Source organism: Janthinobacterium sp. GW822-FHT07H11 (assembly GCF_058798615.1).
On sequence record NZ_CM179507.1, the window covers coordinates 6,031,312 to 6,257,560 of the forward strand.

At 62.9% G+C, this 226,249-nt stretch carries 213 protein-coding genes, 1 tRNA gene and 3 pseudogenes (2 of these 217 running past the window's edge); 87 read left to right on the forward strand and 130 right to left on the reverse strand.

Annotation, left to right across the window (positions count from 1 at the left end):
- The 6 genes from AC3RCJ_RS26630 to AC3RCJ_RS26655 form a co-directional block, all read left to right on the forward strand.
- Positions 1-448, forward strand: partial view of a tyrosine-type recombinase/integrase gene (locus AC3RCJ_RS26630; RefSeq protein WP_492957258.1) — the final stretch only. The gene continues 770 nt to the left of window position 1, outside the view; only the last 448 of its 1,218 coding nucleotides appear in the window; its start codon lies beyond the left edge, outside the window; its stop codon occupies positions 446-448.
- 14 nt (positions 449-462) lie between these two features.
- Positions 463-924, forward strand: a complete 462-nt coding sequence (locus AC3RCJ_RS26635; RefSeq protein WP_492957259.1) for a hypothetical protein — start codon at positions 463-465, stop codon at positions 922-924.
- Positions 925-1,031: 107 nt separating this feature from the next.
- The gene (locus AC3RCJ_RS26640) at positions 1,032-1,256 is read left to right on the forward strand and encodes a helix-turn-helix transcriptional regulator (protein WP_492957260.1); all 225 of its coding nucleotides are present in this window, start codon (positions 1,032-1,034) and stop codon (positions 1,254-1,256) included.
- A gap of 152 nt (positions 1,257-1,408) precedes the next feature.
- The gene (locus tag AC3RCJ_RS26645) at positions 1,409-4,093 is read left to right on the forward strand and encodes a hypothetical protein (RefSeq protein WP_492957261.1); all 2,685 of its coding nucleotides are present in this window, start codon (positions 1,409-1,411) and stop codon (positions 4,091-4,093) included.
- A gap of 216 nt (positions 4,094-4,309) precedes the next feature.
- Positions 4,310-4,690 carry a hypothetical protein gene (locus AC3RCJ_RS26650; protein WP_492957262.1) on the forward strand — a complete coding sequence of 127 codons (381 nt, stop codon included), beginning with the start codon at positions 4,310-4,312 and terminating at the stop codon, positions 4,688-4,690.
- A 77-nt stretch (positions 4,691-4,767) separates the two neighbouring features.
- Complete coding sequence (locus tag AC3RCJ_RS26655; RefSeq protein ID WP_492957263.1) at positions 4,768-5,307, forward strand: hypothetical protein; 540 nt, start codon at positions 4,768-4,770, stop codon at positions 5,305-5,307.
- Positions 5,308-5,355: 48 nt separating this feature from the next.
- Here AC3RCJ_RS26655 and AC3RCJ_RS26660 read toward each other — a convergent pair whose 3' ends face one another.
- A complete protein-coding gene (locus tag AC3RCJ_RS26660) occupies positions 5,356-6,453 on the reverse strand; it encodes a protein kinase domain-containing protein (protein WP_492957264.1) in 1,098 nt (365 codons plus the stop codon).
- Positions 6,453-6,872: a DUF3010 family protein gene (locus AC3RCJ_RS26665; RefSeq protein ID WP_492957265.1), complete on the reverse strand. Its 420-nt coding sequence runs from the start codon at positions 6,870-6,872 to the stop codon at positions 6,453-6,455. The genes AC3RCJ_RS26660 and AC3RCJ_RS26665 overlap by 1 nt, the downstream gene beginning before the upstream one ends.
- 223 nt (positions 6,873-7,095) lie before the next feature.
- On the opposite strand from AC3RCJ_RS26665, the gene AC3RCJ_RS26670 reads away from it, so the two are divergent.
- The 4 genes from AC3RCJ_RS26670 to AC3RCJ_RS26685 all read left to right on the forward strand — a co-directional run bounded on the left by AC3RCJ_RS26670 (position 7,096) and on the right by AC3RCJ_RS26685 (position 11,053).
- Complete coding sequence (locus tag AC3RCJ_RS26670; protein WP_492957266.1) at positions 7,096-7,731, forward strand: recombinase family protein; 636 nt, start codon at positions 7,096-7,098, stop codon at positions 7,729-7,731.
- Between the two features lie 115 nt (positions 7,732-7,846).
- Positions 7,847-8,716, forward strand: coding sequence for a hypothetical protein (locus tag AC3RCJ_RS26675; protein ID WP_492957267.1), 870 nt, complete (start codon positions 7,847-7,849; stop codon positions 8,714-8,716).
- A gap of 142 nt (positions 8,717-8,858) precedes the next feature.
- Entirely contained in the window at positions 8,859-10,067 is a 1,209-nt protein-coding gene (locus AC3RCJ_RS26680; protein WP_492957268.1) for an FRG domain-containing protein, read from the forward strand.
- A 761-nt stretch (positions 10,068-10,828) separates the two neighbouring features.
- On the forward strand, positions 10,829-11,053 hold the full coding sequence (locus AC3RCJ_RS26685; protein ID WP_492957269.1) for a hypothetical protein: 225 nt from the start codon (positions 10,829-10,831) through the stop codon (positions 11,051-11,053).
- Between the two features lie 505 nt (positions 11,054-11,558).
- Here the strand turns inward: AC3RCJ_RS26685 and AC3RCJ_RS26690 are convergent.
- Both AC3RCJ_RS26690 and AC3RCJ_RS26695 read right to left on the reverse strand, forming a co-directional pair.
- Positions 11,559-12,248 (reverse strand): hypothetical protein, encoded by a 690-nt coding sequence (locus tag AC3RCJ_RS26690; protein WP_492957270.1) that lies wholly within the window; start codon positions 12,246-12,248, stop codon positions 11,559-11,561.
- Between the two features lie 20 nt (positions 12,249-12,268).
- The gene (locus tag AC3RCJ_RS26695; protein ID WP_492957271.1) at positions 12,269-12,643 is read right to left on the reverse strand and encodes a hypothetical protein; all 375 of its coding nucleotides are present in this window, start codon (positions 12,641-12,643) and stop codon (positions 12,269-12,271) included.
- On the opposite strand from AC3RCJ_RS26695, the gene AC3RCJ_RS26700 reads away from it, so the two are divergent.
- Complete coding sequence (locus AC3RCJ_RS26700) at positions 12,637-12,879, forward strand: helix-turn-helix domain-containing protein (RefSeq protein ID WP_492957272.1); 243 nt, start codon at positions 12,637-12,639, stop codon at positions 12,877-12,879. The two genes, AC3RCJ_RS26695 and AC3RCJ_RS26700, sit on opposite strands and share 7 nt — an antisense overlap.
- A gap of 680 nt (positions 12,880-13,559) precedes the next feature.
- Here AC3RCJ_RS26700 and AC3RCJ_RS26705 read toward each other — a convergent pair.
- Positions 13,560-13,805, reverse strand: coding sequence for a hypothetical protein (locus tag AC3RCJ_RS26705; protein WP_492957274.1), 246 nt, complete (start codon positions 13,803-13,805; stop codon positions 13,560-13,562).
- Between the two features lie 270 nt (positions 13,806-14,075).
- On the opposite strand from AC3RCJ_RS26705, the gene AC3RCJ_RS26710 reads away from it, so the two are divergent.
- The gene (locus AC3RCJ_RS26710; protein WP_492957275.1) at positions 14,076-15,476 is read left to right on the forward strand and encodes an aminotransferase-like domain-containing protein; all 1,401 of its coding nucleotides are present in this window, start codon (positions 14,076-14,078) and stop codon (positions 15,474-15,476) included.
- Positions 15,477-15,748: 272 nt separating this feature from the next.
- Here the strand turns inward: AC3RCJ_RS26710 and AC3RCJ_RS26715 are convergent, their stop codons facing one another.
- Positions 15,749-16,330 (reverse strand): NnrU family protein, encoded by a 582-nt coding sequence (locus AC3RCJ_RS26715; protein ID WP_492957276.1) that lies wholly within the window; start codon positions 16,328-16,330, stop codon positions 15,749-15,751.
- 69 nt (positions 16,331-16,399) lie between these two features.
- A complete protein-coding gene (locus AC3RCJ_RS26720; protein ID WP_492957277.1) occupies positions 16,400-16,792 on the reverse strand; it encodes an Imm10 family immunity protein in 393 nt (130 codons plus the stop codon).
- 148 nt (positions 16,793-16,940) lie between these two features.
- Between AC3RCJ_RS26720 and AC3RCJ_RS26725 the strand changes: the two genes are divergently transcribed.
- From AC3RCJ_RS26725 to AC3RCJ_RS26735, 3 genes are all read left to right on the forward strand, one after another.
- A complete protein-coding gene (locus tag AC3RCJ_RS26725; protein WP_492957278.1) occupies positions 16,941-17,357 on the forward strand; it encodes a GNAT family N-acetyltransferase in 417 nt (138 codons plus the stop codon).
- 7 nt (positions 17,358-17,364) lie between these two features.
- On the forward strand, positions 17,365-18,120 hold the full coding sequence (locus AC3RCJ_RS26730) for a M56 family metallopeptidase (RefSeq protein ID WP_492957279.1): 756 nt from the start codon (positions 17,365-17,367) through the stop codon (positions 18,118-18,120).
- Positions 18,121-18,186: 66 nt separating this feature from the next.
- Positions 18,187-18,687: a hypothetical protein gene (locus tag AC3RCJ_RS26735; protein WP_492957280.1), complete on the forward strand. Its 501-nt coding sequence runs from the start codon at positions 18,187-18,189 to the stop codon at positions 18,685-18,687.
- 6 nt (positions 18,688-18,693) lie between these two features.
- Here the strand turns inward: AC3RCJ_RS26735 and AC3RCJ_RS26740 are convergent, their stop codons facing one another.
- Positions 18,694-19,509 carry a class I SAM-dependent methyltransferase gene (locus AC3RCJ_RS26740; RefSeq protein WP_492957281.1) on the reverse strand — a complete coding sequence of 272 codons (816 nt, stop codon included), beginning with the start codon at positions 19,507-19,509 and terminating at the stop codon, positions 18,694-18,696.
- A gap of 363 nt (positions 19,510-19,872) precedes the next feature.
- On the opposite strand from AC3RCJ_RS26740, the gene AC3RCJ_RS26745 reads away from it, so the two are divergent.
- Both AC3RCJ_RS26745 and AC3RCJ_RS26750 read left to right on the forward strand, forming a co-directional pair.
- Positions 19,873-20,709 carry a universal stress protein gene (locus tag AC3RCJ_RS26745; protein ID WP_492957282.1) on the forward strand — a complete coding sequence of 279 codons (837 nt, stop codon included), beginning with the start codon at positions 19,873-19,875 and terminating at the stop codon, positions 20,707-20,709.
- Between the two features lie 69 nt (positions 20,710-20,778).
- A complete protein-coding gene (locus tag AC3RCJ_RS26750) occupies positions 20,779-21,648 on the forward strand; it encodes a hypothetical protein (protein ID WP_492957283.1) in 870 nt (289 codons plus the stop codon).
- Positions 21,649-21,702: 54 nt separating this feature from the next.
- Here AC3RCJ_RS26750 and AC3RCJ_RS26755 read toward each other — a convergent pair.
- The 4 genes and pseudogenes from AC3RCJ_RS26755 to AC3RCJ_RS26770 form a co-directional block, all read right to left on the reverse strand.
- A pseudogene (locus AC3RCJ_RS26755) lies at positions 21,703-23,059 on the reverse strand (IS3 family transposase).
- 81 nt (positions 23,060-23,140) lie between these two features.
- Positions 23,141-25,459 carry an NADP-dependent malic enzyme gene (locus tag AC3RCJ_RS26760; protein WP_492964028.1) on the reverse strand — a complete coding sequence of 773 codons (2,319 nt, stop codon included), beginning with the start codon at positions 25,457-25,459 and terminating at the stop codon, positions 23,141-23,143.
- Positions 25,460-25,658: 199 nt separating this feature from the next.
- Entirely contained in the window at positions 25,659-26,015 is a 357-nt protein-coding gene (locus tag AC3RCJ_RS26765) for a hypothetical protein (protein ID WP_492964029.1), read from the reverse strand.
- A gap of 34 nt (positions 26,016-26,049) precedes the next feature.
- On the reverse strand, positions 26,050-27,249 hold the full coding sequence (locus tag AC3RCJ_RS26770) for an MFS transporter (RefSeq protein WP_492964030.1): 1,200 nt from the start codon (positions 27,247-27,249) through the stop codon (positions 26,050-26,052).
- A 122-nt stretch (positions 27,250-27,371) separates the two neighbouring features.
- Here AC3RCJ_RS26770 and AC3RCJ_RS26775 point away from each other — a divergent pair, with 122 nt between their 5' ends.
- A complete protein-coding gene (locus AC3RCJ_RS26775) occupies positions 27,372-27,893 on the forward strand; it encodes a MarR family winged helix-turn-helix transcriptional regulator (protein ID WP_492964031.1) in 522 nt (173 codons plus the stop codon).
- On the opposite strand, the gene AC3RCJ_RS26780 is transcribed toward AC3RCJ_RS26775, so the two are convergent.
- Positions 27,890-28,495 (reverse strand): hypothetical protein, encoded by a 606-nt coding sequence (locus tag AC3RCJ_RS26780; protein WP_492964032.1) that lies wholly within the window; start codon positions 28,493-28,495, stop codon positions 27,890-27,892. The genes AC3RCJ_RS26775 and AC3RCJ_RS26780 overlap by 4 nt on opposite strands.
- An 89-nt stretch (positions 28,496-28,584) precedes the next feature.
- Here AC3RCJ_RS26780 and thiL point away from each other — a divergent pair, with 89 nt between their 5' ends.
- Positions 28,585-29,565 carry a thiamine-phosphate kinase gene (gene thiL, locus AC3RCJ_RS26785; RefSeq protein ID WP_492964033.1) on the forward strand — a complete coding sequence of 327 codons (981 nt, stop codon included), beginning with the start codon at positions 28,585-28,587 and terminating at the stop codon, positions 29,563-29,565.
- A 5-nt stretch (positions 29,566-29,570) separates the two neighbouring features.
- Here thiL and AC3RCJ_RS26790 read toward each other — a convergent pair whose 3' ends face one another.
- From AC3RCJ_RS26790 to AC3RCJ_RS26800, 3 genes are read right to left on the reverse strand one after another with little or no spacing between them, the layout of a single operon-like run.
- Entirely contained in the window at positions 29,571-32,159 is a 2,589-nt protein-coding gene (locus AC3RCJ_RS26790; RefSeq protein WP_492964034.1) for an EAL domain-containing protein, read from the reverse strand.
- On the reverse strand, positions 32,156-34,186 hold the full coding sequence (locus AC3RCJ_RS26795; RefSeq protein WP_492964035.1) for a sensor histidine kinase, YfiR-like protein-associated: 2,031 nt from the start codon (positions 34,184-34,186) through the stop codon (positions 32,156-32,158). The genes AC3RCJ_RS26790 and AC3RCJ_RS26795 overlap by 4 nt, the downstream gene beginning before the upstream one ends.
- A complete protein-coding gene (locus AC3RCJ_RS26800; protein WP_492964036.1) occupies positions 34,186-34,779 on the reverse strand; it encodes a TOL_0243 family YfiR-like periplasmic protein in 594 nt (197 codons plus the stop codon). The genes AC3RCJ_RS26795 and AC3RCJ_RS26800 overlap by 1 nt, the downstream gene beginning before the upstream one ends.
- Positions 34,780-35,074: 295 nt before the next feature.
- Between AC3RCJ_RS26800 and AC3RCJ_RS26805 the strand changes: the two genes are divergently transcribed.
- Positions 35,075-35,557: a CinA family protein gene (locus AC3RCJ_RS26805; RefSeq protein WP_492964037.1), complete on the forward strand. Its 483-nt coding sequence runs from the start codon at positions 35,075-35,077 to the stop codon at positions 35,555-35,557.
- 18 nt (positions 35,558-35,575) lie between these two features.
- On the opposite strand, the gene AC3RCJ_RS26810 is transcribed toward AC3RCJ_RS26805, so the two are convergent.
- Positions 35,576-37,345, reverse strand: a complete 1,770-nt coding sequence (locus tag AC3RCJ_RS26810) for a diguanylate cyclase (RefSeq protein WP_492964038.1) — start codon at positions 37,343-37,345, stop codon at positions 35,576-35,578.
- A 227-nt stretch (positions 37,346-37,572) separates the two neighbouring features.
- On the opposite strand from AC3RCJ_RS26810, the gene AC3RCJ_RS26815 reads away from it, so the two are divergent.
- The 4 genes from AC3RCJ_RS26815 (at position 37,573) to AC3RCJ_RS26830 (ending at position 42,510) form a co-directional block, all read left to right on the forward strand.
- Positions 37,573-38,490, forward strand: a complete 918-nt coding sequence (locus AC3RCJ_RS26815; protein ID WP_492964039.1) for a metallophosphoesterase family protein — start codon at positions 37,573-37,575, stop codon at positions 38,488-38,490.
- A 36-nt stretch (positions 38,491-38,526) separates the two neighbouring features.
- The gene (locus tag AC3RCJ_RS26820; protein WP_492964040.1) at positions 38,527-39,255 is read left to right on the forward strand and encodes a P-loop NTPase family protein; all 729 of its coding nucleotides are present in this window, start codon (positions 38,527-38,529) and stop codon (positions 39,253-39,255) included.
- Positions 39,256-39,618, forward strand: coding sequence for a hypothetical protein (locus AC3RCJ_RS26825; RefSeq protein WP_492964041.1), 363 nt, complete (start codon positions 39,256-39,258; stop codon positions 39,616-39,618).
- A gap of 78 nt (positions 39,619-39,696) precedes the next feature.
- On the forward strand, positions 39,697-42,510 hold the full coding sequence (locus AC3RCJ_RS26830) for a M16 family metallopeptidase (protein ID WP_492964042.1): 2,814 nt from the start codon (positions 39,697-39,699) through the stop codon (positions 42,508-42,510).
- Positions 42,511-42,586: 76 nt separating this feature from the next.
- Here AC3RCJ_RS26830 and AC3RCJ_RS26835 read toward each other — a convergent pair whose 3' ends face one another.
- Both AC3RCJ_RS26835 and AC3RCJ_RS26840 read right to left on the reverse strand, forming a co-directional pair.
- Entirely contained in the window at positions 42,587-42,988 is a 402-nt protein-coding gene (locus AC3RCJ_RS26835; RefSeq protein ID WP_492964043.1) for a ribosomal maturation YjgA family protein, read from the reverse strand.
- A gap of 100 nt (positions 42,989-43,088) precedes the next feature.
- A complete protein-coding gene (locus AC3RCJ_RS26840) occupies positions 43,089-43,994 on the reverse strand; it encodes a LysR family transcriptional regulator (protein WP_492964044.1) in 906 nt (301 codons plus the stop codon).
- Positions 43,995-44,093: 99 nt separating this feature from the next.
- Between AC3RCJ_RS26840 and AC3RCJ_RS26845 the strand changes: the two genes are divergently transcribed.
- Entirely contained in the window at positions 44,094-45,407 is a 1,314-nt protein-coding gene (locus AC3RCJ_RS26845; protein ID WP_492964045.1) for an SGNH/GDSL hydrolase family protein, read from the forward strand.
- Here AC3RCJ_RS26845 and cysK read toward each other — a convergent pair.
- Both cysK and AC3RCJ_RS26855 read right to left on the reverse strand, forming a co-directional pair.
- The gene (gene cysK / locus AC3RCJ_RS26850; protein WP_492964046.1) at positions 45,368-46,300 is read right to left on the reverse strand and encodes a cysteine synthase A; all 933 of its coding nucleotides are present in this window, start codon (positions 46,298-46,300) and stop codon (positions 45,368-45,370) included. The two genes, AC3RCJ_RS26845 and cysK, sit on opposite strands and share 40 nt — an antisense overlap.
- Before the next feature lie 96 nt (positions 46,301-46,396).
- Positions 46,397-46,861, reverse strand: a complete 465-nt coding sequence (locus tag AC3RCJ_RS26855; RefSeq protein WP_492964047.1) for an FKBP-type peptidyl-prolyl cis-trans isomerase — start codon at positions 46,859-46,861, stop codon at positions 46,397-46,399.
- A gap of 67 nt (positions 46,862-46,928) precedes the next feature.
- On the opposite strand from AC3RCJ_RS26855, the pseudogene AC3RCJ_RS26860 reads away from it, so the two are divergent.
- Both AC3RCJ_RS26860 and AC3RCJ_RS26865 read left to right on the forward strand, forming a co-directional pair.
- A pseudogene (locus tag AC3RCJ_RS26860) lies at positions 46,929-47,150 on the forward strand (2'-5' RNA ligase family protein); the annotation flags it as partial.
- Between the two features lie 22 nt (positions 47,151-47,172).
- On the forward strand, positions 47,173-47,481 hold the full coding sequence (locus tag AC3RCJ_RS26865) for a 2'-5' RNA ligase family protein (RefSeq protein WP_492964048.1): 309 nt from the start codon (positions 47,173-47,175) through the stop codon (positions 47,479-47,481).
- Here AC3RCJ_RS26865 and tcdA read toward each other — a convergent pair.
- The gene (tcdA, locus tag AC3RCJ_RS26870; protein ID WP_492964049.1) at positions 47,478-48,341 is read right to left on the reverse strand and encodes a tRNA cyclic N6-threonylcarbamoyladenosine(37) synthase TcdA; all 864 of its coding nucleotides are present in this window, start codon (positions 48,339-48,341) and stop codon (positions 47,478-47,480) included. The genes AC3RCJ_RS26865 and tcdA overlap by 4 nt on opposite strands.
- Positions 48,342-48,453: 112 nt before the next feature.
- On the opposite strand from tcdA, the gene pdxH reads away from it, so the two are divergent.
- Together pdxH and AC3RCJ_RS26880 are read left to right on the forward strand one after the other, a co-directional pair.
- Positions 48,454-49,662: a pyridoxamine 5'-phosphate oxidase gene (gene pdxH / locus AC3RCJ_RS26875; RefSeq protein ID WP_492964050.1), complete on the forward strand. Its 1,209-nt coding sequence runs from the start codon at positions 48,454-48,456 to the stop codon at positions 49,660-49,662.
- A gap of 127 nt (positions 49,663-49,789) precedes the next feature.
- Positions 49,790-51,025 (forward strand): class I SAM-dependent methyltransferase, encoded by a 1,236-nt coding sequence (locus AC3RCJ_RS26880; protein ID WP_492964051.1) that lies wholly within the window; start codon positions 49,790-49,792, stop codon positions 51,023-51,025.
- 27 nt (positions 51,026-51,052) lie between these two features.
- Here the strand turns inward: AC3RCJ_RS26880 and msrA are convergent, their stop codons facing one another.
- Positions 51,053-51,586 (reverse strand): peptide-methionine (S)-S-oxide reductase MsrA, encoded by a 534-nt coding sequence (gene msrA / locus AC3RCJ_RS26885; protein ID WP_492964052.1) that lies wholly within the window; start codon positions 51,584-51,586, stop codon positions 51,053-51,055.
- A 216-nt stretch (positions 51,587-51,802) separates the two neighbouring features.
- Here msrA and AC3RCJ_RS26890 point away from each other — a divergent pair, with 216 nt between their 5' ends.
- A complete protein-coding gene (locus AC3RCJ_RS26890; RefSeq protein ID WP_492964053.1) occupies positions 51,803-52,309 on the forward strand; it encodes a flavin reductase family protein in 507 nt (168 codons plus the stop codon).
- Positions 52,310-52,349: 40 nt separating this feature from the next.
- Here the strand turns inward: AC3RCJ_RS26890 and AC3RCJ_RS26895 are convergent, their stop codons facing one another.
- The 11 genes from AC3RCJ_RS26895 to AC3RCJ_RS26945 all read right to left on the reverse strand — a co-directional run bounded on the left by AC3RCJ_RS26895 (position 52,350) and on the right by AC3RCJ_RS26945 (position 63,793).
- The gene (locus AC3RCJ_RS26895) at positions 52,350-53,036 is read right to left on the reverse strand and encodes an OmpW/AlkL family protein (RefSeq protein ID WP_492964054.1); all 687 of its coding nucleotides are present in this window, start codon (positions 53,034-53,036) and stop codon (positions 52,350-52,352) included.
- A gap of 98 nt (positions 53,037-53,134) precedes the next feature.
- Positions 53,135-54,520, reverse strand: a complete 1,386-nt coding sequence (locus AC3RCJ_RS26900) for an SGNH/GDSL hydrolase family protein (protein ID WP_492964055.1) — start codon at positions 54,518-54,520, stop codon at positions 53,135-53,137.
- A 242-nt stretch (positions 54,521-54,762) separates the two neighbouring features.
- The gene (locus AC3RCJ_RS26905; RefSeq protein WP_492964056.1) at positions 54,763-55,782 is read right to left on the reverse strand and encodes an L-threonylcarbamoyladenylate synthase; all 1,020 of its coding nucleotides are present in this window, start codon (positions 55,780-55,782) and stop codon (positions 54,763-54,765) included.
- Positions 55,779-56,975 carry a 5-(carboxyamino)imidazole ribonucleotide synthase gene (locus AC3RCJ_RS26910; protein WP_492964057.1) on the reverse strand — a complete coding sequence of 399 codons (1,197 nt, stop codon included), beginning with the start codon at positions 56,973-56,975 and terminating at the stop codon, positions 55,779-55,781. Before AC3RCJ_RS26910 ends, AC3RCJ_RS26905 begins: the two co-directional genes overlap by 4 nt.
- A 15-nt stretch (positions 56,976-56,990) precedes the next feature.
- Positions 56,991-57,488 carry a 5-(carboxyamino)imidazole ribonucleotide mutase gene (purE, locus tag AC3RCJ_RS26915; protein ID WP_492964058.1) on the reverse strand — a complete coding sequence of 166 codons (498 nt, stop codon included), beginning with the start codon at positions 57,486-57,488 and terminating at the stop codon, positions 56,991-56,993.
- 1 nt (position 57,489) lies between these two features.
- Positions 57,490-58,383: a phosphoribosylaminoimidazolesuccinocarboxamide synthase gene (locus AC3RCJ_RS26920; RefSeq protein WP_492964059.1), complete on the reverse strand. Its 894-nt coding sequence runs from the start codon at positions 58,381-58,383 to the stop codon at positions 57,490-57,492.
- A 108-nt stretch (positions 58,384-58,491) separates the two neighbouring features.
- Positions 58,492-59,556 (reverse strand): class II fructose-bisphosphate aldolase, encoded by a 1,065-nt coding sequence (fba, locus tag AC3RCJ_RS26925; RefSeq protein ID WP_492964060.1) that lies wholly within the window; start codon positions 59,554-59,556, stop codon positions 58,492-58,494.
- A gap of 187 nt (positions 59,557-59,743) precedes the next feature.
- Positions 59,744-61,192 (reverse strand): pyruvate kinase, encoded by a 1,449-nt coding sequence (gene pyk / locus AC3RCJ_RS26930; protein WP_492964061.1) that lies wholly within the window; start codon positions 61,190-61,192, stop codon positions 59,744-59,746.
- 234 nt (positions 61,193-61,426) lie between these two features.
- Positions 61,427-62,638 (reverse strand): phosphoglycerate kinase, encoded by a 1,212-nt coding sequence (locus AC3RCJ_RS26935; protein ID WP_492964062.1) that lies wholly within the window; start codon positions 62,636-62,638, stop codon positions 61,427-61,429.
- Positions 62,639-62,715: 77 nt separating this feature from the next.
- Positions 62,716-63,066, reverse strand: a complete 351-nt coding sequence (locus AC3RCJ_RS26940) for an AzlD domain-containing protein (protein ID WP_492964063.1) — start codon at positions 63,064-63,066, stop codon at positions 62,716-62,718.
- Positions 63,059-63,793, reverse strand: a complete 735-nt coding sequence (locus tag AC3RCJ_RS26945; protein WP_492964064.1) for an AzlC family ABC transporter permease — start codon at positions 63,791-63,793, stop codon at positions 63,059-63,061. Before AC3RCJ_RS26945 ends, AC3RCJ_RS26940 begins: the two co-directional genes overlap by 8 nt.
- Before the next feature lie 39 nt (positions 63,794-63,832).
- On the opposite strand from AC3RCJ_RS26945, the gene AC3RCJ_RS26950 reads away from it, so the two are divergent.
- From AC3RCJ_RS26950 to AC3RCJ_RS26970, 5 genes are all read left to right on the forward strand, one after another.
- Entirely contained in the window at positions 63,833-63,961 is a 129-nt protein-coding gene (locus AC3RCJ_RS26950) for a hypothetical protein (RefSeq protein WP_492965258.1), read from the forward strand.
- 91 nt (positions 63,962-64,052) lie between these two features.
- On the forward strand, positions 64,053-64,247 hold the full coding sequence (locus AC3RCJ_RS26955; protein WP_070220739.1) for a zinc-finger domain-containing protein: 195 nt from the start codon (positions 64,053-64,055) through the stop codon (positions 64,245-64,247).
- Between the two features lie 58 nt (positions 64,248-64,305).
- On the forward strand, positions 64,306-64,731 hold the full coding sequence (locus AC3RCJ_RS26960) for a YybH family protein (protein ID WP_332862116.1): 426 nt from the start codon (positions 64,306-64,308) through the stop codon (positions 64,729-64,731).
- Positions 64,731-65,702 carry a YheT family hydrolase gene (locus AC3RCJ_RS26965; protein WP_492964065.1) on the forward strand — a complete coding sequence of 324 codons (972 nt, stop codon included), beginning with the start codon at positions 64,731-64,733 and terminating at the stop codon, positions 65,700-65,702. Before AC3RCJ_RS26960 ends, AC3RCJ_RS26965 begins: the two co-directional genes overlap by 1 nt.
- 46 nt (positions 65,703-65,748) lie before the next feature.
- A complete protein-coding gene (locus tag AC3RCJ_RS26970; RefSeq protein WP_492964066.1) occupies positions 65,749-66,339 on the forward strand; it encodes a DUF2946 family protein in 591 nt (196 codons plus the stop codon).
- A 3-nt stretch (positions 66,340-66,342) separates the two neighbouring features.
- On the opposite strand, the gene AC3RCJ_RS26975 is transcribed toward AC3RCJ_RS26970, so the two are convergent.
- Entirely contained in the window at positions 66,343-67,929 is a 1,587-nt protein-coding gene (locus tag AC3RCJ_RS26975; protein ID WP_492964077.1) for a M48 family metallopeptidase, read from the reverse strand.
- 199 nt (positions 67,930-68,128) lie between these two features.
- On the opposite strand from AC3RCJ_RS26975, the gene moaC reads away from it, so the two are divergent.
- Positions 68,129-68,635 (forward strand): cyclic pyranopterin monophosphate synthase MoaC, encoded by a 507-nt coding sequence (gene moaC, locus AC3RCJ_RS26980; protein WP_492964067.1) that lies wholly within the window; start codon positions 68,129-68,131, stop codon positions 68,633-68,635.
- Here the strand turns inward: moaC and AC3RCJ_RS26985 are convergent, their stop codons facing one another.
- A complete protein-coding gene (locus AC3RCJ_RS26985) occupies positions 68,636-69,004 on the reverse strand; it encodes a DUF6713 family protein (protein ID WP_492964068.1) in 369 nt (122 codons plus the stop codon).
- Between the two features lie 162 nt (positions 69,005-69,166).
- Between AC3RCJ_RS26985 and AC3RCJ_RS26990 the strand changes: the two genes are divergently transcribed.
- The gene (locus AC3RCJ_RS26990) at positions 69,167-69,889 is read left to right on the forward strand and encodes a flagellar brake protein (protein ID WP_492964069.1); all 723 of its coding nucleotides are present in this window, start codon (positions 69,167-69,169) and stop codon (positions 69,887-69,889) included.
- A 21-nt stretch (positions 69,890-69,910) separates the two neighbouring features.
- Here the strand turns inward: AC3RCJ_RS26990 and AC3RCJ_RS26995 are convergent, their stop codons facing one another.
- From AC3RCJ_RS26995 to recA, 7 genes are all read right to left on the reverse strand, one after another.
- Positions 69,911-70,372, reverse strand: a complete 462-nt coding sequence (locus tag AC3RCJ_RS26995; protein WP_492964070.1) for a pilin — start codon at positions 70,370-70,372, stop codon at positions 69,911-69,913.
- Between the two features lie 214 nt (positions 70,373-70,586).
- Complete coding sequence (gene sucD, locus AC3RCJ_RS27000; protein ID WP_034746085.1) at positions 70,587-71,468, reverse strand: succinate--CoA ligase subunit alpha; 882 nt, start codon at positions 71,466-71,468, stop codon at positions 70,587-70,589.
- A gap of 13 nt (positions 71,469-71,481) precedes the next feature.
- Positions 71,482-72,651 (reverse strand): ADP-forming succinate--CoA ligase subunit beta, encoded by a 1,170-nt coding sequence (sucC, locus tag AC3RCJ_RS27005; RefSeq protein WP_492964071.1) that lies wholly within the window; start codon positions 72,649-72,651, stop codon positions 71,482-71,484.
- 75 nt (positions 72,652-72,726) lie between these two features.
- Positions 72,727-73,287: a DUF2889 domain-containing protein gene (locus tag AC3RCJ_RS27010; RefSeq protein WP_492964078.1), complete on the reverse strand. Its 561-nt coding sequence runs from the start codon at positions 73,285-73,287 to the stop codon at positions 72,727-72,729.
- Between the two features lie 323 nt (positions 73,288-73,610).
- Positions 73,611-75,233, reverse strand: coding sequence for a methyltransferase regulatory domain-containing protein (locus AC3RCJ_RS27015; RefSeq protein ID WP_492964072.1), 1,623 nt, complete (start codon positions 75,231-75,233; stop codon positions 73,611-73,613).
- Between the two features lie 25 nt (positions 75,234-75,258).
- Positions 75,259-75,717, reverse strand: coding sequence for a recombination regulator RecX (gene recX, locus AC3RCJ_RS27020; protein WP_492964073.1), 459 nt, complete (start codon positions 75,715-75,717; stop codon positions 75,259-75,261).
- A gap of 227 nt (positions 75,718-75,944) precedes the next feature.
- Entirely contained in the window at positions 75,945-77,045 is a 1,101-nt protein-coding gene (recA, locus tag AC3RCJ_RS27025) for a recombinase RecA (protein WP_492964074.1), read from the reverse strand.
- Positions 77,046-77,287: 242 nt separating this feature from the next.
- On the opposite strand from recA, the gene AC3RCJ_RS27030 reads away from it, so the two are divergent.
- The 8 genes from AC3RCJ_RS27030 (at position 77,288) to AC3RCJ_RS27065 (ending at position 87,595) form a co-directional block, all read left to right on the forward strand.
- On the forward strand, positions 77,288-78,022 hold the full coding sequence (locus AC3RCJ_RS27030; protein WP_492964075.1) for a response regulator: 735 nt from the start codon (positions 77,288-77,290) through the stop codon (positions 78,020-78,022).
- A complete protein-coding gene (locus AC3RCJ_RS27035) occupies positions 78,019-79,554 on the forward strand; it encodes a sensor histidine kinase (RefSeq protein WP_492964076.1) in 1,536 nt (511 codons plus the stop codon). Before AC3RCJ_RS27030 ends, AC3RCJ_RS27035 begins: the two co-directional genes overlap by 4 nt.
- Positions 79,547-79,882 (forward strand): DUF4212 domain-containing protein, encoded by a 336-nt coding sequence (locus AC3RCJ_RS27040; protein ID WP_492965259.1) that lies wholly within the window; start codon positions 79,547-79,549, stop codon positions 79,880-79,882. The genes AC3RCJ_RS27035 and AC3RCJ_RS27040 overlap by 8 nt, the downstream gene beginning before the upstream one ends.
- Positions 79,879-81,927 carry a sodium:solute symporter family protein gene (locus AC3RCJ_RS27045; RefSeq protein WP_492957293.1) on the forward strand — a complete coding sequence of 683 codons (2,049 nt, stop codon included), beginning with the start codon at positions 79,879-79,881 and terminating at the stop codon, positions 81,925-81,927. Before AC3RCJ_RS27040 ends, AC3RCJ_RS27045 begins: the two co-directional genes overlap by 4 nt.
- Positions 81,928-82,036: 109 nt before the next feature.
- On the forward strand, positions 82,037-84,079 hold the full coding sequence (locus tag AC3RCJ_RS27050; RefSeq protein ID WP_492957294.1) for a S9 family peptidase: 2,043 nt from the start codon (positions 82,037-82,039) through the stop codon (positions 84,077-84,079).
- Positions 84,080-84,146: 67 nt separating this feature from the next.
- Entirely contained in the window at positions 84,147-86,156 is a 2,010-nt protein-coding gene (locus AC3RCJ_RS27055; RefSeq protein WP_492957295.1) for an alpha/beta hydrolase family protein, read from the forward strand.
- A 33-nt stretch (positions 86,157-86,189) separates the two neighbouring features.
- Positions 86,190-87,416, forward strand: coding sequence for a 6-phosphofructokinase (locus AC3RCJ_RS27060; RefSeq protein WP_492957296.1), 1,227 nt, complete (start codon positions 86,190-86,192; stop codon positions 87,414-87,416).
- Positions 87,413-87,595 (forward strand): hypothetical protein, encoded by a 183-nt coding sequence (locus AC3RCJ_RS27065; protein WP_492957297.1) that lies wholly within the window; start codon positions 87,413-87,415, stop codon positions 87,593-87,595. Before AC3RCJ_RS27060 ends, AC3RCJ_RS27065 begins: the two co-directional genes overlap by 4 nt.
- A gap of 17 nt (positions 87,596-87,612) precedes the next feature.
- Here AC3RCJ_RS27065 and purM read toward each other — a convergent pair whose 3' ends face one another.
- Complete coding sequence (gene purM, locus AC3RCJ_RS27070) at positions 87,613-88,656, reverse strand: phosphoribosylformylglycinamidine cyclo-ligase (RefSeq protein WP_096238012.1); 1,044 nt, start codon at positions 88,654-88,656, stop codon at positions 87,613-87,615.
- A gap of 187 nt (positions 88,657-88,843) precedes the next feature.
- Here purM and AC3RCJ_RS27075 point away from each other — a divergent pair, with 187 nt between their 5' ends.
- From AC3RCJ_RS27075 to panB, 6 genes are all read left to right on the forward strand, one after another.
- Complete coding sequence (locus AC3RCJ_RS27075) at positions 88,844-89,926, forward strand: AI-2E family transporter (RefSeq protein ID WP_492957298.1); 1,083 nt, start codon at positions 88,844-88,846, stop codon at positions 89,924-89,926.
- 76 nt (positions 89,927-90,002) lie between these two features.
- The gene (gene hda, locus AC3RCJ_RS27080) at positions 90,003-90,671 is read left to right on the forward strand and encodes a DnaA regulatory inactivator Hda (RefSeq protein WP_230539092.1); all 669 of its coding nucleotides are present in this window, start codon (positions 90,003-90,005) and stop codon (positions 90,669-90,671) included.
- Positions 90,671-91,342 (forward strand): histidinol-phosphatase, encoded by a 672-nt coding sequence (locus AC3RCJ_RS27085; RefSeq protein ID WP_492957534.1) that lies wholly within the window; start codon positions 90,671-90,673, stop codon positions 91,340-91,342. Before hda ends, AC3RCJ_RS27085 begins: the two co-directional genes overlap by 1 nt.
- On the forward strand, positions 91,335-92,711 hold the full coding sequence (pcnB, locus tag AC3RCJ_RS27090) for a polynucleotide adenylyltransferase PcnB (protein ID WP_492957299.1): 1,377 nt from the start codon (positions 91,335-91,337) through the stop codon (positions 92,709-92,711). Before AC3RCJ_RS27085 ends, pcnB begins: the two co-directional genes overlap by 8 nt.
- Positions 92,711-93,187, forward strand: coding sequence for a 2-amino-4-hydroxy-6-hydroxymethyldihydropteridine diphosphokinase (folK, locus tag AC3RCJ_RS27095; protein WP_492957300.1), 477 nt, complete (start codon positions 92,711-92,713; stop codon positions 93,185-93,187). Before pcnB ends, folK begins: the two co-directional genes overlap by 1 nt.
- 109 nt (positions 93,188-93,296) lie before the next feature.
- The gene (panB, locus tag AC3RCJ_RS27100; protein ID WP_175445216.1) at positions 93,297-94,172 is read left to right on the forward strand and encodes a 3-methyl-2-oxobutanoate hydroxymethyltransferase; all 876 of its coding nucleotides are present in this window, start codon (positions 93,297-93,299) and stop codon (positions 94,170-94,172) included.
- A 6-nt stretch (positions 94,173-94,178) separates the two neighbouring features.
- On the opposite strand, the gene AC3RCJ_RS27105 is transcribed toward panB, so the two are convergent.
- From AC3RCJ_RS27105 to AC3RCJ_RS27145, 9 genes are all read right to left on the reverse strand, one after another.
- Positions 94,179-94,511 (reverse strand): helix-turn-helix transcriptional regulator, encoded by a 333-nt coding sequence (locus AC3RCJ_RS27105; protein ID WP_492957301.1) that lies wholly within the window; start codon positions 94,509-94,511, stop codon positions 94,179-94,181.
- 1 nt (position 94,512) lies between these two features.
- Positions 94,513-95,805, reverse strand: coding sequence for a type II toxin-antitoxin system HipA family toxin (locus AC3RCJ_RS27110; RefSeq protein ID WP_492957302.1), 1,293 nt, complete (start codon positions 95,803-95,805; stop codon positions 94,513-94,515).
- Positions 95,806-95,980: 175 nt separating this feature from the next.
- Complete coding sequence (locus tag AC3RCJ_RS27115) at positions 95,981-97,468, reverse strand: aldehyde dehydrogenase (RefSeq protein WP_492957303.1); 1,488 nt, start codon at positions 97,466-97,468, stop codon at positions 95,981-95,983.
- 30 nt (positions 97,469-97,498) lie between these two features.
- Positions 97,499-98,350 (reverse strand): ABC transporter permease, encoded by an 852-nt coding sequence (locus tag AC3RCJ_RS27120; RefSeq protein ID WP_230539097.1) that lies wholly within the window; start codon positions 98,348-98,350, stop codon positions 97,499-97,501.
- Positions 98,347-99,276 (reverse strand): ABC transporter permease subunit, encoded by a 930-nt coding sequence (locus AC3RCJ_RS27125; protein WP_492957304.1) that lies wholly within the window; start codon positions 99,274-99,276, stop codon positions 98,347-98,349. The genes AC3RCJ_RS27120 and AC3RCJ_RS27125 overlap by 4 nt, the downstream gene beginning before the upstream one ends.
- Before the next feature lie 7 nt (positions 99,277-99,283).
- Positions 99,284-100,432, reverse strand: a complete 1,149-nt coding sequence (locus AC3RCJ_RS27130) for an ABC transporter ATP-binding protein (protein WP_076565898.1) — start codon at positions 100,430-100,432, stop codon at positions 99,284-99,286.
- Between the two features lie 137 nt (positions 100,433-100,569).
- Positions 100,570-102,030, reverse strand: a complete 1,461-nt coding sequence (locus AC3RCJ_RS27135; RefSeq protein WP_492957305.1) for an aspartate aminotransferase family protein — start codon at positions 102,028-102,030, stop codon at positions 100,570-100,572.
- An 11-nt stretch (positions 102,031-102,041) separates the two neighbouring features.
- Complete coding sequence (locus tag AC3RCJ_RS27140; RefSeq protein ID WP_076565894.1) at positions 102,042-103,412, reverse strand: glutamine synthetase family protein; 1,371 nt, start codon at positions 103,410-103,412, stop codon at positions 102,042-102,044.
- Positions 103,413-103,477: 65 nt separating this feature from the next.
- Positions 103,478-104,242 carry a gamma-glutamyl-gamma-aminobutyrate hydrolase family protein gene (locus AC3RCJ_RS27145; protein WP_492957306.1) on the reverse strand — a complete coding sequence of 255 codons (765 nt, stop codon included), beginning with the start codon at positions 104,240-104,242 and terminating at the stop codon, positions 103,478-103,480.
- A 282-nt stretch (positions 104,243-104,524) separates the two neighbouring features.
- On the opposite strand from AC3RCJ_RS27145, the gene AC3RCJ_RS27150 reads away from it, so the two are divergent.
- Positions 104,525-105,670, forward strand: a complete 1,146-nt coding sequence (locus tag AC3RCJ_RS27150) for an MFS transporter (protein ID WP_492957307.1) — start codon at positions 104,525-104,527, stop codon at positions 105,668-105,670.
- A gap of 4 nt (positions 105,671-105,674) precedes the next feature.
- On the opposite strand, the gene AC3RCJ_RS27155 is transcribed toward AC3RCJ_RS27150, so the two are convergent.
- The 3 genes from AC3RCJ_RS27155 to AC3RCJ_RS27165 are packed head-to-tail and all read right to left on the reverse strand — an operon-like array spanning position 105,675 to position 108,953.
- A complete protein-coding gene (locus AC3RCJ_RS27155; protein ID WP_492957308.1) occupies positions 105,675-106,496 on the reverse strand; it encodes a hypothetical protein in 822 nt (273 codons plus the stop codon).
- Positions 106,493-107,059: a sigma-70 family RNA polymerase sigma factor gene (locus tag AC3RCJ_RS27160; protein ID WP_492957309.1), complete on the reverse strand. Its 567-nt coding sequence runs from the start codon at positions 107,057-107,059 to the stop codon at positions 106,493-106,495. Before AC3RCJ_RS27160 ends, AC3RCJ_RS27155 begins: the two co-directional genes overlap by 4 nt.
- Before the next feature lie 49 nt (positions 107,060-107,108).
- The gene (locus tag AC3RCJ_RS27165) at positions 107,109-108,953 is read right to left on the reverse strand and encodes a beta-propeller domain-containing protein (protein WP_492957310.1); all 1,845 of its coding nucleotides are present in this window, start codon (positions 108,951-108,953) and stop codon (positions 107,109-107,111) included.
- Between the two features lie 172 nt (positions 108,954-109,125).
- Between AC3RCJ_RS27165 and gabD the strand changes: the two genes are divergently transcribed.
- Positions 109,126-110,580, forward strand: coding sequence for an NADP-dependent succinate-semialdehyde dehydrogenase (gene gabD / locus AC3RCJ_RS27170; RefSeq protein ID WP_492957311.1), 1,455 nt, complete (start codon positions 109,126-109,128; stop codon positions 110,578-110,580).
- A gap of 48 nt (positions 110,581-110,628) precedes the next feature.
- Here the strand turns inward: gabD and AC3RCJ_RS27175 are convergent, their stop codons facing one another.
- Both AC3RCJ_RS27175 and AC3RCJ_RS27180 read right to left on the reverse strand, forming a co-directional pair.
- Positions 110,629-111,252, reverse strand: a complete 624-nt coding sequence (locus AC3RCJ_RS27175) for a trimeric intracellular cation channel family protein (protein ID WP_035822575.1) — start codon at positions 111,250-111,252, stop codon at positions 110,629-110,631.
- Positions 111,253-111,256: 4 nt separating this feature from the next.
- A complete protein-coding gene (locus tag AC3RCJ_RS27180) occupies positions 111,257-113,686 on the reverse strand; it encodes a penicillin-binding protein 1A (protein ID WP_492957312.1) in 2,430 nt (809 codons plus the stop codon).
- 136 nt (positions 113,687-113,822) lie between these two features.
- Here AC3RCJ_RS27180 and AC3RCJ_RS27185 point away from each other — a divergent pair, with 136 nt between their 5' ends.
- Complete coding sequence (locus AC3RCJ_RS27185) at positions 113,823-114,710, forward strand: HTH-type transcriptional regulator ArgP (RefSeq protein ID WP_492957313.1); 888 nt, start codon at positions 113,823-113,825, stop codon at positions 114,708-114,710.
- Between the two features lie 14 nt (positions 114,711-114,724).
- On the opposite strand, the gene AC3RCJ_RS27190 is transcribed toward AC3RCJ_RS27185, so the two are convergent.
- Genes AC3RCJ_RS27190 through AC3RCJ_RS27205 form a run of 4 tightly spaced genes read right to left on the reverse strand, consistent with a single transcriptional unit; the run spans position 114,725 to position 118,384 of the window.
- Positions 114,725-115,597 (reverse strand): ABC transporter permease, encoded by an 873-nt coding sequence (locus AC3RCJ_RS27190; protein ID WP_492957314.1) that lies wholly within the window; start codon positions 115,595-115,597, stop codon positions 114,725-114,727.
- Positions 115,594-116,439, reverse strand: a complete 846-nt coding sequence (locus AC3RCJ_RS27195; protein WP_492957315.1) for an ABC transporter ATP-binding protein — start codon at positions 116,437-116,439, stop codon at positions 115,594-115,596. The genes AC3RCJ_RS27190 and AC3RCJ_RS27195 overlap by 4 nt, the downstream gene beginning before the upstream one ends.
- Before the next feature lies 1 nt (position 116,440).
- Entirely contained in the window at positions 116,441-117,466 is a 1,026-nt protein-coding gene (locus tag AC3RCJ_RS27200; protein WP_492957316.1) for an ABC transporter substrate-binding protein, read from the reverse strand.
- A gap of 33 nt (positions 117,467-117,499) precedes the next feature.
- Positions 117,500-118,384, reverse strand: a complete 885-nt coding sequence (locus AC3RCJ_RS27205) for a TauD/TfdA dioxygenase family protein (protein WP_492957536.1) — start codon at positions 118,382-118,384, stop codon at positions 117,500-117,502.
- Between the two features lie 212 nt (positions 118,385-118,596).
- Between AC3RCJ_RS27205 and AC3RCJ_RS27210 the strand changes: the two genes are divergently transcribed.
- Entirely contained in the window at positions 118,597-119,082 is a 486-nt protein-coding gene (locus tag AC3RCJ_RS27210) for a tetratricopeptide repeat protein (RefSeq protein ID WP_492957317.1), read from the forward strand.
- An 18-nt stretch (positions 119,083-119,100) separates the two neighbouring features.
- On the opposite strand, the gene can is transcribed toward AC3RCJ_RS27210, so the two are convergent.
- From can to AC3RCJ_RS27245, 7 genes are all read right to left on the reverse strand, one after another.
- A complete protein-coding gene (can, locus tag AC3RCJ_RS27215) occupies positions 119,101-119,772 on the reverse strand; it encodes a carbonate dehydratase (protein WP_492957318.1) in 672 nt (223 codons plus the stop codon).
- Positions 119,773-119,907: 135 nt separating this feature from the next.
- A complete protein-coding gene (gene dnaJ, locus AC3RCJ_RS27220; protein WP_071075292.1) occupies positions 119,908-121,041 on the reverse strand; it encodes a molecular chaperone DnaJ in 1,134 nt (377 codons plus the stop codon).
- A 164-nt stretch (positions 121,042-121,205) separates the two neighbouring features.
- Complete coding sequence (gene dnaK / locus AC3RCJ_RS27225; RefSeq protein ID WP_070290878.1) at positions 121,206-123,149, reverse strand: molecular chaperone DnaK; 1,944 nt, start codon at positions 123,147-123,149, stop codon at positions 121,206-121,208.
- A 91-nt stretch (positions 123,150-123,240) separates the two neighbouring features.
- Positions 123,241-123,777, reverse strand: a complete 537-nt coding sequence (grpE, locus tag AC3RCJ_RS27230; RefSeq protein ID WP_492957319.1) for a nucleotide exchange factor GrpE — start codon at positions 123,775-123,777, stop codon at positions 123,241-123,243.
- A 345-nt stretch (positions 123,778-124,122) separates the two neighbouring features.
- Positions 124,123-125,232 (reverse strand): ferrochelatase, encoded by a 1,110-nt coding sequence (gene hemH / locus AC3RCJ_RS27235; protein ID WP_492957320.1) that lies wholly within the window; start codon positions 125,230-125,232, stop codon positions 124,123-124,125.
- Between the two features lie 142 nt (positions 125,233-125,374).
- On the reverse strand, positions 125,375-127,042 hold the full coding sequence (gene recN / locus AC3RCJ_RS27240; protein WP_492957321.1) for a DNA repair protein RecN: 1,668 nt from the start codon (positions 127,040-127,042) through the stop codon (positions 125,375-125,377).
- A 47-nt stretch (positions 127,043-127,089) separates the two neighbouring features.
- The gene (locus AC3RCJ_RS27245) at positions 127,090-128,067 is read right to left on the reverse strand and encodes an NAD kinase (RefSeq protein ID WP_492957322.1); all 978 of its coding nucleotides are present in this window, start codon (positions 128,065-128,067) and stop codon (positions 127,090-127,092) included.
- A gap of 266 nt (positions 128,068-128,333) precedes the next feature.
- On the opposite strand from AC3RCJ_RS27245, the gene AC3RCJ_RS27250 reads away from it, so the two are divergent.
- From AC3RCJ_RS27250 to gloA, 4 genes are all read left to right on the forward strand, one after another.
- Positions 128,334-128,600, forward strand: coding sequence for a hypothetical protein (locus tag AC3RCJ_RS27250; protein ID WP_492957323.1), 267 nt, complete (start codon positions 128,334-128,336; stop codon positions 128,598-128,600).
- Between the two features lie 40 nt (positions 128,601-128,640).
- Positions 128,641-129,951: a PQQ-dependent sugar dehydrogenase gene (locus tag AC3RCJ_RS27255; RefSeq protein ID WP_492957324.1), complete on the forward strand. Its 1,311-nt coding sequence runs from the start codon at positions 128,641-128,643 to the stop codon at positions 129,949-129,951.
- A gap of 101 nt (positions 129,952-130,052) precedes the next feature.
- On the forward strand, positions 130,053-130,475 hold the full coding sequence (locus AC3RCJ_RS27260; RefSeq protein ID WP_492957325.1) for an OsmC family protein: 423 nt from the start codon (positions 130,053-130,055) through the stop codon (positions 130,473-130,475).
- A gap of 123 nt (positions 130,476-130,598) precedes the next feature.
- Entirely contained in the window at positions 130,599-131,006 is a 408-nt protein-coding gene (gene gloA / locus AC3RCJ_RS27265) for a lactoylglutathione lyase (protein WP_492957326.1), read from the forward strand.
- A 6-nt stretch (positions 131,007-131,012) separates the two neighbouring features.
- Here the strand turns inward: gloA and AC3RCJ_RS27270 are convergent, their stop codons facing one another.
- A complete protein-coding gene (locus tag AC3RCJ_RS27270) occupies positions 131,013-131,924 on the reverse strand; it encodes a LysR substrate-binding domain-containing protein (RefSeq protein ID WP_492957327.1) in 912 nt (303 codons plus the stop codon).
- A 93-nt stretch (positions 131,925-132,017) separates the two neighbouring features.
- Here AC3RCJ_RS27270 and AC3RCJ_RS27275 point away from each other — a divergent pair, with 93 nt between their 5' ends.
- Positions 132,018-132,485 carry a DMT family transporter gene (locus tag AC3RCJ_RS27275; RefSeq protein ID WP_492957328.1) on the forward strand — a complete coding sequence of 156 codons (468 nt, stop codon included), beginning with the start codon at positions 132,018-132,020 and terminating at the stop codon, positions 132,483-132,485.
- Between the two features lie 69 nt (positions 132,486-132,554).
- Here the strand turns inward: AC3RCJ_RS27275 and AC3RCJ_RS27280 are convergent, their stop codons facing one another.
- From AC3RCJ_RS27280 to AC3RCJ_RS27305, 6 genes are all read right to left on the reverse strand, one after another.
- Positions 132,555-133,877, reverse strand: coding sequence for a TolC family outer membrane protein (locus AC3RCJ_RS27280; RefSeq protein ID WP_492957329.1), 1,323 nt, complete (start codon positions 133,875-133,877; stop codon positions 132,555-132,557).
- A gap of 143 nt (positions 133,878-134,020) precedes the next feature.
- Positions 134,021-134,344, reverse strand: coding sequence for a rhodanese-like domain-containing protein (locus AC3RCJ_RS27285; RefSeq protein WP_492957330.1), 324 nt, complete (start codon positions 134,342-134,344; stop codon positions 134,021-134,023).
- 14 nt (positions 134,345-134,358) lie between these two features.
- Complete coding sequence (locus AC3RCJ_RS27290; protein WP_492957331.1) at positions 134,359-135,009, reverse strand: protein-L-isoaspartate O-methyltransferase family protein; 651 nt, start codon at positions 135,007-135,009, stop codon at positions 134,359-134,361.
- 170 nt (positions 135,010-135,179) lie between these two features.
- A complete protein-coding gene (locus tag AC3RCJ_RS27295) occupies positions 135,180-135,830 on the reverse strand; it encodes a TetR/AcrR family transcriptional regulator (RefSeq protein ID WP_492957332.1) in 651 nt (216 codons plus the stop codon).
- A 165-nt stretch (positions 135,831-135,995) separates the two neighbouring features.
- Complete coding sequence (locus AC3RCJ_RS27300; protein WP_492957333.1) at positions 135,996-138,386, reverse strand: FtsX-like permease family protein; 2,391 nt, start codon at positions 138,384-138,386, stop codon at positions 135,996-135,998.
- A 144-nt stretch (positions 138,387-138,530) separates the two neighbouring features.
- Positions 138,531-139,826, reverse strand: a complete 1,296-nt coding sequence (locus AC3RCJ_RS27305; RefSeq protein WP_492957334.1) for an efflux RND transporter periplasmic adaptor subunit — start codon at positions 139,824-139,826, stop codon at positions 138,531-138,533.
- A 345-nt stretch (positions 139,827-140,171) separates the two neighbouring features.
- Here AC3RCJ_RS27305 and AC3RCJ_RS27310 point away from each other — a divergent pair, with 345 nt between their 5' ends.
- Entirely contained in the window at positions 140,172-141,044 is an 873-nt protein-coding gene (locus AC3RCJ_RS27310; RefSeq protein WP_492957335.1) for a head GIN domain-containing protein, read from the forward strand.
- Positions 141,045-141,186: 142 nt separating this feature from the next.
- Positions 141,187-141,447, forward strand: a complete 261-nt coding sequence (locus AC3RCJ_RS27315) for a YkgJ family cysteine cluster protein (RefSeq protein ID WP_070220477.1) — start codon at positions 141,187-141,189, stop codon at positions 141,445-141,447.
- Between the two features lie 9 nt (positions 141,448-141,456).
- On the opposite strand, the gene AC3RCJ_RS27320 is transcribed toward AC3RCJ_RS27315, so the two are convergent.
- The 6 genes from AC3RCJ_RS27320 to AC3RCJ_RS27345 all read right to left on the reverse strand — a co-directional run bounded on the left by AC3RCJ_RS27320 (position 141,457) and on the right by AC3RCJ_RS27345 (position 145,892).
- Positions 141,457-142,485: an alcohol dehydrogenase catalytic domain-containing protein gene (locus AC3RCJ_RS27320; protein ID WP_492957336.1), complete on the reverse strand. Its 1,029-nt coding sequence runs from the start codon at positions 142,483-142,485 to the stop codon at positions 141,457-141,459.
- A gap of 26 nt (positions 142,486-142,511) precedes the next feature.
- Positions 142,512-143,624, reverse strand: coding sequence for a flavin monoamine oxidase family protein (locus tag AC3RCJ_RS27325; RefSeq protein WP_492957337.1), 1,113 nt, complete (start codon positions 143,622-143,624; stop codon positions 142,512-142,514).
- Positions 143,585-144,295 carry a cupin domain-containing protein gene (locus AC3RCJ_RS27330; RefSeq protein WP_492957338.1) on the reverse strand — a complete coding sequence of 237 codons (711 nt, stop codon included), beginning with the start codon at positions 144,293-144,295 and terminating at the stop codon, positions 143,585-143,587. Before AC3RCJ_RS27330 ends, AC3RCJ_RS27325 begins: the two co-directional genes overlap by 40 nt.
- A gap of 79 nt (positions 144,296-144,374) precedes the next feature.
- Entirely contained in the window at positions 144,375-144,719 is a 345-nt protein-coding gene (locus AC3RCJ_RS27335) for a carboxymuconolactone decarboxylase family protein (protein ID WP_070220483.1), read from the reverse strand.
- 51 nt (positions 144,720-144,770) lie between these two features.
- Entirely contained in the window at positions 144,771-145,058 is a 288-nt protein-coding gene (locus tag AC3RCJ_RS27340) for a hypothetical protein (RefSeq protein ID WP_492957339.1), read from the reverse strand.
- A 60-nt stretch (positions 145,059-145,118) separates the two neighbouring features.
- Entirely contained in the window at positions 145,119-145,892 is a 774-nt protein-coding gene (locus tag AC3RCJ_RS27345) for an SDR family NAD(P)-dependent oxidoreductase (RefSeq protein WP_492957340.1), read from the reverse strand.
- 224 nt (positions 145,893-146,116) lie between these two features.
- Between AC3RCJ_RS27345 and gcvA the strand changes: the two genes are divergently transcribed.
- From gcvA to AC3RCJ_RS27385, 8 genes are all read left to right on the forward strand, one after another.
- Positions 146,117-147,049 carry a transcriptional regulator GcvA gene (gene gcvA / locus AC3RCJ_RS27350; protein ID WP_492957341.1) on the forward strand — a complete coding sequence of 311 codons (933 nt, stop codon included), beginning with the start codon at positions 146,117-146,119 and terminating at the stop codon, positions 147,047-147,049.
- Positions 147,050-147,124: 75 nt separating this feature from the next.
- On the forward strand, positions 147,125-147,919 hold the full coding sequence (locus tag AC3RCJ_RS27355; RefSeq protein WP_492957342.1) for a DeoR/GlpR family DNA-binding transcription regulator: 795 nt from the start codon (positions 147,125-147,127) through the stop codon (positions 147,917-147,919).
- A 36-nt stretch (positions 147,920-147,955) separates the two neighbouring features.
- Positions 147,956-149,104, forward strand: coding sequence for an MFS transporter (locus AC3RCJ_RS27360; protein ID WP_492957343.1), 1,149 nt, complete (start codon positions 147,956-147,958; stop codon positions 149,102-149,104).
- 163 nt (positions 149,105-149,267) lie between these two features.
- Positions 149,268-150,113 (forward strand): undecaprenyl-diphosphate phosphatase, encoded by an 846-nt coding sequence (locus AC3RCJ_RS27365; RefSeq protein ID WP_492957344.1) that lies wholly within the window; start codon positions 149,268-149,270, stop codon positions 150,111-150,113.
- A gap of 6 nt (positions 150,114-150,119) precedes the next feature.
- Positions 150,120-151,943, forward strand: coding sequence for a DNA helicase RecQ (gene recQ, locus AC3RCJ_RS27370; RefSeq protein ID WP_492957345.1), 1,824 nt, complete (start codon positions 150,120-150,122; stop codon positions 151,941-151,943).
- Complete coding sequence (locus tag AC3RCJ_RS27375; protein ID WP_492965260.1) at positions 151,940-152,425, forward strand: hypothetical protein; 486 nt, start codon at positions 151,940-151,942, stop codon at positions 152,423-152,425. Before recQ ends, AC3RCJ_RS27375 begins: the two co-directional genes overlap by 4 nt.
- Positions 152,426-152,469: 44 nt before the next feature.
- Positions 152,470-153,447, forward strand: a complete 978-nt coding sequence (locus AC3RCJ_RS27380; protein WP_492957347.1) for a LysR family transcriptional regulator — start codon at positions 152,470-152,472, stop codon at positions 153,445-153,447.
- Between the two features lie 290 nt (positions 153,448-153,737).
- The gene (locus AC3RCJ_RS27385; RefSeq protein WP_492957348.1) at positions 153,738-155,024 is read left to right on the forward strand and encodes a Glu/Leu/Phe/Val family dehydrogenase; all 1,287 of its coding nucleotides are present in this window, start codon (positions 153,738-153,740) and stop codon (positions 155,022-155,024) included.
- Between the two features lie 194 nt (positions 155,025-155,218).
- Here the strand turns inward: AC3RCJ_RS27385 and galE are convergent, their stop codons facing one another.
- The 4 genes and pseudogenes from galE to AC3RCJ_RS27405 form a co-directional block, all read right to left on the reverse strand.
- Positions 155,219-156,238: a UDP-glucose 4-epimerase GalE gene (gene galE / locus AC3RCJ_RS27390; protein WP_492957349.1), complete on the reverse strand. Its 1,020-nt coding sequence runs from the start codon at positions 156,236-156,238 to the stop codon at positions 155,219-155,221.
- A 162-nt stretch (positions 156,239-156,400) separates the two neighbouring features.
- On the reverse strand, positions 156,401-157,081 hold the full coding sequence (trmB, locus tag AC3RCJ_RS27395; RefSeq protein WP_492957350.1) for a tRNA (guanosine(46)-N7)-methyltransferase TrmB: 681 nt from the start codon (positions 157,079-157,081) through the stop codon (positions 156,401-156,403).
- A 92-nt stretch (positions 157,082-157,173) separates the two neighbouring features.
- Positions 157,174-157,247: transfer RNA gene (locus AC3RCJ_RS27400), tRNA-Gly, on the reverse strand.
- A 154-nt stretch (positions 157,248-157,401) separates the two neighbouring features.
- Positions 157,402-157,699: pseudogene (locus tag AC3RCJ_RS27405) on the reverse strand (integrase core domain-containing protein); the annotation flags it as partial.
- A gap of 163 nt (positions 157,700-157,862) precedes the next feature.
- Here AC3RCJ_RS27405 and AC3RCJ_RS27410 point away from each other — a divergent pair.
- From AC3RCJ_RS27410 to AC3RCJ_RS27420, 3 genes are all read left to right on the forward strand, one after another.
- A complete protein-coding gene (locus AC3RCJ_RS27410; RefSeq protein ID WP_492957351.1) occupies positions 157,863-159,299 on the forward strand; it encodes a GIY-YIG nuclease family protein in 1,437 nt (478 codons plus the stop codon).
- Entirely contained in the window at positions 159,296-160,426 is a 1,131-nt protein-coding gene (locus tag AC3RCJ_RS27415; protein WP_492957352.1) for a hypothetical protein, read from the forward strand. Before AC3RCJ_RS27410 ends, AC3RCJ_RS27415 begins: the two co-directional genes overlap by 4 nt.
- A gap of 609 nt (positions 160,427-161,035) precedes the next feature.
- Positions 161,036-161,275 carry a hypothetical protein gene (locus tag AC3RCJ_RS27420; protein ID WP_492957353.1) on the forward strand — a complete coding sequence of 80 codons (240 nt, stop codon included), beginning with the start codon at positions 161,036-161,038 and terminating at the stop codon, positions 161,273-161,275.
- A gap of 102 nt (positions 161,276-161,377) precedes the next feature.
- Here the strand turns inward: AC3RCJ_RS27420 and AC3RCJ_RS27425 are convergent, their stop codons facing one another.
- The 17 genes from AC3RCJ_RS27425 to leuS all read right to left on the reverse strand — a co-directional run bounded on the left by AC3RCJ_RS27425 (position 161,378) and on the right by leuS (position 185,301).
- Positions 161,378-161,920, reverse strand: coding sequence for a hypothetical protein (locus AC3RCJ_RS27425; RefSeq protein ID WP_492957354.1), 543 nt, complete (start codon positions 161,918-161,920; stop codon positions 161,378-161,380).
- Entirely contained in the window at positions 161,901-162,446 is a 546-nt protein-coding gene (rfbC, locus tag AC3RCJ_RS27430; protein ID WP_492957355.1) for a dTDP-4-dehydrorhamnose 3,5-epimerase, read from the reverse strand. Before rfbC ends, AC3RCJ_RS27425 begins: the two co-directional genes overlap by 20 nt.
- A 361-nt stretch (positions 162,447-162,807) precedes the next feature.
- Positions 162,808-163,701 carry a glucose-1-phosphate thymidylyltransferase RfbA gene (gene rfbA / locus AC3RCJ_RS27435; protein ID WP_492957356.1) on the reverse strand — a complete coding sequence of 298 codons (894 nt, stop codon included), beginning with the start codon at positions 163,699-163,701 and terminating at the stop codon, positions 162,808-162,810.
- Complete coding sequence (gene rfbB, locus AC3RCJ_RS27440; protein WP_492957357.1) at positions 163,701-164,780, reverse strand: dTDP-glucose 4,6-dehydratase; 1,080 nt, start codon at positions 164,778-164,780, stop codon at positions 163,701-163,703. The genes rfbA and rfbB overlap by 1 nt, the downstream gene beginning before the upstream one ends.
- A gap of 514 nt (positions 164,781-165,294) precedes the next feature.
- The gene (locus AC3RCJ_RS27445) at positions 165,295-168,303 is read right to left on the reverse strand and encodes a YjbH domain-containing protein (RefSeq protein WP_492957358.1); all 3,009 of its coding nucleotides are present in this window, start codon (positions 168,301-168,303) and stop codon (positions 165,295-165,297) included.
- Between the two features lie 318 nt (positions 168,304-168,621).
- Complete coding sequence (locus tag AC3RCJ_RS27450) at positions 168,622-169,326, reverse strand: DUF4197 domain-containing protein (RefSeq protein WP_492957359.1); 705 nt, start codon at positions 169,324-169,326, stop codon at positions 168,622-168,624.
- Positions 169,327-169,549: 223 nt separating this feature from the next.
- Positions 169,550-171,109, reverse strand: coding sequence for a tetratricopeptide repeat protein (locus tag AC3RCJ_RS27455; RefSeq protein ID WP_492957360.1), 1,560 nt, complete (start codon positions 171,107-171,109; stop codon positions 169,550-169,552).
- A 3-nt stretch (positions 171,110-171,112) separates the two neighbouring features.
- Positions 171,113-173,323, reverse strand: coding sequence for an EAL domain-containing response regulator (locus AC3RCJ_RS27460; protein ID WP_492957361.1), 2,211 nt, complete (start codon positions 173,321-173,323; stop codon positions 171,113-171,115).
- A gap of 5 nt (positions 173,324-173,328) precedes the next feature.
- Positions 173,329-175,509: an HDOD domain-containing protein gene (locus AC3RCJ_RS27465; protein ID WP_492957362.1), complete on the reverse strand. Its 2,181-nt coding sequence runs from the start codon at positions 175,507-175,509 to the stop codon at positions 173,329-173,331.
- 203 nt (positions 175,510-175,712) lie between these two features.
- Positions 175,713-176,993, reverse strand: coding sequence for a multidrug effflux MFS transporter (locus AC3RCJ_RS27470; RefSeq protein WP_492957363.1), 1,281 nt, complete (start codon positions 176,991-176,993; stop codon positions 175,713-175,715).
- A gap of 189 nt (positions 176,994-177,182) precedes the next feature.
- Positions 177,183-178,385, reverse strand: coding sequence for a THUMP domain-containing class I SAM-dependent RNA methyltransferase (locus AC3RCJ_RS27475; RefSeq protein ID WP_492957364.1), 1,203 nt, complete (start codon positions 178,383-178,385; stop codon positions 177,183-177,185).
- Positions 178,386-178,601: 216 nt separating this feature from the next.
- Positions 178,602-179,222 carry a 2-hydroxychromene-2-carboxylate isomerase gene (locus tag AC3RCJ_RS27480; protein WP_492957365.1) on the reverse strand — a complete coding sequence of 207 codons (621 nt, stop codon included), beginning with the start codon at positions 179,220-179,222 and terminating at the stop codon, positions 178,602-178,604.
- A gap of 10 nt (positions 179,223-179,232) precedes the next feature.
- Positions 179,233-179,670 carry a CopD family protein gene (locus AC3RCJ_RS27485; protein ID WP_492957366.1) on the reverse strand — a complete coding sequence of 146 codons (438 nt, stop codon included), beginning with the start codon at positions 179,668-179,670 and terminating at the stop codon, positions 179,233-179,235.
- Between the two features lie 70 nt (positions 179,671-179,740).
- Entirely contained in the window at positions 179,741-181,012 is a 1,272-nt protein-coding gene (locus tag AC3RCJ_RS27490) for a glutamate-5-semialdehyde dehydrogenase (protein ID WP_492957367.1), read from the reverse strand.
- A gap of 23 nt (positions 181,013-181,035) precedes the next feature.
- Entirely contained in the window at positions 181,036-182,052 is a 1,017-nt protein-coding gene (gene holA, locus AC3RCJ_RS27495; RefSeq protein WP_058048018.1) for a DNA polymerase III subunit delta, read from the reverse strand.
- A 10-nt stretch (positions 182,053-182,062) separates the two neighbouring features.
- A complete protein-coding gene (locus AC3RCJ_RS27500) occupies positions 182,063-182,659 on the reverse strand; it encodes an LPS-assembly lipoprotein LptE (protein WP_492957368.1) in 597 nt (198 codons plus the stop codon).
- A gap of 2 nt (positions 182,660-182,661) precedes the next feature.
- Positions 182,662-185,301, reverse strand: coding sequence for a leucine--tRNA ligase (leuS, locus tag AC3RCJ_RS27505; RefSeq protein ID WP_492957369.1), 2,640 nt, complete (start codon positions 185,299-185,301; stop codon positions 182,662-182,664).
- Between the two features lie 132 nt (positions 185,302-185,433).
- On the opposite strand from leuS, the gene AC3RCJ_RS27510 reads away from it, so the two are divergent.
- The gene (locus AC3RCJ_RS27510) at positions 185,434-186,222 is read left to right on the forward strand and encodes a DUF6597 domain-containing transcriptional factor (protein WP_492957370.1); all 789 of its coding nucleotides are present in this window, start codon (positions 185,434-185,436) and stop codon (positions 186,220-186,222) included.
- A 41-nt stretch (positions 186,223-186,263) separates the two neighbouring features.
- On the forward strand, positions 186,264-186,665 hold the full coding sequence (locus tag AC3RCJ_RS27515) for a VOC family protein (protein WP_492957371.1): 402 nt from the start codon (positions 186,264-186,266) through the stop codon (positions 186,663-186,665).
- Here the strand turns inward: AC3RCJ_RS27515 and AC3RCJ_RS27520 are convergent.
- Positions 186,662-187,558, reverse strand: coding sequence for a LysR substrate-binding domain-containing protein (locus tag AC3RCJ_RS27520; protein WP_492957372.1), 897 nt, complete (start codon positions 187,556-187,558; stop codon positions 186,662-186,664). The genes AC3RCJ_RS27515 and AC3RCJ_RS27520 overlap by 4 nt on opposite strands.
- Before the next feature lie 159 nt (positions 187,559-187,717).
- Between AC3RCJ_RS27520 and AC3RCJ_RS27525 the strand changes: the two genes are divergently transcribed.
- Both AC3RCJ_RS27525 and AC3RCJ_RS27530 read left to right on the forward strand, forming a co-directional pair.
- Entirely contained in the window at positions 187,718-188,896 is a 1,179-nt protein-coding gene (locus tag AC3RCJ_RS27525; RefSeq protein WP_492957373.1) for an acyl-CoA dehydrogenase, read from the forward strand.
- The gene (locus tag AC3RCJ_RS27530) at positions 188,896-190,143 is read left to right on the forward strand and encodes a CaiB/BaiF CoA transferase family protein (RefSeq protein WP_492957374.1); all 1,248 of its coding nucleotides are present in this window, start codon (positions 188,896-188,898) and stop codon (positions 190,141-190,143) included. The genes AC3RCJ_RS27525 and AC3RCJ_RS27530 overlap by 1 nt, the downstream gene beginning before the upstream one ends.
- Positions 190,144-190,182: 39 nt before the next feature.
- On the opposite strand, the gene AC3RCJ_RS27535 is transcribed toward AC3RCJ_RS27530, so the two are convergent.
- Genes AC3RCJ_RS27535 through AC3RCJ_RS27555 form a run of 5 tightly spaced genes read right to left on the reverse strand, consistent with a single transcriptional unit; the run spans position 190,183 to position 193,092 of the window.
- A complete protein-coding gene (locus AC3RCJ_RS27535) occupies positions 190,183-190,509 on the reverse strand; it encodes a barstar family protein (RefSeq protein ID WP_492957375.1) in 327 nt (108 codons plus the stop codon).
- Position 190,510: 1 nt separating this feature from the next.
- A complete protein-coding gene (locus AC3RCJ_RS27540; RefSeq protein WP_492965261.1) occupies positions 190,511-190,906 on the reverse strand; it encodes an ExbD/TolR family protein in 396 nt (131 codons plus the stop codon).
- A gap of 47 nt (positions 190,907-190,953) precedes the next feature.
- Complete coding sequence (locus AC3RCJ_RS27545; RefSeq protein WP_492957377.1) at positions 190,954-191,628, reverse strand: MotA/TolQ/ExbB proton channel family protein; 675 nt, start codon at positions 191,626-191,628, stop codon at positions 190,954-190,956.
- Positions 191,629-191,640: 12 nt separating this feature from the next.
- A complete protein-coding gene (gene dapB / locus AC3RCJ_RS27550; protein WP_492957378.1) occupies positions 191,641-192,450 on the reverse strand; it encodes a 4-hydroxy-tetrahydrodipicolinate reductase in 810 nt (269 codons plus the stop codon).
- A 12-nt stretch (positions 192,451-192,462) separates the two neighbouring features.
- Positions 192,463-193,092, reverse strand: coding sequence for an outer membrane protein assembly factor BamE (locus AC3RCJ_RS27555; protein WP_492957379.1), 630 nt, complete (start codon positions 193,090-193,092; stop codon positions 192,463-192,465).
- 195 nt (positions 193,093-193,287) lie between these two features.
- Between AC3RCJ_RS27555 and fur the strand changes: the two genes are divergently transcribed.
- Entirely contained in the window at positions 193,288-193,719 is a 432-nt protein-coding gene (gene fur / locus AC3RCJ_RS27560; RefSeq protein WP_034778781.1) for a ferric iron uptake transcriptional regulator, read from the forward strand.
- Between the two features lie 58 nt (positions 193,720-193,777).
- Here the strand turns inward: fur and hrcA are convergent, their stop codons facing one another.
- Both hrcA and AC3RCJ_RS27570 read right to left on the reverse strand, forming a co-directional pair.
- Positions 193,778-194,794, reverse strand: a complete 1,017-nt coding sequence (gene hrcA, locus AC3RCJ_RS27565; protein ID WP_492957380.1) for a heat-inducible transcriptional repressor HrcA — start codon at positions 194,792-194,794, stop codon at positions 193,778-193,780.
- An 87-nt stretch (positions 194,795-194,881) separates the two neighbouring features.
- Positions 194,882-195,607 (reverse strand): HAD family hydrolase, encoded by a 726-nt coding sequence (locus AC3RCJ_RS27570; protein WP_492957381.1) that lies wholly within the window; start codon positions 195,605-195,607, stop codon positions 194,882-194,884.
- Positions 195,608-195,854: 247 nt separating this feature from the next.
- Between AC3RCJ_RS27570 and AC3RCJ_RS27575 the strand changes: the two genes are divergently transcribed.
- Positions 195,855-196,433: a hypothetical protein gene (locus AC3RCJ_RS27575; protein WP_492957382.1), complete on the forward strand. Its 579-nt coding sequence runs from the start codon at positions 195,855-195,857 to the stop codon at positions 196,431-196,433.
- 36 nt (positions 196,434-196,469) lie between these two features.
- Entirely contained in the window at positions 196,470-197,075 is a 606-nt protein-coding gene (locus AC3RCJ_RS27580; protein WP_492957383.1) for a hypothetical protein, read from the forward strand.
- A 165-nt stretch (positions 197,076-197,240) separates the two neighbouring features.
- Here the strand turns inward: AC3RCJ_RS27580 and mmsB are convergent, their stop codons facing one another.
- Genes mmsB through AC3RCJ_RS27605 form a run of 5 tightly spaced genes read right to left on the reverse strand, consistent with a single transcriptional unit; the run spans position 197,241 to position 202,753 of the window.
- Positions 197,241-198,146, reverse strand: coding sequence for a 3-hydroxyisobutyrate dehydrogenase (gene mmsB, locus AC3RCJ_RS27585; RefSeq protein ID WP_492957384.1), 906 nt, complete (start codon positions 198,144-198,146; stop codon positions 197,241-197,243).
- A gap of 23 nt (positions 198,147-198,169) precedes the next feature.
- On the reverse strand, positions 198,170-199,300 hold the full coding sequence (locus tag AC3RCJ_RS27590) for an enoyl-CoA hydratase/isomerase family protein (protein WP_492957385.1): 1,131 nt from the start codon (positions 199,298-199,300) through the stop codon (positions 198,170-198,172).
- Positions 199,293-200,078 (reverse strand): enoyl-CoA hydratase, encoded by a 786-nt coding sequence (locus AC3RCJ_RS27595; RefSeq protein ID WP_492957386.1) that lies wholly within the window; start codon positions 200,076-200,078, stop codon positions 199,293-199,295. The genes AC3RCJ_RS27590 and AC3RCJ_RS27595 overlap by 8 nt, the downstream gene beginning before the upstream one ends.
- Positions 200,075-201,235: an acyl-CoA dehydrogenase family protein gene (locus tag AC3RCJ_RS27600; protein WP_492957387.1), complete on the reverse strand. Its 1,161-nt coding sequence runs from the start codon at positions 201,233-201,235 to the stop codon at positions 200,075-200,077. The genes AC3RCJ_RS27595 and AC3RCJ_RS27600 overlap by 4 nt, the downstream gene beginning before the upstream one ends.
- A gap of 9 nt (positions 201,236-201,244) precedes the next feature.
- Positions 201,245-202,753: a CoA-acylating methylmalonate-semialdehyde dehydrogenase gene (locus AC3RCJ_RS27605; RefSeq protein ID WP_492957388.1), complete on the reverse strand. Its 1,509-nt coding sequence runs from the start codon at positions 202,751-202,753 to the stop codon at positions 201,245-201,247.
- 157 nt (positions 202,754-202,910) lie between these two features.
- On the opposite strand from AC3RCJ_RS27605, the gene AC3RCJ_RS27610 reads away from it, so the two are divergent.
- A complete protein-coding gene (locus AC3RCJ_RS27610; RefSeq protein WP_492957389.1) occupies positions 202,911-204,296 on the forward strand; it encodes a short-chain fatty acyl-CoA regulator family protein in 1,386 nt (461 codons plus the stop codon).
- On the opposite strand, the gene AC3RCJ_RS27615 is transcribed toward AC3RCJ_RS27610, so the two are convergent.
- The 7 genes from AC3RCJ_RS27615 to AC3RCJ_RS27645 are packed head-to-tail and all read right to left on the reverse strand — an operon-like array spanning position 204,293 to position 211,226.
- On the reverse strand, positions 204,293-205,369 hold the full coding sequence (locus AC3RCJ_RS27615; protein ID WP_492957390.1) for an adenosine deaminase family protein: 1,077 nt from the start codon (positions 205,367-205,369) through the stop codon (positions 204,293-204,295). The two genes, AC3RCJ_RS27610 and AC3RCJ_RS27615, sit on opposite strands and share 4 nt — an antisense overlap.
- 28 nt (positions 205,370-205,397) lie before the next feature.
- Positions 205,398-206,342, reverse strand: coding sequence for a nucleoside hydrolase (locus AC3RCJ_RS27620; protein ID WP_492957391.1), 945 nt, complete (start codon positions 206,340-206,342; stop codon positions 205,398-205,400).
- 18 nt (positions 206,343-206,360) lie between these two features.
- The gene (locus AC3RCJ_RS27625) at positions 206,361-207,392 is read right to left on the reverse strand and encodes an ABC transporter ATP-binding protein (RefSeq protein WP_492957392.1); all 1,032 of its coding nucleotides are present in this window, start codon (positions 207,390-207,392) and stop codon (positions 206,361-206,363) included.
- 13 nt (positions 207,393-207,405) lie between these two features.
- Entirely contained in the window at positions 207,406-208,185 is a 780-nt protein-coding gene (locus AC3RCJ_RS27630; protein ID WP_071075235.1) for an ABC transporter permease, read from the reverse strand.
- A complete protein-coding gene (locus AC3RCJ_RS27635) occupies positions 208,182-209,021 on the reverse strand; it encodes an ABC transporter permease (RefSeq protein WP_152282142.1) in 840 nt (279 codons plus the stop codon). Before AC3RCJ_RS27635 ends, AC3RCJ_RS27630 begins: the two co-directional genes overlap by 4 nt.
- Positions 209,022-209,042: 21 nt before the next feature.
- Complete coding sequence (locus AC3RCJ_RS27640) at positions 209,043-210,065, reverse strand: ABC transporter substrate-binding protein (protein WP_492957393.1); 1,023 nt, start codon at positions 210,063-210,065, stop codon at positions 209,043-209,045.
- Positions 210,066-210,122: 57 nt separating this feature from the next.
- Positions 210,123-211,226: a porin gene (locus tag AC3RCJ_RS27645; protein WP_492957394.1), complete on the reverse strand. Its 1,104-nt coding sequence runs from the start codon at positions 211,224-211,226 to the stop codon at positions 210,123-210,125.
- A gap of 239 nt (positions 211,227-211,465) precedes the next feature.
- Between AC3RCJ_RS27645 and AC3RCJ_RS27650 the strand changes: the two genes are divergently transcribed.
- Entirely contained in the window at positions 211,466-212,383 is a 918-nt protein-coding gene (locus tag AC3RCJ_RS27650) for a LysR family transcriptional regulator (RefSeq protein ID WP_492957395.1), read from the forward strand.
- Between the two features lie 14 nt (positions 212,384-212,397).
- Here the strand turns inward: AC3RCJ_RS27650 and rsmA are convergent, their stop codons facing one another.
- From rsmA to AC3RCJ_RS27670, 4 genes are all read right to left on the reverse strand, one after another.
- On the reverse strand, positions 212,398-213,177 hold the full coding sequence (gene rsmA / locus AC3RCJ_RS27655; RefSeq protein WP_492957396.1) for a 16S rRNA (adenine(1518)-N(6)/adenine(1519)-N(6))-dimethyltransferase RsmA: 780 nt from the start codon (positions 213,175-213,177) through the stop codon (positions 212,398-212,400).
- Between the two features lie 100 nt (positions 213,178-213,277).
- Complete coding sequence (gene pdxA / locus AC3RCJ_RS27660) at positions 213,278-214,357, reverse strand: 4-hydroxythreonine-4-phosphate dehydrogenase PdxA (RefSeq protein WP_492957397.1); 1,080 nt, start codon at positions 214,355-214,357, stop codon at positions 213,278-213,280.
- Positions 214,358-214,386: 29 nt separating this feature from the next.
- The gene (locus AC3RCJ_RS27665) at positions 214,387-215,772 is read right to left on the reverse strand and encodes a peptidylprolyl isomerase (RefSeq protein WP_492965262.1); all 1,386 of its coding nucleotides are present in this window, start codon (positions 215,770-215,772) and stop codon (positions 214,387-214,389) included.
- Positions 215,773-215,875: 103 nt separating this feature from the next.
- Positions 215,876-218,113: an LPS-assembly protein LptD gene (locus tag AC3RCJ_RS27670; protein ID WP_492957399.1), complete on the reverse strand. Its 2,238-nt coding sequence runs from the start codon at positions 218,111-218,113 to the stop codon at positions 215,876-215,878.
- 99 nt (positions 218,114-218,212) lie between these two features.
- On the opposite strand from AC3RCJ_RS27670, the gene AC3RCJ_RS27675 reads away from it, so the two are divergent.
- From AC3RCJ_RS27675 to AC3RCJ_RS27695, 5 genes are all read left to right on the forward strand, one after another.
- Positions 218,213-219,280, forward strand: coding sequence for an aminoglycoside phosphotransferase family protein (locus AC3RCJ_RS27675; protein WP_492957400.1), 1,068 nt, complete (start codon positions 218,213-218,215; stop codon positions 219,278-219,280).
- Positions 219,281-219,342: 62 nt separating this feature from the next.
- Entirely contained in the window at positions 219,343-220,071 is a 729-nt protein-coding gene (gene murU / locus AC3RCJ_RS27680; RefSeq protein WP_492957401.1) for an N-acetylmuramate alpha-1-phosphate uridylyltransferase MurU, read from the forward strand.
- Positions 220,071-221,393 (forward strand): aminopeptidase P N-terminal domain-containing protein, encoded by a 1,323-nt coding sequence (locus AC3RCJ_RS27685; protein ID WP_492957538.1) that lies wholly within the window; start codon positions 220,071-220,073, stop codon positions 221,391-221,393. Before murU ends, AC3RCJ_RS27685 begins: the two co-directional genes overlap by 1 nt.
- Positions 221,394-221,402: 9 nt before the next feature.
- A complete protein-coding gene (locus AC3RCJ_RS27690; RefSeq protein ID WP_492957402.1) occupies positions 221,403-222,545 on the forward strand; it encodes a UbiH/UbiF/VisC/COQ6 family ubiquinone biosynthesis hydroxylase in 1,143 nt (380 codons plus the stop codon).
- A gap of 122 nt (positions 222,546-222,667) precedes the next feature.
- Positions 222,668-223,621, forward strand: coding sequence for a GGDEF domain-containing protein (locus tag AC3RCJ_RS27695; RefSeq protein WP_492957403.1), 954 nt, complete (start codon positions 222,668-222,670; stop codon positions 223,619-223,621).
- A 169-nt stretch (positions 223,622-223,790) separates the two neighbouring features.
- Here the strand turns inward: AC3RCJ_RS27695 and AC3RCJ_RS27700 are convergent, their stop codons facing one another.
- The 3 genes in view from AC3RCJ_RS27700 to AC3RCJ_RS27710 are tightly spaced (at most 24 nt apart) and all read right to left on the reverse strand, a layout consistent with a single transcriptional unit that may run on beyond the window.
- The gene (locus AC3RCJ_RS27700; protein ID WP_492957540.1) at positions 223,791-225,245 is read right to left on the reverse strand and encodes an NAD(P)(+) transhydrogenase (Re/Si-specific) subunit beta; all 1,455 of its coding nucleotides are present in this window, start codon (positions 225,243-225,245) and stop codon (positions 223,791-223,793) included.
- Positions 225,246-225,253: 8 nt separating this feature from the next.
- The gene (locus AC3RCJ_RS27705) at positions 225,254-225,568 is read right to left on the reverse strand and encodes an NAD(P) transhydrogenase subunit alpha part 2 (RefSeq protein WP_071321726.1); all 315 of its coding nucleotides are present in this window, start codon (positions 225,566-225,568) and stop codon (positions 225,254-225,256) included.
- 24 nt (positions 225,569-225,592) lie between these two features.
- Positions 225,593-226,249 carry the 3' portion of a Re/Si-specific NAD(P)(+) transhydrogenase subunit alpha gene (locus AC3RCJ_RS27710; RefSeq protein WP_492957404.1) on the reverse strand. The gene runs 456 nt beyond the window's last position, so 657 of the gene's 1,113 nt are visible here — the last part of the coding sequence; its start codon lies off the right edge, out of view; the stop codon is at positions 225,593-225,595.

Sequence of the window (226,249 nt, forward strand, 5' to 3'; positions counted from 1 at the left end):
CGCCGCTGAATGGCGTATTCCCGGCCAAAAGATGAAGATGAAAAATGATCACATCGTACCCTTGGCTACGCAGGTGGTTGAGATTTTACGCGGGATGCAGCCACTGACCGGCCATGGAAAATATGTCTTCCCCAGCATCCGCACCGGAGAGCGCTGCATGAGCGAGAACACCATCAACGCGGCGTTGCGCAGCATGGGCTACGCCAAGGAGGTGATGACTGCGCATGGCTTCCGGGCGATGGCTCGGACTATCCTTGATGAGGTTCTTGGGGAGCGCCCCGAGCTGATCGAACATCAGTTGGCACATGCAGTAAAAGACCCGAACGGCCGTGCCTATAACCGCACCGCCCACTTGCCGGCACGTCGCTTGATGATGCAGCGCTGGGCAGACTACCTCGACAAGCTAAGAGTCGACATGCATGTGACTCAAATGAAAAATGCAGCTTAAACTGAGGAAAGCAAATGGCAACTGGTGTTAAAAATGGTCGACTTGGTCATGAACTGCTACGAGATCAGGCCCGACGCTTAGCAGAGCTATATCGTAAGGTAAGCGATAGCAAAGATGGGAAATATTGTTTCAACCTCGAAGATGATGTCGAGGATCAGATCTGGGTAGATTGCCCCCAAGCGCTTAGGCATGTTCTCGCCGCAATGGAGTGCTTCGCTGAAACCGGAAGTTTTGATATGCAAATTAACATCAAGAAATTTAGTGTCCGCGAGGAGTACGCCTCAAAAAATTTGCAAGATATGAACCGTACAGAACGCTTGGATTTCCTCGGCAACAAGTACGGCATGAGCAAAAGCGCAGTGGAGCGCACGGTAAGGGTCAACCCCGAAAAAGTAGCGGCTAATGCCTGGCGCGCTGAGAATGCAGCCGAAATTGGCGCGCAAGCGGCCAAAGACTTTGCCGCCAAGAAAAAGTAACACTAAATCAACGTCAGCTTGTGCCACAAGTTGACGTTTTTTTTCAAATTAGAAATGCCTATGATGACCTCCATACCGCTGCACGGCGGGTCACTAAAGGGCATCAAATGGAACCTCGCATCATCCGCGTTGCAGACCTTGCGACGACACCAACCAAGGCCGGCATCCTGCCAGTAAGCCCCGCCACAATCTGGCGCTGGGTACGCGACGGAAAATTCCCAAAACCGTTCAAGATCGGCCCCTGCGTCACAGCATGGAATATGGCAGACGTAGAGCGCTTCATCGCCGAATGTTCGGGCACCAATAGACCAGCAAGTCGCCCCATGAGCTAATCAAACAAGCACCGCACACGTGGCTGGCGCGCAGTCCATATAGCCTCGCCGCCCAAGAAAAGCTCCGCATCGAAAAAATGACCCGGCCGATGGCCTAACCCTCAATGCGATGCGGGCAGCGATGTCCGCATTGATTCCAAGGATCTTACATTTTGAACGAACACGTTCCTATTATTCAGGCCGCTGCTGGCGATCCGCAGCTCGCCAGCGCGCCCGTCACCATCCTCACCAACGACAACGGCAACCTGACGAAGACCTTCTCAATGGACGAGCAGGGAAAGGTCAAAAAGCAAGCAGCAGCGAAACTGGTTCGCGGTACTTTCAAGGTCCACCACGTCCACAACCTGACGCAACTGGATATGCTACTCGATTCGCTGCAACCAACTCAGGCGGTCACCTACGGCCGCCCGGAACAGGGTGCTGGCATTGTCGTAGCACAAAGCATCACTACCCCTCCAGCCGGTGCAATCACGCGGACCCGCGACAACTTCACCTTCGGCATCAATCCGGGCATTCTGATGTTGGATTACGATCCACCCAACGACTCCATGGCGCTGTCAGCACTAAAACTGATCGCCATGCTGCGCAAGTCTTGCCCTGAACTGGACGGCGTCGCCATGCTGTGGCGCCCCAGTGCGTCGTCCGGAGTGGCTGGTGCTGAGGTTCGTGGGCAGCGCGTGTATATCATGGTCAATGACGCGAGCCAAATCAAGCGTGTTGGCGACTTGCTGTTCGCCCGCCTGTGGCTCGCTGGCTTCGGCTACTTTGCTATCAGCAAGTCGGGCCAGGTACTGGAGCGCGGGCCCATAGACACGTCGGTATGGAAGCCAGAAGGACTGGATTTCGCGGCAGCACCTGTGTTGGGGTCTGATGTGACGCGCACCCCCTATAAAAGCATGGTTATTGATGGCTGCATCTTCGATGTCTCAGAATTTAAGGAACTGACGTCTACCGAAGTCGTCGCACTGAAAGAGATCAAGGATGCGGCGCGCGAAGCGATCAAACCTGCAGTCATGGAAATGAAAGAGAAATTCATTGCCGGGACAGCGGAGGCAATGCCGGCGCGCCTGAAGGCACTCGGTGTTGATGCGGACGCAGAAGCTATCGGCGTGATGGTCGAGCGCGCAACCATGCGGCAACTGCTGATGGGCAACTGGCCGCTCACAACCGCAGACGGTAAAAGCGTCACTGTCGGCATGGTCATGGACAACCCGGACAAATATCACAACACCCGTTTTGCCGACCCGTTGGAACCAAGCTACGACCAGCGCGTTGCCATTGTCAATCTGCGTAGCGGTGGTCGTCACTACCTCTACTCTCACGCTCACCATGGCGTGCGCTACTTGCTAGATCGCGCGCCGGCAGTGATCAACGTGAATGTTGCGGAACTGCCGCGCATGGTGGACGCGATGGCCGACATCATGAAGAAATCGGGGGAACTGTACGAACGCGCTGGCGCAATGGTCTATGTCAGCGAATACGCAAAGATCATGCAAGCAAAACCGCAGTGGCTGAGCGTGATGGTTCAGCGGTTGTGCCGCTTTGAGGCCATGGACAAAAAGGGAAATATCGTAGCACTCGCCTGCCCACCGGCTGTGGTAAACGGCTTGCTGGCAGACGCAGCCAACCTGCGCATGGACAAACTCACCGCAGTGCGCAACGCGCCGACCATGGATCACGATGGCCGCCAAATTATCGTGCCCGGCTATGATAAGAAAACGGGCCTGCTTCTGGTCAATGATCAGTTCGGCTCGTGGCCGTCAGTCCCAATGGCGCCCAGCCGCGCAGAACTGCAGAAGGCATTGCATGAGCTGTGGATCCCGTTCAGCCAGTTCCCGTACGCGACGACTGCCGACAAGTCCGTGGCGCTCGCTGCGGTGCTGACGTCGGCGGTGCGCAGTTGCCTGCGTACGTCACCCGGCTTCGGCTTCAGCGCCACGGCGCCCGGTACTGGTAAGACTCTGCTCGGCCAGTGCATTGGCGCTCTCTACGATGGCGTCGCACCGGCAGTAAGCCCGCCATGCTCGCATGAAGACGAGTGGGCAAAGAGTCTGTTCAGCGCAGCGTTGGGTGGAGCGGGCACTATGCTGTTCGACAACGCAGAGCACGCAATTGAATCTGCAAGCCTGTGCGCCGTGACCACCGCGCCGGCAATCAAAAGCCGCGTTCTCGGTGAATCGCGCGACGCTGAGGCAGAACACCGGATGCTGATCCTAGCGACCGGCAACGGTTTGCAATTCGTAGGCGATCTGAACCGCCGCTTTTTCGTTTGCCGCCTGGACGCGAACGTGGAGGCATCCAAAGTCGCAGCCCGCGAGTTCAACTTGGAGCCGTTGGGCTACTGTCTGAAAAATCGCCTCAAGATGATCACTGCCGCGTTGACGCTGATCCAAGGCTATGTCCGCGCCGGTTTCCCACGTGTTTGCGATGGGCTGGCTTCGATGGACGACTGGAACAAGCTGGTCCGCTCTACCATCGTGTGGCTGGTGCAGCAAGGTGTCTTGGTGGACTTCGTTGATCCGAAGACGGCTCTCACCCGCGACAGCGACAACGACCCGGATGCTGCGATGCTGGTCGGCCTGCTCGACACCGCCAAGAGCATCTTCGGCACCGGCCGTCGCTTCACTGTCGCCGAATTTGTCAGCCGCGCGAAGGTGTCGCTGGGCTGCGCCGTCGACCTCCTGCTGGACATCGCGGGAGACCGTGGCGAGGTTGACTCGAAGAAGCTCGGACGCTGGATGCTGAAACGTGAGGGCCGCATCATGAATGGTATACGCATCAAGCGCGGCCCGCTCGACCGCACGAAGAAGGCCACGTGGGAGGTCTGCACAGCTTAGCGAACCAAACCCGCCGGGTTGCAGGGATGTGCAGGGATGTTTTTACTCCGAAAAGATCTAAATTTCGATGCGAATAGTAATTCGGTGTCTCCAGTCGGCAGGAAACAACCCTGCATATCCCTGCACAACCCCGCACAACCAACTTCTGCCGGTCGAATTAATGACGATCAAGCAGAATGGAAAACATACCTACCAAATTTTATAAAGGATTTTTAGATGCACGCCACACCGCCGAATACAGCAAAAGCCGCTACCCGAAAGGCCCGCTGGCCAGTCAAATCCGACTATGTCAGCCTGCACGCTGCGGTAGTGAAATCCCTCATAGACGAATTCGCAGCAATCCACGGGCTGGAATGCATGCGAAGCATCGGTAACTTCCGTCACGTCACGGTCATGCGCACGAGCGCAATGGACCCTGTAGACAAGCGCGAGGCGCTGCGCTTCATCATCGATACGGTCAACGCATCGACGGGAGATCGCCGTACTCAAGAGCTTGGCGCACGACTGCAAGTCTATTTTGGCCCCCTGGACCGCTCCATCGCCGTCCTCCTGGACCGCTGGCCATTTGTCATCCAGCCGGCGGTAGCGATGAACTAGCCCTGCCCGACTAAACATTTTTTTTCCCGCGAACCGCCCGTGAAAACGCCGGTTCGCTTTTTATTTAGGTACACAAAATGAAGAAAGCAAAATACGACAGGGTGCCGGTCGTCGAGGACACCCTGGGGCTGAGTCTGGCGACACTCCTGGCGACATCAAAGAAGAGCAAGAGTAGTCTACTGGCGATCACTTGGGATGGGGCAAAGGGTTTGGTGATGATCGAGCCAGAACGCATGACGGTGATGTTCTGCGGCGTGACGGCAAGCGCTGAAATTCAGGCGATACCGTGCCTAAATGACCGGTTACGCCCCCTCATGAAGTGCCCTCGCGCGCATGAGGGGAATTTTCAAACGCTTTACCTGCGCGATGGTGAACTGGCTTGCCGGCACTGCCATGGACTTCGGTATCGATCCAATCTGGCAGCGACTCCGATCGAACGTAGCCGGTTAGCACGATTTAGAATAATTAAAAAGCTCGGTGGCAAGCTAGGGGATGCGCTACCGGCCCGAAAACCATACTCTTGGAAGGCCCGACATAAACGTTTGATCAATCAATTACAATCAACAAGTGAAAAATATTTTTTATCTATACACGCATGGATTGAAAATATTAAATAGGATGTACTATTGTGCTTTTATCCGGATTTCCTCTTGAAAAATTTCCTCCTACACCGCACCTGAAACTAAAGAAACCAATTCATTGACAGACCCCTCCTGAAAGGAATTATCATTCCTCCACGGGCGCCCGTCTCGAGATTTTTGAACACGCGAATACTCCCCTTCGTCGAAGACACGATAACTTAATGCGCCGGATAACACAGGATGACCATCAAGTACCTTCCAATCTAATACTGATGGGCGAATTGCATGTAGTTTTGCCATAAATGACGACGCCGTCTGAAATCTTTTTTTAGGATCAAAATGGCAAGATTTTTTTATGATTTTTTTTAGACTTTCTGGAACCCAAGGTGGCATAGTCGCATAATTCAACAACTTCCCAGAACAGATAAGTCCCTTGATACATTGATCAACAAAGTCACTCTCATCGGCTGGTGAAGCAAGTAACTTTAGTCTTTGCATATCGGAACGCGAAAGATATGCATTCGCATCATAAGGCAAATATCCTCCAAGAAGTTGATATAAAACAATCCCGGCCTGGTAAATATCTCCAGTTATTCCATAGGAATTTGTTGTAATAGTTTCAGGTGGCCTATATAAAATTGAATGACTTGAAGCAGGAATCGTTAAGTGACCGTCAGGCAATTTTTTTACAGATCCAAAATCCCCTATAACTGCTTTATGATTCTCATCAACATAAATGTTTGCCGGCTTCAAATCGCGATGCAAAAATCTTTTTTCATGTAAGTAACTTAATCCACTTAATATTTGATAAACATAATCAACTGCAGCATAATTTCCTATACTTGAAGTTTCGAGTTGATCATCCAAATCACCGTTCACGCATGTTGGAGTAATAAAATACGCCCACATATTATCTATAAGTCCAGCATCCTGAATTCTAAGAACATGATCTGATTTTATTGATGCAAGTTGATTTGGCTCAGCATGATAAACAGTTTTACCCCCCCAGTAATAAAATTTAACCGCAACCCCTTTATCCGTCACTCTATTAACACCAAAAAAAACATGCCCGTTAGCTGCTTTCGTGTCTTCCTTGATAAAATGAATGCTTTTTGATAAATTAAAAAGAGATGCTTTAATTTCAGGTGGCGCATTCACACCTTTTAGATACAATCCACTCATTATTTAGCTCTAACAATAGCGGCACAAGCAGTGAAAAATGCTTCGTGCTGATATTTATTAAGTGTTTCAGGTATATTGAAATCGTGGCGCTTTCTCTCCGCTGCTACTGAAGGTGCCGACAATAGCATAACATTGCAGCCCTTGACCAGTTGGATTACGCCCTCAATTTTAAATGTTGTTGGACCACCAGAAAATTCCCCTTTTTTATTTCTTTTTTTTATAATAATACAATCAAGCTGATTATCACGTACAAATCCATTAACCAATTCACTGAAGGATTTTACATGATCACTGCTATCATCATCATGAAGAGCAATTTTCTTTGTCTCGACCACAAGATGATTAATTCCATCATCTGTAGATTCAGCCACCGCAAGTATAGCCTCACTACCTTTTATCTCGATACCGCATACTTTCATAGTTCTCTCCAAAAGAAAGCACGGATTTCTCACTCACCAATATTTAAGCAGGCACATATTTCCGCAACAATTGATTGTAATCCCAGAACCTGCCACATGGAAAATGTTGTTGCCTGTATTTATATACAGTGAGGGAAAACGATCGTTTTCCAACAGGCATCAACACCTCATTTTCTTTATGTTAGAAAATAAGCCTTTACATATTTCAACATGTTGATTTATATTGATTCCGTTTTCCAACACTTCATCGGAGCGGATCATGGCGGTTTTCGGGTACGGACGGGTCTCCACGGCGGAGCAGACAGCCCACAATCAACGGCTTGAGATTGAGCACGCTGGCTACGCTGTTGAGTACTGGTATGCGGACACCGTTAGCGGCAAGGCACATGCAGCGCAGCGGAAGCAGTTCGGCGACATGTTGGCAAAGTTGAGAAGGAAGGACTCGGTGGTGGTGTCCAAGCTGGACCGCCTCGGCCGTGATGCGCCGGATGTGTTGGCGACCATTAAAGCCCTGGCCGCGCTCGGCGTCGAGGTGGTTGTACTTCAGCTCGGCAAGCTCGATCTCACCTCGCCGGCGGGCAAGCTGATGTTGGCAATGTTGGCGGCCGTGGCCGAGATGGAGCGTGACCTTATTGTCGAGCGGACGCAGGCCGGATTGGCCCGCGCCAAGGCGGAAGGCAAGACCCTCGGGAGACCAGCCAAAACAACGCCAGAGCAGCGCAAGGAGATGACGCAAGGCTACGCGAGTAAGCAGAGCGTGAGCGCCCTGGCGAAGCTCTACGGCATCTCACGCGCGACTGTGCTTACCATTGTGAAGCCGAGTCGAGAAGTTGATACGGATACTCCCCCGCCTCTATAGGCTATCCTTCTGGGGCGCATGGCGGTAACATGCGCTGACCGTCAGCAAACGGCCATGAGCTGCCGGTTGTGAGAGACGGGTTTGGTTGATCCACAATTGATAGGAATATTGGAAAATGCCTGTCGAGTTTTTTCAAGCGCCATCCGGAACCCGAGTTAGGCAATCCTTCGATTCCCCGACGGTATATCTTGATCATTGGGCTATTCGGCTGTTCAGTGATGATATAGCCCTGCAAGATCGTCTAGTGGCTGCTTTGCTGGGTAAAGGAGGCACGTTACTTCTTTCCATGATTTCACTCGGTGAATTTGCTGGACCGAGTGATCCTCAACATGTCGATGATGCGGAGGCATTCATCGAACGCCTACTTCCCAACATATATTTGACGGATTTTGCGTTTGACAAGGTTCTTGATCGGGAGCATTTAGAGGCAGACAACTCGACTCGTTTCTGGCCATCTGCAGATCTGCCGCAGTTGAAGCTGCTTTCCGAACGGCCGCAAAATCCTCCGCTTGGTGTCACGATGCAAGGTTTCATAAGAATGTCTTATAAAAACCGCGAGGTTATCGGGCAAATGATGAAAGGACTGGTTCAGCAAATCGCAGGTGGGATCAAGGATGCCAGGGCCGACCCTTCCTACATTTCCAAAGCCAAAATGGTCAAACCTGATGACACTCGCCCCCGAACGCATGTGATCATCGGCGAGCTAATGCGCGAGTATTACCTGAATCCGGGCCTCCCAATTAAAGAGAACGATATCGTCGATATGCTGCACGCCGCTATGCCGATTAACTGTTGCGACTACGTTCTTCTTGACGGTGCCTGGGAAGAGCGTGTGGTAAAGATGAAGAAACGAGTTGAAAAAAATGGCTCGCATATGCCGTTGGCCAAGTGCTTTTCAAGGCGAAATGACGGTGTGCGTTCGTTCCTCAGCGATCTAGAAGCATTTGATCACCAGAGCCTGCTGAAGCCTGCCCTCCCATATTGAGCGCTAACGCTCTGCCCTTGCGGTCCAAGCTCATCTTTAGGAAAAACAAGAGTTGGGCGAAGGTCTGAAATGGGGCGTAAGCCGCCCCACATTCGGGTTCTTATGCTAAGTTGGGGTGGGTGACTCGAATTTATTGAATGTAGTGATAGAGGCCTTAAAAACAATGATTGATGCTAGCTTTCCTTTACAGATGCTTGGTTCGGTGGAGACGTCCAGCGGTATGGCCGAGGCGATGTTTTGCCGTGATCGAGATCGTCCCAACGAAGGAATGATCCAGTGGTATGGGCAAGGAATAGAGGCAGGTGGAGTTTTAGTTAAGATAAGCGCTAATACAGTCGCGTCTTTCGAGCTGCGGCCGGATATTTTTTATTTCCCCGATCCTGGTGGCGGACTGATTGCGCCCGCGCACTTAGAAAATTTTGTTGAACTCCAAAAATGTAGGGCATATTTGCGTCGCACCAAGAAGGGGTTGACGGGCCATTGGACAGATATGACTGGAATCATGCGGTCAATTGAGTTCGTGAACCCTTCGAAACCACGCAAGCTACGAAGCGTAAAGTTAAAAGATTGGGCCGCGTTCAAAGCTTGGGCCAGCGATCAACGGCGAATCGGCGAGTTCGTAGATTTCCGCGGACATGGCAGCAACCAATTTTCGCTGACTTCGACTTTGCACCGGTCTGGGAGGGCAAGAATGGAGCGGTTCTGCTACGAGACCGTGCCCCGATTCCGTGGGCAGGTTGAGGCGATCTTAGATATCCGTCTACGTGCCTCCGATTCTGACGATTTTTCGGTAGTATTAGGACTTGCACAGCATCACGGGCTACCGACGCCTTTATTAGACTGGACAGCCTCACCGTATGTGGCCGCTTTTTTTGCATTCGCTGATGCGCTCGAAAATCTGAGTAATCGAAAAGACCACACGCACGTAAGAATTTATGGCCTCAGCCGTGAAGTGTCTATGTTTCGGTCGTCGGTTTCGTTAACGTATCCATCTCCGCATGCTTCGTACTTGGATATTTCACCGAGAAAAAATCCTCGTCTGCTCGCACAACAGGGCAGGTTTTTGGTCACTAATATCGTTGATCTGGAAGGGTATTTTGGTTCTTTTGAAAAGGCAACTGGCAGGAAAGTTATCACAGCAGTTGATGTACCAATTCGGTTTGCCGCAGAAGCACTCGAAGACTTGTTTTATATGGGGCTGACTGCAGCGACGATGTTCCCAGGTCTTGACGGAGTATGCAGGATGTTCAAACATGAGATGTTATTTCGGCAGGAGATGTCTGCTGGCCTGAACTCCTCGGGTCAAGTCGCACCCATCGTCCTTGTACCCGAGAAAATCGAAATTGTTTAGATTTGGCTATGTGCTTTGCACTGTCAGTCGAGCATAATTTTAATGAAAGTACGGTTGAATAATCCGCTGTCGATTTGCTCGATAGAGCATCGCACTCAAATTCCCTTTTCTGGCCTTTCCGAGTGACGGAAATGGGGCGGAAGCGGTCCTTCGCGTAGGCCGAAAAGGGGCTGGCTATACGGGCCGTCGTGTGCCGTTAGCTTCAGGCGGCGGCCATGGAGTGCGAGCCGGGGCCTTCGATTTCAAGCTCATTTGCAGATAGCGTGAGCACGTGCCTTCCGTCATTTGCAGTAAATTCGAGCTAAAACCGGCGTCGAATGCGAGCACGGCCGGTTTCAAACGCGAGCCGCTACACTTAGGCCAATGAGTGGGAGCGCCCCCCCCGGGGGGGGGCGGCGAAGGTGGCCCCGCCATTCCTGTGTGATCAATCGGTTCGCGCCTCAAAATTTTTCGCCGGTAGAAAATCAAAAAAATTTTCGGCGCGCTTCATTGGCAGGAATCGGTTGGCCCAACGATATTAGCGGCGGGCCTGTCGGTTGGCCAGAGCCTGCTGAGCGCGTTCAAAATGGAGCATCAACCCGAACCCTCCTTGGTCTCCAGCAAAGCATCGCGGTGCATTAACCAGCGTAATGGCAGTGGCCGCATCTGCGCAATCGTGGTCAGCCTTATCGCATGCAAAGCATTGAGTGCATATTTGAGCGGTCGAATTGATTGGGGTGCGCCATGATTATGGCTTCACCAGTCAAGAAAAAGGAAGTGCGATGGTACCCATCGACGCGATGACAATCGTTCTGCTGTGCACATTCTTCGTCTATTCGATGGCGTTGATTTACGTCCTCGATATGTTTCTCCGGCCATTGCTGAACACTATTATTACCGGTTGCATCGATCTTGTGCGTACTGCATCCCAGGGCGGCGCTCAGCAAGTCATCGGCTGCGGCTGCGTCGAAGAATCTCGCGCAGGGGAAGCTGCGGACCGTCATTAACGACATCACTTTCGGCTGGCATCCGGCAAGTAAGACAGCGGTAGTCGCTCTGGCCACGCCCGAACAGCTTCCAGCGCAGATCAGAGAGTATGCCGCTCAGACGGGCACGCCACTTAACACGATTGAGGCCTTCCGTTATAAGGGCAACTCCAGCGAACCGTCGCGGTCGATGTCCGCTGCCCACATCTCGCGGGTCGAGATGTCTGAATACCCTCGTTCGGCAGCTTGTCGCGCGTAGTGGTCATTCGCACCCCGAGCGGTCATGCTCAGGCGCAGGCCCAAGCCGCCGTTGGCACCGCCCAGATAAACGCAGTGCCCGGATGACGACGGTCTAGGCTTTGTAAGGTCCGGGTCGTCACGGTCATTCAACGCACCGCAGCAATATTCGCGTGGACACAGGTAGCATCCGGCGGCATGGTGCGCACACGCTTGGCGGGGCTGCTGGCGCACGGGTTGCTTGAATAGGTGCAAAGCGGCCCAGTACTTCGTCCGTGTCCACAGTGAGTCAGTCACTCGGTACAATCCTTTCGATCAGGTTGTTCCATCCCGAGTGAGAATAGCCGAAGACTGTCGTCTCTTCCACAAACATTCCTCGCCGCCGAGTATTTTCCAGCATCGTAATAACCTGTAAATTGTTATGGACATGCAGTCCGCATACTCTGGGGTGGTGCAGCGGGATGATGTGATCAACAACCCATGTGACATTATCTTGTGCTCGACGACGATTCCTTTCTTCATAAAACGCCTGGATCAATTTCTTGTTGGCCCACTTCGGCGTTGCCCGATGCACAAGGTGATGATTTGATAATCTTCTCTCAAGGAAATTGTTGCAGTAAATTATCCGACCGTACGATTGCCCCCAAGTCACAGGCTCGCCATCGATAAAGTTAGGTAACTTTAAGCGCGAAGTAAAAGGCAGAAAAGGGAAGAAGCCCCGGTCAACCAGAAGTTTTGCACCTAAGATGCGGACGTATTCACCTGCCCGCTCATGATTTCCGCATAGCAATAGGCTGAGCACAGATGCCGGATCATCGGTTTGAGAGGCGACAAAACGAGCCAGCGTGCAAGCTTGGCAAGTGCGGCTGGAGACGCAGCGATAGTCAATATGCTTGAACCGGCACGGCTTACCAGTGAAGTACCAACTCTGCCCCTGCTCTTGGGCTTCTTTGCGCGAGATATGTGGTGGTAAAAACATGGTCTAGTCGGTCGGGCCGCCTAAAGCTTTGCGCAGGTGAACTGCAATGTCGTCTGCGGGAACTGGCCGAATGAGCGTGGTGTGTCGCTTTCCTTCGTCACCTGCATTGTCTTGTCCTGACCCGAGCAAAACGCGCCGGCTTCCTTGAACGTGGAGGCTTTGATGGCGCCAAGCGACGCGGCTGGGCCGTTGTCTTCGCGGGCGATCATGTAGGCGTCCTTGCCGATGGGTATAACGCCGGCGGTAGATGCGCAGCCGACCAGAAGAAGTACGGCGCAGGCAAAAGGATATTTTTCAAGTATGTCCTTGGTGAAGTGATCGTGTGGCCAAGCCCAATTGAGGAAGATAACCCGTGGCGCGTTGCGGATCATATCGCGAACATCGGCGGATGCCAATTATCTCTCCGAACGCTAAAGAAAACGTGCTGGTTGCCTTTGGCTACGCGGTGCGCGCCTCCCGGACAGAGCGCAGCATCTCGCAGGAGGAACTGGCCCATCAGAGCGGCAATGACCGCTCCTACCTAGGCGCGATTGAGCGTGGGGAGCAAAATGCCGGACTACTGCATCTGGCGCGCATAGCTGACGCCCTGTCCATGTCCTTGGCGGACTTGATGGCGAAGGCCGAGCTGTAGTGATATATTGGCGCGGTGTTTCAGGATTCTGGGCCACAAGATGGGTAGGATGTTGGCGTGACGGTATATTTGACGGTATAGAAAAAAGCAATTCCTACAAAACCGTTAGCTCATGCGGGCTGCGAGGTGGATTTCGATTCCGGCTCCCGCACCACAGAACACATCAAAGAAGTACCGATCAAGCCATTAAATCCAATAAAATCAAGGATTTAGTGGCTTTTTTCTTGCCTGATCAATCCGATCACTCCCGATTAAACCCGATAAAAACTGATAGGCGTTACGCCATGATTACGCCAAATGGGAAAATCACGGCATCCTTCAGAGAATTCATGGAGCTGGCGCAGAAATTGTCGTGCTCGGCACGCGGGAACCACCGACATTCCGCACCACGGCGCAAGCCGTTGCATGGGCGGCCGAACGGAAGGGACAACTGCGCCGCAGCGACGCCACCGTCATCATTGCAGGGAAAACCTGCCAGCAGGCATTCGAACACTACCGTGACAAAGTCTCCGCGCACAAAGAAACACCCGCGCAATTCAAATCCAGTGGCATTTTTCCAAGGCCGTGAGCAAGGGCCATGAAGCACATCCAGATAATGCCTGATGGCTTGCCGCTGCTGCCCTAGCCGCAGCGGGGCATTGCCGCCGCATCACTGGATAGCGGCCGACGATTGCTTGCCATCAAAGGAAGGTCATTTCCAGACCGGCCATCCTGACAACGAAGAAGGTGACGATCCCCAAGGCCAGGAGCAACAGCATGAAGATGGCGACCACCTTGCCGCTCGCGCGCAGCACCGCGCGGTTCTGCTTCGCCTTGTTCTCATCCTTCTTGCCTTGATCGTAATGCCACTTGATGGCGAAGAACATACCCGTGATGAGCACGAAAGCCTTGAACGTCACGAAGACTATAGGGGTCCAATCGATCATTTTGCGTATTTCCAGTCTATTACTTGACACTATCTATCGTGAGGAGCACTACCTCAAAGCGCTGCTTCGGCAGCTTCTGTTCAAACCATCCCCTCCGGGCATCCTGTTTGAGTCTTTCATTATATCTAGCTATCCAGCCATGAAAGCACAATGGCATCTTGCGCAGTGATTGGCCGAATGCGGATACGTCAGCGACTGCGAGGCAAGGATGGTGTTGCTGCACGTTCTGATGCATACTACTTGAAAACAATCTCCATACATTGAGACAAAATGTCCCAGTTGAAAACCATGCAAGATGAACATTTGACTATCTGGATGCCGCGCCTGGCCGGGAACAAAGGACCACGTTTCTTGCAGATTGCCGATGCCTTGCAGGCGGCGCTGGCAGACGGATCGGTGAAACCGGGCGACCGCCTGCCTACGCAGCGCCAGCTGGCAGCCGAGCTGGACGTCGACCTGACGACGATCACGCGCGCCTACGACGAAGCCAGGCGCCGCAAGCTGCTCGAGGGCCGCGGCGCGCGAGGCACTTATGTCGCGGCGCCGAAAGTCGAATTGACCGCTATCCTCGACCTGAGCATGAATACCCCGCCACCGCCGGATGGCGTGGACTTCGACGACATGTTGAAACAAGGTTTGGCGCAAGTATTGATGAGGGCAGACAATGAATTGCTGATGACTTACCACCTGGGCGGGGGAAGCGACTCCGACCGCAAGGCCGGCGCCAAATGGCTGGCACCGATGTTCGGGCCTCTGGATGCCAGGCAAGTTGTTGTCTGTCCAGGTGCGCAAGCGGCGATCGCCGCATTGATCCTTGCGCTGACGGAGCCTGGCGAGCTTATCCTGACAGAGCCGACGAGCTATCCCGGCTTGCGTGCCGCGGCGAGCCAATTCGGCCGGCACATCATTGCCGTGGAAGCGGACAAGCACGGAATGCTGCCCGAGATGCTGGAGCAGGCGTGCCGCCAGCACAAGCCTGGCCTGATCTATCTCAATCCGACCTTGCAGAACCCGACCGCCATCACCATGCCGGAACGCCGGCGCAAGGAGCTCGCCGGCATTGCGCAGCGCTGCAATGTACGCATCGTCGAGGACGATCCCTACTGGCTGCTTGCCGATGCCCCGCCGCCGCCGATTGCCACGTTTGCCCCGGAACAGGTGATCTACATCTCGACCCTGTCGAAATGCCTGACGCCCGGCTTGCGGGTCGCCTTCGTGCTGCTACGCGACCCGATTGAGCGCGAACGCTTCCTGGTCGCACTACGATCCTTTGCGCTGATGGTCGCGCCGCTGACGGCCGCACTGGCCACGCAGTGGATACTCGACGGTTCGGCTGACGGACTGATGGAAGGCGTGCGCAAGGAGGCGCGCCTGCGCCACCGGATGGCGCGCGATATCCTGGCGGGACGGTACAGCGGCGCGGGAGACGGCCTGCATGTCTGGCTCGAGTTGCCGGCGTATTGGAACTCCGCGCAGCTTGCGCATGCAGCCGCCAGCTCCGGCATCGCCGTCACGCCGGCCGAGGCATTCGCCACCGGCAGCGCCTCCGTGAACGCCATCCGGATCTCTTTGGGCAGCATCAAGGACCGCGGACACTTGCAGGCCGGGCTGCAACGGCTGTCCCAGCTGCTTGCGCGGCGGCCCGAGTCGTTCAGCGCTGCCGTGGTGTAACTATCCGGGAAACACGGTGCGGCATCCGCGGCGCCTCTGCATGCGCTTGCATATGGGTTTGCCGCCGGAGCGTTTATTGGGCATGAGAGCAGGCGCAAAAGCGAACGGACGGGAAGAAAGCTGCGTCAGCCGCGTCACACCACGTCCGCTTCGGCGGCATAAGCGGACACTACGGTATGGCAGCTGCCGCCGCAAGGCAACTCGAAGCAATTTCCGGCCTTGCTTTTCAGGAAGGTGTTAGTCACTGACGACGCCACGTCGTTTGATCCATCTCAATACCCGAACGGCCGCACGCCAAACAGCACGCCATGCAGCCAGAACGCCAGCAGCAGCCACAGCGCACAGCCCGCGGCTATGGCGCGCAGCGTGCCTTGCGCGGTGCCGCCCGCGTACGTGACGCCGGCGGCACGGTCGCGCCGCACGGCGCAATACAGGTCCGCCAGCGACCAGGCGAGGAAGCCGCCGAACAGCAGCACGTCGGCCAGGTTGCCGTTGGCCAGCAGATGCGCGACGGCCCAGAATTGCGTGCCCAGCAGCATGGGATGGTGGACCCAGGTCTTGATGCGGTTGCGCGGCACGTTGGCCGCCGCCAGCAGGACCAGCGAGAACAGCATCAGCAGGCCGCTGGCGTGGCGCAAGCCCAGGGGCGGCGTCCACACCGGCTGCGGCTGCTGGCGCGCCAGGGCGTAGCCCCAGATGAGCAGGGCCAGGCCAAGCAGGGAAATGAGCGAATAGGCGCCCTTCCAGCGCTTTTCGCCGAGGCGCGCCAGCTGGGCGCCGCGCCAGCCGTCGGCGACGATGCGCACCGAGTGCACACCAAGAAACAGCAGCAAACCGAGTATCAGCAGCGTCATCGTTTTCTCCCGCAGTCACTACCCGCTATCGATCATAGACGAGGCCCTGGCGGGCGCCGTGCGCGCAGATCAACGTTCCTCGCGATAGTAATCGCAGCCGTCGAACGTCGTGCGCAGCGCCTGCTGCAGCTGGGCGTAGCGCTCGGGCGTCAAAGTAAAACGCACGTCGATCTGGCCATCGTCGTCCATCTGCATGGCCGCCTCGGCATCCATCTGCACGGATAAACGATTCGGATGCAGGATCACGGCGTGCATGTGGCCATACCAGGCAAATTCCTGGCCGCCATATTCAATATACGGTTCGTCCATGCCCAGCGCCACGTCCTGCTCGTCGTAGTCGTCGGCGCGCTGCAGCATCAGGTAGACGGGCTCGCCCTTGCCCGCTGGCGCGGCCAGGGTGGTGATCAGGGCGTCGTCTTCATGGATGACGGACAACTCGGTGGCGGTAAATCCTGCGGACATGGCATGCTTTCAACAAATAAATGAATGACGCCACCATAGCGCAAAAGCGCCGCGCACGACATAGGGCGCGGCGAATAAAGCGTGGCGCCCCCCGGCCGCGCTCGCCGCCTATAATGGCCATTCCATCCATATTGCACAGGAGACCGTCTTGACTGCCGCATCGCCCTACACCACCCGCCTGGCCATTCCCTCCATCGCCACCTACCAGCAGCTGCGCGTCGCCGCCGGGTTGAGCGCGAAAACCACGGCGGCGGCGGCCAAGGGCTTGCCGAATTCCCTGTTTGCCGTGCAAGTGCTGCACGGCGACGACGTGGTGGGCATGGGCCGTGTCATCGGCGATGGCGGCTGCTTTTTCCAGGTGGTCGATATCGCCGTGCTGCCGGCCCACCAGGGCAAGGGCCTGGGCAAGCTGATCATGCGTGAAATCAGCCGCTTCATCGACAGCGACGTGCCCGACAGCGCCTATGTCAGCCTGATCGCCGACGGCCAGGCGCAAGACCTGTACGCGCAGTTCGGCTTCCGGCACACGGCGCCCGCCTCCGTCGGCATGGCGCGCAAGCGCTAGGCGCACGATGCCTGCCTGGCTGCTCTGCACCATCGCGCTGGCGCTGCTGCTGGCGGCCGGCGCCTGGCGGATCGAGCCCGCGCTGCAGCGGCGCGGCCAGGCGCGCAACCGTACGCGCTGGCTGTGGCTGGCGGTCATGGCCGCCTCCGTCATCGTGCCCCTGCCATGGCTGCCCGGCGTGCTGGCCAGCCTGCCGGCCGAGCTGTCGCAGCTGAAACTGGGCTGGCTCATGTTATCAAGCGGCATGCTGATGCTGCTGGCGCTGCGCAGCGTCTGGCTGCTGTCGCACCAGCGCCGCTGGCAAAAAACCACCTTGCTGGGCACGCCTGTATTCTTGAGCGGCGGCATCGGCCCCTGCGTGGCGGGGCTGCTGCGCCCCCGCATCGTGATGCCCGTGTGGCTGCGACTGATTCCTGCCCCGCAACAGGCGCTGCTGCTGGCGCACGAGCAATGCCGGATCCAGGCGCGCGACCCGCAGCTGCTGGCCCTGGCCTACGCCTTGATCGTGATCATGCCGTGGAATGTGCCCCTGTGGTGGCAGTTGCGCCGGCTGCGCTTTGCCATCGAGGTCGATTGCGATGCGCGCATGCTGGCGCAGGGCCACGCGCCACGCGAATATGCCACCGTGCTGCGCCGCCACGGCCAGTATGATTCGGGACTGACGGGCGCCTCGCCGCTGGTGCTGAACGACCCGCTGGCATTGCGCCGGCGGCGCCGCATCATGGCCAGGTTTCCCCGGGACGGCGCGGCGAACTTGCTATAGTAGCGGCCATGGCGCGCAGCGCGCCGCCGCCCCCGGCTCATCCCCACAAGAAATCAGAGAGATACCATGCTTTACCTGCTTGCCATCGCCGTCGTCATCGCCCTGCTCTACTACGTCTTCAGCGGCCGCACGCCCGCCCAGCCACTGCACAAGCCGCTGATGTCGGTGCGCCAGTACGTGCCGGCGATTCCGCCGGGCGCACCGGCGCATCACTGGAGCGACGAGGGGCGCTTTGCGTCGGAAGTGGAAAACGAAGCGATGTACCAACCCGCCATCGCCAAGCTGGCCGGCGAGCACGGTCCCGGCAACGCGGAAGAAAAATGCCTGGCCCTGCTCGTCTGCGACGATGCCAACCCGTTCCAGGACAAGGCCATCGCCGTCTTCATCGACGGGCAACTGGTGGGCTACCTGTCGCACAACGACGCCCTGCGCCTGCGCCGCAACCTGGGCCGCCAGGACCTGGTGGGCCAGCTGACCTCGTGCGACGCCGTCATCCGCGGCGGCGGCCTGTGGAACGGCAAGCGCCTGGCGTATGCCGTGTGGCTGGACTTGCAACCGTACAACTAATGATCGCTATCCCGCGCGCGCCAGCCTGACGGCCCGCGTGGCGATAAAGCTGGGCAGGTATTTTTCAATTTCAAAGCGCGGGTGGGGATGCATTTCCTCGTGGTAATCCGCCAGCATGAAACCGGCCGCCAGCTGGCCGCCGATCTGGCTGTCCAGGCCATGGCCGAAGACCAGCGCCTCGCCCTTTTCCATGCGCGCCGCCAGCGCATCGGCATCCATATCCTCCACATCCGAATACGGCAGCACGAAACGGGGCCGTATCAAGCCCTGCTGTGCCCATTGCGGATCGCGGTCGCCGATGAAGACGGCCGGATTGAAGAAACTGCTCAGCAGCACGCCGCCATCGGCCAGCACGCGCGCGCATTCGCGCCATACGGGGGCGATATCGGGCACGTACTGGTTCGACACGGGGTGGATGATGACATCGAAGCTGGCGTCGGCAAAGCGGGCCAGGTCGCGCATGTCGCCCTGGACGGTGGCCAGTTGCAAGCCGTCGCGTTCAGCCACCATGCGGTCTTGCGCGAGTTGCTGTTCAGACAGGTCGAAGACGGTGACATGCGCGCCGGCGGCAGCCAGCACGGGCGCCTGCTGCCCGCCGGCACCGGCCAGGCACAGGATGCGCTTGCCGCGCACCTCGCCCAGCCAGCCCGCCGGCAAGGGACCGGGCGTCAGATGGATTTGCCACTGCCCGGCACGGGCCGCGGCGATGGTGGCGCTGTCGACGGGCTGCGACCAGGGACTGTTGCGTACAGCCTGCGCATCCCAGGCTTGCTGATTGTGCCGCAAGAAGTTATTACCGTGATTAGCTAAAGGCATAGTCATCCTTTCAGAAAAACAGGATGCGAATGTAGCAGACTTCAGGCAAGGCGCCGAGCAGTGAACTCCCGCCACGGCCAGCGTTGTTGCGTCACACAAGGAAGTGCCGGATAGATGGCGCCGGCACCGTTGCAGACCACTGGAAGGGCAAGGAGTTCAAGGCCATTATGGCTGGTGACGGGCCCGGCATTTTGATGCACATCAAACACCTCGTAATTTCCTGGCGGTGGCCTTGCAGATGGCCACGGCCCGTGTTTTTTTGATCCACGTCAAGTCCCGCGTAAGAAAACCGCCGTCCGGCACGGCAATGCTGGACTTGCCCGTGTTGCCGTTCTAGCCTTGTTGCCATCCTGACTAGCGAATGACACCATGGCTTACAAATCCATCCTCGTCCACGCCGACCTGTCGCGCCATGCGCCGCAGCGCATCGCCATCGCGGCGCGCCTGGCGCTGGACCACCGGGCGCACCTGATCGGCGCCGCCATGACGGGCGTGTCGCGCTTTACCCTGGAAAACAACCGCGGCATGCGCGGCGGCGCCGTGGCGGCGCAGATTTCTGCCCTGCATGGCCAGGCTGAGCAGGCGCTGGACCAGTTTGAAACGCTGGCGCGCCAGGCCGGCGCCGTCTCGCTCGAGCGGCGCCTGATCGAAGACGACGAAGATGGCGGCATGGCCGTCAGCGCCCGCTACAGCGACTTGACGGTGCTGAGCCAACACGACGACAGCGAAGCGCTGCCCGGCGCCATGGGCGACCTGGTGCCGTATGTGATGCTGAACGCGGCCCGTCCCGTGCTGATCGTGCCGCGCAGCGGCCAATTCGCGCAAGTGGACAACACCGTGGTGGTGGCCTGGGATGGCAGCATGGAAGCGACGCGCGCCATCGGCCACGCGCTGCCCCTGCTGCGCGCGGCGCGCCTGGTGGTGCTGGCCCTGCTGCACCCGCCCGCCGGCCACGCGCAACCGGCCCGCCATCCGGGCGCCGACATCGCCGCCTACCTGAGCCGCCATGGCGTGCCCGTCGAAGTGCGCCAGACCGTCGCCATCGGCGACATCGGCGCGGCGCTGCTGGCCATGGCCGCCGAGGTGCATGCGGACTTGCTGGTGATGGGCGGCTACGGCCACGCGCGCTTCCGCGAAATTTTGCTGGGCGGCGTGACGGAAACCGTGCTGCGCCAGATGACCTTGCCCGTGCTGATGGCGCACTGAGGTTCCGCGCGCCACGTTCTGTTGCACAATGGCTATACTTGCCTGATTTTCCATATCAAGGCAATGTAGATGAAGCAACAACTGATCCATTGGGGCAGCGCCCTGGCGCCGTTCGGCAGCGACCTGCTGTGGACCGTCCTGCCGTGGATGCTGCTGTATGGCGTGCTCGGCTTTGTGCTGGCGCTCGGCATCTGTCATCAGCTGGCCAAAAAATGCCTGCTGGTGCGCCGTCCGCCCGCCTGGCATGTGGCCGCCAAGCTCAGCTATGTGTTGATCCTGCTCGCGCTGCCGCTCCTCGGCGGCGGCTTTGGCGCCGTGCACAGCGTGCACCGCGTGGTCAACCAGGCCCTCGAGCGCGACCTGCAGCCGGTGGTCGAAGCGCAGATGCCGGCGCTGCGCGTCTACCTGGAACAGCAGGTCAAGCTGATCGCCCCGGGCCAGCCCATCAGCGTGCGCAGCCTGCTCGAGCCATACGTGCAAGGCATGTATTACCGGCCCACCTCAGACAGTTACTGGGAGCGCAGCAAGGCGCGCTGGATCAATGCATTCATCCTGCGCCGCGGCAGCGTGCTGCTGACGCAGGTGCTGCAGGAACAGCTGATCGCCAGGGTCGGCCTGCTCGGCGAAGCGCTCAAGGGCGCCAACTTCCGTGGCCAGGCGACGGGCGAGCTGGCCGCGCTGGGCACCGACCTGGCCGTGCGCCTGACCACCGATGTGGCGCGCCAGGCCGACTTCAGCAAACTCGACAAATCCGTGCCGATGATCTTCATCGACGCCATCAAGCGCCAGGCCGGCGCCTATTTCAATTCGCTCAAGATCACGCTGGGCCTGTTCGCGCTGGCCGCGCTGCTGCTGGTGTGGGGCGAGATCATGCTGTACCGCCACTATTACCTGCGCCGCCATCCTCCCGCCACGGCCCTGCCCGTGCCACCGATGTAAAAAAGCCGCCCCTCCTGCTGAACTGACCCCAAATAGTTGGACGGTTTAGTTTGCTTACCAGGTGGCCAAGGGCTGGGTTCTGTATTGCACAGGACTCAGCCCTTTTAACTTGAGTTTGATACGCTCGTGATTATAGTAGTGGATGTACTGTTTGATGCCGCGCTGTAGTTCGTCGACGCTGCTGAACTTGTTCAGGTCTTGAGCACGGCAAAGAAGCTTTCCATGGCCGCGTTGTCGAGGCAGTTTCCCCGGCGGGACATGCTTTGCGCGACGCCCTTATCCCGCAGCATTTTCTGGTAAGCCGGCATCCGATATTGCCACCCCTGGTCAGAGTGCAGCATGGGCTTGTCTTTCGCCGTCAGTTTGGCCAGCGCCTTCTCGAGCATCGAGCTCACCAGTTTGAACACGGGCCGCCTGGCCGTTTCAAACGCCACGATTTCGCCGTTGTACAGGTCCATCACCGGCGACAGATACAGCTTCTCGCCGGCGACGTTGAACTCCGTCACGTCCGTCACCCACTTCTGATGGGCTGCCTGCGCCTGAAACTGGCGCTGTAAGACATTCGCCGCCGCCTGCTCCACCTCGCCTTGATACGAGCGATACTTCTTGGGACGCACCAGCGACCTTAATCCGAGCTGCACCATCTGCCGTTGGACAGTCTTATGATTGACTTGCCGGCCCAGTTGCCGAATCGCAAGCGTCACGCGTCGATATCCATAACGCCCTTGATGAAGGGCAAAAATGGATCGAATTTGTTGCTTGAGTGCCTGATGCTTGTCGGCTACCTGCGCAACCTTCTGCTGATAGTAAAAGGTGCTGCGCGGCAGCCCCGCGAGCTTGAGCAGGTCCGCCAGCGGAAATTGTTGCCTTAGCTCACCAACTACTTGCGCTTTTTGCGCGCTGTCGTTCGCTGTTCTTGCTGCTGAACCAAGGCTTTTAACTTTTTTAGATAGGCATTCTCCATGCGCAAGAAATTCACCTCGGCGAGCAGTTCTTCGCGGCTACGGGTTGCATCGTCGATATGCGGTTGAGGCTGGGGCGGTTGAGAAGTCGGCATTTTTTTGGGTTTGCCGCGCTGTCGCGGCATCAGGGCGTCGATACCACCATTATGATAGCAGCGCTCCCAGACAGGCAGGCAAGAGGGACTGCGGATATTGAATACCGCCGCGGTCTGACGATAGGAGAGCCGGTTGGCCCACATGTGCTCCAACACCTGTAATCTGCGCTCAACCGGATAGTGGGTGAACTTCTTCTCCAGGCCAGCCTGTCCATGAGCAGCATACAAATTGCGCCAATGTTTGATCATCGAAGGGTGAAGGCCATGCTCGGTGGCGATGGCCTTGATGCCGGCCTCACCCTGCAGGCAGTGCTGGAGCACATCCAGTTTGAACTGCGTACTGTACTTCGCCATAGAAAAACCCCGAAAGTTGGTGTCCAACTTTCGGGGTTCAGTTCATGCAGACGGGGCGGCTTTCAGGCGGCAGCTAAAAGCTTAGGCTTTGCGCTGCGCCACTGCGTCGACCACGCACAGTGCCGTCATGTTGACGATGCGGCGCACGGTGGCCGATGGCGTCAGGATGTGCACGGGCTTGGCGCAACCGAGCAGGATAGGCCCCACGGCGATGCCGTTGCCGGCCGCCGTCTTCACCAGGTTGTAGGCGATGTTGGCCGATTCGATGTTCGGCATGACGAGCAGGTTGGCGTCGTTCTTCAGTGCCGAATGGGGCATGATTTTCTGGCGCAGCTTGCTGTCGAGGGCCGTATCGCCGTGCATTTCGCCGTCGATTTCCAGGTCCGGCGCGCATTCCTTGATGATGGCCAGCGCGGCGCGCATCTTTTGCGCCGAGGCGCTGTCGCTGGAACCGAAGTTCGAGTGCGACAGCAGGGCCGCGCGCGGCGACAGGCCGAAACGTGTCATTTCTTCGGCGGCCATGATGGTGATCTCGGCCAATTGGTCGGCGTCCGGGTTTTCATTGACGTGCGTGTCGACCATCACCAATTGACGTTCCGGCATGATCAAGACGTTCATGGCGGCATACACATTGCTGCCGGCGCGCTTGCCCAGCACCTGGTCGATGTATTTCAGGTGCAGCTGGGTGGTGCCGAAGGTGCCGCAGATCATGCCGTCGGCGTCGCCCTTGTGGATCATCATCGAACCGATCAGGGTGTGGCGGCGGCGCATTTCCAGTTTCGCGTATTCCTCGGTGACGCCCTTGCGGCTGGTCATGTCGTAATACGTATTCCAGTAATCGCGATAACGCTCGTCGAAGTCCGGGTTGATGACGTCGAAATCGACGCCTTGCTTGAGGCGCAGGCCGAACTTCTGGATGCGCGCTTCGAGCACGGGCGGACGGCCCACCAGGATGGGGCGCGCCAGTTTTTCATCGACCACCACCTGCACGGCGCGCAGCACGCGCTCTTCTTCGCCTTCGGCGTAGACGATGCGCTTGAGTTCGGCCGGCGTGGATTTGGCCATCAGGAACAGCGGCTTCATGAAGGTGCCGCTGCGGTAGACGAATTGCTGCAGGCTGTCCGCGTACGCCTGCAAGTCCTTGATCGGACGCGTGGCGACGCCGGAATCCTCGGCCGCCTTGGCCACCGCTGGCGCGATCTTGATCAGCAAACGCGGGTCGAACGGCATCGGAATCAGGTATTCAGGACCGAACGACAGGTTGCTGATGCCGTAGGTGCTGGCGACGATGTCCGACTGCTCGGCATGCGCCAGGTCGGCGATCGCGTGCACGACGGCGATTTCCATCTCGCGCGTGATCGTCGTCGCGCCGCAATCGAGGGCGCCGCGGAAGATGTACGGGAAGCACAGCACGTTGTTGACCTGGTTCGGATAGTCCGAACGGCCCGTGGCGATGATGGCGTCGCTGCGCACGGCCTTGACTTCTTCCGGCAGGATTTCCGGATTCGGGTTGGCCAGCGCCAAGATCAGCGGGTTCGGCGCCATCTTGCGCACCATGTCCTGTTTCAGCACGCCGCCGGCGGAGACGCCGAGGAAGATGTCGGCGTCCGGGATGATCTCGGCCAGGGTGCGCAGCGGCGTGTCTTGCGCGAAGCGTTCCTTGTCCGGGTCCATCAATTCCGTGCGGCCCTTGTAGACCACGCCGGCCAGGTCCGTGACGTAGATGTTTTTCAGGGGGAAGCCCAGGTCGACGATCAGGTCCAGGCAGGCCAGCGCGGCCGCGCCCGCGCCCGACACGACCAGCTTGCAGTCCGCGATTTTCTTGCCGACGGCTTTCAGGCCGTTCAGGATGGCCGCGCCGACGATGATGGCGGTGCCGTGCTGGTCGTCATGGAAGACGGGGATCTTCATGCGGTCGCGCAGCTGGCGCTCGATGTAGAAGCACTCGGGCGCCTTGATGTCTTCCAGGTTCACGCCGCCGAAGGTCGGTTCCAGCGAAGCGATGATGTCGACCAGTTTATCGGGGTCCATCTCGTTGATCTCGATGTCGAAGACGTCGATGCCGGCGAATTTCTTGAACAGCACGCCCTTGCCTTCCATCACCGGCTTGGCGGCCAGCGGGCCGATATTGCCCAGTCCCAGCACGGCCGTGCCGTTGGTGATGACGGCCACCAGGTTGCCGCGCGCCGTGTATTTATAGGCGTTCGCCGGATCGATGACGATTTCTTCGCACGGTGCCGCCACGCCTGGCGAATAGGCCAGGGCCAGGTCGCGCTGGTTGGTCAGTTGTTTGGTGGGCGTCACGCTGATTTTGCCGGGGCGCGGGCACTCGTGGTACTCGAGTGCGGCCAAGCGCAATTGTTGACGCAATTCTTCTTTTTTATCAGATGACGAATCCATGCTGTGCTGCCTTCCTGTTTGGTCGATCGGGGTGCTTCCGATTTTATCAGACCAATTCTTTCAATTAGCTAGGTATTTTCCGCTAGCCACAGTCTGATATCACGAAAACGCATAACCTAGCATTGTAAGGCCGTGCGGCGGCACAAACGTCCTCAACAGGAAAAACTATCGAATTTTACATTTCAATTGGTTTTTGTGATCAGTCGCCGGGAGCGTGCCACAGCGGCAGCGCGGCGACGGCGCGCTCGAGATCGTCCATCCCGTCGTCGCCCAGGGCGGTGTCGAATGGGGCGGACAGGAGGCGGCGCATCAGCGCCAAACGGGTCGTCGCTTGCTCCTCGTCGATGAAGCGCGTCGTTTCGGCGCAATACTGCGCGCGGCGCTGGGCATCGGCGCCGTCATCGTCGCCGTCGGGATAATAATGGCGGCCGATGTGCTGCAGCGACTGCAGCAGGAATTCGATCTCGCGCAGGATGCGCAGCGCATCCTCGCCGGACAGCACGATGCGGCGGTTGGCGGGCAGCAGGGACGGCGGCGTGGGGGGATGGTCAGCCATGGCGGCATCTTTCTCTCAAGAGCAAACCGCCAGCCTACGCGATTTTCGCCGCAGGCGACGCCAGCCGCACCCCCGGCGCGAAGCGCACGGCGATCAGCAGCAACAGCACCACGCCAGCGGCCATCACCATCCACGCCTGGGCCAGGCTGGACGAATGCTGGCGGATCAGGCCGGCGATGAAGGGCATGCTGCTGGCGATGATGTAGCCGCCGCCCTGCACGAAACCGAGCAGCGCACCGGCGCCGGCCGGGTCACGCACATGGTCCATGCTGACGATCAGCGACAGGGGGAACAGGGAACCGATGCCGCAGCCCAGCAGGATCACGGCGGGAATGGCCATTTGCGCGGGCGCCACGATCAGGCAGGCCAGGCCGGCCAGCACGGCCAGCAGAACCGACAATAACAGGATGCGGCGGTCGGGAAAGCGGTGGATGATGCTGGAAATCACCAGTCCCGCCAGCACTTCCACCAGGGTCAGGGCACCGAGCAGCAAGCCGCTGCTGGCCGCGCTCCAGCCCAGTTCCGTATAAAACGGCGGCAGCCAGGCCAGCACCAGCGTGTAGGCGCCCGTGCCGATGCCAAAGAACACCATCAGCAGCCAGGCGCGTGGGCTGCCCACGGGCAGGCTGGCGCCCGCGCCGCTGGCCACGTCCACGCGCGAAGCCGAGGCGCGGCGCCACAGCAGCGCGGCGGCCACGGCGGGCAGCGCCCACAGGGCCAGCAGCGCCTGCCAGCCCAGCGACTGCGCCAAGGGCGAGGCGGACGCGGCCGCAATGGCCGCGCCGCCCATGATGCCCGTCGTATACAAGCCCATCAACTGGCCCGCCCGCTCGGGGAAATGGCGCTTGATAAAAGCCGGCAACAACGCCTGCACCAGCGCGATGCCCAGGCCGCCCAGGGCCGCCGTGGCGATCAGGCCGCCGCTGCCATGCAGCGGCCAGCGCAGGGCGCAGGCGACGGCGATGATGGCGATGCCGAGCGAGATGCCGCGCACCACGCCCAGGCGGCGCTGCAACTGTGCACCCGCCAGCGCGCACAGGCCCATGGCGAACACGGGCACGGTGGTCAGCAAGCCCGCGTCGGCATTGCTGATGCCCGTGCTGGCCTGGATGCTGTCGAGCAAGGGGCCGATGGCCGCCAGGATGGGGCGCAAATTCAGGCCCAGCAGGATGATGGCCGCCAGCAGCAGGGCGGAAGATGATGAAGAAGAGGCAACAGGGCGTTCGGAAGGCATGGCAGAGTAGTCCTTGCCTCGCAGGGAGGCACATGGTTTAATGCGTTACATAATAACTTGATGAAAAGTATCTTAACATAAAGATAGAAATCTATCTTGATGTCGAGATAAATACCTAGGCCATGACGGATACCCCGCAAGAACATACGCGCGCGCAATTTGCGGCAGCGCAATGGCAGCGCGAGCTGCCGCAAATGGATACCGCCGCCATGCAGCTGGTGGGCCAGCTGGGCACGGTGGCGCAGCTGATGGCGCGCGACTGGCTCAATCCCCTGTTCGCCGAACACGGCTTGCAGCCGGGCGAATTCGACGTGCTGGCGACCTTGCGCCGCTCGGGCGCGCCGTATGCGCTGACGCCGACGGCCCTGTACGAGGCGGCCATGCTGTCCTCGGGCGGCATGACCAACCGCATCGACCGGCTGGAAGCGGCCGGCCTGATTGAACGCCAGAAGCACCCGACGGACCGGCGCGGCGTGCTGGTGGCCCTGACACACAGGGGCCTGGAATTGATCGAGAAACTGGTGCTGCTGCACCTGGAGAACGAGCGCGCCATGCTGTCGGCGCTCGACGCGGACGAGCAGCGCCAGCTCGACCGCTTGCTGGCCAAGCTGCTGCACGGCATGGCGCAGGCGAAGAAGGCTTAGGAAAGCAGCAGCGCCAGCTCGCGCAGCGCCGCATTGCCGCGCCGGGCCAGGCGCTGCAGGTCGGCAAGGTCACGGCTGTCGTACAGGGCCTGGACATGGCCCACGCTGGCGGCGCGCAAGTCGATATCGCTGTCGCGGTCGGGCAGCTGGGCATCGGCCACGTGACCCTCGACCAGGGTCAGGTAGTAATGGCGGGGCTTGCCGCGCAAATTGGCGGCAAACTGCAGCACCAGGCCGCTGTCGAACAGCAGGGCGCCGCTGCGTCCGCCCTGTTCCAGCAGCACGCGCAACGCCGGCAACGGTTGCCGCGCCGCGCGCAGGAAACCGGCCAGGCGCACCTGGTAACCGAGCTCCAGGCCATTCGCCCCCAGCTGGCCGCGCTGCAGATACGCCTTGAACGAGGCCTGCACGGGCCGCTTGCCCCTGCGGAACAGGCGCTCGTCCTCGTACAGGCACAGCTGGCCGCCGTCGCTGATGGCGTCGAAGCCGCGCGCCGCCAGTTCCTGCGCCTCGAAGGTGGCCAGGCCGACGGCTTGCGGGTCGCGCAGCCAGCCGTGGTCGAGCCAGGATTGCAGCAGGTCGTGAATATCGGAGATGGGCATGGCAAGTTGCTCGGCAGTGGGGAAGACCCGTATTGTAGGCCAGCCTATAATAGCCGGGCCACACCCTCATTCAACGACCAGACTACGCCATGGCCCCACACGACGCGCTTTCCGAATTCGACCTGATCAAACACTATTTCGTGCGCCAGCGCCCCGGCCGCGCCACCCTGGGCATCGGCGACGATTGCGCCCTGCTCACGCCCGGCGCGGGCAGGCAGATCGCCATCTCCTCGGACATGCTGGTCGAGGACCGGCACTTCTTTGCCGGCGCCGACGCCCGCAAGCTCGGGCATAAAAGCCTGGCCGTGAACCTGTCCGATCTGGCCGCCATGGGCGCGCGTCCCGTGGCGTTCACCCTGGCGCTGGCCCTGCCCCGCGCCGACCGCGCCTGGCTGGCCGGCTTTGCCGAAGGCCTGTTTGCGCTGGCCGACGCGTTTGATTGCGAACTGATCGGCGGCGACACCACCAGGGGACCGCTGAATATCTGCATTACCGTGTTCGGCGAACTGGCGCCGGGCCAGGCCCTGCGCCGCAGCGCGGCCGTGGCGGGCGACGATATCTGGGTCAGCGGGACTGTCGGCGACGCGCGCCTGGCGCTGGCCGGCTACCGCATGGAGCAGGAACTGGCACCCGATGACCTGGCAACGGCCGCCGCGCGCATGCACACGCCCACGCCGCGCGTGGCGCTCGGCTGCGCGCTGGCCGAAGCGGGCCTGGCGCATGCGGCCATCGACATCTCGGACGGCCTGGCGGGAGACCTGGGCCATATATTGAAAGCCTCGCGCGTGGGCGCCACCCTGGACGTCGACGCCCTGCCGGCCGGCCCCGTGCTGGCGCGGCAAGCCACGGCCCTGCGCCGCCGCTACGCGGCCGCCGGCGGCGACGACTATGAACTGTGCTTCACGGCGCCGGCGGCGTCGCGCGCGGCCATCGCCGCGCTGGCGCTCAGTTGCGGCACGCCCGCCACCAGGGTCGGACGCATCGAGGCGGCAAGCGGCTTGCGCCTGGTCGATGCGCAGGGACAGCCGCTGGATTTGCAGCTCAGCTCCTTCGACCACTTCAGCGAGTAAATCAGCTAGCGCCCCGCCACGCGCCCCAATCCCGGCTGGTTCACCATCCAGTAATGCTGGAAGGCCAGGCGGATGTTGTCGCGCAGCTGGGTGTCGTCCCACGGCTTCGTATAGAAACGATAGATGGCGCCGCGGTTGATCGAGTCGAGCACGGCTTCGAGGCCCGTGTAGCCGGACAGGATGATGCGGATGGTTTCCGGGTACAGCTCCTTGACCTTGCTCAAGAACTCGGTGCCGCTCATGCTGGGCATGCGCTGGTCGCAGACGATGACGTGGACCCTGTGCAGGGCCAGCATCTCGAAGCCTTCGGCCGGCGTGCTGGCCGTGAGGATCTGGTAGCCCTCGGGGCGGAACAGCCGGTGCAGCGAGGACAGCACGTTGACGTCGTCGTCGACGATGAGCAGGGTCTGGGCCGGCTGGGCGGCCGGATCGTGGCCGGGCGGCAGGCCGGCGCCGGCGGCGATCATCTGGCCCAGCTCCAGCGCCGGCAGGGCGCGGCTGAAATAAAAGCCCTGGATTTCGTCGCAGCGGTTGCGCCGCAGGTATTCGAGCTGCGGGCGCGATTCCACGCCCTCGGCCACCACGCTCAGTTTCAGGCTGTGCGCCATGCTGATGATGGCCAGCGCGATGGCCGCGTCGTTCGGGTTGCTGGTGATGTTGCGCACGAAGGCGATGTCGATCTTGAGTTTGTCGATGGGGAAGCGCTGCAGGTAGGCGAGGCTGGAATAGCCGGTGCCGAAATCGTCGATGGCCACCTTCACGCCGATTTTCTTCAGCTTGCCCAGCACCACGATGGTGCGCTCGGCATTCGACATCAGCGCCGTTTCCGTCAGTTCCAGTTCCAGCCATTGCGCCGCCAGCTGGTGCCGCGCCAGCGCGCGCGTCACCTCGCCTTCCAGGTCGCCTTCGGCGAACTGGCGGCTCGACACGTTCACCGCCACGTGCACGGGTCCCACTTCGCTGTCGCGCCACTCGGCGATCTGGCGGCAGGCGGCCTGGATCACCCAGGCGCCCACGCGCACGATCAGGCCCGTGTCTTCCAGCACGGGCACGAATTCGGCCGGCGTCAACAGGCCGTAGCCGGGCCGGCGCCAGCGCAGCAGCGCCTCGACGCCGCTGATGCGGCCCGTGCGCAAATCCACCTTCGGCTGGTAATACAGGATGAACTGCTCGTGTTCGAGCGCATGGCGCAGCGCCAGTTCCAGGTCCAGCCGCGCCAGCACCTGCACGTTCATGCCGGCCGTGAAGAAGCGGTAGCCGTCGCGGCCCGCCTGCTTGGCGCCGCCCATGGCCGTATTCGCATACTTGATCAGCGTTTCCGGATCGGTGGCGTCATCGGGATACATGGCGATGCCGATGCTGGCCGTCAGGGTAGCCGCATGCCCCTGCAGGTCGAACGGCGCGCGCAGGGCTTCGCGCACCTGGTTGGCCACCATCACCGCTTCCTGCTGGTTGCGGCTCATGGTGAGTATCAGCGCGAATTCGTCATTGCCCAGGCGCCCCACCGTGTCGCGCAGGCGCACGCATTCGACCAGCCGGTTGCTGAACTGGCGCAGCAGCTCGTCGCCCAGCGCCGCGCCCAGGGTGTCGTTGATGCTCTTGAAGCGGTCCAGCGCGATGAACAGCACCACGATGCGCCAGGCTTTTTCCTGCGCCAGCTCGACGGCCTGGGCCAGCGTCTGGTAGAACAGGCTGCGGTTCGGCAGTCCCGTCAGGCCGTCGTAATGGGCCAGGTGCTTCAGGCGTTCCTGCGCCTGGCGGCGCTCGCTGATGTCGCGCGCCACGGCGATCAGCAGCAGGCCGCCCGCGCCGGGGCCGCCGGGGTAGCCGCCCGCCACGGGCGACTGCGCATACCAGTGCCAGCCCAGTTCCACGGGCACCAGGCTCAGGTCGCGCCGCACCAGTTCGCACTCGGTCACCTCGGTGGCCAGGTGGGACGACCCGCCCTGCAGCGCGCCCGGTGGCGCCGGCGGCGGCGAAGGCAGCAGCGCGCCCGGCGACAGCGACAGCAGCTCGGCGCGCGCATAGCCGAGCAGGCGGCAGGCGCCGTCGTTCGCGTCGACTAGGGTCATGCCCAGCACGTCGACGAGGAAGATGGCATCGCTGGTGGCATCCATGGCGCCGCGGAAACGCTGCAATTCCGCCGTGCGCTGGCCCACCGTGCGCTCGAGCAGCGCATTGTAGTGGCGCGCGGCGCGGTGCAGCAGGCGCACTTCGAGCATGTTGCGGATGCGCGTGAGCACTTCGAGCGCGTCGAAGGGCTTGCTGATGAAGTCGCGCGCGCCCGCTTCCAGCGCCGCCAGCTTGGCGTCCGGGTCGGCGGCGATCACCAGCACCGGCAAATAGCCTTCCAGCTCCAGCGGGCGCAGCGCATCCATCACCGCATAGCCGCTCATGCCGGGCATCACCAGGTCGAGGATGATCAGGTCGAACTGGTGGCGCTGGTGCAGGCCGGCCACGGCGCGCGCGTCGAGGGTGCTGGTGATGGCCGTGTAGCCGCCGCTTTCCAGCAAATGCTCGAGCAGGCGCAAATTGACCTCCTGGTCGTCGACGATGAGGATCTTCGCCCCATAGATGTCGGCCTGGCCGATCATGGCGCGCCCGTCCCTTTCTGCCGCCGCTGCTGCGCCACGTAGGCCAGGGTGCTGTTGATCGCCTCGGTGAATTCCTCGAGGTTGATCGGCTTGGTCAGATAGCGGTAGAAGCCCAGCGCCATGCTGCGCTCCACGTCGCCCGGCATGGCATTGGCCGTCAGCGCGATGACGGGAATGTGCGCCGTGCGCGGATCGCCGCGCAGCAGCTTCAGGGCTTCGACGCCATTCACGTTGGGCAGGTTGATATCCATCAAGATCAGCTGCGGCAGGCGGCTGCGCGCCATCTCCACGCCCAGGCGGCCGTCCTGCGCCGTCAGCAGCTGCAGCTGCGGGCAGTAGCGGACGATTTCCTCGACCAGCTGCAGGTTGGCCGGATTGTCTTCCACGTACAGCAGGGTGACGGGGGCGCTGTTGTCGAGCAGCGCGCCGGCCAGGTCCGGGCGCGGCAGGCCGGACGGCAGCGGCACGGGCAAGGCATCGACGGCGCGCAGTTCGATCCAGAAGGTGCTGCCTTCGCCGGCCGTGCTGACCACGCCGATGCTGCCATCCATCAGCTCCACCAGGCGCTTGGTGACCACCAGCCCGATGCCGCTGCCCTCTTCCGTGCCGCCTTCCTGGCCCAGGCGGTTGAACGGCTGGAACAGCAGCGCCAGTTGTTCGGCGTCGAGGCCGGCGCCCGTGTCGCGCACGCTGATGCGTATCTGGCCGCCCGGCTGCGGCGCGCAGTCGATGGCCACCCGGCCCTGTTCGCGGTTGTACTTGAGCGCATTCGACAGCAGGTTCAGCAAAATCTGTTTCAGGCGCGTGCGGTCGGCCAGCACATTCAGCGCGCCATCGTCGGGAAAGTCCATGCCGATGCCGCGCTGGCTGGCCAGCGGCGCGATCATGTCGCGGCATTCCTGCAGGATGGCATGCAGCGCCACCGGTTCCAGCGACAGGCTGACGGTGCCCGATTCGACCTTGGCCAGGTCGAGGATTTCATTGATCAATGTCAGCAGGTGGCGGCCCGACTTGAGGATATGGCCGGCGAATTCCTTCTTTTGCGCCAGGGTCGACGGCAGGCGGTCGGAACTGAGGATTTGCGCGAAGCCCAGGATGGCGTTGAGCGGCGTGCGCAATTCATGGCTCATCGACGATAAAAACGCCGACTTCGCATAATTGGCGCTGCGCGCCTCTTCCATCGCCATGGCCAGTTCGCCGTTCGTCATTTCCAGCTGCACCGTGCGTTCGTGCACGCGCACTTCCAGTTCCTGGTTCAGGCGCATGACTTCCTGCTGCGCCTGGGCACGCTGCTCGCCCTCGCGCGCCAGCTCGCTGTTGGAGCTTTCCAGCGCATGCGTGCGGTGCTCGATCTCGGCCAGCATCTTGTTGAAGGAATCGACCAGTTGCGCCACCTCGTCCGCACTGAGCTTGCGCGCGCGGCGCGAATAGTCGCCCGTCTCGATCACTTCGCGCGCCACGTCGGCGATGTCGAGGATGGGCTGGGTGATCACGTAGTCGAGGCGCCGCAGCAGCAGCAAGGCCACCAGCAGCGCCAGCACCGTCACGCCCAGCGCGATGGCCAGGTAGTCGGCCGTGCGGCCGGCCAGTTCATAGTCGGCGCGCAGGTAGACGGTGCCCAGCAGCTCGCCATTGTCGACGATGGGCTTGAACAGTTCGATCGCATTGGCGCCGATGGTTTCCCCTTCGCTGCCGACCCGCGCCGGCAGCGCCTCCGTGCGCTGGCTGGACTGGTAGCTGGCGAACAGGCTGCCATCGGCCTTGTACAGGGCGCCGGCCGTCACGCGCGGGCGGATGCGCAGCAGGTTCAGGTTTTCCAGTGCCAGGCGCTCGTCGTCGAAGGCCAGCGCGGCCGAACTCATGTGCCCCAGCAGCTCGGCCTGGGTACTGATGTCGGCCACCAGGTTGCGGTGATAGGCGCGCAAGTCGTACGCGACGATGGTGCCCAGCGAAATGACGAGCGCCACCAGGGTGGTCAGCAAGACCACCGACATCAGTTTATGGCGTATCGAGCGCAGTCGTATCATCAGGCGCCCCCCGTCTGCACGCGGTAGGCGGCCAGCAGCATGCGCGCGCTGATGCGGATATGCGCCTGCGCCACGGGCTTCAGGGCCACGTCGAAGCGCACCTTGTCGTCGGCCATCACAAAGTTGATCATGCTGCCCATGGCATAGACCTCATCCGAATCGGAGACCGTCAGCAGCGCCAGGCTGCGGCTGGCCGCCAGCATCTCCTGCAGCACCGGCTTGTCCAGCACGCCCAGGTACAGCACGTGCAGGCCGGCCAGCGGCTCGCCGCGACGCACTTTTTTCACCTGCACGGCGCGCCCGTTGATGCTATGCCCCGCCACGCTCTGCTCCAGTTGCTCGGCCAGCGCATCGGCGCCGGCCACGCCGATCACCAGCGGCGCATCGGGCCGCGCGAAGCTGCCGTCCGGCCACTCGACAAAACCGGCGAACTTGTACAGGTAGGCCGCCTTGACCTGGCGTTCGAGCAAACCAGGCACCTGTGCCTGCACGCCCGCGCAGAGCAGTGTCAGCAACAATAACAGCCAGCCCCAGCGCATGGGGCCGCGCATGGGGCCGATAAGCTGCCGCCAGGTCCAGTTCAGAAGTGCCATGACCACCGAGTAAAGATAATGCGTTTCGAAGGCGCGGGGTCATCCCGCGTCCGTATGGGGCGATGCGAATCAATTGTGACGGCACGGCAGGCTGCGTATCTTATATTAGTAGCAAATGTATAAAAGAGTGTACGCATTTTCGCTGTCACCGGGGAAACTTTCTTCTGCAGGGTGACGGCCCTGCCGGCAGGCCCCGCCGGCGCCGGCAGCAGTCATGATACAGTCATGGCGCAGTGGCCGCAGGCCTATCGTGCGGCCACCACGGCCTCCGCCTCCACCCACGCAGGAATTTCACATGAGCAACGATCTCCTTACTTTGTCCACCCAGGTGGGCCTGGCACTGCAGGCCAAAAAACTGCTGCTGGCCACGGCCGAATCGTGCACCGGCGGCGGCGTGGCGCAAGCCGTCACCGATGTCGGCGGCTCGAGCGCCTGGTTCGACCGCGGCTTCGTCACGTATTCGAATGCCGCCAAGACGGCCATGCTGGCGGTGCCGGCCGAGCTGATCGTCCGGCTTGGCGCCGTCAGCGAAGAAGTGGCCGCCGCCATGGCGCAGGGCGCGCTGGCGCACAGCGACGCCCAGGTGGCCGTCTCGACCACGGGAATCGCCGGCCCCACGGGCGGCGTGCCGGGCAAGCCCGTCGGCACGGTCTGCTTTGGCTGGGCCATGGCCGGCAAGGTGCATACGCAATGCCTGGTATTGGCTGGCGACCGCCAGGCCGTGCGCGTACAGGCGGTGGAACACGCCCTGCAGGGGCTGCTGCGCTTGCTGGCGTAGGACCGGCCGGCCAGGCGCCTAGTCGGCCTCGGCAATGCAGGCGCGGTCGCGGCCCGCCTGCTTGGCCGCATACAGGGCGCAGTCGGCGCGCATCAGCAATTCGTGCCGGCCCGCGCCGTGGCGCGGATACTCGGCGATGCCGGCCGAAAACGTACAACCTGACAGGCTGTGCGGTGCCTGGCGGATCAGCAACTGGCGGTAGCGTGCGGCGATATCGTCGATCTTGTGCGCGGCCACCATACTGTCGGCTTCGCGCAACAGCAGGCAGAATTCCTCGCCGCCATAACGGCACAGCATGTCGCTGCCGCGCAGCTGGCTCTCCACCAGGCGCGCAAACTGGATCAGCACTTCGTCGCCGAAGTTGTGCCCGTACGTATCGTTGACGCGCTTGAAGAAGTCCAGGTCGATGATGGCGATGGCCACGGGCGCCTCGGCGTCGGCCGCGTGCAGGATGGCGTTGAGGCAGGTTTCGAAGTGGCGGCGGTTGTACAGGCCCGTCAGGTGGTCGCGCAGGGCCTGTTCCTTCAGGCTGTCCTGCAGGGAATTGACGTGCAGGATCTGGTGCGCCAGCTCCCGGTTCAGGTGTTCGAGCTTGACGTTTTCCGACTCGCGCGCGGCCTGCAATTCCAGCGCCTTGTCGCGCTCGGCCTTCAGGCTGCGCATTTCCTTTTCCAGGTTGCGCATCAGGATGCGCGAAGCGCGCGCCGACTTGCTGCTGGCCTCGTAGGCCGCCTGGTACTGCTGCAGGAAAGCATAGGCCGCCTGCCATTCGCCCAGCTGGGCATTGATATCGGACAAGCCGCGCAGGATCTGCTGCTGGTGAAACGGATTGCGCGTCCAGCTCAGCAGGCTGTGCGCCTGCGTCAGCGACGCCAGCGCCTGCGCCGTCTGGCCCCCATGCAGATCGAGCTTGCCGCGCACCAGCCAGGCGTGCATCTGCTCTTCCAAGTCCTGTCCCCGGCGCGCATAATCTTCCGCGCGCAGCAGCAATTGCAGCGCGCTGTCGGGCCGCTGCAGCAGGATGGCCGCGTGGGCGGCGATGCAAAACAAAAAAGCGCGGATGGCCAGGTCCTCTTCCGGCCATTCGTAGAACGGTTCGACCAGGACCAGCGCCTCGGCCGGCTTGCCCGTGGCCAGCAGGCACATGGCCAGGTTGGCCGAGACGATGGTTTGCTGGTATTTGAGCTTTTGCGTGCCGATGATGTCGAGCGCCTCGACCAGCAGGGGGATGGCGTCTTCGTCATTGCCCAGGTCGTGCTGCGATGACGCCAGGTTCGACAGGCTGTTGACGCGGTGCGCGGGACTGCCGAAACGCTCGGCGATATCGAGCGCCAACAGGAAATTGCGCGGCCCATCCTGCGTATCGCCGCGGTTCAGGGCATCGACGCCGAGCCGCGCATACAGCATGAATTTATGCAGGGAATCGGGAATCTGCGCCGCCAGGCTGCGCGCCTGCAGGAAATGCTGTTCGGCCTGGGCAAATTCGCCGCGCCGGCTCGCATACGCGCCCAGCAGGGCGGCCACCGCCATGCCGCCCTCGAGGTCGCCGGCCCGCTGAAAATGCAGGCGCAGCGCATCGCAGGGGGGCTCCGGCTCGCCCCCGTAATAGGCCAGCCAGCAATGATTCAGCCGCGCATACGCGCTGCCGCGCGCATACTGGCGGCGCTGCGACGCCGCCAGCGCCATGCGCGCCAGCGTGCGCGCCTGGCGGCGGTTGCCGACCAGGCAAGACAGGCCCTGCTGATTGAGGCGGTCAATGTCGGCTTTGTCGAGACTGGATATCGGCACTGCATCCTCATACACGCTCTGGGGGGGAGATTGCTCACGCAAAAAAATTGCCCTACATCAATGGTATCCTGCGTAACATCATAACCAGATTCACCGGGCCGCATGGCAACTTTGCAAATGTTTGTGGTAAAAATGCCAGTCGCCGCGCGGCAGTGCCGTGGTTGCCTAATAAGTAAAAAAGAACTATTCTCAACAATCCCCAGACGCTGCCCTGCCACGCCTCATTCATGACCCTGTTTACGCGCTCGTCCCTTTGCCTGCCACCGTTATGCCTGCTGCTGGCCGGCTGTACCGGCGCGCCGGCGGCGCCCGAGCCGCCATTGCGCGGTCCCGCCTATACCGTGTATGCGGCCGGCGACATCGCCGACTGCCGCCAGCGGGGCTGGGCCTACACGGGAGCGGCGCAAACGGCTGCGCTGATCGCGGGCGAGCTGGCCGACAAGCCCGATGCGGCCGTGCTGAGCCTGGGCGACCACACGTATCCGTCCGGCCTGGCGGCGGAATTCCGCGATTGCTATGCTCCCACCTGGGGCCGCTTCAAGGAGCGCACCTTCCCCACCCCGGGCAACCATGAGTACGGTGGCTCGCAGGCCGCCGCCGGCTACTTCGCCTATTTCGGCCGTCCCGACTACTACAGCGTCGACCTCGGCGCCTGGCATGTGATTTCCCTCAACAGCCACCTGCCGGCCGCGCGCCTGGCAGAGCAGCTGGCCTGGCTGAAGGACGACCTGGCCCGTCATCGGCGGCGCTGCACGCTCGCCTACTGGCACGCGCCGCTGTACAGTTCCGGCGGGCATATCGCCCCGGCAACCATGCGGCCGGCCTGGCAGGCGCTGCATGAGGCGGGCGCGGAACTGGTGCTGTCGGGCCATGACCACGATTACGAACGCTTCGCCCCGCAAGACGCGCAAGGCAGGGTCGACGAACAGCGTGGCTTGCGCCAGTTCGTCGTCGGCACGGGCGGCGCCTTCCTGACGCCCTTCTTTTACCTGATGCCGCACAGCGAAATGCGCGACAACAGCAGCCATGGCGTGCTCAAGCTGCGCCTGCACGACGATGGCTACAGCTGGCAATACCTGGGCGTGCCGGACGACGGGCAAGTGCGGCGCCCGGCCCCCGACAGCGGCTGGTCCCGCTGTCACTGATCCCGATTTCTGACGCAACAACTTGGAGTAGTCGCAATGCACAACACGGTACATTTCATCCTGCAGGGCAAGGGCGGCATCGGCAAGACCCTTGTCTCGACCTTGCTGGCGCAATGGATAGGCGGCAAGGACGACGCGCCGCTGCGCTGCTATGACACGGACCAGGAAAACGCCACCTTTTCGCGCTACAAGGCGATGAACGTCAAGCACGTGCCCGTGATGACGGATGCGCGCAACATCGACCCGAAGCGCTTCGATGCGCTGATGATCGATATCCTGGAAAGCGACGGCAACTGCGTGGTCGACAATGGCGCCAACACCTTTTCGCCGCTGATGGGCTATCTGCTGGAAAACGATTGCTTTTCGCTGCTGGAAGAATCGGGCCGCAAGGTCTACATCCACACCATCGTCGGCGGCGGCGATACCCTGCACGACACGGCCACGGGTTTTGTCGCCACGGCCCAAGCGACGAAAGTGCCGCTGGTGCTGTGGCAAAACGAGCACTTCGGCCTGCTGCAGTCGGCGTCGGGCAAGCAGTTCGTCGAATCGCAATCGTATGCCGACAACCGCGCGCGCGTAAAAGGCAGCATCATCTTGAGCCAGCGCAATCCCGACACCTTCGGCGCGGACGTCAAGAAAATGAACACGGCGCGCCTGACGATGCAGGAAGTGCTGCAGAACGACAAGTTCAACATCATGGAAAAACAGCGCATCAAGGTCGTCTACCGCGACATCTTCGAACAGCTCGACAAGGTGCAGTGGTAGATGGACCGGCACACACTGCGCAGCCACGTGTTCGACAAGACGGGCATCAAGATCGACGTCGATGACCCGATATTCGCCCTGGTGGCGCTGAACGAGGCCGTGCTGGCGGACACCGTCGGGCGCCAGCTGGCCCTGCTGGACGCCGCCACCCTGGCGCTGGCGGCGCAGGCGCGCGCCACCGGCGGCTTGCCGCCCGAACCGGCCGCTGCCATACCCGGGCCGGTGCCGCAAGCGCCCGTGCCCGTGCCGTCGCCGGCCGGCTTCACGCCGCGCGAATGGCGTTTGCTGGGCGCGGCCGCCCTCGTCTCCCTCGCCAGCGCGCTGCTGGTGCTGGGCGGCGCGGCCCTGCTGTATAAACTGTAGCACCGACCGTAGCACCGTCGCGCTGCGCCGGCCACGAGCGGGCCGCAGCGCCTTCCCCACCCTAGCCTGGAAGCATGCATGAAACCGATCAAACTGCTGGCCATACCCGCCCTGATGCTGTCGCTGTACGGCGCCCCGCTCACGCTCGCCCACGCCGCCGGCGCCGCCGCCGCGACGGCCGCCACGGCCGTGCCCAATGTGGCCTACGAAAAATACACCTTGCCGAACGGCCTAGACGTGATTCTCGTGGAAGACCATAAATTGCCCGTCACGGCCGTCAATATCTGGTACCACGTGGGACCCGCGAATGAAGCGCCGGGCCTGACGGGCTTTGCCCATTTGTTCGAGCACATGATGTTCGCCGCCACCAAGCACGTGCCGCGCGGCATGGCCGACCAGCTGCTCGAAGGCGCGGGCGCCACCGATTCGAACGGCAGCACGGATTTCGACCGCACCAATTATTTCGACACGGTGCCGTCGAACCAGCTGGAGCTGGCCCTGTGGGCCCATTCCGACCGCATGGGCTACCTGCTGGACGTGCTCGACCAGACGGCGCTGACGAACCAGCAGGACGTGGTGCGCAACGAGCGCCGCCAGAGCGTGGAAAACGCCCCCTACGGCATCGTGCAGGAAGCGCTGTACCACCAGCTGTTTCCGAAGAACCACCCGTACTACGCCAGCGTCATCGGTTCGCACGCGGATATCCAGAACGCCAAACTGGCCGACATCAAGGAATTCTTCACCAAGTACTATGGTCCCAACAATGCCAGCCTGGTGATCGCGGGCGATATCGACAAGGCGAAGACCAAGGAACTGGTCAACAAGTATTTTGGCAGCTTCAAGAGCGGCCCCGCCGTGGCCAAGCCCGATGTGGTGACGCCGCCCATCACGCAGGAACGCCGCCTGGTGGTGCAGGACCGGGTCGAGCTGCCGCGCGTCTTCATGGCCTGGCTGACGCCGTCCGCCTATGCCAACGATGATGCGGAACTGTCGATGGCCGCGCAGATCCTGGCCGGCGGCAAGTCCAGCCGTTTATATAAATCGCTGGTGTACGACAAGCAGATTGCGCAGGACGTGGGCGCCAACCAGGGTTCGAACGCCCTCACCTCGGTGTTTACCATCGACGTGACGGCCCGCCCCGGCCACCAGCCCGAGGAAATCGAACAGGCCTTGAATGCGGAACTGGAACAGCTGCGCGCAAGCGGCCCCAGCGAGAAGGAGCTGGAACGCGCGCGCAACAGCATCGAAACAGCCATGCTGAGCCAGGTGGAAAAAGTGGGCGGCAACGCCAACCTGATGAACCAGTACAACCAATACCTGGGCGACCCCGGCTACCTGGGCAAGGATATCGAACGCTACCGCCAGGTGACGGCGGCCGGCGTGCAGCGCGCCGTCGACCGGTATTTGAAGACGCAGTCGCGCGTGGTCGTGTATGGCGTGCCGGGCACGCCGGACCTGGGACCGGAAGTGGCGACGCCGGCGCCGGGCAAGGTCAAGGCGGCGCCAGGCACGGCCATCAATGCGGACGAGCCATGGCGCAACGCGGTGCCGAAGGCCGGTCCCGCGCCGAAGATCGTGCTGCCGCAAGCGACATCTTTTACGTTGAGCAATGGCTTGACCGTGATCCACAATTACAATCCGGCCGTGCCGCTGATTTCCAGCCAGCTGGTCATCAAGAGCGGCTCGGGCGCCAATCCGCTGGCGCAGCCGGGCTTGTCGAGCTTTACGGCACAACTGCTGCAGGAAGGCACCAGTACGCGCAGCGCGCCGCAGATCGCCGATGACGTGGCGCAACTCGGCGCCTTTCTCGGCACCGGCTCCAGCGCGGACGCTTCGTTCGCCCAGCTGACGTCGCTGAAAACCACCTTCCCGCAAGCGCTCGACGTGCTGGCCGACGTGGTGCAGCACCCGCAATTTCCGCAAGAAGAGGTGGAACGCCAGCGCGCCAGCCGTATCGGCGAACTGGCGCAGCAGCGCGAAAACGCGGCGGCCGTGGCGGCCCGCGTGGAAGCGGCCGCCCTGTACGGCCCGCAGCATCCGTACGGCACCATCCAGCTGGGCACGGAAGCGGCCCTGAAAGCCACCAGCCGCGCCGACCTGCAGGCGTTCTGGCAGCAGCACTATGTGCCCAACAATGCGGCCCTGATCGTCTCGGGCGACATTGACGCGGCGCAATTGAAGGCGCTGGCCGAAGCCAAGTTCGGCAGCTGGAAAGCGGGCGCGGTGGCGCCCTCCGTGACGGCGGCGCCGGCCACGACGAAAGCCAGGCTGATCCTGGTCGACAAGCCGGGCGCGCCGCAGACGGCCGTGCGCCTGTCGACCATCGGCGTGGCCCGCACGACACCCGACTATGCACCGCTGCAAGTGATGAACGCGGCGCTGGGCGGCTTGTTTACCAGCCGGCTGAGCAACAACCTGCGCGAAGAGAAGGGCTACACCTATGGCGTGCGCTCGCAATTCCAGTACCGCAGCCAGCCGGGACCGTTTTCGATCGCGGCCGGCGTGCGCACCGATGTGACGGGCCCGGCCGTATCGGAAACCTTCAAGGAAATCCGCGCCATGATCGCCAAGCCATTGACGGCCAAGGAATTGTCGAATGCGCGCAATTCGCAGGTGCTGTCCCTGCCCGGCCAGTTCGAGACGAATGCCAGCATCAGCACCAGCATGGCCAACACGTATATCTATGGCCTGGGCCTCGACTATTACGCATCCCTGCCGCAGCGCTTTGCGGGCGTGACGGACAAGCAGGTGCAGCAGGTGGCAAAAAAATACCTGCAGCCGGAAAAGCTGATCGTCATCGGCGTGGGCGACCAGGCAAAGATCGCGCCGCAGTTGAGCAAGCTCAAACTGGCGCCCGTGGAACTGCGCGATGCGGAGGGTAACGTGAAGTGATACTTATGGGACTAGTCCTGTCAGGGGCATGCGTCCGAATGGGACGCATGCCGATTCCGCAGGAACTGCCCCATGGCTAGCGGCGCTTGAACAGCGCCGCTTTATCCACCAGCGCCGCGATCGCCACGCCCGCCGTGTAGGCGATCAAATCGCCCCAGCCGAAGGTGGAACCGAGCGCCAGGTGCCCCAGCGGATGCGCGCGCAGCGCGACGAGCCAGGGCGCCTGGATCAGCTGGCCGAATTCGACGGCAAAGCAGACCAGCAGCGCCGTCAGCGCCAGCTGCCAGGTGCGCATGCGCGTGGCGAAGATACCCAGCGCAAAGACGATCATCATGGCCCACAGGGCGTCGCCCGGATACTTGCCCAGCGCGGCGGGGAGGAATTGGGGATAGGCGCGCGAGGCCAGGCCCAGCGCGATGACAGCCACGGTCGCGCCCACCTGCGTCAGGCGGCGGCGTTCAGGTTTTACCAGGAACATATTTCCATTCAAAGGCACAATACGGGCCGAACCATTGCGGCCCGTCCGATATTGTACTGCGCGGCCGTGTCCGCCTGTAGCCTGATGCGCCTGGACACGCTCAGTTCAAGTCCACATGCTGCGCCAGGAAGTCGAGAAAGATGCGCACGCGCAGCGGCACATGCCCGCCCTGCCCCACGAAGACGGCATGCACTTCCTCGCTGTCACCGGGATTGAATTCTTCCAGCACGGCCTGCAAGCGGCCGGCCGCGATATCGGCCCGCACCTGGAAGGCGGCCAGGCGCGCCAGCCCCAGTCCCGCCAGCGCCAGCTGCCGCAAGGCTTCGCCATCGCTGGCCTGCGCATTGCCAATAACAGCCACGACGAGGTCGCCCTCGGGCAGGCGCAGCGGCCAGCCCGAGCGGGCGCGCGCGTAATTGGCGTCGAGCAAGTTGTGCGACGCCAAGTCGGCAGGCCACAGCGGCGTGCCGCGCCGCGCCAGGTAACGCGGTGCCGCCACGATCGCCATGCGCGTCTGGCCCAGCTTACGCGCCAGCAAGTTGGAACTTTTCAGGGGACCGGCGCGCACGGCCACGTCCGTGCGCTGCTCGAGGATATCGACGACGGCATCGGTGAGCACGATGTCGAGCGTCACCTCGGGATAGCGCTCGAGGAACAGGGGCGCCAGCGGCAGCAGGAAATGCTGGCCGAAGGGCACGTTGGCATTCACCCGTATCTTGCCGCGCGGTATATCCTGCACGCCCGCGCAGCGCTCGGCCTCGTCCAGCGCCGCCAGCACCTGCGTGCCCCGTTCATACAGGCCGCAGCCTTCGGCCGTCAGCTGCAGCTGGCGCGTGGAGCGGTTCAGCAGGCGCGCGCCCAGGCGCTCTTCCAGCCGCGCAACGAGCTTGCTGACGGCCGACGGCGTCATGCCGCAGGCGCGCGCGGCGGCGGAAAAGCCGCCCAGTTCGACGACGCGCACGAATACTTCCAGCTCGCCGGAACGGTTCACATCGAGTCTGGCCATTGTGAATTCAACTCATAAATGTTCTTCGATGAGATAGTCTAGTGCATAAATGGCTTTGCTTGCATCATGCGTCCATTCCCCTTGATGAAGCGAGCCGCCATGCCACGATATTCCCTCCTCCCCGCCGCCCTGCTGAGCCTGGCATTCGGCACCAGTCCACTCCAGGCCGCCAACGACGAACTTGCACCAGCCCCCGCCTCGAGCTGGCTGGCCAGCTGGACGGCCAGCCCGCAAGCCGTGTGGGGCAGCGACTTTGTGCTTCCCAGCAACGTGCCGGCCGTGCTGCACGGACAGACCGTGCGCCAGGTGGCGCGCCTCAGCGTGGGCGGCCCGCGCGTGCGCATCGTGCTGTCGAATGCGTACGGCAAGGCGCCGCTGCGCATCGGCGCGGCCAGCGTGGCCCTGGCGGCCTCCGCTTCGGCCATCGACGCCGGCAGCCTGCGCACGCTGACGTTTGCCGGCCAGCCCTCGGCCACCATGACCCCGGGCGCGCCGCTCGTCAGCGACCCCGTCGACCTGTCCGTGCCGGACCTGGCCCGCCTGACGGTGAGCGTGCACCTGCCGCAAGCCAGTCCCGTCGCCACGTTTCACTGGGATGGCCGCGAGACGGCATGGATCGCGCCGCAGGACCAGACGCGCGCCGCGCGCATTGACGAAGCGCAAACGGGCGTGCAGACCACCACGGCGCGCCTTTTACTGAGTGCCATCGAGGTCGAGGCGGCGCCGGGGGCGCAAGCCGTGGCCATCCTTGGCGATTCCATCACCGATGGCGCCAGCGCCAGCCTGGGGATGGACGCGCGCTGGCCCGATTTCCTGGCACGGCGCCTGGCGCCGCAGGGCGTGGCCGTGCTCAATGCGGGCATTTCCGGCGCGAGGTTGTTGTCCGACGGCATGGGAGACAATGCCCTGGCCCGTTTCGCGCGCGACGTGCTGGCGCAGCCCGGCGTGCGCACGGTGGTCGTCTTGTTGGGGATCAATGACATCAGCTGGCCCGGCACGGCGTTTGCGCCACGGGCACAAAGACCCACCCTGGAGGATTTAACGGCAGGCTATGCCCAGCTGGTGGCGCAGGCGCGCAGCCGCGGCGTGCGCGTGGTCGGCGCCACCCTGACGCCGTTCGCGGGCGCCCTGCCCGGCACGCCCCTGAGCGACTATTATCAGCTGGATAAAGATGCGCTGCGCCAGCAACTCAATGCGTGGATACGCGCCAGCGGCCTGTTTGACGCCGTGCTCGACTTCGACGCATTGGCGCGCGACCCGGCATCTCCGCTGCGCCTGCTGCCCGCCTACGACTCGGGCGACCATTTGCACCCGGGCGACGCGGGCAACCGGGCGCTGGCGGAAAGCATAGACCTGCCGCTGCTGTTGAACGGTCAGTCGCCCAGGCCCGCGTACAGGGCCGTGCTCAGGTAGCGTTCGCCGAACGACGGGATGATGGTGACGATGGTCTTGCCCGCGTTTTCCGGACGGTGCGCCACTTGCAGGGCGGCCCACAGGGCGGCGCCCGACGAGATGCCGACCAGCAAGCCTTCGTCGCTGGCGGCCAGGCGCGCCGTGGCGAAGGCGTCGTCGTTCTTGACGCAAATGATTTCGTCGTAGATGGCCGTGTTGAGGATCTGCGGCACGAAACCGGCGCCGATGCCCTGGATCGGGTGCGGACCCTTGGTGCCTTTCGACAGCATCGGCGACGCTTCCGGTTCCACGGCGATCATTTGCAGGCCGGGCTTGCGTTCCTTCAGCACTTCGCCGATGCCGGTAATCGTGCCGCCCGTGCCCACGCCGGCGACGACGATGTCGACTTGCCCATCCGTGTCGCGCCAGATTTCCTCGGCCGTCGTGGCGCGGTGGATGGCGGGATTGGCGGGATTATTGAATTGCTGCAGCATCAAATAGCGCGGGTCGGCCGCCACCAGTTCCTCGGCCTTGCGGATGGCGCCCAGCATGCCTTCGCTGCCCGGCGTGAGCACCAGCTCGGCGCCATAGGCGCGCAGCAGGATGCGCCGTTCGCGGCTCATGGTGTCGGGCATGACGAGGGTGCAGCGATAGCCGCGCGCGGCGCAGACCATGGCCAGCGCGATGCCCGTGTTGCCGCTGGTGGGCTCGACGATGACGGTATCGGGATGGATCTTGCCCGCAGCTTCGGCGGCGACGATCATGGACAGGCCGATGCGGTCCTTGACGCTGTGCGCGGGATTATAGAATTCGAGTTTGGCCAGGATGGTGGCCACACTGCCGGCGGCGATGCGGTTGATGCGCACCAGGGGGGTGTTGCCGATCAGTTCAGTGACGTCGTTGGCGATGTTCATGGAAGGACTCTCCGCTATTTCAAGAAACCCCAGTCTACCGCGTTTCAGCACGCCGATGGCGACGGCGCGAGCACGCGCCACCGCCCAGCTGAACAATTACTTAACGTCCAGCAATTCCACGTCGAAAATCAGTGCCGAGTTCGGCGGAATGTCGCCATTGCCCGCGCCGCGCGGGCCGTAGGCCAGTTCGCCCGGAATGATCAGGGTGCGCTTGCCGCCCACTTTCATGCCGGCCACGCCCTGGTCCCAGCCCTTGATGACCATGCCCTTGCCCAACTGGAAGTCGAACGGGCCGCGGCCCACGGAGCTGTCGAACTTCTTGCCGCGCGAATCTTTCGCCAGCGGACGGTACAGCCAGCCCGTGTAGTGCACGGTGACGGCATTGCCGGCGGACGCTTCCTTGCCCGTGCCGACCTTGTTGTCGATGAGAATCAATTTATCGGCGACAGGGCCAGGGCTCAGCGAGACGGCGGAGGCGGGAACAGGGGCCGGCGCCTGTGCCTGCGCCAGCGACGCGGCGACGGAGCAGATCAGGGCAAACAAAACGGAGCTACGCGTCATGATGTATTCTTTCAGTGAGTGTCGGTGAGGTCCCTGCAAGTGCCAGTAGGCACGGCAGGGAGGACCCATGATAGCAAACCGCCGCAACGATAGGAAAAACTTGTCACCCGATCCACACTTTCCCCGCCTGTTTTACGCGCTGTGGCCCGATGCGGCCACGCGCGCGGCCCTGGCCGCCTGGCAGGCGCGCCTGCAAGGCAAACCCGTGCGCGTGGACAAGCTGCACCTGACCCTGGCCTTCCTGGGCCAGCGCCCGGCCAGCGAGCTGCCCGCCCTGCTGGCCTATCCTGGAACAATTGCCGGCGCGCCCCATGCCCTTGCTGTTCGACCACGCCAGCCATTTTCCGCAGCTGGCGCTGGCCTGGGCCGCCCTGGCGCAGCCGTCACCCGCCCTGCTGGACTTGCGCGCGGCCTGCATGCAGGCGCTGGCGCAACAGGGGCTGGCGCCCCGCTTCGAGCACGACCGCTTTACGCCGCACGTGACCCTGGCGCGCCAGGCGCCGCCGCCAGCCAGCGAGGACTTCGCGCCCATCGCCTGGCAGGCGGACGAACTGGTGCTGGTGGAATCGCTGAAAAGCAGCGGCGACTACCGCATCGTGGCGCGCCGCAAACTGGCTTAGGCGGCGTCCGCCACCGGCACCGCAGCTGGCTCGGCGGCCGGTTTGTCCTGGCGCAAGCTTTTCAGCGCATGGGCGGCCGCCACCATACCGAAGCTGGCCGTCACCACCACGCTGGAGCCGAAACCGGCACAGTTGAGGCCCGTGACGCCGGCCGGCGTGCTGCCATCGATGGCGCACGCTTCCGCGCTCTCGGGCGTGCTCAGCGGCTCCATGGAAAACACGGCATCGACATTGAACTTGTTTTTGATGCCACGCGGAAATCCATATTCGGTGCGCAACAGTTTGCGCACGCGCTTGAGCAGCGGTTCCTGCTCCGTTTTCGACAGGTCGCGCACGGCGATCAGGGTCGGGTCCGTCTGCCCGCCCGCGCTGCCGATGGTCAGCATCGGTACGTTGCGCGCGCGGCAATACGCGATCACGGCCGCTTTCGCCTTGGCATTGTCGATGGCGTCGATCAGGTAATCGAAGTCGCGCCCGCCCAGCAACTGTTCGAGGTTATCGGGGGTAATAAAATCCTCGATCTGCGTGACCTGGCAGAACGGGTTGATCAGTGCGATGCGTTCGGCCAGGGCCGTGATCTTGGCCTTGCCGATGGTGTCGCTCATGGCCTGGATCTGGCGGTTGATATTCGATTCGGCAACATTGTCGAGGTCGATCAGGGTCAGGCGGCCGACGGCGCTGCGCGCCAGCGCTTCGACGATCCAGGAGCCGACGCCGCCCACGCCGATCACGCACACGTGGGCGGCGCGGAAACGTTGCAACGCCGGGGCGCCGTACAGGCGGGCAATGCCGCCGAAACGCCGCTCAAAATCGATCTCGGTCAAGTCCGTGGAAATTAGTTCATGGGTGGAGGTATGCATGCCGCCATTTTAACGGACACTGCGCTGACGGATATTCTAAAATAGCCGAATTGACACAGCGACAAGCTCCGTTTGTCGCCGCGCCCCCACACCGCCACCACGAGAACACGCCATGACCATTCCCCTGTTCGACTCCGTTCCCGGCTTTGACCAGCCGATCGCCGTGCTCAAGCATTGCCACGACAAGATCCGCAAGCAGCTGGCCACCCTGCACAACCTGCTGGGCCACCTGGGACAGCATGGCAACACGCCGGAAGCGCAGCAGGCGGCCAAGGCCGTGTTGCAATATTTCAATAAAGCCGCCCATCTGCACCATGATGATGAAGAGCAAGACCTGATGCCCATGCTGCAGGCGACGGCCACGGGCGAGGACGCGGCCCTGCTGGCGACCCTGGTGCCCGAGATCCTGGCCGACCACCAGCGCATGGACCAGGCCTGGCTGACCCTGCGCCCGGAACTCGATGCCATTGCGGCCGGCACGCACTCGCAGCTGTCGCACGATGGCGTGCGCGACTATGTGGCCGCCTACCAGGCCCACATGGCCAAGGAAGAGGGCCAGCTGGCGCCGATGGCCAAGCGCCTGTTCAGCGCGCAACAGATGGAACAGCTGGGCACGGCCATGCAGCGCCGCCGCGGCATCGCGCCCGATGCCGCGCAAGCCCCCGTGCAGGCAGACCCGGCCGCCGTGCTGGCCGCCATGCGCACCGATTACGCGCAGTCCAGCCTGAGCGAAACGGATGTGCTGGCCGACCCCATCGCGCAGTTCCAGAAATGGTTTGCCGAAGCCGTCAACGCGCAAGTGGTCGAGCCGAACGCCATGGACCTGGCCACCGTCAGTGCGGACGGCAAGCCTAGCTCGCGCATCGTGCTGATCAAGCAATTCGACGAACGGGGCTTCACCTGGTACACGAATTACCACAGCGACAAGGGCCGTCAGCTCGAGCACAACCCGCACGCGGCCCTGCTGTTCTTCTGGCGCGAGCTGGAGCGGCAAGTGCGCATCGAGGGCACGGTGGTGAAAACCACGGCGGCCGAGAGCGACGAGTATTTCAATGTGCGCCCCCTGCAAAGCCGCTTGTCGGCAATTGCCTCGCAGCAAAGCGCGCCCATCGCCGACCGCGCCGCGCTGGAGAGCCATTACGAAGCCGTGGCCGCCGCCGTCGGCGACGCGCAGCCGCCGCGCCCGGCCCACTGGGGCGGCTACCGTTTGCAGCCGGAACGCATCGAATTCTGGCAGGGACGCCGTTCGCGCTTCCACGACCGCATCGTGTTTACACGCGGTGCTGACGGGCAATGGAGCATGCAACGCTTGCAACCATAAGCAGGACAGTCAAGGCGGCGCAAAGCAAGCTGTGCAATATAGGTGTAGGCTATGGGGTTAGAAGTTACTAAATGACATTGTTTCTCAATTTGCGGTCGCCACGGCGGCCGCTGTATTGGAGGCCATTTTGTTTGTACAAAACCAACTCAAGTCCTGGATCGCCGGCATGCGCAGCAAGGCCGCCTTGCCGCTGCGCATAGAATTGTGGAACGGCCAGCATGTCGACCTGTCCAGCGAAACGCCGCGTGTCACCATCCGCCTGCCGACGGTCGCTTCGGCCCGCTATCTGCTGAACCCCTCGCTGGCCAACCTGGGCTCGGCTTATGTGGAAGGCAATATCGAAGTCCAGGGCACGGCGATGGACATGATTTCCATCTGCAATGCCCTGGCCCGTAACACCTTGAAGCCGGAAGGCAAGCTGGCGCGCATCGTCCGCAGTTTTACGCACGACAAGAGCAAGGATGCCGAGGCCATCCGCTACCATTACGACGTGTCGAATGCCTTTTACGAGCAATTCCTCGACCCCGCCCTCGTGTATTCCTGCGCCTATTTCGAACGCGGCGATGAAACCCTGGCGCAGGCGCAGCTCAAGAAGATCGACCATATCCTGAAGAAAATCCAGCTGCAGCCGGGCCAGACCCTGCTCGACATCGGCTGCGGCTGGGGCGCGCTCGTCATCCGTGCCGCACAGCAATATGGCGTCCGCTGCGTGGGCGTGACCCTGTCGGAAAACCAGTATGCGCTGGCGCGCGAGCGCGTGGCGGCGGCCGGCCTGGCGCACCTGATCGACATCCGCCTGCAAGACTACCGCGACGTGACGGGCCAGTTCGACCGCATCACCAGCGTGGGCATGTTCGAGCACGTGGGCTTGAAGCACTTGCCCGAGTACTTTTCCATCATCCACAAGCTGCTGGCGCCCGAGGGCATGGCGATGAACCACGGCATCACGTCCACCGACCCGGAGAATGGCGAAACACCGTATGGCGGCGGGGAATTCATCGAAAAATACGTGTTTCCGCACGGCGAGCTGGCGCACATCGGCAATGTGCTGAAAACCATGCAGCAAGGGGGACTGGAAGTGCTGGACGTGGAAAACCTGCGCCGCCACTATGCGCGCACGTGCGCCCTGTGGACGGAAAATTTCGAAGCCAACGCCGAGCTGATACGGCCGCTGGCGGGCGAGCGGCGCTTCCGCATCTGGCACGTCTACCTGGCCGGCTGCGCCTATGCCTTCGAGCAAGACCTGATCAGCCTGTACCAGATCGTCTGCGTCAAGGCCGGACGGCGTTCTTCCGTCCTGCCGTGGTCGCGCCACTACATGTACGCGCAGGACGCCAGGCCCGCGCCCGTGCTCACGGCCTGACAGGCGCGCGCAGCGCCGGGGATTGCCTCACTTCAGGCGCGCCGCATACATGGCGCGGAACTTCTCCACCTTGGGCGCCACCACGAAGGCGCAATAGCCCTGCAGCGGATGCTGTTCGAAGTAATGCTGGTGGTAATCCTCGGCCGCATAATACGGCTGGGCCGGCGCCAGTTCCGTGACGATGGGCGCATCCCACACGCCGGCCATCTCGGCCAGCACCTTGCGCGCCACTGTTTCCTGTTCGGCCGACTGGTAATAGATGACGGAACGATATTGCGTGCCGACATCGTTGCCTTGCCGGTTCAGGGTGGTGGGATCGTGCAGCGTAAAGAACATTTCCAGCAAGTCGTGATAGCTGATGACGGCCGGATCGAATTCCAGGCGCACCACTTCCGCGTGGCCCGTGTCGCCCGTGCAGATCTGCTCATACGTGGGCGACGGCACGCCGCCGCCCGAATAACCGGACTCGACACGCGTCACGCCCCGCACTTCCCGGTACACGGCTTCCAGGCACCAAAAACAGCCGCCGCCGAGCACTGCGACTTCCGTCTGTCCATTCATGATGTACTCCCGCAAAATATCGACCGCATGGCGCAAGCGTTCCCGCCCTGGCGAAGCGGAAAATCTTGCCTCTTCCACCACTGTAACGCAAAGCGGCATGGCCTGCAGTGCCGCTGGCCAGGCGGAGCGCCGCTGCACCACATTGGGGCCTGCGGGCCACGATTGCGCTGGCCTGGCCGATTTTTGGCATAATGGCAGCAAATAGACAGGTCTCCCATGAACACACGCTCTCCCCGCGCGCCAGCGCAAGAATTCGATACGACGCATTTCCGTCAAGCACTGTCACAGTTTGCCACCGGCGTGACCGTGATTACCACGCGCCTGGCCGACGGCAGTTTCCGCGGCCTCACGGCCAGTTCCTTCAATTCCGTCTCGCTGTCGCCGCCGCTGGTGCTGTGGAGCCTGGGCTCCGTGGCCAACAGCATGCCCATCTTCAGCGGCAATTCCCACTACGTCATCAATGTGCTGGGCGCCGACCAGGCGGAACTGGCGACGCGCTTTTCGCGCCGCACGCCCAATCCCTTCGAGGGCGTCGAGTATGAACTGTCGCGCACGGGCCAGCCCATCCTGAAAGGCGCGTCCGCCTGGTTCGAATGCCATAACCGCAGCCGCTATCCGGAAGGCGACCATGTGATCTTCGTGGGCGAAGTCGAGCAATGCGCGTTTGCCGCGCAGCCGCCGCTGATCTTCCATAACGGCAAGTTCAATACCCCGCCTGCCTGAGCGGGACGAAAAAAAAATCCGCCGAGGCGGATTTTTTGTTTTACAGGGTAAATTTATACCCGATGCTGACACTCACGGCGAGCGGGTCGAGCTTGATGTCCTGCGTCTGCCCCGTCGAGAATTTCGCCCTGGTCTTCAGGAAGGTCTTGACCACGGCCACGTCGGCAAACCAGCGCTCGTTGATGGACAAGGTGCTGCCGACCACCAGGCTGCCTGCCAGCTTGTTGTCCATGCGGTAGGTGACCGGCTTGCCACCCGGATCGAGCAAGGCCGTCATCTGGCCTGAACCAGTTTCCTTCTGAAAATAAGCATACGTCAAGCCCGCGCCCACGTAGGGGCGGATCATGGCATTGGGCTGGAAGAAACGGTACTGGATGAAGGCCGTCGGCGGCAAGGCTTCCGCCGTACCCAGCTTGCCCGTGCCCTTGATGGAGCCATCGCCGATCAAATCATGCTTGTACGGCACGCCCAGGATCATTTCAGCGGAAATATTGTCCGTGATCATGTAGGCAAAGGTCAGGATGGGCTTGGTATCCGCCTTGACGTCGGCCTTGGTGTTGGGCAAGGCTGGCGCGGAAAGGTCGCCGCTGTCCACGTGCGGCGTGATCTTGTTGATGCCGACCTTGGCCATCCAGGTGCCTGCGCTTTGCGCCGAAGCGCCCGTCGCCACAGTCATCGCGGCAGCTGCGGCCAGTAGGCGCACGGCGGTATTCAAATGTTTTTTCATCTCGTCTCCTGATTCAGTATGTGCGGATCGTTCCGCTATCGAGTCTTGTCGCTGCCTGCGCCAGCTACGCCCACGTGGCGCCGCCGGCGCGCCATCGCTTACAGCCAGCCCCGCACGACCATGTCCTTGGCCACATAGCGGGCCAGCAACAGGTTGTTGAACGGCGTAGGATGCACATCATCGGCATACGAGTAATGGCTGACGTCGCCGGCCTTCAGGTTCGTGCCATTGCACACCAGCGAGCTACCCAGGATGTTTTTCTCTGACGTCAGGTCGCACGCCGGCTCGCTGACATTGCTCAAACCATATGGGCCGGGATTGGCGCCCTGGTCATGGCTGACGGCGAATACGTCGACCAGCAAGACTTTCGCGTTGCCGTTCAGGCCGCCGCTCAGTTCCCCATTGAAGGTGCTGACCATGGCATTGATGAGCGCCTTGGTATTGGCATCCTTGCCCAGGCCCGACGGCGTGCCGGCCACGTCCGGCAGATTGTTGACGATGACATAGTTGGCGCCCTTGGCGATGATCTGGTCCTTGACCAGTGTCACCAGTTCGCTACCCGCTTGTTTCATGGCGGCAATCAGCAACGGTCCCTGGGCCGCAGCGTAATCGGCACCGGCCTTGGCGCCGGCAGCGTTGCCCGTCACCGTCGCATCGGCTTGCGCCTTGGCGGCCAACGCAGGGGCCAGGGTTGGGGCATTCACATTGCCGGCAATCATGGCCGCTTGCACGGCGGCCCCGACGATGGTCGTCGAGGTGGCGCCAGGCGCCGCGCTGGCCGTCTTGATGGCGGCGCCGATGGAAGCCGCTGCCGTGGCGGGATTGGTCGCGCCGGCCGCCAGGGCCAGCGCCAGGTTCGTGGCAAAGGCTTGTGCGCCCGCTTCCGCACCCGCCTTCTTGCCGGCTTCCGTCGCGCCGGCCTGCAAGACGCCCAGCTGGTACAGCACGTCGTTACCGCCCGCCATCACGAAGACGGCTTCCGTGCCGCTGAACTTGCCACCGGTGGCGGCCAGGTGATTCTGAATTTGTACCGCCACAGGCACGGTCAGCGCGCCCAGCACGCTGCCTGTCGCCTTGTTGTTCGGTCCCACAGGATTGGTCACGCGCGAGCCGCCCATGGCATAGCCGTAGCAGCCGGCATGCTTGACGCGCGGCACGAAAAAGCCCAGCGATAACTGGCCTTCCAGGCCCGTCTCGGCGGCGCACGGGGCCGGCAAGCCGAATTGCGCGGCCAGGTGTTCGGTCCAGTTCTTGCCCGTCAGTTCAGGATTGATCTTGGTATTGTCGCCATTGATGGTGAACTTGCCGCCACCTTTCGCCAGCACCGTGCCGACCGCATACGAGCCGACATCGGACAGGCTGTCGCCGAACGACACCTGCGCCGAGTACTTGACTTTCAGGGTTTGATCGCCGCCGCTGGAGCCGCCGCAACCGGCCAGGACAGCCGCAGTCAGCACGGCAAGCGCGAATTTGGTTTGATGCATTTTGTCTCCTCGGGTCTTTTTTTGGTTTCTAAACGAACGGGCGTGCTATTCGCTACCTAACTAATATGCCATCGTTGCTGGGGCTTGTATAGAAATTACGGATAAAAAATCGGCCGTATTACAACAGCGTGGAAGCAGCCATATTCGCCTCGACGATAGCCGATTATGGAGGAAGAATTGTATTTTGTGGCAAGCATCTCTATTGCGCTGCATCAAGAAAAAGCCCCTTGCGGGGCTTTTGATTATGCGGATAGAAACTGCTGCAGGATGCCAGTCGAGCCGAAGGCGGCACGCCGCAAACGGTCATTGATGCCCAGCCATTCGGGACCGGTGGGCGGTGCTTCGACGAGTATCAGCTCGGCGCCGACCTGGTCCATCGTGCGCAGCGAGGCGTACAGCGCATGTGCGTAGCTGTGCGGGTCGGCGGCCAGGCGCACGCTGGCGCTGGCCGGCGGCATGTCCGAGTAATGGATCAGGGCCACGCGGCGCCCGTCATTGAGCAGGCGGTTCAAGGTGGCGCGCACGTCGTCGCTGTGCTGCATCGCAACAGGCGTGTGCGGCGCGTAGTGCGATTCCAGCGTGCCCGAGGCGCGCGGCGCGGCCGCGTCGGCCACGGCCGGTGCGCGCCCGATGACGGCGGCGATCTGTTCGCCGCTGATGTGGCCCGGACGCAGCAGCACGGGGCCGTGCGTGGCCAGGCGCGACAGGTCGACGATGGTCGACTCGATGCCGACATCGCTCTGCCCGCCATCGAGGACACAGCCCAGCAAGCCGCTGCCCAGTTCCGCGTCGAATTCATCGCGCACGTGCTGCGCCGTGGTGGGGCTGACGTTGCCGAATTTGTTCGCCGACGGCGCCGCCAGGCCGCCCTTGCCGCCCTTGAAGGCGCGTAGCAATGCGATAGCCACCGGGTGCGAGGGGCAACGCAAACCCACCGTATCCTGGCCGCCGGAGACGGCGTCGGGAATATGCGCGGCGCGCCTGACGATCAGGGTCAGCGGACCGGGCCAGAAGGCGGCCACCAGCTGCTGCGCTTCCTCGGGGATGTCGTCGGACCAGTGCGCCAGGTCGGCGCCGGGCGCCACGTGCACGATCACGGGGTGGTCCGAGGGACGGCCCTTGGCTTCATAGATGCGCGCCACGGCCGCCGGGTTTTCCGCATCGGCGCCCAGGCCATACACCGTTTCCGTCGGGAAAGCGACGAGGCCGCCCGCTTCCAGCACGGCGGCCGCTGCCGCCAAGTCGTGTGCGGGCAGGGTCACGGCGCGATTCCCAGGATCAGGCAAGCGTCGCGCAGGCGCTGCTGCGCCTCCGGCAAGCTGGCCGCGATGAAGGTCAAATGGCCCATCTTGCGGCCACGGCGCGGATCGTCCTTGCCGTACAGGTGCAGACAGGCGCCCGGCAGGGCCAGGATGCGGTCCCAGGCCGGTTCGCAGGCGGCATCGCTGCCGTCGGCAAACCAGGCGTCGCCGAGGATATTGAGCATCACGGCCGGCGAATGCTGGCGCACCTCGCCCAGCGGCAGGCGCGCCATGGCCCGCACCTGCTGCGCGAACTGGCTGGTGACGCAGGCGTCCATCGTGTAGTGGCCGCTGTTGTGCGGACGCGGCGCCATTTCATTGACCACCAGGCTGCCGTCGGTGAGCACGAAAAATTCGATGCACAGCACGCCAACATAGCCGAGTTCGGCGACCATGGCTTGCGCCGCCCGCTGCGCCCTGGCGGCGCAGTCGTCCGACACGTTCGGACCCGGTACCGTGGTGGTAAACAAGACGCCGTCGCGGTGCACGTTTTCGGCGATCGGATACACGACCGATGCGCCGTCCACGCCGCGCGCCGTCAGCACGGACACTTCATAGGCCAGCGGCAGCATCTTTTCCAACAGGCAAGTAACTTCGCCCATTTCCGCGAACGCGGCGCGCACGTCGTCGCGCGTGCGCACGCGGTACTGGCCCTTGCCGTCATAGCCCATGCGCACGGTTTTCAAGATACCCGGCAGCAAGTCGTCGGCGATGCCGTCGATATCCTGCTGCGTGGCAATCACCATGTGCGGCGCCGGCAGCACGCCGGATTTCGCGGCGCAAGCAACAAAGAACCGCTTTTCCGCGATGCGGTCTTGCGCCACCGATACGCCGTGGGCGTTGGGGGCGACAAACACGCGTTCGGCCAGGCGCGACAGGCTGTCGGCCGGCACGTTTTCGAATTCGGTGGTGACGGCCAGGCATTGCGCGGCCAGGGCGTCGAGACCGGCCGCATCGCCGTAGCCGGCATTCACCAGGCGCTGCGCCACCTGCCCCGCAGGGCAGGCATCGGACGGTTCCAGTACGGCCACCTGATAGCCCATGCTCTGGGCGGCCTGGGCAAACATGCGGCCGAGCTGGCCGCCGCCCATCACGCCCAGCCACGCCGGAGGGTTGGCGGCGGGCAGCAAGGGGGAAGTCGATTTACTATTCATTATTTTTCAAACACATTATTCAGGCAAGACCATGGCCTTGGCGGCGGCCGTTTGCGTGGTACGGAAAGCTTCGAGCTGCTCGGCCAGGGTGTCGTCGTTGGCGGCAAGCATGGCCACGGCCGTCAGTGCCGCATTCGCCGCGCCCGCTTCGCCGATGGCGAAGGTGGCCACCGGCACGCCCTTGGGCATTTGCAGGATGGACAGCATGGAATCCTCGCCGCGCAGGTATTTCGACGGCACGGGCACGCCCAGCACGGGCACGATGGTCATCGCCGCCACCATGCCGGGCAGGTGGGCGGCGCCGCCGGCGCCGGCGATGATGGCGCGCAAGCCGCGCGCGCGCGCGCTTTTCGCGTACGCATACATTTCATCGGGCATGCGGTGCGCGGAAATGACTTGCGCCTCATACGGCACGCCAAACTGTTTCAAGATGGCAACTGCGTTCTGCATCACGTCCCAGTCCGAGGACGACCCCATGATGACGCCGACCAGCGGCTTATTCTGTTCGCTCATCTCAGGCCTTCAGCTTCTCGCCGGTCAGGCGTTCGATGGCTTCGAAGTACTTGGCCTGGGTTTTTTCGATGACGTCGGCCGGCAGCGCGGGCGCCGGTGCGGTCTTGCCCCAGGTTAATGTTTCCAGGTAGTCGCGCACGAATTGCTTGTCGAACGACGGCGGCGAGATGCCTGGCTGGTAGGAATCGGCGGGCCAGAAGCGCGACGAGTCGGCCGTCAGCACTTCATCCATCAGGTGCATGACGCCGTTGTCGTCCAGGCCGAATTCAAACTTGGTGTCGGCGATGATGATGCCGCGCGTGGCCGCGTATTCGGCGGCCGTCTTGTACAGGGCAATGGCGACGTCGCGCATCTTGGCGGCCAGGTCGGCGCCGAGGCGCTCTTCCATTTCCGCAAAGCTGATGTTTTCGTCATGCTCGCCCAGCTCGGCCTTGGCCGCCGGGGTGAAGATCGGTTCCGGCAGTTTTTCCGCCTGTTGCAGGCCCGCTGGCAACGTGATGCCGCAGATGCTGCCTGTATCTTGATAGTCTTTCCAGCCCGAACCGATGATGTAGCCGCGCACGACCGCCTCGACCATGATGGGTTTCAAGCGCTTGGCCACGACGGCGCGGCCTTGCACTTGCTCCACTTCCTCGGGCGCCACCACGGATTCCGGCGCCACGCCGGTCAGGTGGTTCGGCACGATGTGGCCGAGTTTCTCGAACCAGAAGTCGCTCATCTGGTTGAGGACCTTGCCCTTGCCGGGGATAGGCTCGTTCATGACGACATCGAAGGCCGACAGGCGGTCCGTGGTGACGATCAGGATCTTGTCGTCGCCGACGGCGTAGTTGTCGCGGACCTTGCCGTGGCCCAGCAATGGCAGGGAGTGGATGGAAGTCTGATAGAGGCTGTTCATAGCGGGGGGAATAGTTGGATGAAACGAAACCGGCAGGCAGGGAAGGCGCCCGCCGGTCGAGAAAATCGGGCACGGAGATGCGGCTTCCGGCCCGTTCCAGACAGAATTTTACTTCACAATTTGCGCCAGCTCGCCGGCCTTGTAGCGCTCGGCCATTTTTTCCATGGTGATGACCTTGATCTTCGACGCCTGGCCTTCGCAGCCGAATGCCTGCATGCGGGCGCGCACGATTTGTTCTGCAGCAAGACGGGCCGGCTTCAGGTAGTCGCGCGGGTCGAATTTCGACGGGTTTTCAAACAGGTATTTGCGGATCGCGGCCGTCATCGCCAGGCGGATGTCGGTGTCGATATTGATCTTGCGCACGCCGTGACGGATGCCTTCCTGGATTTCTTCGACTGGCACGCCATAGGTTTCCTTCATGTCGCCGCCGAATTCGCGGATGATGGCCAGCAATTCCTGCGGCACCGACGAGGAACCGTGCATCACCAGGTGGGTGTTCGGGATGCGCGCGTGGATTTCCTTGATGCGGTCGATGGCCAGGATGTCGCCCGTCGGCTTGCGCGTGAATTTATAGGCGCCGTGCGAGGTGCCGATGGCGATCGCCAGGGCGTCGCACTGGGTGCGCTGCACGAAGTCGGCCGCTTGCGCCACGTCCGTCAGCAGTTGTTCGCGCGTCATGGTGCCGTCGGCGCCGTGGCCGTCTTCCTTGTCGCCCTTCATGGTTTCCAGCGAACCGAGCACGCCCAGTTCCGCTTCCACCGTCACGCCGATGGCGTGCGAGAATTTCACCACTTCACGCGACACTTCCACGTTGTATTCGTAGGAAGCGACCGACTTGCCATCCGCTTCCAGCGAACCGTCCATCATCACGGAAGTAAAACCCGAGCGGATGGCGGCCATGCAGACGGCCGGCGACTGGCCGTGATCCTGGTGCATGACGACGGGAATGTGCGGATACGCTTCGACGGCGGCGTCGATCAGGTGGCGCAGGAAGGCTTCACCGGCGTACTTGCGCGCGCCGGCCGAGGCCTGCATGATCACCGGGCTGTTGAGCGCGTCGGCGGCAGCCATGATGGCTTGCACTTGTTCCAGGTTGTTGACGTTGAAAGCAGGAATGCCATAACCGTTTTCGGCAGCATGGTCCAGCAGTTGACGCATGGATACGAGAGACATGGTAATACTCCAGATAACAATAGAAACCGTTGCGGCGCTTCGCGGTTCATGACCGCGGCGGCGCCTGAATTCTTTCAACTAAGCTAGAACGTCCAACAAACTGCTCAGGGCCAGGCGCGTTGCCGAAGGCAGTACGACTGGCACGACGAGGCAATGCAACAACGCCCTGGGCGGTTTTTGGGCGTCCTTACTCGAACTCGCCGACCGTGACAATTTTCAGGGCGTTGGTACCGCCCACCTGCCCCATCGGCTCGCCCCAGGTGACGACGATCATGTCGCCCTTGCGCACGATGCCCTGCGCCACCAGCAAATCTTCCGCCTGCTTCAGCACTTGCGCGCTGGGGGCGTTCTGCATCAGATGATACGCCCGAACGTTGCGGTACAGCGCGGCCTTGCGCAAGGTGGTGACACTGGGCGTCAATGCGTAGATCGGCGTGTCGATGCTGTGGCGGCTCATCCACAAGGCGGTGGAACCGGATTCCGTCAGGGCCACGATGGCTTTCACGCGCAGGTGATGGGCCGTGAACAGCGCGCCATACGCGATCGACTGGTCGATGCGGGTAAACGTGACGTTGAGGAAGTCGGCATCGAGCTTGTTATATTCGGACTGTTCCGCTTCGACGCAGATGGCGGCCATCATTTCCACCGTCTCGATCGGGTACTTGCCCGAAGCCGTCTCGGCCGACGTCATCACGGCATCCGTGCCATCGAGCACGGCATTGGCCACGTCGGACACTTCCGCGCGCGTGGGCACGGCGTTGACGATCATCGATTCCATCATCTGCGTTGCCGTAATGGCAAGTTTATTCGACGCGCGCGCCATCTTGATCATGCGCTTCTGCAAGGCCGGCACGGCCGCGTTGCCCACCTCGACTGCCAGGTCGCCGCGCGCCACCATGATGCCGTCCGAGGCATCCAAAATCTCCTGCAAGGCAGGAATGGCTTCCGCGCGCTCGATCTTGGCGATCATCATCGGCTTGTGGTGGTAGGGTTCGCCCGCGATATTGGCCAGCTGGCGCGCCATTTCCATGTCGGTCGCGCATTTCGGGAAAGAAATCGCCAGATAGTCGGCCTGGAAACTCATGGCCGTCTTGATATCTTCCATATCCTTGGCCGTCAGCGCGGGCGCGGACAGGCCGCCGCCCTGGCGGTTGATGCCCTTGTTGTTCGACAACTCGCCGCCGATCTTGACGGTGGTGTGGATTTCGCTGCCATGGATGCGCTCGACGATCAGCACGATAAGGCCGTCGTTCAGCAGCAGCACGTCGCCCTTGTGCAGGTCGCGCGGCAGGGCCTTGTAGTCGAGGCCGACCCGTTCCTGGTTGCCCAGCTCGCCGTTTTCGCCCCACTTGGCGTCGAGGATGAAGCGCTCGCCCGCCTCGAGCTCGATGCGCGTGTTTTCAAACTTGCCGACGCGAATCTTCGGACCCTGCATGTCGGCCATGATGGCCACTTCGCGGCCGCATTCAAGCGCCGCCAGGCGCACCAGCGCGGCGCGGTCGATATGGTCTTGCGCCTTGCCGTGGGAAAAATTCAAGCGCACCACGTCGACGCCCGCACGTATCATTTTGACCAGGATATCGAAGTCGGTGGAGGCGGGGCCGATTGTTGCTACGATTTTTGTACCACGTGGCATAGGAATCCTTGTGCGCGAGCGAAGGTGATCAAGGCCGGCTCGATGCTGCATCCGGCAAGGTAAAAGCGCAGCGGTCAGGCTGCGCTTGGTCTATTCATCATTCCACAGTCTCGAACATCTGAGAAAACCGTAGCGAGCGGCAATGAGTTGTGGCCGAGACGCGGAGCTGTGCGCATGCACAGTGAGCATCGGAGGCCGCAAATCATGACGCGCAGTAGGTTTAATCAGGTGTTCTTAGCCTGCGCGTTGCATCAGAATCTCTACCGCTGGCAAAGTCTTGCCTTCCAAAAACTCCAGGAAAGCGCCGCCACCCGTCGAGATATAGCTGATTTTATCGGTAATAGCGTATTTTGCAATCGCCGCCAGGGTATCGCCACCGCCAGCGATCGAGAATGCCTTCGACTCGGCAATGGCCAGGGCCAGGGTCTTGGTGCCGTTGCCGAACTGGTCGAATTCGAACACGCCTACCGGGCCGTTCCACACGATGGTGCCGGCGGCGGCGATCTGGCCGGCCAGCAGGGCGGCCGTTTTCGGGCCGATATCGAGGATCATGTCATCGTCCGCCACGTCAGCCACGTCCTTGACGGTGGCGGCGGCCGTGGGCGAGAACTCCTTGGCGCACACGACGTCGACGGGAATCGGCACTTGCGCGCCGCGCTTGGCCATGATCTCGATGATGGCACGGGCTTCCTCGACGAGTTCCGCTTCCACCAGCGACTTGCCGACATTCAAGCCGACGGCCTTCATGAAGGTGTTGGCGATGCCGCCGCCGACGATCAGGTTGTCGACCTTGTCGGACAGGGCTTTCAGGATGGTCAGCTTGCTCGATACTTTCGAACCGGCGACGATGGCCAGCAGCGGACGGGCCGGAGCGTGCAAGGCTTTGCCCAGTGCATCGAGTTCGGCGGCCAGCAGCGGGCCGGCGCAGGCGACGGGGGCGAACTTGGCGATGCCGTGCGTGGACGCCTCGGCGCGGTGAGCCGTGCCGAACGCGTCATTGACGTAGATATCGCACAATTTCGCCATTTTTTGCGCCAGCTCATCGCTGTTTTTCTTTTCGCCCTTGTTGACGCGCACGTTTTCCAGCAAGACCACCTGGCCTGGGGCCAGGGTTTCCAGGCCGGCGCCATCGACCCAGTCTTGTTTCAGTGCAACTTCCTGGCCCAGCAGCTCGGACAGGCGGGCCGCCACGGGCGCCAGGCTGTCGGCCGGCTTGAACTCGCCTTCCGTCGGACGGCCCAGGTGCGACGTCACCATGACGGCGGCGCCAGCGTCGAGGGCGGCGCGGATGGCCGGCACCGAGGCGCGGATGCGCGTATCTTCGGTGATCTTGCCACTGTCATCTTGCGGGACGTTCAGGTCGGCGCGGATAAACACGCGCTTGCCTTGCAGTGCATTGTGGGCGATCAAATCTTGCAGACGGATGAAGTTGAGAACAGCTGACATGGCGATCCAGATGACGAGTGGAAGGAAGTGCGCTATTTTACCGCAATGACCAGACCAAATCCCCGATTTGTCCTGCTTTACTGAAAAACGTGCAACAGTCGCAATCCCGTGAAAACCAGCATGCCGAACACGATGGTTTGCAACATATTGCGGCGGATCACGAAAAAGATCGTAGCAGCAACACCCGCCAAGAGTTTCAAATTCGATAACTCCAGGTACACATGCTGCCCCTCCATCAATATATCGGGCGCGATGATGGCGGCCAGCGCGCAGGCCGGCGCAAAGCGCAGCATCTCGTTGACCCGGCGCGGAATGCTGATGTGATGGCCGACCAGCCAGAAGGTGCTGCGCGTGGCGGCCGTGGCCACCACCAGCACGGCGATGGCGAGCCACGCGTCGGCCCGGCCCCAGTCTATGCCGTCAAACATGGCGCTTGCTCCATTTGTCGGTCAATTCTTCCACGGCCATGGCCGACAGCATTCCGGCCAGCACGGCCACCAGCAAGCCCAGCTTGTACGGCAGGCCGAACGCCAGCACGGCCACCGTGCCGGCCACCAGCACGCCGCACAGGGCGGCACGCCCGAGTATCAGCGGTATCGTCACGCACAGGATGGCCAGGGTGCCCGCAAAGCCCAGCCCCCATTCGGCCGGCACCACCGCGCCCAGCACGATGCCGATGAAGGAACCGATCTGCCAGGCCAGCCAGTTCGGGTAGATCAGGCCCTTGAGGAAAGGCAGCTTGGCCGGGTCCGGCGTTTCATGGGGGTAACGCTGCAGGAACAGGCCGACGGTGATGTCGCCGGCCACATAGCCGAGCGCAAAGCGCTGGCGCCACGGCAGATGCGCGAAATGGGGCGCCAGCAGCACGGAAAAGATCACAAAGCGCAAATTGACGACGAGCGCCGTGGCGAAGATCACCCACACGGGCGCCTGCGCGGCCAGCAGCGGCAGGGACGCGAGCTGGGCCGAGCCGGCAAAGACAAACAGGGTCATCGCCCCCGCCTGCGCCACCGTCAGCCCGCTTTTCACCATGGCCACGCCCACCACCATGCCCCAGGCGGCGATGCCCAGCAAGGTGGGCGCGCCCAGGTTCAGGCCGGCGCGCCAGGCGTCTTTCAGCAGGGCATCGTCCTTGTCGGCCAGCACGGCGCTCACGCGAGGCTCCGGAAGGCGGAGTGTGGTAACTGCACAACAATGGTGCATGGCGACAAGGGCGGCAACGGTGATACCGGCAAGGCGAATCCAGTCAGTGTGGCGCTGCAGCTGCCATATTTCCGCAAAAATAACGCGCCGCAGCCGCAGATGATCGAGCCGCCATTTTAGCCATGATTTTTGCTGTCTGCCTGAATCCGTTAAAATCGTACTTTTGGCAGCAGCCGACTTCCTTCCATACAGCCTCACGGAGCATGACAAGATGACAAAAACCACCCAGCCAGCGGTCGAACTCGACGGTAAAGACTTGCCAGCCCACTGCCCTAACCCGGCCATGCCGCTGTGGTCGTCGCATCCGCGCGTGTTTCTGGAATTCAACAAAGACGGTATCGCCAAGTGCCCGTACTGCGGCACGGCGTATACCCTGAAGGAAGGCGCCAGCGCCGGCCATCATTAAACTGCCCAGCGGCGCGCCCCCAGCGCGCCGTTTTTATTTGCACCAGCCCGGAGTCGTCATGAAACGTCTGAAAGAACTCAATGGCAGCGCCGCCGAAGTCGAAGCGGCGTTCTACGATGCCTTGCACCGCGCCGACCTCGAAGCGCTGATGGCGCTGTGGGCCGACGATGAAGAAATCGTCTGCATCCACCCGGGTGGCGCGCGCCTGATCGGCCATGCCGCCATCCGCGCCTCGTGGGAAAGCATTTTGACGGCCGGCGGCCTGCACATCGTGCCGGCGCAGCTGCATGAAACGCACAACCTGATGAGTTCAGTGCACACGGTCATCGAAGGCGTGACCCAGGAAGAAGGCGGTCCGGCGCATCTGCTGGCGACGAACGTGTACGTCAAAACGCCGCGCGGCTGGCGCATCGTGCTGCACCACGCCTCCGTCGCCCCCGGCGGCGCGCCGGCCGACGCCACGGGAGCGCAGATCCTGCACTGATGTCCTTGTCTCTTTCCTACACCGCACCGCTGTGGCTGCCTGGCGGCCACGCGCAGACGATTTATCCGGCAGTGTGCCTCGCCAAGCCGGCCGTGGCCTTCCGCCGCGAGCGCTGGCAGGCGCCCGACGGCGACTTCGTCGATGTCGACCTGGTCGACGGCCAGCCGGGCCAGCCCTTCGTGGTGCTGTTCCACGGGCTGGAAGGCTCGTCGAACAGCCATTACGCGCGCGCCCTGATGGCCGAGGTGGCCGCGCGCGGCTGGTCCGGCGCCGTGCCGCATTTTCGCGGCTGCTCGGGCGAAGCCAACCTGGCCCCGCGCTTTTACCATTCGGGCGACGCGCAGGAAGTGGACTGGGTCGTGCGCACACTGCGCCCGCGCGCCACGGGCAAGTTTTACGCGGCGGGCGTGTCGCTGGGCGGCAACGCCCTGCTGTGCTGGCTGGGCCAGTCGCAGCAGCAGGCGGAGATCGTCGATGCGGCCGCGGCCGTATCGGCCCCCCTTGATCTGGCGCAAGGCGGCAAGGCCTTGTCGTGCGGCTCCAACCGCCTGTACACGCGCATGTTCCTGAACACCCTGAAACCCAAATGCCTGGCCAAGCTGGAACAGTTTCCCGGCCTGTTCGCGCGCGAGGCCATGCTGGCCGCGCGCGACCTGCACGCCTTCGACAATGTCGTCACGGCGCCGCTGCACGGCTACCGCGATGCCGACGATTACTGGCACCGCGCCAGCGCCAAGCACGTCTTGCCGGACATCACCGTGCCGACCCTGGTGCTGAATGCGCGGAACGACCCCTTCCTGCCCGGGCGCTACCTGCCGTGCAGCGCTGCCCCGGCGGTCACGCTCGAGTATCCGCGCCACGGCGGCCATGTCGGCTTTGCCGCTGGCAAGTTACCGGGCAGCTTGAATTGGCTGCCGCAACGGCTGCTCTCCTTCTTTGAAAACGGCAACATGGCGCCGTCCGCGCCGTAAAGCTGTCACGCTGGCGCTGCGCGCACTCACACGGAAAATGCTATACATGGATGATCTCGTCAAGCAAGCCCTGGCCAAATGGCCAAACGTGCCCCACTGCTACGGCTGGCTGGGCCTGGATGCGCGCGGCCACTGGCGCATGCGCGACCAGCGCGCGCAACAACTGAAATTGCCTGGCGAAAAAATCGTCCATGCAGCCCTGTTGAGCTTTATCAACCGCAATTACGCCCAGGACGAACGTGGCTGCTGGTTTTTCCAGAATGGCCCGCAGCGCGTGTATGTGAACCTGGAAGCGACGCCCTACATCGCCCGCAGCGACCCGCAGCACGGTTTTGTGTTGCAGACGGGCGTGCCGCTGGCAGCCATCGATGCCGCCTGGCTGTGCGACAACGGCGCCTTGATCCTGCGCAACGATCATATCGTGGCGCAGGTGGATGACCGCGACATGGCGCAGGTGCTGGCGTCGCTGCGCCTCGATGGCCAGCTTGCCGGCGACGAGGCCTTGCTGGCATGGCTGGAAGAGCGCCGGGGCAAGCTGACCCTATTGCATGACGGCACAGAGATTGCCGTGCAAGCGCTACGCTACGACGCCGTGCCGCAAACCTTCGGCTTCCAGCCGGTGCCGCAAGCCGAATAGGCGTCAGCCTTTCTGGTCCTTGATCTGTTCGCGGCGTTTTTCCTGCAGTTCGCGCTCGCGCGCATCGATGACGGCCTGGTCGTAAAAGGTCGCGTCCGTCGACTTGCGGGCGATCGTCAACTGGTCCAGCGCGGCCATGGTGGCGCCCTGCAGCACATACGATTCGGCCAGCGCGATATGCTGCAAGGTCATCTTGCCCAGGTCCGCATAGGCTTTTGCCAGTAAATCGTACAGTTCCGGCTCTTCCTTGTAGAGCTGCACCTGGTCGCGCAGGTAGCGCGTCGCCTGGTCGAGCTTCTTGTCCGCGATCAACGCTTCCGCATACTGGCGGGCAATGCCGCGCGACAGGGGGAATTGCTGGCGCGCCGCATCGGCCGCCGCCAGCGCCTGCGGCGCCACTTCCGGCTTTTGCTCCGGCATCAGCAGCACTTCCAGCGCCATCGCCGCCAGCAGGGAGTTCGGCCCCTGCGTGCCGCCCGAGGTAAACACATTCGCTCCTGCCGGCTTGTGCAGGGCCGCGTTCGCCGCGTCGAGCTCGGCCTGTGCCTCGGCCGGCTTGCCCTGCTTGACTGCAACAAAAGACAGGCCGTAATGGGCGGCCGTCACCTGGAATCGGCTTTGCTGTTCCAGCTGCGTCTGGAAGACGGCTTTCGCGTTCAACAGGCCCTGCACGCTTTCATCCTGCAGCACGCGGGCGCGGGCGCGGGCCAGGTGGAAATTCAGGCTGTCCGGGCGCTGCTTGTACGGCTGCTCGCGGATGCGCGCCTGGATGTCGGCGATGCGCTCCGTCGTCAGCGGGTGGGTCTGCAGATAGGCGGGCATCAGGTCGCTGTAGGAACGGCTGGCCGCCTGCATGCGGCCGAAGAAGGCCACCATGCCGGTGGTGTCGAAGCCGGCCTCGCCCATGATCTGGAAGCCGATGCGGTCGGCCTCGCGTTCGGCGTCGCGGCCGAAATTGAGCTGGCGCTGGATGGCCAGGCCCTGGCCGGCGGCAAACACGCCCATGGCCACGTCGCCGCCGGCCCGGGAAGCGAGCGCCGCCAGCAGCATGGCGGCCAGCGGCATCAAGGCATCCTGACGCTGCTGGCCCAGCATGCGCGCGATATGGCGCTGCGCCACGTGGCCGATTTCATGCGACAGCACGGACGCCAGTTCGGCTTCCGTTTGCGCGGCCAGCAGCAGGGCCGAGTGCACGGCGATGAAGCCGCCAGGCAGGGCGAACGCGTTCAACTGGGGATCGCGCACGGCAAAGAAGAAGTAATCGTAGTTCGTTTCGCCGCGCACGCTGGGGCGCGCCGCCACGAGGGCGTTGCCGAAGGTATTCAGGTATTCCAGCAGGGGCGCGTCGTCGAGATAGTCGCGGTCGCCGCGCAAGCCGCGCATGATTTCCTCGCCGATCTTGCGCTCCATCGCCGGCGACAGGTCTTCGCGCGACGTATCGCCCAGGTTCGGCAGATTCGGCGCAGGCGGCACGGCCAGCGGCGTCCAGCTGCCGGCCGACTTGGCGGCAGGACTGGCAGCCGGTGCCGCCGGCGCCGACGTATAGGTTTGCGCCAGCGCACAGGGCGCAGCAAAGCACAGCGCGGCCAGCGCGGCCCTGCGCCAGGGCTTGCGCGGCCATGCGAAGCCAGCGTTTTCAAATGCGAGCGGAAGGGTAGTTTTTGAATTCACGGGTGCTATCATACCTTGTTAGCGGCGCCGTTTCCCACGCAACCGCCATGCGCCATGCCTGTGGCATGGCGTGGAGAACAGGCCTGCCGCTCCTTCACTTCCTACCTATTTTGACGCCATGACAACAGCAGACCAACAAGCCCCGGCCGGGGAACTGACCCATTTCGACGCCACGGGCCAGGCCCATATGGTCGACGTGGGCGGCAAGGACGACACGCGCCGCAGCGCCGTGGCCGCCGGCACCATCCGCATGCAACCGGCCACCCTGGCATTGATTATTTCCGGCAATGCCAAGAAGGGCGACGTGCTGGGCATCGCGCGCATCGCCGCCATCATGGGCGCCAAGCGCACCAGCGACCTGATCCCCCTGTGCCACCCGCTCGCCATCACGCGCGTCACCGTCGACTTTGAAGTCGATGAAGCGGCCAACAGCGTGCACTGCCGCGCCCAAGTCGACACGACGGGCAAGACGGGCGTGGAAATGGAAGCGCTCACGTCCGTGCAGATCGGCCTGTTGACGATCTACGACATGTGCAAGGCCGTCGACCGCGGCATGGTCATGACCAACGTGCGCGTGCTGGAAAAGCATGGCGGCAAGTCGGGCGATTGGCACGCCGAGCTGTAACTATGCTGCCTGGCGCGCCAGCTGGCGCACGTCGCGCAGCAGCCAGACGGCGCTGCCCAGGCACAGCACGATGATGGCGATCGACAAGGGCAGGTGGAATTGTTCCAGCCCCGCCAGCGCAAAGCCGGCATGGATCAGACATGTTCCCATGCCCAGCGCGGCGCACAGGCCCGCATACAGGGGCGCCCGCGAGGTGGCCAGCAATACATGCCGGTAACCGACCAGCACCAGGGCAATCGCCGCCAGGTTAAACACCAGGAAACCCTGTATGCCGCCAGGCACATGGAACATTTCCCATTCGCGCCAGTACGCCGCGTCGACCTGATGCAGGATCAATAACAACATCGTCCAGAAATAGCTGCGTGCCATAAGATTTTCATTCGTCAATATTGTCGCAATTGTAAAGCTTGAAACGCGTATCGGCACGCTGCCCAGCATTTTTTGTTGCCAATCCCAATTTTCTTGATGCAAATGCTTTTTCATCAAGAAATCATGCATACTGCTATTCAACAATATTGAGATGAGCATCGCATGACAAGCAACAAGCCCGCCGCGGAAAACAAGCTCCTGGATTTCGAATTCGAGGCGATGAATCTGCAGGTGGGAGGACGCATCCAGTTCATCACGCATCGCACCATCAAGCCCATCCAGCATTTCTCGACCGTCATTGGCTATGTCAAGGATGAGTATTTGATCGTCAAGATTCCCTTGGAAAATGGCGCTGCCATCGTGCTCAACGAGGGCGACAAGCTGACCATCCGCGTGTTTTCCGGCGTCACCGTGTGTTCGTTTGCATGCAGCGTGCTGCGCGTCTTCGGCCGTCCCCTGCATTACGTCCACCTGAGCTTTCCCGATGCCATCCAGGGCACCAGCCTGCGCACGGCGATGCGTGTCAAGGTCGAGATACCGGCGCAGCTGAGCTACCGCGACGTGGCGGCCGTGCCCGTGTTCATCGTCAACCTCAGCGTCTCGGGCGCGCTGATCGAATCGCCCGGCATGCTCACGCCCGACGACGAGGGCGTGGCCCTCAGCTTTACCCTGCTGGTGCAGCCGAACCGGCACCAGATGCGCGTCAATACGCGGGCGCGCATCCAGAATGTCAGCGTGGGCAAGCCGTCGAATGGCCATGCGGGCGCATCGGCCGAGGTGTACACCTATGGCGTGCAATTCATCGACCTCGAACCGACCCACTATACGCTGCTGCAGAACCTGACGTATGAAGCGCTGATCGCGGACCGGCAAAAGATCGTCTGACGCCGGCGCCGCAAGCGGTACTTACAATGCTGGCGCCTGCGGAGGGTTGTTCTTCAGGATGGCCTCGACCGCCGCCGGCTGCGTCACGGTGGTGCTGTTAAACCAGGTCAGGCTGCTGCCGCCCTGCTGCAGCGCCATTTTCACGATCTTGCCGCCCACGCCCGTGCCCAGGTCGCTCGCCAGGGTCAGCTCGATAGTGCCCTTGTCCACCTTGGCGCTGGCCACTTCGCGCGTGGCGTTGAATACGGGGATGGCGCTGGGTACGCTCTCGGTGGGCGTGCTGCAGGCGGCCGCCTCGCCGCCGTTTTCCTGCACGCACAGGGCGACCGCCGTCTTCAGCGCCGCGGCTGCGGCCAGTATATTGCTGACCTTGGCCCGCATCGTATAGTGGCCGTACTGGGGAATGGCCACGGCCGCCAGGATGCCGGCGATGGCCACCACGATCATCAGTTCTATCAGGGTAAATCCGCTCTGCGCGCGCATCGTCTTCTCCCATGGTGCCTTGCTCACGCCAGGTACGGTGCAAGCGCCATGCCAGCGGCGCGCCCGGGCAGCGGCGGCACAGGTGGAAAGAAAAGCGACACTTTTGGGCAGGTCCGGACCGGCGCCGTCGGCCCAGTCCGGAAATCGCCGTGTCGTGCGGACAAAAAAAGGAGCCGAAGCTCCTTTTTTGTCCTGCATCAATACCGGGCTGAAATTACAGCATGGCTTTCAGCAGACGCGCCATTTCCGACGGGTTCTTGGTCACGGTGATGCCGCAAGCTTCCATGATTTCCAGCTTGGCTTGCGCCGTATCGGCACCGCCCGAGATCAGCGCGCCCGCGTGGCCCATGCGCTTGCCTGGAGGAGCCGTCACGCCAGCGATGAAGCCGACGACCGGTTTTTTCATGTTGTCCTTGATCCAATAAGCCGCGTTGGCTTCATCCGGACCGCCGATTTCGCCGATCATGATGACCGCGTCCGTATCCGGATCGTCATTGAACATCTTCATGATGTCGATGTGCTTCAGACCGTTGATCGGGTCGCCGCCGATGCCGACTGCCGACGATTGGCCCAGGCCCAGTGCGGTCAGCTGACCCACTGCTTCATAGGTCAGGGTGCCCGAACGGGAAACGACGCCGATACGGCCCTTCTTGTGGATGTGACCTGGCATGATGCCGATCTTGATTTCGTCTGGCGTGATCAGGCCTGGGCAGTTAGGGCCCAGCAGCAGGGTTTTGCTGTTGGCTTTAGCCATGCGGTCTTTCAAAGCCATCATGTCACGCACAGGAATGCCTTCGGTGATGCAAATGGCCAGATCCATTTCAGCTTCGACAGCTTCCCAGATCGCCGCTGCCGCGCCTGCTGGCGGCACGTAGATCACGGAAACGTTGGCGCCGGTTTCTTTTTTCGCTTCGGTCACGTTAGCGAAAATAGGAATGCCTTCGAAATCTTCGCCGGCTTTCTTCGGGTTCACGCCTGCCACGAAGGCAGCTTTGCCGTTCGCGTAGTCGCGGCAACCGCGGGTGTGGAACTGGCCGGTCTTGCCGGTGATCCCTTGGGTAACGACTTTGGTATCTTTATTGATCAGAATGGACATGTTGATTCCTTAATTAAGCTTGACCGGCAGCAGCGGCAACGACGCTCTTGGCTGCATCTTCCATGGTGTCGGCTGCGATGATAGGCAGACCGGAATCGGCCAGCATCTTTTTGCCCAGGTCTTCGTTGGTGCCCTTCATGCGCACCACCAGCGGTACGTTCAGCGAGACGGCTTTCACTGCGGCGATGACGCCTTCGGCGATCACGTCGCAACGCATGATGCCGCCGAAAATGTTCACCAGGATGGCTTTCAGGCCTGGGTTTTTCAGCATGATCTTGAACGCTTCGGTCACTTTTTCTGCCGTGGCGCCGCCGCCGACGTCCAGGAAGTTGGCTGGCTCGCCGCCGAACAGCTTGATCGTGTCCATGGTGGCCATGGCCAGGCCGGCGCCGTTCACCAGGCAACCGATGTTGCCGTCGAGGGAGATGTAGGCCAGGTCGAATTTCGACGCTTCGATTTCAGCTGGATCTTCTTCGTCCAGGTCGCGCAGGGCGACGATTTCCGGATGACGGAACAGGGCGTTCGGGTCAAAGTTGAACTTGGCGTCCAGGGCGATGACCTTGCCGCTGCCGGTGACGATCAGCGGGTTGATCTCGGCCAGCGAGCAGTCGGTTTCCCAGTAGGCTTTGTACAGGCCTTGCAGGTTGGCGCGGGCGTCGGCGATGGAGCCGGCAGGCACGCCGATCTTGGCGGCGATGTCGTCTGCCTGGGCATCGGTCAGGCCAACGCCCGGATCGATGGTCACGTGGTGGATCTTCTCAGGGTGGCTCTCGGCCACTTCTTCGATGTCCATGCCGCCTTCGGACGACGCCATCAGGACGATTTTCTGGGTCACGCGGTCGGTGACCAGCGAAACGTACAGTTCTTGCTTGATGTCGGCGCCTTCTTCCACCAGCAGGCGGTTGACTTTCTGGCCTTCGGCGCTGGTCTGGTGCGTGATCAGCTGCATGCCCATGATCTGGTCGGCGTATTCCTTGACCTGTTCGATCGATTTTGCCACTTTCACGCCGCCGCCCTTGCCGCGGCCACCTGCGTGGATCTGCGCCTTGACGACCCATACCGGGCCGCCCAGGGTTTCCGCAGCCTTGACGGCTTCTTCGACGGACATGCACGGAATACCGCGTGGTACCGTCACTCCGTGCTGCCGGAGGATTTCTTTGGCTTGATACTCATGGATTTTCATGCTGGCTTCCCTTCTGATACTGATTTGTAAAAATACGGTTAGTGGTGCAAAAAAACAGGAAAAACAGCGCCAGGGTCACGCTTTGGCTACCCAGCGCGGGTAATACCGTGCAACCGCCCCGCCATCGGTGCGCAGGGCGTGGCATTTGTCGAGTTGAAACGGCTTTTCATGCGACAAGTCAGCATTCGCACCGTCACGGGTCGACCAGACATCGCCGGCAAATGCCTGAACCGTCGCAGTCGGCAAGACTTGCGCCAGTTCGGTCAAATGGGTACAGCCAGCGATTCCCGCCAGGCGCTGTTTCAAGTCGCGGCGGAAATTCTTCAATAAATTCAGACCGATCAGCGCCCTGTAAGCGGGGCCGATGGTATCGCAAAAACCGGGATAAGGCACGGCATCGGAGGCGGCTTCGGCCTCGACGATGGTCAGTTCGCGATCGACGGTAATGCGTAAATGGAGGTCATGCAGGGGGGCGCCGGCGGGACGGGGGCCGGAGGCCAGGGTCGCGTCATAGCTTTTGATATCGGTGATACGGGCGTCAATATCCCACAGGCCGTCGTCGCGCATATACGCTTGGACGTCGATAACGCGGGAGTGCCGTAGGGCGCGCCGGGAAACGGGAGTTGACAGGGGCATAAGACCGATGCCGCTTGCGCGGCCATAATTTAGTAAGCAGCCATGTGCATAAAGCACGCCGTTCGCAGCTTCTACGAACAGCAACCGCACCTGCGGCGCCGCAAAAACCCTAAAAGTGTAGCACACTGGACGCAGGTTGCGCCGCAACATAATTTTTCATTGCTTCGATAAAAACATTTCAAATTATAAATATAACGCGGGCCATTCGAGGAAGTCATTCAATCCGTGAATGATCGATATCATAAAAATCACGGCGCCACGACGAGCAACAGCCGGCACGCCACGCTCGCTGTCCCACGGCGGCAGCCAGGGGACAGGCGCGCCTAATCCGCGATGCCCAATGCCTGCAGAATGGGCAAGCCGGTGCTGCGGAAATGCTCGGCATGCTGGACGATTTCCGCCAGATTCTCTTCGCGTGTCGCCAGCGCCACGCCATTGCGCACCATGCCCTGCTGCAAAGGCTGAAAAGCTTGCCATACAAACATCGCCCACTCTTCCAGCGTCCGCAGCCCCTGGCTGCGCGCCAGAAGGAACAACTGTTGCAGATGTAATACACCCACGCCACCTCCCGTGACGGGGCTGGCCAGCGCGGCCAGGTCGGTGCGGCCCAGCGCCTGCTGCAGCAAATGGCGGTTCAAGCGATCCGTTGTCGGCCGCGCCAGCGCGATCGTGGCGTCATCTTGCACAAGTGAAATGCAATTCTTGTGCGCCAGCACCAGGACAATTTGCAGCAAGTCGCTCAGCGTGACGGCCTTGCCCTGCACGCCCTGCTCCAGCTCGGCGAGGGTGTGTATGCGATGGTCGGCCAGGACGTCGAGCACGGGCGCATAGAGGTCCTCGTCCATTGCTGCCTCGCCAAGGCTTCCAGCCACCGTCATCGTCACTGCGGCGCGCGGCAGCACCAGCAGCATGCGCACGGCGCGCAGGGCCGCCGCCTGCTCGACGGCATGCAGGCGGCGCGCGCCCTTGACCCAGTAATCGTGGCGAAATTGCCTGTTGACCAGGAAATCGCGCGTGACTTCACGCAATGTCGCATCGGGAATGTGCGCCAGGAATGCGAGATGCTCGGGTGTCAGATTGAGGGGATCGACGTGATCGGGATACGCGGCCGAGGCGGCGAACTCGAGCTTGGCTTCGCCCAATACCGGCGCGATGGCCGAAAACGGGGCGGCTTGCCAGTGGCTGTTGAAGTACTCGTGCGCCAGATAGTTCGGATCGAGCTCCCCCAGCTGCTGCAGGCGGGCGGCGCTGGCCGGATTGGCCAGCAGGTAGCGTGGCGTGGTGTCCATCATGCGCTGGACAAAGGACAGGGCGCTGGCGACGCGCGTGCGCACATCCTGCCCGGGCAGGCTCATGACGCGGCCATGCTGGTGCAGCAGCGCCCGTATCGGCGCCATGGCCGCCCAGCCGGCATCGGTGTTGTAACTGATATACAGGACACCGCCGGGCTTGAGCTTGCGGCCAAGAAAGCTCACGATGGTCCGCTGGTTTTCCGGCGAAATCCAGCTCCAGATGCCGTGCAAGCCTATGTAGTCAAAATCAGGCAGGTCGCTGCGGCCGCAAAAATCCTGGAACGATTCGTCCGACAGTACCGCGCCGCTGCCCGCGGCATCGGCCAGCTCCTGCGCAAACGCGGCCTGGGCCGGGTTGAAATCATTGCCATACCAGCGCGTCGTCGCTGCGGCGGCGTGGATATTCACGCTGATGCCCTGGCCAAAGCCCAGCTCGCATGCCGTGCCGACCTTGGGCGGCATGATGCCGGCATGCAGCATCAACAACTGGCTGCGCAAGGGATTGAGTTCCGTGTAGTAGCCGTAGGTATACGAAGTTTCGGCAGTATAGCCGGCATGCCAATCGCTCATCAGGTGCCCCGTCGTCACGGCCGCGATGCGCACGATGCGCAGTAGCCTGACAGCAGGATAACTGATCCTGGCCACGCCGGTCATACCAACATGGCTGGCCGCGCGGCGGCTATGCCTCGTCTTCTGGCTCCAGGCCCTTGAGCGCGACCTGCACGGCGCGCTGGGAAAAGCCGCGCTGCAGCATGAAGCGCATCTGCTTGTTGCGCTGTTCGGCATCCTGCGCCACTTGCCCGAATTTGCGGCGCCATACCTCGCAGGCGCGCGCAACCTCGCCTTCGGCCAGGCCCGCCTTGAGTTCCTGCAGCGCCTCGCCGCCGATGCCGTGGCTTTGCAGTTCCGCCATGATGCGGCTGTTGCCGAAGCGGGCCGCGCGGCGATGGATCAGCGACTCGGAAAAGCGCTCCTGCGACAGCCAGTTGGCCTGCTCCAGGCTGTCGAGCAAGGCTTCCACATCGTCGCCTTCCTGCGCATGGCGCTGCAGCTTGCGCCGCAATTCCATGCGGCTATGTTCGCGCATCGACAGGAAGCGTAGCGCCCTGCCCTTCAGGCTTAGTTGTACTGCGGCCATACACCCACCTTGTCTTTCATTCCACGATCACATCCCCCAAACACAATCGCCGCCCGGCGCAACAGCGCGGGACGGCGATCATGGTCACACCTTGCAGCAAGCCATGCGTAGGTCGGATTAGGCCCCTTGGGCCGTAATCCGACAACATTGTTGACGTCTGATCCGACAACAATGTTGACGTCTGTGGTGTTGTCGGATTACGCGCGGCTTTGCCGCGCTAATCCGACCTACTCTGCCTTGGCTTCCGCCTTGGCAGCCTTGTCGGCGGCTTTATCCGCTTTTTCCGGCTTTTCAGCAGCCAGCGGCGGCAGTTCGCGCACGCCCAGCGAGGCGCGGACCTTGTTTTCGATCTCGCGGGCCAGCGCCGGACGCTCCTGCAGGAAGGCGCGGGCGTTGTCCTTGCCCTGGCCGATGCGTTCGCCGTTGTAGCTGTACCACGAACCGGATTTTTCCACGATCTTGGCATCCGAACCGAGGTCCAGGATTTCGCCTTCGCGCGAGGTGCCGGCGCCGTACAGGATGTCGAAGTGCGCTTCCTTGAACGGCGGCGCGATCTTGTTCTTGACGACCTTGACCTTGGTTTCGTTGCCGATCACTTCATCGCCGGACTTGATCGAGCCGGTGCGGCGGATGTCCAGGCGCACGGAGGCGTAGAATTTCAGGGCATTGCCGCCCGTGGTGGTTTCCGGGCTGCCGAACATCACGCCGATCTTCATGCGGATCTGGTTGATGAAGATGACCAGGGTATTGGTGCGGTTGATGGAACCGGTCAGCTTGCGCAGCGCTTGCGACATCAGACGCGCCTGCAGGCCCGGCAGGGAGTCGCCCATGTCGCCTTCGATCTCGGCGCGTGGCGTCAGCGCGGCCACGGAGTCGATGACGACCAGGTCGACGCTGCCCGAACGCACGAGGGCGTCGCAGATTTCCAGCGCCTGCTCGCCCGTATCCGGTTGCGAGATCAGCAATTCATGCAGGTTCACGCCCAGCTTTTGCGCGTAACCGACGTCGAGCGCGTGCTCGGCATCGATAAAGGCGCAGGTGCCGCCCAGTTTTTGCATTTCAGCAATGGTTTGCAGGGTCAGCGTGGTCTTGCCCGACGATTCAGGACCGTAGATTTCCACCACGCGGCCGCGCGGCAAGCCGCCCACGCCCAGCGCGATATCGAGGCCGAGCGAACCGGTCGACACGACTTGCACTTCTTCGATCGGTGCGCTGGCATCCATGCGCATGACCGAACCTTTGCCAAACTGCTTCTCGATCTGCGCCAGTGCGGCGGCGAGCGCCTTGGCTTTTTCCGATGCGGGTACTACAGCTTTTTTATCGTCCATATGTTCTTTCAGCCGTTCTACAGTTGCATGTTGAACAAAATCATGCGGCCTGCGATGGCGCCAGTGGGTTAAATTCTTTACACAGACAGTACTGTATAAAAAAACAGTGATCAATGCAAGCGGAACGTGGATTTGTTTTGAAACAGATCAATACAAGCCTTGTTTTTCACAAAAACTCGCCACCTTGCGGAAAATGAAACACAATACAGACTTCTGTTGCCGCGAGCTTAGGAAGCCTCACCATGCGTATTTTACTTGCCGAAGATGACAGCGTGCTGGCCGATGGGCTGACCCGTTCGCTGCGCCAGTCCGGCTATGCGATCGATTGCGTCAAGAACGGCCAGGAAGCCGACACGGCCCTGTCCACCCAGGAATTCGACTTGCTGATCCTCGACCTGGGCTTGCCGAAAATGTCCGGCCTGGAAGTGCTGCGCCGGCTGCGCGCCCGCTCTTCGCTGCTGCCCGTCCTGATCCTGACGGCCGCCGATTCCATCGAGCAGCGCGTCAATGGCCTGGACCTGGGTGCCGACGATTATATGGCCAAGCCGTTTGCCTTGTCGGAACTGGAGGCAAGAGTGCGCGCCCTGACGCGGCGCGGCGCCGGCGGCGGCGCCACCATCATCAAGCACGGCCCCCTCAGCTACGATCAGGTGGGGCGCAGCGCCTACATCAACGACCAGATGCTCGACCTGTCGGCGCGCGAGCTGGGCCTGCTGGAAATCCTGCTGGGCCGCACCGGCCGCCTCGTTTCCAAGGAGCAACTTGTCGACCACCTGTGCGAATGGGGCGAGGAAGTGTCGAACAATGCCATCGAAGTGTATGTGCACCGTCTGCGCAAGAAGATCGAAGTGGGCGGCGTGCGCATCGCCACCGTGCGCGGCCTCGGCTATTGCCTGGAAAAATACTCGGAAGCGGCGCGCCTGCAGGCCGAAGCGGGCGAAAGCAGCGGCCCTGGCAACGCGCCCGCGCCCAAGTGAAAGCGCGCGAAGCGCCCACCGACGACGTCGCGGACGACGACTGGTTCGAGCCGCCCACGACGGAGCAGGATGACACCATCGAGCATTCGCTGTTCGGCGAAATCCTCGACTGGATGCTGGCGCCCCTGCTGCTGCTGTGGCCGATGAGCATCGCCATCACCTACCTGGTGGCCAAGGGCATTGCCAATCAGCCGTTCGACCATGCGCTGGAAGACAGCGTCACCGTGCTGACGCAGCAGGTGAAGCAGGCCGACGGCGCCATGCCGCGGCGCGTGCCCGGACAAAACAGCGGCAACAAGGGCCGCGACTTCCTGCGCGGCGATGACGTCGACACCTTGTATTACCTGGTGGTGGGCGCCCACGGCGAATACATCGACGGCGACCGCGACTTGCCGCCGCCGCAGGACCCCGACAAGTACCGCAGCGGCGCGGTGCTGTTCCGCAACGACACCATCCATGGCACGCCCGTGCGCGTGGCGTTTACCTATCTCGACCTCCCGTCCGCCAACGACGACACGCAGCGCGCGCTGGTGCAGGTGGCCGAGACGCTGGAAAAGCGCGCGCAGCTGGCCAATGAAATCATCAAGGGCGTGATTTTGCCGCAGTTTATTATCCTGCCCGTGATCCTGGCCCTGGTCTGGTTTGCCCTGGCGCGCGGCCTGTCGCCGCTGGCGCAATTGCAGGAACGCATACGCGCGCGGCCGCCCGACGATTTATCCCCCATCGAATCGGGCCAGGTGCCCGAGGAAATCACGCCGCTGGTCGGTTCGCTCAACGAGATGCTGGCGCGCCTGTCGCTGTCGATCGACATGCAGAAGCGCTTCATCGCCGATGCGGCGCACCAGATGAAGACGCCGCTGGCCGGCATGCGCATGCAGTCCGAGCTGGCCTTGCGCCAGACCGACCACGATGAAATCCATCGTTCGCTGCTGCAACTGGCCAAGAGTTCCGAGGCGGCCACGCGGCTGGTGAACCAGCTGCTGGCGCTGGCCCGCGCGGAAAACCAGCCGCAGGCGGGCACGGCCTTCGAGCCGATCGAGCTCAGCGAGCTGGCGCGCGGCGTGGTGCAGGACTGGGTACAAGCCTCGTTTGCCCAGCATATCGACCTGGGCTTCGAACAGCCCGCGTATGCGATCATGATTTCCGGCAATGCCATGATGCTGCGTGAACTGCTCAGCAACCTGATCGACAACGCCCTGCGCTACACGCCGGCCGGCGGCAGCGTGACGGTGCGCGTGCGCAGCACCCTGGAGCTGGCGATACTGGAAGTGGAAGACACGGGACCCGGCATTCCGCAGGCGGAGCGCCAGCATGTATTCGAACGCTTTTACCGCATTCTCGGCAGCAATGTCGACGGCAGCGGCCTGGGCCTGGCAATCGTGCGCGAAATTGCCCAGCAGCATGGCGCCGAAGTCGACATCTTTAACAACCCGCGCGCGCACTCGCCGAAACTGCCGGGCACCCTGCTGCGCCTGAGCATCGCCCTGCTGTTGCCCGAGGCTCCAGAAGAGGATGACATCACGTATGGATAAACCGACCGCCGGCCCCGTGCCCGGCATCGCGGCGGCGGCCCCGGCGCGGCCGCCGCGCGCGCCCAGCCCCGAGCTGCAGCAGCGCCGCGAGGCGCACTGGAAAAAGACGCGGCGCCTGACCGCCATCCTGCTGACCATCTGGCTGCTAACGGGCTTTTTGACCGTGTTTTATGCGCGCGAACTGCTGCACCTGAACCTGTTCGGCTGGCCGCTGCCGTTCTATATGGCGGCCCAGGGCGCCTCGCTGGTTTACCTGGCCATCATCGCCTTCTACGCCTGGCGCATGCGCCGCCTGGACCGCGCCTTCCATGCCGGGGAACAGGCATGAGCGGCCAGCGCAGCTTCTTTGCGCGCCTGTGCCGCTACTATCTGCTGTTTGCCGGCGGTTTCGCCGCCTTCCTGCTGGCGCTGGCGGTGCTGGAACAGGAAGGCATGCCGCGCGCCTGGATCGGCTACCTGTTCATGTTCGCCACCATCAGCCTGTACGCCACCATCGGCGTCATCAGCCGCACCTCGAACGTCACGGAATATTATGTGGCGGGGCGGCGCGTGCCGGCCATGTTCAACGGCATGGCCACGGCCGCCGACTGGATCTCGGCGGCCAGCTTCATCAGCCTGGCCGGCGGCCTGTACCTGAACGGCTTCGACGGCCTGGCCTTCATCATGGGCTGGACGGGCGGCTATTGCCTGGTGGCCCTGCTGATTGCGCCCTACCTGCGCAAGTTCGGCCAGTACACGATTCCCGACTTCCTCGCCGCCCGCTACGGCAGCGGCGCCGACGGCCGCGGCGCCGCCGTGCGCGTGGTGGCCGTGGCCGCCACCATCATCGTCTCGTTTACCTATGTGGTGGCGCAGATCTACGCGGTGGGCCTGATCGCCTCGCGCTTCACGGGCGTGGATTTTTCCGTCGGCATCTTCCTGGGCCTGGCCAGCATCCTGGTCTGCTCCTTTCTCGGTGGCATGCGCGCCATCACCTGGACCCAGGTGGCGCAATACATCATCATCCTGGTTGCCTTCCTGATTCCCGCCATGTGGCTGTCCGTCAAGCATGCGGACAATCCCGTGCCGCAGCTGGCCTACGGCAAGGTGCTGCCGCAGCTGAGCGCGCGCGAGCACGTGCTGGAAAGCGACCCGCGCGAAAACGAAGTGCGCGCCATCTTCCGCCAGCGCGCGCAAAGCTACCAGGCACGTCTGGCCGGCTTGCCCGCCTCCTGGGAGCAGGGCCACCTGGCGGCCCAGCGCCAGCTCGACAGCTTACGCCAGCGCAATGCCTCGCTGTTCGAGATCCGCAATGCGGAGCGCTACCTGATCGCCTATCCGAAGAGCCCGGACGAGGCACGCCTGCAGTGGCAGGCGGCGCAGGCGCACAACCAGAAGCGGGCCGAGCCGATCACGCCGCATGCGCTGCCGTTTCCCGCGCCGGACCGCGCGCAATCGGATATCAAGCGCAACAATTTCCTGGCCCTCGTGTTCTGCATGATGCTGGGCACGGCAGCGCTGCCGCACATCCTGATGCGCTCGTACACCACGGCGTCCGTGCACGACACGCGCGTATCCGTGTTCTGGACCCTGTTCTTCATCCTGTTGATCTATCTCACCATTCCCGCGCTGGCCGTGCTGGTCAAGTACGATATCTATTCGGCGCTGGTGGGCACCCAATACGCAAACCTGCCCACGTGGGTATCGTACTGGGCCAACGTGGACAAGCTGACGCCGCTGATCAGCATTGTCGACGTGAACCGCGACGGCATCGTGCAACTGGCGGAGATCGCCATCGACGCCGACGTGCTGGTGCTGGCCACGCCCGAGATTGCAGGCTTGCCCTACGTCATATCCGGCCTGGTGGCCGCTGGCGGGCTGGCCGCCGCCCTGTCGACGGCGGACGGCCTGCTGCTGGCCATTTCCAATGCCCTGTCGCACGACATCTATTACAAGGTGGTCGATCCCACGGCCTCGACGCAAAAGCGCGTGACCATTTCCAAGCTGCTGCTGCTGGCCGTGGCCTTCATCGCCGCCTATGCGGCTTCGCAAAAGCCGGCCGACATCTTATCGCTGGTGGGCGTGGCTTTTTCGCTGGCCGCCTCGACCCTGTTCCCGCCGCTGGTGCTGGGCGTCTTCTGGCAGCGCGCCAACCACTACGGCGCGCTGGCCGGCATGCTGACGGGCTTTGGCGTCTGCCTGTATTACATGCTGCACACCAGCGCCATGCTGGGCGGCACCCCGGACGGCCAATGGCTGCATATCGCGCCCATCTCCGCCGGCATCTTTGGCGTGCCGGCCGGCCTGGCGGCCAGCATCGTGGTCAGCTGGCTGACACCGGCGCCGGGACGGCGCAGCACGGGGCTGGTCGAGCATATCCGGGCGCCGGAATAATGGCATGAAAATACCTGGCGGGACTCGCTAAAAATCGCCGCAAATGATAGCCTAGCGGAAATAGTATTCAAAATAGATACTATATCTTGCAACTTGATGCGGAGTGTCCATGCGGTCCAGCCTTGCCTGCCTTACCCTTACTGCCCTGTTATCGAGCGCCATCAGCATGCCGGCCCATGCCGCGGCATCCGTTCCGCCGGCAGCGGCGATTCCCGCCGCCGATTTCTTTGCCAATGCCACGCTCAGCGGCGCCGTGCTGTCGCCGGACGGGCGCCACGTGGCCGTGCTGGTCAGCGCCAAGGACGGCCGGGTCCAGCTCTACACCGTGGACTTGCCCAGCATGAAGGTCGCGGGCCTGACCTCGTTCGAAGACGCCGATATCAGCAGCATCGCCTGGGTCAACGAGCGGCGCATCGTCTATAGCGTGATGGATCGCAATATCGCCCAGGGCGACGTGCAATACGGACCGGGCCTGTATGCGATCAATATCGACGGCAGCGGCTACCGCCAGCTGGCCAGCAACACCTATTCGCGCACGGCGACGCGCGGCGCGCGCGAGATGCTGAGCTGGAATACGCGGCTGCTCAGCGCCAGCGGCGACCGCGGCACGGACGACGTGTATGTCACGGAAGCCCAGTTCAGCGCCACCGGCACCCTCTCGCAATCGTTGCTGCGCCTCAATACCGTGACCGGCATCAGCAAGCCGGCCGCCAGCATGGCCGATGCCCAGGGATGGCTGCTGGACCAGCAGGGCGAAGTGCGCATCGCCCTGACGGTGAAGGACAACAAGCGCACCCTGCATTACCGCGAGAATGCCGCCGCGCCCTGGCGCAAGCTGCGCGAGAGCGACGTGTACCAGGCCGAGGCGGGCGACTTCTCGCCCGCCTTCTTCGATGCCAAGGGCAACTTCTATGTGCATGCGGCCTACAAGGGCGCGGCCGCCGTCTACCGCTACGACCTGGCCGCCGGCGCCATCCAGGGCGCGCCGCTGGCGAACACGCCCGGCTACGATTTTGCCGGCATCCCCGTCCAGGGCAGCGAGGCCTTGCTGGGCATGCGCTTTGAAACGGATGCCGGCGGCACGGTCTGGTTCGACAAGACGCTCGACGCCGTCCAGGCCAAGATCGACGCGCTGCTGCCGGCCACGGTGAATGTCCTGTCCGTGGCCAAGCGGGCGGAGACGCCGTTCGTGCTGGTGACGGCCAGTTCCGACGTGCAGCCGGCCAGCGTACTCATCTTTAATACCGAAACGGGCCAGCTCATGCCTGTCGGCAGCAGCCACCCGGCCATCGATCCCCTGCAAATGTCGCGCAAGACCCTGGTGCGCTACCAGGCCCGCGATGGCCTCGACATCCCGGCCTACCTGACCCTGCCCAAGGGACATGCCGGCAAGAACCTGCCCATGGTGGTCATGGTGCATGGCGGCCCCTGGGTGCGCGGCGGCCACTGGGACTGGAACCGCGAAACCCAGTTCCTCGCCTCGCGCGGCTACGCCGTGCTGGAGCCGGACTACCGCGGCAGCACCGGCTATGGCGATGCGCACTACAAGGCGGGCTGGAAGCAATGGGGCTTGAAGATGCAGGACGATATCGCCGATGGCGCCCGCTGGGCGATCGCCAAGGGCTATGCCGACCCGCAGCGCATCTGCATCGCCGGCGCCAGCTACGGCGGCTATTCCACACTGATGGGCTTGCTGAACGATCCCGATCTGTTCAAGTGCGGCATCAACTGGGTGGGCGTGACCGACATCAACATGATGCGCGACGGGCACTGGACGGGCGATTCCGACCTGGCCGACTCCTACAAGAAGAGCGGCATGAAGGACATGGTCGGCGACGCCGTGCTTGATGCAGCGCAACTGCAAGCGACTTCGCCGCTGCAGCAGGCGGCGCGCATCAGGCAGCCTTTGCTGCTCGGCTATGGCGGCGCGGACCAGCGCGTGCCGGCAAGCCAGGGCCGCCTGTTCTACCAGGCCGTCAGCAAGACCAATCCCAACGTGGAATGGGTGCTGTATAACGAGGAAGGCCATGGCTGGGCGCTGCAAAAAAACAATGTCGATTTCTGGAGCCGCGCCGAGAAACTGCTGGCGCGCAGCATTGGCCCGGCCAGCGCCGCCGGTGCCGCCGCAGCCGCTCCCGCCGCCCAGCCCTGAACCGCATGCCGGGCGCCGCCTGCGCCCGGCATGCGGCCGCCCGCCACTTCTCCCCGGTACATCGCCGATGACTGTTACAGCCTTCCTGTGCGCTGCCCTGGCGGCCGCCTGCTTCCTGCCCTTCCATGCCGCCGCGCAGCCGGCGCCACCGCCGCTGGCCGCTTTCTTTGCCAATCCCGAATTCAGCGGCGCGCTGCTGGCGCCCGACGCGCGCCACCTGGCCGTGAAAGTCAACGGCCCCAACAAGCGAGACCGGCTGGCGGTCGTCGACCTGCGCGACAACAGCATCAAGGTAGTGGCCCAGTTCGATGACGCCGACGTGGGCGACATCGAATGGGTCAACCCGCGCCGCCTGGCCTTCAACCTGCACGACCGGCAGACGGCGGCCGGCGACGCGCGCTACGGACCGGGCCTGTTCGCCGTGAACGCCGACGGCAGCCAGTTCCGCCAGCTCGCCAGCCGCAGCGGCGCGCCCGATCTGTCGACCTCCATCTACAAGGTGCTGCCGTGGTCTACCTATCTGACGGGCCAGCGGGGCGCGCAGCAAACGGACGCCATCTACGTGCTGAGCACGGTGTTCACCGGCACGCGCGACGTCGATTACCAGGCGCTGCTGCGCCTCGACACGGTCACGGGCCGCAGCGCGCAAGTCGCGCCGCCCGGCAAGGTGCGCCGCTGGCTGCTCGACCAGCACGGCGAGCCGCGCCTGGCCGTCGCCCGCGAGCACAACATCGACAGCGTGCTGTATCGCGACCCCGCCAGCGGCGCGTGGCGCGAGCTGGCGCGGTTCGATGCCTACCTGGGCGGCGCGGACGCATTCACGCCGCTGGCCTTCGGCCCCGACGGCACCCTGTATGTAAAAGCCCGCCGCGGCAGCGATACCCTGTCCGTGCATGCGTATGACCTGGCCGGCAACAGCATCCTGCCCACGCCCCTCATCGCGCTCGACGGCTATGATTTCACGGGCGGCCTGCTCATCCAGGACGGCAAGCTGCTGGGTGCGCGCTACCTCGGCGACGCCCGCGCCACGCGCTGGTTCGATCCCGCCATGGCCGCCACCCAGGCGCGCATCGACGCGCTGCTGCCCGACACGCGCAATCTCGTCTCGCTGGCGGCACGCCCCGCCACGCCCTTCGTGCTGGTGACCTCGTATTCGGACATGCAGCCAGGCCGCTATGCGCTGTTCAACGGCGAAACGGGCCGGCTGACGGTCATCGGCGAAAGCCAGCCGCAGATCCGGGCGGCGCAAATGAGCGCGCAGCAACTGGTGCGCTACCCGGCCCGCGACGGCCTCGCCATTCCCGCCTGGCTCACCGTGCCGCGCCAGGGCACGGGCAGGCAGCTGCCGCTGGTGGTGCTCGTGCATGGCGGTCCCTATGTGCGCGGGGCGTCGTGGCAATGGGATGGGCAGGTGCAATTTCTCGCCTCGCGCGGCTATGCCGTGCTGCAGCCCGAATACCGGGGCAGCACGGGCTTCGGCAGCCGGCACTTCCGCGCCGGCTGGAAGCAATGGGGCTTGAAGATGCAGGACGACATCGCCGACGGCGCCCGCTGGGCCATCGCGCAAGGGATCGCCGACCCGCGCCGCATCTGCATCGCCGGCGCCAGCTATGGCGGCTATGCCACCCTGATGGGCCTGGTCAACGACCCGGACCTGTACCGCTGCGGCATCGACTGGGTGGGCGTGAGCGATATCGGCCTGCTGTACAGCGGGCACTGGAGCTTTGCCTCGGACCTCAGCGACGACTGGAAGCAATACGGCATGCCCGAGCTGATCGGCGACCAGGTGGCCGATGCCGCGCAGTTCAAGGCCACCTCGCCGCTCGCCCAGGCCGCCCGCATCACGCAGCCGCTGCTGCTGGCGTATGGCGGCGCCGACAAGCGCGTGCCGCTGTATCACGGCAAGCAGCTGCGTGCCGCCCTGGCGCCGCACAACCGCGACGTCGAATGGGTGGTATACGACGAGGAAGGGCATGGCTGGTACTTGCCGCAAAACCGCATCGACTTCTGGAGCCGGGTGGAGAAATTCCTCGACAGGAATATTGGAAAAGACAGCGCGGCGGCAAAAAAGGAGTAGGCTGGAGGGCCGTGCCACTTCCGAGGAAATCCCATGCCGTCTGGAAAAATTCTTGTCGCCCAGGGTGGCGGCCCCACCGCCGTCATCAACCAGTCGCTGGTGGGCGTGGTGCTTGAATCGCGGCGTTTCCAGCATGTCACGCGCGTGTATGGCGCGCTGCACGGCGTGCGCGGCATCGTCAATGAAGAGTTTGTTGATCTGACACAGGAAACCAGCCATAACCTGGAGCTGGTGGCCGCCACGCCCTCGTCGGCGCTCGGCTCCACGCGCGACAAGCCGGACATCGCCTACTGCCAGCAAATCTTCGAAGTGCTGCGCGCGCACGAGATCGAGCACTTCTTTTACATCGGCGGCAACGACTCGTCCGACACGGTGCGCATCGTCAGCGAGGAAGCGCACAAGGCCGGCTATCCGCTGCGCTGCATCCACATCCCGAAGACCATCGACAACGACCTCGTGGGCAGCGACCACACGCCCGGCTTTCCCTCGGCCGCGCGCTTCGTCGCGCAAGCGTTCGCCGGCGCCAACCTCGACAACGCGGCCTTGCCCGGCGTGTACGTGGGCGTGGTGATGGGCCGCCACGCGGGCTTTCTGACGGCCGCCTCGGCGCTGGGCAAGAAGTTCCCCGACGATGGCCCGCACCTGATCTACCTGCCCGAGCGCGTCTTCGTGCTGGAAAACTTCCTCGCCGACGTGAAGGCCACCTATGAAAAATATGGCCGCTGCGTGATCGCCGTCTCGGAAGGCATCCACGATGCGTCGGGCGAGCCGATCGCCAGCCTGCTGGCCAAACAGGTGGGCAACGAAGTCGAGCGCGATGCGCACGGCAATGTGCAGTTGTCGGGCACGGGCGCGCTGGCCGACCTGCTGTGCGACGAGATCAAGACCAAGCTCGGCATCAAGCGCGTGCGCGGCGATACCTTCGGCTATCTGCAGCGCTCCTTCATCGGCTGCGTCTCCGACGTCGATCAACGCGAAGCGCGCGAAGTGGGCGAGAAGGCCGTGCAGTTCGCCATGTGGGGCGACCGCGACGGCTCCGTCGCCATCAAGCGCACGGGCTTTTATTCCGTCGATTACGAACTGCTGCCGCTGACCGACGTGGCGGGCAAGACGCGCACCATGGAAGACGAGTTCATCAGCGCCAGCGGCACGGACGTGACCGATGCTTTCCGCCTGTATCTGCGCCCGCTGCTGGGTTCCGGCATGCCCGACGCCTTCCGCCTGCGCGCGGCCAAGGTGGCGAAGGTACTCAATCCTTGAATTTTTCTGAAGTTGGCAACCTAAAGGAGGCACAAGAAAAACAGGCGGCGCATTGTGACGCCGGTGTTGAATTCCTTAAATTGTCAGACTTGCTTAATAAGCAAGTAATGCCTCAAGATGCTTGGCTCAAGCAGAAGGGCAAAAAAAAGCGGCGATGCATTCGCATTCGCCGCTTTTAACAACCATTGTGATGCTGTTAGATCACAATTGTCTGGTGCTCATCACCCACGCGGGCGCGGATGGTGCCGATGCGCGAAACGCTTTCGCCGGCCGCTTGCAATTGCGCGATGGCGGCGTCCGCGTTTTCCTGCGAAACGATGACGGTCATGCCGATGCCGCAGTTGAAGACGCGGTGCATTTCGGCGTCAGCCACGCCGCCGTGCTGTTGCAGCCACGTGAACAGCGGCGGCATGGTCCATGCCTTCGAGTCCAGCTCGGCCACCAGGCCAGGCTGCAGCACGCGCGGAATGTTTTCCACCAGGCCGCCACCGGTGATGTGCACCATGCCCTTGACTTCCATGGCATCCATCAGCGCCAGCAGCGGCTTGACGTAGATGCGCGTCGGCTGCATCAGCACGTCGGCCAGCTTACGGCCATGGAAGTCGCCTTCCAGGTCCGGTTTCGCCACTTCGATGATCTTGCGCACCAGCGAATAACCGTTCGAGTGCACGCCCGACGAGGCCAGGCCCAGCACCACGTCGCCCGGCGCGATCTTGGTGCCGTCGATGATTTTCGATTTTTCCACGGCGCCGACGGCAAAACCTGCCAGGTCGTATTCGCCGGCCGGGTACATGCTCGGCATTTCCGCCGTTTCGCCGCCGATCAGCGCGCAACCGGCTTGTTCGCAACCTTGGGCGATGCCCTTGATGACGTCGGTGGCGATGGCCACGTCCAGCTTGCCGCAAGCGAAGTAGTCGAGGAAGAACAGCGGCTCGGCGCCTTGCACCAGGATATCGTTGACGCTCATGGCGACCAGGTCGATGCCGACCGTGTCATGGCGGTTCAGTTCGAACGCCAGGCGCAATTTCGTGCCGACGCCGTCGGTACCGGAGACCAGCACCGGTTCCTTGTACTTCTTGCTGATTTCAAACATGGCGCCAAAACCGCCCAGGCCGCCCATCACGCCTTCGCGCAGGGTGCGCTTGGCAAACGGCTTGATTGCTTCGACTAAAGCGTCGCCTGCGTCGATATCGACGCCAGCGTCACGGTAGGAAAGGGAAACATTAGAAGTCTGGTTCATGGTGTGGTGGCAGCGGAGGCGGTAAAATAGAAGGCGGATACCCACCGGCGCGCGCACACGCAGATGTTTTTGACATCCTGCGGCAGGCGGCCGGCGGGTGAATTCGGTCGATCAAGACGCTATTTTATCAAACTGCCCCGCCATTTCGTAATTAACTGCCTTTTTTTAACGCAACAGTACAAACTACATGCCATTCGCCATCACCGCCGAACAGAAGCAAACAGCATTTTGGATCGCGGTCTGGCTGGCATTCTTGCTGCTGCTCGTCAGCCTGGGCCCCATCCTGACGCCCTTCCTGGCCGCCGCCATCCTTGCCTACGTGCTCAATCCCGGCGTGGACCGCCTGCAGCGCCTGCATTACCAGCGCTTTTACGTGCCCCGTCCGCTGGCCGTGCTGGTCGTCGTGGTGTTGTTTTTCCTCGCCATTACGGCGCTGGTGCTGATCGTCGTGCCGGTGCTGCAAAAGGAAATTCCCCTGCTGCAGGCGCAAATTCCGCAATTCCTCAGCAAGGCGAACGAGTTCCTCGCGCCGAAACTGCGCGACCTGGGCATCCGCGTGCGCCTCGACGGCACGGGCATCAAACGCATGCTGAGCCAGCAGATGGCCACCAGCGGCGATGAAATCTGGAGCACGGTACTCGCCTCGGCCCGCATCGGCGGCACGGCCGTGCTGGGCTGGCTGGCCACCGTGGTCTTGATTCCCGTCGTGCTGTTCTACCTGTTGCTGGACTGGCATCCGATGCTGGCGCGCATCGCCGGCGCCGTGCCGCGCCGCTGGGTCGGCCGCACCGTGGGCATGGCGCAGGAAGTCGACACCCTGCTGGCGCAATACCTGCGCGGCCAGCTGCTCGTCATGCTGGTGCTGGCCACGTATTACTCGGTGGCGCTGGCCATCGCCGGGTTTGAAGTGGCATTGCCGGTGGGCATCATCACGGGCTTGCTGGTGTTCATCCCCTACCTGGGCTTCGGCCTGGGCCTGATGCTGGCGCTGATCGCCGCCCTGCTGCAGTTTGCCGACTGGAGCGGCGTCATCGCCGTGGCCGTCATCTATGGCTGCGGCCAGGTCATCGAAGGCTTTTTCCTCACGCCGCGCCTGGTGGGCGAGCGCATCGGCCTCAATCCTTTGGCCGTGATCTTCGCCTTGTTGGCGTTCGGACAACTGTTCGGTTTCGTCGGCGTTTTGCTCGCTTTGCCCGCTTCTGCCGTCCTGATGGTCGCTTTTAAGCATCTAAGACGCCACTACCTGTCCAGCAGCTTCTATAATACCTAGTAAAAGCGGATATCATATCAACCTGGCAATACCACGATGCACAAGCAGTAATGAAAAACAGGACAAGGCGTACGCCATGAAACAACTGGTGCTCGATTTAGGCACAGACCAGGCGCACAGCCTCGATACCTTCGAGGTGGGACAGAATGCCGAAGTGGCGCAGCTGATGCGCCAGTTCGCCGCGCGCACCTCGCGCGAACATTTTGCCTACCTGTGGGGCGAACTGGCCGCCGGCAAGAGCCACCTGCTCAAGGCCCTGGCCAGCACCGAGCGCGCGCGCTACATTTCGCCGTTCTCGATCGAGTCCGAATTCGTGTATTCGCCCGACGTGGATTTGTACCTGCTCGACGACTGCGAAAAACTGTCGCCGCTGGCGCAGATCGACGCCTTTGCCCTGTTCAATGAAATCCGCGCCAACCAGGCCTTCATGGTGTGCAGCGGCGCCGTGCCACCGGCCGTGCTGCCCGTGCGCGAAGACTTGCGCACGCGCATGGGCTGGGGCCTGATCTACCAGATCCACGGCTTGACGGACGATGAAAAAATCGCCGCCCTGACCCAGGCGGCCACCACCCGCGGCTTGACCTTGTCGCCCGGCGTGTTACCCTATCTGCTGTCCCATTTCCGGCGCGACATGCGTTCGCTGTCGACGATGCTGGACTCTCTCGACCTCTACTCCCTTGAAACCCAACGCCCGATCACCTTGCCATTGTTGCGCGAGTTGCTGCAGGCGGAAGCGAAAGAATGATGAATCTGGCCCTGTTTGACCTCGACCACACCCTGCTGCCCATCGACTCGGATCACGAGTGGGGCGAATTCCTGGTACGCATCGGTGCCGTGGACGCCGCCGAATTCACCCGCCGCAACGACGAATTTTTCGCGCAATACCAGGCCGGCACGCTCGATCCGGTGGAATACCTGGAATTTTCGCTTGGCACGCTGGCGCAATTCCCGCGCGAACGCCTCGAAGCGCTGCACCGCCAATTCATGGCCGAAGTGGTCTTGCCGGCCATCCGTCCGGAAGTCGTCGCCCTGCTGAAACAGCACCAGGACGCGGGCGACCTGCTGGCCATCGTCACGGCCACCAACCATTTCATCACCAAACCCATCGCCGATGCGCTGGGCGTCGAACACCTGCTGGCCGCCATGCCCGAATATGACGCGCAAGGCAATGTCACGGGCAAGCTGCTGGGCACGCCGACCCTGGGCGCGGGCAAGCTGACCCACACCCACGCCTGGCTGGAAAAGATGGGCAAGGAACTGGGACAGTTCGAGCGCAGCTATTTTTACAGCGATTCGCACAACGACATTCCCCTGCTGTCGGTCGTGACCCACCCGGTCGCAACCAATCCCAATGCCGCGTTGACAGCACACGCATCCCTCCACGGCTGGCCATCACTCCACTTATTCAATGATTAAAAAATTCATCCGCAAGATCCTCGGCGTTAAAAAAGAGGCGGCGCGCGACACCACGGCACCCATCGTGCTCGGTCCCGCGCAACACGGAATCGACCCGAAACTGGTGTCGTCGAATGCCATCCGCGTCACCAGCAGCCTGCAGGAAGCGGGCTTCGAAGCCTTTGTCGTCGGCGGCGCCGTGCGCGACCTGCTGCTGGGCGTGAAACCGAAAGACTTCGACATCGCCACCAACGCCACGCCGGAGCAGGTCAAGCGCTTGTTCCGCCGCGCCTTCATCATCGGCAAGCGCTTCCAGATCGTGCACGTGATGTTCGGCCAGGATTTGCTGGAAGTGACGACCTTCCGCGGCGCCGGCGCCGATTCCGCACCGAAGGATGAACATGGCCGCGTCCTGCGCGACAATACCTTCGGCCTGCAGCACGAAGACGCGCTGCGCCGCGACTTCACCATCAACGCCATGTACTACAACCCGGCCACGCAGGAAGTGCTCGATTACCACGGCGGCGTGGAAGACATCCGCGCCAAGACCCTGCGCATGATCGGTAAACCAGAGGAGCGCTACCGCGAAGACCCCGTGCGCATGCTGCGCGTGGTGCGCTTTGCCGCCAAGCTGAAATTCACCATCGAGCCGCACACGGCCGCGCCGATTCCCGTCATGGCGCCGCTGATCAACAACGTGCCGGCGCCGCGCGTGTTCGACGAAATGCTCAAACTCCTGATGAGCGGCCACGCGCTGGCCTGCCTGCAGCAGCTGCGCAAGGAAGGCTTGCATCACGGCCTGCTGCCGCTGCTCGACGTGGTGCTGGAACAGCCGCTGGGCGCGAAATTCGTCACCCTGGCGCTGGACGCCACGGACGCCCGCATCGCCGCCGGCAAGACCGTCTCGCCAGGCTTTTTGTTTGCCTCGCTGCTGTGGCATCAGGTGCTGGAAAAATGGACGGCCTACCGCGCGGCCGGCGAGTCGACGATTCCCGCGCTGCACCTGGCGGCCGACGACGTGCTCGATTCGCAGACGGAAAAACTGGCCCTGCAGCGCAAGATCGGTTCCGACATGCGCGACATCTGGTCGATGCAGCCGCGCTTCGAGCGCCGCGTCGGCAAGGCGCCGTACAAATTGCTCGAACACCTGCGCTTCCGCGCCGGCTACGATTTCCTGCTGCTGCGCTGTGCCTCGGGCGAGATCGACATGGACATCGGCGAATGGTGGACGGCCTTCTATGAAGGCGACGAGGAAACGCGTGAAGCGCTGCTCGTCAGCGCGAATGCCGCGCCGGGCGCCGTCAAGAAGAAGCGCCCGCCACGCCGCAGCACGCGCAGCAAGGCCGGCACGGGCGGCGGCTCGAGCACCGGCAGCAGCAGCGACGAATAATGGCTGTCATTGCTTACATCGGCATCGGGGCCAACCTGGGCGACGCGCGCGCGAATGTGCAGGATGCGATTGCGCGCCTGGCGCGCCTGCCCGGCGCCAGCTTGCTGGACGCCTCGGCCAGCTACCGCACGGCGCCCATCGATTCCAGTGGCGACGACTACGTCAACGCCGTGGCGCGCATCAGCACCACCCTGCCGGCGGAGGAATTGCTGCTGGCGCTGCACGCCATCGAGGCGGCGCACGGGCGTGAACGGCCCTACCGCAACGCCCCGCGCACCCTGGACCTGGACTTGCTGCTGTACGGCGATGCACAGATCGCCAGCGCCACCCTGACGGTACCGCATCCCCGTATCACCGAGCGCGCCTTCGTGCTGGTGCCGCTGCTGGCCCTGGCGCCCGCCATCGCCGTGCCAGGACTCGGTCCCGCGCAAGGCTACCTGGCGGGCGTGGCCGACCAGGCCATCAGCGAGCTCTGAGCGCCACGCGGCATTGCTCTACAATGCCGCCCCTGCACGCCGCCCTATAAAGTACTACACTAGCGGCGTCGCAATAGCATCCCCCCCCCTTTCACTCTAGAGAATACCTATGTCCGCTTATTTGCAAGGAACAGATCTGGCCGCAAAAGACAAGGCCGCCACACCGGCGCCGGCGCCATCCAAGCCTGTCGCCAACAAGGCCGTGACCATCCACACGCTGGCCACGTTGCGCGCCGCCGGTGAAAAGATCTCCATGCTGACCTGCTATGACGCCAGCTTCGCGTCGCTGATGGACCGTTGCGGCGTGGAGATCCTGCTGATCGGCGATTCGCTCGGCATGGTCTGCAACGGCCTCAACTCCACCCTGCCCGTCACCGTGGCCGAACTGGCTTACCACACGGCTTCCGTGGCGCGCGGCAGCAAGTCGGCCATGATCCTGTCCGACCTGCCGTTCGGCGCGTACGGCACGCCTGAAACGGCTTACGCCAACGCCGTCATCCTGATGCAGGCTGGCGCGCACATGATCAAGATCGAAGGCGGCGCCTGGCTGGCCGAGACCGTCCGCTTCCTCACCGAACGCGGCATCCCCATCTGCGCCCACATCGGCCTGACGCCGCAATTCGTGCACCAACTGGGCGGCTATAAGGTCCAGGGCAAGAGCACGGAAAGCGCCGCCGAGCTGAAGAACGACGCGCTGGTGCTGCAAAACGCGGGCGCCGCCATCGTGCTGATGGAAGCGATGCCGTCGCAGCTGGGCAAGGAAGTGACCGACATGCTGACGATCCCCACCATCGGCATCGGCGCCGGTCCCGACTGCTCGGGCCAGGTGCTCGTCATGCACGACATGCTGGGCGTCTTCCCAGGCCGCAAGGCGCGCTTCGTGCGCAACTTCATGGAAGGCGCGGCCAGCATCGACGACGCCGTCACCGGCTATGTCAAAGCCGTCAAGGATGGCAGCTTCCCGGCGCTGGAACACTGCTTCTGATCTAGTCTATTGAGGCGATATCGCCCCGGCACCCGTCGGGGCGATTTTTTTTTCGCGCAGCGTTTCTGTCCGTACAAATGCCACCTCCAGGCCAAAGAATTGCCCGATACGGTTCAATGTCTGGATGGTCGGATTGCCCTTGCCGCTCTCGATCTCCTTGATAACCTTCGTGCTCACGCCCCGATGCGTCGCAAACTCTGCCTGCGTCATGCGCGAGATGGCGCGCATTTCCTTGACGGCATGCTGTAGCGTGACGGCTCCTGCTTCAATGGCTTCGTAAAGCACTGCCCTGCGCTGCCGCAACTCTTCCTTGTCAACGGTCTTTTTCGTACGCGCCATGTCAGTGCTCTCCCAATGCCTTGAGCTGTTCGATCTGCCCGGCGATATGTGGTCGGAGGAAAGCAATGATGTCATCATCCACGCCTGCCTCCTGCATATGCTGTTCCAGCGCAAGCAGGTGCTGAGAAAATCCGTATAGCGCGAGGCGGATCTGCTGGCGCTCCACGTCCGGCATGCCGATCGTAGCCAGTATCGTCGTCCAGTCATGCAGCTCGTTTTTGGTATCCGGGTGATACCAGCGCGCCGCGCGTGGTATGCCATCCGGGTCCAGGTACATCGGTGCAAAATCGAACAGCGGCGTGAGGCGCACCTCGGCACCAATTTGCTGCACCGCCGTATTGCGTGCGTGATTATCGGTATTGCGCATGGCCAGGTTCAAGATATCGCGTTTGAGAAATTCGATGGTTTCCGCAGTCTTGTCGCTGACGACGGCGCGCAGCGCCTGCAATAGGTCGAACTGGCTGGGCGTGGCTTCAAAGCCAACGATACCTGCCAGCGAAGCGGCGCTTTCCTGATGCAGTCGCAGCACTCTCCCATCCAGGATGCGGCGGTCAAAGCGGGGAATGAACAAGGTGTCGTCCTGGTAGCGCAGCTGGCCTTCGGTGCGCAAGCCCACCGCGCGCGCCACAGTCATGTATGCGGCCTCATTCCGCAATACCTTGGCGTCGCTGGCGGTCTTTCCGCGCGGACGCTTGACGATGAAATGGGCAGCCGCATCCTGGTCCGCCAGGGCGCCATCGGCATGCCAGAGACCGGCATGGTCAGTAGACAGCAGATATTTCGGCGCCGCTCCTTGCACCCCCAGACTGCCGGCGGCTAGCATGCCATGCATCAGCATGCGCTCATTGAAGGCATCGCCGCGACCTATGATCTCGTCCAGTGAAAAGCCGCTCAGCGGCTTGCCCTTGTCATGGCGATTCATATGTTGTGCGTAGTACTGCACGGCCTCGGCGATGCGCACGCGCCCGACGGGATTGAAGGCGCCGGCGCACATCAGCGGAAAATCGGCAGCCGGACCATCGGCCAGTTGCAGCTGCCCAAGCAGATATGTCCGTCCGCTTCCCTGGGGAATCAAGTCAAAGATAAAGGCTGGCCATTGCGCCAGCTTCTGCATCTCTGCCGTGACGGGAAAACGCAGCGAAACAGGTCCACTCTCAAGCTTGAAGAAGGCATAATCGAGATCATACTCGAACAGGGCAGCGGTACGTGGATTGCCGCCTGCAGGCTCAAGCAAAGTCAGCGATGCGCAATCGTGCCACGCATCATCATGAAAAATTTGAAAATGGCATTGCATGGCGGCTCCAATTGGATCTTATAGTAGCTAATTGTGTTCAGTTTATCCTTAAATTAGCACTTATACGATCCAAATTTTAGCAAGTGCAGCGCCATGAAAAATTTAATAGCACCTAAAAGAACTATTTTAAGCCGAAAATACCCTTAATTAGTCCTTTTAAGTACCCTTATAGAAATTATCCCACCTGTATCCACGTCGTCTTCAACTCCGTGTACTTGTCCAGCGCGTGCAGCGACTTGTCGCGCCCGTTGCCCGACTGCTTATAGCCGCCGAACGGCACGGTGATGTCGTCGCCATCGTACTGGTTGACGTGCACGGTGCCCGCGCGCAGGGCGCGCGCCGTCTGGATGGCCTTGGTAATGTCCGAGGTCCACACGGCCGCCTGCAAGCCGTAGGGCGTGGCATTGGCCTGCTTTACCGCCTCGGCGATATCCGTAAAGCCCAGCACGGACAAGACGGGGCCGAAGATCTCTTCGCGCGCGATCGTCATGCCCGCATCCACGCCGAAGATGGTCGGCTGCACGTAGTAGCCACCCGTCTCAAGGCGCACGGCCTCGCCGCCGCCGAGCAGCTGCGCGCCTTCGCTCTTGCCGGAAGCGATGTAGCCCATCACCGTTTGCATCTGCGTGGCGTCGACGATGGCACCCATGACGGTGGCTTCATCGAGCGGGTCGCCAGGCTGGAAGCGGGGCAGCATGGCCAGTGCCTTGGCGACAAATTCTTCCTTGATCGATTCTTCCACGAACAGGCGCGACGGCGCATTGCAGCTTTCCCCCTGGTTGAAGAAGATGGAACCGACGGCGGCCGCCACGGCCTTGTCCAGGTCCGGGCAATCGGCGCAGACGATGTTGGCGGACTTGCCGCCCAGTTCCGTCCACGCCCGTTTCAGGTTCGACTGGCCCGCCATCTGCACGATCAGTTTGCCCGTGCGCGTGGAACCCGTAAAGCCGATGCAATCGACGTCCATGTGCAGCGCCAGCGCGGCGCCCGCCTCGTTGCCGTAGCCTGGCAGCACGTTGAAGACACCCGCCGGCACGCCCGCTTCCAGCGCGATGTCGGCCAGGCGCAGCGCCGTCAATGGCGATTTTTCAGACGGTTTCAATATCACGCTGTTGCCGGCCGCGAGGGCCGGCGCGATCTTCCAGGCGGCCATGATCATCGGGTAATTCCACGGCACGATGGCGGCGACGACGCCCACCGGTTCGCGCGTGATCAGGGCCAGGCTGTTGGCGGGCGTCGGCGCGATTTCATCGTAGACCTTGTCGATCGCCTCGCCATACCAGCGCAGGCAGTTGGCCGTGGCACCCACGTCCACGCTCTGGCTGTACTTGATCGGTTTGCCCATGTCCAGGGTTTCCAGCAGGGCCAGTTCGGGACCGTATTTCTGCACCAGGTCGGCGAACTTGATCAATACCCGCTTGCGCTGCGCCGGCGACTTGCCAGCCCAGCGGCGGTCGTCAAAGGCGGCGCGCGCGGCCAGCACGGCCGCCTCCACGTCGGCGCTGTCGCAGCGGGCCACCTGCCCCAGCAAGCGCCCGTCGATGGGCGACAGATTGTCGAAAGTCTGGCCGGCCCTGGCCGCGACCCGTTCGCCGTTGATGACAGCGCGGCCGTCGATCTTGATCTCTGCGGCCCGTGCGTGCCAGCTGGTGTTTTCCGTCATGGTCGTCTCCTGTGTCAGTTTACAAGCAGCTTACTCCTGATCCAGCGAATAGGCCGCAGACATCTGCTTGCGGCGTCTGCGGTCGGCGCGCGCCAGCATCACGGCATACGCGATCACGGCAATCGTCACGACGAGGATGGTCAGCGCGGCGATGGCGTTCACGCGCGGATCGAGCCCCAGGCGCGCACGCGAGAAGATCACCAGCGGCATCGTCGTCGAACCGGGGCCGGACAGGAAAGCGGACAGCACCACGTCGTCCAGCGACAGGGTAAACGTCAGCAGCCAGGCAGAGGCCAATGCCTGCGTGATGTTCGGCAGGGTCACGAGGAAGAACACCTGGTGCGCGCGGCAACCCAGATCCATGGCCGCTTCCGCCAGCGATTTGCTCATTTCCTGCAGGCGCGACTGCACCACCACGGCCGCATACGCCATGCCCAGCAAGGTGTGACCGAGCCAGATGGTCAGCACGCCCCGCTCGGGAAAACCGAAGACCTTTTGCATGGACACCAGCATCAGCAGCAGGGACAGGCCGATGATCACTTCCGGCATCACCAAAGGCGCGCTGACCATGGCGGAAAACACCGTGCGACCGCGGAAGCGCTGGTAGCTGGTCAGGGCAAAGGCGGCAAAGGTGCCAAGGATGACGGAAGACGTCGCCGACATGAAGGCGATCTTCAGGGACAGACCGAAGCCCGAGATGATTTCCGCATCGTTCATCAACTCGCTGTACCAGCGCAGCGAAAAGCCGCTCCACACCATGTCCTGGCGCGAGCTGTTGAATGAAAAGACGATCAGCACGATGATGGGCAGGTAGAGGAACAGGTAGCCGAGCGAGAGCCAGCCGCGCCCGAACCAGCGCTGCAGGAAGGTACGTCCGTTCATGTGCGCTCCTCTGCGTCCTGGTCGGTCTTGTATTTGTTAAAAATGGCCATCGGCACGAGGATCAGCAGGATCACCAGCACCGTCACGGACGAAGCCATGGCCCAGTCGTTATTGGTGAAGTATTCATCCCACAGCACCCGGCCGATCATCAGGGTTTCCGGGCCGCCCAGCAGCTCGGGAATCACGTATTCGCCCACGGAGGGAATGAAGACCAGCATGGCGCCGGCGATGATGCCTGACTTCGACAGGGGCACGGTGATGCGCCAGAACGCCTGCAAAGGCGTGGCGCCCAGGTCGGCCGCCGCTTCCAGGAAACGCACGTCCATTTTCACCAGGTTCGCGTACAGGGGCAGGATCATGAACGGCAGATAGGCATACACCATGCCGACCACCAGCGAAAACGAGGTGTTCATCATGTGCAGCGGTTCGTTCACCACGCCCAGCGCGAGCAGCAGGTCGTTGAGCAGGCCGTGGTTGGCCAGGATGCCCTTCCATGCATACACGCGCAGCAGGAACGAGGTCCAGAACGGCAGCATCACCAGCATCATCAGCACGGGACGGATCGACGGCCTGGCGCGCGCCATGAAGTAGGCGAACGGGTAGCCGATGAACAGACAGATGGCCGTGGTGATGGCCGCGTACTTGATGGAACTGAGGTAGGTGAGCAGATACAGTTCATCGGCGGCGATGAACAGGTAGTTGGCGATTTTGACCTTCAGCACGACGATGCCGTCGACGTACGACAGCAGGCCGCCGAACGGGCTGCCCGCCGTGTCCATGTCGGACAGGCTGATGCGCAGCACGATCAGGAACGGTACCAAAAAGGCGGCCGTCAGGAACAGCGCCGGCACGGCGATGACGGCATTGCGGCCAGTCACCCAGCGCAGGGCGACCAAGTTGCGCAGCGATTGCAGGAGGGACGTCATGATGGCCTCAGCTGGTCAGCACGACGATGTCGGCGCCATCCCACCACACCCATACGCGCTGCTCGCGCTCGAGGCGCGCGGCGTCGTGGCGGGCCGCGTTGGTGCGCGAGACTTTCACCACCGTGCCGCTGTCGAGGCGCACGTGGTAGCTGGTTTCATTGCCAAAATACGCCATGGCGACGATCACGCCCTGGGCGCAGTTGTAGCCGTGTTCCTTGGGTGACGCCCGCTCTTCCAAGGCGGGCGGCGCGATCTGGATGCCGATCTTTTCGGGGCGCACGGCCACCGAGACATCCATGCCCAGGTTGCCCGTGATGCCATGCGCGACATAGTGGCGGCCGTCGGGCGTGTCGATGACCACGTGATCGGGTTCGTCTTCCGTGATGCGGCCATCGAACAGGTTGACGCTGCCGATGAAGTCGGCGACGAAGCGGCAGTTCGGCGTCTCGTAGATTTCGCCCGGCGCGCCCACCTGCAGGATGCGCCCTTCGCTCATGACGGCGATGCGCGTGGCCATGCTCATGGCCTCGTCCTGGTCGTGCGTGACCATCACGCAGGTCACGCCCACCTGCTCGATGATGTTGACCAGTTCCATCTGCGTGCGCTCGCGCAGTTTTTTATCCAGCGCACCGAGCGGCTCGTCGAGCAGCAGCAATTGCGGACGCTTGGCCAGGCTGCGCGCCAGCGCCACGCGCTGCTGCTGCCCGCCCGACAGCTGGTGCGGCTTGCGCTTCGCGTATTGGCCCAGCTGCACCAGCGCCAGCATCTGCTCGACCCGCGCCGCCACTTCCGCTTTCGGCAAGCCGTCGCGGCGCAGGCCGAAGGCGATGTTGTCCCACACGGACAAATGGGGGAACAGCGCATACGACTGGAACATCATGTTGATGGGACGCTGGTGCGGCGGCACGTCGACGATGCTGTTGCCCGCCAGGGCGATGCGCCCCGAGGTCGGCGTCTCGAAACCGGCCAGCATGCGCAGCAGGGTCGACTTGCCGCAACCTGAACTGCCCAGCAGGGCGAAGATCTCGCCCTTGTTGATCGTCACGGAAATACCATCGACGGCGCGCACGCCATCGAATTCCTTGACCAGCTGATCAATCAGCAAGAAAGGCGCTTGGGCGTCGCTGGCCGACGCGGCAGGTGTTGCTATCGTCATGTGTGGGTGGCTTCTGGGTAAAAAGGTGTCAAAATGAAAAACTGGCCGCTACAGGAGCGGCCAGGATGGAAGTTTAGCGGAACTGCCGCCATTGCGGTCCAAAAAATACGCAGATGGCGGCAAAATGGGGCAAAAACCTACACCCAGCCCTTCGCCTTCACCTCGTCATACGTCTTGTCCAGGCACAGCCGTATCAATGCCACCATCTCATCGATCTGCGCCCGCGTCATGACCAGGGGTGGAGCGACGATCATGCGCTCGCCCACGGCGCGCATGATGACGCCGTTGTCGAACATATGGCCGCGGCAGATCATGCCCACGCCCTGGCCCTCGTCGAACAGCTCGTTGTCGTGCACGGTGGCGCCCTTGCGGCGCACCAGGTTCAGGCCCGCGACCAGGCCGCAGCTGTCCGCATAGCCGACCAGCGGATGTTCGCCCAGGCTGGCGAAGCACTGCTTCAGGTACGGTCCCGTGTCGTCGGCCACCTTGGCCACCAGCTGCTCTTCCTCGATGATGCGGATGTTTTCCAGCGCCGCCGCGCAAGCGACTGGATGGCCCGAATACGTGAAACCGTGCGTGAATTCGCCGCCCTGCTCGATCAGCACCTTGGCGACCCTGTCGCCCACCAGCACGCCGCCCAGGGGCACATAACCCGAGGTGACGCCCTTGGCGAAGGTGATCAGGTCGGGCTTGATGCCGAACAGTTCGGAGCCGAACCAGCGGCCCAGGCGGCCGAAGCCGCAGATGACTTCATCGGCGATCAGCAAGATGCCGTACTTGTCACAGATGCGGCCGATCTCGGGCCAGTAGGTCGATGGCGGGATGATGACGCCGCCCGCGCCCTGCACCGGTTCGCCGATGAAGGCGGCCACCTTGTCGGCGCCGATTTCCAGGATTTTCTCTTCCAGCCAGCCGGCCGCCTTCACGCCGAATTCCTCGGGACTCAATCCGTGCCCCGACTCCAGGTAATTGGGCTGGCCGATATGCGCGATGCCCGGTATCGGCAAGCCGCCCTGTGCATGCATGCCGTCCATGCCGCCCAGCGACGCCCCCGCCACCGTGCTGCCGTGATACGCGTTATGGCGGCTGATGATGGTGTGGCGCTCCTGGTAGCCGAGGAGATCCCAGTAGCGGCGCACCATGCGCAAATTCGTGTCGTTGCCTTCGGAGCCGGAACTGGTGAAGAACACGTGCTGGAACTGCGGCGGCGATATCTGCGCCAGCTTGGCCGCCAGTTGCGCGGCCGGCACGTTGGTCGTGCCAAAGAAGCTGTTATAGAAGGGCAGCGTCTCCATCTGCTTGTACACGGCTTGCGAGATCGACGTGCGGCCATAGCCCACGTTCACGCACCACAGGCCCGACATGCCGTCGACGATCTTCTTGCCCTGGCTATCCCACAGGTAGACGCCGTCGCCGCGCACCATCACCCTGGCGCCCTTGCTTGCCAGGTCCTGGAAGTCGGTGAACGGATGCAGGTAGTGGGCCGAGTCCATTTTCTGGATGGCGGCCGTGTCGTACACCTGCGGCGCCGCGTTTTTCTGCGCCACGGACGATACAAAAGCGGCGCTCGGCGCCAGCGGATTGTTGGATGTGCTCATGCGTATTCCCTTTAAACGTGTAATAACAGGTGTTCGCGCTCCCACGGACTGATGACGGTCATGAATTCCTGGTGCTCCAGGTCCTTGATGGCCGCATACACGTCGATAAAGCGCTCGCCCAGCACCGTGCGCAGCTTGTCTTCCGCGCGCAGCAGCTGCAGGGCCTCGGGCAAGCCTTGCGGCAGTTCGAATTTCATGTCGTAGGCGCTGCCCACCATCATCGGCGTCGCTTCCAGCTGCTCCGTCATGCCCAGGTAGCCGCAGGCCAGGGTGACAGCCAGCGCCAGGTAGGGATTCGCGTCGGCGCCGATGATGCGGTTTTCCACGCGGCGGTCCTGCACGCCCGACTCGGGCACGCGGAAGCCCACCGTGCGATTGTCCAGGCCCCACTGGATGTTGATCGGCGCGGCCGTGTGGCGCACGATGCGGCGGTAGGAGTTCACGTAGGGCGCGACGATGGCCATGGCCGACGGCATGTAGCGCTGCAGGCCCGCGATGTAATGCTTGAAGATGGGTGCGGCCGAACCGTCCTCGTTGCTGAAGATATTCAGGCCCGTCTTCGCATCTGTCACGCTCTGGTGAACGTGCATGGCGGAGCCAGGCTCGCCCGCCATGGGCTTGGCCATGAAGGTGGCGTACATATCGTGTTTTAACGCCGCTTCGCGCAAGGTGCGCTTGAAGAAGAAGACCTTGTCGGCCAGGCCCAGCGGGTCGCCGTGCAGGAAGTTGATTTCCATCTGACCCGCGCCGATTTCGTGGATCAGGGTATCGACGTCAAGGTTCATCAGTTCGCAGTAATCGTAGATATCCTCGAACAGCGGGTCGAATTCGTTGACGGCGTCGATGCTGTACACCTGGCGGCTCGTCTCGGCCCGGCCGCTGCGCCCGATGGGCGGCTTCAATGGCAAGTCGGGGTCCGTGTTTTTCGCCGTCAGGTAGAACTCCAGCTCCGGCGCCACCACGGGTTTCCAGCCCTTGTCCGCATACAGTTTCAGCACGCGCCGCAGCACGGATCGTGGCGCAAAATCGACCAGCGCGCCATCGGCAAAATAGCAGTCGTGGATGACTTGCGCGGTGGGGTCGGTAGCCCACGGCACCATGGTGATGGTGGTGGGATCGGCCTTCAAGATCATGTCGCGGTCGGTGCTGGAAATGGCGCGGTCATAGCCGCCATCGTCGACCGGGTAATTGCCCGTCACCGTCATGCCCAGTACCGCTTCCGGGATGCGCATGCCGCGCTCCTGGGTGAATTTCCCGCGCGGCAGGATCTTCCCCCGCGCCACGCCCGTCAAGTCGGGTACCAGGCATTCGATTTCCGTGACGCGCTTTTCATTGAGCCACAAATCCATATCCGTATAAGTGAAATTTTCGCGTATTGCCATGTTTCCCTCTCGTTGGTCTTGCGCTTTTCTTGATTAAACGCCGCGTACTGCGGGCGGCGCGCCTGTCATCCTGTCTTTCTATGCTGCTCCTGGTAATCGCGGCAAGCCTGGCCAAAGGCGCCGAACAGCCGCATCGACTGCGGATTGTCTTCCACCTGCCATTCCGGATGCCATTGCACGGCCAGCGCAAAGCCGGCGGCACTGGCCACCGTGTACGCTTCCACCAGGCCGTCGTCGGCCAGCGCTTCCACCAGCAAGCCGTCGGCCAGCCGGGCGATGCCCTGGCCATGCAGGGAATTGACCATCATTTCGCTCTCGCCGCCCAGCAGCCGTGACAGCACGCCGTCGGGCATCAGCTTGATGCGGTGCGCGGGCGCGTACTGGCGCGCCAAAGGATCAAGCACGTTCTCGCGGTGGTCCAGCATGCCCGGCACGGCATGCACGGCCTGGTGCAGGCTGCCGCCCAGGGCCACGTTGACTTCCTGGAAGCCGCGGCAGATGGCCAGCAGCGGCAATTGCAACGCCAGTGTGGCGCGGATCAGGGGCAAGGTGGTGGCGTCGCGCGCCGGGTCTTGCGGCAGCTCGGGGTGGAGAATTTCTTCGCCATACAGGCGCGCATCGACGTTCGAGGCGGAACCGGTCAGCATGACGCCGTCGGCGATCCGCAGCGCCGCCTCCAGGTCCGCGTCAGCGCCCAGGGCGGGCAGCAGCAGCGGCATGCAGCCGGCGCCGCGCAGCACGGCGTGCAGGTATTTGTCCTGTGCCATGTGCCAGGCGTGGCTGCCAAGCTGGCGCTGGCAGGCGGGAACGAGAACGATGGGACGGCGCATGGTGCTACCTCGCTGGCGTGACGATCCAATGACAGCGCCATGACAGCGCTGCCGCTCGCTTCACTGTACAGCAGAGCCGGCAGGGGCGGCCACACCGATGGACGTGGCCAGCGGCGGCGCATATCGCCTACACTACGGCTTTGCAATATTGCTTTTATTAAAATCATCATATGCCCGTCCGGCGCCAAACACCAGCGCCGCAGGCAAAGTCCCTTACTTTCCCATGCATCCACACCGTTTTCCAGCCTTCCCAAGCCTCTTTTCTACCCTGCGGGGGCAGCCATGAAGCATATGCCGTGGCGTGACTTCTTCGCCCTCGTGGTCAGCATCGGCGTGGTCGGCCTGGGTCTGGGCGCGACCATGCCGTTGACGGCGCTGACCCTGCACCAGCGCGGCGTGGGCACAGACATCATCGGCATGATCACGGCCGTCAGCGCCCTCGGCATCCTGGCCGCCTCGCCGTTCGTCTCGCGCTGGGTGGGGCGCTTTGGCGCGCGCGCCACCATGCTGGGCGCCGTCTGGGCAGCCTCGCTGGCGACGATCGCCATGCAGTTCACCGACCACCTGCTGGCGTGGAGCGTGCTGCGCTTCCTGTTCGGCGGTGCCATGGGCGTGCTGTTTACCATCGGCGAAGCGTGGGTGAACCGCCTGGCGCCCGACAATTCGCGCGGTCGCGTGGTGGCCATGTACACCACCAGTTTTACCTTCTTCCAGCTGATCGGCCCTGCCCTGGTGGCCCTCTTCAACGACAAGATCAGCTGGAGCTTCGCCGCCTGCGGCCTGCTGTTTCTGCTGGCCGTGCCGGGCCTGATGCTGATCTCGAACAGCGGCCCGGAAAAGGAGCCGGAAGAACAGGGCGTGAAATGGACCCTGATCCTGCCTCGCATGCCGATGATCGTGCTCGGTGCCGCCTTCTTCGCCCTGTTCGACACGCTGGCATTGAGTCTCCTGCCGCTGTATGCGATGGCGCACGGCATCGGCACGGACCTGGCCCTGCTGTCGGCCACCGTGGTGCTGGTGGGCGACACGGGCCTGCAATTCGCACTCGGATGGATGGCCGACCGTTTCGGCCGCGCCAGGGTGCACGCGGGCTGCGGCGTGGCCGTCTGCCTGCTGCTGCCGCTGCTGCCGTTTGCCGTCGGCACGCCATGGCTGTGGTGGACCCTGCTGCTGTTGCTGGGCGCGGCGGCGGGCGGCATCTACATGCTGGCGCTGGTCGCCTGCGGCGAGCGCTTTACGGGCTTGTCGCTGACCAGCGCCAGCGCCATCGTCAACGCCACCTGGGGTATCACCAGCGGCGGCGGTCCCCTGCTGACGGGCGTCCTGATGCAATCGGTGGGCGTGAACGCCCTGCCGGCCGTGATGTGGGTGTGCTGCGCCATTTTCGTCGGCAGCGCCGTGTGGGAGCGCAAGAAGGGGATCGTGTAACGCGCTACTTTTTTTCCAGCCGCTGCCGCAGCTCCTCGGCCACGGGATAGTCGGGGTACGCCTGCCGGAACGCCGTCCACTCATCGTGCGCCAGCGTACCCTCACCCGCCTTGAGCAGGGCATCGATCTTCAGCAGCCACACGGAAGCGTCGAGCTTTGCCGGCGGCGGCAGCGGCAGCGGCAGCGGCGCCGACTTTGCCGCGACGGGAGCGGGCATGGCCAGCGCGCGCTGCACGGGCGCCTGGCGCAGCATGCTCGATTCGGCCTGCAGGGCCGCTTGCTGCTCCATCGCCTCACGCATTGCCGGGGCCGGCGGGGGCGGCGGCGCAGGAGGTGCCACGGGTACGGTCGCCGCCAGCCGGGGTGCTGGCTCGGCAGGTACCGGCTCGGCCTGCGCCGGCGGCCTCGGTGCCGCCTTGGCCACGGCGCGCGGTGCTGGCGGCGGTGGCGCAGACACAGTGACAGATGCAGCGGCCGGTGCGGCTTCCCGCGTCACCTCCTGCGTGAGCGGTTCCCCGACGACGGGAAATTGCGCCGGCTTCGAGCCGAACCAGTCGACACCGATCAGGTTTACCGTCAGCAGCACGGCGGCGGCCAATCCCAGCGGCACGCGCCAGCGCTGCAGGTAGTCCGGTGATTTCCTGGCCGGCAAGGTGCGCAGCACGCCATCGGCGCTGTCGTTCGCGGCAACGGGTTTTGCCAATGCTTTTTCAGCGTCGGCCAGGATCGCCGCATCGAGCGCGCTGGAAGGCGCCGGCTGCGGCAGGCTGGCCAGCAGCGCGTTCAATTCCTCGTCATTCGCTTCATCGTGATTGTGCGTATTCATGCCTGTCCTCCCGCGCCAGCGGCGCTGTCCAAGCCCGCGCGCAATTTCTGCATGGCGTAGCGCAGCCGGCTCTTGACGGTTTCCGCCTCCGCCCCCGTCACCACGGCGATCTCGAGGATGCTCATGCCGCTGAACTGCTGCAGCACCAGCGCTTCTTTCTGTTCCACCGGCAGCGCCGCGATGGCCGCATGCAGCCGCGCATGCTGCTGTTTCTGCTCCAGCGACTGCGGCGGCGAGGCGCCCTCGTCCGCCAGTTCGCCCGCGTCGCCGTGATCCTGTCCTTCCCGCTGGCGCAGGAGGTCGATCAGGCGGTTGCGTGCGATCTGGTACAGATAGGTGCGAAACGCCGCCTGCGGCCGGTAAGCGGCGCGCGCCGCATGCAGGCTGGCCCACGCATCCTGCACGATCTCGTCCACCCACGCGCGGCGCGGCGAACGCCAGGCCACGAAGCGGTACAGGCCCTGGCTGTGGCGCCGGTACAGCTCGCGAAACGACGGCAGGTCGCCGGCGCTGTAGCGCAGCATCAGGTCTTCATCCGTCGCAGTCAGTAAGGTGTCGGGCATGCGGACCAGTGTAGCCGAACTACGCGGCAGCGGCAATTTCGCTACGCCGTCAGCGTACAGTGGGCGCAATGGGCGCATAGCTGACGCGGCGCACTTCGCGGATCTGTCCATCCCTGAGCGCCCCTTCCACCAGTTCATAGCCGAGCAGGGCTAAGATCCGGCCCTGCAGGAACAGGGGACGCGCATTGCCGTACCAGTCCACGCACGATGCGCGGCAGCCGTCATCCGGTGCCTGGCCTGGCCGCGCCGCCAGCGCACCGAGTTCCGTCAATGTCAAACCGCTGTTGCGCAGATACAGGACGGATGCGGCTGACTTGTTGAGGCCAGGCCGCTCGTCCGCGCCCAGGATGGGCAAGCCGATCACGCCCTCGCTGGCAGTGTGCGGCTTGTAGAAAAAGCCGTGGCTGCGCGACTCGCCCTGCGCCGCGTCGGCGCGGATATAGCGGGTGGCGACCGCCGCCTGCATCCCCAGGCCGATGGTGCTGAAGTGCAGGTCCCTGCCCTGCGCGCCGATCACCACGGCGTCATTGCCCAGCGCCTCGATGCGCTCCACGCCGTGCGGCAAGGCCAGCGACTGCACGCCGCCCGCGTCGGCCCAACGCACGGCATACAGGGGCTGGCGCGGCCAGGCCTGGTCGGCCTTGCGGCGTCCGGCATTGCCCGGATTGCCGTACAACAGATACGGCCCCACGTAGCGGTTCTGCAGGCCATAGCCACCACCACCGGGCAGCGGCCGGTAGCTGCCGGCCGGCGCGCTGTCGCGGCCATCGGAAAACGACGTCAACGGCACGCGCAGCAGGGCCATGTCGCCGCGCCCGCGCGCACCATCCCACATCGCGTCGCCCTGGCCCTCGGCGCGCAGCAGCACGTTCAGGTGGCCATCGCTGCTTTCCAGGAACGAGAACTGGTCGACGGGGGCCCCCGCCACCTTCAGGGCGCTGGGCGCGCTGCCGTCGAGCGGGATGCGGAACACGCCCGAGTCGCTGCCGCGGCGCGTGGTCCACACGAAAACGGATTCGCCCGACACATAAAATACGCGCCCCTGCGGCCCCATCACGGCCGTCGCCTCGCAGCGCATGTCGCGCTGCGCCAGGTCGCACACGGTGACCGTATGCAGGGTCAGGCCAAAGCCCGGCTCGGGCTCTTCATCGGTGCGGTAGATGCGCGTGGCCGGAGCGATGCGCTTGAAGTCGGACGGCACGGCGTCGGGGCGCCAGCGGCGCAGCGCAGGGAAGCCGCCGAACGGGTCGCCCCGGCGCAAATTCAGCGACAGGGGCGAATAGAACACCAGCTTGCTGCCGACCAGGCGGCTCGCGTAATTGCGCGACGAATAATAATCGTTGGAGCGCAAGTGATACGTGGCGCGGTAGGCCAGCTTGCCATCCGCACCGATGTCGAACAGGCCGATCTCCGTGCCGCCACGGCTGTAGCTGTAGCCGATCACCACCACCGTGTCGCCATCGATCAGCATCTCGTCATACCAGCTGCCCGACGGGTCGCTGCCCGGCGCGAACGCGTCGAGCGCCGCCACGGGCTGCAGGGCATTGCCGCCCACCTGCACGGTGAACAGCTTGCCGCGCCGCAGCATCACCAGATGCCTGCCGTGCAGCTTGACGATGCCGCCTTCGTCCACGCCGGCCGTCTGCACATTGGTGACCGATTCGGCCGCCTCTGCCGACGCCGCCGGCGCCGCATACTGCGCCGTGGCGCGCTGCAGTTTCTGCTGCTCCCGCAGCAAGGCCGCCTGGCGCGCCTGCAGCTGCTGCAGGTAGCTGCTCAGGGCTTGCTCACTGGCGAACGGCGCCAGGGTCTTGCGCGGCGCCGTACCGGCGGCGTGGCTGCCTGCCGACAGCAACAAGGTCAGTATCAGGGTGGTCTTGAGGACGGTGGACATCGTTTCTGCTCCGCTTGGCTGGGGTGATGAGCATGAAACGGCATGCGCGGCGAAACGGGGTTAAAAATGGTCGATTATTTTTGAAGTCCAGACGCCGCACGTGGGACGCAATCGTGCGCCCGGCAAAAAGGACTACCATGGACGATCACGCAACCACTGCTGAAAGCCTGCCATGCTCACACTGAAAGACCCCGCGCTGCTACGCCAGCAATGCTACCTGAACGGACTATGGCTCGATGCCGACGGCGGCAAGCACGCCGACGTCCGCAATCCCGCCACGGGTGAAGTGATCGGCCATGTGCCCGTGATGGGCACGCAGGAGACAAGGACCGCCATCAGCGCGGCCAACGCCGCCTGGCCCGCCTGGCGCAAGAAGACGGCCAAGGAACGCGCAGCCGTACTGCGCCGCTGGCATGACCTGATACTGGAAAACGCGGACGACCTGGCGCTGATCATGACGGCGGAACAGGGCAAGCCCCTGGCTGAAGCCAAGGGCGAAGTGCAATATGCCGCCTCCTTCATCGAATGGTTCGCCGAAGAAGGCAAGCGCGTCGCGGGCGACACCCTGCAGTCGCCGTGGCCGGACCGTCGCATCGTCGTGACGAAGGAGCCGATCGGCGTGTGCGCCGCCATCACGCCATGGAACTTCCCCGCTGCGATGATCACGCGCAAGGCAGGACCGGCGCTGGCGGCCGGCTGCCCGATGCTTGTCAAGCCGGCCGGCATGACGCCGTTTTCGGCGCTGGCGCTGGCCGTGCTGGCCGAACGGGCAGGCATTCCGCCCGGCGTGTTCAACGTCATCACGGGTTCCTCGCAGGAGATCGGCGACGAAATGACGTCCAATCCCCTCGTGCGCAAGCTCAGTTTCACGGGATCGACGGAAGTGGGCCGCAAGCTGATGGCGCAATGCGCGCCGACGATCAAGAAACTGTCGCTGGAACTGGGCGGCAATGCGCCCTTCATCGTCTTTGACGATGCCGATCTCGATGCGGCCGTGGAAGGCGCCATCGCCTCGAAATACCGCAACGCGGGCCAGACCTGCGTGTGCGCCAACCGGCTGTACGTGCAGGATGGCGTGTACGAGGCGTTTGCGCAAAAGCTGGTGGCGGCCGTGCAACAACTCAAGGTCGGCAACGGCGCCGACGAAGGCGTCACGCAGGGTCCGCTGATCGAGGAAAAGGCCGTGAAAAAAGTGGAGCAGCACGTGGCCGACGCGCTGGCCAAGGGCGGGCGCCTGCTGCTGGGCGGCAAGCGCCATGCGCTGGGCCACAGCTTCTTCCAGCCCACCGTGATCGCCGACGTGACAGGCGACATGCTGGTCGCCAGCGAAGAGACGTTCGGACCGCTGGCGCCACTGTTCCGCTTCCACACGGACGAGGAAGCGGTGGCACTGGCGAACGACACGGAATTCGGCCTGGCATCCTATTTCTATTCGCGCGACATCGGCCGCATCTGGAAGGTCGCCGAAGGCCTGGAATCCGGCATGGTGGGCGTGAACACGGGGCTGATCTCGACGGAAGTGGCGCCGTTCGGCGGCGTCAAGCAGTCGGGCCTGGGCCGGGAGGGATCGTCGTACGGGATCGACGATTACCTGGTCATCAAATACATCTGCATGGGCGGCCTTTAAGGACATGCCCGATGGCGCGCCAGTGCATCATCGGGCATGACGCCACCGCTATTCGAATCCGCGAATCCGGTCACCGTTGAAATTCGGCAGGCGCCACTCGAAGTGCAGGGCCAGGAAACGGAACAGAAAGCCCGCGCCGATGGACGCCAGCTGCGCCACCGAGCTGTCGACCTTGAAGTGCAGCAGGCCGACATACAGCGCGCCCGTGAACAGGGCCACGGTGGCATACACTTCGCGCTGCAGCACGAGGGGAATCTGGTTGCACAGGATATCGCGCAGCAGGCCGCCGAAGACGCCTGTGATCATCCCCGCCAGCACCACGATGGCCGGGTGCATCTTGGCCGACATGGCGATGTCGCAGCCGATCACGCAAAACGCCACCAGGCCCAGTCCGTCGACCAGCAAAAAGATGGCGCGCAGGTGGTGCAGGTAGCGCGCGACAAAGGCCGTCACAATGGCCGCGCCGATGGTAAACAGCAGGTATTCGGGATGCGCGATCCAGCCCAGCGGGTAGTGCCCCAGCAGCACATCGCGCACGGTGCCGCCGCCCAGCGCCGTGACGGTGCCGATCATGCAGATGCCGAACAAGTCCATGCCGCGCCGCATGCCCATGATGGCGCCGGACATCGCTTCGGCGACAATCGCCACCAGGTAGATCGTATATAGCAGCATGGTCTTACTCTTCCGAAAATGATTTGAGAATTTGTTCGCGTTCGCGCGCTTCGCTCAGGGTGCGCGCCTCGCTCGTACCCGTGCTGGAGCCGCCAGTGCCCGCTTCACCGCGCGCCATGCGCGTATCGGCAGCGCCGCTGCCGCAGCCGACGCTGCTGTGGATAAAGGCGAAGTTATCCTTCAGGCAATCGCCGGCCAGGTATTCGGCATACACATAGTCGCCGTCGAGCAGGGCCAGGCCAGGCGGTTCCGCCAACACCTGCTCGCGGCGGCCCTGCACCGCCACCTGCATGTAATCGCGCCAGACGGGCAGCGCCAGCGTGCCGCCCGTGGCATTGCCCAGGCTCTTGGGCTGGTCGTAGCCGAGCCAGACGACGGACACCAGGCCCGAGGAATAGCCGGCGAACCAGGCGTCGTACGCATTGTTCGAGGTACCCGTCTTGCCGGCCGCGTCGCCGCGTCCCAGCGCCAGCGCGCCGCGTCCCGTGCCGCTCTTGACGACGTCGCGCAGCATGCTGTCCATGACGTAGGCGTTGCGCGTGGAGATCACCTGCGTGCCCGCTGCCGGCACGTCCTTGGCGCGCGGCGCCGCATCGGAAAACAGCACCGCGCCGCTGCGGCTGCGCACTTCCTTGATCAATTTGGGCGGCATCTGCATGCCGCCGTTGGCAAATACGGCATACGACTGCGCCAGCTGCAGCGGCGTGACGGCGCCCGCGCCCAGCGCCAGCGGCAGGGAGACGGGATTGCGCGCGCCCTCGAAGCCGAAGCGCGTGGCGTAGTGCTGCACGTAGCCGGGGCCGGCCGCTTGCATCAGGCTGACGGCCACCAGGTTTTTCGAGCGCACGAGGCCGCGCCGCACGCTGATGAAGCCTTCATAGTTGTTGCCGTAATTGCGCGGACGCCACGGTTGCGCGCCCGTTTCCTGCGGCCGCAGCAGGCGCTGCGTATCGTCCACGGCCGTGCCGGGAAAGTATCCCTTTTCCAGCGCCGCCGAATACACGAAGGGCTTGAAGCTGGAACCGGGCTGGCGGTAGGCCTGCATGGCGTGGTTATAGTGGTTGCGGTAAAAATCGAAGCCGCCCGCCATGGCGACGATTTCGCCGCTGTGCGCCTCGACGGAAATGAGCGCGCCTTCCATCTCGGGCAGCTGGCTCACGAGCCAGCGCTTTTTCGCCGCGTCGTGCACCACGCGGATGACGCTGCCCTCGACGATGGCGCGCTTGCCATCCCACTGCAGCTTGCCGCCCAGGCGCGCATCCGATGCCGTCAGCACGATCTCGTCGCCGTTGCGCAGCTGCGCCGTCACCTGGCGCTTGCCCGACGTCTCGACCTTGCGCACGAGGACGGCGCGCAGTTCACCGCTATCCGGATAGGCGGCCAGCTGGCGCGCCACGCCGTCTGCGGAGGCGGCCAGGCGCGCTTCCGGGCCACGGTAGCCGCGCCGCGCCTGCGCATTCAATAGCCCATCGCGCAGCGACTTGTCGGCCGCGATCTGCGGCGCCATGCGGATGGTCGTCGTCACGTCCAGGCCCATGCTGTAGGCGCCTTCGGGATAGCTTTGCACGATCAATTGACGCGCTTCCTCGACCGCATACGCGGCCGCGTGCACGGAACTGTTGCGGTCCTTGTTCAGGGCCAGCTTTTCCGCCACGGCGGCCGTGTATTCGGCTGGCGTGATGTAGCCGAGTTCGCGCATGCGCTGCAGGATGTAATGCTGGCGCACGGTGGCGCGCTGCGGATTGGCGACGGGGTTGTAGGCCGACGGCGCTTTCGGCAAGCCGGCCAGCATGGCCGCTTCGGCGATGCTCACTTCCGCCAGCGGCTTGTCGAAATAGATGTTCGAGGCGGCGGAAAAGCCGTAGGAGCGCTCGCCCAGGTAAATCTGGTTCATGTACAGTTCCAGCAGCTTGTCCTTGCCGTAGTGCTGTTCCAGCTTGTAGGCGAGCAGCATCTCCGTCAGCTTGCGCTGCACGGTCTTTTCGCGCGACAGGAAAAAGTCGCGCGCCACCTGCATGGTGATGGTGCTGGCGCCCTGCGCATGGTGGCCCGTGACGACGTTGGCCAGGGTGGCGCGCGTCAAGCCATAGAAATCGACGGCGCCATGCTCGTAGAAGCGCGCATCCTCGATGGCAAGCAAAGCCTGGCGCATGCGCAGCGGGATCTCCTTCAGGGGCAGGAATTCGCGGCGCTCTTCGCCGTATTCGGCCAGCAGCTCGCCTTCGCTGGAGAAAATGCGCAGCGGCAGCGCGGGCTTGTACTGGGCCAGGTGCTCGACGGCCGGCAAATCCTGCCACGCCTGGCGCAGCCACCAGCCGCCCGCGAGGGCGGCGGACAAGCCCAGGCCCAGGGCCAATCCCAGGCCGAATTTCAGATTGCGCGCCAGTTTGGACTGCGGCTTGCGGGTGGTGCTGTCGTTCGCTTGTGCTTCCATGGTGGTATTCCCTTGCTGCCAGGAGGCCGCGCGCGGCGCTCCATCAAAGAGGCATTGTGCACTGCAACACACCTATCCTTATCAAAAGTAAGTATTATTTAGTATTGATAAATTTTTCTTATGTTAGGCGTCGATCATGAACCTGAACCCCAAGCACACGGAAGCGTTCCGCGCCGTCGTCGAAACGGGCAGTTTCGAGCAGGCGGCGCTGCAGCTGCACCTGACCTCGCCCGCCATTTCCCAGCGGGTGCGGGCGCTGGAAAGCCAGCTGGGCAATGCCTTGATCGTGCGCAGCCGTCCCGCGCGCGCCACGCGCATGGGCCAGCGCCTGATGCAATACCTGAAGCGGGCCAAGCTGCTGGAAGCGGACTTGCAGGCGGAACTGGCGGTGCAGCAGGATGCCCCGCTGACCCTGGTGCTGGCGCTGAATGCCGATTCGATGGGCACCTGGTTTTTCCCCGCCCTGTCCGAGGTGCTGATACGCGAACGCGTGCTGCTGGACCTGACCGTGGAAGACCAGGACCACACCTATACCTTGCTGGAGACGGGCATGGCGATTGGCTGCATCACCACGGAGCCAAAACCCATGCGCGGCTGCACGGCCGAACCGCTGGGCGTGATGCGCTACTGGCTGGTGGCCACACAAGCGTTCCGCCAGCAGTGGTTCGCGCACGGGCTGACGCGCAAGGCGGCGCGCACGGCGCCCGTGGTCGCCTACACGCGCAAGGACACCCTGCAATCGTCGTTCCTGCAAGAGGCGCTGGGCTTGCCCGAAGGCGCCTATCCCTGCCATTACGTGCCGGGCGCCACCTCGCACTTCAACGCCATCCGCTACGGCCTCGGCTACGGCATGGTGCCGGAATTGCTGCTCAAGGCGAACACGGATGGCGAGCTGGTGGAAATGCTCACGCCCAAGACCCCGGCCGACGTGGCCCTGTACTGGCACACGTGGAAAGTACAGTCGCCGCGCATGGAGCAGCTGTCGCGGCACATCATCGCGGCGGCGCGCAAGATCCTGAAATAAGTATGCTGAGATAACTACCGCTGCATGCCCCAGCGTTTCAAGGTGACGCGCTCCAGGGTACGAAAGCCGATGTTTTCCACGATTAAACCGATGACGATGACGGCCGCCAGGCCGGCAAACACCTTGTCCGTGTAGAGCTCGTTACGGTTCTGGAAGATGTACCAGCCCAGGCCGCCCTGCCCCGACGTCGTGCCGAAGACCAGCTCGGCCGCGATCAGGGTGCGCCAGGCGAATGCCCAGCCTATCTTCAAGCCCGAGACGATGGACGGCAAGGCGCCCGGCACGAGGATGTGCAGCACCAGGCGCAAGCCGCTCAAGCCATAATTGCGGCCCGCCATGCGCAGGGTCTCGGGCACGCCCTGGAAACCCGCATACGTGTTCAGGGCCAGCGGCCACATCACGGAATGAACGATGACGAAGATCAAACTGGCGCGTCCCAGGCCGAACCATAACAAAGCCAGCGGCAGCAGAGCGATCGCCGGCAAGGGATTCAACATGGCCGTCAGGGTTTCCAGCAGGTCGCGTCCGATGCGGCTCGATACTGCCAGCAAGGTCAGCACGAAAGCGGCCAGCACGCCCACGGCATAGCCCTGCAGCAACACAACGAGGGACGCGGCCGTGCGCGTGAGCAATTCACCGCTGGCGATGCCGCCGATGAATGCCTGCGCCGTCTGCAGAAAACCGGGCAACAATAAATCGTTCTGCGTCCAGCGCGCCGCGCCCTCCCACAGCAAGGCCAGGCTGAGCAAGATCAATATCTTGCGCCACAGCGCATGCTGGCGCCAGCGCTGCCAGCGCGACAGCGGCCGCTCGACGATGACGCCGGCCGGCAGCGGCGCCGCATAGACGACCTCCTGGCGAATCGGTGGTTCCAGCAACACGTTCATACGGCCTCCCGCTGCGCGCTGGCTGCCTGCGGGGCAGCAGTCGTTTCTTCATCGAACAGCAAGCCGTGGATGCGGCTGCTGGCGGCCTGGAATTCCGCGCTGCCCGCGCTGTGCAAGCCGAACTGGTGGCTGTTGAGTTCGGCGCGCACCCTGCCCGGATGGGGCGACAGCAGCAGGATGCGGTTGCCCACGACCAGCGCTTCCTCGATCGAATGCGTGACGAAGACAAGGGTAAAACGCAGCTCTTCCCACAGGCGGCTCAGCTCTTCCTGCATCTTGCGCCGCGTCAAGGCGTCGAGGGCGGCAAACGGCTCGTCCATCAGCAGCACTTCCGGCTGCATGGCCAGCGCGCGGGCGATGGCCACCCGCTGCTTCATGCCGCCCGACAAGGTATGCGGATGGGCATCCTCGAAGCCGGACAGGCCCACCTTGGCGATCCAGTGATGGGCGCGCTCGCGGGCCGCCTGCTTGTCGAGACGCTTGCTGGCCAGCAAAGGAAACATGACGTTTTCCAGCACCGTTTTCCATGGCGGCAACTGGTCGAATTCCTGGAACACGACGACACGGTCCGGCCCCGGCTTTGTGATGATTTTATCCTGCATGGCGATGCTGCCCGCGCGCGGCGCGATGAAACCGGCCACGGCTTTTAATAAGGACGACTTGCCGCAGCCCGATGGCCCCAGCAAGACAAAACGGTCGCCGCGAAACACGTCGAAACTGACGTCATGCGTGGCGCGCACGGTGCGCTGCTCGGTGCGGTATTCCAGGCTGACATTCTTGACGCTAAGCAATGGTGCCACTGCGACCGGCGGACGTACCAGGTGAAAAGCGGGCGCGTTCATGTCAGCCTCCTTGCGTGATGGCAGGGTCGTCAAAGAAATAATCGCGCCAGCTGCCGGGCAGGTTGCGGATGGCGCTCACGCGGTGCAAAAATTGCGCCAGGCCATAGGTGTTTTGCGGCGCGATCTTGAATTGCACTTGCGGATTGGCAAAGATTTTCAGCAGCAGATTGCGGTCCACCTTGCTCTTGTTCACCTTGATATAGATGTCGGCCGCGCCTTGGCGGTTGCTGCTCGCATATTGCGCCGCTTCGGCCAGGGCGGCGATGAAGGCGCCGTACGTCTTCGGATTGTCCTTGCGGTATTTTTCCGTCGCATACAGCAGGGTTGACGAACTGGGCCCGCCTTGCACGTCATAGGAATTGAGGATGATGTGGGCGTTCGGATTCTGCGCCAGTTCCTGTTCCTGGAACGGCGAATTGCCGAAGTGACCTGTCAACTCCGTGCCGCCGGCGATGATGGCGGCGGCGGCATCCGGATGCGGCAGGGTTTGCGTGATCTTGTCGAGGCGGGCGAATTCCTGGTCGCCCCACTGTTTTGCCACCGCCATCTGCAATATCCTCGCCTGGACGGAGACGGAGACGGCCGGCAAGGCGATGCGGTCCTTGTCCGTCAAGTCGGCCAGGGTTTTCACCTTCGGATTATTGCTGACCAGGTAGTAGGGGAAATTGCCGAGCGAAGCCACGCCGCGCACATTCTGCCGGCCTTTCGTACGGTCCCAGATCGTCAGCAGCGGACCCAGGCCAGCCCCCGCGATATCGATATTGCCCGACAACAAAGCGTCATTGATGGCCGGGCCGCCGGACAGGGTGATCCACTCGACCTTCACGTCGACGCCCAGTTGCTTGCCATGCTTTTCGATCAGCTTTTGTTCCTGCGCAATATTGAGCAGCAAAAAGGTGATGCCGTGCTGGCCCGCGATGCGGATCTGACCTTCGGCCCGGGCCATGGGCATGGCCATGCCTGTCAAACACAGCATGGCGATGGCGGCGAAAAGGCGGCGGCGGGCAAAGGTAAAGATCGGCAACATGGATACTCCTTGGGTCAGATCAACAGACAAAAATCAGTACGGCGCATCGCCCTCGATAGTGGTGCGATACAACTTGCGGCGCTGCTCGGGCGGACAGCCCGTCGCCAGGTGCATCAGCGAGCGGTTGTCCCAGAACACCAGGTCGTGCGGCTGCCAGCGGTGCACATATAAATGCTCGGGGCGCACGCTGTGCACGAACAATTCGTCGAGCACGGCGCGGCTTTCATCCTCGGGCAAGCCGACGATGCGCGTGGTGAAATGTTCACTGACAAACAGGGCGCGGCGTCCCGTTTCCGGATGCACGCGCACGACGGGGTGCGTCACGGGTGTGACTTCATCGATCTGCGCCTGCGTCAGTGCGGGGCGCCACGGATTGCGGCGGCGCAACTCCTCGTACTGGCTCAGGTAGCTGTGTTCAGCACGCGCGCCGCGCACGGCGTGGCGCAGCGCGGCTGGCAAGCTTTCCCAGGCCAGGTGCATGTTGGCAAACACGGTATCGCCGCCCTCGTCCGGCAACTCTTGCGCGTGCAGCATGGAGCCGAGGCTGGGCACTTCCTTGTACGACAGGTCGGAATGCCAGAAATGGCCCGCGTCGCCCAGGCCGATGGGCTGGCCATCCTCGACGATGTTCGAGATGATCAGCACTTCCGGCTGCGTCGGCAGCTGGAACTGGCGCAGCACGTGAATTTGCAGGGGACCGAAGCGGCGGCTGAAATCGACCTGCTGCCGCGGCGTGATGTGCTGCTCGCGGAACACCAGCACATGATGGTCGAGGTGGGCGTGGTGCAGACGCTGGAAGTCGCCCAGCGACAGCGGCTGCGCCAGGTCCAGGCCCAGCACTTGCGCGCCGAGCGGCGCATCGAACGTTTCGATACGGAAATGACTAGCGGAATGCGCGGGTTTCAGGACGGCCGACATGATGGCTTCATCAGTGAACAAGGGAAGTCCACTGTATGCCTGCTCGTCCATCCTGCAAACGAAGCATTTCTGCTATGGATATGCGGGGCGCGTTGCGCCATGCTGCAACAGAGACTGTCACGCAATGGCACAGCAGCACCGGCTTTGCCCGGGAATGGCGCTAGCACGCAACTTGCTTATCTACCACTTCTCAACGCATAGACAGGAACGCCATGCCCACTCTCGCCCTCTTGCTCGCCTTGCTGCTTGCTGCTCCCGCCCATGCCCAGGATAGCCAGGATGAAGGCGATCTCAGCTACAAAGCCTATGTACACAGCGACAAGCGCATCAAATGCCTGTATGGCTACGCGGCCGACAAGACAGGCGATCACGCATCGGCCGTCGCCATCTTTGAAGACTGCATCCGGCGCTGGAACGATGTGTATTCGATGATTTGGCTGGCACAGCTGTATGAAACGGGGGTGGGCGTGCCGCAGGACCTCGGGCGGGCCACGGCGCTGATGCGGCGCGGCGCCCATACCAACGATGACGCCGCCTATGCGCGGCTGGCGCGCTATCACTACGGCGTGGCGCTGGCCGAAGGCAGGGGCACGCCGCAGGATATTGCCCAGGCCAGGACCTGGCTGCGCCAGGCGGCGCAGGAAGGCGTGCGGGAAGCGGCCGAGTACCTGGTCCGCCTCGAGCCTGCGGCGCCGTAGGCACGGCGCCAGCGGCGACTATGCCGTCGCTTCGTAGCGGGCCAGGCGGGTCGCCATGCGCGGCGCCAGCTCGTGGCCGGCCGTGACCGTCACTTCCAGGTCGTTCAGCAAGCCATCCTTCAAGCCATACACCCAGCCGTGCACGCTGAGTTCCTGGCCCCGTTCCCACGCATCCTGCACGACGGTGGTCTGGCACACGTTCAAGACTTGTTCGACCACGTTCAGTTCGCACAGCCGGTCGCCACGCTGGCGGCTGGTCAGCACGTCGCCCAGGTAGCGCTCGTGTTTCTGGCCCACGTCCTGCACGTGGCGCAGCCAGTTGTCGACCAGGCCGATGCGCGTGCCCGTCATGGCCGCATGCACGCCCTTGCAGCCGTAATGGCCGACGATGATGACATGTTTGACTTTCAGCACGTCCACGGCAAATTGCAGGACGGACAGGCAATTAAGGTCGGAATGCACGACCACATTGGCGATGTTACGGTGCACAAACACGTCGCCAGGCGCCATGCCCAGCAGTTCGTTGGCGGGCACGCGGCTGTCGGAGCAGCCTATCCACAGGTATTCGGGCGATGTCTGCGCTTCCAGGTTCTTGAAGAAGTTCGGGTCTTTCGCCACCATCGAGTCGGCCCAGCGGCGGTTACGCTGCAGCAGTTCCGCCAGGGCCAGGCCATTTTTCGGTTCGGTCATATCGCTCCCATTGTATGCGTACGACTGAGGGCGGCAGATCGCGCCCGTAGGCCGGCGATGTGCGCACATGTCTCAGTCGCAGTGAAAAAAAACGCCGGGATGTTTCAGCATCCCGGCGCATGGTATTACGTGTGCTTACTCAAAAAAATCCTTGACCTTGTCTTTCCAGGTCTTGCTTTGCGGACTGTGCTTGGCACCGCCCTCGGTCGTCGATTTTTCAAAGTCGCGCAGCAGGTCTTTCTGTTTTTCCGTCAGTTTCACCGGTGTTTCGATGGCCACGTGGCAGAACAGGTCGCCCGCGTAACCGGAGCGCACGCCCTTGATGCCCTTGCCTTTCAGGCGGAAGGTCTTGCCCGACTGGGTGCCTTCCGGGATCGTGAACGACACTTTGCCGTTCAGGGTAGGCACTTCGATTTCGCCGCCCAAGGCCGCCTTGGTGAACGAGATCGGCATTTCGCAATGCAGGTCGTCGCCTTCACGCTGGAACACGGCATGCGGCTTGATGTGGATTTCCACATACAGGTCGCCCGACGGGCCGCCGTTCGTGCCCGGTTCGCCGTTGCCGGACGAACGGATACGCATGCCGTTGTCGATACCGACTGGAATTTTCACTTCCAGCGTCTTGTTGCGCTTGATGCGACCGGCGCCGCCGCACGGCGTGCAGGGGTCGGTGATGACCTTGCCGCTGCCATGGCATTTCGGGCAAGTCTGCTGGATGCTGAAGAAGCCTTGCTGCATGCGCACCTGGCCGTGGCCACCGCAGGTACCGCAGGTGGTCGGCGAGGTGCCAGGCTTGGCGCCACTGCCGTGGCAGGTGTCGCACTTGTCCCAGCTCGGCACGCGGATGGTCGTGTCGAAGCCGTGAGCAGCTTGCTCCAGTGTAATTTCCAGGTTGTAGCGCAAGTCGGCGCCACGGTAGACCTGTGGCCCCGCATTGCGGCTGCGTCCACCGCCACCGCCAAAGATGTCGCCGAAGATGTCGCCGAAGCTGTCGGCAAAGCCGCCGGCACCGCCGCCGAAGCCGCCACCGCCGCCCATGTTCGGGTCCACGCCGGCGTGACCGTAACGGTCATACGCCTCGCGCTTTTCCGGATTGGTCAGCATTTCGTAGGCTTCTTTGACTTCCTTAAACTTTTCTTCCGATTCCTTACTGTCCGGATTGCGGTCCGGATGGTATTTCATCGCCAGTTTACGGTAAGACTTTTTGATCTCTTCTTCCGAAGCATTTTTTGCGACACCGAGTGTCTCGTAAAAATCACGCTTTGCCATGTTGTCGGCACCTTGCAGTCTATCTACTGATGTAAAAAATTACACGAAAAAGCCGAGTCGAGTGCTGCGCTAGGCGCAGCGACTCGGCTCGGCCGGTCTTCGCGGCTAATTCCGCGATGTAGCGTTCAGCCCGGCTGCCCCCAGCTCATGGGAGCGCAAGACAATTACTTGCTGTCTTTGACTTCCTTGAAGTCAGCGTCGACAACGTCGTCCTGCTTGGCGCCTGCGTCCGATGCGCCAGCGGCTTGCTGTGCACCTTCCGCGCCGCCGGCAGCCTGCTGCGCTTGCATGTCGGCATACATTTTTTCGCCCAGTTTCTGCGATGCGCTCGACAGTGCTTCCACCTTGGCGTCGATCTCAGCCTTGTCGCCCGCCTTGATGCTTGCTTCCAGGTCGGTGATGGCCGCTTCGATCTTCTCTTTCTCGCCCGCATCGAGCTTGTCGCCGTATTCGGTCAAGGATTTCCGGGTCGAGTGTACCAGAGCATCGGCCTGGTTGCGCGACTCGGCCAATTCTTTGACCTTCTTGTCTTCTTCCGCGTTCAGCTCGGCGTCTTTCACCATCTTCTGGATTTCAGCCTCGGTCAAGCCGGAATTGGCCTTGATCGTGATCTTGTTTTCCTTGCCGGTGGCCTTGTCTTTCGCGCCGACATGCAAGATGCCGTTGGCGTCGATGTCGAAGGTCACTTCGATCTGTGGCGTGCCACGCGATGCTGGCGGGATGCCTTCCAGGTTGAATTCGCCCAGGCCCTTGTTGCCGGCGGCAATTTCGCGCTCACCCTGGAAGACCTTGATGGTCACCGCAGGCTGGTTGTCGTCGGCCGTCGAGAAGACCTGGCTGAACTTGGTCGGAATCGTCGTGTTCTTGTGGATCATCTTGGTCATCACGCCGCCCAGGGTTTCGATACCCAGGGACAGAGGAGTGACGTCCAGCAACAGCAAGTCCTTGCGTTCGCCCGACAGGACCGAACCTTGAATCGCTGCGCCCACGGCGACGGCTTCGTCCGGGTTCACGTCCTTGCGTGGATCCTTGCCGAAGAATTCCTTCACTTTTTCCTGCACCTTCGGCATACGGGTCATGCCGCCGACCAGGATGATGTCATCGATGTCCGACACTTTCACGCCAGCATCTTTGATGGCGGTGCGGCATGGTTCCATCGTGGCCGTGATCAGCTCTTCGACCAGGGACTCCAGCTTGGCGCGGGTCATCTTCAGGTTCAAGTGGACCGGTGCGCCGTTCGCCATGGCGATGTACGGCTCGTTGATCTCGGTTTGTTGCGACGACGACAACTCGATCTTCGCGCGCTCGGCCGAAGCCTTGATGCGCTGCAGGGCGATCGGGTCTTTTTTCAGGTCGATGCCGTTGATCTTCTTGAACTCGTCGATGATGTAATCGATGACGCGCTGGTCGAAGTCTTCGCCGCCCAGGAAGGTGTCGCCGTTGGTCGACAGCACTTCAAATTGTTTCTCGCCATCAACATCCGCGATTTCGATGATCGACACGTCGAACGTACCGCCACCCAGGTCATACACGGCGATTTTACGGTCGCCTTTTTCGGTCTTGTCCAGGCCGAACGCCAGCGCTGCCGCGGTTGGCTCGTTGATGATGCGCTTGACGTCCAGACCGGCGATACGGCCGGCATCCTTGGTGGCTTGACGCTGCGAGTCGTTGAAGTAGGCAGGCACGGTGATGACGGCTTCGGTGACTTCTTCACCGAGGTAGTCTTCTGCCGTTTTCTTCATCTTGCGCAGCACTTCAGCCGAAATTTGCGGCGGCGCCAGTTTTTTGTCGCGTACGCCGATCCATGCATCGCCGTTGTCGGCTTTCATGATCTGGTACGGCATCAGCGCGATGTCTTTTTGGACTTCTTTTTCGTCGAACTTGCGACCGATCAGACGCTTGACTGCGTACAGCGTGTTTTTCGGATTGGTCACGGCCTGGCGTTTCGCCGGCGCGCCGACGAGAATTTCGCCATCTTCTTGATAAGCAATAATCGACGGCGTCGTGCGTGCGCCTTCAGCGTTTTCGATTACCTTTGGTTGACCATTTTCCATGATGGAAACGCAGGAATTCGTGGTTCCCAGATCGATACCGATAATTCTACCCATGATTTTTTTCCTTTTATTTGCTAGATTTCAGATGGTTCTTATATGTGGCAAAGCGGCATGGTTTCAAGGCTTGCTTGATGCCGCCCTCTGATTATTTTGCTTGCGCGGTCGTGACAATGGCTGGGCGCAGCAGGCGGTCCGCAATCATATAGCCCTTTTGCAGGACAGACACGATGGTATTGGCTTCCTGCTCCGCTGGCACCACGGCAACGGCCTGGTGTTTCATCGGATCGAGCTTTTCCCCCTGCACCGGCAAGACTTCCACCAGGCGGTTGCGCTCGAACGCGGCGTTCAATTGCTTCAAGGTCATCTCGACGCCTTCTTTCAGCGATTCGATGCTCGGTGCTTCCACCGTCAGCGCCGTTTCCAGGCTGTCTTTCACCGGCACCATGGCTTCGGCAAAGCTTTCCACTGCGAATTTATGCGCTTTAGCAACATCTTCCTGCGCGCGGCGGCGGATATTTTCACCGTCGGCCTTGGCACGCATGAAGGCATCGTGCATCTCTGCAAGACGCGCTTCGGTACTCGCCAGCTGCTCTTCCAAAGTAGGCTCTGCGGGAGTCGATGGGGCAGTCGTCGCGGCGTCCGCTTGCGGATTAGGTACAGCTTGGTTTTCCTGATCTTGCATCTAGAAAGCTCCTACAATCAATGACTTAAATGAGTTAGTCTAACCATCTTTACAACACTAACGGGCAGATGGGGCTATATCCTATTGTTTCAAGGGGTATGCATGGTAAACCAGAGATTACGGCATTCCATGTTACAGCTTATTACAAAGCACTTCCCATTTCGGGCAGCGATCCGTGCGCGCCCCCCCCTTGATTTTCCAGGCTTCCCACGACAAAGCGGGCATTCTACCAGCCCCGCCGCAGCCCTCGCCACTGGCAGCGTTGCTATCTGGAAATTTCCTTGCCACGCCAGATATGACAAAGCCGCGCAAGCGCGGCTTCTCATTGCAAAAAATAAATGACTGCTAATTCGCCGCGCCCAGGGCCAGGGCCGCCGCGCGCGCCTGCTCGCCCACTTTCTTGTCGGCCTCGCGCTGCGGCGCCGTCTTCATCGTCGGCCAGCCGATCATGTGCTGCTCGGCAATTTCTGCCATGCCCGCGATCCAGGCCGGCGTTTCATTCAGGCAAGCGATGTAGTGAAACTGCTCGCCGCCGGCCGCCTCGAAATCATGCTTGGCTTCCATGGCGATCTCTTCCAGCGTTTCCAGGCAATCACTGGTAAAACCCGGGCACAGCAGGTCGACGCGCTTGACGCCCTGTTGCGCCAGCGCCACCAAGGTCGGTGCCGTGTACGGCTGCAGCCATTCGGCCTTGCCGAAGCGCGACTGGAAGGTCACCACGTATTGTTCTTTAGTTAATTTCAGCTTTTCCGCCAGCAGGCGCGCCGTTTTCAGGCACTGGCAGTGGTAGGGGTCGCCCAGCAGCAAGGTGCGTTTCGGCACGCCATGAAAGCTCATCACCAGCTTTTCCGGCCGGCCATGCGCTTCCCAGTGGTTCAGCACGCAATCGCGCAAGGCGTCGATATACGTGTCGTGCTCGTGATATTGCTTGATAAAGCGCAATTCGGGCACATTGCGCACGGTGGCGTAATGGGCGAACACGGCATCGTAGATGGAGCCCGTCGTCGTGCCCGAATATTGCGGATAGGCGGGCAGGATGGCGATGCGCTCGCAGCCTTCGCTTTTCAGCCGGGCCAGCACCTCGGGCAAGGAAGGCGAACCGTAGCGCATGGCCATGGCCACCGTCACGCCGTCATGGCCACGCTCGGCCAGGGCGCCGGCCAGCAATGTCGCCTGCTTTTGCGTATGCACCTTCAGGGGCGAGCCGTCGCGCGTCCAGATCGACGCGTATTTTTTGGCCGACTGGCCCGAGCGGAACGGCAGGATGATCAGGTTCAGGATGAACCACCACACGGCGCGCGGAATCTCCACCACGCGCGGGTCCGACAAAAATTGCTTCAGATAGCGCCGCACGGCCGACGAGGTCGGCGCATCGGGTGTGCCCAGGTTGACCAGCACCACGGCGCTGCGGTCGATGCTGCCATGCGTGTACGGCGGTTCAGTTTGAAATGACATGAAGGCTCTTCGAAGGCGTTGGATGGATTGGACAGTTATTATAGTTACATTGCGTCAACATCGGGGGCAGACCCTCGATGCCGCTAACGTCAAGCTCAGCGCTAACGCATCCGGGGGTCTGCCCCCGGATGTAAACCTGCGGTCAAATCGCCAGCAATTCGCGCGCATGCTTGCGCGTGGTGGCCGTGATTTCCAGGCCGCCCAACATGCGCGCCACTTCTTCCACGCGAGCCTTGGCGTCAAGCATGTCGATGCGCGAAGCCGTCTTGCCGTTGTCCAGGGTGCTTTTTGCCACTTGGAAATGTTGATTCGCCTGGCTGGCCACCTGCGGCAAGTGGGTCACGCACAGCACCTGCCGTCCCTGCCCCAGGCGTTTCAAGAGCCGTCCCACGACTTCGGCGACGGCGCCGCCGATGCCGCTGTCGACTTCATCGAAAATCAGCGTGGGCGTGGTGGTGGCGTGCGAAGTGATGACGGAAATGGCCAGCGCGATGCGCGCCAGCTCGCCGCCGGACGCCACCTTGGCCAGCGAACGGGGCGCCGTGCCCGCGTGGCCGGCGACGAGAAACTCCACCTGCTCGAGGCCGTGCGCGGCCGGTTCGCACGGATGCAGGGCGATCTCGAAGCTGCCGCCCGTCATGCTCAGTTCCTGCATGGCGCGCGTGACGGCTTGCCCCAGCTCCAGCGCCGCGGCGCGGCGCGTGGCGGACAAGCGTTCGGCGACGGCGCGGTAGTCGGCCTCGATCTTCGCTTCCTGGCGCAGCAAGCCCTCGATATCGGAAGCGTCGGCCAGGTGCTGCAGCTTTTCCGACAGTTTAGAATGTTCCTCTGGCAACTCTTCAGGCGTGACGCGGAACTTGCGGGCCGTGCTGTGCATGGCTTCCATGCGCGCGTCGAGCTGGTGCAAGCGCTCCGGGTCCAGTTCCACGCGGTCCAGGTAGTTGTTCAGCGCATACACGGATTCCTGCAGCTGGATGCGCGACGATTCGATCAGGTCGACAATCGGCTGCAACTCCGCATCCACGGAGACGAGCTTGCCCAGCTTCTGGTTCAGGGCCGACAGTTGCGACAGGATAGGGTGATCTTCCGACTCGGAAATGGTGGACAAGGCTTCCTGCGCCCCTTCCAGCAGGCTGGCCGCGTGCGAAAGGCGGCTGTGCTCGTTCGTGATCTCCGTCCATTCGCCGGGCTTGGCGGCCAGCTTTTCCAGTTCCCCCACCTGCCATTCCAGGCGTTCGCGCTCGTACAGCACGTTGGCGGCATTCGTTTCGAATTCTTCGCGCTGGCGCACGAGGGCGCGCCAGCGCTTGTGCAAGGCGGCCACTTGCCGCGCATCGTGTTCCGCGCCCGCTTCGCGCGCCGTCGCCTGGCCGTCGAGCAAGGCGCGCTGCGCCTCGCTTTTCAGCAAGGACTGGTGCGCGTGCTGGCCGTGGATGTCGACCAGCATGTCGCCCAGTTCGCGCAACTGCGCCGCCGTGGCGGGGATGCCGTTGATATACGCCTTCGAGCGGCCCGCATTGTCGATCACGCGGCGCAGCAGCGCGCCGCCGTCGTCGTTGGCGAATTCATTGGCCACCAGCCACGCTTGCGCCACCTCGCTGACAGAGAAATCGGCCGTGATGTCGGCCTTGGCCGCGCCTTCGCGCACCACGCTGGCGTCGCCGCGCCCGCCCAGCGCCAGGGTCAGCGCATCGATGAGGATGGACTTGCCGGCGCCCGTCTCGCCCGTCAGCACGCTGAAGCCGGCGGAGAATTCCAGTTCAATGGTATCGACAATGACAAAATCGCGAATGGACAGTGTATGGAGCATGGCTTCTGTGGTTAGGCGGCGCACCGCGGGTTGACGTGGAGAAAATGTTAGCTGAGCTTGCCCTCGCCCGACGGATACTCGTTCCAGTGCAGTTTTTCACGCAGGGTGTTGTAGTAGCTCCACCCTTCCGGATGCAGGAAGGTAATCGTGTGCGGCGAACGGCGGATGAGGATGCGGTCTTGCTGCACCAGGCTGGCGAAGGTCTGCATGTCGAAGTTGACGCTGATATCGCGCCCGCGCACGATTTCCACCACGATCTGGCTGGAATCGGGCAGGACGATGGGACGGTTCGACAGCGCATGCGGGGCGATCGGCACGAGCACGATGCCGCCCAGGGTCGGGTGCAGCAGCGGGCCACCGGCCGACAGCGCATACGCGGTCGAGCCCGTTGGTGTGGCGATGATCAGCCCGTCCGAGCGCTGGTTGTACATGAAATGCCCGTCGACATCGACGCGCAATTCGGCCATGCCGGCGCCGGCGCCGCGCGAGACGACGACGTCGTTGACGGCCATGCCCACGTGGATCGACTCGCCGTCGCGCAGCACGCTGCCTTCGAGCAGGGTACGGCGCTCGGCCTTGAAGCGGCCGCCGAGAATCTGCGCCAGCACGGGCAGCATGCGTTCGAGCGGAATGTCGGTCATGAAACCCAGCCGCCCCTGATTGATACCGATCAAGGGCACGTCGAATGGCGCCAGCTGGCGCGCGATACCAAGCATGGTGCCGTCGCCGCCCATGACGATGGCGCAATCGGCGGCGGCGCCGATCTCGGCGGGCGACATGGCGCGCACGCCGGGAAACGTCAGGTGCGCGGCGGTCTCGGCTTCAAAGACCACGGTATGGCCCAGCACCTGCAGGAAATCGACGATGCTTTTTACGGGTTCGGCAATGCCATCCGTATTCTGGCGTACGACCAGCGCGATGGTCTTGGCCCCCAGGTTGAAGGGCTGGCCAGGCGCCGGCGCGGTGTCCGCCTGAAACTCGTCGCGGGCTTCGGCACGGGGTTCGACATGATGTTCGACGGGCATAAAGATCTCGGTAGTGAATTCGGTGGCAAGTCGCCCCGGGCGGTCGCGCAGCACGCCGGCACTGCATGATACTGTATATATGCACAGTATAGTGTGGCGGCCGCATGCCTGCAAGGGGCGTTCGATAAGTCGTGACCGCAGTGTAGCGCAGAAAAAGAATCGTCCATGCGTGCGCCAGCGCTCCATCGCCGCGCAAATCCGCTTGCGCCGTCCCGCCTGCGGCGCGACACTCGCCACTGTCATTATTCCCATCATGAGGAGGCCATATGGTTAGCCAGCATACCGAGCGCAAGATCAATACGGATGAAAAAGTCCGCAACGATGGCGTCGACCGCCTGCCCCATGAGCGCGACGAATCGCCCGATGCGCAGGGCAGCCGCCCGCGCGACGTGATGAAGCAGGCGGCCAGCGACCTGGAACGGGGCCTGGTCGACACGGACCGGCACGCCCAGCCCGGCGTGGAAAAAGTCAAGCCGGCGCCGGCGCAACAGGCGCGTCCCGTCACCGGGCTGGAACCAAAGAAGGCGCGCTGAATCCAAGCTTCATGCAACTGCCGCGTTTCCGGAGGCCACCATGCGAGGTCATGTCTATTTCGTCCTGCTCGCCGCCTTGTGCTGGCTCGATGGCGCCCGCGCCGAGGCGCCAGCCATGCCCGCCGGCTTCGGCCCCCATCCCGTCCTGCCCTCGCCTGAGCGGCAACTGATTCCCACCGTCAATGTGGCACCCGTGCAGCGCTGGACGGACGGGCGACGGCCGGCGGTGGCGGCGGGCCTGGCCATCCGCGCCTATGCGCGCGCGCTCGACCATCCCCGCTGGCTGTACGTGCTGCCGAACGGCGACGTGCTCGTCGCGGAGACCAATGCCCCGCCGAAACCGGACGACAGCAAGGGCATCAAGGGCGCCATCATGCAGATGCAGATGAAAAAGGCCGGTGCCGCCACGCCCAGCGCCAACCGCATCACCCTGTTGCGCGGCGTTGACGCGAATGGCATGGCGCAAATGCGCAGCGTCTTCCTGCAAGGACTCAATTCGCCATTCGGCATGGCCCTGGTCGGCAACGAGCTGTACATCGCCAATGCCGACGCACTCGTGCGTTTCCCCTATGAAACGGGACAGACTGCCATCACGGCCCCCGGCATCAAGGTGATGGATTTGCCGGGCGGCCCCATCAATCACCACTGGACCAAGAATGTCGTCGCCAGTCCGGACGGCAAGTTTTTATATGTTGCCGTCGGTTCCAACAGCAACGTGGGCGAGAACGGCATGGCAGCCGAGGAAGGCCGCGCCGCCGTCTGGCAATTCGAGCGCGCCACGGGCAAGGCGCGCGTATTTGCCAGCGGCTTGCGCAACCCTGTCGGCATGGCCTGGGAACCGAAGACCGGGGCCTTGTGGACGGCCGTCAACGAGCGCGACGAACTGGGCGACGACCTCGTGCCCGACTACATGACGTCGCTCAAGGATGGCGCCTTCTATGGCTGGCCCTACAGTTATTTTGGCCGGCACGTCGATGCCCGGGTCAAGCCGCCGCGCCCCGACCTGGTGGCCACGGCCACGGCGCCCGACTATGCGCTGGGCGCCCATACGGCATCGCTGGGGCTGGCCTTCTATGAAGGCAAGCTGCTGCCGCCGCGCTACCAGGGCGGCGCCTTCATCGGCCAGCACGGTTCGTGGAACCGCAAGCCCTTCAGCGGCTACAAGGTCGTGTTCGTGCCGTTTGCCAACGGCGTGCCGGCCGGCCCGCCACAGGACGTGGTCGCCGGCTTCCTCGACAGCAATGGCAAGGCGCAAGGGCGGCCCGTCGGCGTGGCCATCGACCAGGCCGGTGCGCTGCTGCTGGCCGACGACGTGGGCAATGTCGTGTGGCGCGTCACGCCGACGCGCTGAACGGCACGGCGCCGTGCATGCTCCCCCTGTGTGGCGCAACGAACGGAAGCGGCAAGGTCCCGCGTGCATGATGGGCGTTCGAACCACGCAAGGAGTACATCATGAAAAAAACAGGATCAGCCGTCTGGAGTGGCGGCCTTAAGGATGGCAAGGGTTTTATTTCCACCGAAAGCGGCGCGCTCGACAACGTGGCCTATGGCTTCAACACGCGCTTCGAAGATGGCCCCGGCAGCAATCCGGAAGAACTGATCGGCGCGGCCCATGCGGCCTGCTTCACGATGGCCCTGTCCGGCCAGCTGGGCGAGGCCGGCCTGCGCGCCTCGGCCCTGAAGACGACGGCGCAAGTGAGCCTGGAAAAAATCGATGGCAGCTATGCCATCACGGCCGTCCACCTGACCCTGGTGGCAACGATACCGGGCGCCACCGACGCAGCGTTCCAGGAGGCGGCCCTGCGCGCCAAGCTCGGTTGCCCCGTGTCAAAATTGCTGGCCACGGACATCACGCTCGACGCCCGCCTGGAGTAAATCAAGCTGATCTGTACCGCCGTCCGCTGCCGTCCTGCACCCGGGCGGCAGGGACGGTCCCGGCACGAAAGCCATAAACCGCATAAAATCCTGCCATTCCCCTATCACTATCAAGGATTTACGATGCGTATTTTGCACACCATGTTGCGGGTCGGCGACCTGCAGCGCTCCATCGATTTTTACACGAACGTCCTGGGCATGAAGCTGCTGCGCACCAGCGACAACCCGGAATACCAGTACACCCTGGCCTTCGTCGGCTATGGCTCGAACCCGGACCACGCGGAACTGGAACTGACGTATAACTACGGCACCACCAGCTACGAGCTGGGCACGGCATATGGCCATATCGCCATCTCGGCCGACGACATCGTCGCCGCCTGCGACGCGGCACGCGCGAATGGCGGCAACGTCACGCGCGAACCGGGCCCCGTGAAAGGCGGCAACACGGTCATCGCCTTCATCACCGATCCGGACGGCTACAAGATCGAATTGATCGAACGCAAGTTCGACGGCCATGGCGGCGGGCTCTGAGGTAACTCAGGCCGTTGCCGCGGCAATGGCCGCGCGCAGCCAGGCGATGCCCGCGTCGCCGTCCGTGCGCCGGTGCCGTATCGATTCAAACGCGAACGGCGCGATGGCGAACGGCGGCGCGTAGTGCGCCACACCCTGCGCCAGCCCGTGCAGCATGCGGCCCTGCAGGGCGCGCCGCGCCACTGTCAGTATCAAGTCCGTCCCCGGCAGCACATCCGGCGCCACTGTCCAATGCGGCAAGCGCACGGCGATGCGGCGCGCTTGTCCCAAGGCGGCCAGCGCCGCGTCGACTTCCGCAGCCATGCCGCTCTCCCCCGATGCCACCAGCACGTGCGGACGCGACAGATAAGTCTCCAGGCTCAGCGTTTCTCCCGGCGCCAGGCTGGCCGGGTCCAGCGCACACACGAAGGTTTCCTCAAATAAAGTTTCCCTATGCAATTGCTCAGGCAATTGCGGAAACACGCCCAGCGCCAGGTCGATCTCGCCATCCTGCACCCCGGCGATCATGGCGGGACGGCTGGCATAGCTGACGGCCAGGTCGATGCCGGGCGCGTCCACGCGCAAGTGGCGCAGCAAGGTGGGCAAGACCAGTGCCGCGCCGTAATCGGACATGGCCAGGCGAAACACGCGCTGCGCCGTGGCAGCCTCGAAGACGGCGCCGCCGAGCACGGAGCGCACGCTTTGCAGGGCTTCGGCCAAAGGCCGCGCCAGCGCCAGTGCACGCGCCGTCGGCTGGAAGCCGCCCTTACCGCGCAGCAACAGCGGATCGTCGAGCAGCTGGCGCAGGCGCGCCAGCGCATGGCTGACGGCAGGCTGGCTCATGTGCAGGCGCTCGGCCGCGCGCGACAGGTGGCGCTCGCTGAGCAGCGCTTCCAGGATCACCAGCAAGTTCAAATCGACGGCGCGCAGATTATTCATTTGGTGCATAGTTAGCTAACAAATTACGAATTGGATTTAATCATGACAGCATAATACTATGGGTCCATCAACTCAATATGCTGGGAGTCGCACATGAACGGATGGATCACCTTGTTTGCCCCGCTGGCCATGCTGGCCGGCGCCGTCGTCCCCTTCCAGGCGGGCGCAAATGCTGCGCTGGGCCGCAACCTGGGCCACCCGCTGTGGGCCACGATCGCCTCGCTGGCCGTCAGCGCCGTGCTCGCTTCAGTGGTGATGCTGGTCTGGAGAGTCCCGGCGCCCGATTTTCACCTTGCCGTGCGCGGACCGGGCTGGTCCTGGCTGGGCGGCGCGGCCGGCGTGTTTTATATTACGGCCGCGCTGATGCTGGCGCCGCGCATGGGTTCCGGCCCTTTCATGGCGGCCGTCATCGGCGGGCAGATGCTGGCGGCGCTGGCCATCGACCGCTACGGCTTGCTGGGTTTTGCCGTCAAGCATATTTCTCCGCTGCACTGGGCAGGCGCAGGCCTGGTGGTAGCCGGTGTCGTGCTGAGCCAGTTCGCCAACAGCCGCGCCGTGTGACCACACTTCAAGGCGAAAAAAAACCAGCGCCGTCGCCGGTGCTGGTTTTAATTGACAACAAGACCGCGCTTACTTGTCGAGCAAGGCGTTGACGGGCATCAAATCCGTTTCCTTCAGGGTGCCGGCCGCCGCCTTCAGGCGCAAGCCGTTCATGATGGTGTCGTAGCGCGCTTTCGACAGGTCTTTTTGCGTCGAGAACAGTTGTTTCTGTGCATTCAGCACGTCGATATTGATGCGCACGCCCACCTGGTAGCCGAGCTGGTTCGATTCCAGCGCCGATTTGCTCGACACTTCCGCCGCTTCCAGCGCCTTGACTTGCGCCAGGCCGCTGTTGACGCCCAGGAAAGCCTGGCGCGCGCCCTGCGACGCCGTGCGGCGCGCCGTTTCCAGGTCGTTGCGGGCCTTGTTTTCCAGCGCGATCGATTCGCGCACCTTGCTGGTGACGGCAAAGCCGCTGAAAATCGGGATGCTCCACTGCACCCCGATGGCGTTGTTGTTGGAACTGCCGTTACCGCCGCCCGTCGTGTAGGTGTGGCCGGCGTTGGCGATCAAGTCCAGGGTCGGATAGTGGCCGGCGCGGTTGCGGCCGATGTCGCGCTTGGCCGACTCCACGTTGAACTGGGCCGTGACGACGCCATAGTTCTGCTCTTCCGCCGAGCTCACCCACGGATCGATGGCGGCCGGTTCCGGCGCGCTGAGGACCACGCCCGTGCGCATCGGCGCCAGCGATGCCGGGGCTTCGCCGATGATGGTTTGCAGCGCGCTGCGCTTGTTGGCCAGGTCATTGATGGCGGCAAATTCCTGCGCCACCACCAGGTCGTAGGCCGCCTGCGCTTCATGCGTGTCGGTAATCGTCTGCGTGCCCACCTCGAAGTTGCGCTTGGCCGATGCCAGCTGCTCCGTCGTGGCGACCTTTTGCGCCTGCGTCGCGCCCAGGTTGTCCTGCGCACTGAGCACGTCGAAATATGCCTGCGCCACGCGGGTGATCAGGTCTTGTTGCACTTGTGCAAATTGCGCTTCGGCAATTGCCTGCGCCAGCTTGCTTTGCTGATAGGTTTCCCAGCGATCCCAGCGGAACAGCGGCTGCGCCAGCGTCAGGTTGTAGGTATTCGTGTGTACCTTGACGGTCGGCATGGAGATGGTGCTGGTGATCGGCTCGATGCTGTTGCGCGTATTGCTGCCCGACGCCGAAATTTGCGGCAGCAAGCCTGCCAGCCCCTGCGGAACCCGTTCCATCCCGGCCGACAGGGCCGCGCGCGCGCTCGCATACTGCGCGTCATTGGCCAGCGCCTGCTGGTACACCTGGATGAGATCGGCCGCCTGCGCTTGCAGCGAGCATGTCATCGAGACAAAGGCGCTGGTCATCAGCACGGCGATAAGGGGTTTCCGCATTGCATTTCTCCGTTGGAGTCGTCAAAAGTTGATGGAATCAAAAATCTGCTACCGCCTGCCTTGCGCCCGCCGGGTGAGCAGGGTACAGGCATCCACAGGCATGCATGAAAGCAAGCCTGGGAGTGCATCTACTGCAAAATAACTTAGTATTGAGGCATGGTGCTGTCGACTTGCACAGCCCAGGCATGAACGCCGCCCGTCAAATTACTGATCTTGCCAAAACCATTGCGCTCCAGGAAGGCCGCCACTTGCATGCTGCGCGCGCCGTGATGGCAGATGCAGACGATCTCGGCGTCTTCATCGAGGTCGTCGATGCGCGCCGGAATCGAATTCATCTGCATCAAGGTGGCGCCATCGAGGTGGCACAGCTCAAACTCCCACTGCTCGCGCACGTCCAGCAAAAACGGCCGGGGACGCGATGTGTCAGCCAGCCAGGCGGCCAGCTGCGGTGCGCTCAAATGCTCCATCGAATCTCCGCCGCTTAAAACTGGAAGTGCGACGGCGCCACGGCCTGCAGGGGCGCGACATTGGTTTCAAACAGCTTGCGCGTGTCGTAGGCCTTGTCGGAACTGCGCGTGATCAGGTGTGCCGACATGATAGGCGCTTCGCCGATGATGGCCAGGATGCGGCCGCCCACTTTCACTTGTTGCAACAATGCTTCCGGCAACACGGACAGGGCGCCCGAGACGACGATCACGTCGTATGGCGCGCCCTTGCTCCAGCCCTGGGCGCCATCGCCCAGTTCCACGGTCACGTTGCTCACGCCATTGGCGGCCAGGTTCTGTTCGGCCAGCGCCTTGAGTTGCGGCACGATTTCCACGGTCGTCACATGACGCGCCTTGTGCGCCAGCAAGGCAGCCATGTAGCCGCTGCCGCTGCCGATCTCCAGCACATTTTCATGCTTCTTGACGGCTACGTCCTGCAAAATACGCGCTTCCAGCTTCGGCGTGAACATGCTTTCACCGCCGCCCAGCGGAATTTCGGTATCGACGAAGGCCAGGTTTTTATAGGCGGCCGGCACGAAATCTTCACGCTTGACCACGTTCAACAGCTCCAGCACGTCGAGATCCAGTACGTCCCATGGACGGATTTGCTGTTCGATCATATTGAAGCGGGCTTGTTCGATATTCATCTTTGGACTCGGTAAGTGAAGTAATAATCCGCCATTTTATCGTTGAACTGGCTGAAAGCACATGTTAACCATAAAGATGGGGGATGGAGGAAATTTGCGACGATCTGCAGATTTGAGGGGGTGAACCTTGGAAAAGGGGCAACTGAACGGTAGCAGGCAACGCCCGCCCCTCAGCTTTTTCCGGGCGCCTCCACCTGGAGGGCGCGCAAGCTCATGTCGATGAAGGCATCCATATAGGCGAGCGGGTCGATATCCTTGACCTCGCATGGCAGGAAGGAATGCGTCCACATCATCAGCATGGTAACGGGCGCGCTGAGGATGGTGCTGACCAGCACGGCATCGACCTGGCGGAATTCGCCGCGCTGCATGCCCCGTTCGAGCAGGCTGACGATCAGCCCATGGCCGCGCGCGACAACTTCTTCGTTGTAAAACTGCGCCAGTTCCGGGAAATTGTTCGCTTCGGCCATCATCAGCTTGGTCAAGCCGGCCAGTTTGGTGGCGCCGAACTCTTCCCACCATTGCATCATCACCTTGCGCAGCAGGTCGGCGCTGGACTCTTCCGAGGCGGCCATGCTGTTTTCCGCCTCGCCGATCGACTGCACCATATTGTCGCGCACCACGGCCTTGAACAGTTCCTGCTTGTTTTCAAAATACAAATACAAAGTGCCCTTCGACACGCCAGCCCGCTTGGCCACATCCTCCAGGCGCGTCGACGCGAATCCCCGTTCGACGAACAGGTCGAGGGCAGCGGCGAGCAATTCCTGGGGGCGGGCATCCTTGCGCCGCTCCCAGCGGGGCTTGGTATCAATCGGGGCTTGCATGTGTCATTCCGGGTAACTTACTTTTGAGTCATTAATATTAGACGCCTGCGCAGGTAAGGTCAAGCGCTGGCCGACAGACAGGCGCACCATTGTAGCGCGCCGCTGTCGCAAAAATGCGTCTGTCGGGAAAGATGTACAGTCCCGACAGGGAAGAAACTCAGGCCATCAATCGCGCAAGGCGGCTGCGGGCGCCATGCGCACGGCCGCCCAGGTATGGCGCACGGTGGCCAGGACCGCCACCAGCATGGCCAGCAGCAGCGCCGCCGCCAGGGGCCAGCCGCCCACCGGCGCGCGCTCGACAAAACCGGCCAGGTAGTGCTCGATGGCCACGGCCGCCAGCGGCAGCCCAAGCAAGGCGCCGGCGGCCAGCAGCAGCGCGAATTCGCGCCCCAGCAGGCGCATGATGGCGGCGCGGCCCGCGCCATGCAGCTTGCGCAGCACGATTTCACGCGTGCGGCGCTGCACGCTGTAGGCCGACAGCACATAGATGCCGAAGGCGGCCAGCAGCATGGCCACCACGCTGGCCAGACCCAGCATGCGCGCCAGGCGCAGGTCTTCCGCATACATGGCCGCCAGCAGGCTCTGCGCCGTATGCAGTTCCAGCATCCGCTCGGGAAAATGGCGGCGCCACAGGGGTGCGATGCGCGCGTGGACGAGCGCCATGGCGGCGTCGCTGCGCACGATGAGGGTGGCGCCATGGCGCAGATCGAACAGCATAGGCTGGAGCGCCTGGCGCATGCCCTGGAAGCGGATCGGCGGCGCGATGCCGATGATACGCTGCCCCGCCGGCATGAGCTGGCCCACGGCGTCCTGCGGCCTGGCATAGCCGAGCGCCAGCGCCGCCGGCGCATTGAGCACCACCACCTGGCTGCCGATCCTGTCCACGGCCGGATCGAACAGGCGGCCGTGCAGGGCCGCGATGCGGTGCAGCGCAAACCAGCCCGGCGTCATCGGCTTGTATTCCAGGCGCACATCGCGCCCGTCGCGCGTCCTGACGCTGCCGACCACGTTGTTGCCATCGCGCCCCACCGCTTCCACGATGCCCGCCACGCCATGGATGCCGGGCAGGCGCGCCACCGCTGCCTCGAATGCGCGCGCCGGCGCGCCGGCAGCGGCATCGGGCGGCAAGTCCAGCACCAGCAAGCCATCGGGCGCGAAGCCGGGCCAGGCATGGCTGCCGTACCACGACTGCCAGAAGACGGCCAGCGCGAGCGCACACAGCGCCATGGCGGCGCCGAACTGCAGCACCGTCAGCAGGCGGCGCAGCGTCTGGCCGGCGAGCGTTTCGCCGTTGCCGCGTCCCGCCAGCGCGGGGCCGGGCCGCACGCGCAGCGCGCACCAGGCGGGATAGGCGCCCGCGCACACGCCCGTCAGCACGCCAAACAGCAAGGCGCCGAGGCCAGTCCAGGGCGTGAAGAACGCTTCCAGCGGACGCTGCACCAGCTCCGCAAACAGGGGCAAGGCCAGCCAGGCCAGCAGCAGGCCGGCGCCGGCCGCCAGCACGCACGTCAGCACCGATTCGGCCAGGAACTGCCGCACCAGGCGCGATGCGCCCGCGCCCAGCAGCTTGCGCACGCCGATTTCGCGTTGGCGGCGCACGGCGCGCACGGTGGCCAGGTTGACATAATTAATGACGGCCAGGGCCAGGATCAGCAGCGCCAGCACGGCCAGCACCGCTACCCCGGCACGCTGGCCATGGCGCGCCGCCGCGCGGCTGTGGTACAGGTCCGCATCGAAATATGCATGCGCCAGCGGCAGCAAGGCGAGGTCGGTGGCGTTGTTTCCCTTCAGCGCGCGGCCCATGGACGAACCGCGCACCTGCCGGCCTTGCGGCGCATCGTTGACGGTCTGCTGCAGCAGCGCGGCCAGCGCGCCCGCGTCGGCGCCGTGACGCAGCCGCAGATAGATGGCGCCGCGCCCCGTGCCGGCAAAGGCGGCATCGCGCTGCGCGGCCGGCCAGGCGCTGCCCTCCCTGCCCACCAGCAGTTCATATGGCACGCTGGTATTGCGCTGGTGGTCGGGCAGGATGGCGCGCACCTGGAGGCTGGCGCCGCCGACCTGCAGCAGCTGGCCCAGCGCGGGCGCGTCGGCGAACAGCTTGCGCGCCGCCGCCTGCGTCAGCGCCACGGCATCGGGCTGCGCCAGCGCCGCGCGCAAGTCGCCCTGCAGCGGCGTGACGCCGAACAGGCTGGCGAAATCCGCGTCGACCGCCTGCACGTTCACCGGGTACAGCCGCTCGCCGCGCCGCACGGGCAGGTCGAGTTGCTTGACGATGCTCGCCAGCTCGACCGCGCCGCTGCGCCATGCCGCGTCGCGCAGCGACAGGTAGGCGTAGTTTTGCCATTCGGGACGGATGAACAGGTTGATGCGCTGCTTGACCAGATGCACGCGCTCGCGCTGCGGCACCTGGCTGTCGTAGCCGAAGCTGTAGCCGGCAAAGCCCAGCAGCAGGAAGCAGGCGGCAAAGCCTGCCGCCAGGCCCAGGATGACGGCCAGCGAGGCGCCCCGCTGCTGCACCAGCAGGCGCCAGCCGACGCGGAAATCGCCGGCCCTCATGCTGCCGGCACCGCAGGCACGCACGCGCGGCCCGGCATGCGCCCGCGCGCCCGGGTCCCGGCGCGGCCCGCGCCTGGCTGCTGCATCTTGCTGGTGCCGACTGGTGTGAACATGGCTGCGACCTTGCTTGTCAATGAGGATAATTTACTGGCGAATGTGCAGTCTGGGGGAATTTCCGTACGCCGCATAGCCGGACAGGATCACGCGCTCGCCCGCCTGCAAGCCTTGCAGCACTTCCAGCTGGCTGTTGTTACGCCGGCCGATGCGCACCGCGCGGCGCGCCGCCTGGTCGCCGGACGCATCGAGCACGAAAACCCAGGCGCCGCCGCTGTCGTTGATGAAGGCGCCATTCGGCAGCAGCAAGGCGGTGGCCGGTTCGCCCAGGGTGATCTGCGCATCGAGGCTTTGCCCCGGATTGAGCACGGGCGGCTGGCCATGCGTAAACACCAGTTCCACCGTGAAGCGGCCCTCCTTGATCTGCGGATAAATCGTCTGCACGACCAGCGCATAGCTGCGCCCATCCTGCAGCACGCTGGCCGGCCGCCCCGCCGCCATGCGGTGCAGGTAAAACTCGTCCACCCTGGCCGACAGCTTGTAGTGCACGGGATCGTCGATGCGACCCACGTTCTTGCCCGTCGCAATCGACTCGCCCACCTGCAGCCGGAAGTCCGTCAGCCGCCCGTCGGCCGGCGCGCGCACGGCCAGCGCATCGACCGTGGCACCGACCAGCAGCAGCCCGGAACTGAGGCCGGCGATGGAGGCGCCAAGCTGGCTGGCCGCATCGCCGCGCACCCGGTATTCCGCCTGCGCCGCCTGCTGCTCCTGCGCCAGCGCGCGCTGCTGCTGCAGCAGCCTGTCGGCCGACTCCTCCAGCGCCACGCTGGAAATGAAACCCTGCTGCGCCAGGCGCACATTGCGCGCATGCTGCTTGCCGCCCTGCTGCAGCGCGAACGCCAGGTCATCCAGGCGGCGCTGGTGGTCGCTGGCGCTGGCCTGCTGCGCCACGCGCAGGTTGGACAGGTTGAAGATCTGCTGCGCGTGTTCGGCCTTGCGCGCCAGCAATTCCAGGTTGCGCTGCGGGTTCGAGATGCGAAACAGCAGCTGGCCCTTCCTGACGAGCGCGCCGTCGCTGGCATGCACCGCCTCGATGCGTCCCGACTCGACCGAATCGAGGATCACGGAGTGCAGCGGCTCGGCGCTGGCGCGCACCACCACTTCATCGAGAAAAATGCCGCGCGTCACGGCGCCGATGCGCACTTCGCCGGCCGGCACCGGCAGGCCGCGCGGCATGGCCCGCCAGGCGGCGCCAGCCAGCAGCGCCAGCAATACAGCAGCGGCCAGCGCGGCGGCGGCGAGCCTGCGCCGGCTGCGCGGCAGCGGCGCATCCATCGCGGCGCCGCTGGCTGGCAGGCGCGGCAAGGAGGAATGGGGATCATGCATGGCGGTTCGCGTCTTCCGGTCGGGATCTTGCCCCTGCATTTGCAAGCGCCATGCCAGCCGTGCGCGGCACGCGAACAGGCGCGTCGCCGCCGCAGGCGGGCAGATCGCGGGCGCGGCGGTGTCCGTTTCCGGACAGCCGCTGTGCGCATGCGCACAGCGCAAGCAGCCCGGGGAGGCGGCACCAGCACAGCAGGCATGCAGTTCAGCCCCCATTTTGCGCAGTTCGTCGCATTTCCAGCCAAGCAGCGGGCCGGCCTTGCTACAGTCCTATCACAGCACGGCAGCCGCGGCGCGGCAGCCGGCTTTTTTCTGCTCCTGCCCCACAACAATCATAAAGGAAACACCATGCGTACCTTGCTGGCCCTGTGCTGCGCCGTCGCCCTTGGCGGCTGCGCCATCGTCATCAATCCCAACGATGGCGAAATACGCTATGCGGGCGCTTCGGGCAGCAATGCCGTCCAGGGCAACGAGCAAGTGAGCCGCGACGTGCGCCAGGTCAGCAGCCTGAACGGACTCGATATCGACAACATGAAACGCATCGACATCAAGATCGACGTGCGCGTCGGTCCCGCGCCATCGCTGGTCATCGAAGCGGACGGCAATCTGCAGCCGCTGATCCACAGTGACGTCAGCGGCAATACCCTGCGCATCTGGAGCGACGCCAATATTCGCAGCAGCAATGGCATTCACGTCATCTATACGACTCCGCAGTTGAGCAAGATCAATGTGTCCGGTTCAGGCCGCATGGTGGTGAGCGGTTTCAATGGCGCAGACCTGAGCCTGGTACAGCGCGGTTCAATGAAAAGTGAACTGTCCGGCAAGGTGGGCCGCCTCGAGGTGGCCGCCCACGGTTCGGGCAGCATCAACGCGGCGGCGCTTGGCAGCGGCAATACGGATGCCGTCTTGAACGGCTCGGGTCGCATCAACCTGGGCCAGGTCACGGGCGAGCGGTTCAACGTGGCCGTCAATGGTTCCGGCAATATCGGCGCCAGCGGCCGGGTGCAGCGCCTCGACGCCAACGTCAACGGCTCGGGCGACATCAACCTGGCGGCACTGCATAGCGAGGTCGCCTACCTGTCAAGCAATGGTTCCGGCGACATCGACGTCACCGCCTTGAACGAAGTCAACGCCCGCGCCAGCGGTTCGGGCCGCATTACCGTGCATGGCGACCCGGCACGCCGCACCCTGTCCGGCGCGCGCGTCAGCGTGGTGCGCTAAGCTAAGGCCGGGCAAGGGACGACATGCCGCGCCAGCTTGCTATACTGTCGTCCCCTGATCTTTTCCCAGCCCTCCGCCATGCCGTCCTGCGCCTGCTCCCTGGCAGCCGGATGGCAAGCTGGTCGTCCACTAAAGAATAACCATGAACTGCCGCGACCACTGCGGAGCGTGCTGCATCGCTCCCTCCATCACCAGTCCGATACCGGGCATGCCGAACGGGAAACCCGCTGGCGTCCGCTGCGTGCAGCTGGGAGACGATAGCCGCTGCCGCATTTTCGGACAGCCGGAACGGCCGGCGTTCTGCGCAGGATTGCAGCCGTCGGCAGAGATGTGCGGCGCCAGCCGCGAACAGGCGATACGCTGGCTCGACGACCTGGAGCAGGCAACGGCGCCGCAGACTTGAAGGGAATGCCTAGGCCTTCGGCAACATGGTCAGCACCATGCGGAACTTGACGTCCCCGGACTGCATGCGCTGACAGGCTTCGGCCGCACGTTCCAGCGGCATGGTTACGATACGCGGACGCACGTCGGCCAGCACGCTGAAAGCAAGCGTCTTTTCATTGTCATACGGCGTGCCGGTGATCGAGCCGAGCACGCCGCGTTCGCCCACCACCAATTTACCGGAAGACACGAGCAGCGGATCCTTGCCCGCGCCCAGCACGACCAGCCGTCCGGCTGGCGCCAGGCCATCCATCAGCGCCGTCACGGCGGCCGCGCTGGAGACGGTGGTGATGACCGCCTGCGCCCCGCCATGCGCTTGCACCACGGCGGCCGCATCCTCGGCCAGGCTGTCGACATACACGTGCGCGCCCAGCTCCAGCGCGTCGTGCGCAATATCGCCGCCGCGCCCGATCGCCACCACCTTGAAGCCCATGCGGCGCGCATACTGCAAGGCCATATGCCCCAGGCCGCCGATGCCCAGGATGGCGACCGTATCGCCCGCCTGCGCCCCGCTCTTCTTGAGCGCATTGAAGGTGGCGAGTCCGGCGCACAGGATGGGCGCCGCCTCTTCCGCATCGAGCTGCCCGGGAATGGATACCAGGCCGGTGGCGCGCGCCAGCATCATCTCGGCATAGCCGCCGTCGCGGCTGGCGCCCACGAACGGCTGGTCCTGACATAACTGGAAACGGCCTTGGCGGCAGGGCGGGCAGGCGTTGCAGTGGCCGCCCAGACGGCCGACGCCGACGCGCTGGCCGATTTGCCAGATGCCCGGCGTGTGTTCGCCCAGCGCGACGATGCGCCCGACCACCTCGTGACCGGGCACGCGCGGCGGCTGCAGCGCCGGGTCGGCGCCGTCGATATCGGCGCTGTCGGCGCCACAGATGCCGCAGGCTTCGACGGCGATCAAGACTTCGCCCACGCCAGGCAGCGGCGTGGCGCGCTCGACCAGTTCCAGCACGCCGGGGCGGCTCACTTGCATGGCGCGGTAAGTGGCTTTCATCTTCATTTCTCCTTCGTTGAGTTAAGTCACGGAATCGCCGGGCGCTGCTGCGCCGCTTGCCAGGCTTGCACGCCCAGAGCGGCCGCCTCGACCGCGCCGGCCAGATAGCCGGGAAAGCGCGGCGACCATTCGCTGGCGATGGCCGTCAGGCGGCCCTGCCAGGGACCGGCCGCAGGCGCCGCTGCCGGGGCGTGACCGTGCTCACCGCCGGCGTCGAGGTCGGCGGCGGTGGCGGTCAGCGCATCCTGCGACCAGTCCTTGATGGCATCGGTGCGCGGCGCGGCCGCTTGCGGGCCGAACAGCCGTACCAGCTGGGCCCGGCAATGCGCCAGCAAGACCCCATCGTCCAGGCGCTGGCGCGTGCGTGCCGGCACGGCCAGGAAACCAAACAGGGCAGCGCTGCCGCCCGGCATCGAGGCATCATGGATCTCGCCCAGCGGCCCGCTCTGGCTGCGCGCCGAACCGGACAAGCCCTGTTCGCGCCAGAACGGCCGCTCGTAGACGGCGACGTACTTCGCATGGGGCGCCATCCAGGTGGCGGTGGCGGTCCACTCGCGCGCCAGCGCCGCAGGCAGGGCCGGCTCGTACGCGATACCGGCGACAGCCAGGCGCGGCGGCAATGCCAGCAGCACGTGGCCGGCGCGCCAAGTGGTGACGGCGCTCGCCGCATCCGCGCTCGCCACCTCGACGTGATCGGCCGCGTGGCGCAGGCGCCGCACCTGTTGTCCGGTGACGATGCGCGTGCTGCGCAAGGTGCCGTGCAAGGCATCGGTCAGCGCATTCATGCCGCCGATCAGGCGCATCGATGGCGGCGCGCTCGCGTACGTGCGCATGCGCACCGGCGCCTCCCCCGCGGCGCGCTGGTACAGCATGTCGCCCTGGTCGTACTGGGCGAAGCGCTGCAGCCCCAGCCCGTCGACCAGCTGGTGCAGCGCGCACTGCTGCTCGGGCCAGAACCAGGCCGGGCCCAGGTCGAAGCGGTCGCTGCCGCCAGCTGCCTGCATGCCGGCGATACGCCCGCCGATGAAATCGCGCGCTTCGAGCACGACGACATTGGCCACGCCCAGCCGCTCCAGCAAGTGGGCCGCGTACAGGCCGCTCAGGCCGGCGCCGATAATGATGATGCGTGCGTGTTGCATGCTGATCCTTTCAAAGTCGTGTCCGCCACATGCCGGACTTTCAGGTAAACGGTGGCTCCCTGCGCACCGGCAACGATGGCGGGCAAGGTGCCGGCAGGCAGGCGCATCCAGCTGCGCGGCGCGCAGGCATGCTGGCGTGCGCGCACCTCGCCCTCGAGCACCAGCAGTTCCTGGCCGCCGCCTGCCTCGGCCAGCAAGGCTTCATGCGGCATCAGCCGCTGCAGGCTGACCTGCTCGGCAGCATCGTCGAACAGCGGACAGACGGCCCGCCCCCGCTGCTCGCGCCAGTTGGCGGGGTCGCGGGTGTCGATGCGGACGTGGCGCTGTTCGCGCGGCTGCATCTGCTGCAACTTGACGAAGATCACCGCCCCCGCGCCGCTCGACGGCCGGTGGCTGGAGCCGGGCGGATTGCGCAAATACCAGCCGGCGGGATAATCCACGCCGTCTTCGGAAAACGTGCCGTCGAGGACCAGGATTTCCTCGCCGCCCGGATGCCGATGCGGCGGGAAGAACGATTCGGGCGCATAGCGCACGATGCTCGTTGCGCGCGCTTGCTCGGCGCCTATGCGATCGAGCATGATGCGCTCGACGCCGCCCTGCGGCGACGCGACCCAGCGGTACTGGTGCGGCGCCAGGATGACGGGGCGCGAAAAATCGGCATTGATCAGCATGACAAACTTCCAGAGTTGAAAAAACGGCCAGCGCCAGCCACGGCATGGCGCCCTGGCCAGCGGTGGCGACGGCCAGCGCTTACTGCTTCGGCAGCTGTTGGTAGGCTTCCATCACGCGCGCCGAATACGTCAGCGCGGCGCCCGTATTGAGCGCGATCGCCACGCCGAGCGCTTCGGAAATTTCTTCCAGGGTCGCACCGGCTTCCACCGCTTTCTTCGTGTGCACCGAGATGCAGCCGTCGCAACGCGTGGTGATGGCCACCGCCAGCGCGATCAGTTCGTGGATCTTCGGCGCCAGGTGGCCGGTCTTGGCGGCGGCGCCGTCAATGGCCATCACGCCGCGCATCACGTCGGGGCTCTGCGCGGCGTAATCGCCGACTTTTTCCAGCAGGGAGTCGCGGTAGGTGTTCCAGTCTTGCATCATGATTTTTGCTCCAAAAAAGGGAATAGTAGGTAGCAGCGGGCGGGTGCCCGCTTACGCCACGGTATAAATGCGCACGTCGGGCGCCGCGTCCAGCAGCGGCGTGAGCGCCACCACCACGTCGCTGTTGAACAGCGCGCTTTGCAGATAGGCATTGGCGTTGCCCACGCTGTCGAAGCCATGCAGCACTTGCACGTCTTCCTCGCGGATCAGCAATTGCTTCGACTGCGCGCCCGCGATGCCGGCCAGGAACGGCGCCTTGTACTGCTGATAGACGCCAGCCGCCGCGGCGCGGTTGGCGTTGGCGTTGGCGATCTTGAGGGTGATTTGCAGATAAGCCATGCGATGCTCCTTGATGATCAGGTGAAGAAAAGGCGGGCAAGGCGGGCTTGCCCCAGGTATTTAGTTGCGGCCAGCCATCACGCCGCCATCGACGTCCCACACCGCGCCGGTCACCCAGGCGGCCTTGTCGGACAGCAGAAACGCCACCACTTCCGCCACGTCCAGCGGCGTGCCCACGCGGCCGATCGGGTGGAAACCGTTGAAGCCCTGCAGCGCATCATGGACCTCCGCCTTCGGAATAAAACCTTCGTAGATCGGCGTCTGCACGACGGCTGGCGAGACGGCGTTGACGCGAATCTGCTTCGATGCCAGTTCCATCGCCAGATGCTGGGTCAGCGAGTGCAGGCCGGCCTTGGCCATCGAATACGCCGACGATGGCGTGGCGGCGATCGCCTGCTTGCCCCACATCGAGCCGATGTTGACGATAGACCCAGGGCGTCCGCCGGCGACCAGGTGCGCGGCCACCTTTTGCGTGATGAAGAACAAGGCCTTGTTGAGATTCATATACTGGTCGTAGTCGGCGGCGCCGTGTTCGAGGAACGGTTTGGGGAAGAACACGCCGGCCGCGTTGACCAGCAGATCGATGTCCGCATGCTGTTCGTCCAGCGTTTTGAGCAGCGCGGCCAGGCCCGCGTCGCTCAACAGGTCGGCGGTCACCGCCCACACCGTGCCGAGTGCCGACAATGCCTTGCGCGCCTCTTCGGTTTTCTCTGCGCGGTGGCCGACGATCACGGCGCTGCCGCCTTGCTCCAGCACCACGCGTGCCGTCGCCAGACCCATGCCGCTGGTGCCACCCACGACCAGCAGTTTCTTGCCTTCGAATTGCTTGCTCATTTTCATTCCTTTCCTATGCCCGCCGTCCAGGCAGGTGCTGTTGAAGAAAAACTTCCTGGCAGTTGTGTACTGCCGCGATGCAATGCATTCTGCGCTTGGCGGCGAACGGGAACAAACCAGATTAAATGTCAGTCATTGAAAGAAAATCTTTAGTGGCACGGCTGCGAAGTGACTAAAATAGGCACGCAGAGACGCACAATCACGCGACACCATGGAAGAAAATCATGAAGACACCGATCCATCTGAACGCCTTGCGGGCATTCGAAGCCAGCGCCCGCCACCAGAGCTTTTCAGCCGCCGCCGCTGAACTCAACGTCAGCCCCGCTGCCGTGGGCCAGTTGGTGCGCACCCTGGAAGACTGGCTGGGCGCGCCGCTGTTCCATCGGCACACGGCGGGCAAGACGCGGCTGGTGGCGACGCAGGCCGCGGAGCGCGCGCTGCCGGATTTGCGCGCCGGCTTTGACCGCTTGCTGCTGGGTCTGGAAAGGCTCAAGGAAGGTTCGCTCAACGGGGTGCTGACGGTGACCGTCAGTCCCGCCTTCGCCGCCAAGTGGCTGTTGCCACGGATTGAACGCTTTCAATCGGTCTGCCCGGAAACCGACGTGCGGCTCGATACCAGTCTGAAGCCCGTCGATTTCGTCTCGCAACGCATCGATATCGGCGTGCGCTACGGCACCGGCAACTGGCCGGGACTGAGCGCCGACAAATTGATGGATGAAGAAGTCTATCCCGTGTGTTCGCCCGCGTTTCAGCAACAGCATGCGCCATTGCGGCAGCCGGCCGACCTGGCGCGGCAAACGCTGATTCACGACCTGTCGATGGATGGCCATGGCGATTTTCCAACGTGGGAAGCGTGGCTGCAGAAGGCGGGCGTGCGCGATAGCGCCGCCTCGCGCGGCATGAAGATCAACAATTCGGCGGCGGTGCTGCAGGCGGCGGCCGAGGGCCATGGCGTGGCGCTGGCGCGCAGCGTGATGGCGCATGACGATATCGCCTCCGGGCGGCTGGTACGCCTGTGCGGCGCGATGACTTTTCTTTCGCCGCTGGCCTACTACGTGGTCTACCGGCCGGAGTCCGCAGGCCTGCCGCGCCTGGCGACCTTTCGCGGCTGGCTGCTGGAAGAGGCAGGCAAGCAGGCCGCCGCGGTTGCACGGTAAGCCAGCCGTTGGCCGCCGTAACGCGCAGATAAGCATTGACCGCATTTGCACGTTTGCGTATATTAATGCACATTCATGCACGTTTTAAAACACCACACGATGACTGCCGCCCTGCTCCTCAAACAACGCCATGCGTTGATCCAGCAACAACTGCACGCCGACGGACGGGTCCTGGCGCTGGACCTGGCACGCCAGCTCGATGTTTCCGAAGACACCATCCGGCGCGACTTGCGCGACATGGCGGCGGCCGGCCTGTGCCAGCGCGTGTACGGCGGCGCCCTGCCGCTGGCGCCCGATGGCGGCAGCCTGAGCCAGCGCAAACAGGCGGCGCCCGAGCGCAAGGCGCGCCTGGCGCAGGCAGCCCTGTCCCTCGTGCGCGCGGGGCAAGTGCTGTTCCTCGATGCCGGCTCGACCAACCTGGCCATCGCCAGCGCCTTGCCGCCGTTAGCGCTCACTGTCATCACCAATGCGCCGGCCATTGCCATGGCACTGATGGAGCGCCCGGAGATCGAGCTGATCATGGCCGGCGGGCGCGTCGACCGCCGCGCGGGCGCCAGCCTCGGTCCGCAGGCGCTGCGCACGGTCGAGCGCATGCATCCCGACCTGTGCTTCCTGGGCGCCTGCGGCGCCGACGCGGAAGCGGGCGTGACGGCGTTTAACTATGACGAGGCGGAGTTCAAGCGCAGCATCGCCGGCGCCAGCAAGGCCGTCGTCGTGGCCGCCACCAGCGACAAGCTGGGCACGGCCGCGCCGTTCGGCGTGCTGGCCACGGGCTTGCTGCAGCACCTGGTGCTGGAGGCGGACGCCGCCGCCGAACATGCGGCCGCCTTCGAACGCATGGGCGTGCACGTGCTGCGCGCCCGCGCCTGATCCTTCCTTTCCCTCTGACACTTGAAAAGTTCCCCCATGCACCTTACCGGCACCCTGCAACAACGCGCCACGCGCCTGGTCTTTTTCGCCGCCGGCCTCGGCATGGCCGCCTGGGCTCCACTGGTCCCGTATGCCAAGTCGCGCCTCGGCCTCGATGAAGCCACGCTCGGTATCCTGCTGCTGTGCCTGGGCGCCGGCTCGCTGTGTGCGATGCCGTTCACGGGCATGCTGTCCGCGCGCTTCGGCTGCCGCAAGGTCATCGTCGGCGCCGGCCTGCTGCTGATCGCCATCCTGCCCGGCCTGGCGCTGGCGGCCAGCCCGCTGCAGCTGGGCCTGGTACTGCTGGTGTTCGGCGCGGCCATGGGCACCTTCGACGTGGCCATCAATATCCAGGCCGTGATCATCGAGAAGGCCAATGGAGGCGCGATGATGTCCGGTTTTCACGCGCTGTTCAGCGTGGGCGGCTTCGCCGGCGCGGCCTGCATGGCCCTGCTGCTGTGGCTGGGCCTGACACCGGCCTGGTCCTGCGTGGTGGTGATGCTGCTGTTGTGCGGCGTGCTGGGCACGGCGCACAGCCATCTGCTGCCGACGGCGTCCGCCTCCGGCGAAAAGACGCCGCTGTTCGTCATGCCGCACGGCGCCGTCATTGTCATCGGCCTGCTGTGCTTTATCGTCTTCCTGGCCGAAGGTGCCATCCTCGACTGGAGCGCCCTGTTCCTGACCACCACGCGCGGCCTCGACGAAGCCAAGGGCGGCCTCGGCTATGCTGCCTTCGCCATCGCCATGACGGTGGGCCGTTTCACCGGTGACAAGGTAGTCAGCCGCTTTGGCGGCAAGCGTGTGCTCACTTTCGGCGGCCTGTGCGCGGCCAGCGGCTTTTTCCTGGCCGTGCTGGCGCCACAGGCCGGCCTGGCCATGGCCGGCTTCGTGCTGATCGGCCTGGGTGCGGCAAACATCGTGCCCATCCTGTTTACGGCGGCCGGCAACCAGAACGCCATGCCGGCCAGCCTGGCGGTCGCGGCCATCACCACCATCGGCTACGCGGGCATCCTGGCCGGGCCAGCCGTGATCGGCTTCGTGGCGCACGCCACCAGCCTGAATATCGCCTTCGCCATGCTGGGCTGCGCGCTGCTGCTGGTGGCCGCCAGCGCGCGCCTGGCGGCACCGTCCGGACAGTCCGCCTGACACTGCCCTGCCGCCTGGCGGCGGCGGCAAAAAACCGCTGTCCGCCAGCGCCCAAATCGGCTCCACGGGGCGCTCTCGTGGTAAGCTTCGACCCCGCGCTGCATGCAGGCGCGTCGCGCTCACCCCATCCTGTCATTTACACCCGTTTCATTTACGTACATCTATGGATCTCATTCTTGCGTTAAAAGCCATCATCATGGGCCTGGTCGAAGGTTTTACCGAATTCCTGCCGATTTCCTCGACAGGACACCTGATCCTGGCTGGCAGCCTGCTCGACTTCACCAACGATGTGTCGAAGGACGTGATGGATGTCTTCGAGATCGCGATCCAGGCCGGCGCCATCCTGGCCGTCTGCTGGGAATACCGCCAGCGCATCGGCAGCGTGCTGTCCACCTTCGGCACCGAGGTCAAGTCGCGCAAGTTCGTGCTGAACGTGGCCATCGCCTTCATCCCGCTGGCCGTGATCGGACTGGCGATTGGCAAGATGATCAAGCATGCGCTGTTCAAGCCCGTGCCCGTCGCCATGGCCTTCATCATCGGCGGCATCATCATCCTGCTGGTGGAGCGCCGCGCGCGCACCAACCCCGTCGCCGTACGCGTCAACTCGGTCGATGAAATGACGCCGTTCGATGCCCTGAAAGTGGGCTGCGCCCAGGCCTTCGCGCTGATTCCCGGCACCAGCCGTTCCGGTTCGACCATCATCGGCGGCATGCTGCTGGGCCTGTCGCGCAAGACAGCCACCGAATTCTCGTTCTTCCTGGCCATCCCGACGTTGCTGGCGGCCACCTTCTATTCGCTGTACAAGGCGCGCGACATCCTGTCGGCCACCGACGTGCCTTTGTTCGGCCTGGGCACCGCGGCCGCCTTCATTTCCGCCTTCCTGTGCGTGCGCTGGCTGCTGCGTTACATCAGCTCGCACGACTTCACGTTTTTTGCCTGGTACCGCATCGTGTTTGGCCTGCTGGTCCTGGCCAGCGCCCACTACGGCTGGGTTGTTTGGGCAGAATAAGGCACTATGAATCAAGATCTTAACCAGCGCGCGCTGCACCTGCTGCAGACCGTTTTCGGCTATCCGGCCTTCCGCGGCCAGCAAGCCGATATCGTCGACCACGTCAGCCATGGCGGCGACGCGCTGGTGCTGATGCCCACGGGCGGCGGCAAGTCACTGTGCTACCAGATTCCCGCCCTGCTGCGCGACGGCGTCGGCGTCGTCATCTCGCCTTTGATCGCGCTGATGCAGGACCAGGTGGACGCGCTGGAGGAAGTGGGCGTGCGCGCCGCCTTCCTCAATTCCACGCAAACCTACGAAGAAGCGAGCCGCATCGAGCGCCTGGTGCGCACGGGCGGCATCGACGTCGTCTACGTGGCGCCCGAGCGCCTGATGACGCAGCGCTGCCTGGACCTGTTCCAGGCCTCGAAGATCGCGCTGTTCGCCATCGACGAGGCGCATTGCGTGGCCCAGTGGGGTCACGACTTCCGTCCCGAATACATCAAGCTGTCGGTGCTGCACGAGCAGTTCCCGGACGTGCCGCGCATCGCGCTCACGGCCACCGCCGACCCGCAGACGCGCGCCGAAATCGCGCTGCGGCTGCAACTGGAAGACGCGCGCCAGTTCGTCTCGTCCTTCGACCGCCCGAACATCCGCTACCAGATCGTGGAAAAGGCGAATGGCCGCAAGCAGCTGCTCGACTTCATCAACACGGAACATGCGGGCGACTGCGGCATCGTCTACTGCCTGTCGCGCAAAAAGGTGGAAGAGACAGCGGAATTTCTGAACCAGAGCGGCATCCGTGCCCTGCCGTATCACGCCGGCATGGAGTACGCCAAGCGCAGCGCCAACCAGGCGCGCTTCCTGCGCGAGGAAAACATCGTCATGGTCGCCACCATCGCCTTCGGCATGGGCATCGACAAGCCCGACGTGCGCTTCGTCGCGCATCTGGATCTGCCGAAGAGCATTGAGGGCTATTACCAGGAGACGGGGCGCGCGGGCCGCGACGGCATGGCCGCCAACGCCTGGATGGCGTACGGCTTGCAGGACGTGGTGCTGCAGCGGCGCATGATCGACGAATCGGAAGCGGATGAAACCTTCAAGCGCGTCCTGGGCGTCAAGCTCGACGCCATGCTGGGCCTGTGCGAAACGCTCAGCTGCCGCCGCATGCGATTGCTCGAATACTTCGGCGAACCGGCTTCGCCATGCGGCAATTGCGATACCTGTTTGGTGCCGCCCGTGTCCTTCGACGGCACGGTGCCCGTGCAAAAACTGCTGTCGGCCATCTACCGCGTCGACCAGCGCTTCGCCGGCGGCCACGTGATCGATGTGCTGCGCGGCGTGGAGTCGGAACGCATCAAGACCTGGCACCACGATTCGCTGTCCGTGTTCGGCATCGGTTCGGACCTGGGCGAAGCGGAATGGAAATCGATTTTGCGCCAGGCCATTGCGCTCGGTCTCGTCTCGGTCGACCATGAACAATACAGCTCGCTGAAGCTGACGGACGCCTCGCGCCCCGTGCTCAAGGGCGGCCAGAAAGTGCAGCTGCGCCAGTACCAGAAACCGGTGAAAACCAGCAAGCGCAGCACCAGCGTGGCGAAAGGCTATGTCGAGACGGACCTGTCGACCAGCGAGCAGGCGATCTTCGACAAGCTGCGCTGGTGGCGCGTGGAGACGGCGCGCACGCATAACGTGCCGGCCTACGTGATTTTCGTCGACGCCACCCTGCGCGAAATCGCCAAGGCCAAGCCTACCTCGCTCGAGCAGATGCGCGGCGTGAGCGGCGTGGGCGAGAAAAAACTGGCCTCGTACGGCGACGAAATCGTCGCCATGATCCTGGAGATGATTTGATGGAGGCACTCTCGCCGGACCTGATTTACCAGGCCGTGAAAATCCTCGGCGCCCAGCCTGACGCGCAAGACGCGGTGGAAGCGCAAGTCCGTGCCCTGGTCGGCGACGACCTGACCGTGCGCCGCCTGGCCGACGTGGTGCCGGAAGCCTTCGGCCTGGTGCTGGCGTCGCACCTTCCCGGCGCCGCAAACATGACCTTGCCCGACACCTTCCGCGCGCAGGACGAGGATGGCGAGTGGGTGGAATTCCCCCTGCGCCGCGAACCGATCTTTGTCGTCGCCTTGGACATCGCCCAGCACACCTTCCACAACGGCCCGCGCGCGCTGATGCAGAACCTGGCCGACCGCAGCTCGCTGCTGTCGGCCATCAACCAGGGCTTGAACGCGGGCGGCTCGCTCGACGGCACGACGCTGGGCCCGCCATCCTTCTTCGGCCTGCCCGCCGCGCTGTACCAGCCGGTGGCATCGCCCGAGACGCCCTGACCACTTTACTTTGCCCCTGCCCTTGACAAGAGAACGCTGCCGCGATGGAAACCAAATGGCTGGAAGACTTCATCTCGCTCGCTGAAACGCATAATTTCAGCCGTTCCGCGGCCCTGCGCCACGTGACCCAGCCGGCCTTTTCGCGACGCATCCAGTCGCTGGAAAACTGGCTCGGCATCGATCTGGTCGACCGCACCTCGTATCCCACGCGCCTGACGCCGGCCGGCGCCGTGTTCTACGAGCAGGCGCTGGAAATGCTGGGGCAGATCAACGGCGTGCGCGCCCTGTTGCGCGGCAAGCGCGCCGCCACGCAGACGAGCGTCGACTTCGCCGTGCCGCATACCCTGTCGCTGACCTTCATGCCGAAGTGGCTGACGGCGCTGGAAGACGGTTTTGCGCCGATCAACAGCCGTCTGATGGCGCTGAACGTGCACGACGCGGTGCTGCAGCTGGTCGACGGCGGCTGCGACCTGCTGCTGTGCTATCACCATCCGCGCCAGCCGGTGCAGCTGGACCCGGGCCGCTACGACATGCTGGTGATGGGCCGCGAAACCCTGCGCGCGTATGCGCGCTGCGGCCAGGACAAGGTGCCGGACTTCGTCCTGCCCGGCAGCGCCAAGGAGCCGCTGCCCTTCCTCTCCTACACCAGCAATGCCTACCTGGGACGCATGGTGGAACTGCTGGTGGCCGACGCCAAGACGCCGCTGTTCCTGGAAACCTGCTACGAAACGGACATGGCCGAAGGCCTCAAGATGATGGCGCTGGAAGGGCGCGGCATCGCCTTTTTGCCGGAGTCGGCTGTCATGCGCGATGTCAAGTACAAGCATCTGGCGCGCGCCGACGGCGGCGCGCCAGGCTGGGAAATCGAACTGGAAATCCGCCTGTACCGCGAACGTCCATCGGGCCTGCGTCCCGGCAAGCAGATCGTCGAAAGCCTGTGGCAGTACCTGGTGCAGGCGCAGGAAGGCAGGGCGCGCGCCGGCAAGCGCCGCAAGCGCGCCACTGAAGCCGTCAAATCCTGACTGGCAATCCTGACAATATAACTATGCAATAAATGCATAACCGGATGCGCACAAAGCATTGGCCGGGGCGTGAGGCTATCGCCTACGATGCGGTTCCGCTGCGCGCAACTCAATTGATTGCGCCTACCACAGCATTTTTGAATGCCAGGGAAAATCGTAGCGAGCGGCAGTGATTTGTGGCCGAGAAGCGCAGCTGTACGAAGGTACAGCGAGCATCGCCGGCCGCAAAGCACGACGCACAGTAGATTTTTCGGCATTACACCACCGTTTTGTCCAGGAGCTTATCAAGCATGACCAGCAAGCACGCACTTCCTTCCTACCTCAATCCTGAAGACCTGGGCCCATGGGGCGTCTACCTCGAGCAGATCGACCGCGTTACGCCTTACCTGGGCAACCTGTCGCGCTGGGTGGAAACGCTGAAGCGTCCAAAGCGCATCCTGACGGTCGACGTGCCTATCGAGCGCGATGACGGCACCATTGCCCACTACGAAGGCTACCGCGTGCAGCACAACCTGTCGCGCGGCCCGGGCAAGGGCGGCGTGCGCTTCCACCAGGACGTGACCCTGTCGGAAGTGATGGCCCTGTCGGCCTGGATGACGGTCAAGAACGCGGCGGTCAACGTGCCATACGGCGGCGCTAAGGGCGGTATCCGTGTCGATCCGAAGACCTTGTCGCGCAACGAACTGCAACGCCTGACCCGCCGCTACACGAGCGAGATCAGCATGATCATCGGACCGAACAAGGATATCCCGGCACCGGACGTCAACACGAATGAACAAGTCATGGCGTGGATGATGGACAGCTACGCCATGATCGGCGGCAATATGTCGACCGGCGTGGTGACCGGCAAGCCGATCTCGCTGGGCGGCAGCCTGGGTCGCCGCGATGCGACGGGCCGCGGCGTGTTCGTCGTCGGCAGCGACGCGGCCGCCAAGGTCGGCATGTCGCTCGAAGGCGCGAAGGTCATCGTGCAAGGTTTCGGCAACGTGGGCGGCGTCGCCGCGCGCATGTTCGCTGAAGCCGGCTCGAAAATCGTCGCGGTACAGGACCACAAGACCACCGTCGTGCACGCCGGCGGCTTGAACATCCCGCAATTGCTGGCACACGTGGCCGAAGTGGGCAGCGTCGAAGGCTTCCCGGGTGCCGAGGCATTCGTGCCACGCGAAGATTTCTGGGGCATCGATTGCGACATCCTGATCCCGGCCGCGCTGGAACAGCAGATCACCGCCGAACGCGCACAAGTCATCCGCGCCAAGATCATCCTGGAAGGCGCCAACGGCCCGACCCTGCCGGCAGCGGACGACATCCTGACCGACCGCGGCGTGCTGATCGTGCCGGACGTGCTGGCCAACGCCGGCGGCGTGACCGTCAGCTACTTCGAGTGGGCGCAGAACTTCTCGAGCTTCTTCTGGACGGAAGAAGAGATCAACAGCCGCCTGACCCGCATCATGCGCGAAGCATTCGACGCCGTATGGCAAGTGTCGCAAGAGAAGAAAGTGTCGATGCGCACGGCCACCTTCATCCTGGCGTGCACCCGCGTCCTGCAAGCGCGCGAAGTGCGCGGCCTGTATCCATAATGGCTGCCTGAGAAAATGCCTGGGGCGTTGTTGCCTGCCCCTCGCCGTACTGGCGTACTGTCTTCGGGGCGGCGCCTAGCCCCCGACATTTTTCAGGCGCCATTGCTACCTTTGACGCCATTGGTTTAATGGCGCTCTAAAAAAATCCCGCCACACTTTTGTGTGAGCGGGATTTTTTGTATCTGGCGGACTTTCTACGCCGCGTAGCCTTGCGGATTCTGGTGCTGCCAGCGCCAGTGGTCGCGGCACATGTCGTCGATGTTTTTTTGCGCTTGCCAGCCCAGCAATTGCTTCGCCTTGTCGGCCGAGGCGTAGCAACTGGCGATGTCGCCGGGGCGGCGTGGCACGATGTCGTAGGGGACCTTGCGGCCGCTGGCCGCTTCGAAGGCACGCACGGTATCGAGCACGCTGTAGCCGTGGCCCGTGCCCAGGTTGACGGTAAAACCGCCCTCGGTGGAAAACAGGCGGTGCAACGCCGCCACATGGCCCAAGGCCAGGTCGACCACGTGAATGTAGTCGCGCACGCCCGTGCCGTCCGGCGTAGCGTAGTCGTTGCCGAAGACGGCCAGGCGCTCGCGGCGGCCGACGGCCACCTGGGCGATGAAGGGCATCAGGTTGTTCGGAATGCCGGCCGGATCTTCGCCGATCAAGCCGCTGGCATGCGCGCCCACTGGATTGAAGTAGCGCAACACACCTATCTGCCACTGGGCATCGGCATGCACGAGATCGGCCAGGATCTGCTCGACCATCAGCTTCGAGCGGCCGTAGGGGTTGGTCACGGACAGGCGCGACGTCTCCACGATGGGCAAGGCTTCCGGATCGCCATACACGGTGGCCGAGGAACTGAAGACAAAACGCTTCACGTTCGCCGCCGCCAGCACTTCCAGCAGCGCCAGAGTACCCGTCACATTGTTATCCATGTACATCAAGGGCTGCGCCACGGATTCCCCCACCGCCTTCAAGCCCGCGAAATGGATCACCGCATCGATGGCATGCGCGCGCAAGACGGCAGCCATGGCGGCGCGGTCGCGTACATCGGCCTCGTGGAACGGCACGCTTTTGCCCGCGATGCGTTCGACGCGCGCCATCGCTTCGCGCGAACTATTGCACAGATTATCCACTGCAACCACGTCGAAACCGGCGGCAAGCAATTCGACGCAGGTGTGCGAACCGATGAAGCCGGAGGCGCCAGTCACGAGTATTTTCTTGGTCATAACATCAATCAATACAAAAAAGACAAGACTACCCGATTTTTTCTGTATTGCCAAGCAAACGTGCAGGCATGCGCCATGGCCCAGTCCTTGGAGCAATAAAAAAGCCTGCAGCGCAGGCGGCAGGCTTGGCTACGGACGGCCTTGTGGCCGCCTTGACAGTGCTTACTTCTTGATAAACACCAGATCCCACACGCCATGGCCCAGTTTCAGGCCCCGATTTTCAAACTTGGTCAGCGGACGGTAGGCCGGCTGCGGCGCATAGCCCTCCGCACTGTTTTGCAATTGCGGTTCGGCACCCAGCACTTCCAGCATCTGCACCGCATAGTCTTCCCAGTCCGTCGCGCAATGCAGATAACCGCCTGGGGCCAGGCGATCCGTCAATTGCTTGACGAATGGGGATTGGATCAGGCGGCGCTTGTTATGGCGCGCCTTGTGCCATGGATCAGGGAAGAAGACGTGGATGCCGGCCAGCGAATTGGCCGGAATCATATGCGTCAGCACTTCCACGGCGTCATGCTGCAGCAGGCGCAGGTTCGTCAGCGATTCCTCGCCGATCAGCTTCAACAGGCTGCCGACACCCGGCGTATGCACCTCGACGCCGATGAAATCCTTCTCCGGCATGGCCTTGGCAATATGCGCCGTGGTCGCGCCCATGCCAAAGCCGATTTCCAGGACGACGGGCGCCTTGCGGCCAAATACTTGCTCGAAGTCCATGGTCTCCTTGGCGAAAGGCAGCAGGAACTGCGGCCCCAGCGTCTCCAGCGCACGCGCCTGCGCCACGGAAAGCCGTCCCGCACGGGTCACGAAACTGCGAATGCGGTGTTCGGTCGGATCATACATCATCGGCCGCGCCGGGCCGTTTGCTGGGATATCAGAAGACATGGGAATGAAGGAAATAGTGGCCGCGCCGCACAAAGTCAGGCGCCAGCGAAAAATGGAGCGGGTGAAGGGAATCGAACCCTCGTCGTAAGCTTGGGAAGCTTCTGCTCTACCATTGAGCTACACCCGCGAAGCCTGCATTTTACGCGGCTTTCACTGCTATTGGCAACGTTACAGCATGGTTGCTGTGATCGAAAATGCGATGGCCGATTTCTCCGAGGTGTGATGGCCTGCAGGGGGCAAGCTTCAAATCAACTATGCCAGGCTATCTGCGGATGTAATGGTCAACCCATCCCGAACACGACGATAAGTTTTTCTTCGGCGACGGCCAGTGCCAATCCGTGATTAAACCGATGTGGCCGTATCCAGTTATACCGGTGCATCAGATAAAGGCTGATGTCCCGTTGTGCTTCCTGTGCCGTCATATAACCGGTTGACGGCAGTCATTCAGTTTCGAAGCTGCGAAACAGCCGTTCCTGCGGGTGAGTTATCCCAACAATTTTCCCGACGGCTCATACTCTGTCGTATCCGATAGCGCCACAAGCGCTGACGGAATTTTCGACTGGCGTACTGGGCGGATTCAACCCTGGAAACCGGAAACAAACAACAGATGGCTCTGGGGGCACGGACTCAGTTATCAATCGCATTATTTTTGCGATGGAGCTACCTTAATCATCGAGTAATATTGCATGATGCACAGCAACTTCTGTGTGACAGATAGGGATCGCACTTGATGCAGACTGAAATGAAAAAGTTGTCTCCCCTTGCCAACATGATTGTAGACCGAGCGATCGACAACACCAACCGCAAGCTCGTTGCAGGTTATCGGAATAAGAATAATTCCCGTCCTAATGCCAATACATCGGATACGGCGAGCGTGGCCGGAGACACGTTGCAGGCTACTTCAGCCGAAAGTGCAATGGCAGTAGCGAATCGTGGTGTGGCTTGGCGAGAAATGATCGAAAAGAGCCTCACGCACGGCATCTCTTCACTGTCGACCATGAAATTCGATGGTGAATTCACAGTAAAGGATGGCACGGCCACTGGTCTCAACACGGTTCCCAACCAGCCCGGTGTCTATGTCGTCTATAACAAGGATGACAAGCCAGTCTATGTTGGCGATAGCACCAAACTGCAAAAACGCTGGCATTCCGGGCACATAAACGAATTTAAACAGGGTGAACGCAGTGGCGATACATACAAACTGGCTTCTGAATTTACGGAAGGCTGTACGGTGCGCTATGTGGTGATGAATTCTGAAGAAACCGCTGCCGCCCTCGAGGCGCACCTGATCAAGACCGAATCATTAACCGCCAACCAGCGCCAGGAACTGAAAAACGAACAAGGCAAACGTGTGAACATTGAGGCTAAGAAAATTAAGGATGCCTCAGGTAGTACAGCCAGCTTGGTGGGAGGCGCAGCATGGGAAGCTACGCAGAACAGCGGCTGGATGGTCATGGAACAGTTGACTAGCGCCGTTTTGAAAGCATTAAAGGACGAAATGGTGGATATCTTCGGTGGCGGACAATCGAAAATTATCGACCGAATCAAACGATTTTTCAAGAAGGTATGGACGGTCATTCAACGTATCATTGACGCGCCGATGCAGTTGCTCGCCGGAATATTCGAGTTCATCGTTAATGCGTTATCCAAGGCGATTAGACAGATATATCAACTGGCACGCAATATTTTTGAACTCGGAAAGGGAGCCTGGGATCTGTTTCAGAACGCCCGTAGCTTAACCCGTGAAGAACTTGTCCGCAAAGTCACCGAAACGATCATCGTAAGCGCAACATTGGTGTTCTGGGATGCTATCGATCCCGTCATCGAGGGCCAGCTTGTTGGGGTGATCGGACCTGTAGCGCCTTATGCGGCAGCCGCAATATCGGCAATCGGCTTTGGTCTTTCAAGCCATTACCTGCAACAATTTGTTCCGAAAATTGTCGATTTTTTACTATCGACCCGGACCGGCTACCACGACGCCCTAGACGCGCAGCGCGAAGCCTGTCTTCGCTTGATTGACCTTAAGGAGAATGAATTCCAGATGGTCAATGTTTTGGGCCTCTATATCCATTCATCCGTGGAGCTGGAAGTACAAACAAAATCGCATATTCGTGAACTGTCCTTGCACCAAGAGATCGAGGTTTTCGATGTTCGCAGCATGTTAAGGAATAAGAAATGAGCCGCCAGAGCAGTGTTGTACTCTCTTCCAAAGAGCAGAGTGATTATCTCGCGTTTGAGCGGGATTTTGAGAAGCATCTCAAGGATTTGTCTGCGGCCCTAGCGAAAAGCAAGGCTGTGAGCGCTTCTGCGGCCGAGCTCAAAAACAAGGGAACGTTGAGTATTGTCTTGGGTTCGCTGAACGGAAAAAATGACAAAGATCTAGCCGATATGACCGGCAGCCTCGCTGCCAGCCTGACTGTCACACAAGCAGTCCTCCAGATTGTAATGAGCATCAGCCACAGGAAGAATGGATTTCTGAAGCAGTTTCATGAAGTACTGGTAAACAAGATCCGCAGCCTGACTAAGGACACTAAAACTATCGACAGCAACCAGCGAGAAGCGATCATAGTGGTTTTGGAGGAAATCGAGAACCACGTTTCAGGGCAACTGGCACAGCAGGAAATGGTCGACCAGCACGAAACGCGACTTGAGAGCATCGACGAGTACATCGGCGCAGCAGATTTCCAAACTGACGATTTCCGCAATAAGCTTGCCCTGTTTGGACTGGACCTCGGCGGCTTGCGAGAAGCAGGAATTAAGCTCCGTACAGATTTCGATACCGAAAAAATTCGCGGGGACGCACAGGAAATTGCGACGGAAGCAATATGCCAGAATTTGGACGTGGTTGCCGCATCAGTAAAGTTGCTGGATGAGCAAGCCCAGCATGTAGAGCAGTCTGTTGCCGAGCTTCGTGCCAACGTTTCAGCCGACCGAACTTGTATCGACGAACAAAAACGGGTCAGCACGGACACATGGGAAAGTATTACCGAACTCGAAAAATCTGCATCAACACATATGCAAGAGATCGATACGCTAAAAACAAACGCGGATGCTCAACGGATGCTTATCGATGAACAGGAAGTGATCATCAGTCGACAAGCGCAGCGTAACGACGAACTTGATCTGGCACTGGCGACAGTACAAGCTCGCCTAGCAACGCAAGAAGATATCATCAACGACCTAAATGCGACAATAAGCGAGTCCTTAGGCTTGAGAAGCAGGTTGCTGCGGAACGCCTTGCCCCTTGCAGCACTGACTCTGGCGGCAATATCATTGCTGCAATTGGCGTCCCTGGCACCCAAGTAGCCTCCCCTAACATCCATTCGAAGCCAACGGAGTCCCTGCATAATTTGTACGGATGTGGATTGTTCAGAACTGTTGTTCGCACTGAGCGACGTCACGGCCAACCGTAATATTTTTCGACCAGCCATCACAGCGCATCAGCAGCTTTTTCGACTAGATGTGGGGTCGAAAATGTGATGGCACGTAACTTGTTGATTAAGGTGGAGTTTTGGTGTGATCGCAGACTTATGCGCTTCAGCACCGTATGAACAGTGGCTCTTGACGAGGTGGAGGGACTTGGGAAGCTTCTGCCCTAGCATTGAGCTACACCCGCGAAGCCTGCATTTTACGCGGGATGGCAAGGACTTGGCAAACTTGTGGCTGGCCAGCCACTTGCGTGATAATCCGCGCATCTATGTATCATACGATATGCGTCAAAGCAAAGCATCACGTCGAAATTGCCGATTTATCGGCATAGTTTAGCGAGATAATTAGGCAAAATACCTTGGTATTGCCCCGAAATGCCATGAATTGTCCGCACCGTAGCACGCACAGCGCAGACTTATATGGGAAATGTTGCTACAATCATGTGACAGTTTTGCATTTCCCTGTTCAATCTAAAAGGATACCCTCATGAAAAAAATTCTGATCGCTTCGGCAATCCTGTGCTTCGCTTCCGCGCAAGCCATGGCTCAATCGGCTCCAGCACCTGCCCCAGCGGCTGCTCCAGCGGCTGGCGCTGCTGCCGGCACCACCGCCGGCCTGAGCGTCAGCGCCATGATCGCCATCGGTGCAGCGGTTGCCGTAGTAGCTGGTGCAGCTAGCTCGGACTCGACCACGAGCCACGCTACCACCGGCCACCAGCCAAAATAAGTTCCTCCCACCGGCTTCCTATCAAGCCGAAAGAGACGAGCAAGTCGAGCCGATAGCGGCATGTTCTAGCGATAGGTTCAGCTTCACAAATAAAAGCCCTTTTCATGTCATTTGAAATGGGCTTTTATTTTTTTCAAGAATGATCGTCATCCGCTGGCCCGGCCGGTTGAAAAAGCCTGATCCTTGCCATATGCTCGCGATATTCGAATCCTCCCACCCAAAAATCCCACGGTCATGCCCATGAAGAACCAGCCTTTGTTCAAGCGCATGAAATACGCACTGGAAGGCATAGCTGCCGCCGTCCGCCTGGAATCGAGCTTCCGGCTGCAATGCCTTGCCGCCCTCCTGGTCGTGCTTGTACTTGCCTGTAGCAAACCAGCGATGATCTGGTGGGCACTGCTGCTGCTCAACTGCGGCATGGTCCTCGCGGCGGAGCTCTTCAATACGGCACTTGAGCAACTGAGCGACCATTTGCACCCCGCCTTGCATCCAAGTATCAAGATCGCCAAGGACTGCGCCGCAGGAGCGGTCCTCGTCCTCAGCCTGAGCGCCGTGGGCGTCTTTATCGCTTTCTTGATTGACACATTGGCGTAGTGAACACGCCACGCCATGCTGGCGTCCGCCGTCAGGCAAAGACGTCGGCATCGGCCAGCAAAGTGCCCGCTTTATCCTTACCGGATAACAATGGCTCTGTATCGAGCGGCCAGTCGATGCCGATCGCAGGATCATTCCACAGGATGCTGCGCTCGAATTCCGGCGCCCAGTAGTCGGTGGTCTTGTACAGGAACTCGGCACTGTCGCTGGTCACCACGAAACCGTGGGCAAAGCCTTCCGGTATCCACAACTGACGTTTGTTGGCCGCCGATAACTCCACACCCACCCAGCGGCCAAACGTCGGCGAACTCTTGCGCAAGTCGACAGCTACATCGAACACGGCGCCAGCGGTCACACGCACCAGCTTGCCTTGCGGCTGCTGGATCTGATAGTGCAGGCCACGCAATACCGCTTTGGCGGACTTGGAATGGTTATCCTGCACAAAATCGCGGTTGACACCCGTCAGCGCCGCAAAACGCTTCTGGTTAAAACTTTCGAAAAAAAAGCCCCGATCATCGCCAAAGACAGCCGGTTCGATGATCAGGACATCAGGTATTGCCGTGGATTGAATATGCATGATGTGAGATTGAGATAAGTCAAGAAGGGCGGCCAGGATTGCAAAATAAAGGCTACAACATAGCGGAAAAAACCTGCCGCACAGCAAAGTGCGGCAATCCGCGCTCACTGCCCCTGCAGTCCATGCCTGGGCACGGCTCCGCTGTTCAGATTAGCGGTGGCATGCAGCCTGGCCACCGCCCGCGACGGTCTTGTCCGCGTGCCTAGAGCCTGTCCCAGTAGATGAATACATCTCCCGCTGGGGCGCCTCAGAAGCGGGACTGCGTTGAGCGTCGTCGCGTGGCTCGCCACGCGTCCTCCTACGCCTTGTCCGCGCTCCTGATGAACTACCAGCAGATGACGCTCCCTGCTGGAATAGGCTCTTAGTATATTTTTTCTTTAAGAAGACGCAACAGATATTGGCCATAGGCGTTTTTCTTCAACGGCTGGGCCAGCTGCTCGAGTTTTTGTGCGTCGATATAGCCTTTACGGAAGGCGATCTCTTCCGGGCAAGCCACCTTCAAGCCCTGACGATTTTCAATGGTGGCGATGAACTGTCCCGCTTCCAGCAGCGATTCATGCGTGCCGGTGTCAAGCCAGGCCATGCCACGCCCCATCAACTCGACATTGAGTTGACCCCGTTCCAGATAAGTGCGGTTAACGTCGGTGATTTCCAGCTCACCGCGCGCCGAGGGTGCGATGCCGGCAGCGATGTCGCACACTTGCTTATCGTAGAAGTATAGACCTGTGACCGCATAGTTCGATTTAGGCTTGAGCGGCTTTTCCTCAATGCTCACGGCACGCCGCTGCGCGTCAAAGTCCACCACGCCATAACGTTCCGGATCATGCACATGATAGGCAAACACGGTGGAGCCGCTGGTACGCTCGGAGGCGGCACGCAATTGCGTCTCAAAATCGTGTCCATAATAAATGTTATCGCCCAAGATCAGGGCCGATGGCGACTCGCCGACAAATTCCCGGCCGATGATGAAAGCCTGCGCCAGGCCATCCGGCGTGGGCTGCACGGCGTAGCTGAGAGTAATGCCCCATTGGCTGCCATCACCGAGCAATTCCTTGAAACGCGGCGTATCTTGCGGCGTCGAAATGATCAGGATGTCGCGGATGCCGGCCAGCATCAGGGTGGTCAGCGGATAGTAAATCATCGGCTTGTCATACACGGGCAACAACTGCTTTGACACCGACATGGTGACCGGATACAGGCGCGTGCCGGAACCACCAGCCAGGATGATGCCCTTGCGTTCGATCGGCGCATTCATCAGTTCTGCTCCTTGGCGGTGTCACGCTCCGCATAGTTTTTTTCCACCCACTTCAGGTAGTCGCCCGACTGCACATCGCGCACCCACGCCTGGTTGTCCAGATACCATTGGACGGTCTTGCGGATGCCGGTCTCGAATGTCTCGGCCGGTTTCCAGCCCAGTTCGCGCTCGATCTTGCGCGCATCGATGGCATAGCGGCGGTCGTGGCCGGGACGATCCTGCACATAGGTAATTTGCTCACGATAGCTGCCGGATGCCTTGGGGTCCAGCGTGTCCAGCATATCGCACAAGGTATGCACGACTTCCAGGTTGGCCTTTTCATTCCAGCCGCCTACGTTATACACCTCGCCCAGACGACCGGCCTCCAGTACGCGGCGAATCGCCGAACAATGGTCGCCCACGTACAGCCAGTCGCGTACCTGCAGGCCATCGCCATAAATGGGCAAGGCCTTGCCGGCACGGGCATTGCTGATGATGAGAGGAATCAGTTTTTCCGGGAAATGGAAAGCGCCATAGTTGTTCGAACAATTCGTCGTCAGTACAGGCATGCCATAAGTATGGAAATAGGCCCGCACCAGGTGATCGGACGCCGCCTTGGAGGCCGAGTAGGGACTGTTCGGCGCATACGGCGTCGTTTCAGTGAACGGTGGGTCTTGCGGCCCCAGCGTGCCATACACTTCGTCGGTCGAAACATGCAGGAAACGGAAACCTTCCTTGGCCTCGCCCGCCAGGCCAGACCAGTAGGCACGTGCCGCTTCGAGCAAGCTGAAAGTACCGTTGACGTTGGTGGAAATAAATTCTCCCGGGCTATGGATCGACCGGTCGACATGGCTTTCCGCGGCAAAATGCACGATCGCGCGCGGTTGATGTTCTGCCAGCAAGCGCGAAATATGAGCGGTATCGCAAATATCGCCGCGCACAAAAATATGGCGCGGGTCGTGTTCCAGGCTGGCCAGATTGCTGAGGTTGCCAGCATAGGTCAGTTTGTCGAAATTGATGACGGCCTCGTCATTGAGTGCCAGCCAATCGCGTACAAAATTGGAGCCGATGAAACCGGCGCCACCAGTCACTAAAATCATACTATTATCCTTTCGCTTACGTACCGTATGTGAAGTCGTTTTGGGGAGTGCTGTCGTCTGCCGACGTTTTTTGCAAATTTACGCAATTAAAGTATTATCATCACAACAATTACTTGCCCAGTACTGCATAAATTGCCAAGCTGGCAGAGGGAGTGATGCCGCCAGCAGAACAGGCAATCCAGCTGCATGAACGATGCATACTCCGGACGCAATGACCTGGCGGATCAGACCTCTACACTGCGGAAAAATTCACTGCTAACAAATAGTTGGTTCCTTGAACAGAACCTGCTTCGGCAAATGACGAGCCCGGCCAACATATGTCCGACAAAAGCCGGAGGGGAAGGAACTCACCAATATCGCCTATCCCGGTGGGCGGCGTCTTCTGCTGACAGCACATCAGGAGCGCAGACAAGGCGTGAGGAAGACGCGTGGCAAGCCACGCGACGACGAACGACGCAGTCCCCGCTTCTGAGGGGCGCCGGCAAGGGCTGTATTCATCTACCGGGATAGTCTCTTAGTATTTACTCCGCCAGGTCACGCTGATTTCCTTCGGTCCCGGATTGATCGACAGGCCGGACTTGCTCTGATCGCGCTGGGAATGCCACAGCCAACTGCCCATCGCATAGCCAACGATGCCACCCGCCACCGTATCGGAAACCCAATGTTTGCGGCCAGCCACACGGCCTGCAGAGCCCACGACAGCAATGCCGTACAGCCATGGTGCATCGTACTCCTTGGCAAATGGCGTCACAGCGGCAAAGCCGATTGCCGCATGCGCGGAAGGAAACGATGAGTTCGACCGGGAATTGCTGCCGCCGACACTGGTCCACGGGCCACGGTCTTCATCAGGGCGTGCGCGGCCGATTGCATATTTTCCCGCCACGGCGATACCTGTTGCCGCCGCGATCGATTGCATGGAAATCAATCCCGTGTTTTGCATGCGCTCGTCACCGAGGGCAAACGCGGCAGCTGCCGCACCCACGGCGGCATAAGGCATGGCCTTGCCCAGCTTGTCCCAATTGCGGAAGGACGCAGAGTTCTGGTGTTTCTTTACGAAACGGTCCACCGGTTTGTCACTGAGTGCTGAGCTGAGCACCACACCGCCAATGACGGCCGTCGCCTTGACCCATTCGGCCGGTGCCGGCAAGCCGGAGGACGATTGCTCCAGCCGTGCACGCATGGCTGGCCACGGGCTGACGAATGGCCGGTCCGGTGGATTCACCGCCGGCAGATTCTGCTCGTCAGGTCGCTCGGCAAAATTACCGAGGCCATCGTAACTGTGCATATCGGCGCGCGGGCGTTCCAGCATATCGTACAGGTCGCCCGGCGAGGCCACCATCTGCCCCACGTCGCGGGTCCACGGGGAAATTGCGAAACTGGCCGTCGACTGTGTATCCATCGGCAACATGCTGTTGAGCGGTACCGACAGGAAAATACCGCGGTCCTGATACGGCTTGGACGGTGTACCCGGGCTGGTGATATCGTTGCCATTCGTATGCGTATACCAGGCCCCCACTTCGATGCCGGATTGGAAGCGGCGCTTGAACTCCATGCGCACGCCCGTGTCCTTCGCCAGGAAGCGGCCGGCGCGCGCCGTCACGGTAATGTCGTGCGGCAAGCGGTAATGCAGGGAACCGATCGCCGTGACGGTCTTGTAGTCGCGCGAGTCGAGCAGCCCCTTGTAGCCGCGCTGCTGCAGGGCGTCAACGGACAGGTCGGCCGCCCAGCGGCTATCCTTGGGCAGGTACAATACCTGTCCGCCGACACCGCGGAACATGTCTTCATACAAGCCGGCCGACATGCGGGTATACACGCGTTCGGCAGGATTATTGTATTTATTTAGCAAAAGCCTGCTCAGCGAGAAGCGCCCGCCGCGCAAATATTCAGCAATATCGCTGCGCACATGCGGTAAATCGCTGTTGGACGGTTGTTTCACGCCCGACACCGTCTCCATCAGTTGCAGACTGGCCGCGCCATTCAAATACAGGCCATCGCCCAGCCGCCGGTCGTAATTGGCGACCGCCGAGATCGAATAGCGGAAGGCACCGCTCGGATCATTGAAGAAGAAGCCGACCTTGGGTGCAATCTTGAAGCGATTGGCTTCCCGATCCAGCGATTTGATTTGCACCACGTCGCCATCCACGCCCACACCCACCGCCAGCTTGCCGTCATCCTTGAGCACGTTGGCAGCTCTGACTGGAGGTACTGCCGGAACGGCAGGCTCCGCCGCAACTGCCAAGGCTGGCGCTGGGGCAGCAGCCGCGACTGGCGCCACGGCTGGCACAGGCACAGCGGTGGCCGCGACGACTGGAGCGGGCCGATCAAGGAATTCGTTCAGCCAGCCTTGCTGCTCATCGCGGATGACATCGCTCTTGTCCGGATAGCGCAGCAGGACGGCGTTGAGGAATGCCTTGCGATCGATCCTGCCGGCAAAATAGTCGTTCAATTTCGCCAGGTCAAAGAATTCATAGGTGGCGATTGGCTGGTCCAGTTTGGTATATACGATGCGGATGGTCGTCACGCCCTTCGGCGTGAAAGCCAGCGCCGTGCGCGCGGCGCGCCCGACAGCCCGGCCCATGTTGGAGATACGGCTGTTCGTCAGGCTCAGGCTGAGGATATTGCCCTCTTGTTCGACGCGGATATTCTTGTAATCCTGCTTCACCAGGGCATTGACCAGATCCGCGCCATGGCCGGCATCGCGGTGCCACTCTTCCTTGCTGGGCAGTGGCGGTGGATTCTTGTCATCCACAAAATACGCTGGCTCATACACTTTGGGAATGAACTCGCGTTCGCCAAACGGAATGCTGACAAAGGCATTCACGCTGAACTGGTCGCGGCTGCGGGCCGCCTGCAAGGCTAGCCAGCCCCAGCGGTATTCCAGCCCCACGGAAGCGCCCTTGTTGCGCTTGCCGGCATCTGTCAGACTGGCACGAAAATCACGTTGATAGTTCGTCGCGTCGTACTCGGCCACGACCGACCAGCGCGGCAAGCTGGCCGGTGTCCAGCGCGCCCCGGCAAACAGACCATCTGGGCGGCGCCTGGCGTAACCCAGGCTCGCTTCGATATTCTGCGTCGCGCCAAAGGTCTTGGTGGCAACGATGTACTGTCCCTTGAACAAGGCAGTGCCAAACAAATCCGTTGCGCCCACCGCCACCGACGGCAGCCAATCCGTTTCGTTCCACAGCCGTAATTTGCCATCGATGACCTTGTCCTTGTAGCGACCATAACCGCTGCCATACTCACCCGGCACACCTGTAAAACCAGGGATACCGGCAATCGATACATAGCGCCCCGTCACTTGCAGGAAAGGCAGGATATTCGAGGTGACCCACAATTGGCCATATGGGTTGTCATAGCTGTACCCCATACTGAAGGTGCCGTCGGTTTCCACAACGGCGCTGGGCATGTTGACATACCCCGATTGACCACCATGATTGGGCGTGGCGGCCTGGACGCTGGATGCGCCAAGCAGCAAGCAGCCGCACCACGTGTATTTGATTGATTTTCTGAGTACGCTTAACAAATCCGGTTACCTAAAATATCCTGCCCCCGGACTTTCTGACAAGACATCCAGAAATTGAACAAGTCGGTGGGAATGGGGAAGAAACGAAACAAGGCCAACCATCGCGCATCAAAGCTCACGCATCGGTTCGCCGCTAAAAATCGGGTATTCTCTGGCCGCCCAAATATCAGCGGACAGGCCATCGAGAATTTATGTCGCGGAATTTTAACACTGTTTTCTTGTAGCAAATGCTTAACTTGTCTCCCGAACACGACGCTCGCCAATGCCGCAAAGCGGCGGCCAGCAGCACGCGCGCCAAGTTTTCTGCTCGCTTGCACGCTACCGCAAACTGCCAAATACCTTGCCGATAATCTTGCTGCCGTAACCGAGCGGGTTGCTGCGGATGGCCTTTTCTTCCTCGCCTATCATCAGGTACAGACCATCGAGCGCGCGCTCCGTGACATAGGCTTCCACCGTCGATTGCTGCTGCGGCACCAGTCCCGTCTTGCCAATCTGGCTCATGGTACTGTTGTATTTGCCGGCCAGGCCGGAGCGGTCCGTCACGGACTTGACGATCGGCAGGAATTTGACGGCCAGTGGCGCCGACGTCTTCTGGCGGAAAAAGTCCGTGACCGAGGTATCGCCACCGGACAGGATATTCTTGGCATCGGTAACGCTCATCGATTTCACCGCGTCCAGCAGCAAGGGCTTGGCCATGGGCACGGCGGACTCGGCTGCACGGTTCATCGCCACCACCAGGTCATCGAGCTGCTGGCCACGCCCAGTCATCTTCAGCAAGGGCTTGGCCTGCTCCAGGATGCCCGGCAGCTTGATCTTGACCTTGTCATTATCCAGGAAGCCGTTTTCCACGCCCAGCTTGGCAACGGCCGCGGCAGAACCGGCGTCGAGCGCCGCCTTCAGGCCACTGCTGGCTTCCTGGTTGCTCAGCGCGGCAAGGGGATTGGCGGCACCCACGTTGGACGATAACAGCGCCAGCGCGCAGACGATGGCAGCGGGGCGGATGGCGAGAGGATGGCGGCGCATATTCTTCCTTTATTGAGTGAAATCCGGCACGGCATCTGGCGGTGCTTGCAACGAAATAATGCCAAAATTGAAACACTGGCAATATTGCGGCCAAACGCAAGGCACCAGTGTAATCGGATACGGGGCATATACCATACAGCATGGCCTGTTGTATTCGCGCACGTTACGCCGCATCCTGTGCCGCAGGCCCGGCGCCGGTGCGCGGCATGACTTCCAGGAAGAACTAGGCGGCCAGCGCTTCCAGGCGCTGGCGCACCTGCTGCAGATCCGCGTCGCGCATGCGCGATGCCGTCTGGCGCAAGGATTTTTCCGCGCCGGCCACGCCGGCTGCTGCAGCCATCGACAGCCACAGATACGCCTGCGGCAGATCGATCGGGCCTCCCTGGCCGCTGGCCGCCATCAAGCCCAGGTTGTACTGCGCCCGCGCATGGCCCTGGCGCGCGGCCAGCGCATACCAGTCCCAGGCGGCGGCATAGTCCTGCGGCACATCCAGGCCATTGTCATGGCGCAGGCCCAGCGCAAACTGCGCCAGGCTGTGGCCGTGCGCGGCGGCGCGACGATAACAGGCGCATGCGAGCGCGCTGTCGGGTGCGGGACCGTCATCGCGGTCATGCAGCACGCCCTGCATGTATTGCGCGGGCGCGTAATCCTGCTCGGCCGCGCGGCGATACCATTCGAGCGCCAGGACCAGATCCGGTTGTACGCCCTGGCCGTTCTCGTAGCGCAAACCCAGGTCGAACTGCGCGCGCACATGACCCTGGTCAGCCGCCTTGCGGCACCAGAACACGGCTTCCTGCGGGTCGGCCGGCACACCTTGTCCATGCTCGTGCAGCAGGCCCAGCTGATATTGCGCGGCGGGGAAACCCTGCTCGGCCGCCTGGCGGTAAAACCGCTGCGCCCGCGCATAGTCTTGCGCGCCATGTTCGTGGTGCAAGCCCAGGTTGTGCTGCGCCGCCGCGTGGCCCAGACCTGCCGCCTTGCGATACCAGTCCAACGCAAGCTGCTTGTCACAGGGCACGCCCTGACCATTGTCGTGCATCAGTCCCAGGTTGAATTGCGAGCTGGCGTGGCCCTGTTCTGCCGCGCGCCGGTACCAGGCTAGCGCTTGCGGCAAGTCTTGCGGCAGCACCTCGCCATTCTCGTAGCGCAGAGCCAGGTTGAACTGCGCCGGCGCGTAGCCCTGCTCGGCCGCCTTGCGCAGCCAGGCGGTGGCTTGCTGCCGGTCCTGCCGCACTCCCTGGCCATTGTCGTAGCGCAGTCCCAGATTGAACTGGGCGCGCGCATAGCCTTGCTCGGCAGCCTTGCGATACCAGGCGATGGCTTGCGCGAAATCCTGCGGCACGCCCTTGCCATTGTCATACATCATGCCCAGATTGTTTTGCGCGCCCGCGTCGCCCTGTTCCGCCGCGCGGCTGAACCAGAGCATGGCCTGGCCGCTGTCCTGCGCGATGCCCTGGCCTTTGGCATACAGCCAGCCCAGGTTGTACTGCGCCGCCGCATAGCCCTGCTCGGCCGCCTTCTGGTACCAGTGCGCGGCCTGCCTGAAATCCTGCGCCACGCCCTGCCCTTTCTGGCACATCACGCCCAGGTTATATTGCGCGTGTTCGAGGCCCTGCGCGGCGGCCAGGCCGTACCAGTGCAGCGCCAGCGCATAGCTTTGTTCGACACCCTGGCCATTGAAATGCATGAAGCCCAGGCTGTGCTGGGCGTTCGCCTGGCCTTTCTCGGCCAGGCCCTTCAGGCGCAGGTAGTCGGCCGTATAACGGGTATCGGCGCTTGACATGGATCAGGCCTGAACGGTGGCCGAGCGCAGCGTGCCGGGAGCAGCTGCGGCAGCGGCGATCAGGCGGTTCTGCTCCTGTAGCACGCCGATGAAACTGCCCAGCGAGATGGGCCGGTGGTACAGATAGCCCTGCATCGTGGTACAGCCCTTGTCCTGCAGGTAGCGCGCCTGTCCCTCCGTTTCCACGCCTTCGGCAATCAAGTGCAAGCCCAGGCCGCGCGCGATCGAGATGATGGCCAGGATCACCGGATAGTGCCCGTGTTCGTCGTGGATTTCCTTCACAAACGACTGGTCGATCTTGATCGTATGAATCGGGAAACGATGCAGATAGGACAGCGAGGAATAACCGGTGCCAAAATCATCGATGGCCACCGACACGCCCAGCTGGCACAGCTTGTTCAACTGTTCGATCGCATACTGCGGATTGCGGATGCAGATATTTTCCGTGATCTCCACTTCGATCTTTTCCGGTGCGATGCCATAGCGCGTCAGCGCGCCGCGCATCTTCTCGAAGAAATCACCCCGGTCCAGGTATTGCGGCGACAGGTTCAGCGACAGGCGCACGGCCTCCCCGCCTGCCGCATCCCACTGCAGCAGGTCGCGGCACAGCGCGCCCAGCATCCAGTCGGAGATCGGCAGCATCAGGCCATTTTCCTCGGCGAACGGCAGGAATTCGCCGGCCGTCAGCAAGCCGCGCTGCGGATGGTTCCAGCGCATCAGGCCTTCGGCGCCGACGATGCGGCCCGTCGTGACATCGACCTGCGGCTGGTAGTACATCTCCAGCTGGTTCAGTTCCAGCGCCTTGCGCAGACTCTGCTCCAGCGCGATCTTCTGGTGCGATACATCGAGCATGGATTCGTGATAAAAACTGTGGCCATTCTTGCCCAGCGCCTTGACCTGGTACATCGCAATGTCGGCATGACGCAGCAACTCATCGATGGTTTCACCATCGCCGGGATAGATGGCGATGCCGATCGAAGCCGAGATATGCACCTGGTTGCCATCGAGGTCGAACGGCTGATGCAGGCATTCGAGGAACTTGTCGGCGATCAGGCGCGCGTCCTGGCGGTCGCGCAGCTCCGGCAGCACGATGGTAAATTCGTCGCCGCCCTGGCGCGCCAGCGTGTCGCCGCGGCGCAGACAGTCCTTCAGCCGCAGCGCCACCTGCTGCAGCAGCTCGTCGCCCTTCACGTGGCCCAGGGTATCGTTGACCAGTTTAAAACGATCCAGATCGATGAACATCACGGCCAGCTCCGTGAGCTTGCGGCGCGCCTGGATCACGGCCAGGCCCAGGCGATCCTTGAACAGCATGCGGTTGGGCAGGTCCGTCAGGATGTCGTGGTAGGCCTGGTAAGAGATGACTTCTTCGGCCCGCTTGCGGTCGGTGATGTCGCGCGCCACGCCATATGTACCGAAATACTCCTGCTTCTTCGCTTCGTGATCGAGGCTGTGCATGCCGATCGAGTTCAGCGGAATCGTCATCAGGGTATTGTTGAAGGTGCGGTCGCTGCCGCTGCCGCTATGGCACTTCAGGCGCAGCTCCACATTGCGCGAGGCGCGCTCGTCGAGGCGGCGCTCGTTGAAGGCATAGCGCGCCCGCTCCTGGTCCTCGTCGTGCACAAGGATCGAATAATGGCTGCCGATCAGCTCTTCGCGGCTAAAGCCCAGCAACTGGTGCACGCGGTCATTGATGAAGGAAATGCGGCCTTCGTGGTTCAGGGTATAGATGATGTCGGGCGAGCTGTCGACCAGGTAGCGGTACATCTTTTCCGAGTTTTCCAGCTGCGAGGCGATACGCTCGTTCTCCAGCGCCAGCTTGCGCTTTTGCAGGGCATTCTCCACCGTCTTGAGCAGTTCCTCGCGGCTGTACGGCTTGCGCAGGTAATCGTAGGCGCCCCGCTTCAAGGCACCGATGGCCGCCTCGATACCGACGTCGCCGCTCATCACGATCACGTCGCCCTCGATGCCGCGCCGGTTGATGTGATCCATGATTTCATGGCCGTTCATGTCGGGCAGTCGCAAATCGAGCAGTATCAGGTCGAAGCGCAGCTTGGACAGTTGCGCCAGCGCTTCGCTGCCGCAGGTGGCCGTATGCAGCTGGTAGCCACGGTCCTTCAGCAGTTCATGCAGGGAGGCGAGCAGCCGGGGTTCGTCGTCGACCAGCAGGATGCGCGGACAACTCTCAAGGTCAAGCGGAGTGGCGAAGGAATTCATGGACGTTACAAAAACAGGGCGGTATTGCCTAGCGCGGGCACGGCAGCGGAAGCGGCGGCAGCGGAAGCGGCGGCAGCGCCGGCCTGTGACATCGGCAGGGGCAGCAGGATTTCAAACGAGGTGCCGGACTTGCCGCTGCGGCAGCCGATCATGCCATGCAGGCGCGTGACCAGTTCATGCACGATGGACAGGCCCAGGCCATGGTGCGCGCCCTCCTTGCTGCTGCGCACGGGCGAAAACAGATTGGCCAGCACCTCGGGCGCCAGGCCGGCTCCATTGTCGCTCACGCACAGCTCCAGGTACAGGCGCCGGTCGCGGTTCACGTGGCCGCGGTTCAGCACCTCGATGCGTCCACCGTCGGGCAGCGCTTCGACGGCATTTTTCAGCAGATTGAGCAGGATCTGCTTGAGCATATCGGCGTCCGCCTCCACCTCGCATGGCGCGTCCTGCATGTGCGTGACCACCTCGATCTTCGGCGGCAGGAAGTCGGTGGCGCGGAACAGGCGCAGCACCTCCTCGACCACGCGCGCGCAATCGGTGATGCCGCCCGCCGCCGCCGGCTGCAAATCGGCCAGGCCATTGATCAACTGGCCAACGCGATCAATCTCCTCGTTCAGGATCGACATTTCGCCCACCACCGGCTCCTGTTTCGCCAGTTTGTGATCGAGCACGCTCAGGTAGTTCTTGATGATGGACAGCGGATTGTTCACCTCATGCACCACGCGGCGTGACGCTTCGCGGTATTCCTCGGCCACGTGATCGAGTTGGCGCCGCGCCGCGCCGCGCGCGCTGATCGCCGTTTCCAGCGCATGCGCGGCCTGGTTGCCGAAAGCGCGCAGGAAGCCCTCGCGCTTCTGGCTGGCAGGAATCTGCCACGCCGCCACGCCACCTATCAGCACGCCCAGGCTGCGCTGGCCCGCCACCAGCGGCAGGCACACCAGGCTGTCCGTGCCGAGGATGCGGAACAGCTGCTCTTCGACGATACCCAGTGCCGGCATATCGCGTTTCAGGAAGGCCAGCTTGCAATCCAGCGCCGCAGCGGCCAGCGGCCCGCCCTTGGCCAGCGGCACCGCAAAGCCGGCCAGGCGCTGCTGCTGTTCGCCGGCAGCCACGCCGACAAGCGCGTGGCCGGTGGCGTTTTGCAGCAGGATGACGGTCGTCTCGAAGTCGAACAGGATGCGCGCCGAACGCGTGATGGCCTCGAGCAGGCTGGTCTCGCCCTGCTGGCGGGCGAAGGTCTGGCCCACCTCGGACACGAGTACCATGTTGCGCACTTCCTCGGACAGGCGCTGCTGGACCGGATCGACCGCGGGCGGCGCACAGGCCGGCGGCATGACGATGTCGTCGGCCCCGGCCAGGTCGATGCCCAGGTGCTGCGCGGCCTGCTCCACCTGGCGCGTAACACTGGCGGCAAGGGTGGCCAGCACGTCCTCGTCCAGCGCACACAGGCGCGCCGCCTGCGCAACCGATTCCGTGTCATCGGCGTGGCAGCACAGCAGGTGGGCCAGGCGCACGATGCGGATCAGCGGGTGGCTCGCTTCCAGGCGCGCCAGCGGTTCATGGTGATACAGCACGCTGTCGGCCAGGAAAGAGTCAAGGTGCCAGCGTTCGATCAGCCAGGCGCCCGCCTCCGCGTGCGTGATCTGCAGGGTACGTTGCTCCACCGCGCACAGGGCGGCGTCGTCGCGCGCCGTGAAATTGAACGCATATTCCTTCGGCGCCGTGGCCAGCAGGGCCAGGCGACCCACATTGTGCAGCAGGCCGGCCAGGTAGGCCTCCTCGGCATGCGGATACGCCATGGCCCTGGCCAGCGCGCGCGCCATGACGGCGGCCGAAAGCGAACTTTTCCAGAAAGCGCGCAAATCGGTGCTGCCGGAATGGGGAAAGCTGCTGAAGGTCTGGAACACCGATTCGCTGATGACCAGCGTCTTGATCATGTCCGTGCCCAGCGAGACCAGCGACTGCTCCAGGCTGACGACCCGGCCGTTGCGATGGTAGGCCGAACTGTTGGCCACGCCGAGGATCTTGCTGGTCATGCCCGCGTCCTTGGCAATCAGCGCGGCCAGTTCGGGCATGCCGGCATCGTCTGCCTGCAAGTGGGCGATCAGCTTGATGAGTATCTGCGGCATGGCCGGCAGGCGTGCAATCAGCAGGCGATTGCGGATATCTTGATCAGATTGATGCATCGTATCAGGCATTGCCGGTTCGAAAAGGAAGAGCGCTCAGCAGCGAAGCGCGGCCACGTTCAGAGGAATCCTCCACTCCTGAAATCAACGAATCTACGACCTGAGAGGATGCCGGAAAAAAAGTCATCTTATCATAAGCGCCGGATATTACTTGCAATATAGAAAATTAAGTTGAAATAAATCCAGCGTTCTACAGTGGAAACTTATATCTTCAAGGAGCCCAGCAAACGGTGGCGGAAGCGCCGCGAGATCAGCCACAGGGCCAGCGCCAGCGCCGTAAACGCCAGTTGTCCCGACGCCAGCCACAGCACGGAACCGGACAGCAGCGGCGAGATCACGCCGGCCACCACCGCACCGAGCAAGGTGCTGGCAAACGACTGGCACGAAGCGACCGTACCGCGGATGTGCGGGAACAGATCCAGCGCCAGCAGGGTCGCGCCCGGCCCCACCAGCGACATGCCGAAGGTGTAGAAGAACAGCGGCAGCACCGACCAGGGCAGCGACGGCGGCAGGAACAGGTGATACACGACATTGACGCTGGCGGCGCACAGCAAAAAGGCAAAGCCGATGCCGATCTGGCGCGCGAACGTGACCTTGCCGGCGATGCGGTTGGCGGCCGCGGCGCCCATGAAGATGCCGCTCACGCAGGGAATGAACAGCCAGGCGAATTGCGATGGCCCCAGGCCCAGTTGCTTGGGCAGCATTTCGGGTGCGGCCGTGATGAACAGGAACAGGCCCGCGAAATTGAGGGCGACGATGCCGGCCTTGATGTGGAACAGCGGCGAGCGCAGGATCTGGCCATAGCTCGACGCCAGGAAGCGCGGGTTGAAGGGCTGGCGCTTTGCCATCGGCAGGGTTTCGGGCAGGCGCCAGTAGCAGAACGCCAGCAGCACCACCGTGTAAAAGGCGAGGAACAGGAAGATCGAGCGCCAGTCGAACCAGATGACGATCCAGCCGCCGAGAATCGGCGCCACGGCCGGAGCGATCGAAAAGATCATCGTCACCAGCGACAGCAGCCGCGCCGCCGCCGCATCGGCATACAGGTCGCGGATGATGGCGCGGCTGATCACCACGCCGGCGCCGGCCGAGACGCCCTGCATGATGCGGAAGAACCACAGATAGTGCACCGTGTGCGCCGAAGCGCAGCCGAGCGAGCCGATGGCAAACATCAGCAAGGACACGAGGATGACATTGCGCCGGCCAAAGGTGTCCGAGATCGCGCCATGCCACAGCACCATGCCGGCAAAGGCCAGCATGTAGAACGTCAGCGACTGCTGCACTTCCAGCGGCGAGGCCTGCAGCGAACCCTGGATCGCGCCGAACGCGGGCAGATAGGTGTCGATCGACAGGGGGCCCAGCATCGACAGCCCGGCCAGCATCATCGCCAGCGCACCGCGGCTCAGCGGCGCCATATGGCTCGGCGTGGGAGGCGGAACGGGGGTAACCGGGTCAGGCGGCACATCGGCCGGAGGGGTGGGAAACATGGCGGATCCAAAGTGGCGCGCGGACCGGTTGCGGTCCGCGCGAGGTACTGCGTTGCTACAAACGTCTACAGACTCCAAAATAGCTGATAAAACCGTCGCGAGCGGAAGGGAGAGGGGGCCGAGAAGCGCAGCCGTACACTAGTACGGCGAGCATCACAGGCCGCCTATCCCGACGCGCAGCAGGTTTGATCAGTTATTTTTTGGTTTGGCTTCTTCGCGGCGGTTGTAACCGGCGACCATATCAAAGCGGAACAAACGGCACTCCAGCGCACCGTTGAAGAATGGCGTCTTGCGCGCTTCCTTCAGGCGCAGCAGCTTGGGCAGGCCCAGGTCGGCCGTAAACAGGAATACGGTCCAGCCGGCGAAGCGCTGTTTCAGGGTCGTGCCCATGGCCGAATAGAAGGAAGTCGACAGTTCATCTTCCGGGATGGTGCTGTCGCCGCGCACGCCGATACGCTCGCCGTATGGCGGGTTGGTCAGCATGATGCCCGGCACCTCGCTCGGCGGCTTGACTTCCTGCGCCTCGATCTGTTTCAGGGGCACGTCGAAGCGCACGCCTGCGCAGCGCAGGTTGTGGCGCGTCATGGCCACCATGTCGCCCGAGATATCGCTGCCGAAAATGGTCGGTTCGGCCGGCAGCGGATGGACCTTGATGGCGTTTTTCATGGCATTCCACGGCGCCGGGTCGAAATCGTGGAAATTTTCAAAGGCGAACTGGCGCGAGGCGCCCGGCGGAATGCCCTGCAGCATCTGTGCCGCTTCGGCCAGGATGGTGCCGGAACCGCACATCGGGTCGAACAGCACCATGCCCGGCTTCCAGCCCGACACGCGCAGCAGGCCGGCGGCCAGGTTTTCGCGCAATGGCGCGTCGCCCGTCTCCTCGCGCCAGCCGCGCTTGAACAGCGCCTCGCCCGAGGTATCGAGGTAGACGGTAAACGTGTGCGCGTCAAGAAAACCCACGATGCGCATGTCCGGCGTCTTGGTGTTGACCGACGGGCGTTCGTTGAACTGGTCGCGGAAGCGGTCGCAGATCGCATCCTTGATCTTCAAGGTCGTGAATTCCAGGCTGCGCAGCGGCGACTTGACGGCCGTGACGTCGACGCGGATGGTGTGGTGCACGCCGAACCAGTCTTCCCAAGGCTGCGCCAGGGTCAGGTCGTAAATGTCGTTTTCCGTCTTGTAGCCGGAATGGGCCATGCGCATCAGCACGCGCGAAGCGATGCGCGAATGCAGGTTGATGCGGTAGGAATCGAGCAGGTCGCCCGAGCAGTGTACGCCGCCCGGCACCTGGTTGTGGACCTTCATGGTCGCACTATCCTGGGCGATCTCGCCCAGTTCCTCGGCCAGCGCCGCTTCCATGCCGCGCGGGCATGGGCAAAAATATGAAGCCATAATGAGGATACCTTTTATCCGTTGAAAAACAATTAACTAAAAATTTCATAACTTGTCGGATTACGCGCGCAGCGCTAATCCGACCTACATCCAATATCTTGCGCAGGTCGGCGTAGGTCGGCGTAGGTCGGCTTAGCCCGCCAGGGCGTAAGCCGACATGCACCGCCGCCGACTGCGCTTGTCGGATTACGCGCGCAGCGCTAATCCGACCTACAACTAATCCGACCTCCCCAGCGCGCGCTCGACAAAGTCGAGGCGGTCCTGGCCCCAGAACCCTTCGCCATCGACGATGTACCACGGCGAGCCGAAGACACTGGCGGCGGTGGCCGCATCCGTGTTGGCGTCGTATTCCGCCTGCACGCTGGCCGTTTCCGACGTCTTCAGCAACTGGCGGCCGTCGAAACCGGCGTCAAACGCGATCTGCACCAGGGTTTCCTCGTCGCCGATGTTGCGCTCCTCGGCCCACAGGCCGCGCATGATGGCGTGCGCCAGGTTCAGCGAGGCATCCACGCCGTGCGCCAGGCGCGTGGCGATGATCAGCTTGGCCGACGCTTCCGGCGAGACGGGGAAGAACTTCGGCTGCAAGGTCAATGGCACTTGCAAAAAGGCCGACCAGCGCGCCAGCTCGGCCAGGCGGTAGGCCTGGCGCTGCGGTGCGCGCTTGGCCAGCGGCAGGCCGCCCGAGACGCTGAAGACCTTGCCCAGGTCGAAGGGACGCACGTCGATCTGCGCGCCCGTCTTCGCGGCGATGGCCATCAGGCGCGCGTGGCCCAGGTAGGTCCATGGCGAGTGAGGCGCAAAAAAATACTGCACGACTTTGCTCTGGCTTGCACTCATTTCGACTCCCTTAGAAAGGCTTGACCACGACCAGCACGACGACGGCCAGCAGCATCACCACCGGCACTTCATTAAACCAGCGGAACCAGGTGTGGCTGCGCTTGTTGAGACCTTTTTCAAACTTGCGCAGGATGGAACCGCAGGCGTGGTGATAGCCGAGCAGCAGCACCACGAAGGTCAGCTTGGCGTGCATCCAGCCCGGCATCTTCATGCCGCCCTGGCTCCCGCCATACAGCATCCACATCAACGCCAGTCCCAGCACCATCGCCGGCAGCGCCAGCAGCGACATGAAGCGGTACAGCTTGCGCGCCATCAGCAGCAGGCGCTCGGTCGCCACCGTTTCCGTCTCCATCGCCAGGTTCACGAAGATGCGCGGCAGGTAAAACAGGCCGGCGAACCAGGAGATGATGAAGATGATGTGGAAGGCTTTGGTCCAGAGAAAGAGCATGGGGTTCCCAGTGTCAGAGGTGGAGAGAAACAAGAGCACGGGCCGCCTTGTGGGCTGCCCGCGAATGAGACTATTTGCGCACTTCGCCGTGGCCGAAGACCACGTACTTGAGCGAGGTCAGGCCTTCCAGCCCCACGGGACCGCGCGCATGCAGCTTGTCGTTCGAGATGCCGATTTCGGCGCCCAGGCCATACTCGAAGCCGTCGGCGAAGCGCGTGGAAGCATTCACCATCACCGAGGCGGAATCGACTTCGCGCAGGAAGCGCAGCGCGTCGCTATAGTCTTCCGTGATGATGGACTCCGTGTGCTTGGACGAATACCGGTTGATGTGGTCCATCGCCTCATCGATGCCGTCGACCACCTTCACCGACAGGATGGCCGCCAAATACTCGGTGGACCAGTCTTCCTCGGTGGCGGCCACCAGGTGCGGGTAAGCGGCGGCGGCCAGGATGGCATGGCTTTCAGGATCGGCGCGCAATTCCACCTGCTTGGTCAGGTACAGTTCGGCCAGCTGCGGCAGCACGGTGGCGGCGATGGCGCGTGATACCAGCAGGGTTTCCATGGTGTTGCAGGTGCCGTAGCGGTGGCACTTCGCGTTGAAGCCGATATCGAGCGCCTTCCTGATATCGGCCTTGGCGTCGATATAGACGTGGCAAATGCCATCGAGGTGCTTGATCATCGGCACGGTGGCCTCGGCCATCAGGCGCGCGATCAGGCCCTTGCCGCCGCGCGGCACGATGACGTCCACGAACTGCGGCATGGTGATGAGCGCGCCGACGGCGGCGCGGTCGGTGGTGTCGATGACCTGCACGGCATCGGCCGGCAGGCCGGCCCCCAACAAGCCTTCCTGCACCAGCCTGGCCAGCGCGCGGTTGCAGTGAATCGCTTCCGAGCCGCCGCGCAAAATCGTCGCGTTGCCGCTCTTGATGCACAGGCCGGCCGCGTCCACCGTCACGTTCGGGCGCGCTTCATAGATGATGCCGATGACGCCCAGCGGCACGCGCATCTGGCCCACCTGGATGCCCGTCGGGCGAAATTTCATGTTCGAGATCTCTCCGATCGGGTCGGCCAGCGCGACGATCTGCGTCAAGCCTTCGACCATGGTGGCGATGGCCGCGTCGGACAGGGTCAGGCGATCGAGCATGGCCGGTGCCAGGCCGGCGGCAGCGGCCGCGTCGAGGTCGCGCTGGTTGGCCGCGCGCAGCAGGTCGGCATCGCGCACGATGGCCGCGGCGATCAGGCTCAAGGCCCGGTTGCGCGTGGCGCTGTCGGCGCGCGCCATGGCGCGCGAAGCGGCGCGGGCACGCGTGCCCACGTCCTGCATATATTCTGTGATGTCCATGCTCTTATCCATATAGTAAAAACCTAGCCTCGGGCGATCTTCAGGCCCAGTTGCAACATGGCATCCCAGGCGTCGCCCGCGTAGCCCTTGGCGCGCAAGCCCTTGATCATCTTGTCCACCTGCGCCGCCTGCTGCAGCGCCGCTTCCAGCACGGGCAGCGAAATGCGCCGCAGGGCCGGTTCCATCATGCGCTCGCGCGGGCCCCAGATGCGGTATTCCTTCAGCAGCGCGCCCAAGGGCCGCCCTTGCGCCATGCCGGCCTTCAATTTTAACAGCGTGCGGATTTCCTCGGAGACGGCCCATAACACCAGCGGCAGCGCCTCGCCCTCGCCTTTCAAGCCTTCGAGCATGCGCACCAGGCGCGCCGGATCGCCGGCCAGCATGGCTTCGGACAGCTTGAAGACATCATAGCGGGCCACGTTCAGCACCGCGTCCTGCACTTGTTCGTACGTCAGTTTGCCCGCCGCATGCAGCAGACCCAGTTTCTGGATTTCCTGGTGCGCCGCCAGCAGGTTGCCTTCCACCCGCTCGGCGATGAAGTCGATGCTGGCCCGTTCCGCGCTTTGCCCCTGCGCGGCCAGGCGCTGGGATATCCAGGCCGGCAACTGCGCCCGTTCCACATTCGGAATGTCGATATACACGGCCGCCTGCTGCAGGCTGGCGACCCAGGCCGCTTTCTGCGTGGCCCAGTCCAGCTTGGGCAGGGTGATCAGGGTCAGGTTGTCGGGGCTGAGATTTTTCGCGTAGCTTTGCAGCGCCGCGCCGCCATCCTTGCCCGGCTTGCCGGTGGGGATGCGCAGCTCGATCAGTTTTTTATCGCCGAACAGCGACAGCTCCTGGTTCGCCGCCAGCAGCTCGCCCCACTTGAAGCTGCGCTCCACCGTCAGCACGTCGCGCTCGGAGTAACCCTGCGCGCGCGCCGCGCGGCGGATCTTGTCGGCCGCTTCCAGCGCCAGCAGGTGCTCGTCGCTGGTGATCACATACAGTTGCGCCAGCGGCTTGGCCACATGCCCGTCGAGCGCGTCTATCCGCAATTGCATGGCGTCCCCGTTACTGCTGCGCAGCCGGCGCGACCGGCGTCACGGGTGCCACTGGCGCCACCGACATGGCCGGCAGCACCGGCTTGATGGCCGCCAGGCGGCGCATGATCTGCTGCACCAGGTCGTTGCGCATGTCGCGGTACAGCGCCGCTTCTTCCGTTTCCTTGGCCAGCACCTGAGCATCGTTGAAAGTGATCGGACGCACGAGACTGATGGCCGTCGGCGCCAGCAGCTGGTTGCCGGCCTTGTCCAGGACGCGGAAATTGATGGCATACCCGAGCTGGTACTCGCTCACGCGGCCACTACTGTTCAGGGTCAGAATGGTCTTGGTACGGTTCCTCTCCGGATCGCTGAGCACCTCCAGGACAGCGTCGGCGCCATCCTTGGTGTCGACCACTTCCGTGCTGCCGATGGCGCGGATATAGCGTTTCAGGTCGATCGCCAGCGGCGACGAATTGGGCAGGCCGATATACATCGTCGCGAACGGTAGCATGAAACTGCCGTTCGAACCGCGCAAGTGAAAGCCGCAGGCCGACAGCAAAACAGTCAGACCCAAAGCCAGCACGGCACGGCGGCCCATCTGCGATACGGAAGAGGAAGTCGTCATGATTACACCACGATGCTGATTAACTTGCCCGGCACGACGATGACTTTCTTCGGCGTGGTCTCGACATACTTCCGCACACTCTCGCACGCCAGGGCGGCCGCTTCGATGCTGGCCTTGTCCGCATCCTTGGCGACCGTGATCGAGCCGCGCAGCTTGCCGTTCACCTGGATCATCATCTCGATCTCGGACTGGACCAAAGCTTGCGGGTCGACTTGCGGCCAGGCGACGTTGAGCAGGTCGCCATGCACGCCGGCATAGCCCAGTTCCTGCCACAGGACGTGGGTGATGTGCGGCGCCACAGGGTTCAGCAGGCGCAGGAAGATCGAATAGCCTTCGGCGATCAGCGCCTTCGACTGCGCGCTGTCATCCAGCTTGGCCGACTCCAGCGTGTTGAGCATCTTCATGCAGGCCGATACGACGGTGTTGTACTGGATGCGCTTCAAGTCGTAATCGGCCTGCTGCAGCAGCTTGTGCAGTTCGCGGCGCAGGTTTTTCTGTGCCTCGCCCGTGGCCGGTGCGGCAGCGCCAGCCAGTGCGGCTTGAATCGTCGACGACTGGGCGTAACCGAAGTTCCACACGCGGCGCAGGAAGCGGTTCGCGCCTTCGACGCCGCTGCCCGACCATTCCAGGGTCTGTTCCGGCGGCGAGGCGAACATGGTGAACAAACGGGCCGTGTCGGCGCCGTACTGCTCGATCTGCGCTTGCGGGTCGATGCCGTTGTTCTTCGACTTCGACATTTTTTCCGTGCCGCCGATTTCCACCGGCTGGCCGTCGGCCGCCAGGATGGCGGACTGCGGACGGCCCTTGTCGTCGAGCGACAGGCGCACGTCGTCCGGGTTGAACCAGGTGGTCTTGCCCGCCGCGTCCTTGCGATAATAGGTTTCGTTGAGCACCATGCCCTGCGTCAGCAGATTGACGAATGGCTCGTCGAACTTGACCAGGCCGAAGTCGCGCATGATCTTGGTCCAGAACCGCGCGTACAGCAAGTGCATGACCGCGTGTTCGATGCCGCCGATGTACTGGTCCATCGGCATCCAGTAATCGTTGCGCGCATCGACCATGGCGTCGTTCGAGCCTGGCGAGGTATAGCGCATGTAGTACCACGACGAATCGACGAAGGTATCCATGGTGTCCGTCTCGCGGCGCGCCGGCTTGCCGCACTGCGGGCAGTCGCACTGCAAGAAGGCTTCATATTTGTTCAGCGGATTGCCCGTGCCGTCCGGCACGCAGTCTTCCGGCAGCACCACCGGCAGGTCTTTTTCCGGCACCGGCACCACGCCGCAGTCGCCGCAATGGATCATCGGGATCGGCGTGCCCCAGTAGCGCTGGCGCGAAATGCCCCAGTCGCGCAGGCGGAACGTGGTTTTCTTTTCGCCCAGGCCCAGTTCGGCCAGGTCGGCGGCCACCGCGTCGACGGCGGACGCGAAATGCAGGCCGTCGTATTTGCCGGAAGAGATGCAGACGCCGTCCTTGCTGCCGTACGATTCCTGCCAGGCGTCCGTCGAAAATTCCTGGCCCTTGACTTCGATCACTTGTTTGATCGGCAGATGGTATTTCTTGGCAAAGCCGAAATCGCGTTCGTCGTGCGCCGGCACGCCCATCACGGCGCCGTCGCCGTAGGTGATCAGCACGTAGTTGCCGACCCACACTTCCACTTGCGCGCCCGTCAGCGGATGGGTGACGAACAGGCCGGTCGGCATGCCCTTCTTCTCCATCGTCGCCATGTCCGCCTCGATCACGGAACCGAGCTTGCATTCGGCGTTGAAGGCGGCCAGTGCAGGATTGGTTTGCGCGGCGTGGATGGCCAGCGGGTGTTCGGCCGCCACGGCGCAGAAGGTCACGCCCATGACGGTGTCCGGACGCGTGGTAAACACGTACAGCTTGCCGTCGCCGATCAGGGCGCCTTCGGCATCCTTGATCTGGTGCGGGAAGGCGAAGCGCACGCCCGTCGACTTGCCGATCCAGTTGGTCTGCATGGTGCGCACGCGCTCGGGCCAGCCCGGCAGCTTGTCGTCCACATAGGCCAGCAGTTCTTCCGCGTAATCGGTGATGCGCGCGTAGTACATCGGGATTTCGCGCTTTTCGATCAGCGCGCCGGAACGCCAGCCCTTGCCGTCGACCACTTGTTCATTGGCCAGCACGGTCTGGTCGATCGGGTCCCAGTTCACGGTACCGGTTTTCTTGTAGATGATGCCTTTTTCCAGCATCTTGAGGAACATCCACTGGTTCCATTTGTAGTATTCGGGCTTGCAGGCGGTCATTTCGCGCGACCAGTCGATGGCCAGGCCCATCGATTCCATCTGCTGCTTCATGTGGGCGATATTGGAATACGTCCATTGCGCGGGCGGCACGTTGTTGGCCATGGCCGCGTTTTCCGCCGGCATGCCGAAGGCATCCCAGCCCATCGGCATGAGCACGTTGTAGCCATTCATGCGCAGGTAGCGGTACATCACGTCATTGATCGTATAGTTGCGCACGTGACCCATGTGCAGCTTGCCCGAAGGGTAAGGCAGCATCGAGCAGGCAAAATACTTGCCTTTTGGGAAACGCGGGTCGTGTTCGACGGCTTTATAGGCGTCGATCGCCTTCCAGTGCGATTGGGCGGCTTGTTCGACGTCGGCGGGACTATATTTATCTTGCATGATGTGCGGCCAATAGTGGATATGAACCGAGCATTATACTGGTTGTCGCCGCCCGATAGCGCGGCGCGCTGGCGGCCCGGACCGGCAAATTTTGGCCGGCGCACAATTATGCTGTGTAATATATGGGCAATCTTGTTCTTTGCATCAAAGCCGGCCATGATCGTCTACCAGGAATATCCGCCCATTCCCGCCCTGCGGCCATGGCTGGACTGCGTCTGGACCTGCCGCGTGCAGACGGGCGCCACGCCCCTCACGCACCAGGTCTTGCCCGACAATTGCATCGATATTTTGTGCCAGGACCAGCAGGACGCCAGCTTTGCCGTCGGCATGATGACGGCGCCGATTGCCGTCGTCAGCCACGGTCTCGTGCAGACGGTGGCGGCCCGCTTCAAGCCGGGCGCGGCAGCACGCTTCTTCCAGCTGCCCCTGTGCGAACTCAACGATGGACGTGCCGATCTGCGGCAGCTGTGGGGCCGCGAGCTGGCGGCGCGCCTCGGTGACGCACTGTGGAGCGCCCCCTTGTCCCCGGTACAAAGAATTGCCATTTTGCAGGATTATCTGCTGCTGCGCCTGCGCCAGGGACCGCCGCTGCGCCAGGCCGGCGTCGCCGAGCACGCCATTGCCGCCATCGAAGGCGCGCACGGCATGCTGCGCGTGGATGGCCTGGCGCAGCGGCTGGGCGTGTCGCGCCAGCACCTGGCGCTGCAATTCCGGCGACAGGTCGGCATCAGCCCGAAGCTGTTTGCCCGCATCTGCCGTTTCCGGGCCGCCAGCGCTGGCTTGAAAAACCAGCCGCAGCAGCCGGACTGGGCACAAGTGGCCTTGCAGTATGGCTATTTCGACCAGTCGCACCTGATCCACGACTTCCAGGAGTTCGCCCGCAGTTCGCCCGAGGCCTGGCTGACGGACCGGCGCGCGTGAGCACCTTCCATTTTTCCAATCGCGCGGCGTGCGCCAATGGCATGATGGCGACATTCTTCATTCACCAGGAGCAGAACATGATCAAGGGCTTGCGCACCGTCACCTATCCCGTCCCCGACCTGGAGCAGGCCAAGGCCTGGTACAGCCAGGTGTTCGGCACCGCGCCGTATTTCGACCAGCCGTTCTATGTCGGTTTTGCCATCGGCGGCTTCGAGCTGGGCCTGCTGCCGGGCGGCGAGCCGGGCACGCAGGGCAGCGTGACGTACTGGGGCGTGGACGGCATCGAACAGGAAGTCGAGCGCATCGTCGCGCTGGGCGCCAGCCTGCACCATCCGATCACGGACGTGGGCGACGGCATCCGCACGGTGGAGTTGCTCGATCCGTTCGGCAACCAGATCGGCCTGATCGACAATCCCCACTTCGATAGCGCCAAGGTCGTCTAAGCCGCCTCGCCTTGCAGCCACAGCCGGAACTGCTGCAAGGCCTGCTTTTCATGCGCTGCCTCGGGCGTGATCAGGTAATACGCGCGCTGGCCGCGCAGTGGGCGCTCGCACACGATGCGCAGCTCGCCGCGCGCCAGTTCCGCCTCGACCAGCATACGCGGCAGCAAGACCACGCCCTGCCCCTGCACGGCCGCCATGGCCAGCATGGAAAACAGTTCATAGCGGGCGCCGTAGCGCGCCCCTTCTCCATCGACCTGCATGGCGTCAAACCACTGGCGCCAGGCGCCGGGACGCGTACTTTGTTGCAACAAGGTCAGTTCCAATAAATGCTGCGGCTGCCAGGCGCTGCGCGCGGCCAGCAGGCTCGGGCTGGCGACGGGCACGATTTCCTCATGCATGAGCAAGGTGGCGTGCGTGCCGGGCCAGCGCGCCAGCTGCTCGGGCGTGCCCGCATACAGGGCGCCATCGTATTCCGTATCGGCAAACATGAACGGTTTTGTATACGCGTCGATATGCACGACGATATCGGGGTGCAAACCGGCCAGCGACGACAGCCGTGGCATCAGCCAGCGCGTGGCAAACGTGGGCACGGACGCGAGCTGCAAGGCGCCGCCACCGCCCTGGCGCGCCATGGTGTCGAGCGTGTCGCGCTCCAGGCCATCGAGGCGGGCCGCGATCTGGCGCGCATACGCGGCGCCGGCGCTGGTCAGCAGCACGCCATGGCGCGTGCGCTGGAACAGTTGCACGCCGAGAAAGCTTTCCAGGGAGGATATCTGGCGCGACACGGCACTTTGCGTCAGCGACAGTTCGCGCGCCGCGTGCGTGTAGCTCTGGTGGCGCGCGGCGGCCTCGAAACAATTTAGCGCCTGCAGCATCGGGATTTTGCGTGACATCGGGTATCCGGCGGGTAAAAGAACCCTAGTATGCCGCAAGATATGCGTCATACGCATGTCTGGGTGCGAAAAAATCGTTTGCGCAAGGCAAGGCAAAAATCTACCATGAGCCATATTCAATCTTGCGCCGATCACCGGCGCTCACCTGCGAGGCCTGTGATGAGCAAAACCGTATTCGACTGGAATTCCCCCCTGCTGCTGGAAGAACAACTGACGGGCGACGAACGCGCCGTGCTGGAAGCGGCCCGCGACTATTGCCAGGGCAGCCTGGTGCCGCGCGTGCTCGAATCGTTCCGCCATGGCCGCACGGACGCCGCCATCTTCCGCGAAATGGGAGAACTGGGCTTGCTGGGCACGACCATTCCCGAAGAATACGGCGGCGCCGGCCTGAACTACGTCTGCTACGGCCTGGCCGCGCGCGAAGTCGAGCGCGTCGATTCCGGCTACCGCTCGATGATGAGCGTGCAATCGTCGCTGGTGATGGTGCCGATCAATGCCTTCGGCAACGAGGAAACCAAGCAGAAATACCTGCCGAAACTGGCGACCGGCGAATTCATCGGCTGCTTCGGACTGACGGAACCGAACCACGGTTCCGACCCTGGCAGCATGGTCACGCGCGCGCGCAAGGTACCGGGCGGCTACAGTATCTCCGGCGCCAAGATGTGGATCACCAACAGCCCCATCGCCGACGTGTTCGTCGTCTGGGCCAAGGACGATGAAGGCGCGATCCGCGGCTTCGTGCTGGAAAAAGGCTGGAAAGGCCTGTCGGCGCCCGAGATCCACGGCAAGGTCGGCTTGCGCACCAGCATCACCGGCGAAATCGTCATGGATGAAGTATTTTGCCCGGAAGAAAATGCCTTCCCCGACGTGCGCGGCCTGAAGGGACCATTTACATGCCTGAACAGCGCCCGCTACGGCATCGCCTGGGGCGCGCTGGGCGCGGCCGAAGACTGCTACCTGAAGGCACGCCAGTACACGATGGACCGCCAGCAATTCGGCCGCCCTCTTGCGGCGAATCAATTGGTGCAAAAGAAACTGGCCGACATGCTGACGGAAATCACCATGGGCTTGCAAGGCTGCTTGCGCCTGGGCCGCATGAAGGATGAAGGTTCGCCGGCCGTGGAAATCACTTCCATCATGAAGCGCAACAGCTGCGGCAAGGCGCTCGACATCGCCCGCATGGCGCGCGACATGATGGGTGGCAACGGCATTTCCGACGAGTTCGGCGTCATCCGCCACCTGGTCAACCTGGAAGTGGTCAACACCTATGAAGGCACGCACGATGTGCACGCGCTGATCATCGGCCGCGCCATCACCGGCATCGCCGCCTTCAACTAATGGACGCCTTGGCTTCCACCCTGCGGCCCGCGCCGTTGACCGGCTTGCGCGTGCTGGACCTGTCGCGCGTGCTGGCCGGCCCGTGGGCCGGGCAATTGCTGGCCGACCTCGGTGCCGACGTGGTCAAGGTCGAGCAGCCGGGGCGCGGCGACGACACGCGCTCCTGGGGCCCGCCCTACCTGAAGGACGAGGACGGCCGCGATACAGCCGAGGCCGCCTATTTCCAGTGCGCCAACCGCAACAAGCGCTCCTTGTGCATCGACCTGGCCGCCCCCGAAGGCCAGGCGCTGGTGCGCCAGCTGGCGGCCGAAGCGGATGTCTTGCTGGAAAATTTCAAACTGGACGGCTTGAAGCAATATGGCCTGGACTCTGCCAGCTTGCTGGCGCTCAACCCGCGCCTCGTTTACTGCTCCATCACGGGCTTTGGCCAGGACGGGCCGTACGCGGCGCGCGCCGGCTACGACTTCCTGATCCAGGGCATGGGCGGCTTGATGAGCATCACGGGCGTGCCCGACGGCCAGCCGGGCGCCGGACCGCAAAAAGTGGGCGTGGCGCAGACGGACATCATGACCGGCTTGTACGCCACCATCGCCGTGCAGGCGGCGTTGGCGGAACGCGAGCGCTCGGGACTGGGCCAGCATATCGACCTGGCCCTGCTCGACGTGCAAGTGGCGGCGCTGGGCAACCAGGCAGCCAATTACTTGTGCGGCGGCAAGGTACCTCAGCGCATGGGCAATGCCCATCCGAACATTGTTCCGTATCAAGATTTTCCCACGGCCGATGGCGACATGATTCTGGCGATCGGCAACGATGGCCAGTTTTCGCGCTTTTGCGCCGTCGCCGGCCACCCGGAATGGGCACAGGACGAGCGTTTCATGAGCAATCCGCAGCGCGTGGCGCACCGGGCGATCCTGATCCCCTTGATGCGCCAGACCACGGTCATGCGCACGACGGCCGAGTGGATCAGCGCCTTCGAGGCGCAAGCCGTGCCGTGCGGCCCCGTCAACCGCATCGACCAGGTCTTTGCCGATCAGCAAGTGGTGGCGCGCGGCTTGAAAGTGGAGATGCCGCATCCGACGGCGGGGACTGTTGCGCTGGTGGCCAATCCCGTGCGCCTGTCCGGCTCGCCGGTGCAATACCGGCTGCCGCCGCCCTTGCTGGGCCAGCATACGGACGAGGTGCTGCAGCAATGGCTGGGGCTGGAACGGGGCCAGATCGACGACTTGCGTGAACGCAAGATCGTCTAAGGCAAAACGCGGGACAGTCGCCAAACTGTCCCGCGTTGTTTATTTCAGCACCAGTTTCAGCGCCGGCTTTTCGCCATAATCTTCATAGCGTTCATTGATGCCGGCGATACAGAACGTCATCTCTTCCAGCAAGTCCGGCACCTGCGCCTTCATCGCCTGCGCATCCTGCACCACGATCTCCAGCACTTCATTCGGCTGCAGGCGGAACTGCGTCATGCCGTCTTCGTCACGCAGATAGCTGAGGCAATCGACCCAGGCGTCCATGGTATTGCCATAGAACTCGGGGAAACCAAACGCCTGCACGCATTGCGCATGAAAGCTGGTCCAGTCGGTGATGTCTTTTCCATTCAATAGGGCACTAGGCATATCAATTCTTTTCCATAGAGTGGGGCTGCGCGGGATCGGTGACAAAACCGAGGCGTTGCAAGCCATGGGATTGCGCAGCGGCCATCAAGCTGGCCACCGCTTCATAACGGGTATTTCTGTCCGCGCGCAATTGCAGCTGCGGCGGCCTGGCCTGCCGCGCCGCCTGCGCCAGGCGCGCCTCCAGGGCCAGGGGGGAGACAGGCTGATTGTTCCAGAACACGCGCCCTTGCGCATCGATGGCCACGTTGACCGTCTCGCCAGCCACGGCTTCGCCGCGCGCATCGGCCTTCGGCAACTCCAGCTTGACGGCGTGCGTGAACATGGGCGCAGCCAGGATAAAGATCACCAGCAAGACCAGCATCACGTCGACCATGGGCGTGACATTGATATCGGACATGCTCGCCAGGGGCACGCCGCCACGTTGCTGAAAGGAACCGAATGCCATCATGCCTCCCGCTGAGCCGTCAAGTAAGCGTGCAGGTCGTGCGCAAATGCATCGAGCTCGGCCAGGGTCAGCCGGTTCATGCGGTTATAGCCATTGTAGGCCAGCACGGCCGGTATCGCCACCAGCAAGCCGGCCGCCGTCATGACCAGCGCTTCGCCAACGGGACCGGCCAGTTGCTCGACACGCAAGCCATCGCCTTGCGCCACATTCGCCAGCGCGTGGTGGATACCCCATACGGTGCCCAGCAAACCGAAGAACGGCGCCGTCGCGCCCACCGAGGCCAGCGTGGTCAAGCCCCGTTCCAGGCGCACGGTGGCATGCGCGATGCCATCGCGCAAGCTGCGCGTCAATTGTTCCCGCGGCGGCAAGGCGGCACTGAGGGCAGGCGCCTCGGCCGCCGCGCTGCGGCCATGCAGCACCAGAGGCAGGTAGATCAGTTCGGTATCGGCCATGGCCAGCACGGCCATGCCATCGTCGAGGCTGGGCGCGGCCCAGAAAGCCGGCAGGCGGCGGGCGGCGCGCCGCACTTTCCAAGTAGAAACTGCCTTGCTCAGCATCAAATACCAGCTCAGCAAGGACATGCCCAGCAAGGCATATGCAACCGCGTGGCTGACGGCATCGCCCTGCAGCCAGTATTGGGCCAGGCTCAAGTGATTCACTGTGCCCGGCGCCATGGTGCTGACGTCCTAGTTTTTCAGGGACAACACATCCTGCATGTCGAACAGGCCGGTCGGCTTGTCGGCCAGGAAACGGGCGGCGCGCAGGGCGCCGTGCGCGTATGTCACGCGGCTGCTCGATTTGTGGCTGATCTCGATGCGCTCGCCGATGCCGGCAAACAGCACCGTGTGGTCGCCCACGATATCGCCGCCGCGGATGGTGGCAAAGCCGATCGTCGACGGGTCGCGTTCGCCCGTCACGCCTTCGCGGCCATAGACGGCGCATTCCTTCAGGTCGCGTCCCAGGGCGCCAGCCACCACTTCGCCCATTTGCAGGGCCGTGCCTGACGGCGCATCGACCTTGAAGCGGTGATGCGCTTCGACGATTTCAATGTCGTAGCCTTCGGACAGGCTTTTCGCGGCCAGTTCCAGCAGCTTCATGGTGACGTTTACGCCCACGCTCATGTTCGGCGCGAACATGATGGCCGTCTTTTCAGCGGCAGCGGCAATGGCGGCCTTGCCCGCGTCATCGAAACCGGTGGTGCCGATGATCATCTTGATGCCATGCTCGGCGCAATACGCGAGGTGCTGCAAAGTGCCTTCGGGACGCGTGAAGTCGATCAGGAAATCGGCGTTCGCCAAGCCAGCAGCCAGGCTAGACTCGATCGGCACGCCGGCAGGCTTGCCCAGGAAGGCGGCCGCGTCCTGGCCGAGGGAGGGCGAACCGGCGCGGTCGAGCGCACCGGCCAGCACGGCGTCGGGCGCGTTGCCGACCGCTTCGATCAGGATATGGCCCATGCGGCCACTGGCGCCCGCGATTGCAATTTTCAGTTCAGTCATTGTATTTCCAGCTTATTTGGTGGGAACGGGTTCGGCAGCTGGCACGGCATCGGCCGCCGGTGCCGGCGCCACGTCAGGCTTGCTCACCGGAATGGCGGGCGCGGCATCGGCCGGTACCGGCACGGCGCTTGGCGCCACGGGCGACGGCACGGAAGCGGCAGGCACGTCCGCCTTGGCCACCTTGGCGAAGGGCGAAGGACCGGCGATGCGGTCGATGTATTCCTTCTCCGTCGGCAAGTTACCGCCCTCGAAGCGGGACACCTTGCCCTCCTTGTCGAAGAACACGACCACGCGGCTGCTGGTGGTTTCGCCACTGCCCTTGGCCAGGCGGAAGGGGTAATCCCAGCGATCTGCATGGAAAATATCGGTCAGCAAGGACGTGCCAAGGATGAAACGCACCTGCTCGCGCGTCATGCCCACTTTCAGCTGGGCCAGCATTTCTTCGGAGATAAAGTTGCCTTGTTGAATGTCTGGACGATACGGCGAGAAAAACCACATGAATTTCTGCAGCGGCGTGACGGTCGTCGTCTGCGCGCCATTCTCGGGCACGACTTCCTTGCCTTCTTTCTGGGTAATGGCCGGCTTTTCGCCCAGGATGCCGCGGCTGGCACAGCCGGACACCGTCAGCGCGACACAGACCATGCCCGCCACGACTGGTGCTCGAAATGAAATACGGTGCCAGAGAGATGGCAATACAGCCGGTGTTACGCGCATAAATGACCTCAATTGGATGAACAAAACGCCAGGAGTGACCGGCCAGCCAAAAAATGCATATTTTGGCACTCCCCGACAAAACGCTATATGATAAAGCACCTGACCCACATACGAGCAACAAACATGAGTAACAATCCTAGTGATCTCAAGGCAAGCGGCCTGAAAGCCACCCTGCCTCGCCTGAAGATACTCGATATCTTCCAGAGTAGCCCGGTACGCCACCTGACCGCGGAAGACGTCTACAAGATTCTGCTGGCCGACAATATGGATGTCGGTTTGGCAACTGTCTACCGTGTCCTCACCCAGTTCGAACAAGCTGGCTTGCTAAATCGCAACCATTTTGAAACGGGCAAGGCAATTTTCGAACTCAACGAAGGTTCCCACCACGATCACCTGGTGTGCCTCGATTGTGGCCGGGTCGAAGAATTCTTCGACGAAGACATCGAAGTGCGCCAGCAAAAAGTGGCCGAGGAGCGTGGCTTCAAGATCGCCGAACACGCGCTGGCCATCTACGGCAACTGCATCAAGACGGCCTGCCCGCACAAAACCGCCTGACCCACGGCGGCCGGCGCGGCGCGCCCGGCAAGCCCTCGATACCAGGCCTCAGCCATCGCTAATGGTGGCTGAGCGCGTTGGACAGCAATTTAGCCGTGATATCGACAATCGGGATGACCCGCTCGTATGCCATGCGGGTCGGCCCGATCACTCCCAGCGTACCCACGATCTTGCCGTTGACTTCATACGGCGCCGTCACCACGCTCATTTCATCCATCGGCACCAGGTTCGATTCGCCGCCGATGAAGATCTGCACGCCCGTCGCCTTGCTCGACACGTCGAGCAACTGCATCAGGCCCGTTTTTTGCTCGAACATGTCGAACATCTGGCGCAGCGAATGCATATTCGATGACAGATCGCTCACGCTAAGCAGGTTGCGCTCGCCCGAGATCACCATGTCGTCCGTATGGTCGGCCATCACCTCGCTGCCCGCCTCCACCGCCGCCTGCATCAGGCTGCCCATATCGTCGCGCAACTGGCGCAGTTCGCCCTGCAGGCGCACGCGCACGGCGTCAAACGACAGGCCGCCATAATTCTGGTTGATATAGTTGGCCGACTGCACCAGTTGCGCCGGCGTATAGTCTGCGTCCGTCAGCAACAGGCGGTTCTGCACGTCGCCGCCGGGACCGACGATCACCAGCAGGATGCGTTTTTCGGACAGGCGCAAAAATTCGATCTGCTGGAACACGGATTCGCGGCGCGGGCTCAATACCACGCCGGCGAACTGCGACAGCGACGACAGCATCTGCGCCGCATTGGCGATGGTCTTTTGCGGCTGCTGCGTTTGCAGGCGCATGCGCGACTCCACCAGGTGTTCGTCCAGGTGTTTGACGGTCAGCAAGGTATCGACAAAGATGCGGTAGCCGCGCGGCGTGGGTATGCGGCCCGCCGAGGTATGCGGGCTGGACACATAACCGAGCTCTTCAAGGTCTGCCATGATGTTGCGGATCGTGGCCGGCGACAGGTCGAGGCCGGAAATCTTCGACAAGGCGCGCGAACCGACCGGCAGGCCGTCGGCGATATATCGCTCGACCAGGGCTTTCAGCAGGGTTTGGGCACGTGTATCGAGTTGCATGGTGTATTTAATTAAGCAAGTATTCTGGTACCGCAGGGGCGGTGCGCCAATATGTCCTATTATGCACGTTCGCCCGCCCAGCGGCGATCAATCTTCCAGTTGGCCCCGCAGCCAGAGCAGCAATTCATCAAAGTTCGCGCAGATGGCGTCGGGCCGCACGCCGGCGGCCAGGTGGGCATCGCTGCCCTTGCGATTCATCCAGACGGCACGCATGCCCGCCCCTTGCGCTCCCGTGACGTCGAAATACAGGTCGTCGCCCACGTACACCGCCTCGTCCGGTGCCACGCCCAGCGCGGCGCAGCCGGCCAGGAAGATGCTGGCATCGGGCTTGGCCACGCCAAAGTCGCTGGCGGCGATGGATATCCTGAAATGCTGCGCCAGGCCGATAATGTCAAGGTCCGCATTGCCATTCGAGATGGAACCGACCAGCAGGCGCTGTCCCAGCCAGCCCAGGCCGGGCAGGACATCGTCATACGGCTGGACGCGGTTGCGCGCGGCCATGAATTGCAAGATGGCCTGGTCGACCAGGGCCGGGTCTTCGCCTGCCGCCTCGAAGGCCGACAACAAGCCCGCGCGGCGCAATTCAATCAGGTTGCCATGAAAATGCGGCTGCTCATTGAGCATGGCCAAACGATGCTGGCGCAGCACCTCGATCGAAAACTGCTGCGCCACCTTCGGCGCATGCACGGCCAGCCAGTCGTGCAACAGGGTTTCGGCGGCAGCGATCACGGGCGCGATGGGCCACAGGGTATCGTCCAGGTCGAACAGGATGGCCTTGGGCGGCACGGCAGCATTTACAGGGGCAAGAGACATGGCTGGTTCACAAAATGGTGCCGCGACGGGGCGTGCGGCGGGTGTCTATTGTCGCATTGATCGCTGCCGCCGGCATGCCCGTGCCCTCCGCAAGTGGGGCCAGGCCGGCGCCTGGCAAGGAAAAATTGTTACAGGGTGATACAAGGCAAGATCAATCGGCTTGCCAGATAGACTAAAATAGGCGCCATTCCAATGCGGCGCCAGCGTCCGTATTGCGCTACCCTACCTAATTCGTTTTGGAGAATGTATGAAAAATTTGTACCTGCGCTCGATGCTGGCGGCGGCGTGCGCTGCCACACTGGCAGCCTGCGGCGGCAGCGGCGGCAATCTGTACCTGAGCGGCACGATTGGCGGCCTGGCCAAGGACGGCTTGATCCTGAAAAATGGCGATGAAACCTTGCCCATCACCTCAGGCGCCAGCAGTTTCGTTTTCACCAAACTCGTCAAGACGGATGACAGCTACAATATCACCATTGCCCAGCAGCCAAAAGGCGCCACTTGCACCATCACCAGCGGCAGCGGCAAGGCAAACAGTTATTCCGTGTCCATGGCTTACGTCAGCTGCATTACCGACCAGTACACGCTGGGCGGATCGATTTCCGGCCTCAACGCCAACGGCCTGATCCTGATCAATGGTTCCAGCAGCGTCAGCCCGCAAGCCGGCACCACCAGCTTCACCTTCCCTGCCACCGTCGGCGATGGCTCGCAGTACAACATTTCCGTGCTGGCCAATCCTGCAGGCCTCGATTGCACCGTCAGCAATCCGAAAGGCACCATGGGGTCAGCCAACAATGCCAGCCTGGTCGTTGCTTGCACGCCCAAGTAATCCTTACGATCCGTCACTTATATTTTGGAGAAACACATGAAGTCATCCTGCTTGCGCCCTCTGGCCGCGCTGTTGCTGACCGTGGGCCTGGCCGCTTGCGGCGGCAAGGCCTCATATGATGTCAGCGGTACGATTACCGGCCTGAACAATAGCGGCCTGATCCTCGCCAACGGCAGCGACACAGTCTCGCCACCGGTCGGCGCCAGCTCGTTCACCTTCCCGAAACGCATCGACTACGGCACGGACTACAACATTAGCTTCAAGCAGCAGCCAGACCACATGACGTGTACCATCTCCGGCGGCAGCGGCTCTGCAGGCCATTATGTGAGCATCCAGGCTCTCGTCAACTGCACGCAAAACAGCTACGCCGTGGGCGGCACGATCACGGGCCTGACCGTCGATGGCCTGGTCCTGGCAAACGGCAGCACGGCACGCCAGTTGACACTGGTCAAGGGCGCGACCACCTTCACCATGCCTGACGCGGTAGCCGACGGCCAGCCGTTTGGCATTGACGTGATCACCAGCCCTGCTGGCCTGAAATGCAGCGTGGAGGTCGATCCGGCAACAGGCCTGTCGACGGGCGTGGGCCGCATGGGTAGCGCAGTGGTGAACACCGTGAAGATTGCCTGTTCCCCGGTGTAAGCCTTACCGCCAGGAAGAGATATCACCGGAATCAATAATTGATATTCCAAAGATAAATTGGAGTTATATGTGGCGATGCAGCATAATGCATCTGTCTCCTCCAACTCTTCCAAGAATTGGATTTAGCCCGCTTTCACCAGCGGGCTTTTTTTTGCCCACAATTCCTCAGGCGTCAGTTGCACTCAAAGCGGGATTGAGCATTTGCACGATGCTGGAAAAGTCCTGCGCCGCATAACCGGCCTGCGCATGCATCTGGTACATCTGCCGCACCAGTCCGCCCAAGGGCGTGGGCGCGTTCGCCGACAAGGCCGACTGCTGCGCCAGGCCCAGGTCCTTCAGCATCAGCGCCGTGCCGAAGCCGCCCGTGTAATTGCGCGAGGCAGGCGTGCCATCCATGACGCCGGGCCACGGGTTGTATACTTCCAGGGTCCAGTTGCGGCCCGAGCTCTTGGCCATGATGTCGGACAAGACTTTCGGATCGAGGCCATGCGCCACGCCCAGGTTCAGCGCCTCGGCCGTCCCCGCCATCAGAATGCCCAGCAGCATGTTGTTGCAAATCTTCGCCACCTGGCCCGCGCCCGCCTCGCCCGCATGGAAGATGTTCTTGCCCATCTTTTCCAGCAAGGGCCGCGCCTGCTGCAAGGCGGCGTCCGGGCCGCCAACGATGAAGGTCAGGGTGCCGGCCGCCGCGCCCGCCGTACCACCCGAGACGGGCGCATCGATCATGGCAAAGCCGCGTTCGCTGGCTGCCTGCGCCACCTGGCGCGCCACGTCGGCGGCGATGGTGCTGCAATCGATGAACAGGGCGCCCGGCTTGGCCGAATCGAGGACGCCGCCTGCCGCCAGGTACAGTTCCTGTACGTGCTTGTTGGCCGGCAGCATGGTGATGACGGCGTCGGCCGTCTGCACGGCCGCGCTGGCGGATGCGGCCGCCGTGGCGCCGGCTTCGACGAGGGAGGCCACGGCCGCCGGCGCCAGGTCGAACACGGACACGTGGAAGCCGGCAGCCACCAGGTTGCGGGCCATCGGCGCGCCCATGTTGCCCAAGCCGATAAAAGCGATATGTTGCATTGTTGAAGTCTCCTGTTGTTCTTTTAATGCAGGTCGCGCAAGGGATGGCTATCCCATGGCGCCGTGAAATATTCATTGAGATACGCATCGCTGACCTCGGCCAGGCTGGCCGGCTGCCACTGCGGCGCGTTGTCCTTGTCGATCAGCAAGGCGCGCACGCCTTCGCTGAAGTCCGCATGGGCGCAGCATTGCACGGCAACGATCAGTTCCAGCTGGAACACTTGCGCCAGACTCATGTGGCGCGTGCGTTCACGCATGGCCCACACCAGGGCGGCCGAGCTGGGCGCGCCCTTGTCCAGCGAGTGGGCTGCCTTTTGCAGCCAGGCCGAATCGCCGTCATACGCGGCAATGGCGGCCACCACTTCGGGCAAGGTGGGCGCTTGCGTCAAGGCGGCGATGGCGTCGAAGTTGGCGCGCACTTCGGAAACGGGCAACATGGATGCAGGGGCCGAGAAGCCGCGCAGCAGGCGGTCCAGCTGCTCGCTGTTCGCCTGCGGACTGGCTTGCCATTGCGCCAGCGCCAGCGCGTCGAGCACCATGTTCCGCTCTTCCTGGCGCAGGAAATAGTCGCCCAGGCCCGCGAACAGGGCGTCGGCCGCGTTCATGGGCGCGCCCGTCAAGCCCAGGAACAGGCCGCTGCGCCCCGGCATGCGGCCCAGGAACCAGCTGCCGCCCACGTCGGGGAACAGGCCGATGGTGATTTCCGGCATGGCGATGCGCGTGCTTTCCGTCACGACACGGTGGCTGGCACCGGCCATCAGGCCCAGGCCGCCGCCCATGACGATGCCGCCGCCCCACACCAGCAGCGGTTTCGCATAGGTATGGATGCGGTGGTCGAGCCGGTATTCCTCGGCAAAGAAGGCCAGCGCCTGCGGGTTCGGCACGACACCGGGCTGTTCCACCACGGCCGAACGCAGGCTGCGCACGTCGCCGCCCGCGCAAAAGGCCTTGTCCGTCGACGAGTGCAGCACCACGCAGGCGATGGCAGAGTCGCCGGCCCAGCGCACGAGGGCGCCATCGATGGCGCGTATCATCTCCAGGGTCAGCGCATGCAAGGACTTCGGCGCGTCGAGGGTGATGAGGCCCAGCTTCATGCCGCCGGGACAGTCGCGTTCTTCGATCCTGACGGTTTCAATACTGACGGTATCAACCATTCTTCCACTCCGCCGGACGTTTTTCCAGGAACGCTTGCACGCCCTCTTTCTGGTCTTGCGTATCGAACAGGCCCAGGAACAGGGTGCGTTCGTCGGGCAGGGAATCGACGAGCGGATGGCTGCGCGCGCCCTGGATCAGGGTCTTGCATGCCGTCACGCTGCTGGGGCTCTGGCGCGCCACCTTGGCGGCCAGGGCCAACGCCGTGGCGGCAGCCTTGCCGGTTGGCACGACTTCCTCGACCAGGCCGATGGCCAGGGCCTTGGCCGCATCGACCCGCTCGCCGCACAAAATCATGCGCTTGGCCCAGCCTTCGCCCACCAGCCACGGCAAGTGCTGCGTGCCGCCCGCGCACGGCAGCAAGCCGACGGAGGCTTCCGGCAAGGCCATCTGCGCGTGTTCTTCAGCGATGCGGATGTCGCAAGCGAGCGCGCATTCGAGCCCGCCGCCCATGGCGTAGCCATTGATGGCGGCGATGCTGACGCCGCGGAATGCGGACAGCGCCTCGAAGGCCTCGCCAAACGCGGCGGCCATGGCAAAGGCCGTGTCCTTGTTGCCGTCGGCAAACACCTTCAGGTCGGCGCCGGCCGAGAAGAACTTGGCGCCGCCGCCCGTGATCACGAGCGCGTACACGTCGGCGTCCGCGTTCAGGTCGGCCACCAGCTCTTTCAGCGCGTTCAGGCTGGCCAGGGTCCACGTATGGGCCGGCGGGTTATCGAGGGTCACCAGGGCCGTATGGCCACGGCGTTCCAGCAACAGGTTGGTATACACTTTAGTCATCGTAAGGTCTCCGTGGCGCCGTCTTTCAGAATCGCTCGCGCGACGATCAGGCGCATGATTTCATTCGTCCCTTCCAGGATCTGGTGTACGCGCGTGTCGCGCACGTGGCGCTCGAGCGGGTACTCGCGGATGTAGCCGTAGCCGCCGTGCAATTGCAGCGCATCGTTGGCCACATTAAAACCTACATCCGTGGCGAAACGTTTTGCCATGGCGCAATACGCCGTCGCATCCGGGCTTTCCTGGTCGAGCTTCCAGGCCGCCAGGCGCACCATCTGGCGCGCCGCCACCAGTTCCGTCAGCATGTCGGCCAGCTTGAATTGCAGGGCCTGGAACTGGGCCAGCTCGCGGCCGAACTGCGTGCGCTCCTTCATGTAGGCTTGCGCGCGCGTGAGGGCCGCCTGCGCCGTGCCCACCGAGCACACGGCGATATTGATGCGCCCGCCATCGATGCCCTTCATGGCAATCGCAAAGCCTTCGCCTTCCGCGCCCAGCAAGTTACCAACAGGCACTTTCACCTGGTCGAAGCTGATGATGCGCGTGGGCTGGCTGTTCCAGCCCATCTTTTCTTCCTTCTTGCCATACACGATACCGGGCAAGTTCGCCGCCACGGCAAAGGCGGAAATGCCGGCCGCGCCCTCGCCGCCCGTGCGCGCCATGACGATCAGCATGTCCGTCTGGCCCGCGCCCGAGATAAACGCTTTCGTGCCGTCCAACACATAAAAGTCGCCTTCCTTGACGGCTTTCGTGCGCAGGGATGCCGCGTCCGAACCGGACTGCGGTTCCGTCAGGCAATAGCTGGCCAGCTTCTGGCCGGCTGCCAGGGCCGGCACCCACTCGTCGCACAGGGCTTCCTGCCCCCAGCGCGACAGCATCCAGGTGGCCATGTTGTGGATGGTGATGTAGGCCGTGGTCGAGGTGCAGCCGCCGGCCAGCTCCTCGAAGACGATGGCCGCGTCCTGGCGCGACAGGCCCAGGCCGCCCCAGCGCTGTGGCGTGTACAGGCCGCAAAAGCCCATCTCGCCCGCCTTGGCAATCGTTTCCACAGGGAAAATCGATTCCGCATCCCAATGCGCCGCGTGCGGCGCCAGTTCGCCTTCGGCAAACGCGCGCGCCGCCTGCTGGAACTCGCGCTGCTCGTCGCTCAATTCAAAGTCCATGCCAGCTCCTTACTTGAGGCTGATGGTGGTGTTGACCTTGCCCACCGAGGCCGCGTCCGTGAACCAGCGCTGGGTGATCGTCTGCGTCTGTGTGTAGAACAGCACGACCTGCTTGCCGAACGGGCCCAGGTCGCCCAGCTTGGAGCCGCGCGAGCCCGTAAAGCTGAACAGGGGAACGGGCACGGGAATCGGCACGTTGATGCCGACCTGGCCCACGTCGATTTCTTCCTGGAAGTAGCGCGCGGCCGCGCCGCTTTGCGTGAACAGGGCCGTGCCGTTGCCGTTCGGATTCGCATTCACCAGGGCAATCGCCTCGTCCAGGGTGTCGACTTCGACGACGATCAGGACGGGGCCAAAGATTTCCTGGTCATACACGACCATGCCGGGTTTCACGCCGGAGAGAATCGTCGGGCCGACGAAGTTGCCGTTCGGATAGCCATCAACCTTGACGTCGCGGCCATCGAGGGTCAGCACGGCGCCCTGCTCGATGCCTTTGGCGACGAGGCTATGCACGCGCTCTTTCGCCGCGCACGAGATCACGGGGCCCAGGTCCGGGTTGTCCTTGCCCGCGCCCACCGTCAGGGTTTGCGCCTTGGCGGACAATTCCGGCAGCCACTCGCGCGCTTCGCCCACCAGCACGGCGACGGACGCCGCCATGCAGCGCTGGCCGGCCGCGCCGAAGCCCGCGCCCAACAACTGGTTCAGGGTCTGTTCTTTATTTGCATCAGGCAAGACGACGGCGTGGTTCTTGGCACCCATCATGCATTGCGCACGCTTGCCGTTCAGGCTGGCGCGCTGGTACACATGCGTGCCCACCTTGCTCGAACCCACGAACGAGATCGCCTTGATGTCCGGGTGGTCGCACAGGGCGTTGACGACGTCTTCGCCGCCATGAATGACGTTCAGCACGCCGGCCGGGATGCCCGCCTGCAAGGCCAGGCGCACGAGTTTTTCCGTCACGAGCGGATCTTGCTCCGATGGTTTCAGCACGAAGGTGTTGCCGCAGGCAATCGCCATCGGGAACATCCACAGCGGAATCATGGCGGGGAAATTGAACGGGGTAATGCCGGCGCACACGCCCAGCGGCTGCATCACGCTGTAGGTATCGACGCCGCCGGCCACGTTTTGCGCGTATTCGCCCATCTGCAGGGTGCCGATATTGGCCGCATGCTCGACCACTTCCAGGCCACGGAACACGTCGCCTTCCGCGTCGAGCAAAGTCTTGCCCTGTTCCATCGTCAGGGTGGCGGCCAGGTCGGCCATGTTTTCGCGGATCAGTTGCTGGAGCTTCAAGAAAATGCGCGCGCGGGCGCCGATCGGCGTCTTGCGCCAGGTTTTGAAGGCGCGCTGGGCCGAAGCGATGGCCGCGTTGACTTCCTCGGGCGTGGCAAACGGTACACGGGCCAATACTTCCTGCGTGGCGGGGTTGACGACGTCGCGCCAGACGGTGGTTTGGGATTCAAGCCACTCGCCATTGATCAATAAAGGAACGGTCGGAATTGCAGTTTGCGTGGTCACTCGGTGTCTCCTGGTGTGGGTATAAGTCTGTTTGCATTATTCGCATAATCCCCTGCGCAAACAAGGCGTGAAAATGCGAGATAATGCAAAGCTGAATCTGTTAATCTGCAAAGATTGTAAATTTGCAGATTCCACAAACCAGGGAAGAGTAAACGCGATGGCAAAGGTTTTCATGGGCGTGCGCCTGCAGCGGCTGCGCGAGGAACGGCGCATGACGCAGGTGGCGCTGGCCAAGGCCCTGGGCATCTCGCCCAGCTATCTGAACCAGATGGAGCGCAACCAGCGCCCGCTGACGGTGCCGATTCTGCTGCGCATCGGCACGGTACTGGGGGTCGATCCGCAAATATTTTCCGAGCACGACAGCGCCAGCCTGGTGGCCGATGTGCGCGACGTGTTCGGCGAATTGCCCGATGCGCCGCCCACCTCGATGGCCGAACTCAAAATGCTGGTGGAAAACATGCCGGAACTGGCGCGCTCGATCTTGCTCTTGCAGCGGCGCTACCGCGTGATGGCGGAACGGGCCGATACCTTGGCTGCGCGCCTCGACGATGGCAGCCGCGGCGCCAGCTCGGCGGCCCCGTCCACGGACGAGGAAGTGCGCGAATACCTGAACCGGCGGCAAAACTATATCGATGAGCTGGACCGGGCGGCCGAGCTGGTGGCGGGCGAACTCGATCCCGCCCTGCGCACGCTCGATGCGCTGCAGGGCCGCTTGCTGGAGCGCCACGGCATCCAGGTGCGCTTGTCCGACGGCGACGCGGGCATGGTGCGCAAGCACCGCTTTGATGCGCAACAACATATCCTGTTTTTGCCCGACACCCTGACGGGCGGCCAGCGCGCCTTCCAGATGGCGGCGCAAGTCAGCCTGCTCGAGCATAGCGAGCTGATCGACGCCCTCGTGCTGGCGGCGGGACTCTCCGGCGCGGCGGCGCAGACGGGCGCGCGCCTGGCATTCTCGAATTATTTTGCCGGCGCCCTGTTGATGCCCTACCAGCGTTTTTTACAGGCGGCGGAAACGCGCGCCTACGATATCGAACGCCTGGCGCACCAGTTCGGCGTGGGTTTTGAAGCCGTGTGCCACCGTTTGAGCACCATGCAGCGCCCCGAGGCGGCGGGCCTGCCCTTCTTTTTCGTGCGCGTCGACCGCGCGGGCAATGTCTCGAAGCGCCAGTCGGCGACGGACTTTCACTTTTCACGGGTGGGCGGCACCTGCCCGCTGTGGATCGTCTACGACGCCTTCAGCCATCCGGGCCAGGTGCTCACGCAAGTGGCCAGCATGCCCGACGGCTGCACCTATTTATGGATCGCGCGCCAGGTCAGCACGGCCTCGCCAGGCTTCCGCGCGCCCGGCAAGACGTTTGCCGTGGCGCTGGGCTGCGACATCTCGCAGGCGCACCGCTTGATTTATTCGAAGGGACTCGATCTGCACGACCCTTCCAGCGCCACGCCCATCGGCACGGGCTGCAAGGTGTGCGAGCGCCAGAGCTGCCCGCAGCGGGCGTTTCCGTCCCTGCTGCTGGCAGTGCCGCCAGTGTCGGCTTAGGAGGCGTCGACGACGCGCGCGCGCAGCGCATCGAATTCGCGCGTAAATTCCGCGCGCCAGTCGCGCCGCGTGGACTCGTCTATCCAGGCCGCGTCCAGGCCATTCAACATGAAGCCGCGCATGTCATCGAGGCCGAAGCCGAATTCGCGCATCATCATCCAGGCGCCCGTCGGCGTCACGTGGTGCAGGGTCGGATCGTCCGTGTTCGGATGCAGCTTTAGGCCCAGCTTGGCCATGGCGCGGATCGGGTGATCGAGCGCCCAGCGCTCGGGCGCCAGCGTGCGCAGGTAGTATGAATTGGTGGGCACCACCGTAAACACCAGGCCGCGCTCCACGCAGCGCTGCGCCAATTGAGGATTATCAACGATCGTGTAGCCATGGTCGACCCGGTCCACCTGCAATTCGTCTATCGCCGTCGCCACGTTCATCCACGGCATGCCGAATTCGCCCGCGTGCGCCGTGCATTTGAAGCCGGCTTCGCGCGCGGCGCGGTAGGCTTCGATGAACAGCTCCGGCGGGCGGTCGTTTTCGCGGTAGTCGATGCCGATGCCGATGACTTCCGGCGCGCGGTGCGCCTTCATCCATTCCACCATCTGCACGGCTTCCGCGGGAGCGGCTTCGCGGTCGATGCTGGGGATCAAGCGGCCGATCACGCCGAAATCGCGCTGCGCGTCGCGGATGGCGGCCACGATGGCGTCTTGCGCCGCGTCATAGCGGATGCCCGATACGCGCACGGTGCCGGTCGGGTTCCAGAAGAACTCCGCGTAGCGCACGCCGTGGCCATGCACGTCTTCCAGGTATTCGTAGGCGAGGCAATACAGGTCCGCCGGCGTGACGATCAGGTGCGCGTCGAGCGCGCGCAGCACGCGCAGCACGCCGACGGGCTTGTCGCCGCGCGTATAGAACGCGTCGATTTCCTCGGGGGTGACGACATTGCCCGTCTTGGCTGCCAGCGCGCGGAAAGTGGCTTGCCGCACCGTGCCGAACAGGTGGCAATGCAGCTCCACCTTGGGCATGGCGCGTAAAAACTGTTCGATGCTCAGGGCAGGCAGGGTGTCGGCAGGATGACTCATGAAGCTCGCTTCGGTAGTGGTTAAAAGGTCAGACGAGAATGGCGGCCAGGCGGCGCATCAGGCGCTCGATGGCGGCGGGGCCATCGGCCAGCATCGCCACCTGCGTGTTGATGGCGGCGCGGCGCGGCACGCGGAATTCGCACACCGTCATGCCGCGCGTCAGTTCGCCCGTCAATTCGATGGCCACGTGAGCCGGCTGGAACTGGAACAGCTGCGGCGCTTCCAGGTACAGGGCCACCACCGGGTCGTACATGGGCATGGGCACGGAACCGTCGCTGCTCCGGATGCGCACATACGCTTCCAGGTAGCCGGCCAGACGCTGCGCGCGCGACGTGCCGATGGCGCGCAGGCGCTCCACTTCCGCATTCGTCACCAGGAGCTGGCGGCACAGGTTCAAGCCGAACATGCGCAGCGGGATGCCGGCCTGGAACACCTGGGCGGCCGCTTCCGGGTCCGCATAGATATTGAATTCGGCCGCCGCCGTGTGGTTGCCCTGGTCGGTCGAGCCGCCCATCAGGATGATTTCGACGATTTTCTCGGCGATGTCGGGCGCCTTGGCCAGCGCGGTTGCGATATTGGTCATCGGCGCAATCGCCATGACGGTGATCTGGCCGGGATGCTTGCGCACGGCGGCGATCAGCGCGTCGACGGCGTGGCCGGCAGCATCAACGGCGGCGCCGGGCGGCAGGATCTCGCCCGTGGTCGGCATGCCGCTGTCGCCGAGGATGCGCTGCGCCGTTTCGATGACGCCCGCCAGCGGTTCTTCGCAGCCGCGGTAGATCGGCACCGTCAAGCCGTCATGGGCCTTGATGCGCAGAGCGTTGTCGTAGGTGATGGCGACGGGCGCATTGCCTGCCACCACGCTCACGCCCAGCCACTCGATGTCGGGATTGCTGCCCAGCAGCAACATCGTCAGCCAGTCGTCGAAACCGGGATCGGTATCGAGCCAGATCTTTTTCAAGGCTTGGGTCATGATGTTTTCCAGTCGAGGTTAGGCGGCCAGCCACAGGGCGCTGTCGGACGGCAGCACGAAACTCACGGCCGTGCCTTCGCGCCAGGCGGCACCGCCCGCCGCGCAAATGCCCTTGACCTGGCCCAGCGGCGTTTGCAGCAGGTATTCGACGGTGTCGCCGAGGAAGCCGCGCGCCAGCACGGTGCCCGGGTACTGGCCGCTTGCATCGTCGGCGGCGCAGACACGCACCTTGTCCGGACGCCAGCCCAGCACCGTGGTGCCGGCAGCGACGGGAGACGCGTACGGCAGGCTGGCGCCGGCGTGGTGCAGCGCGCCGTCGCGGTAGTCGAACAGGTTTTCGAAACCCATGAAGTTGGCGACGAAGCGCGTCGACGGCGTATTGAACACGGCTTCCGGCGCGGCCAGCTGCTCGATGCGCCCGCCATTCATGACGACGATACGGTCGGACAAAGCCAGCGCTTCTTCCTGGTCATGCGTCACGTACAGCATGGTGATGCCCAGTTCGCGCTGGATGCGACGCAGCTCGGCGCGCATCTGCACGCGCAGCTTGGCGTCCAGGTTCGACAACGGCTCATCGAGCAGCAGCAGGGCCGGCTCGACGACGATGGCGCGCGCCAGCGCCACGCGCTGCTGCTGGCCGCCGGACATCTGCGCCGGCAGGCGGGTTTCAAAACCGGTCAGTCCCACGGCGGCGATCACGGCTTCCACTTTCGTTTTCAGCAGGGCCGGCGCCACCTTGCGCAGGCGCAGGCCGAATGCGATGTTGTCGTACACGTTCAGGTGCGGGAACAGCGCGTACGACTGGAAGACCATGCCGATATTGCGCTTGTTCGGCGCCAGCTTGCCGATTTCGCGGCCGTCGAGCACGATGCGGCCCGACTGCAGCGGCATCAGGCCGGCAATCGCGCGCATGGTGGTGGTCTTGCCGCAGCCGCTGGGGCCCAGCAGCGAGATCAGTTCGCCCTGTTCGACGTGCAAGTCCAGGTCTTTCACGGACGTCGTGTTCTTGGCGTAGCCGAGGTTCAGCTTGTGCAGTTCCAGATAACTCATCGTGTATTGCCTCTTACATGTATTTAGAAATGCCCAGCACCTTCTCGGTCACCATCACGAAGGCCATGGTGAACAAGACCAGCAAGGTCGACAGGGCAGCGATCGACGGATCGAAGCTGTTTTCCATATGCCCCAGCATCTCGATGGGCAAGGTGCTGATGCCCGGCCCCGTCAGGAACAGCGAGACTGGCACCTGGTTGAACGAGGTGACGAAGGCGAGGAAGAAGGCGGCGATCACGGCGTTGCGGATGTTCGGCAGCACGATCATGAAAAACGCCCGCAGGCGCGACGCGCCCAGGGTGATGGCGGCATCCTCGATATCCACGCGCAGATTCACCAGACTGGCGTACACGACGCGCACCGAATACGGAATCAACAGCGCGATATGGCCGATCAAGAGGCCCACGTACACGGGCGCATTGATGGTCAGGACCAGATGGTGCAGCAAGCCCAAACCGACCAGGATGGCGGGAATGATCAGCGGCGACGTCAGGATTTGCCGGATAACCCCGATGCCGGGCGGCGGCATGCGCGAAAACGCATACGCGACGGGGATGCCCAGCAGCAGCGCGATGACGGTGGCGATCAGGCCGATTTCCAGGCTGGTCTGGAAGGCGCGGCGGAACTCGGGCGCCGCCCACACTTCGAGGATCCAGCGCAGCGAATACGACTCGGGCGGGAACGCCAAGGTTTCGCCGCCGGAAAAACCGGCCAGCACGACGATGGCGAAAGGCCCCAGCAGGAACAAGAACACCAGCCACAGGACGGCGCGTGAGAACAAGCTTTCTTTCATACGGAGCTCCGGCTCGAGGAAATACGTTTAAGGCCGGCATTCACCAGCAAAGTCATGCAGACGAGGATGACGGCGATGACATTGGCCGCGCCGAAGTCGCTCTCCACGCTGACCTTCTGGTACAGCAGCGTTTCCAGCATCAGCACCTTGGTGCCGCCCAAGAGGGCCGGCGTCACATAGGCCGTCACGCAGCCCGTAAACACCAGGGTGCCGCCGACCACCAGGCCTTCCTGCGTCAGCGGCAGGGTGACCTTGCAAAAGACTTGCCAGGGATTGGCGCCCAAAGTCGCCGCGGCCGGTTCCACGTCGCGCGGCAGGTTTTCCAGCGCGCCCGCCAAGGACATCAACATCAAGGGCAGCAGCAATTGCAGCAGGCCGACAAACACGGCAAATTCGCTGAACAGCAAACGCAGCGGCTCGTCCGTGAAGCCCATGTTGACGAGCGCCGCGTTGAGGGCGCCGTTACGGCCCAGCAGCACGATCCAGGCGTAGGTACGCGCGATCGGCGAGACCATCAGCGGCAGGATCATCATGCCCACCACCAGGCCGCGCCACTTCGGCGACACGCGCGCCACGGCTTGCGCGGCCGGGTAGCCGAGGATGATGGAAGCCAGCGTCACCAGCGCGGCGATGCGCAGGGTGCGCCAGAAGATGGTGCGGTTGAATTCCTGCGAGAAGAATTCGACGAAGCGGTCGACGCCCCACTGCATGCCGTCGCCGACGCGGAAGGCGTCGACCAGCAGCGCCAGCACGGGCAGCAGGAAGCAGACGACGATAAAGATCAGCGCCGGCAGGACCAGCAGCAGTCCCAGGCGCTTTTTTGGATCAGCAAACATGGTGTTTTCTCCTCGTCACCACTATTTGCTCATGGCCTTGTTCCACTGCGTCATCCAGTTGCTGCGCTGTTTGATGATGGTTTCCGGCTTGACGAATTTCAGCGAATTGATCTGGTCAGGGCCATAGGTGTTGAATTGCGCGGCCGCCACCGACAGGCGCACGTCCTTGTTGACGGGCGAGTCGACCAGGTTGGTCGCCAGCTGCGTCTGCACTTCCTTGGACAGCCAGAAATCCATCAGCTGGTACGCCAGGTCCGCATTCTTCGAACCGGCGACGATGCCCATCACGTTCATGCCGGCCGCCTGGCCTTCGGCCGGGATGCTCCACTTCAGGGGCAGGCCCGTCTTGAGCATTTGCGACCACGTAAAGCGCGCCACGGGCGCGGCCCAGATTTCATCCTGCGCGAACAATGCCGCCAGCTGGGCGCTGTTTTTCGAGAACGTGACGACGTTGCCCTTCATGCCGACGATCTTGGCAAAGCCGGTCGCGTAGTCGTCCGTCTTGCCGCCCCAGGCCGCATCGGCCATGCGCAACATCAAGGGGCCCTGCGTGGTGCTCACGTCGGGGAAGGCCACGCGGCCCTTCAGTTCGGGGCGCCACAGGTCCTTCCAGGACGTCAGCGGGGCGATCTTGTCGCTGCGGTACACCAGGCCGACCGAGTACAGCGTGTAGCCGACGGCGTAGTTGCCGCCGATGGGGTTTTTCGCCACGTCGTACAGGGCCTTGTAATTGCTCAATTTGGCGTAATCCATGGGCTGGATCACGCCCTTTTGCGCCGCTTCCAGCATGCCGGAATCGGACAGCAGCACCAGGTCGATCACCGGATTCTTGGCGTGTACCACCAGCTTGGCGATGCGGTCCGCGTTATTGCCCGTTTCCACCTTGATATCGCAACCGCATTTGGCCTTGAACGGCTCGTACACATATTTCATGAACAAGGGCTGGGCAATCGGATAGGCCGAAATGACCAGCTCGCGTTTTTCCGCGTGGGCGGCGTTAGCCAGCAAGCCTAGGCTCAACGCCAACATGAGGTGCTTTTTCAAGATGCTTCCTTTCAGGGGACGGCGCTGCGGGACAGCGCCTGTAAAGATGAATCAGACTCAGAAATAATGTCGCATGCCGACGATCAGCACGCTTTGCGTCTTGCCGCCCGAGGCGCCGAAGCCGAACACGCGCGCGAACGTCGCATCGCCGGCCGCCTTCTGGTAGCTCCAGGTGACGGCGACGTCGGTGCGCTTGGACAGGAAGTAATCGGCCTGGAAGTTGACCTGATGCCATTTCGGCGTCTTGTTGATCACGTCGTACTTACCGGTGGTATAGAAATACGACGCGCCCAGGTTCAGCGCTTCCGTCAGCTTGTGGTTCACGTTCAGATCCACGTTTTGCAAGGTCAGATTGCTTTGATCCAGGTAGTGGTAGCGCACGTTGGTGTACAGCGCGCCAAACTTGGTCCTGCCCACATTATAAAAGCCTCCCGTGCCGGCGATGGCCTGGCTGTCCACGCCGGCGCCCTTGACGGCGCTCTTGTTGAAGATCAACAGGGAACTGCCATAGTCGTTGCCGATGGCGCCGTTCGGCGCATCGGGGCTGTTCGGGTGATCCATCTTGGTATAGGCGACAGCCCAGCTGTAGGCATCGACCTTGTAGCCGGCGCCCATGCTGTAGACGCGGTTGCGGTTGGAGTCCGCCGGATTTTCGCTGAAACCGTACAAGCCCGTGAACGACAGGTTGCTGATGTTCGGGCTGACGTACTTGACGGCATTTTGCACGCGCAGGTTGTTGTAGCCATTGTCGTTGTCGCCGATGTGCACGCCGTTACTGGCGATGACCACCGGGCCCAGCAAGTCCTTGACGGCTTCGTACTGGCGGCCCAGGGTCAGGGTGCCCTTGTCGTTGCTGGACAGGCCCACATACGACTGGCGGCCGAACAGGCGGCCGCTTTGCGAGGCCGTGCCCGTCATCACGTTAAAACCGTTTTCCAGCACGAAGACGGCCTTGTTGCCGTTGCCCAAGTCTTCCTGGCCGCGAAAACCGATGCGGGGATTCTGGTTCGTGCCGCTCAGCGCATGCGTGCGGCTGCCATTGCCCTCATCCGACACATAGCCGATGCCGGCCGACAGCAAGCCATACACTTGCACGCTGCTTTGCGCCTGCGCCGCGCCCTGCGCCGCCAGCAAGCCACCTACTACCATCGTTCCAGTCATCCATTTATTCATCGCCGCCGCCCTAAGTTGAGTAATCCCTGAGTTTTTCTGAATTTTTTTTAATTGATGATGTCTCTTGCATGGCTGGCGACCACGGGTGTCGGCGCCGCCTTTCAAGTACTGGGCAAGAATTGTTGCTTTCAAGACAAGTAAAGACCAGTCCAGAATATGGTAAATTGCGGGATAAGAAAATTTGTTTATTTTTATAAATCCATTACTTTTTCTAATAAGCAAGACGTATGCATGAACTGAGCAAGAAGATTTCCTTACGACATTTACAAGCATTTGCCACCCTAGCCCGGGTAAACAGCTTCAGCAAGGCCGCACAGGAATTGTGCGTGACCCAGCCGGCGCTCAGCGCGTCGATCAAGCTGCTGGAAAATCAGCTGGGAAAAAAGTTGTTTAACCGCACAACCCACCAGCTGGAACTGACGCGCGAAGGCAAGCTGGCGCTCGATTACGCCATGCATTTATTGAATACGGCCAGCAATACCTTTGCCGATATCCAGCGCGCCATCGGCAGCGGCCGCCACCGCATCCGCATCGGCGCCATCCCGTCGGCGATGGCCATGACGGCCGTGGTGGTGGCGCGCTACAGCGAACAGCATGGCGACGAGGTGGAGATCGTCCTGTCGGACATGCCCAACGACGGCTTGCTGCATGCGCTGCATTCAGGCCAGCTGGACTTTTGCGTGGGCATCGAAGTGCCGGGCGCCGTCTCGCTGGAAACGGTGGGCCTGTTCGAAGATGAACTGGTACTGGTGACGGCGGGCCGCCATGCGCTGGCGCCCTTGAAGGAAGTGCGCTGGGACCAGCTGGCGGGCCAGGAAATCGTCGTGTTTACCAAGGGCAGCATCTGGGAGTTCGCCTCCAGCGCCTTGCGCCAGCATGGCTTGAGCCCCTCGAACCTGTATCAGATGATACATAGCGAGTCGCTGTACGGCGTGGTGCGGGCCGGCATCGCCGTGGGCATCATGCCCAGCCTGTACACGACCTTCCTCAACGACGAGGACCTGCACGTGGCGCCGCTGCGCCAGCCCACGTGCAAGCGCAAGATCGCCTTGATGCGGCGCAATGAAATCAGCCGCAACCACCATGTCGATGATTGCTTTTCAGCCCTGCGGCAAGATCTGCAGCAGGTCGACCAGTGGTTTTAAATTAAACCGGGAACTTAGGCCGGTGCCTTCAGCAAGTTCGCCAAGGCAACATACTGCTCCAGGCCCACGGTTTCCGGACGCAGGGTCGGGTCGATGCCGGCCGCCTTGATCTGTTCTTCCGTAAACATGCCGGCCAGGCAGTTGCGGATCACCTTGCGGCGCTGCGAGAAGGCCTTCATGACCACCGCTTCCAGGGTGGCCTGGTCGCAGGCCAGGCGCTCGGCCACGGGAATCATGCGCACGATGGCCGATTCCACCTTCGGCGGCGGATCAAACGCCGTCGGCGGCACGATGAACATCAAGGTCATGTTATAGCGCCATTGCAGCATCACGGACAAACGGCCATAGGCCTTGCTGCCCGGTTCGGCCACCATGCGCTCGACGACTTCCTTTTGCAGCATGAAATGCTGGTCCTGCACCAGCGGCGCGAAGTCCGCCAGATGGAACAGCAGCGGGCTGGATATGTTGTAAGGCAAGTTACCGACGATGCGCAGCTTCTGGCCGGCCGGCACGGGGATTTGCGCGAAATCAAACTTCAACGCATCGCCCGAATGGATCGTCAGCTTGGCCGGATTGAAGGTCTTTTCCAGGCGCACGATCAGGTCGCGGTCCAGCTCCACCACGTGCATCTGCTTCAGGTGGCGCAGCAGCTGCTCCGTCATGGCACCCAGGCCGGGGCCGATTTCGACCATGGCATCGTCCGGCTGCGGCGCGATGGCGGCCGTGATGTCGTCGAGGACGAAGCGGTCATGCAGGAAGTTCTGGCCAAAGCGTTTGCGGGCTACGTGTTTCATAATGTGTTTTCTATCAATGCGGTAAAGCCGGCACAGGCCGGCGGAATCGGTTGAGCAAGCAGCGTCGGGTTAGGCCGTGCCGGCCAACCCGACCTACGCTCTATGCTCTGGTCGGGGTGCTGGCGCGCAGCATGCCGAGCGCCGTTTGCAGCGCTTGCTCCATGCTGTGGCCATCGGCCAGGCCCAGCCCTTGCGCGGCCAGGTCCAGCGCCGTGCCGTGGTCGACCGAGGTGCGTATCAGCGGCAAGCCCAGGGTGACATTGATGCCGCGCCCGAAGGTCGCGTATTTCAGCACGGGCAAGCCCTGGTCGTGGTACATGGCCAGCACGCAGTCGGCATCGGCCAGATATTTGTGCTGGAACAAGGTGTCGGCCGGGTATGGTCCGCGCGCATCGATGCCGCGCCCTTGCGCCGCGGCAATCGCCGGCGCGATGACATCGATTTCCTCGCGCCCCAGGTAGCCGCCCTCGCCCGCATGCGGGTTCAGGCCGGTGACCAGGATGCGCGGCGCGGCGATGCCGAATTTCTGTTGTAAATCAAGCTGGATGATATCGAGGGTGACGGCCAGGCTGTCCATGGTGATGGCGGCCGACACGTCCTTCAAGGGCAGGTGCGTGGTGGCCAGCGCCACGCGCAGGGTCGGTTCGCCATGGCCCGGTTCGCCGGCCAGCATCATCACCACTTGCGGCGTGCCGGTTTTTTCGGCCAGGTATTCCGTATGGCCGGAAAAAGCCACGCCCGCGTCGTTGATCGTGCTCTTTTGCAAGGGCGCCGTGACCATGGCGCCAAACCAGCCGGCCTGGACACCTTCCACGGCCGCGTCCAGGGTGGCGAGCACGGAGCGCCCATTTTCCTTGTCGAGCACGCCAGGGATGACATTGTTGACAGTGGGAATGTCGATCACGGCCAGGCGGCTCGGGCCGAACTGGGGCAGGCCGCTGTTGCGCACGGCTTGCAGCGACAGCGCCGCCAGGCGGATCTCGGGGTCGATCAGGCTGGCCGTCAGTGCCAGGAAGGCCGCGTCGCCCAGCAGGATGCAGTTGACCTCATGCCGCATGGCCCAGGCCGCGCGGATCGAGATTTCCGGGCCGACACCAGCCGGTTCGCCGCAGGTGATGGCGATGGCCGGGCGGACGGCGGGGCGGGGTGCCACAGGAGAAGATGGATGCTGGGCACTCACGCGCGTTTCCTTCAAAATATCGATGGCGATTACTGGTCGTCGGGGCGGAATTCGACGTAGGCACGGTCGCGCACTTCGCGCGCCCAGTTTTCCGTCGCTTCTTCCAGCTTGCGCTCGCGCAAGGCATTGCGCGCGGCGCTGCGCTGCTTCTCTTTCGAGACGTCGTCGCTCTTGCGTTCCAGCACTTCGATCAGGTGGAAGCCAAAGCTCGATTCGATCGGCTGGCTCACTTCGCCCGGTTTCAGCGCATTCATGGCCGTCTCGAATTCCGGCACGGTGTCGCCCGGATACAGCCAGCCCAGGTCGCCGCCCTTGGACGCCGAACCGTCGTTCGAGAACAGACGGGCCAGGTCTTCGAACTTGGCGGCCTTGTTGTCGAGGCGTTCCTTCAATTCCAGCAGCTTGCGCTTGGCTTCGGCAGCGGACAGCGTCGGCGACACCTTCAGCAGGATGTGGCGCGCATGCGTCTGCTGCACGGCGGCCACGGCTTGCGCCTCGGCCGCGCTGCGGCGATCCACCAGCTTGAGGATATGGAAACCGGTATTGCTCTTGATAATGGGCGTGATCTGGCCCGGCTTCAGCTTGAGCAGCTGCTCGGTGAACAGGGGCGGCAGGCGGTCGCTCTGGCGCCAGCCGATATCGCCGCCGTCGAGCGCATCGCTGGCGTCGGAATAGGTGGCGGCCATCTTGCCGAAATCGGCGCCCGTGCGCAGCTGGCGGCTGACTTCCTCGGCACGCGCGCGGCGCGCGGCGATCTGTTCGGGGCTGGAGTTTTCAGGGATGCGCACGAGAATTTGCGCCAGGTTCAGCTCGACCTGTTCGCTGGCCGCCGCTTTTTCCGCTTCCAGGAAATTGTCCACTTCGGAATCGGAAATCTGGATCTTGGCGTCGACTTCATGTTCGCGCAGGCGCTGCATGATGATTTCATCGCGGATTTCTTCGCGGAAGGTCGCAAACGGCGTGCCTTCCTTTTCCATCTGGTTGCGCAGCTCTTGCACCGTCATCTTTTGCTGTTCAGCAATACGCCCGATGGCGCGGTCCAGGGTCAGGTCATCCACGCGCACGCCCATTTCCTTGGCCAGCTGCATTTGCGCGCGCTCGACAATCATGCGTTCCAGCAATTGACGACGCAGGTCGGCAGGATCGGGCAAAGGCACGTTCTGCGCCTTCATGCGCTGCTCCACGCTCTTGATGCGCGCCGCCACTTCGTTGCGCGTGATCACGTCGTCATTGACGACGACGGCGATGGAATCGATGGTCTGGCCGCTGCTCGATGCCGGCGGCGTAAACCCCTTGGCAGGTGCGGCGGCGGTTGGCACGGCGGCAGGTACGGAAGCCTGTTGCGCCCAGACACTACTGGTCGTGGCGCCGGAAACGGCGCACAACAAAACCGCTGCAATTTTGAGTTGGTGCATACTGGCATTACGCATAATGTGTAGAGCGCTCATGAGTTCAGGTGAATAAAAAAACCGGTTTGTGCCAGCGCCGGGAACTCCGGCGGCGGCAACGGTGACCATCTTAACGGAGTGGCTGGCTCAGTGCCTGATAACCAGGGATGGTTTTTGTAAAAGTTTCCAGGCCATTCGCGCCCAGTCCCAGGCCATTCGACAAGCCTGTCAGCTCCAGCTGGAAGAAAATCGGCGTCGATGCATCCCTGGTCGAGGTCACGAAACGCTGTGCCCCCATGCGGAAGACCCAGCAATCGCCCTTGTATTCCAGGCCGATCAGGCTATCGACCATGCGCCGGTCCAGCAGCGAGTAACTGATGCGGCCCACGCCATACAGGCGGTCCGTCAGCGGCCATTGCGCCGACACTTCCGCATTGCGCATGCTGCCGCGCTGGAAACGATTGCTGATATTCAATACTTTCTTCGGCCCGGGCTGATATTGCAGCGTGTAGTTATAGCTCATCAACTGGCGGTCGCTGGGATTGTACTGCACCAGGCTGTCGACGGTCCAAGTCTCGGACACGCGGCCCGTGGCCGCCAGCAGGATATCCGAACGCGACTGGTTGACCGGCGTCGTCGAATTGAGCTGCACGCGCTGGTCGGCAAAATAGAAGCGCTGGCCAAACGTCAGGCGCATGCGCTCGGCGCCATCGGGCTGCAGGAAGCGCGAGACGACGGCCGCCGTGACCTGGTTGGCATCGCCGATGCGGTCGCTGCCGACAAAGCGGTTTTCCGTGAAGATCTGCGTCAGGTTGAAGGTGCCGTTGTCCGTGTCGAAGGTCGGGAACTGCGACTGGTCGCGGTATGGCGTGTAGACGTAGAACAGGCGCGGCTCCAGCGTCTGCGTGCCACCCTGGGCGCCGAACAGCTTCGTGTCGCGCTCGAACACCAGGCCGCTGTCGACCGAGAAGGTCGGCACGGCGCGCGTCAGCGAGGTATTCGGAAACTGCGCCTTGGTCGTGGCGTTGTTGTCGAGCTGATATGCGCTGGCGTTCAGCATCAGCTTGGGCGTGACGAAGTAGCCGGGGCGCACGATGGGGAAGCTCACTTGCGGCACGGCCACCAGGCGCGAGCCCTGCACCAGGGTCGGGTGCACGAAACGCGTCGCTTCCGCATCGAAGGTCCAGTCGAAACCGCCCCAGACGTCATATTTGCCGGCGTGGAAATTCACCGCTGGCAAACGGTCATACGGGCGCGGCACGATCACGCTGGGATTGGGATCCTGCAGCACCTGGTAATTCTGCACGCGCGCCGTCAGGCTCCAGTCCTCGGTGCGGTAATCGGTACGCAATTCGCGCAGCAACTGGCGCTCGGTGGCGCTGGCCACGTTTTTCGAGAAATCGTTCGGGTAATTATTGTCGGACGCTTCGCGCACATCCCAGGCATAGGTCCAGCCTTTGGCCAGCGCCTGCTCATGCTTGGACTTGATCATGTAGCGGTCGGTCTTGGTCTGCTTGTCGTTCGGCAGGTACTCGATCGAGGTCTCGCCCTGGTACAGTCCGGCATCCGTTTCCCCCATGTAGCGCCCGACCGCACCCAGCTGGATGCCGCGCCGCTGGATATATTTCGGGAACAGGGTCAGGTCGCGGTTCGGCGCGATATTCACGTAATACGGTACCGTCAGCTCAAAGCCGTTCTTCGAGGCGAAGCCGGGCGTGGGCGCCAGCCAGCCCGAGCGGCGCGCGCCCGACAGCGAAAACGAGATGCCGGGCGTGCCCAGGATAGGCACGCCCTTGAAATAGATGACGGTCTTGCTGCCCGTGCCCACGTCGCGGCCCGTATCGAGGTTCAAGGTGCTCGACTTCAGGTACCAGTCCGGATTCGGCCCTTCGCAAGTACTGTAGGTGCCAGCGATGACATTGGCTTCATCGGGATTGATGAAGTCGATACGCTCGGCCTTGCCCTGGCCATGGCCCACTTCGAAACGGTAGGTGGGATTGAGCAGGAAGCCCTTGCCCGTCTCCATGTTGAGCTTGAGCACGTCACCGGTGTAATAGTCGCCGAAACGCCACATCTTGATATGGCCTTCCGCGTCGAACTCATCTTCCACTTGTTTGTAACAAGCTGTATCGGCCGTCATTTTTGTGGTTTTTCCACGCTCGATCACGACATTCCTGTCGAGATTGATCTCCCTTTCCGGCCGGCCGTTCATGCTGTCCGCCGTCATGATGGTGGGCGCATCGGGGTCTTCCACGTGCACCGGGCGCGGCGCTTTCTGGGCGTGGACGGGCACCGTCGTGGCGGCGACGAGCGCGCTGATGGCGAAAGCCCAGCGCTGCGAAGGGGGGGAGGCCGAAAACCAGCTCATGAATTGGAAGGGGCAAGCACCATTGACAGGCGATTTTTTAATTTGAATCCCTTATTATATGGGAATACGCATCATCAACCCGATTCCACAGGCCGCTTAATGTCATTCTCCCCCAATTCCCCTGCCGCGCCGGCATCCGCCGACGCTCGCCTGACCCTGTTGAAAGCCTGGTTGGCCCCGCTTGACCTCGTCGCCCCCGAATCCGCCCGCCCCGCCTCCAGCGATGCCAGCTTCCGCCGCTACTACCGGCTCGATGTCCTGGCCGGCAATACTACATTGCCAGGAAAGACACTGATCGCCATGGATGCGCCGCCCGAGCGCGAAAACGTGCCCGCCTTTGTCAAGGTGGCCGGCCTGTTGAAGGCCGCCGGCGTGTCCGTGCCCGAGATCATCGCGCAAGACCTGGACAACGGCTTTTTGCTGATCTCCGACCTGGGCACGACCACCTACCTCGATGCCCTGAACCACGACAACGCCAGCGTGCTGTACGCCGAAGCGCTGGAATCCCTGATGAAGATCCAGCTGGCCAGCGCGCCCGACGTGCTGCCCGAATTCGACCGCGCCTTCATCCTGCGCGAAATGAATCTGTTCCCGGAATGGTTCATCGGCAAGCACCTGGGCGCCACCTTGACGGATGTGCAACAAACCCAGCTGGACAAGGTCTTCGAAGCCATCACGGCGAATATCTTGTCGCAACAGCAAGTTTTCATGCACCGCGATTACCATTCGCGCAATTTGATGCACATCAACGATGGTTCCCTCCCCAATCCCGGCATCCTCGACTTCCAGGACGCCGTCTTCGGTCCTGTCACCTACGATATCGCCTCGCTGCTGCGCGACGCCTATATCCAGTGGGATGAAGAACTGGTGCTCGACTGGGTGATCCGCTACTGGCAGCGCGCCAAGCAGCTGGGCTTGCCCGTCAATCCGGACATCGACGCCTTCTACCGCGATTTCGAATTCACGGCCCTGCAGCGCCATCTGAAAATCCTCGGCCTGTTCTCGCGCCTGAATTACCGCGATGGCAAGGACCTGTACATGGGCGACCTGCCAACCGTGCTCGACTATGTGCGCAAGACGGCCAACCGCTACACGGAACTCAAGCCGCTGGTGCGTTTGCTCGATGCGCTGGAGAATAAAACGCCGCAGGTCGGCTACACATTCTAGGCACTTTCCCGCTGCGCGGCCTGTCCGCGCAGCCGACTTACCGATACTGAAAACGACTACCCATGAAAGCCATGATCTTTGCCGCAGGCCGCGGTGAACGGATGCGTCCGCTCACCGATACCTGTCCCAAACCGCTGCTGAAAGTGCGCGGCCGTCCGCTGATCGTCTGGCATGTGCTCAACCTGGTGCGCGCCGGCATCACCGACATCGTCATCAACCATTCGCACCTGGGCCAGCTGATCGAGGCGACCCTGGGCGACGGCAGCGCGTATGGCGCGCGCATCGCGTACTCGCCGGAAAGCACGCCGCTGGAAACGGCGGGCGGCATCGCCCAGGCGCGCCACCTGCTGGGAGAAGAGCCGTTCCTCGCCATTTCCGGCGATATCTATTGCCCTTACTTTGATTTCACGCAAGTGCTCGACGTACTGGCCGACAAGGACGTGCTGGGCACGCCGTATCCGGCGGACCAGCGCGACATCGCCTGGACCTACCTGGTGCCCAATCCCGATTTTCACCCGCAAGGCGATTTCGGCCTGACCTTGTTCGCCATCAATAATACGGACGAGACCAAGTGGACCTTCGCCAACATCGGTGTCTACCGTCCCGAGATGTTCGACGGCATCACGCCGGGCAGCCACGCCAAACTGGGCGACCTGCTGCGCCAGTACGCGGACCAGGGCCGCGTGGGCGGCGAAGTCTATCCGGGCGAGTGGACCAACGTGGGCACGCCGGCGCAGCTCGACGCGCTCAATGGCGTCGCCGGCACAAGCCCGAAGGCGCCCGCGCCATGATGGCCAACTACGCGGCGCGGCGCGCGGCGCTGCTGGCGCAAATGTTGCCAGGCAGCGTGGCCATCATCGCCACGGCGCCCGAAGTGGCCCGCAACAGCGATTGCGACTACCCGTATCGCCACGACAGCTATTTCTATTACCTCAGCGGTTTTACGGAACCCAGCAGCGCCGTGGCGCTGGTGGCCGCCAGCGCCACGGCACCCGCGCGCGCCATCCTGTTTTGTCGCGCCAGGAACACGGAGCGCGAAATATGGGACGGCTTCCGCCATGGCCCCGAGGCGGCGCGCGCCAGCTTCGGCTTCGATGCCGCCTTCCCCATCGAGGAGCTGGACGTGGAAATGGGCCGCGTGCTGGCCGACGCGCCCGCCATCTATTACGCACTCGGCGGCAGCCTCGACGCGCAGGTCAAGCTGTGGCTGCACCAGGTGCGGCAAAAGGCGCGCAGCGGCGTCACGGCGCCCGCCATGGCGATCGACCTCGGCGGCATGCTCGACGCCATGCGTCTGCTGAAAGACCCGCAAGAACAAGCGCTGATGCGCCGCGCCGCCGCCATTTCCAGCGCCGCCCACGTGCGCGCCATGCGCGCCACGCGGCCCGGCATGCACGAATATGCGCTCGAAGCGGAGCTGCTGTACGAATTCCGGCGCAGCGGCGCGCAATTCCCCGCCTACTCCTCCATCGTGGCCGGCGGCGCCAATGCCTGCATCCTGCACTACAGCGCGAATGACGCGCCCTTGCGCGATGGCGAACTGGTACTGATCGACGCGGGCTGCGAACTCGACAGCTACGCCTCCGACATCACGCGCACCTACCCCGTCAGCGGCCGCTTCAGCGCCGCGCAACAGGCGCTGTACGAACTGGTGCTGGCGGCGCAGCAGGCGGCGCTGGACATGGTGCGCCCCGGCCTGGCACACAGCCTGATCCACGAAGCGGCCGTGCAGGTGCTGGCGCAGGGCATGCTGGACCTGGGACTGCTGGACCGGCAAAAATGCGGCAGCGTGCAGGACGTCATCGCCAACAAGAGCTACCTGCCCTTCTACATGCACGGCACCAGCCACTGGCTGGGCATGGACGTGCACGACGTGGGCGCCTACCGGGACACCACTGCCGCCGGCAAGCCGTGGCGCCCGCTGGAGGCGGGCATGGTACTCACGGTCGAGCCTGGCATCTATGTGCGCCCCGGCGACGACGTGCCGGAACGGTTCTGGCATACCGGCATCCGCATCGAGGACGATGTGCTGGTCACGCCGCAAGGCCATGAAATCTTCAGCACGGCGCCCAAGAGCGTGGCCGAAATCGAACAACTGATGTCACAGGATTAACACCGCACCATGCATACACCGCCTTCTTTCGATCTCGCCATCTGCGGCGCCGGCCCCGTCGGCATGGCGCTGGCCGCCCTGCTGGTGCAGCGGGGGAGCGCCGCCGCCGGCATTGCCCTGTTGGACGCCAAGTCCATCGAGCAGGCCGGGCGCGATCCGCGCACCATCGCCCTGTCGCACGGCAGCCGCCAGATCCTCGAGGAAGCGGGCGCCTGGCCCGTCGACGCCACGGCTATCCACCAGATCCACGTCTCGCGCCGCGGCCATTTCGGCCGCAGCCTGATGGACCGCGCTGAACACGGCGTCGAGGCGCTCGGCTACGTGGCGCGCTACGGCGCCGTGGTGGCCGCGCTGGCCGACGTGTGCGCGCGCTTGGGCGTGGCGTCCGTGCGCCCGGCGCTGGTCACCGGCAGCACGGAAGAAGCGGACGGCGTGACCATCCAGGTCGAACAGCTGGGCACGGCATCGAGCTTGCGCGCGCAATTGCTGGTGCAGGCCGAAGGCGGCCTGTTCGGCCAGCAGGCGGAACGCGCCGTCAGCCGCGACTACGGCCAGAGCGCCATCATCGCCCATGTACGCGCCAGCAACCCGGTCGCGCACCGCGCCTACGAACGCTTCACGGATGAAGGTCCGCTGGCCCTGCTGCCGCAGGACGACGGCTATGCGCTGGTGTGGTGCGTGCCGCCCACGCGCGCCGAGCAATTGCTGGCGCTGGACGACACTGCCTTCCTGGCACGGCTGGGCGTGGCCTTCGGCAGCCGCCTCGGACGGTTTACCCACACGACGGCGCGCCTGGCCTATCCGCTGGGCCTGAACGCGCAGGCGACGGGCACGGCGCGCACGGTCGCCATCGGCAATGCGGCGCAAACCCTGCATCCGGTGGCGGGACAAGGCCTGAACCTGGGCTTGCGCGACGCCGCCGTGCTGGCCCGCGTGCTGGAGCAGGACAACAGCCCGGCGGCGCTGGAGCGCTATGCCAGCCTGCGCCAGGCCGACCGCGGCCTGACCGTGCGCGTCACCGACACCATGGCGCGCATCTTCACGGGCACGGCGCCGAGCCAGGCCATGCTGGGCCTGTCGCTGGGACTGCTCGACGCGGTCCATCCGGCGCGCAAGGCACTGGCGGAGCTGATGATGTACGGCCGCCGCTAAGCCCCGGCCACCCACGCGGCCAGGCTGGAATGGGCGAAAAAGAAACAGCGGGCATTTCCGGCATGGAGTAAACGGCCCGCGAGTGCGACAATGGCTGTCACCCGGATTTTGGCGACCGTTCCATGACAGACGCATTGCCCGCAGCGCCCCCTGCCACCCTTCCCGCAGTACTCTTTTCCCGCCTGCTGGAAGACGCCCTCGACGCCGTCATCATCATCGACGAGCACGGCCGCATCCGCTATATCAACGGCGCCATGCAGGCACTGTCCGGCTACGCCAGCGGCGAACTGCTGGGCCAGACCCTGAACGGCCTGCTGCCCGACACCGTTGCGGCACAGCACGACAACCACGTCGGCAATTACATCCGCAGCTCGCGCCAGTCCAGCGTGCTGGGCAAGATCCGCGAATTCGCCATCCGCCACCGCAATGCGCAGATGATCCCCATTGAAATGAAGGCGCTGGACCTGGGCGTGGTGGACGGCATGCGCTATTTCGGCGCCTTTTTGCTCGACGTGCGCGAACGGCGCGAACTGGCGGCCAAGAACGCCAGCCTGCTGGCGCAGCTGGAACAGCAGGCGCTGTACGATGCGCTCACGGCGCTGCCGAACCGGCGCGCCTATGAAGCGCAGGCCGAGCAGGCCATGGCGCGCGCGGCGCGCAGCGGCGCCGCGCTGACGGTGGGCGTGGCCGACCTCGACCATTTCAAGAAGATCAACGACCGCCATGGCCATGCCGTGGGCGATGCCGTGCTGCGCAACGTGGCGCAAGTGCTGCGCGACACGGGACGCGTCACCGACGTGGCGGCGCGCATGGGCGGCGAGGAATTCGGCCTGCTGTTCCCCGACGCCACCTTGCAGCAGGCGCACCTGGTGGCCGAGCGCATCCGCGCGGCCGTGGCCGCCGCCATCACCCCTCTGCCCGATGGCGGCCAGCTGCAGGTAACCATCAGCATCGGCCTGGCGCCGCTGGTGCAAGGCGCCAGCATGGACGCGGCCATGTCGGAAGCCGACAAGGCCCTGTACGTGGCCAAGCACCAGGGCCGCAACCAGGTCATGGCGGCGCTCGCCGCCGAATAAAAAAGCGCGGCCCCCGTCAAGCAGGGGAATGCCATCTGCCCCTGCCGCCGCAATGGCTGGGAGGGCGCTGGATACTCGACGCCGGGCGCCTTCCCGCACCTGACAGTGACATGGCCAATAAAAACGGCCCGCGCAAGGCGGGCCGTCTTCAGGCGGGCAAGGGATCGCCTTACTCGACTGCCTTGAGCATATCCTCGATCACCTTCTTGGCATCGCCAAACACCATCATCGTGTTCGGCTGGTAGAACAGTTCATTGTCCAGGCCCGCATAGCCGGACGCCATCGAACGCTTGTTGACGATGATGCTCTTGGCCTTGTAGGCCTCCAGGATGGGCATGCCGGCGATCGGCGATTTCGGGTCTTTCGCGGCCGGGTTGACCACGTCGTTCGCGCCCAGCACCAGCACCACGTCCGTCTGGCCGAATTCGCCGTTGATGTCTTCCATCTCGAAGACCTGGTCGTACGGCACCTCCGCCTCGGCCAGCAGCACGTTCATGTGGCCCGGCATGCGCCCCGCCACGGGGTGGATCGCATACTTGACGGTGACGCCCTTGTGCGTGAGCTTTTCCACCAGTTCCTTGAGCGAATGCTGCGCGCGCGCCACGGCCAGGCCGTAGCCTGGCACGATGATGACGGTTTCGGCATTGCCCATGATGAAAGCGGCGTCGTCGGCCGAGCCCGATTTCACGGGCCGCTGCTCCTGCGCGCCGGCCACGCCAGCGGCCGGCGCATCGCCGCCGAAGCCGCCGAGGATGACGTTGAAGAACGAGCGGTTCATGGCCTTGCACATGATGTACGACAGGATCGCGCCCGAAGACCCCACGAGCGAGCCGGCGATGATCAGCATCGAGTTATTCAGCGAAAAGCCGATGCCGGCCGCGGCCCAGCCCGAGTAACTGTTGAGCATCGACACCACCACCGGCATGTCGGCGCCGCCGATGGGGATGATGATCAGCACGCCCAGGGCAAAGGCGATCAGGGCCATGATGATGAACGGCGTCCAGGCCGGTTCCACGCCATCGGCGAAGCAGAAGGCCAGGCCCAGTCCCACCATCAGCAGCGCCAGCACCAGGTTGAGCATGTGCTGGCCCTTGAAGCTGACGGGCGCGCCCTGGAACAGGCGGAACTTGTACTTGCCCGACAGCTTGCCGAAGGCGATCACCGAACCGGAAAACGTGATGGCGCCGACAAAGGTGCCGATGAACAGCTCGAAGCGGTTGCCGATGGGTAGCGCCTCGCCGTGTTTCGCGATATTGAAGGCCCACGGCTCCGACACGGCCGCCACGGCGATGCACACGGCCGCCAGGCCGATCAGCGAGTGCATGGCCGCCACCAGTTCCGGCATCTTCGTCATTTCCACGGTTTTCGCCAGGTAGGCGCCGATGGCGCCGCCCGTGACGATGCCGATGACGACGAGGGTCAAGCCCATGCCGCCCGTCTGCTGCTCCTTGAGTTTCAGGATCAGCGCCACGGTGGTGACGGCGGCAATGGCCATGCCGCTCATGCCAAAGGCATTGCCGCGCCGCGCCGTCGAGGGCGACGACAGGCCCTTCAAGGCCTGGATGAAGCACACCGAGGCGATCAGGTACATCATCGTCACCAGGTTCATGGTGACGAAGCTCATGGCATGACTCATTCTTTCGCTCCTTGCTTGGCCTTCGGTTCTTTTTTGCGGAACATCTCGAGCATGCGCTGCGTGACGAGGAAGCCGCCGAACACGTTGACGGCGGCCAGCGCCACGGCCAGGGTACCGGCGGCCTGCGCCAGCGGACCATCCGTCAGCCCGGCCGCCAGCATGGCGCCGACGATGATGATGGCGGAAATGGCGTTGGTGACGGCCATCAGCGGCGTGTGCAGCGCCGGCGTGACGGTCCAGACGACGTGGTAGCCGACATAGATGGCCAGCACGAAGATGATCAGGTTGGTGATGGTGTGACTGATTTCCATGATGTTGTACGCTCCGGCGCTATATTATTGACGTAAGATCGCGCTATCCGCGCAAACCAGGCTGGCCTTGATGATTTCATCCTCGCGGTCGATCAGCAATTGATCGTCCTTGTCGATGATGAGCTTTAAAAAGTCCAGCACGTTGCGCGCATACAAGGCCGAAGCGTCGGCCGCCACCAGGGTCGCCAGGTTCGGCTCGCCCACGATGTACACGCCATGCTTGATGACCGTCTTGCCCAGCTCGGACAGCGGGCAGTTACCGCCCTGCTCCACGGCCAGGTCGACGATGACGGAACCGGGCTTCATGGCCTTTACCGTTTCTTCGGCAATCAGCACGGGCGCGGCGCGGCCGGGAATCAGGGCCGTGGTGATGATGATGTCGGCCAGTTTGGCCCGTTCGTGCACCAGTTCGGCCTGGCGCCGCATCCAGTCGGCCGGCATGGCGCGCGCATAGCCGCCCGAACCCTTGGCGATTTCCTTTTCTTCCTCGGTGAGGAAAGGCACGTCGAGGAACTTGGCGCCCAGCGACTCCACTTGTTCCTTGACGGGCGGGCGCACGTCGGACGCCTCGATGACGGCGCCCAGGCGCTTGGCCGTGGCGATCGCCTGCAGACCGGCCACGCCCACGCCCATGATCAGCACGCGGGCCGCCTTGACGGTGCCGGCCGCCGTCATCAGCAT

Coding starts and splice junctions, on each gene's coding strand:
- AC3RCJ_RS27635 (WP_152282142.1), bottom strand. CDS start 209,021: ATGTTTGCTGATCCAAAAAAGCGCCTGGGACTGCTGCTGGTCCTGCCG.
- AC3RCJ_RS27690 (WP_492957402.1), top strand. CDS start 221,403: ATGCATACACCGCCTTCTTTCGATCTCGCCATCTGCGGCGCCGGCCCC.
- AC3RCJ_RS27320 (WP_492957336.1), bottom strand. CDS start 142,485: ATGAAAGCCACTTACCGCGCCATGCAAGTGAGCCGCCCCGGCGTGCTG.
- AC3RCJ_RS27380 (WP_492957347.1), top strand. CDS start 152,470: ATGGAAACCAAATGGCTGGAAGACTTCATCTCGCTCGCTGAAACGCAT.
- AC3RCJ_RS26855 (WP_492964047.1), bottom strand. CDS start 46,861: ATGACGCGTAGCTCCGTTTTGTTTGCCCTGATCTGCTCCGTCGCCGCG.
- AC3RCJ_RS26950 (WP_492965258.1), top strand. CDS start 63,833: ATGGTGCATGGCGACAAGGGCGGCAACGGTGATACCGGCAAGGCGAAT.
- AC3RCJ_RS26720 (WP_492957277.1), bottom strand. CDS start 16,792: ATGTCCGCAGGATTTACCGCCACCGAGTTGTCCGTCATCCATGAAGAC.
- AC3RCJ_RS27040 (WP_492965259.1), top strand. CDS start 79,547: ATGGATAAACCGACCGCCGGCCCCGTGCCCGGCATCGCGGCGGCGGCC.
- AC3RCJ_RS27455 (WP_492957360.1), bottom strand. CDS start 171,109: ATGTCAAGCGCCGATACCCGTTATACGGCCGACTACCTGCGCCTGAAG.
- AC3RCJ_RS27425 (WP_492957354.1), bottom strand. CDS start 161,920: ATGCCGACGTCTTTGCCTGACGGCGGACGCCAGCATGGCGTGGCGTGT.
- AC3RCJ_RS27260 (WP_492957325.1), top strand. CDS start 130,053: ATGAAAAAAACAGGATCAGCCGTCTGGAGTGGCGGCCTTAAGGATGGC.
- AC3RCJ_RS27190 (WP_492957314.1), bottom strand. CDS start 115,597: ATGAACGTGTTGCTGGAACCACCGATTCGCCAGGAGGTCGTCTATGCG.
- AC3RCJ_RS27665 (WP_492965262.1), bottom strand. CDS start 215,772: ATGCACCAACTCAAAATTGCAGCGGTTTTGTTGTGCGCCGTTTCCGGC.
- murU (WP_492957401.1), top strand. CDS start 219,343: ATGAAAGCCATGATCTTTGCCGCAGGCCGCGGTGAACGGATGCGTCCG.
- folK (WP_492957300.1), top strand. CDS start 92,711: ATGGCTGTCATTGCTTACATCGGCATCGGGGCCAACCTGGGCGACGCG.
- AC3RCJ_RS27460 (WP_492957361.1), bottom strand. CDS start 173,323: ATGAATTCCTTCGCCACTCCGCTTGACCTTGAGAGTTGTCCGCGCATC.
- grpE (WP_492957319.1), bottom strand. CDS start 123,777: ATGCAAGATCAGGAAAACCAAGCTGTACCTAATCCGCAAGCGGACGCC.
- AC3RCJ_RS26825 (WP_492964041.1), top strand. CDS start 39,256: ATGGACCGGCACACACTGCGCAGCCACGTGTTCGACAAGACGGGCATC.
- AC3RCJ_RS27180 (WP_492957312.1), bottom strand. CDS start 113,686: ATGGAAGCACAAGCGAACGACAGCACCACCCGCAAGCCGCAGTCCAAA.
- AC3RCJ_RS27145 (WP_492957306.1), bottom strand. CDS start 104,242: ATGCGCCGTCCCATCGTTCTCGTTCCCGCCTGCCAGCGCCAGCTTGGC.
- AC3RCJ_RS26765 (WP_492964029.1), bottom strand. CDS start 26,015: ATGGCTGACCATCCCCCCACGCCGCCGTCCCTGCTGCCCGCCAACCGC.
- AC3RCJ_RS27060 (WP_492957296.1), top strand. CDS start 86,190: ATGCCGTCTGGAAAAATTCTTGTCGCCCAGGGTGGCGGCCCCACCGCC.
- dnaK (WP_070290878.1), bottom strand. CDS start 123,149: ATGGGTAGAATTATCGGTATCGATCTGGGAACCACGAATTCCTGCGTT.
- AC3RCJ_RS26700 (WP_492957272.1), top strand. CDS start 12,637: ATGCCAATTATCTCTCCGAACGCTAAAGAAAACGTGCTGGTTGCCTTT.
- AC3RCJ_RS26655 (WP_492957263.1), top strand. CDS start 4,768: ATGAAGAAAGCAAAATACGACAGGGTGCCGGTCGTCGAGGACACCCTG.
- cysK (WP_492964046.1), bottom strand. CDS start 46,300: ATGAACATCGCCAACGACGTCACTGAACTGATCGGCAACACCCCCCTG.
- AC3RCJ_RS27280 (WP_492957329.1), bottom strand. CDS start 133,877: ATGCGGAAACCCCTTATCGCCGTGCTGATGACCAGCGCCTTTGTCTCG.
- AC3RCJ_RS27140 (WP_076565894.1), bottom strand. CDS start 103,412: ATGGCAATACGCGAAAATTTCACTTATACGGATATGGATTTGTGGCTC.
- AC3RCJ_RS27295 (WP_492957332.1), bottom strand. CDS start 135,830: ATGCAAGCCCCGATTGATACCAAGCCCCGCTGGGAGCGGCGCAAGGAT.
- sucC (WP_492964071.1), bottom strand. CDS start 72,651: ATGAAAATCCATGAGTATCAAGCCAAAGAAATCCTCCGGCAGCACGGA.
- AC3RCJ_RS26995 (WP_492964070.1), bottom strand. CDS start 70,372: ATGCGCGCGCAGAGCGGATTTACCCTGATAGAACTGATGATCGTGGTG.
- AC3RCJ_RS26745 (WP_492957282.1), top strand. CDS start 19,873: ATGGCTTACAAATCCATCCTCGTCCACGCCGACCTGTCGCGCCATGCG.
- AC3RCJ_RS27315 (WP_070220477.1), top strand. CDS start 141,187: ATGAACTGCCGCGACCACTGCGGAGCGTGCTGCATCGCTCCCTCCATC.
- AC3RCJ_RS26970 (WP_492964066.1), top strand. CDS start 65,749: ATGGATGATCTCGTCAAGCAAGCCCTGGCCAAATGGCCAAACGTGCCC.
- AC3RCJ_RS27275 (WP_492957328.1), top strand. CDS start 132,018: ATGAACGGATGGATCACCTTGTTTGCCCCGCTGGCCATGCTGGCCGGC.
- AC3RCJ_RS27010 (WP_492964078.1), bottom strand. CDS start 73,287: ATGCCCCTGTCAACTCCCGTTTCCCGGCGCGCCCTACGGCACTCCCGC.
- AC3RCJ_RS26780 (WP_492964032.1), bottom strand. CDS start 28,495: ATGCCCATCTCCGATATTCACGACCTGCTGCAATCCTGGCTCGACCAC.
- sucD (WP_034746085.1), bottom strand. CDS start 71,468: ATGTCCATTCTGATCAATAAAGATACCAAAGTCGTTACCCAAGGGATC.
- AC3RCJ_RS27360 (WP_492957343.1), top strand. CDS start 147,956: ATGCACCTTACCGGCACCCTGCAACAACGCGCCACGCGCCTGGTCTTT.
- AC3RCJ_RS27285 (WP_492957330.1), bottom strand. CDS start 134,344: ATGGAGCATTTGAGCGCACCGCAGCTGGCCGCCTGGCTGGCTGACACA.
- recX (WP_492964073.1), bottom strand. CDS start 75,717: ATGGCCGCAGTACAACTAAGCCTGAAGGGCAGGGCGCTACGCTTCCTG.
- AC3RCJ_RS27340 (WP_492957339.1), bottom strand. CDS start 145,058: ATGGCTTATCTGCAAATCACCCTCAAGATCGCCAACGCCAACGCCAAC.
- AC3RCJ_RS26900 (WP_492964055.1), bottom strand. CDS start 54,520: ATGCATCAAACCAAATTCGCGCTTGCCGTGCTGACTGCGGCTGTCCTG.
- AC3RCJ_RS27200 (WP_492957316.1), bottom strand. CDS start 117,466: ATGTTGCCGATCTTTACCTTTGCCCGCCGCCGCCTTTTCGCCGCCATC.
- pyk (WP_492964061.1), bottom strand. CDS start 61,192: ATGCCACGTGGTACAAAAATCGTAGCAACAATCGGCCCCGCCTCCACC.
- AC3RCJ_RS26750 (WP_492957283.1), top strand. CDS start 20,779: ATGAAGCAACAACTGATCCATTGGGGCAGCGCCCTGGCGCCGTTCGGC.
- AC3RCJ_RS27475 (WP_492957364.1), bottom strand. CDS start 178,385: ATGGCTTCATATTTTTGCCCATGCCCGCGCGGCATGGAAGCGGCGCTG.
- AC3RCJ_RS27500 (WP_492957368.1), bottom strand. CDS start 182,659: ATGACGACTTCCTCTTCCGTATCGCAGATGGGCCGCCGTGCCGTGCTG.
- AC3RCJ_RS26985 (WP_492964068.1), bottom strand. CDS start 69,004: ATGGCACGCAGCTATTTCTGGACGATGTTGTTATTGATCCTGCATCAG.
- AC3RCJ_RS27125 (WP_492957304.1), bottom strand. CDS start 99,276: ATGACGTCCCTCCTGCAATCGCTGCGCAACTTGGTCGCCCTGCGCTGG.
- AC3RCJ_RS27450 (WP_492957359.1), bottom strand. CDS start 169,326: ATGCGCCGCCATCCTCTCGCCATCCGCCCCGCTGCCATCGTCTGCGCG.
- AC3RCJ_RS27085 (WP_492957534.1), top strand. CDS start 90,671: ATGAATCTGGCCCTGTTTGACCTCGACCACACCCTGCTGCCCATCGAC.
- AC3RCJ_RS27645 (WP_492957394.1), bottom strand. CDS start 211,226: ATGACTGGAACGATGGTAGTAGGTGGCTTGCTGGCGGCGCAGGGCGCG.
- AC3RCJ_RS27110 (WP_492957302.1), bottom strand. CDS start 95,805: ATGCAATGCCATTTTCAAATTTTTCATGATGATGCGTGGCACGATTGC.
- AC3RCJ_RS27540 (WP_492965261.1), bottom strand. CDS start 190,906: ATGTCCGATATCAATGTCACGCCCATGGTCGACGTGATGCTGGTCTTG.
- AC3RCJ_RS26730 (WP_492957279.1), top strand. CDS start 17,365: ATGCCTGCCTGGCTGCTCTGCACCATCGCGCTGGCGCTGCTGCTGGCG.
- AC3RCJ_RS27105 (WP_492957301.1), bottom strand. CDS start 94,511: ATGGCGCGTACGAAAAAGACCGTTGACAAGGAAGAGTTGCGGCAGCGC.
- recQ (WP_492957345.1), top strand. CDS start 150,120: ATGAATCAAGATCTTAACCAGCGCGCGCTGCACCTGCTGCAGACCGTT.
- AC3RCJ_RS26770 (WP_492964030.1), bottom strand. CDS start 27,249: ATGCCTTCCGAACGCCCTGTTGCCTCTTCTTCATCATCTTCCGCCCTG.
- AC3RCJ_RS27210 (WP_492957317.1), top strand. CDS start 118,597: ATGCCCACTCTCGCCCTCTTGCTCGCCTTGCTGCTTGCTGCTCCCGCC.
- AC3RCJ_RS27255 (WP_492957324.1), top strand. CDS start 128,641: ATGCGAGGTCATGTCTATTTCGTCCTGCTCGCCGCCTTGTGCTGGCTC.
- AC3RCJ_RS26940 (WP_492964063.1), bottom strand. CDS start 63,066: ATGTTTGACGGCATAGACTGGGGCCGGGCCGACGCGTGGCTCGCCATC.
- AC3RCJ_RS26955 (WP_070220739.1), top strand. CDS start 64,053: ATGACAAAAACCACCCAGCCAGCGGTCGAACTCGACGGTAAAGACTTG.
- AC3RCJ_RS27675 (WP_492957400.1), top strand. CDS start 218,213: ATGTCATTCTCCCCCAATTCCCCTGCCGCGCCGGCATCCGCCGACGCT.
- AC3RCJ_RS27290 (WP_492957331.1), bottom strand. CDS start 135,009: ATGAATATCGAACAAGCCCGCTTCAATATGATCGAACAGCAAATCCGT.
- rfbA (WP_492957356.1), bottom strand. CDS start 163,701: ATGAATGCGCCGATCGAACGCAAGGGCATCATCCTGGCTGGTGGTTCC.
- rfbC (WP_492957355.1), bottom strand. CDS start 162,446: ATGCATATTCAATCCACGGCAATACCTGATGTCCTGATCATCGAACCG.
- AC3RCJ_RS27045 (WP_492957293.1), top strand. CDS start 79,879: ATGAGCGGCCAGCGCAGCTTCTTTGCGCGCCTGTGCCGCTACTATCTG.
- AC3RCJ_RS27310 (WP_492957335.1), top strand. CDS start 140,172: ATGCGTACCTTGCTGGCCCTGTGCTGCGCCGTCGCCCTTGGCGGCTGC.
- AC3RCJ_RS27175 (WP_035822575.1), bottom strand. CDS start 111,252: ATGCTGCTATATACGATCTACCTGGTGGCGATTGTCGCCGAAGCGATG.
- fba (WP_492964060.1), bottom strand. CDS start 59,556: ATGTCTCTCGTATCCATGCGTCAACTGCTGGACCATGCTGCCGAAAAC.
- AC3RCJ_RS27520 (WP_492957372.1), bottom strand. CDS start 187,558: ATGTCACGCAAAATCCCGATGCTGCAGGCGCTAAATTGTTTCGAGGCC.
- msrA (WP_492964052.1), bottom strand. CDS start 51,586: ATGAATGGACAGACGGAAGTCGCAGTGCTCGGCGGCGGCTGTTTTTGG.
- AC3RCJ_RS27695 (WP_492957403.1), top strand. CDS start 222,668: ATGACAGACGCATTGCCCGCAGCGCCCCCTGCCACCCTTCCCGCAGTA.
- AC3RCJ_RS26735 (WP_492957280.1), top strand. CDS start 18,187: ATGCTTTACCTGCTTGCCATCGCCGTCGTCATCGCCCTGCTCTACTAC.
- pdxH (WP_492964050.1), top strand. CDS start 48,454: ATGACCATTCCCCTGTTCGACTCCGTTCCCGGCTTTGACCAGCCGATC.
- AC3RCJ_RS27570 (WP_492957381.1), bottom strand. CDS start 195,607: ATGTCTCTTGCCCCTGTAAATGCTGCCGTGCCGCCCAAGGCCATCCTG.
- gloA (WP_492957326.1), top strand. CDS start 130,599: ATGCGTATTTTGCACACCATGTTGCGGGTCGGCGACCTGCAGCGCTCC.
- purE (WP_492964058.1), bottom strand. CDS start 57,488: ATGAGCGAACAGAATAAGCCGCTGGTCGGCGTCATCATGGGGTCGTCC.
- AC3RCJ_RS26835 (WP_492964043.1), bottom strand. CDS start 42,988: ATGTTCCTGGTAAAACCTGAACGCCGCCGCCTGACGCAGGTGGGCGCG.
- AC3RCJ_RS27610 (WP_492957389.1), top strand. CDS start 202,911: ATGGCAAAGGTTTTCATGGGCGTGCGCCTGCAGCGGCTGCGCGAGGAA.
- AC3RCJ_RS27030 (WP_492964075.1), top strand. CDS start 77,288: ATGCGTATTTTACTTGCCGAAGATGACAGCGTGCTGGCCGATGGGCTG.
- AC3RCJ_RS26775 (WP_492964031.1), top strand. CDS start 27,372: ATGACGGATACCCCGCAAGAACATACGCGCGCGCAATTTGCGGCAGCG.
- dnaJ (WP_071075292.1), bottom strand. CDS start 121,041: ATGGCAAAGCGTGATTTTTACGAGACACTCGGTGTCGCAAAAAATGCT.
- AC3RCJ_RS26635 (WP_492957259.1), top strand. CDS start 463: ATGGCAACTGGTGTTAAAAATGGTCGACTTGGTCATGAACTGCTACGA.
- AC3RCJ_RS26790 (WP_492964034.1), bottom strand. CDS start 32,159: ATGATCGGCCAGGCCGACATCTATGGGGCGAAGATCCTCATCGTCGAC.
- rfbB (WP_492957357.1), bottom strand. CDS start 164,780: ATGATTTTAGTGACTGGTGGCGCCGGTTTCATCGGCTCCAATTTTGTA.
- AC3RCJ_RS27625 (WP_492957392.1), bottom strand. CDS start 207,392: ATGAGTTATCTGGAACTGCACAAGCTGAACCTCGGCTACGCCAAGAAC.
- AC3RCJ_RS27525 (WP_492957373.1), top strand. CDS start 187,718: ATGAGCAAAACCGTATTCGACTGGAATTCCCCCCTGCTGCTGGAAGAA.
- AC3RCJ_RS27325 (WP_492957337.1), bottom strand. CDS start 143,624: ATGCAACACGCACGCATCATCATTATCGGCGCCGGCCTGAGCGGCCTG.
- hda (WP_230539092.1), top strand. CDS start 90,003: ATGAAACAACTGGTGCTCGATTTAGGCACAGACCAGGCGCACAGCCTC.
- AC3RCJ_RS27305 (WP_492957334.1), bottom strand. CDS start 139,826: ATGCATGATCCCCATTCCTCCTTGCCGCGCCTGCCAGCCAGCGGCGCC.
- panB (WP_175445216.1), top strand. CDS start 93,297: ATGTCCGCTTATTTGCAAGGAACAGATCTGGCCGCAAAAGACAAGGCC.
- AC3RCJ_RS27580 (WP_492957383.1), top strand. CDS start 196,470: ATGAAGTCATCCTGCTTGCGCCCTCTGGCCGCGCTGTTGCTGACCGTG.
- AC3RCJ_RS27600 (WP_492957387.1), bottom strand. CDS start 201,235: ATGGACTTTGAATTGAGCGACGAGCAGCGCGAGTTCCAGCAGGCGGCG.
- AC3RCJ_RS27415 (WP_492957352.1), top strand. CDS start 159,296: ATGAGCCGCCAGAGCAGTGTTGTACTCTCTTCCAAAGAGCAGAGTGAT.
- AC3RCJ_RS26795 (WP_492964035.1), bottom strand. CDS start 34,186: ATGATACGACTGCGCTCGATACGCCATAAACTGATGTCGGTGGTCTTG.
- AC3RCJ_RS26710 (WP_492957275.1), top strand. CDS start 14,076: ATGTCCCAGTTGAAAACCATGCAAGATGAACATTTGACTATCTGGATG.
- holA (WP_058048018.1), bottom strand. CDS start 182,052: ATGCAATTGCGGATAGACGCGCTCGACGGGCATGTGGCCAAGCCGCTG.
- AC3RCJ_RS27115 (WP_492957303.1), bottom strand. CDS start 97,468: ATGACGGAAAACACCAGCTGGCACGCACGGGCCGCAGAGATCAAGATC.
- thiL (WP_492964033.1), top strand. CDS start 28,585: ATGGCCCCACACGACGCGCTTTCCGAATTCGACCTGATCAAACACTAT.
- AC3RCJ_RS27135 (WP_492957305.1), bottom strand. CDS start 102,030: ATGAGCACATCCAACAATCCGCTGGCGCCGAGCGCCGCTTTTGTATCG.
- AC3RCJ_RS26820 (WP_492964040.1), top strand. CDS start 38,527: ATGCACAACACGGTACATTTCATCCTGCAGGGCAAGGGCGGCATCGGC.
- AC3RCJ_RS26760 (WP_492964028.1), bottom strand. CDS start 25,459: ATGGATTCGTCATCTGATAAAAAAGAAGAATTGCGTCAACAATTGCGC.
- purM (WP_096238012.1), bottom strand. CDS start 88,656: ATGAACCAGACTTCTAATGTTTCCCTTTCCTACCGTGACGCTGGCGTC.
- AC3RCJ_RS26895 (WP_492964054.1), bottom strand. CDS start 53,036: ATGAAAAAACATTTGAATACCGCCGTGCGCCTACTGGCCGCAGCTGCC.
- mmsB (WP_492957384.1), bottom strand. CDS start 198,146: ATGCAACATATCGCTTTTATCGGCTTGGGCAACATGGGCGCGCCGATG.
- AC3RCJ_RS26865 (WP_492964048.1), top strand. CDS start 47,173: ATGCCCTTGCTGTTCGACCACGCCAGCCATTTTCCGCAGCTGGCGCTG.
- AC3RCJ_RS26740 (WP_492957281.1), bottom strand. CDS start 19,509: ATGACTATGCCTTTAGCTAATCACGGTAATAACTTCTTGCGGCACAAT.
- AC3RCJ_RS26815 (WP_492964039.1), top strand. CDS start 37,573: ATGACCCTGTTTACGCGCTCGTCCCTTTGCCTGCCACCGTTATGCCTG.
- galE (WP_492957349.1), bottom strand. CDS start 156,238: ATGACCAAGAAAATACTCGTGACTGGCGCCTCCGGCTTCATCGGTTCG.
- AC3RCJ_RS27205 (WP_492957536.1), bottom strand. CDS start 118,384: ATGTCGGCCGTCCTGAAACCCGCGCATTCCGCTAGTCATTTCCGTATC.
- AC3RCJ_RS27410 (WP_492957351.1), top strand. CDS start 157,863: ATGAAAAAGTTGTCTCCCCTTGCCAACATGATTGTAGACCGAGCGATC.
- gabD (WP_492957311.1), top strand. CDS start 109,126: ATGCTCACACTGAAAGACCCCGCGCTGCTACGCCAGCAATGCTACCTG.
- hrcA (WP_492957380.1), bottom strand. CDS start 194,794: ATGCAACTCGATACACGTGCCCAAACCCTGCTGAAAGCCCTGGTCGAG.
- AC3RCJ_RS26665 (WP_492957265.1), bottom strand. CDS start 6,872: ATGAAAGTATGCGGTATCGAGATAAAAGGTAGTGAGGCTATACTTGCG.
- fur (WP_034778781.1), top strand. CDS start 193,288: ATGAGTAACAATCCTAGTGATCTCAAGGCAAGCGGCCTGAAAGCCACC.
- AC3RCJ_RS27055 (WP_492957295.1), top strand. CDS start 84,147: ATGACTGTTACAGCCTTCCTGTGCGCTGCCCTGGCGGCCGCCTGCTTC.
- gcvA (WP_492957341.1), top strand. CDS start 146,117: ATGAAGACACCGATCCATCTGAACGCCTTGCGGGCATTCGAAGCCAGC.
- AC3RCJ_RS26800 (WP_492964036.1), bottom strand. CDS start 34,779: ATGGCACTTCTGAACTGGACCTGGCGGCAGCTTATCGGCCCCATGCGC.
- AC3RCJ_RS27250 (WP_492957323.1), top strand. CDS start 128,334: ATGGTTAGCCAGCATACCGAGCGCAAGATCAATACGGATGAAAAAGTC.
- AC3RCJ_RS27575 (WP_492957382.1), top strand. CDS start 195,855: ATGAAAAATTTGTACCTGCGCTCGATGCTGGCGGCGGCGTGCGCTGCC.
- AC3RCJ_RS27015 (WP_492964072.1), bottom strand. CDS start 75,233: ATGACCGGCGTGGCCAGGATCAGTTATCCTGCTGTCAGGCTACTGCGC.
- AC3RCJ_RS27700 (WP_492957540.1), bottom strand. CDS start 225,245: ATGAGCTTCGTCACCATGAACCTGGTGACGATGATGTACCTGATCGCC.
- AC3RCJ_RS26675 (WP_492957267.1), top strand. CDS start 7,847: ATGCCTGTCGAGTTTTTTCAAGCGCCATCCGGAACCCGAGTTAGGCAA.
- leuS (WP_492957369.1), bottom strand. CDS start 185,301: ATGCAAGATAAATATAGTCCCGCCGACGTCGAACAAGCCGCCCAATCG.
- AC3RCJ_RS27420 (WP_492957353.1), top strand. CDS start 161,036: ATGAAAAAAATTCTGATCGCTTCGGCAATCCTGTGCTTCGCTTCCGCG.
- AC3RCJ_RS26660 (WP_492957264.1), bottom strand. CDS start 6,453: ATGAGTGGATTGTATCTAAAAGGTGTGAATGCGCCACCTGAAATTAAA.
- AC3RCJ_RS26715 (WP_492957276.1), bottom strand. CDS start 16,330: ATGACGCTGCTGATACTCGGTTTGCTGCTGTTTCTTGGTGTGCACTCG.
- AC3RCJ_RS27335 (WP_070220483.1), bottom strand. CDS start 144,719: ATGATGCAAGACTGGAACACCTACCGCGACTCCCTGCTGGAAAAAGTC.
- recA (WP_492964074.1), bottom strand. CDS start 77,045: ATGGACGATAAAAAAGCTGTAGTACCCGCATCGGAAAAAGCCAAGGCG.
- AC3RCJ_RS27480 (WP_492957365.1), bottom strand. CDS start 179,222: ATGAGTGCAAGCCAGAGCAAAGTCGTGCAGTATTTTTTTGCGCCTCAC.
- AC3RCJ_RS27355 (WP_492957342.1), top strand. CDS start 147,125: ATGCACGTTTTAAAACACCACACGATGACTGCCGCCCTGCTCCTCAAA.
- AC3RCJ_RS27385 (WP_492957348.1), top strand. CDS start 153,738: ATGACCAGCAAGCACGCACTTCCTTCCTACCTCAATCCTGAAGACCTG.
- AC3RCJ_RS27470 (WP_492957363.1), bottom strand. CDS start 176,993: ATGTTTCCCACCCCTCCGGCCGATGTGCCGCCTGACCCGGTTACCCCC.
- AC3RCJ_RS27120 (WP_230539097.1), bottom strand. CDS start 98,350: ATGAACGGACGTACCTTCCTGCAGCGCTGGTTCGGGCGCGGCTGGCTC.
- AC3RCJ_RS27165 (WP_492957310.1), bottom strand. CDS start 108,953: ATGTCCACCGTCCTCAAGACCACCCTGATACTGACCTTGTTGCTGTCG.
- AC3RCJ_RS27555 (WP_492957379.1), bottom strand. CDS start 193,092: ATGGTCTGTGTCGCGCTGACGGTGTCCGGCTGTGCCAGCCGCGGCATC.
- hemH (WP_492957320.1), bottom strand. CDS start 125,232: ATGTCATTTCAAACTGAACCGCCGTACACGCATGGCAGCATCGACCGC.
- AC3RCJ_RS27245 (WP_492957322.1), bottom strand. CDS start 128,067: ATGCCCGTCGAACATCATGTCGAACCCCGTGCCGAAGCCCGCGACGAG.
- AC3RCJ_RS27530 (WP_492957374.1), top strand. CDS start 188,896: ATGGACGCCTTGGCTTCCACCCTGCGGCCCGCGCCGTTGACCGGCTTG.
- AC3RCJ_RS26920 (WP_492964059.1), bottom strand. CDS start 58,383: ATGAACAGCCTCTATCAGACTTCCATCCACTCCCTGCCATTGCTGGGC.
- AC3RCJ_RS26705 (WP_492957274.1), bottom strand. CDS start 13,805: ATGATCGATTGGACCCCTATAGTCTTCGTGACGTTCAAGGCTTTCGTG.
- AC3RCJ_RS27150 (WP_492957307.1), top strand. CDS start 104,525: ATGAAGCATATGCCGTGGCGTGACTTCTTCGCCCTCGTGGTCAGCATC.
- AC3RCJ_RS27050 (WP_492957294.1), top strand. CDS start 82,037: ATGCGGTCCAGCCTTGCCTGCCTTACCCTTACTGCCCTGTTATCGAGC.
- AC3RCJ_RS27620 (WP_492957391.1), bottom strand. CDS start 206,342: ATGACCCAAGCCTTGAAAAAGATCTGGCTCGATACCGATCCCGGTTTC.
- AC3RCJ_RS26845 (WP_492964045.1), top strand. CDS start 44,094: ATGCCACGATATTCCCTCCTCCCCGCCGCCCTGCTGAGCCTGGCATTC.
- AC3RCJ_RS27545 (WP_492957377.1), bottom strand. CDS start 191,628: ATGGCGCCGGGCACAGTGAATCACTTGAGCCTGGCCCAATACTGGCTG.
- AC3RCJ_RS27590 (WP_492957385.1), bottom strand. CDS start 199,300: ATGGTTGATACCGTCAGTATTGAAACCGTCAGGATCGAAGAACGCGAC.
- AC3RCJ_RS27670 (WP_492957399.1), bottom strand. CDS start 218,113: ATGAGCTGGTTTTCGGCCTCCCCCCCTTCGCAGCGCTGGGCTTTCGCC.
- AC3RCJ_RS27515 (WP_492957371.1), top strand. CDS start 186,264: ATGATGGCGACATTCTTCATTCACCAGGAGCAGAACATGATCAAGGGC.
- can (WP_492957318.1), bottom strand. CDS start 119,772: ATGACCGAACCGAAAAATGGCCTGGCCCTGGCGGAACTGCTGCAGCGT.
- AC3RCJ_RS26690 (WP_492957270.1), bottom strand. CDS start 12,248: ATGTTTTTACCACCACATATCTCGCGCAAAGAAGCCCAAGAGCAGGGG.
- AC3RCJ_RS26960 (WP_332862116.1), top strand. CDS start 64,306: ATGAAACGTCTGAAAGAACTCAATGGCAGCGCCGCCGAAGTCGAAGCG.
- AC3RCJ_RS27685 (WP_492957538.1), top strand. CDS start 220,071: ATGGCCAACTACGCGGCGCGGCGCGCGGCGCTGCTGGCGCAAATGTTG.
- AC3RCJ_RS27615 (WP_492957390.1), bottom strand. CDS start 205,369: ATGAGTCATCCTGCCGACACCCTGCCTGCCCTGAGCATCGAACAGTTT.
- AC3RCJ_RS27330 (WP_492957338.1), bottom strand. CDS start 144,295: ATGCTGATCAATGCCGATTTTTCGCGCCCCGTCATCCTGGCGCCGCAC.
- AC3RCJ_RS27705 (WP_071321726.1), bottom strand. CDS start 225,568: ATGGAAATCAGTCACACCATCACCAACCTGATCATCTTCGTGCTGGCC.
- AC3RCJ_RS26805 (WP_492964037.1), top strand. CDS start 35,075: ATGAGCAACGATCTCCTTACTTTGTCCACCCAGGTGGGCCTGGCACTG.
- AC3RCJ_RS26935 (WP_492964062.1), bottom strand. CDS start 62,638: ATGTCAGCTGTTCTCAACTTCATCCGTCTGCAAGATTTGATCGCCCAC.
- AC3RCJ_RS27535 (WP_492957375.1), bottom strand. CDS start 190,509: ATGCCTAGTGCCCTATTGAATGGAAAAGACATCACCGACTGGACCAGC.
- rsmA (WP_492957396.1), bottom strand. CDS start 213,177: ATGAAACACGTAGCCCGCAAACGCTTTGGCCAGAACTTCCTGCATGAC.
- AC3RCJ_RS26830 (WP_492964042.1), top strand. CDS start 39,697: ATGAAACCGATCAAACTGCTGGCCATACCCGCCCTGATGCTGTCGCTG.
- AC3RCJ_RS27270 (WP_492957327.1), bottom strand. CDS start 131,924: ATGAATAATCTGCGCGCCGTCGATTTGAACTTGCTGGTGATCCTGGAA.
- moaC (WP_492964067.1), top strand. CDS start 68,129: ATGACAACAGCAGACCAACAAGCCCCGGCCGGGGAACTGACCCATTTC.
- AC3RCJ_RS27465 (WP_492957362.1), bottom strand. CDS start 175,509: ATGCATCAATCTGATCAAGATATCCGCAATCGCCTGCTGATTGCACGC.
- AC3RCJ_RS27345 (WP_492957340.1), bottom strand. CDS start 145,892: ATGAGCAAGCAATTCGAAGGCAAGAAACTGCTGGTCGTGGGTGGCACC.
- AC3RCJ_RS27630 (WP_071075235.1), bottom strand. CDS start 208,185: ATGAAAGAAAGCTTGTTCTCACGCGCCGTCCTGTGGCTGGTGTTCTTG.
- AC3RCJ_RS27650 (WP_492957395.1), top strand. CDS start 211,466: ATGCATGAACTGAGCAAGAAGATTTCCTTACGACATTTACAAGCATTT.
- AC3RCJ_RS27485 (WP_492957366.1), bottom strand. CDS start 179,670: ATGCTCTTTCTCTGGACCAAAGCCTTCCACATCATCTTCATCATCTCC.
- trmB (WP_492957350.1), bottom strand. CDS start 157,081: ATGATGTATGATCCGACCGAACACCGCATTCGCAGTTTCGTGACCCGT.
- AC3RCJ_RS27195 (WP_492957315.1), bottom strand. CDS start 116,439: ATGAACGCGCCCGCTTTTCACCTGGTACGTCCGCCGGTCGCAGTGGCA.
- AC3RCJ_RS26685 (WP_492957269.1), top strand. CDS start 10,829: ATGGTACCCATCGACGCGATGACAATCGTTCTGCTGTGCACATTCTTC.
- AC3RCJ_RS26890 (WP_492964053.1), top strand. CDS start 51,803: ATGAACACACGCTCTCCCCGCGCGCCAGCGCAAGAATTCGATACGACG.
- AC3RCJ_RS26990 (WP_492964069.1), top strand. CDS start 69,167: ATGACAAGCAACAAGCCCGCCGCGGAAAACAAGCTCCTGGATTTCGAA.
- recN (WP_492957321.1), bottom strand. CDS start 127,042: ATGCTCCATACACTGTCCATTCGCGATTTTGTCATTGTCGATACCATT.
- AC3RCJ_RS27075 (WP_492957298.1), top strand. CDS start 88,844: ATGCCATTCGCCATCACCGCCGAACAGAAGCAAACAGCATTTTGGATC.
- AC3RCJ_RS26965 (WP_492964065.1), top strand. CDS start 64,731: ATGTCCTTGTCTCTTTCCTACACCGCACCGCTGTGGCTGCCTGGCGGC.
- AC3RCJ_RS27595 (WP_492957386.1), bottom strand. CDS start 200,078: ATGACTAAAGTGTATACCAACCTGTTGCTGGAACGCCGTGGCCATACG.
- pcnB (WP_492957299.1), top strand. CDS start 91,335: ATGATTAAAAAATTCATCCGCAAGATCCTCGGCGTTAAAAAAGAGGCG.
- AC3RCJ_RS27365 (WP_492957344.1), top strand. CDS start 149,268: ATGGATCTCATTCTTGCGTTAAAAGCCATCATCATGGGCCTGGTCGAA.
- AC3RCJ_RS27185 (WP_492957313.1), top strand. CDS start 113,823: ATGAACCTGAACCCCAAGCACACGGAAGCGTTCCGCGCCGTCGTCGAA.
- AC3RCJ_RS26650 (WP_492957262.1), top strand. CDS start 4,310: ATGCACGCCACACCGCCGAATACAGCAAAAGCCGCTACCCGAAAGGCC.
- AC3RCJ_RS26910 (WP_492964057.1), bottom strand. CDS start 56,975: ATGAATAGTAAATCGACTTCCCCCTTGCTGCCCGCCGCCAACCCTCCG.
- AC3RCJ_RS26640 (WP_492957260.1), top strand. CDS start 1,032: ATGGAACCTCGCATCATCCGCGTTGCAGACCTTGCGACGACACCAACC.
- dapB (WP_492957378.1), bottom strand. CDS start 192,450: ATGACTGAACTGAAAATTGCAATCGCGGGCGCCAGTGGCCGCATGGGC.
- AC3RCJ_RS26840 (WP_492964044.1), bottom strand. CDS start 43,994: ATGGCCAGACTCGATGTGAACCGTTCCGGCGAGCTGGAAGTATTCGTG.
- AC3RCJ_RS27300 (WP_492957333.1), bottom strand. CDS start 138,386: ATGAGGGCCGGCGATTTCCGCGTCGGCTGGCGCCTGCTGGTGCAGCAG.
- AC3RCJ_RS27130 (WP_076565898.1), bottom strand. CDS start 100,432: ATGACGATAGCAACACCTGCCGCGTCGGCCAGCGACGCCCAAGCGCCT.
- AC3RCJ_RS27155 (WP_492957308.1), bottom strand. CDS start 106,496: ATGAATACGCACAATCACGATGAAGCGAATGACGAGGAATTGAACGCG.
- AC3RCJ_RS27490 (WP_492957367.1), bottom strand. CDS start 181,012: ATGGACATCACAGAATATATGCAGGACGTGGGCACGCGTGCCCGCGCC.
- tcdA (WP_492964049.1), bottom strand. CDS start 48,341: ATGCATACCTCCACCCATGAACTAATTTCCACGGACTTGACCGAGATC.
- AC3RCJ_RS27160 (WP_492957309.1), bottom strand. CDS start 107,059: ATGCCCGACACCTTACTGACTGCGACGGATGAAGACCTGATGCTGCGC.